This is a genomic window from Lutimaribacter marinistellae, assembly GCF_042648365.1.
Taxonomy (GTDB): Bacteria; Pseudomonadota; Alphaproteobacteria; order Rhodobacterales; family Rhodobacteraceae; genus Lutimaribacter_A; species Lutimaribacter_A marinistellae.
Window position 1 is genome coordinate 1 of sequence record NZ_JBHRXI010000010.1, and the last position, 221,675, is coordinate 221,675.

The 221,675-nt window shown below is 62.4% G+C and carries 238 protein-coding genes and 1 tRNA gene (1 of these 239 running past the window's edge); 103 read left to right on the plus strand and 136 right to left on the minus strand.

The genetic code is table 11. The annotated features are described in order from the left end of the window. From ACFORG_RS08745 to parC, 3 genes are all read right to left on the minus strand, one after another. Positions 1-104: GTP-binding protein (locus ACFORG_RS08745; RefSeq protein ID WP_377181647.1), on the minus strand; the 104-nt coding region annotated here is incomplete at its 3' end. Between the two features lie 128 nt (positions 105-232). Then, positions 233-820: a hypothetical protein gene (locus ACFORG_RS08750; protein ID WP_386735038.1), complete on the minus strand. Its 588-nt coding sequence runs from the start codon at positions 818-820 to the stop codon at positions 233-235. A 102-nt stretch (positions 821-922) separates the two neighbouring features. Next, positions 923-3,268 (minus strand): DNA topoisomerase IV subunit A, encoded by a 2,346-nt coding sequence (gene parC, locus ACFORG_RS08755; protein ID WP_386735039.1) that lies wholly within the window; start codon positions 3,266-3,268, stop codon positions 923-925. A 219-nt stretch (positions 3,269-3,487) separates the two neighbouring features. On the opposite strand from parC, the gene ACFORG_RS08760 reads away from it, so the two are divergent. From ACFORG_RS08760 to ACFORG_RS08785, 6 genes are all read left to right on the plus strand, one after another. Beyond that, complete coding sequence (locus ACFORG_RS08760) at positions 3,488-4,162, plus strand: SH3 domain-containing protein (protein ID WP_386735040.1); 675 nt, start codon at positions 3,488-3,490, stop codon at positions 4,160-4,162. A 70-nt stretch (positions 4,163-4,232) separates the two neighbouring features. Continuing rightward, entirely contained in the window at positions 4,233-5,060 is an 828-nt protein-coding gene (locus ACFORG_RS08765; protein ID WP_386735041.1) for an SDR family NAD(P)-dependent oxidoreductase, read from the plus strand. A gap of 75 nt (positions 5,061-5,135) precedes the next feature. Then, entirely contained in the window at positions 5,136-5,339 is a 204-nt protein-coding gene (locus ACFORG_RS08770) for a twin transmembrane helix small protein (RefSeq protein WP_386735042.1), read from the plus strand. Beyond that, a complete protein-coding gene (locus ACFORG_RS08775; RefSeq protein WP_386735043.1) occupies positions 5,339-5,911 on the plus strand; it encodes a cob(I)yrinic acid a,c-diamide adenosyltransferase in 573 nt (190 codons plus the stop codon). The genes ACFORG_RS08770 and ACFORG_RS08775 overlap by 1 nt, the downstream gene beginning before the upstream one ends. A gap of 220 nt (positions 5,912-6,131) precedes the next feature. After that, positions 6,132-6,890 (plus strand): electron transfer flavoprotein subunit beta/FixA family protein, encoded by a 759-nt coding sequence (locus ACFORG_RS08780; RefSeq protein ID WP_386735044.1) that lies wholly within the window; start codon positions 6,132-6,134, stop codon positions 6,888-6,890. Continuing rightward, on the plus strand, positions 6,890-7,819 hold the full coding sequence (locus tag ACFORG_RS08785) for an electron transfer flavoprotein subunit alpha/FixB family protein (RefSeq protein ID WP_386735045.1): 930 nt from the start codon (positions 6,890-6,892) through the stop codon (positions 7,817-7,819). The genes ACFORG_RS08780 and ACFORG_RS08785 overlap by 1 nt, the downstream gene beginning before the upstream one ends. 56 nt (positions 7,820-7,875) lie before the next feature. Here ACFORG_RS08785 and ACFORG_RS08790 read toward each other — a convergent pair whose 3' ends face one another. After that, positions 7,876-8,703 (minus strand): DUF6473 family protein, encoded by an 828-nt coding sequence (locus ACFORG_RS08790; RefSeq protein WP_386735046.1) that lies wholly within the window; start codon positions 8,701-8,703, stop codon positions 7,876-7,878. A 162-nt stretch (positions 8,704-8,865) separates the two neighbouring features. On the opposite strand from ACFORG_RS08790, the gene ACFORG_RS08795 reads away from it, so the two are divergent. After that, positions 8,866-9,741, plus strand: coding sequence for a 3-hydroxybutyryl-CoA dehydrogenase (locus tag ACFORG_RS08795; protein ID WP_386735047.1), 876 nt, complete (start codon positions 8,866-8,868; stop codon positions 9,739-9,741). 18 nt (positions 9,742-9,759) lie between these two features. Here ACFORG_RS08795 and ACFORG_RS08800 read toward each other — a convergent pair whose 3' ends face one another. Genes ACFORG_RS08800 through ACFORG_RS08830 form a run of 7 tightly spaced genes read right to left on the minus strand, consistent with a single transcriptional unit; the run spans position 9,760 to position 15,141 of the window. After that, entirely contained in the window at positions 9,760-10,653 is an 894-nt protein-coding gene (locus ACFORG_RS08800; RefSeq protein ID WP_386735048.1) for a lysophospholipid acyltransferase family protein, read from the minus strand. 36 nt (positions 10,654-10,689) lie between these two features. After that, complete coding sequence (locus ACFORG_RS08805) at positions 10,690-10,959, minus strand: HPr family phosphocarrier protein (protein ID WP_386735049.1); 270 nt, start codon at positions 10,957-10,959, stop codon at positions 10,690-10,692. A 13-nt stretch (positions 10,960-10,972) separates the two neighbouring features. Further along, positions 10,973-11,365 (minus strand): PTS sugar transporter subunit IIA, encoded by a 393-nt coding sequence (locus tag ACFORG_RS08810; protein WP_386735050.1) that lies wholly within the window; start codon positions 11,363-11,365, stop codon positions 10,973-10,975. Between the two features lie 7 nt (positions 11,366-11,372). After that, a complete protein-coding gene (gene rapZ, locus ACFORG_RS08815; RefSeq protein WP_386735051.1) occupies positions 11,373-12,242 on the minus strand; it encodes an RNase adapter RapZ in 870 nt (289 codons plus the stop codon). Continuing rightward, on the minus strand, positions 12,239-12,688 hold the full coding sequence (locus ACFORG_RS08820; RefSeq protein ID WP_386735052.1) for an HPr kinase/phosphorylase: 450 nt from the start codon (positions 12,686-12,688) through the stop codon (positions 12,239-12,241). Before ACFORG_RS08820 ends, rapZ begins: the two co-directional genes overlap by 4 nt. Before the next feature lie 14 nt (positions 12,689-12,702). Next, a complete protein-coding gene (locus tag ACFORG_RS08825; RefSeq protein WP_386735053.1) occupies positions 12,703-14,412 on the minus strand; it encodes a sensor histidine kinase in 1,710 nt (569 codons plus the stop codon). Between the two features lie 27 nt (positions 14,413-14,439). Then, the gene (locus ACFORG_RS08830; RefSeq protein WP_386735054.1) at positions 14,440-15,141 is read right to left on the minus strand and encodes a response regulator transcription factor; all 702 of its coding nucleotides are present in this window, start codon (positions 15,139-15,141) and stop codon (positions 14,440-14,442) included. Positions 15,142-15,495: 354 nt separating this feature from the next. Here ACFORG_RS08830 and ACFORG_RS08835 point away from each other — a divergent pair, with 354 nt between their 5' ends. The 4 genes from ACFORG_RS08835 (at position 15,496) to ACFORG_RS08850 (ending at position 19,953) form a co-directional block, all read left to right on the plus strand. After that, positions 15,496-17,094: a phosphoenolpyruvate carboxykinase gene (locus ACFORG_RS08835; protein WP_386735055.1), complete on the plus strand. Its 1,599-nt coding sequence runs from the start codon at positions 15,496-15,498 to the stop codon at positions 17,092-17,094. Between the two features lie 203 nt (positions 17,095-17,297). Then, complete coding sequence (locus tag ACFORG_RS08840; RefSeq protein ID WP_386735056.1) at positions 17,298-17,591, plus strand: hypothetical protein; 294 nt, start codon at positions 17,298-17,300, stop codon at positions 17,589-17,591. A 22-nt stretch (positions 17,592-17,613) separates the two neighbouring features. Beyond that, positions 17,614-18,156, plus strand: coding sequence for a hypothetical protein (locus tag ACFORG_RS08845; RefSeq protein WP_386735057.1), 543 nt, complete (start codon positions 17,614-17,616; stop codon positions 18,154-18,156). 108 nt (positions 18,157-18,264) lie between these two features. Beyond that, positions 18,265-19,953: an acyl-CoA dehydrogenase family protein gene (locus ACFORG_RS08850; protein ID WP_386735058.1), complete on the plus strand. Its 1,689-nt coding sequence runs from the start codon at positions 18,265-18,267 to the stop codon at positions 19,951-19,953. Positions 19,954-20,014: 61 nt separating this feature from the next. On the opposite strand, the gene recO is transcribed toward ACFORG_RS08850, so the two are convergent. From recO to folK, 12 genes are all read right to left on the minus strand, one after another. Beyond that, positions 20,015-20,743 (minus strand): DNA repair protein RecO, encoded by a 729-nt coding sequence (gene recO / locus ACFORG_RS08855; RefSeq protein ID WP_386735801.1) that lies wholly within the window; start codon positions 20,741-20,743, stop codon positions 20,015-20,017. 89 nt (positions 20,744-20,832) lie between these two features. Continuing rightward, positions 20,833-21,162, minus strand: coding sequence for a DUF1491 family protein (locus ACFORG_RS08860; protein WP_386735059.1), 330 nt, complete (start codon positions 21,160-21,162; stop codon positions 20,833-20,835). 30 nt (positions 21,163-21,192) lie between these two features. Further along, positions 21,193-22,098 (minus strand): GTPase Era, encoded by a 906-nt coding sequence (gene era, locus ACFORG_RS08865; RefSeq protein ID WP_386735060.1) that lies wholly within the window; start codon positions 22,096-22,098, stop codon positions 21,193-21,195. Positions 22,099-22,128: 30 nt separating this feature from the next. Then, on the minus strand, positions 22,129-22,935 hold the full coding sequence (locus ACFORG_RS08870; protein ID WP_386735061.1) for a hypothetical protein: 807 nt from the start codon (positions 22,933-22,935) through the stop codon (positions 22,129-22,131). Positions 22,936-23,141: 206 nt separating this feature from the next. Beyond that, positions 23,142-23,819 (minus strand): ribonuclease III, encoded by a 678-nt coding sequence (gene rnc, locus ACFORG_RS08875; RefSeq protein WP_386735062.1) that lies wholly within the window; start codon positions 23,817-23,819, stop codon positions 23,142-23,144. After that, positions 23,816-24,652 (minus strand): signal peptidase I, encoded by an 837-nt coding sequence (gene lepB, locus ACFORG_RS08880; protein ID WP_386735063.1) that lies wholly within the window; start codon positions 24,650-24,652, stop codon positions 23,816-23,818. The genes rnc and lepB overlap by 4 nt, the downstream gene beginning before the upstream one ends. Positions 24,653-24,695: 43 nt before the next feature. Continuing rightward, a complete protein-coding gene (gene acpS / locus ACFORG_RS08885; RefSeq protein ID WP_386735064.1) occupies positions 24,696-25,148 on the minus strand; it encodes a holo-ACP synthase in 453 nt (150 codons plus the stop codon). A gap of 61 nt (positions 25,149-25,209) precedes the next feature. After that, the gene (locus ACFORG_RS08890; protein WP_386735065.1) at positions 25,210-25,956 is read right to left on the minus strand and encodes a pyridoxine 5'-phosphate synthase; all 747 of its coding nucleotides are present in this window, start codon (positions 25,954-25,956) and stop codon (positions 25,210-25,212) included. Beyond that, positions 25,949-26,644 carry a DUF2062 domain-containing protein gene (locus ACFORG_RS08895; protein WP_386735066.1) on the minus strand — a complete coding sequence of 232 codons (696 nt, stop codon included), beginning with the start codon at positions 26,642-26,644 and terminating at the stop codon, positions 25,949-25,951. The genes ACFORG_RS08890 and ACFORG_RS08895 overlap by 8 nt, the downstream gene beginning before the upstream one ends. Positions 26,645-26,668: 24 nt before the next feature. After that, positions 26,669-28,801: a RelA/SpoT family protein gene (locus ACFORG_RS08900; RefSeq protein WP_386735067.1), complete on the minus strand. Its 2,133-nt coding sequence runs from the start codon at positions 28,799-28,801 to the stop codon at positions 26,669-26,671. 28 nt (positions 28,802-28,829) lie between these two features. Beyond that, complete coding sequence (gene rpoZ, locus ACFORG_RS08905) at positions 28,830-29,183, minus strand: DNA-directed RNA polymerase subunit omega (RefSeq protein WP_386735068.1); 354 nt, start codon at positions 29,181-29,183, stop codon at positions 28,830-28,832. Between the two features lie 90 nt (positions 29,184-29,273). Further along, entirely contained in the window at positions 29,274-29,843 is a 570-nt protein-coding gene (folK, locus tag ACFORG_RS08910) for a 2-amino-4-hydroxy-6-hydroxymethyldihydropteridine diphosphokinase (protein WP_386735069.1), read from the minus strand. A 140-nt stretch (positions 29,844-29,983) separates the two neighbouring features. Here folK and ACFORG_RS08915 point away from each other — a divergent pair, with 140 nt between their 5' ends. From ACFORG_RS08915 to ACFORG_RS08940, 6 genes are all read left to right on the plus strand, one after another. Next, positions 29,984-30,559, plus strand: a complete 576-nt coding sequence (locus tag ACFORG_RS08915) for a LabA-like NYN domain-containing protein (protein WP_386735070.1) — start codon at positions 29,984-29,986, stop codon at positions 30,557-30,559. A gap of 248 nt (positions 30,560-30,807) precedes the next feature. Continuing rightward, positions 30,808-31,758: a 4-hydroxy-3-methylbut-2-enyl diphosphate reductase gene (gene ispH / locus ACFORG_RS08920; protein ID WP_386735071.1), complete on the plus strand. Its 951-nt coding sequence runs from the start codon at positions 30,808-30,810 to the stop codon at positions 31,756-31,758. After that, positions 31,755-32,207 (plus strand): DUF3429 domain-containing protein, encoded by a 453-nt coding sequence (locus ACFORG_RS08925; RefSeq protein ID WP_386735072.1) that lies wholly within the window; start codon positions 31,755-31,757, stop codon positions 32,205-32,207. Before ispH ends, ACFORG_RS08925 begins: the two co-directional genes overlap by 4 nt. Then, positions 32,204-32,794 carry a class I SAM-dependent DNA methyltransferase gene (locus ACFORG_RS08930; protein ID WP_386735073.1) on the plus strand — a complete coding sequence of 197 codons (591 nt, stop codon included), beginning with the start codon at positions 32,204-32,206 and terminating at the stop codon, positions 32,792-32,794. The genes ACFORG_RS08925 and ACFORG_RS08930 overlap by 4 nt, the downstream gene beginning before the upstream one ends. Continuing rightward, entirely contained in the window at positions 32,787-33,254 is a 468-nt protein-coding gene (rnhA, locus tag ACFORG_RS08935) for a ribonuclease HI (protein ID WP_386735074.1), read from the plus strand. Before ACFORG_RS08930 ends, rnhA begins: the two co-directional genes overlap by 8 nt. Next, entirely contained in the window at positions 33,251-33,874 is a 624-nt protein-coding gene (locus tag ACFORG_RS08940) for a trimeric intracellular cation channel family protein (RefSeq protein ID WP_386735075.1), read from the plus strand. The genes rnhA and ACFORG_RS08940 overlap by 4 nt, the downstream gene beginning before the upstream one ends. 4 nt (positions 33,875-33,878) lie before the next feature. Here ACFORG_RS08940 and ACFORG_RS08945 read toward each other — a convergent pair whose 3' ends face one another. From ACFORG_RS08945 to def (ACFORG_RS08965), 5 genes are read right to left on the minus strand one after another with little or no spacing between them, the layout of a single operon-like run. Further along, positions 33,879-34,115, minus strand: a complete 237-nt coding sequence (locus ACFORG_RS08945; protein ID WP_386735076.1) for a hypothetical protein — start codon at positions 34,113-34,115, stop codon at positions 33,879-33,881. A 4-nt stretch (positions 34,116-34,119) separates the two neighbouring features. After that, positions 34,120-35,034: a methionyl-tRNA formyltransferase gene (gene fmt, locus ACFORG_RS08950; protein WP_386735077.1), complete on the minus strand. Its 915-nt coding sequence runs from the start codon at positions 35,032-35,034 to the stop codon at positions 34,120-34,122. A gap of 4 nt (positions 35,035-35,038) precedes the next feature. Continuing rightward, complete coding sequence (def, locus tag ACFORG_RS08955; RefSeq protein WP_386735078.1) at positions 35,039-35,533, minus strand: peptide deformylase; 495 nt, start codon at positions 35,531-35,533, stop codon at positions 35,039-35,041. Beyond that, positions 35,530-36,021: a peptide deformylase gene (gene def, locus ACFORG_RS08960; protein ID WP_386735079.1), complete on the minus strand. Its 492-nt coding sequence runs from the start codon at positions 36,019-36,021 to the stop codon at positions 35,530-35,532. Before def (ACFORG_RS08960) ends, def (ACFORG_RS08955) begins: the two co-directional genes overlap by 4 nt. A 2-nt stretch (positions 36,022-36,023) precedes the next feature. Beyond that, positions 36,024-36,542: a peptide deformylase gene (def, locus tag ACFORG_RS08965; RefSeq protein ID WP_386735080.1), complete on the minus strand. Its 519-nt coding sequence runs from the start codon at positions 36,540-36,542 to the stop codon at positions 36,024-36,026. A gap of 98 nt (positions 36,543-36,640) precedes the next feature. On the opposite strand from def (ACFORG_RS08965), the gene ACFORG_RS08970 reads away from it, so the two are divergent. Continuing rightward, on the plus strand, positions 36,641-37,813 hold the full coding sequence (locus ACFORG_RS08970; protein WP_386735081.1) for a MalY/PatB family protein: 1,173 nt from the start codon (positions 36,641-36,643) through the stop codon (positions 37,811-37,813). Between the two features lie 29 nt (positions 37,814-37,842). On the opposite strand, the gene ACFORG_RS08975 is transcribed toward ACFORG_RS08970, so the two are convergent. Next, the gene (locus ACFORG_RS08975) at positions 37,843-38,193 is read right to left on the minus strand and encodes a hypothetical protein (RefSeq protein ID WP_386735082.1); all 351 of its coding nucleotides are present in this window, start codon (positions 38,191-38,193) and stop codon (positions 37,843-37,845) included. A 218-nt stretch (positions 38,194-38,411) separates the two neighbouring features. Here ACFORG_RS08975 and ACFORG_RS08980 point away from each other — a divergent pair, with 218 nt between their 5' ends. After that, positions 38,412-39,401 (plus strand): glutathione S-transferase family protein, encoded by a 990-nt coding sequence (locus ACFORG_RS08980; protein ID WP_386735083.1) that lies wholly within the window; start codon positions 38,412-38,414, stop codon positions 39,399-39,401. Here the strand turns inward: ACFORG_RS08980 and ACFORG_RS08985 are convergent. Further along, positions 39,383-39,745, minus strand: coding sequence for a response regulator transcription factor (locus ACFORG_RS08985; RefSeq protein ID WP_386735084.1), 363 nt, complete (start codon positions 39,743-39,745; stop codon positions 39,383-39,385). The genes ACFORG_RS08980 and ACFORG_RS08985 overlap by 19 nt on opposite strands. 187 nt (positions 39,746-39,932) lie before the next feature. On the opposite strand from ACFORG_RS08985, the gene ACFORG_RS08990 reads away from it, so the two are divergent. From ACFORG_RS08990 to ACFORG_RS09000, 3 genes are read left to right on the plus strand one after another with little or no spacing between them, the layout of a single operon-like run. Continuing rightward, positions 39,933-40,901 (plus strand): threonine-phosphate decarboxylase, encoded by a 969-nt coding sequence (locus ACFORG_RS08990; RefSeq protein ID WP_386735085.1) that lies wholly within the window; start codon positions 39,933-39,935, stop codon positions 40,899-40,901. Next, positions 40,898-41,818: an adenosylcobinamide-phosphate synthase CbiB gene (gene cbiB, locus ACFORG_RS08995; protein WP_386735086.1), complete on the plus strand. Its 921-nt coding sequence runs from the start codon at positions 40,898-40,900 to the stop codon at positions 41,816-41,818. The genes ACFORG_RS08990 and cbiB overlap by 4 nt, the downstream gene beginning before the upstream one ends. A gap of 25 nt (positions 41,819-41,843) precedes the next feature. After that, entirely contained in the window at positions 41,844-43,016 is a 1,173-nt protein-coding gene (locus ACFORG_RS09000; RefSeq protein WP_386735087.1) for a lytic murein transglycosylase, read from the plus strand. 17 nt (positions 43,017-43,033) lie between these two features. Here the strand turns inward: ACFORG_RS09000 and ACFORG_RS09005 are convergent, their stop codons facing one another. From ACFORG_RS09005 to ACFORG_RS09020, 4 genes are all read right to left on the minus strand, one after another. Continuing rightward, entirely contained in the window at positions 43,034-43,408 is a 375-nt protein-coding gene (locus tag ACFORG_RS09005) for a hypothetical protein (RefSeq protein ID WP_386735088.1), read from the minus strand. 44 nt (positions 43,409-43,452) lie between these two features. Further along, a complete protein-coding gene (locus ACFORG_RS09010) occupies positions 43,453-46,908 on the minus strand; it encodes an AAA family ATPase (protein ID WP_386735802.1) in 3,456 nt (1,151 codons plus the stop codon). 124 nt (positions 46,909-47,032) lie between these two features. Continuing rightward, positions 47,033-47,449: a hypothetical protein gene (locus tag ACFORG_RS09015; protein ID WP_386735089.1), complete on the minus strand. Its 417-nt coding sequence runs from the start codon at positions 47,447-47,449 to the stop codon at positions 47,033-47,035. 150 nt (positions 47,450-47,599) lie between these two features. Next, the gene (locus tag ACFORG_RS09020; protein ID WP_386735090.1) at positions 47,600-48,808 is read right to left on the minus strand and encodes an aminotransferase-like domain-containing protein; all 1,209 of its coding nucleotides are present in this window, start codon (positions 48,806-48,808) and stop codon (positions 47,600-47,602) included. Between the two features lie 153 nt (positions 48,809-48,961). Here ACFORG_RS09020 and ACFORG_RS09025 point away from each other — a divergent pair, with 153 nt between their 5' ends. After that, the gene (locus ACFORG_RS09025) at positions 48,962-49,732 is read left to right on the plus strand and encodes a FadR/GntR family transcriptional regulator (protein WP_386735091.1); all 771 of its coding nucleotides are present in this window, start codon (positions 48,962-48,964) and stop codon (positions 49,730-49,732) included. A 238-nt stretch (positions 49,733-49,970) separates the two neighbouring features. Here ACFORG_RS09025 and ACFORG_RS09030 read toward each other — a convergent pair whose 3' ends face one another. The 6 genes from ACFORG_RS09030 to ACFORG_RS09055 all read right to left on the minus strand — a co-directional run bounded on the left by ACFORG_RS09030 (position 49,971) and on the right by ACFORG_RS09055 (position 53,564). Further along, positions 49,971-50,786, minus strand: a complete 816-nt coding sequence (locus ACFORG_RS09030) for a phosphate ABC transporter ATP-binding protein (protein ID WP_386735092.1) — start codon at positions 50,784-50,786, stop codon at positions 49,971-49,973. Between the two features lie 164 nt (positions 50,787-50,950). Then, entirely contained in the window at positions 50,951-51,511 is a 561-nt protein-coding gene (locus tag ACFORG_RS09035) for a F0F1 ATP synthase subunit B (RefSeq protein ID WP_386735093.1), read from the minus strand. A gap of 5 nt (positions 51,512-51,516) precedes the next feature. After that, positions 51,517-52,068 (minus strand): F0F1 ATP synthase subunit B', encoded by a 552-nt coding sequence (locus ACFORG_RS09040; protein WP_386735094.1) that lies wholly within the window; start codon positions 52,066-52,068, stop codon positions 51,517-51,519. Positions 52,069-52,154: 86 nt separating this feature from the next. Beyond that, entirely contained in the window at positions 52,155-52,379 is a 225-nt protein-coding gene (locus ACFORG_RS09045; protein WP_005981269.1) for a F0F1 ATP synthase subunit C, read from the minus strand. Between the two features lie 79 nt (positions 52,380-52,458). Beyond that, entirely contained in the window at positions 52,459-53,223 is a 765-nt protein-coding gene (locus tag ACFORG_RS09050) for a F0F1 ATP synthase subunit A (RefSeq protein ID WP_386735095.1), read from the minus strand. A gap of 2 nt (positions 53,224-53,225) precedes the next feature. After that, on the minus strand, positions 53,226-53,564 hold the full coding sequence (locus ACFORG_RS09055; RefSeq protein WP_386735096.1) for an AtpZ/AtpI family protein: 339 nt from the start codon (positions 53,562-53,564) through the stop codon (positions 53,226-53,228). 230 nt (positions 53,565-53,794) lie between these two features. On the opposite strand from ACFORG_RS09055, the gene ACFORG_RS09060 reads away from it, so the two are divergent. Further along, positions 53,795-54,130: an ArsR/SmtB family transcription factor gene (locus ACFORG_RS09060; protein ID WP_386735097.1), complete on the plus strand. Its 336-nt coding sequence runs from the start codon at positions 53,795-53,797 to the stop codon at positions 54,128-54,130. On the opposite strand, the gene ACFORG_RS09065 is transcribed toward ACFORG_RS09060, so the two are convergent. Beyond that, entirely contained in the window at positions 54,127-55,032 is a 906-nt protein-coding gene (locus ACFORG_RS09065; RefSeq protein ID WP_386735098.1) for a DMT family transporter, read from the minus strand. The genes ACFORG_RS09060 and ACFORG_RS09065 overlap by 4 nt on opposite strands. Further along, positions 55,029-55,907 carry a LysR family transcriptional regulator gene (locus ACFORG_RS09070; RefSeq protein ID WP_386735099.1) on the minus strand — a complete coding sequence of 293 codons (879 nt, stop codon included), beginning with the start codon at positions 55,905-55,907 and terminating at the stop codon, positions 55,029-55,031. Before ACFORG_RS09070 ends, ACFORG_RS09065 begins: the two co-directional genes overlap by 4 nt. 115 nt (positions 55,908-56,022) lie before the next feature. On the opposite strand from ACFORG_RS09070, the gene ACFORG_RS09075 reads away from it, so the two are divergent. Further along, positions 56,023-56,604 carry an FMN-dependent NADH-azoreductase gene (locus tag ACFORG_RS09075; protein ID WP_386735100.1) on the plus strand — a complete coding sequence of 194 codons (582 nt, stop codon included), beginning with the start codon at positions 56,023-56,025 and terminating at the stop codon, positions 56,602-56,604. A gap of 58 nt (positions 56,605-56,662) precedes the next feature. Here the strand turns inward: ACFORG_RS09075 and ACFORG_RS09080 are convergent, their stop codons facing one another. The 6 genes from ACFORG_RS09080 to ACFORG_RS09105 form a co-directional block, all read right to left on the minus strand. Then, positions 56,663-57,460 (minus strand): hypothetical protein, encoded by a 798-nt coding sequence (locus ACFORG_RS09080; protein ID WP_386735101.1) that lies wholly within the window; start codon positions 57,458-57,460, stop codon positions 56,663-56,665. Between the two features lie 13 nt (positions 57,461-57,473). Continuing rightward, complete coding sequence (locus tag ACFORG_RS09085) at positions 57,474-59,981, minus strand: GcvT family protein (RefSeq protein ID WP_386735102.1); 2,508 nt, start codon at positions 59,979-59,981, stop codon at positions 57,474-57,476. 178 nt (positions 59,982-60,159) lie between these two features. Continuing rightward, a complete protein-coding gene (locus tag ACFORG_RS09090; protein ID WP_386735103.1) occupies positions 60,160-61,557 on the minus strand; it encodes an FAD-binding oxidoreductase in 1,398 nt (465 codons plus the stop codon). 318 nt (positions 61,558-61,875) lie between these two features. Then, positions 61,876-63,693 (minus strand): gamma-glutamyltransferase, encoded by a 1,818-nt coding sequence (ggt, locus tag ACFORG_RS09095; RefSeq protein ID WP_386735104.1) that lies wholly within the window; start codon positions 63,691-63,693, stop codon positions 61,876-61,878. Positions 63,694-63,786: 93 nt separating this feature from the next. After that, the gene (gene thpR, locus ACFORG_RS09100) at positions 63,787-64,353 is read right to left on the minus strand and encodes an RNA 2',3'-cyclic phosphodiesterase (protein ID WP_386735105.1); all 567 of its coding nucleotides are present in this window, start codon (positions 64,351-64,353) and stop codon (positions 63,787-63,789) included. A gap of 3 nt (positions 64,354-64,356) precedes the next feature. Continuing rightward, positions 64,357-65,343 carry a 2-hydroxyacid dehydrogenase gene (locus ACFORG_RS09105; RefSeq protein ID WP_386735106.1) on the minus strand — a complete coding sequence of 329 codons (987 nt, stop codon included), beginning with the start codon at positions 65,341-65,343 and terminating at the stop codon, positions 64,357-64,359. Positions 65,344-65,515: 172 nt separating this feature from the next. Between ACFORG_RS09105 and ACFORG_RS09110 the strand changes: the two genes are divergently transcribed. Continuing rightward, positions 65,516-66,004, plus strand: a complete 489-nt coding sequence (locus ACFORG_RS09110; protein WP_386735803.1) for an SH3 domain-containing protein — start codon at positions 65,516-65,518, stop codon at positions 66,002-66,004. A 6-nt stretch (positions 66,005-66,010) separates the two neighbouring features. On the opposite strand, the gene ACFORG_RS09115 is transcribed toward ACFORG_RS09110, so the two are convergent. Further along, complete coding sequence (locus tag ACFORG_RS09115) at positions 66,011-66,919, minus strand: haloalkane dehalogenase (protein ID WP_386735107.1); 909 nt, start codon at positions 66,917-66,919, stop codon at positions 66,011-66,013. Positions 66,920-67,010: 91 nt separating this feature from the next. Between ACFORG_RS09115 and ACFORG_RS09120 the strand changes: the two genes are divergently transcribed. The 3 genes from ACFORG_RS09120 to ACFORG_RS09130 all read left to right on the plus strand — a co-directional run bounded on the left by ACFORG_RS09120 (position 67,011) and on the right by ACFORG_RS09130 (position 68,875). Then, positions 67,011-68,003, plus strand: coding sequence for an NADPH:quinone reductase (locus tag ACFORG_RS09120; protein ID WP_386735108.1), 993 nt, complete (start codon positions 67,011-67,013; stop codon positions 68,001-68,003). Between the two features lie 81 nt (positions 68,004-68,084). Continuing rightward, positions 68,085-68,159: transfer RNA gene (locus ACFORG_RS09125), tRNA-Gln, on the plus strand. Between the two features lie 332 nt (positions 68,160-68,491). Beyond that, entirely contained in the window at positions 68,492-68,875 is a 384-nt protein-coding gene (locus ACFORG_RS09130; RefSeq protein WP_386735109.1) for a hypothetical protein, read from the plus strand. A gap of 308 nt (positions 68,876-69,183) precedes the next feature. Here the strand turns inward: ACFORG_RS09130 and ACFORG_RS09135 are convergent, their stop codons facing one another. Continuing rightward, positions 69,184-70,392 (minus strand): hypothetical protein, encoded by a 1,209-nt coding sequence (locus ACFORG_RS09135; RefSeq protein WP_386735110.1) that lies wholly within the window; start codon positions 70,390-70,392, stop codon positions 69,184-69,186. A 376-nt stretch (positions 70,393-70,768) separates the two neighbouring features. Between ACFORG_RS09135 and ACFORG_RS09140 the strand changes: the two genes are divergently transcribed. Further along, the gene (locus ACFORG_RS09140) at positions 70,769-71,170 is read left to right on the plus strand and encodes a type II toxin-antitoxin system Phd/YefM family antitoxin (RefSeq protein WP_386735111.1); all 402 of its coding nucleotides are present in this window, start codon (positions 70,769-70,771) and stop codon (positions 71,168-71,170) included. A gap of 244 nt (positions 71,171-71,414) precedes the next feature. Here ACFORG_RS09140 and ACFORG_RS09145 read toward each other — a convergent pair whose 3' ends face one another. Together ACFORG_RS09145 and lepA are read right to left on the minus strand one after the other, a co-directional pair. Next, positions 71,415-71,882 (minus strand): hypothetical protein, encoded by a 468-nt coding sequence (locus ACFORG_RS09145; protein WP_386735112.1) that lies wholly within the window; start codon positions 71,880-71,882, stop codon positions 71,415-71,417. Between the two features lie 417 nt (positions 71,883-72,299). Further along, positions 72,300-74,102, minus strand: coding sequence for a translation elongation factor 4 (gene lepA, locus ACFORG_RS09150; RefSeq protein ID WP_386735113.1), 1,803 nt, complete (start codon positions 74,100-74,102; stop codon positions 72,300-72,302). A 158-nt stretch (positions 74,103-74,260) separates the two neighbouring features. Here lepA and ACFORG_RS09155 point away from each other — a divergent pair, with 158 nt between their 5' ends. Both ACFORG_RS09155 and ACFORG_RS09160 read left to right on the plus strand, forming a co-directional pair. Beyond that, positions 74,261-75,511, plus strand: a complete 1,251-nt coding sequence (locus tag ACFORG_RS09155; protein WP_386735114.1) for a hypothetical protein — start codon at positions 74,261-74,263, stop codon at positions 75,509-75,511. A 220-nt stretch (positions 75,512-75,731) separates the two neighbouring features. After that, complete coding sequence (locus ACFORG_RS09160) at positions 75,732-76,055, plus strand: hypothetical protein (RefSeq protein ID WP_386735115.1); 324 nt, start codon at positions 75,732-75,734, stop codon at positions 76,053-76,055. Between the two features lie 223 nt (positions 76,056-76,278). Here the strand turns inward: ACFORG_RS09160 and ACFORG_RS09165 are convergent, their stop codons facing one another. Next, positions 76,279-76,737 carry a GNAT family N-acetyltransferase gene (locus ACFORG_RS09165; RefSeq protein ID WP_386735116.1) on the minus strand — a complete coding sequence of 153 codons (459 nt, stop codon included), beginning with the start codon at positions 76,735-76,737 and terminating at the stop codon, positions 76,279-76,281. Between the two features lie 92 nt (positions 76,738-76,829). After that, positions 76,830-78,131: a histidinol dehydrogenase gene (gene hisD, locus ACFORG_RS09170; protein ID WP_386735117.1), complete on the minus strand. Its 1,302-nt coding sequence runs from the start codon at positions 78,129-78,131 to the stop codon at positions 76,830-76,832. A gap of 80 nt (positions 78,132-78,211) precedes the next feature. On the opposite strand from hisD, the gene ACFORG_RS09175 reads away from it, so the two are divergent. Both ACFORG_RS09175 and ACFORG_RS09180 read left to right on the plus strand, forming a co-directional pair. After that, positions 78,212-79,168 carry a LysR family transcriptional regulator gene (locus ACFORG_RS09175; RefSeq protein WP_386735118.1) on the plus strand — a complete coding sequence of 319 codons (957 nt, stop codon included), beginning with the start codon at positions 78,212-78,214 and terminating at the stop codon, positions 79,166-79,168. Positions 79,169-79,329: 161 nt separating this feature from the next. Continuing rightward, a complete protein-coding gene (locus ACFORG_RS09180) occupies positions 79,330-80,028 on the plus strand; it encodes an NAD-dependent deacylase (RefSeq protein ID WP_386735119.1) in 699 nt (232 codons plus the stop codon). Between the two features lie 84 nt (positions 80,029-80,112). Here ACFORG_RS09180 and ACFORG_RS09185 read toward each other — a convergent pair whose 3' ends face one another. Together ACFORG_RS09185 and ACFORG_RS09190 are read right to left on the minus strand one after the other, a co-directional pair. Beyond that, the gene (locus tag ACFORG_RS09185) at positions 80,113-80,616 is read right to left on the minus strand and encodes a copper chaperone PCu(A)C (RefSeq protein ID WP_386735120.1); all 504 of its coding nucleotides are present in this window, start codon (positions 80,614-80,616) and stop codon (positions 80,113-80,115) included. A gap of 41 nt (positions 80,617-80,657) precedes the next feature. Further along, positions 80,658-81,008, minus strand: a complete 351-nt coding sequence (locus ACFORG_RS09190; RefSeq protein ID WP_386735122.1) for a hypothetical protein — start codon at positions 81,006-81,008, stop codon at positions 80,658-80,660. Between the two features lie 152 nt (positions 81,009-81,160). Between ACFORG_RS09190 and ACFORG_RS09195 the strand changes: the two genes are divergently transcribed. Beyond that, entirely contained in the window at positions 81,161-81,574 is a 414-nt protein-coding gene (locus ACFORG_RS09195) for an ester cyclase (protein WP_386735123.1), read from the plus strand. 82 nt (positions 81,575-81,656) lie between these two features. On the opposite strand, the gene rpmB is transcribed toward ACFORG_RS09195, so the two are convergent. Next, a complete protein-coding gene (gene rpmB, locus ACFORG_RS09200; RefSeq protein WP_386735124.1) occupies positions 81,657-81,947 on the minus strand; it encodes a 50S ribosomal protein L28 in 291 nt (96 codons plus the stop codon). A gap of 157 nt (positions 81,948-82,104) precedes the next feature. Beyond that, positions 82,105-83,082, minus strand: coding sequence for a methylmalonyl Co-A mutase-associated GTPase MeaB (gene meaB / locus ACFORG_RS09205; RefSeq protein ID WP_386735125.1), 978 nt, complete (start codon positions 83,080-83,082; stop codon positions 82,105-82,107). A gap of 92 nt (positions 83,083-83,174) precedes the next feature. On the opposite strand from meaB, the gene ACFORG_RS09210 reads away from it, so the two are divergent. The 3 genes from ACFORG_RS09210 (at position 83,175) to ACFORG_RS09220 (ending at position 87,732) form a co-directional block, all read left to right on the plus strand. Continuing rightward, positions 83,175-83,879, plus strand: coding sequence for a DUF3108 domain-containing protein (locus ACFORG_RS09210; RefSeq protein ID WP_386735127.1), 705 nt, complete (start codon positions 83,175-83,177; stop codon positions 83,877-83,879). Positions 83,880-84,026: 147 nt separating this feature from the next. Next, entirely contained in the window at positions 84,027-86,474 is a 2,448-nt protein-coding gene (gene hrpB / locus ACFORG_RS09215) for an ATP-dependent helicase HrpB (RefSeq protein ID WP_386735128.1), read from the plus strand. Between the two features lie 97 nt (positions 86,475-86,571). Beyond that, the gene (locus ACFORG_RS09220) at positions 86,572-87,732 is read left to right on the plus strand and encodes an alpha/beta hydrolase (protein WP_386735129.1); all 1,161 of its coding nucleotides are present in this window, start codon (positions 86,572-86,574) and stop codon (positions 87,730-87,732) included. A gap of 53 nt (positions 87,733-87,785) precedes the next feature. Here the strand turns inward: ACFORG_RS09220 and ACFORG_RS09225 are convergent, their stop codons facing one another. From ACFORG_RS09225 to gndA, 4 genes are all read right to left on the minus strand, one after another. Next, a complete protein-coding gene (locus ACFORG_RS09225; RefSeq protein WP_386735130.1) occupies positions 87,786-89,387 on the minus strand; it encodes a GMC family oxidoreductase in 1,602 nt (533 codons plus the stop codon). A gap of 58 nt (positions 89,388-89,445) precedes the next feature. Then, positions 89,446-90,015 carry a hypothetical protein gene (locus ACFORG_RS09230; RefSeq protein ID WP_386735131.1) on the minus strand — a complete coding sequence of 190 codons (570 nt, stop codon included), beginning with the start codon at positions 90,013-90,015 and terminating at the stop codon, positions 89,446-89,448. Positions 90,016-90,077: 62 nt separating this feature from the next. Then, positions 90,078-90,599, minus strand: a complete 522-nt coding sequence (locus tag ACFORG_RS09235) for a hypothetical protein (protein ID WP_386735132.1) — start codon at positions 90,597-90,599, stop codon at positions 90,078-90,080. A 67-nt stretch (positions 90,600-90,666) separates the two neighbouring features. Further along, on the minus strand, positions 90,667-92,064 hold the full coding sequence (gene gndA / locus ACFORG_RS09240) for an NADP-dependent phosphogluconate dehydrogenase (RefSeq protein ID WP_386735133.1): 1,398 nt from the start codon (positions 92,062-92,064) through the stop codon (positions 90,667-90,669). 190 nt (positions 92,065-92,254) lie between these two features. Between gndA and ACFORG_RS09245 the strand changes: the two genes are divergently transcribed. Both ACFORG_RS09245 and ACFORG_RS09250 read left to right on the plus strand, forming a co-directional pair. Further along, positions 92,255-92,713: an NUDIX hydrolase gene (locus ACFORG_RS09245; RefSeq protein WP_386735134.1), complete on the plus strand. Its 459-nt coding sequence runs from the start codon at positions 92,255-92,257 to the stop codon at positions 92,711-92,713. Positions 92,714-92,910: 197 nt separating this feature from the next. Next, positions 92,911-94,356 carry an inorganic phosphate transporter gene (locus tag ACFORG_RS09250; RefSeq protein ID WP_386735135.1) on the plus strand — a complete coding sequence of 482 codons (1,446 nt, stop codon included), beginning with the start codon at positions 92,911-92,913 and terminating at the stop codon, positions 94,354-94,356. Here ACFORG_RS09250 and ACFORG_RS09255 read toward each other — a convergent pair. From ACFORG_RS09255 to ACFORG_RS09280, 6 genes are all read right to left on the minus strand, one after another. Beyond that, positions 94,353-95,345: a 2-dehydropantoate 2-reductase gene (locus tag ACFORG_RS09255; protein WP_386735136.1), complete on the minus strand. Its 993-nt coding sequence runs from the start codon at positions 95,343-95,345 to the stop codon at positions 94,353-94,355. The two genes, ACFORG_RS09250 and ACFORG_RS09255, sit on opposite strands and share 4 nt — an antisense overlap. Then, positions 95,342-96,841 carry a tripartite tricarboxylate transporter permease gene (locus ACFORG_RS09260; protein WP_386735137.1) on the minus strand — a complete coding sequence of 500 codons (1,500 nt, stop codon included), beginning with the start codon at positions 96,839-96,841 and terminating at the stop codon, positions 95,342-95,344. The genes ACFORG_RS09255 and ACFORG_RS09260 overlap by 4 nt, the downstream gene beginning before the upstream one ends. Before the next feature lie 10 nt (positions 96,842-96,851). Continuing rightward, the gene (locus ACFORG_RS09265) at positions 96,852-97,280 is read right to left on the minus strand and encodes a tripartite tricarboxylate transporter TctB family protein (protein ID WP_386735138.1); all 429 of its coding nucleotides are present in this window, start codon (positions 97,278-97,280) and stop codon (positions 96,852-96,854) included. 2 nt (positions 97,281-97,282) lie between these two features. Then, positions 97,283-98,224 carry a tripartite tricarboxylate transporter substrate binding protein gene (locus ACFORG_RS09270; protein ID WP_386735139.1) on the minus strand — a complete coding sequence of 314 codons (942 nt, stop codon included), beginning with the start codon at positions 98,222-98,224 and terminating at the stop codon, positions 97,283-97,285. A 297-nt stretch (positions 98,225-98,521) separates the two neighbouring features. Further along, positions 98,522-99,448 carry an ornithine carbamoyltransferase gene (gene argF / locus ACFORG_RS09275; protein WP_386735141.1) on the minus strand — a complete coding sequence of 309 codons (927 nt, stop codon included), beginning with the start codon at positions 99,446-99,448 and terminating at the stop codon, positions 98,522-98,524. Positions 99,449-99,526: 78 nt separating this feature from the next. Next, positions 99,527-100,717: an aspartate aminotransferase family protein gene (locus ACFORG_RS09280; RefSeq protein ID WP_386735142.1), complete on the minus strand. Its 1,191-nt coding sequence runs from the start codon at positions 100,715-100,717 to the stop codon at positions 99,527-99,529. A gap of 296 nt (positions 100,718-101,013) precedes the next feature. On the opposite strand from ACFORG_RS09280, the gene ACFORG_RS09285 reads away from it, so the two are divergent. Next, positions 101,014-101,976: a DMT family transporter gene (locus ACFORG_RS09285; RefSeq protein ID WP_386735143.1), complete on the plus strand. Its 963-nt coding sequence runs from the start codon at positions 101,014-101,016 to the stop codon at positions 101,974-101,976. Continuing rightward, positions 101,973-102,548, plus strand: a complete 576-nt coding sequence (locus ACFORG_RS09290; protein ID WP_386735144.1) for an NAD(P)H-dependent oxidoreductase — start codon at positions 101,973-101,975, stop codon at positions 102,546-102,548. The genes ACFORG_RS09285 and ACFORG_RS09290 overlap by 4 nt, the downstream gene beginning before the upstream one ends. Before the next feature lie 125 nt (positions 102,549-102,673). Here the strand turns inward: ACFORG_RS09290 and ACFORG_RS09295 are convergent, their stop codons facing one another. Next, the gene (locus tag ACFORG_RS09295) at positions 102,674-103,477 is read right to left on the minus strand and encodes an ABC transporter permease (protein ID WP_386735145.1); all 804 of its coding nucleotides are present in this window, start codon (positions 103,475-103,477) and stop codon (positions 102,674-102,676) included. Positions 103,478-103,615: 138 nt separating this feature from the next. On the opposite strand from ACFORG_RS09295, the gene ACFORG_RS09300 reads away from it, so the two are divergent. After that, positions 103,616-104,218 carry a GcrA family cell cycle regulator gene (locus ACFORG_RS09300; RefSeq protein WP_386735146.1) on the plus strand — a complete coding sequence of 201 codons (603 nt, stop codon included), beginning with the start codon at positions 103,616-103,618 and terminating at the stop codon, positions 104,216-104,218. Positions 104,219-104,335: 117 nt separating this feature from the next. On the opposite strand, the gene ACFORG_RS09305 is transcribed toward ACFORG_RS09300, so the two are convergent. The 3 genes from ACFORG_RS09305 to ACFORG_RS09315 all read right to left on the minus strand — a co-directional run bounded on the left by ACFORG_RS09305 (position 104,336) and on the right by ACFORG_RS09315 (position 107,227). Next, the gene (locus tag ACFORG_RS09305) at positions 104,336-105,025 is read right to left on the minus strand and encodes an aspartate/glutamate racemase family protein (protein WP_386735147.1); all 690 of its coding nucleotides are present in this window, start codon (positions 105,023-105,025) and stop codon (positions 104,336-104,338) included. Between the two features lie 144 nt (positions 105,026-105,169). Continuing rightward, positions 105,170-106,084: a fumarylacetoacetate hydrolase family protein gene (locus ACFORG_RS09310; RefSeq protein WP_386735148.1), complete on the minus strand. Its 915-nt coding sequence runs from the start codon at positions 106,082-106,084 to the stop codon at positions 105,170-105,172. Between the two features lie 21 nt (positions 106,085-106,105). Further along, positions 106,106-107,227, minus strand: coding sequence for a cupin domain-containing protein (locus ACFORG_RS09315; protein ID WP_386735149.1), 1,122 nt, complete (start codon positions 107,225-107,227; stop codon positions 106,106-106,108). A gap of 247 nt (positions 107,228-107,474) precedes the next feature. On the opposite strand from ACFORG_RS09315, the gene ACFORG_RS09320 reads away from it, so the two are divergent. From ACFORG_RS09320 to yghU, 4 genes are all read left to right on the plus strand, one after another. Next, a complete protein-coding gene (locus ACFORG_RS09320) occupies positions 107,475-108,035 on the plus strand; it encodes a type 1 glutamine amidotransferase domain-containing protein (protein WP_386735150.1) in 561 nt (186 codons plus the stop codon). A gap of 164 nt (positions 108,036-108,199) precedes the next feature. Beyond that, complete coding sequence (locus tag ACFORG_RS09325) at positions 108,200-108,709, plus strand: pyridoxamine 5'-phosphate oxidase family protein (RefSeq protein ID WP_386735151.1); 510 nt, start codon at positions 108,200-108,202, stop codon at positions 108,707-108,709. 149 nt (positions 108,710-108,858) lie between these two features. Beyond that, a complete protein-coding gene (locus ACFORG_RS09330) occupies positions 108,859-110,277 on the plus strand; it encodes a uracil-xanthine permease family protein (protein WP_386735152.1) in 1,419 nt (472 codons plus the stop codon). A 181-nt stretch (positions 110,278-110,458) separates the two neighbouring features. Further along, complete coding sequence (yghU, locus tag ACFORG_RS09335) at positions 110,459-111,334, plus strand: glutathione-dependent disulfide-bond oxidoreductase (protein ID WP_386735153.1); 876 nt, start codon at positions 110,459-110,461, stop codon at positions 111,332-111,334. A gap of 223 nt (positions 111,335-111,557) precedes the next feature. On the opposite strand, the gene ACFORG_RS09340 is transcribed toward yghU, so the two are convergent. Both ACFORG_RS09340 and ACFORG_RS09345 read right to left on the minus strand, forming a co-directional pair. Continuing rightward, the gene (locus tag ACFORG_RS09340; RefSeq protein WP_386735154.1) at positions 111,558-112,349 is read right to left on the minus strand and encodes an SseB family protein; all 792 of its coding nucleotides are present in this window, start codon (positions 112,347-112,349) and stop codon (positions 111,558-111,560) included. Further along, on the minus strand, positions 112,339-112,953 hold the full coding sequence (locus ACFORG_RS09345) for a uracil-DNA glycosylase family protein (protein WP_386735155.1): 615 nt from the start codon (positions 112,951-112,953) through the stop codon (positions 112,339-112,341). Before ACFORG_RS09345 ends, ACFORG_RS09340 begins: the two co-directional genes overlap by 11 nt. 262 nt (positions 112,954-113,215) lie before the next feature. Here ACFORG_RS09345 and ACFORG_RS09350 point away from each other — a divergent pair, with 262 nt between their 5' ends. From ACFORG_RS09350 to ACFORG_RS09360, 3 genes are all read left to right on the plus strand, one after another. After that, positions 113,216-113,875, plus strand: a complete 660-nt coding sequence (locus ACFORG_RS09350; RefSeq protein WP_386735156.1) for an ABC transporter ATP-binding protein — start codon at positions 113,216-113,218, stop codon at positions 113,873-113,875. Continuing rightward, a complete protein-coding gene (locus tag ACFORG_RS09355) occupies positions 113,853-115,568 on the plus strand; it encodes a capsule biosynthesis protein (RefSeq protein WP_386735157.1) in 1,716 nt (571 codons plus the stop codon). The genes ACFORG_RS09350 and ACFORG_RS09355 overlap by 23 nt, the downstream gene beginning before the upstream one ends. A 137-nt stretch (positions 115,569-115,705) precedes the next feature. Then, positions 115,706-117,202 carry a phosphomannomutase/phosphoglucomutase gene (locus ACFORG_RS09360; protein WP_386735158.1) on the plus strand — a complete coding sequence of 499 codons (1,497 nt, stop codon included), beginning with the start codon at positions 115,706-115,708 and terminating at the stop codon, positions 117,200-117,202. A gap of 158 nt (positions 117,203-117,360) precedes the next feature. Here ACFORG_RS09360 and ACFORG_RS09365 read toward each other — a convergent pair whose 3' ends face one another. Further along, complete coding sequence (locus ACFORG_RS09365; RefSeq protein WP_386735159.1) at positions 117,361-119,268, minus strand: AsmA family protein; 1,908 nt, start codon at positions 119,266-119,268, stop codon at positions 117,361-117,363. Between the two features lie 96 nt (positions 119,269-119,364). On the opposite strand from ACFORG_RS09365, the gene rimO reads away from it, so the two are divergent. Next, positions 119,365-120,753, plus strand: a complete 1,389-nt coding sequence (gene rimO / locus ACFORG_RS09370; protein WP_386735160.1) for a 30S ribosomal protein S12 methylthiotransferase RimO — start codon at positions 119,365-119,367, stop codon at positions 120,751-120,753. A gap of 129 nt (positions 120,754-120,882) precedes the next feature. Continuing rightward, a complete protein-coding gene (locus ACFORG_RS09375; protein ID WP_386735161.1) occupies positions 120,883-121,284 on the plus strand; it encodes a thiol-disulfide oxidoreductase DCC family protein in 402 nt (133 codons plus the stop codon). Here the strand turns inward: ACFORG_RS09375 and ACFORG_RS09380 are convergent. The 5 genes from ACFORG_RS09380 to ACFORG_RS09400 form a co-directional block, all read right to left on the minus strand. After that, positions 121,253-121,615, minus strand: a complete 363-nt coding sequence (locus tag ACFORG_RS09380; protein WP_386735162.1) for a DUF6455 family protein — start codon at positions 121,613-121,615, stop codon at positions 121,253-121,255. The two genes, ACFORG_RS09375 and ACFORG_RS09380, sit on opposite strands and share 32 nt — an antisense overlap. Further along, entirely contained in the window at positions 121,507-121,776 is a 270-nt protein-coding gene (locus ACFORG_RS09385) for a DUF6455 family protein (protein WP_386735163.1), read from the minus strand. Before ACFORG_RS09385 ends, ACFORG_RS09380 begins: the two co-directional genes overlap by 109 nt. Before the next feature lie 15 nt (positions 121,777-121,791). Next, positions 121,792-122,043: a DUF6455 family protein gene (locus ACFORG_RS09390; RefSeq protein WP_386735164.1), complete on the minus strand. Its 252-nt coding sequence runs from the start codon at positions 122,041-122,043 to the stop codon at positions 121,792-121,794. Positions 122,044-122,116: 73 nt separating this feature from the next. Beyond that, complete coding sequence (locus tag ACFORG_RS09395; protein ID WP_386735165.1) at positions 122,117-122,485, minus strand: YigZ family protein; 369 nt, start codon at positions 122,483-122,485, stop codon at positions 122,117-122,119. After that, entirely contained in the window at positions 122,482-122,997 is a 516-nt protein-coding gene (locus tag ACFORG_RS09400) for a M48 family metalloprotease (RefSeq protein WP_386735166.1), read from the minus strand. The genes ACFORG_RS09395 and ACFORG_RS09400 overlap by 4 nt, the downstream gene beginning before the upstream one ends. A 307-nt stretch (positions 122,998-123,304) precedes the next feature. Between ACFORG_RS09400 and ACFORG_RS09405 the strand changes: the two genes are divergently transcribed. The 4 genes from ACFORG_RS09405 to ACFORG_RS09420 all read left to right on the plus strand — a co-directional run bounded on the left by ACFORG_RS09405 (position 123,305) and on the right by ACFORG_RS09420 (position 126,105). After that, on the plus strand, positions 123,305-123,553 hold the full coding sequence (locus ACFORG_RS09405; RefSeq protein ID WP_386735167.1) for a hypothetical protein: 249 nt from the start codon (positions 123,305-123,307) through the stop codon (positions 123,551-123,553). A 370-nt stretch (positions 123,554-123,923) separates the two neighbouring features. Continuing rightward, positions 123,924-124,502, plus strand: a complete 579-nt coding sequence (locus ACFORG_RS09410; protein WP_386735168.1) for a nitroreductase family protein — start codon at positions 123,924-123,926, stop codon at positions 124,500-124,502. Beyond that, the gene (locus tag ACFORG_RS09415) at positions 124,499-125,191 is read left to right on the plus strand and encodes an EI24 domain-containing protein (RefSeq protein ID WP_386735169.1); all 693 of its coding nucleotides are present in this window, start codon (positions 124,499-124,501) and stop codon (positions 125,189-125,191) included. The genes ACFORG_RS09410 and ACFORG_RS09415 overlap by 4 nt, the downstream gene beginning before the upstream one ends. A gap of 83 nt (positions 125,192-125,274) precedes the next feature. Further along, the gene (locus ACFORG_RS09420; protein WP_386735170.1) at positions 125,275-126,105 is read left to right on the plus strand and encodes a c-type cytochrome; all 831 of its coding nucleotides are present in this window, start codon (positions 125,275-125,277) and stop codon (positions 126,103-126,105) included. A gap of 5 nt (positions 126,106-126,110) precedes the next feature. On the opposite strand, the gene ACFORG_RS09425 is transcribed toward ACFORG_RS09420, so the two are convergent. The 3 genes from ACFORG_RS09425 to mce all read right to left on the minus strand — a co-directional run bounded on the left by ACFORG_RS09425 (position 126,111) and on the right by mce (position 128,218). Continuing rightward, on the minus strand, positions 126,111-127,430 hold the full coding sequence (locus tag ACFORG_RS09425) for a ferredoxin reductase family protein (RefSeq protein ID WP_386735171.1): 1,320 nt from the start codon (positions 127,428-127,430) through the stop codon (positions 126,111-126,113). Positions 127,431-127,492: 62 nt separating this feature from the next. After that, complete coding sequence (locus tag ACFORG_RS09430) at positions 127,493-127,777, minus strand: DUF1467 family protein (RefSeq protein WP_386735172.1); 285 nt, start codon at positions 127,775-127,777, stop codon at positions 127,493-127,495. A 36-nt stretch (positions 127,778-127,813) separates the two neighbouring features. Further along, positions 127,814-128,218, minus strand: coding sequence for a methylmalonyl-CoA epimerase (gene mce / locus ACFORG_RS09435; protein WP_386735173.1), 405 nt, complete (start codon positions 128,216-128,218; stop codon positions 127,814-127,816). Positions 128,219-128,369: 151 nt separating this feature from the next. On the opposite strand from mce, the gene ACFORG_RS09440 reads away from it, so the two are divergent. After that, on the plus strand, positions 128,370-129,089 hold the full coding sequence (locus ACFORG_RS09440) for a response regulator (protein ID WP_386735174.1): 720 nt from the start codon (positions 128,370-128,372) through the stop codon (positions 129,087-129,089). 164 nt (positions 129,090-129,253) lie between these two features. On the opposite strand, the gene ACFORG_RS09445 is transcribed toward ACFORG_RS09440, so the two are convergent. The 3 genes from ACFORG_RS09445 to ACFORG_RS09455 form a co-directional block, all read right to left on the minus strand. After that, positions 129,254-129,973: a GNAT family N-acetyltransferase gene (locus tag ACFORG_RS09445; RefSeq protein ID WP_386735175.1), complete on the minus strand. Its 720-nt coding sequence runs from the start codon at positions 129,971-129,973 to the stop codon at positions 129,254-129,256. Between the two features lie 354 nt (positions 129,974-130,327). Next, positions 130,328-132,103: an aspartate--tRNA ligase gene (gene aspS, locus ACFORG_RS09450; RefSeq protein WP_386735176.1), complete on the minus strand. Its 1,776-nt coding sequence runs from the start codon at positions 132,101-132,103 to the stop codon at positions 130,328-130,330. A 98-nt stretch (positions 132,104-132,201) separates the two neighbouring features. Then, positions 132,202-132,873, minus strand: coding sequence for a CPBP family glutamic-type intramembrane protease (locus ACFORG_RS09455; RefSeq protein ID WP_386735177.1), 672 nt, complete (start codon positions 132,871-132,873; stop codon positions 132,202-132,204). A gap of 196 nt (positions 132,874-133,069) precedes the next feature. Between ACFORG_RS09455 and carB the strand changes: the two genes are divergently transcribed. Beyond that, positions 133,070-136,414, plus strand: a complete 3,345-nt coding sequence (gene carB, locus ACFORG_RS09460; protein ID WP_386735178.1) for a carbamoyl-phosphate synthase large subunit — start codon at positions 133,070-133,072, stop codon at positions 136,412-136,414. A gap of 104 nt (positions 136,415-136,518) precedes the next feature. On the opposite strand, the gene ACFORG_RS09465 is transcribed toward carB, so the two are convergent. Then, a complete protein-coding gene (locus tag ACFORG_RS09465) occupies positions 136,519-137,928 on the minus strand; it encodes a bifunctional enoyl-CoA hydratase/phosphate acetyltransferase (protein ID WP_386735179.1) in 1,410 nt (469 codons plus the stop codon). A 207-nt stretch (positions 137,929-138,135) separates the two neighbouring features. Here ACFORG_RS09465 and ACFORG_RS09470 point away from each other — a divergent pair, with 207 nt between their 5' ends. Beyond that, positions 138,136-139,260 carry a beta-ketoacyl-ACP synthase III gene (locus ACFORG_RS09470; RefSeq protein WP_386735180.1) on the plus strand — a complete coding sequence of 375 codons (1,125 nt, stop codon included), beginning with the start codon at positions 138,136-138,138 and terminating at the stop codon, positions 139,258-139,260. Positions 139,261-139,278: 18 nt separating this feature from the next. Here ACFORG_RS09470 and ACFORG_RS09475 read toward each other — a convergent pair whose 3' ends face one another. Next, on the minus strand, positions 139,279-139,737 hold the full coding sequence (locus tag ACFORG_RS09475; RefSeq protein ID WP_386735182.1) for a hypothetical protein: 459 nt from the start codon (positions 139,735-139,737) through the stop codon (positions 139,279-139,281). Between the two features lie 362 nt (positions 139,738-140,099). On the opposite strand from ACFORG_RS09475, the gene ACFORG_RS09480 reads away from it, so the two are divergent. Then, positions 140,100-140,693, plus strand: a complete 594-nt coding sequence (locus tag ACFORG_RS09480) for a thymidine kinase (protein WP_386735804.1) — start codon at positions 140,100-140,102, stop codon at positions 140,691-140,693. A 29-nt stretch (positions 140,694-140,722) separates the two neighbouring features. Here ACFORG_RS09480 and ACFORG_RS09485 read toward each other — a convergent pair whose 3' ends face one another. The 5 genes from ACFORG_RS09485 to ACFORG_RS09505 form a co-directional block, all read right to left on the minus strand. Beyond that, a complete protein-coding gene (locus tag ACFORG_RS09485) occupies positions 140,723-141,649 on the minus strand; it encodes a 2-hydroxyacid dehydrogenase (protein WP_386735805.1) in 927 nt (308 codons plus the stop codon). A 23-nt stretch (positions 141,650-141,672) separates the two neighbouring features. Next, positions 141,673-142,011 (minus strand): tRNA-binding protein, encoded by a 339-nt coding sequence (locus ACFORG_RS09490; RefSeq protein WP_386735183.1) that lies wholly within the window; start codon positions 142,009-142,011, stop codon positions 141,673-141,675. Continuing rightward, positions 142,004-142,819, minus strand: a complete 816-nt coding sequence (gene proC, locus ACFORG_RS09495) for a pyrroline-5-carboxylate reductase (RefSeq protein WP_386735184.1) — start codon at positions 142,817-142,819, stop codon at positions 142,004-142,006. Before proC ends, ACFORG_RS09490 begins: the two co-directional genes overlap by 8 nt. A gap of 38 nt (positions 142,820-142,857) precedes the next feature. Beyond that, positions 142,858-143,358 (minus strand): type III secretion system chaperone family protein, encoded by a 501-nt coding sequence (locus ACFORG_RS09500; protein WP_386735185.1) that lies wholly within the window; start codon positions 143,356-143,358, stop codon positions 142,858-142,860. 309 nt (positions 143,359-143,667) lie between these two features. Further along, a complete protein-coding gene (locus tag ACFORG_RS09505) occupies positions 143,668-143,943 on the minus strand; it encodes an accessory factor UbiK family protein (protein WP_386735186.1) in 276 nt (91 codons plus the stop codon). A 95-nt stretch (positions 143,944-144,038) separates the two neighbouring features. Here ACFORG_RS09505 and lgt point away from each other — a divergent pair, with 95 nt between their 5' ends. From lgt to ACFORG_RS09530, 5 genes are all read left to right on the plus strand, one after another. Beyond that, on the plus strand, positions 144,039-144,926 hold the full coding sequence (gene lgt / locus ACFORG_RS09510; RefSeq protein ID WP_386735187.1) for a prolipoprotein diacylglyceryl transferase: 888 nt from the start codon (positions 144,039-144,041) through the stop codon (positions 144,924-144,926). Then, the gene (locus ACFORG_RS09515; protein WP_386735188.1) at positions 144,923-145,990 is read left to right on the plus strand and encodes a class I SAM-dependent methyltransferase; all 1,068 of its coding nucleotides are present in this window, start codon (positions 144,923-144,925) and stop codon (positions 145,988-145,990) included. The genes lgt and ACFORG_RS09515 overlap by 4 nt, the downstream gene beginning before the upstream one ends. Beyond that, positions 145,987-146,742, plus strand: a complete 756-nt coding sequence (gene pgeF, locus ACFORG_RS09520; RefSeq protein WP_386735189.1) for a peptidoglycan editing factor PgeF — start codon at positions 145,987-145,989, stop codon at positions 146,740-146,742. The genes ACFORG_RS09515 and pgeF overlap by 4 nt, the downstream gene beginning before the upstream one ends. A gap of 263 nt (positions 146,743-147,005) precedes the next feature. Then, the gene (locus ACFORG_RS09525; RefSeq protein WP_386735190.1) at positions 147,006-147,149 is read left to right on the plus strand and encodes a hypothetical protein; all 144 of its coding nucleotides are present in this window, start codon (positions 147,006-147,008) and stop codon (positions 147,147-147,149) included. 351 nt (positions 147,150-147,500) lie between these two features. After that, positions 147,501-148,283 (plus strand): Hint domain-containing protein, encoded by a 783-nt coding sequence (locus tag ACFORG_RS09530; protein WP_386735191.1) that lies wholly within the window; start codon positions 147,501-147,503, stop codon positions 148,281-148,283. 102 nt (positions 148,284-148,385) lie between these two features. Here ACFORG_RS09530 and ACFORG_RS09535 read toward each other — a convergent pair whose 3' ends face one another. Further along, entirely contained in the window at positions 148,386-148,886 is a 501-nt protein-coding gene (locus ACFORG_RS09535) for an Lrp/AsnC family transcriptional regulator (protein ID WP_386735192.1), read from the minus strand. 238 nt (positions 148,887-149,124) lie between these two features. Here ACFORG_RS09535 and trxB point away from each other — a divergent pair, with 238 nt between their 5' ends. The 3 genes from trxB (at position 149,125) to ACFORG_RS09550 (ending at position 153,785) form a co-directional block, all read left to right on the plus strand. Next, the gene (gene trxB / locus ACFORG_RS09540) at positions 149,125-150,141 is read left to right on the plus strand and encodes a thioredoxin-disulfide reductase (protein WP_386735193.1); all 1,017 of its coding nucleotides are present in this window, start codon (positions 149,125-149,127) and stop codon (positions 150,139-150,141) included. Between the two features lie 136 nt (positions 150,142-150,277). Further along, positions 150,278-151,933, plus strand: coding sequence for an adenylate/guanylate cyclase domain-containing protein (locus tag ACFORG_RS09545; protein WP_386735806.1), 1,656 nt, complete (start codon positions 150,278-150,280; stop codon positions 151,931-151,933). A gap of 133 nt (positions 151,934-152,066) precedes the next feature. Next, positions 152,067-153,785, plus strand: a complete 1,719-nt coding sequence (locus ACFORG_RS09550; protein WP_386735194.1) for a bifunctional sulfate adenylyltransferase/adenylylsulfate kinase — start codon at positions 152,067-152,069, stop codon at positions 153,783-153,785. A 49-nt stretch (positions 153,786-153,834) separates the two neighbouring features. Here ACFORG_RS09550 and ACFORG_RS09555 read toward each other — a convergent pair whose 3' ends face one another. From ACFORG_RS09555 to ACFORG_RS09570, 4 genes are all read right to left on the minus strand, one after another. Next, entirely contained in the window at positions 153,835-154,695 is an 861-nt protein-coding gene (locus tag ACFORG_RS09555; RefSeq protein WP_386735195.1) for a hypothetical protein, read from the minus strand. Beyond that, positions 154,692-155,585 carry a PhzF family phenazine biosynthesis protein gene (locus ACFORG_RS09560; protein WP_386735196.1) on the minus strand — a complete coding sequence of 298 codons (894 nt, stop codon included), beginning with the start codon at positions 155,583-155,585 and terminating at the stop codon, positions 154,692-154,694. Before ACFORG_RS09560 ends, ACFORG_RS09555 begins: the two co-directional genes overlap by 4 nt. A gap of 79 nt (positions 155,586-155,664) precedes the next feature. Then, positions 155,665-155,889 (minus strand): DUF1150 family protein, encoded by a 225-nt coding sequence (locus ACFORG_RS09565; protein WP_386735197.1) that lies wholly within the window; start codon positions 155,887-155,889, stop codon positions 155,665-155,667. Between the two features lie 3 nt (positions 155,890-155,892). After that, positions 155,893-156,306 carry an Hsp20 family protein gene (locus ACFORG_RS09570; protein ID WP_386735198.1) on the minus strand — a complete coding sequence of 138 codons (414 nt, stop codon included), beginning with the start codon at positions 156,304-156,306 and terminating at the stop codon, positions 155,893-155,895. Between the two features lie 163 nt (positions 156,307-156,469). Here ACFORG_RS09570 and ACFORG_RS09575 point away from each other — a divergent pair, with 163 nt between their 5' ends. The 3 genes from ACFORG_RS09575 to ACFORG_RS09585 all read left to right on the plus strand — a co-directional run bounded on the left by ACFORG_RS09575 (position 156,470) and on the right by ACFORG_RS09585 (position 158,477). Next, complete coding sequence (locus ACFORG_RS09575) at positions 156,470-156,694, plus strand: YdcH family protein (RefSeq protein WP_386735199.1); 225 nt, start codon at positions 156,470-156,472, stop codon at positions 156,692-156,694. Positions 156,695-156,928: 234 nt separating this feature from the next. Then, the gene (purE, locus tag ACFORG_RS09580) at positions 156,929-157,417 is read left to right on the plus strand and encodes a 5-(carboxyamino)imidazole ribonucleotide mutase (protein ID WP_386735200.1); all 489 of its coding nucleotides are present in this window, start codon (positions 156,929-156,931) and stop codon (positions 157,415-157,417) included. Then, positions 157,410-158,477 (plus strand): 5-(carboxyamino)imidazole ribonucleotide synthase, encoded by a 1,068-nt coding sequence (locus ACFORG_RS09585; RefSeq protein ID WP_386735201.1) that lies wholly within the window; start codon positions 157,410-157,412, stop codon positions 158,475-158,477. The genes purE and ACFORG_RS09585 overlap by 8 nt, the downstream gene beginning before the upstream one ends. A 6-nt stretch (positions 158,478-158,483) precedes the next feature. On the opposite strand, the gene ACFORG_RS09590 is transcribed toward ACFORG_RS09585, so the two are convergent. Genes ACFORG_RS09590 through ACFORG_RS09600 form a run of 3 tightly spaced genes read right to left on the minus strand, consistent with a single transcriptional unit; the run spans position 158,484 to position 161,284 of the window. Continuing rightward, positions 158,484-159,632 carry an alpha-D-ribose 1-methylphosphonate 5-triphosphate diphosphatase gene (locus ACFORG_RS09590; RefSeq protein WP_386735202.1) on the minus strand — a complete coding sequence of 383 codons (1,149 nt, stop codon included), beginning with the start codon at positions 159,630-159,632 and terminating at the stop codon, positions 158,484-158,486. Beyond that, on the minus strand, positions 159,629-160,402 hold the full coding sequence (locus ACFORG_RS09595; protein ID WP_386735203.1) for an esterase/lipase family protein: 774 nt from the start codon (positions 160,400-160,402) through the stop codon (positions 159,629-159,631). The genes ACFORG_RS09590 and ACFORG_RS09595 overlap by 4 nt, the downstream gene beginning before the upstream one ends. Before the next feature lie 39 nt (positions 160,403-160,441). Then, positions 160,442-161,284: a DMT family transporter gene (locus ACFORG_RS09600; RefSeq protein WP_386735807.1), complete on the minus strand. Its 843-nt coding sequence runs from the start codon at positions 161,282-161,284 to the stop codon at positions 160,442-160,444. A 128-nt stretch (positions 161,285-161,412) separates the two neighbouring features. Here ACFORG_RS09600 and ACFORG_RS09605 point away from each other — a divergent pair, with 128 nt between their 5' ends. After that, a complete protein-coding gene (locus tag ACFORG_RS09605) occupies positions 161,413-162,666 on the plus strand; it encodes an adenylate/guanylate cyclase domain-containing protein (protein ID WP_386735204.1) in 1,254 nt (417 codons plus the stop codon). Between the two features lie 17 nt (positions 162,667-162,683). On the opposite strand, the gene ACFORG_RS09610 is transcribed toward ACFORG_RS09605, so the two are convergent. The 5 genes from ACFORG_RS09610 to ACFORG_RS09630 all read right to left on the minus strand — a co-directional run bounded on the left by ACFORG_RS09610 (position 162,684) and on the right by ACFORG_RS09630 (position 167,113). Further along, on the minus strand, positions 162,684-163,733 hold the full coding sequence (locus tag ACFORG_RS09610; RefSeq protein ID WP_386735205.1) for an adenylate/guanylate cyclase domain-containing protein: 1,050 nt from the start codon (positions 163,731-163,733) through the stop codon (positions 162,684-162,686). Continuing rightward, positions 163,730-164,173 (minus strand): group I truncated hemoglobin, encoded by a 444-nt coding sequence (locus tag ACFORG_RS09615; RefSeq protein ID WP_386735206.1) that lies wholly within the window; start codon positions 164,171-164,173, stop codon positions 163,730-163,732. The genes ACFORG_RS09610 and ACFORG_RS09615 overlap by 4 nt, the downstream gene beginning before the upstream one ends. 81 nt (positions 164,174-164,254) lie before the next feature. Further along, a complete protein-coding gene (gene groL / locus ACFORG_RS09620) occupies positions 164,255-165,898 on the minus strand; it encodes a chaperonin GroEL (protein WP_386735207.1) in 1,644 nt (547 codons plus the stop codon). Between the two features lie 54 nt (positions 165,899-165,952). Then, positions 165,953-166,264, minus strand: coding sequence for a co-chaperone GroES (locus tag ACFORG_RS09625; RefSeq protein ID WP_386735208.1), 312 nt, complete (start codon positions 166,262-166,264; stop codon positions 165,953-165,955). Between the two features lie 123 nt (positions 166,265-166,387). Then, a complete protein-coding gene (locus ACFORG_RS09630; RefSeq protein ID WP_386735209.1) occupies positions 166,388-167,113 on the minus strand; it encodes a DUF2161 domain-containing phosphodiesterase in 726 nt (241 codons plus the stop codon). Between the two features lie 161 nt (positions 167,114-167,274). Here ACFORG_RS09630 and ACFORG_RS09635 point away from each other — a divergent pair, with 161 nt between their 5' ends. After that, complete coding sequence (locus ACFORG_RS09635) at positions 167,275-168,195, plus strand: manganese-dependent inorganic pyrophosphatase (RefSeq protein WP_386735210.1); 921 nt, start codon at positions 167,275-167,277, stop codon at positions 168,193-168,195. A gap of 68 nt (positions 168,196-168,263) precedes the next feature. Here the strand turns inward: ACFORG_RS09635 and ACFORG_RS09640 are convergent, their stop codons facing one another. Next, the gene (locus ACFORG_RS09640; protein ID WP_386735211.1) at positions 168,264-168,581 is read right to left on the minus strand and encodes a hypothetical protein; all 318 of its coding nucleotides are present in this window, start codon (positions 168,579-168,581) and stop codon (positions 168,264-168,266) included. A 224-nt stretch (positions 168,582-168,805) separates the two neighbouring features. On the opposite strand from ACFORG_RS09640, the gene ACFORG_RS09645 reads away from it, so the two are divergent. From ACFORG_RS09645 to ACFORG_RS09670, 6 genes are all read left to right on the plus strand, one after another. Further along, a complete protein-coding gene (locus ACFORG_RS09645) occupies positions 168,806-169,882 on the plus strand; it encodes a DUF389 domain-containing protein (protein ID WP_386735212.1) in 1,077 nt (358 codons plus the stop codon). A 105-nt stretch (positions 169,883-169,987) separates the two neighbouring features. Then, positions 169,988-170,863 (plus strand): TIGR01459 family HAD-type hydrolase, encoded by an 876-nt coding sequence (locus ACFORG_RS09650; protein ID WP_386735213.1) that lies wholly within the window; start codon positions 169,988-169,990, stop codon positions 170,861-170,863. A gap of 99 nt (positions 170,864-170,962) precedes the next feature. Further along, a complete protein-coding gene (locus ACFORG_RS09655) occupies positions 170,963-171,406 on the plus strand; it encodes a MaoC family dehydratase (protein WP_386735214.1) in 444 nt (147 codons plus the stop codon). A gap of 105 nt (positions 171,407-171,511) precedes the next feature. Next, positions 171,512-172,444: a bifunctional riboflavin kinase/FAD synthetase gene (locus ACFORG_RS09660; protein ID WP_386735215.1), complete on the plus strand. Its 933-nt coding sequence runs from the start codon at positions 171,512-171,514 to the stop codon at positions 172,442-172,444. Then, a complete protein-coding gene (locus tag ACFORG_RS09665) occupies positions 172,441-172,914 on the plus strand; it encodes a YcgN family cysteine cluster protein (protein ID WP_386735216.1) in 474 nt (157 codons plus the stop codon). The genes ACFORG_RS09660 and ACFORG_RS09665 overlap by 4 nt, the downstream gene beginning before the upstream one ends. Beyond that, on the plus strand, positions 172,914-173,960 hold the full coding sequence (locus tag ACFORG_RS09670) for a threonine aldolase family protein (protein WP_386735218.1): 1,047 nt from the start codon (positions 172,914-172,916) through the stop codon (positions 173,958-173,960). The genes ACFORG_RS09665 and ACFORG_RS09670 overlap by 1 nt, the downstream gene beginning before the upstream one ends. A gap of 148 nt (positions 173,961-174,108) precedes the next feature. Here the strand turns inward: ACFORG_RS09670 and ACFORG_RS09675 are convergent, their stop codons facing one another. After that, entirely contained in the window at positions 174,109-175,737 is a 1,629-nt protein-coding gene (locus ACFORG_RS09675) for a SulP family inorganic anion transporter (protein WP_386735219.1), read from the minus strand. A gap of 164 nt (positions 175,738-175,901) precedes the next feature. Beyond that, on the minus strand, positions 175,902-176,084 hold the full coding sequence (locus ACFORG_RS09680; RefSeq protein ID WP_386735220.1) for a hypothetical protein: 183 nt from the start codon (positions 176,082-176,084) through the stop codon (positions 175,902-175,904). A 150-nt stretch (positions 176,085-176,234) separates the two neighbouring features. Here ACFORG_RS09680 and ACFORG_RS09685 point away from each other — a divergent pair, with 150 nt between their 5' ends. Further along, entirely contained in the window at positions 176,235-177,107 is an 873-nt protein-coding gene (locus tag ACFORG_RS09685; protein WP_386735221.1) for an S-methyl-5'-thioadenosine phosphorylase, read from the plus strand. 12 nt (positions 177,108-177,119) lie between these two features. Here ACFORG_RS09685 and ACFORG_RS09690 read toward each other — a convergent pair whose 3' ends face one another. Further along, positions 177,120-177,293 (minus strand): hypothetical protein, encoded by a 174-nt coding sequence (locus ACFORG_RS09690; RefSeq protein ID WP_386735222.1) that lies wholly within the window; start codon positions 177,291-177,293, stop codon positions 177,120-177,122. 115 nt (positions 177,294-177,408) lie between these two features. Between ACFORG_RS09690 and ACFORG_RS09695 the strand changes: the two genes are divergently transcribed. The 3 genes from ACFORG_RS09695 (at position 177,409) to ACFORG_RS09705 (ending at position 178,799) form a co-directional block, all read left to right on the plus strand. Further along, positions 177,409-177,537, plus strand: a complete 129-nt coding sequence (locus ACFORG_RS09695; RefSeq protein WP_386735223.1) for a hypothetical protein — start codon at positions 177,409-177,411, stop codon at positions 177,535-177,537. Between the two features lie 68 nt (positions 177,538-177,605). Continuing rightward, on the plus strand, positions 177,606-178,145 hold the full coding sequence (locus ACFORG_RS09700) for an adenine phosphoribosyltransferase (RefSeq protein WP_386735224.1): 540 nt from the start codon (positions 177,606-177,608) through the stop codon (positions 178,143-178,145). 171 nt (positions 178,146-178,316) lie between these two features. After that, complete coding sequence (locus ACFORG_RS09705) at positions 178,317-178,799, plus strand: fasciclin domain-containing protein (protein WP_386735225.1); 483 nt, start codon at positions 178,317-178,319, stop codon at positions 178,797-178,799. Positions 178,800-178,828: 29 nt separating this feature from the next. On the opposite strand, the gene ACFORG_RS09710 is transcribed toward ACFORG_RS09705, so the two are convergent. The 11 genes from ACFORG_RS09710 to coxB all read right to left on the minus strand — a co-directional run bounded on the left by ACFORG_RS09710 (position 178,829) and on the right by coxB (position 188,747). Further along, positions 178,829-180,250, minus strand: coding sequence for an FAD-binding oxidoreductase (locus tag ACFORG_RS09710; RefSeq protein WP_386735808.1), 1,422 nt, complete (start codon positions 180,248-180,250; stop codon positions 178,829-178,831). 39 nt (positions 180,251-180,289) lie between these two features. Continuing rightward, positions 180,290-181,114 carry an MBL fold metallo-hydrolase gene (locus ACFORG_RS09715; RefSeq protein WP_386735226.1) on the minus strand — a complete coding sequence of 275 codons (825 nt, stop codon included), beginning with the start codon at positions 181,112-181,114 and terminating at the stop codon, positions 180,290-180,292. 63 nt (positions 181,115-181,177) lie between these two features. Continuing rightward, complete coding sequence (locus tag ACFORG_RS09720; protein ID WP_386735227.1) at positions 181,178-181,765, minus strand: GNAT family N-acetyltransferase; 588 nt, start codon at positions 181,763-181,765, stop codon at positions 181,178-181,180. Then, complete coding sequence (locus ACFORG_RS09725) at positions 181,765-183,027, minus strand: M16 family metallopeptidase (protein WP_386735228.1); 1,263 nt, start codon at positions 183,025-183,027, stop codon at positions 181,765-181,767. The genes ACFORG_RS09720 and ACFORG_RS09725 overlap by 1 nt, the downstream gene beginning before the upstream one ends. Further along, positions 183,024-184,430: a threonine synthase gene (thrC, locus tag ACFORG_RS09730; RefSeq protein WP_386735229.1), complete on the minus strand. Its 1,407-nt coding sequence runs from the start codon at positions 184,428-184,430 to the stop codon at positions 183,024-183,026. Before thrC ends, ACFORG_RS09725 begins: the two co-directional genes overlap by 4 nt. A 3-nt stretch (positions 184,431-184,433) precedes the next feature. Beyond that, positions 184,434-185,102, minus strand: a complete 669-nt coding sequence (locus ACFORG_RS09735; RefSeq protein WP_386735230.1) for an SURF1 family protein — start codon at positions 185,100-185,102, stop codon at positions 184,434-184,436. Positions 185,103-185,306: 204 nt separating this feature from the next. Next, a complete protein-coding gene (locus tag ACFORG_RS09740) occupies positions 185,307-186,128 on the minus strand; it encodes a cytochrome c oxidase subunit 3 (RefSeq protein ID WP_386735231.1) in 822 nt (273 codons plus the stop codon). Between the two features lie 22 nt (positions 186,129-186,150). Then, positions 186,151-186,726, minus strand: coding sequence for a cytochrome c oxidase assembly protein (locus ACFORG_RS09745; protein WP_386735232.1), 576 nt, complete (start codon positions 186,724-186,726; stop codon positions 186,151-186,153). After that, a complete protein-coding gene (locus ACFORG_RS09750) occupies positions 186,726-186,887 on the minus strand; it encodes a hypothetical protein (RefSeq protein WP_386735233.1) in 162 nt (53 codons plus the stop codon). Before ACFORG_RS09750 ends, ACFORG_RS09745 begins: the two co-directional genes overlap by 1 nt. Continuing rightward, positions 186,884-187,828 carry a heme o synthase gene (gene cyoE / locus ACFORG_RS09755; protein WP_386735234.1) on the minus strand — a complete coding sequence of 315 codons (945 nt, stop codon included), beginning with the start codon at positions 187,826-187,828 and terminating at the stop codon, positions 186,884-186,886. The genes ACFORG_RS09750 and cyoE overlap by 4 nt, the downstream gene beginning before the upstream one ends. 82 nt (positions 187,829-187,910) lie before the next feature. Further along, positions 187,911-188,747 carry a cytochrome c oxidase subunit II gene (coxB, locus tag ACFORG_RS09760; RefSeq protein WP_386735235.1) on the minus strand — a complete coding sequence of 279 codons (837 nt, stop codon included), beginning with the start codon at positions 188,745-188,747 and terminating at the stop codon, positions 187,911-187,913. Between the two features lie 175 nt (positions 188,748-188,922). Between coxB and tldD the strand changes: the two genes are divergently transcribed. The 5 genes from tldD to ACFORG_RS09785 all read left to right on the plus strand — a co-directional run bounded on the left by tldD (position 188,923) and on the right by ACFORG_RS09785 (position 195,981). Continuing rightward, entirely contained in the window at positions 188,923-190,344 is a 1,422-nt protein-coding gene (tldD, locus tag ACFORG_RS09765; RefSeq protein ID WP_386735236.1) for a metalloprotease TldD, read from the plus strand. Between the two features lie 205 nt (positions 190,345-190,549). After that, complete coding sequence (gene dprA, locus ACFORG_RS09770) at positions 190,550-191,707, plus strand: DNA-processing protein DprA (protein WP_386735237.1); 1,158 nt, start codon at positions 190,550-190,552, stop codon at positions 191,705-191,707. Between the two features lie 184 nt (positions 191,708-191,891). Further along, a complete protein-coding gene (gene topA / locus ACFORG_RS09775) occupies positions 191,892-194,564 on the plus strand; it encodes a type I DNA topoisomerase (protein WP_386735238.1) in 2,673 nt (890 codons plus the stop codon). Positions 194,565-194,650: 86 nt separating this feature from the next. Continuing rightward, on the plus strand, positions 194,651-195,355 hold the full coding sequence (locus tag ACFORG_RS09780; protein WP_386735239.1) for a CoA transferase subunit A: 705 nt from the start codon (positions 194,651-194,653) through the stop codon (positions 195,353-195,355). After that, positions 195,355-195,981 (plus strand): 3-oxoacid CoA-transferase subunit B, encoded by a 627-nt coding sequence (locus ACFORG_RS09785; protein ID WP_386735240.1) that lies wholly within the window; start codon positions 195,355-195,357, stop codon positions 195,979-195,981. Before ACFORG_RS09780 ends, ACFORG_RS09785 begins: the two co-directional genes overlap by 1 nt. 37 nt (positions 195,982-196,018) lie before the next feature. Here the strand turns inward: ACFORG_RS09785 and ACFORG_RS09790 are convergent, their stop codons facing one another. Continuing rightward, positions 196,019-196,864 carry a lytic transglycosylase domain-containing protein gene (locus ACFORG_RS09790; RefSeq protein ID WP_386735241.1) on the minus strand — a complete coding sequence of 282 codons (846 nt, stop codon included), beginning with the start codon at positions 196,862-196,864 and terminating at the stop codon, positions 196,019-196,021. A gap of 349 nt (positions 196,865-197,213) precedes the next feature. On the opposite strand from ACFORG_RS09790, the gene ACFORG_RS09795 reads away from it, so the two are divergent. From ACFORG_RS09795 to ACFORG_RS09815, 5 genes are all read left to right on the plus strand, one after another. Continuing rightward, complete coding sequence (locus tag ACFORG_RS09795; protein WP_386735243.1) at positions 197,214-197,402, plus strand: hypothetical protein; 189 nt, start codon at positions 197,214-197,216, stop codon at positions 197,400-197,402. A 101-nt stretch (positions 197,403-197,503) separates the two neighbouring features. Then, complete coding sequence (locus tag ACFORG_RS09800; protein WP_386735244.1) at positions 197,504-197,686, plus strand: hypothetical protein; 183 nt, start codon at positions 197,504-197,506, stop codon at positions 197,684-197,686. A 172-nt stretch (positions 197,687-197,858) separates the two neighbouring features. Further along, positions 197,859-198,716, plus strand: a complete 858-nt coding sequence (gene cpaB, locus ACFORG_RS09805; protein WP_386735245.1) for a Flp pilus assembly protein CpaB — start codon at positions 197,859-197,861, stop codon at positions 198,714-198,716. Positions 198,717-198,904: 188 nt separating this feature from the next. Next, on the plus strand, positions 198,905-200,314 hold the full coding sequence (locus ACFORG_RS09810) for a type II and III secretion system protein family protein (RefSeq protein WP_386735246.1): 1,410 nt from the start codon (positions 198,905-198,907) through the stop codon (positions 200,312-200,314). A gap of 17 nt (positions 200,315-200,331) precedes the next feature. Further along, the gene (locus ACFORG_RS09815; RefSeq protein WP_386735247.1) at positions 200,332-200,958 is read left to right on the plus strand and encodes an OmpA family protein; all 627 of its coding nucleotides are present in this window, start codon (positions 200,332-200,334) and stop codon (positions 200,956-200,958) included. Positions 200,959-200,989: 31 nt separating this feature from the next. Here the strand turns inward: ACFORG_RS09815 and ACFORG_RS09820 are convergent, their stop codons facing one another. Then, positions 200,990-201,157 carry a hypothetical protein gene (locus ACFORG_RS09820; protein ID WP_386735248.1) on the minus strand — a complete coding sequence of 56 codons (168 nt, stop codon included), beginning with the start codon at positions 201,155-201,157 and terminating at the stop codon, positions 200,990-200,992. Here ACFORG_RS09820 and ACFORG_RS09825 point away from each other — a divergent pair. The 9 genes from ACFORG_RS09825 to ACFORG_RS09865 all read left to right on the plus strand — a co-directional run bounded on the left by ACFORG_RS09825 (position 201,147) and on the right by ACFORG_RS09865 (position 210,010). Further along, the gene (locus tag ACFORG_RS09825; RefSeq protein ID WP_386735249.1) at positions 201,147-202,382 is read left to right on the plus strand and encodes an AAA family ATPase; all 1,236 of its coding nucleotides are present in this window, start codon (positions 201,147-201,149) and stop codon (positions 202,380-202,382) included. The two genes, ACFORG_RS09820 and ACFORG_RS09825, sit on opposite strands and share 11 nt — an antisense overlap. A 23-nt stretch (positions 202,383-202,405) precedes the next feature. Next, positions 202,406-203,845, plus strand: coding sequence for a CpaF family protein (locus ACFORG_RS09830; RefSeq protein ID WP_386735250.1), 1,440 nt, complete (start codon positions 202,406-202,408; stop codon positions 203,843-203,845). 12 nt (positions 203,846-203,857) lie between these two features. After that, the gene (locus ACFORG_RS09835; protein ID WP_386735251.1) at positions 203,858-204,826 is read left to right on the plus strand and encodes a type II secretion system F family protein; all 969 of its coding nucleotides are present in this window, start codon (positions 203,858-203,860) and stop codon (positions 204,824-204,826) included. 10 nt (positions 204,827-204,836) lie between these two features. Next, on the plus strand, positions 204,837-205,817 hold the full coding sequence (locus tag ACFORG_RS09840; protein WP_386735252.1) for a type II secretion system F family protein: 981 nt from the start codon (positions 204,837-204,839) through the stop codon (positions 205,815-205,817). A 4-nt stretch (positions 205,818-205,821) separates the two neighbouring features. Beyond that, the gene (locus ACFORG_RS09845; RefSeq protein ID WP_386735253.1) at positions 205,822-206,412 is read left to right on the plus strand and encodes a tetratricopeptide repeat protein; all 591 of its coding nucleotides are present in this window, start codon (positions 205,822-205,824) and stop codon (positions 206,410-206,412) included. 40 nt (positions 206,413-206,452) lie between these two features. Beyond that, positions 206,453-207,301 carry a tetratricopeptide repeat protein gene (locus ACFORG_RS09850; protein ID WP_386735254.1) on the plus strand — a complete coding sequence of 283 codons (849 nt, stop codon included), beginning with the start codon at positions 206,453-206,455 and terminating at the stop codon, positions 207,299-207,301. 4 nt (positions 207,302-207,305) lie between these two features. Then, positions 207,306-207,800: a prepilin peptidase gene (locus ACFORG_RS09855; RefSeq protein WP_386735255.1), complete on the plus strand. Its 495-nt coding sequence runs from the start codon at positions 207,306-207,308 to the stop codon at positions 207,798-207,800. A gap of 82 nt (positions 207,801-207,882) precedes the next feature. Further along, positions 207,883-209,190 carry an ATPase gene (locus ACFORG_RS09860; protein ID WP_386735256.1) on the plus strand — a complete coding sequence of 436 codons (1,308 nt, stop codon included), beginning with the start codon at positions 207,883-207,885 and terminating at the stop codon, positions 209,188-209,190. Between the two features lie 10 nt (positions 209,191-209,200). Then, a complete protein-coding gene (locus ACFORG_RS09865) occupies positions 209,201-210,010 on the plus strand; it encodes an NAD(P)-dependent oxidoreductase (protein WP_386735257.1) in 810 nt (269 codons plus the stop codon). Positions 210,011-210,028: 18 nt separating this feature from the next. Here the strand turns inward: ACFORG_RS09865 and ACFORG_RS09870 are convergent, their stop codons facing one another. The 12 genes from ACFORG_RS09870 to ACFORG_RS09925 all read right to left on the minus strand — a co-directional run bounded on the left by ACFORG_RS09870 (position 210,029) and on the right by ACFORG_RS09925 (position 219,775). Continuing rightward, entirely contained in the window at positions 210,029-210,469 is a 441-nt protein-coding gene (locus tag ACFORG_RS09870) for a molybdenum cofactor biosynthesis protein MoaE (protein WP_386735258.1), read from the minus strand. A gap of 2 nt (positions 210,470-210,471) precedes the next feature. After that, complete coding sequence (moaD, locus tag ACFORG_RS09875) at positions 210,472-210,717, minus strand: molybdopterin converting factor subunit 1 (RefSeq protein WP_386735259.1); 246 nt, start codon at positions 210,715-210,717, stop codon at positions 210,472-210,474. Next, entirely contained in the window at positions 210,717-211,304 is a 588-nt protein-coding gene (gene pgsA, locus ACFORG_RS09880; protein ID WP_386735260.1) for a CDP-diacylglycerol--glycerol-3-phosphate 3-phosphatidyltransferase, read from the minus strand. The genes moaD and pgsA overlap by 1 nt, the downstream gene beginning before the upstream one ends. A gap of 44 nt (positions 211,305-211,348) precedes the next feature. Beyond that, complete coding sequence (locus tag ACFORG_RS09885; protein ID WP_386735261.1) at positions 211,349-212,506, minus strand: serine hydrolase domain-containing protein; 1,158 nt, start codon at positions 212,504-212,506, stop codon at positions 211,349-211,351. 51 nt (positions 212,507-212,557) lie between these two features. Next, positions 212,558-214,429: an excinuclease ABC subunit UvrC gene (gene uvrC / locus ACFORG_RS09890; protein ID WP_386735262.1), complete on the minus strand. Its 1,872-nt coding sequence runs from the start codon at positions 214,427-214,429 to the stop codon at positions 212,558-212,560. Positions 214,430-214,719: 290 nt separating this feature from the next. Continuing rightward, on the minus strand, positions 214,720-215,499 hold the full coding sequence (locus ACFORG_RS09895) for an SDR family oxidoreductase (protein ID WP_386735264.1): 780 nt from the start codon (positions 215,497-215,499) through the stop codon (positions 214,720-214,722). Between the two features lie 20 nt (positions 215,500-215,519). Further along, positions 215,520-216,476 (minus strand): calcium/sodium antiporter, encoded by a 957-nt coding sequence (locus tag ACFORG_RS09900; protein ID WP_386735265.1) that lies wholly within the window; start codon positions 216,474-216,476, stop codon positions 215,520-215,522. After that, positions 216,473-216,643, minus strand: coding sequence for a hypothetical protein (locus ACFORG_RS09905; RefSeq protein ID WP_386735830.1), 171 nt, complete (start codon positions 216,641-216,643; stop codon positions 216,473-216,475). The genes ACFORG_RS09900 and ACFORG_RS09905 overlap by 4 nt, the downstream gene beginning before the upstream one ends. Position 216,644: 1 nt before the next feature. After that, positions 216,645-217,442 carry a S49 family peptidase gene (locus ACFORG_RS09910; RefSeq protein ID WP_386735809.1) on the minus strand — a complete coding sequence of 266 codons (798 nt, stop codon included), beginning with the start codon at positions 217,440-217,442 and terminating at the stop codon, positions 216,645-216,647. 112 nt (positions 217,443-217,554) lie between these two features. Next, positions 217,555-218,316, minus strand: coding sequence for an ABC transporter permease (locus ACFORG_RS09915; protein ID WP_386735267.1), 762 nt, complete (start codon positions 218,314-218,316; stop codon positions 217,555-217,557). Then, entirely contained in the window at positions 218,313-219,239 is a 927-nt protein-coding gene (locus ACFORG_RS09920; RefSeq protein ID WP_386735810.1) for an ABC transporter ATP-binding protein, read from the minus strand. Before ACFORG_RS09920 ends, ACFORG_RS09915 begins: the two co-directional genes overlap by 4 nt. Positions 219,240-219,247: 8 nt before the next feature. After that, positions 219,248-219,775, minus strand: coding sequence for a CoxG family protein (locus tag ACFORG_RS09925; protein ID WP_386735268.1), 528 nt, complete (start codon positions 219,773-219,775; stop codon positions 219,248-219,250). Between the two features lie 154 nt (positions 219,776-219,929). On the opposite strand from ACFORG_RS09925, the gene ACFORG_RS09930 reads away from it, so the two are divergent. Beyond that, positions 219,930-220,913: a DMT family transporter gene (locus ACFORG_RS09930; RefSeq protein ID WP_386735269.1), complete on the plus strand. Its 984-nt coding sequence runs from the start codon at positions 219,930-219,932 to the stop codon at positions 220,911-220,913. Here ACFORG_RS09930 and ACFORG_RS09935 read toward each other — a convergent pair. Next, on the minus strand, positions 220,897-221,675 hold the 3' portion of the coding sequence (locus tag ACFORG_RS09935; RefSeq protein WP_386735270.1) for a TAXI family TRAP transporter solute-binding subunit. 514 nt of this gene lie beyond the right edge of the window; the window shows 779 of its 1,293 coding nt (coding positions 515-1,293); its start codon lies off the right edge, out of view; it ends in the stop codon at positions 220,897-220,899. The genes ACFORG_RS09930 and ACFORG_RS09935 overlap by 17 nt on opposite strands.

Below are 221,675 nucleotides of genomic sequence, written 5' to 3' on the forward strand. Positions count from 1 at the left end.
TACTTGGTGATCGCTGCCGTCAGCGTCGTCTTGCCGTGGTCAACATGGCCAATCGTGCCGATGTTCACATGCGGTTTCGTACGCTCAAACTTTTCCTTTGCCATATCCTCAGGCGCCCTTTTGCGGTTCGGGGGACCTTTGGTCCCGAGTTGCTGATTTGCTACTGCGCGCGGGGCATATTGGGTTCAACGGGGAAAATCAAGCACATCCTGCATATGGCAGGCCCGGTCGCCTAGCCTTGTGCCGGTGCCGTGGCGGCCGGAGTGCCCGGCGCATCGGGCCGCCTGGCGAACCAGCCGTTTTCGTTGTGCATTTCCACCAACCAGTCCTCGATCTGTCCAACCGCGTTGCGCGACAGCCCGAGGAGTTGCTCTTCTTTGCTGCGCGTATTCCCCGAACCGATAATCGCGGAATCGGCCGTGGTCGTCTCGAAGACGGTGAACTGCTTTACTTCGGGGTTCAGCTTCTGTGCCCGTGCGTCGTCCCAGACGGTGACGTTGATGATCAAGGCCGATTTGGGGCTGTAGACCACCGGCACACCTGGGGGGGCCAGCATGTAACCCTCGACGCTGATACCGAGGTGATAAAGCTGCGACCCCTGGTAACGGGAAAACCTCTCGTCAACTGCGGTGCGCAGGGCGGTAACCCACTCCTCTTCGGTCGCATCGCGCGAGATGGGGCCCTTTTGCATCTTGGAGGCCACCACCACGTTGTGGCCGAGGCTGAATTCGCCCAACCGCTCCAGCGGTTCGTCCGGAGTGGCGGATGTGCAAGCCGCCAGGATCGACATCCCGACGAGAAGGGTAGCGATGCGCAGCATTGTGAACGGGCCTCGATCTGTCTTGGTTTCAGGGGATGTACCGCGCTACCGCCTCCGATGCAAAGCGGCTGGGCAAGGAATCCCACGGATGCGGCTGCTATGTCACGTGAACTTGTAGCTTTTCGGAAAGCCGTGGGGTGGCCTCTTGCCGACGCTGGCCCGCTTGGCCAGCCATTGGCTCAGATCGGTCTCGTGCCGGGTTCTGTCCCCCCCCATCGACCACCGCAGACCTTCGGCCAAGTCAAAGGTGGTGACGTCGGACAAACCGCCATCCAGCTCCAGAGCGCCCTGTTTGCCGCGGGCCATGTTGTATTTCTGAAGCCGGACGCCCTTGCCACGCGTCATTTCGGGCAGTTCCTCGACCGGGAACACAAGGAACTTGCCATTCTGCGAGACGACGGCCACGTGATCGCCCTCGACCGGTTTGCAGATCAGCGCGCGGTCGTCATCCTTGACGTTGAGCACCTGCTTGCCGGCACGGGTCTGGGCCGCGACCTCGCCTTCGGGTACGATAAAGCCATTCCCAGCGGTCGACGCGACCAGCAGCTTGCGGTCAGGACGGTGAATCAGGATGTCGATGATCTGAGCCTCGTTCGGCAGATCGACCATGAGGCGCAAGGGTTCACCCATGCCCCGCCCACCTGGCAGGTTGGCGGCGCTGACGGTGTAGAAACGGCCATTGCTGGCAAAGATCAGCAGCCGGTCCGTGGTTTCGGCGTGGAAGATGAAGCGGGGCCCATCACCGTCCTTGAATTTCAGCTCACGGTTCAGGTCGATATGGCCGGTCATGGCGCGGATCCAGCCCATTTGCGAACAGACCACAGTGATCGGCTCGCGGTCGATCATCGCTTCAAGCGGGACCTCTTCGATCTCGCCCGCCTCTTCAAGGCGGGTGCGACGTGCGCCGCCCTCGTAATCCCTGCCAAAGGTCTTTTTCGTCTCTTTCAGCTGCTCGGCGATGCGTTGCCACTGCAGCCCGTCATCCGCCAGCAAATCTTCGAGTCCAGCCCGCTCTTCCATCAGGGCGTCGCGCTCGCGGACCAGTTCCATCTCTTCAAGCCGGCGCAAGCTGCGCAGGCGCATGTTGAGGATGGCATCGACCTGCACTTCGGAAAGCTCGCCCTCTCCCATTGCCGGAGCGACGTAATCCGCCTCGTTCATTGCGCGGGGATGATCCAGCGACCAGTCTTCGCGCATCAAAGCGGCCTTGGGATCCTCGTCATAGCGGATGATGTCGATCACGCGGTCGAGGTTCAGAAAGGCGACGATGAACCCTTCCAGCACCTCCAGTCGGTGGTCGATCTTGGCAAGGCGGTGCCGCGACCGGCGCTGGAGAACCTCGCGCCTGTGATCGAGGAAGGCGCGCAGCACTTCCTTCATCGAGCAGACCTTGGGTGTCACACCGTCGATCAGCACGTTCATGTTGAGCGAGAAGCGCACTTCGAGGTCCGAGTTGCGGAACAACATGCCCATCAGGACATCGGGCTCGACATTCTTGGACCGCGGCTCGAGGATCAGGCGGATGTCGTCCGCGCTTTCGTCACGGACATCAGCCAGAATCGGGATCTTCTTGGTCTGGATCAGCTCCGCGATCTTTTCGATCAGGCGCGACTTCTGCACCTGGTAGGGGATTTCGGTGACGACGATCTGCCACTGTCCCCGCCCCAGATCCTCGACCTCGTACTTGCAGCGCAGGCGGAACGAACCACGCCCCGTGCGATAGGCCTGCGCGATGCTTTCAGGCGGTTCGACGATGACGCCCCCGGTAGGGAAATCCGGCCCCGGCACGTAATTCAGCAGGGTGTCGTCGCGTGCATCCGGTGTCTTGATGAGATGCAGGCACGCGTCGCAAAGCTCGGAGATGTTGTGCGGCGGGATGTTCGTCGCCATGCCCACGGCGATACCGCTGGCGCCATTCGCCAGAAGGTTCGGGAAGGTGGCGGGCAGCACGACAGGCTCGGTCAGCGTGCCGTCGTAATTGTCTCGGAAATCGACCGCATCCTCGTTGAGTCCTTCAAGCAGGGCCTCGGCGACGATGGTCATGCGCGCTTCGGTGTATCGGCTGGCCGCGGGGTTGTCGCCGTCGATATTGCCAAAGTTCCCCTGCCCGTCCACGAGCGGGTAGCGCACATTGAAATCCTGCGCCAGGCGCGCCATCGCGTCATAAATCGCCGCGTCGCCGTGTGGGTGATAGTTACCCATCACGTCGCCCGAGATCTTGGCCGACTTGCGGAACCCGCCCGAAGAACTCAGCCGCAGCTCGCGCATCGCATACAGGATGCGCCGGTGAACGGGTTTGAGCCCGTCCCGCGCGTCGGGCAACGCGCGGTGCATGATCGTGCTGAGAGCATAGGTCAGGTAACGCTCGCCGATTGCGCGGCGAAGCGGCTCGGCCAGTTGGCGCCCATCGGGAGAAGTCATGTCGGGATCATCGAGAGTGTCGCTCATGGATCGTGTGATACGTCCACGCGGCGCGCTGAGCAAGCGCCGCATCGTCAGTTGCGGGCCACGTCATGTCCGGGCAACGGCCCGGGCCTGCTCCGCTGATTTTTGCGACGAAGCTGTGTATAATGGTCCGCGCTGCTTGTCCGAAGAGATTCGGAACAATTTTATTACTGCCGACGTTCTTTGTTTCAGTTGAAAACGCTGCCTTTGGGGGGTCGCCGCATGCCAAAATATATAATCGTCAGTTTCCTGTTTCTCGGGCTCGCCTTCTACGAGTTGAGCGGTGGCGCCGATTTCGAGCCGCGCGGGACACGCCCCGCCGCCGAAGAGCGGGTCGCACGCGCAGAACCCGTTGAGCCAGTCACCAAGCGCGCACCGAAACAGGACCGTGCGCAAGACATCGTCGCCAAGCAGGTCATATCCACACGAAACGCGCCCGCTGTTGCGGCCGATGACAATACCGAACTCACGACGGCCGAAGCCAACAGCGAAGGCCTGCTGCGTGTCGCGGCCGGATACAACACTGATTTCGGCTTTGACAGCGATCCGACCCGTACGATCACCCTTGCCTCTTTGGGCCAGACCACCACGTCGCTTCAGGTCGTGCGCGACAGCCCGCTGCGAAACCGTCAGGTCGCCACACCTGCCGCTGCGGAATACGTGTCGCCCGGCGCGGCCACTACCCCCGAAGTACAGCGCGACATCCGCGAAGTTACCGGCACTCGCGTGAACATGCGTATGGGGCCGGGAACGAACTACCCTGTCATCACACGCTTGAACCTCGGGCATGAGGTCGAAGTGCTGGAAAGCGGAAACGGCTGGCTGCGACTGCGCGTGCTTCCGGAACAGACGGTGGGATGGATCTCGGCTTCCCTCGTCAGCGACAAGACCGACTGACCCCACATACGGCATTGCCCTTAGACCCCGGCCCGCATAGCAATGGCCGGGGTTTTTCTTTGGGTTTCGCATGACCAGAACGATACTCATCACCGGCTGTTCCTCGGGAATAGGTCTGGATGCGGCGCATGGGCTAAGGGCGCGCGGCTGGAAGGTGTTTGCCTCCTGTCGCAAGCAGGTAGATTGCGACCGTCTTCGCGCGCAAGGCTTCGACAGTCCGCGGATCGACTATGCCGATGCCGAGACCATCCGCAGCGGCCTTGCCGAAGTTCTTGAAAAGACCGATGGCCGTCTGGATGCGGTGTTCAACAACGGCGCGCATGGCCTGCCGGGTGCGGTCGAAGACGTGTCGACCGAGGGCATGCGGCACATATTCGAGGCCAATTTCTTTGGCTGGCACGAGTTGATCCGGCAGGTCGTACCGATAATGCGCCAACAGGGATCGGGACGAATCGTGCAATGCTCCTCGGTTCTGGGCCTCGTCGCCTTCCCTTGGCGGGGCGCTTATGTTGCCACGAAGTTCGCTCTTGAGGGCTACAGCGATACGCTTCGGCTGGAACTGCGCGGCAGCGGGGTGGATGTTGTCCTGATCGAACCCGGGCCGATCACGTCCAAGCTGCGCGAAAAAGCGATCCCTATGTTCGAACGGTTCGTCGACTGGGAAGGTTCGGCGCTGCGGGCACAATACGAAGCGTCGCTGCTGAAACGATTGTACGAAGACAGCGGACCTGACCGGTTCGAACTGCCTGCCGCAGCGGTCACTGCCAAGTTGGCACGCGCGCTGGATGCAAAGCGGCCCCGGCATCGCTACTATGTCACGACACCAACATATGTCGCAGGATACCTGCGCCGCATCCTGCCTACACGTATCATCGACCGAATCCTGGCGGGCATCTGAGACGAAAGAACATGTTCGCTTTTGCTGCCAACCCCGCTAGGTCGTGACCGAACATTTCCCTGACGCGAGGCCGATATGGACCTACTCTTCATCATTCTCCTCTTGGCGATGGCCGCGGTCGTGATCGTGCTGGCCATCGGGATCGGCGGCTTTGCCCAAGGTGGGAAATTCAACGCGAAATACGGAAACAAGATGATGCGTCTGCGTCTGCTCTTTCAGTTCATCGCCGTGGTGCTGATCGTGCTTTACGTAACGCTGAGAGGCATGGGGGGCTCCTGATGGTCGTACTGAACAAGATCTATACGCGCACGGGCGATGGCGGCAAAACCGCGCTCGGCAACGGCGAGCGGGTCGCGAAGTACTCGGGCCGCGTGTCGGCCTATGGCACAGTCGACGAATTGAACGCCTTCGTCGGCGTCGCCCGGCTGGAGGCCGACGGAGAAATGGACGCGGCGCTTGCGCGAATTCAGAACGACCTCTTCGATCTCGGCGCCGATTTCTGCCGCCCCGACATGGATAAAGATGACGAGGCCGAGTACCCGCCCCTGCGCATGATCGCGTCACAAGTCGACCGACTTGAGGCAGAGATCGACGGAATGAACGACAAGCTGGAGCCGCTTCGCAGCTTCATCCTGCCAGGCGGCTCCTCCCTGGCAGCCCATCTGCATGTGTGTCGCACCGTGTCGCGGCGTGCCGAGCGGCTGGCGGTTGAACTTTCGAACATGGAGCCCGTGAACGACGTGGCCGTTCGTTACCTCAACCGCCTAAGCGACTGGTTCTTCGTCGCAGCGCGCACAGCGAATGAATGCGGCACGGCCGATGTCTTGTGGGTTCCGGGCGCGAACCGCTGAAGCAGTGGCCAAGGTCGCGTCCGGCGGAGGTGTTCATCTGCCGTATCGGAACGAAACAGTCTTTCGTGCCGGGACGTCAAATGGCAAAACGCGACGTCCCGGGGTCCTGACGTGACGATTTTGCCCTGTCCCGCGCGGATTGCAGGCGTTATCTGTGCCGGGGAGACCATTTAGGGAGTCGCATCGCGGCTTGCCGTTTCTGGAAGGAGAGAACGCAGCAATGAAGGTACTCGTGCCTGTCAAACGCGTGATTGATTACAACGTGAAGGTTCGCGTCAAAGCGGACGGAAGCGGTGTCGATCTCGCCAACGTAAAGATGTCGATGAATCCCTTCGACGAAATCGCGGTCGAGGAAGCGATCCGTCTCAAGGAAGCCGGCAAGGCTGAAGAGGTCGTCGCGGTTTCCATCGGGGTCAAGCAGGCCCAGGAAACCCTGCGTACGGCACTGGCCATGGGCGCCGATCGGGCGATCCTTGTCGTTGCAGCCGATGACGTGCATCAGGACATCGAGCCGCTCGCCGTCGCGAAGATCCTCGCCAAGATCGTCGAAGAAGAGCAGCCGGGCCTCGTGCTTTGCGGCAAACAGGCGATCGACAACGACATGAACGCGACCGGCCAGATGCTTTCGGCCCTGCTCGGCTGGAGCCAGGCAACCTTTGCCTCCGAGCTCGATATCGAAGGCGACTCCGCCAAGGTCACGCGCGAGGTCGATGGCGGCCTGCAGACCATCAGCGTCAAGATGCCGACCATCGTGACCGTCGACCTGCGCCTGAACGAGCCGCGCTATGCGTCGCTGCCGAACATCATGAAGGCCAAGAAAAAGCCGCTGGATGAGAAGACCGCCGCCGATTATGGCGTCGACGTCGCGCCCCGGCTGGAAATCGTCAAGACCGAGGAGCCGCCGGAGCGGGCCGCCGGAATCATGGTTGGCTCGGTGGACGAGCTGGTGTCGAAACTGAAAGAAGCGGGGGCTGTGTAATGGCTGTACTTCTTCTTGCCGAAGTGACGAATGGCGAACTGTCGATGGACGCCACCGCCAAGGCCGTGACCGCGGCCAAGAAACTGGGCGACGTGACCGTCCTGTGCGCAGGCGCCTCTGCGGCTGCCGCAGGTGAGGCCGCGGCCAAGATCGACGGCGTCGCAAAGGTTCTGGTTGCCGAAGATGCGTCGCTGGGCCATCGCCTTGCGGAATCCACGGCAAAGCTGATCGTGGATCTTGCCGGTGATTACGAGCATATCGTTGCGCCCGCGACCACCGACGCCAAGAACGTGATGCCCCGCGTAGCGGCTCTGCTGGACGCAATGGTGATTTCCGACGCATCGGGCGTCGTCGATGGTTCGACCTTCGAGCGTCCGATCTACGCCGGCAACGCGATCCAGACCGTCAAATCGAACGACGCGAAGAAGGTCGTGACCTTCCGGACGGCAAGCTTCGACGCAGCCGGCGAAGGCGGTTCGGCATCGGTCGAGACCGTTTCCGCTGGCGACAACCCCGGTCTGAGCGAATGGGTCGAGGACAAGGTTGCCGAAAGTGATCGTCCCGAGCTGACCTCAGCCAAGGTTGTCGTGTCCGGCGGCCGCGGTGTCGGCTCTGAAGAGAACTTCGCGATGATAGAGCAACTGGCCGACAAGCTGGGCGCTGCGGTCGGAGCCTCGCGCGCTGCGGTCGACTCGGGCTATGCGCCGAACGACTGGCAGGTGGGTCAGACCGGCAAGGTCGTTGCCCCCGAGCTCTATATCGCGGTCGGCATCTCGGGTGCGATCCAGCACCTCGCCGGCATGAAGGACTCCAAGGTCATCGTCGCGATCAACAAGGACGAAGAGGCACCGATCTTTCAGGTCGCCGATTACGGTCTTGTCGCCGACTTGTTCCAGGCAGTTCCGGAACTGCAGGAAAAGCTGGGCTAAGCCAAACCCGGCCCGATCAATTGAACGGCCCGCAGGTTCTGCGGGCCGTTTTGCGTTCAGGACAGATCCTGCATCAGACTGAACAGCTTTCGCGCGATCATGTCGTGTGTTGCGGGACCGATCAGATGTTCGGCCGCAGGTTGCTGCAAGGTACCGAAAAGCATGTCCTCCACCTCCTCGGACTCCCCCGATGGCCTGACCTCCAACGCCAAAACCGACAGAGCCTTTGGCGCAATTGCCGACACCATGTCCTGCGTCACCAGACATGGATCCGGGCCGAGTGCCCCACCCTGCTGCGTCACGAGATCGCCGGTATAGCGCAAATGCAGGAGAACCACATTGTCACCAAGACGCTCGACCAGCAGACGCATCCGCGCTGTCCAGGCCGTTCTCAATTCATGAGCCACCTCTTCGAAACGGTCGTGGCACAGGATCGCCAGATCGCCAAGCAAGTGCCGAACGAAGTGATATTCGGTGAAGTCCACCTCGGGATAGAGCCGGCGGAGCCGGTCCGATGCGGCTAGGAAGCGATCGTTCCGCCGCGGGTGAACGCGATAGAGCCGGTTGGACAGGCCCGCTGCCCCCGGCAATTGCAGGATGACCAGTTCCGCCTGTGCCGCGATGCGTGGCAGTTCCGGATCGTTGAGCAAGGCGTCGATCCCGAGACCCGGAACACCAAGGTTCACGCAAGGCGCGCCCAGCCGGGCTTCCAACCGGACGGCGAATGGCACGGCAACGAAACGGCCAAAGGTCTCCGTCCCGCCAAGACAGGCAAAGTAAGGCTCCGACAGGTCGCGTTCAGGTCCGCGTACCGGCAGTTTTGATGTGCCATAGTGGCAAGTCTCTTCATCGAGCGCCGAAGCGCCAGCGTAATCGTAACTCATGTCACCCACCAATTTCTTGTTCCCGTATGACAGGCTGACGCAAGGCTCTTGCCAAACCGCTAATGTGCGAATTTGAAGCAAAGGAGAGACGGTCGCCCCTCTTGCCGCCGCCCTGTCCCTGCCGATAAGGTCGCGGCAAGCTGCGACAAGGAACACATTGGAATGGATATTCAGAAGATCGGGGTCATCGGTGCGGGCCAGATGGGCAACGGTATCGCGCATGTCATGGCGTTGGCAGGCTATGACGTGATCCTGACCGATGTCAGCCAACAGGCGCTCGACAATGCCCTGGAGACGATTCGCGGCAACCTTGCCCGGCAGGCCTCCCGGGGGAAGATCCCGGATCAGGATGTCGAAACCGCGATGGGACGGATCGGAACGACACTGACGCTGGCCGAAATCGGGTCGTCGGACCTGGTAATCGAAGCCGCAACCGAACGCGAAACGATCAAGCAGGCGATTTTCGAGGATCTGCAGCCGCACCTTCAGCCGCACACCATTCTGACGTCGAACACGTCATCGATTTCGATAACGCGTCTCGCCAGTCGTACAGACCGGCCGGAACGGTTCATGGGCTTTCATTTCATGAACCCAGTCCCGGTAATGCAACTGGTTGAACTGATCCGGGGAATCGCGACCGACGAGGAAACGTTCAAGTCATGCAAAGCTGTGGTCGACAAGTTGGGCAAGACCGCGGCCAGCGCCGAGGATTTTCCAGCCTTTATCGTCAACCGCATCCTGATGCCGATGATCAACGAGGCGGTTTATACCCTCTACGAGGGGGTCGGAAACGTACAATCCATCGATCAGTCCATGAAACTGGGCGCCAATCATCCAATGGGGCCGTTGGAACTGGCGGATTTCATCGGACTGGACACCTGCCTTGCCATCATGAATGTCCTGCACGATGGTCTTGCTGACACCAAGTATCGCCCCTGCCCGCTTCTGACCAAATACGTCGAGGCTGGTTGGCTGGGCCGCAAGTCGCAGCGCGGCTTTTACGATTACCGTGGAGATACACCGGTGCCGACCCGCTAACGGGTCGATCGCACATCGTCAGCTTCGGGTTTGCCCCAAAGACAGAGTGTGTTCGCGCAACCAGGTCATGAAACCGCGCGGATCACGTTCCAAAAGCTGCATGTCCTGATCGGATACAGGCTCTCCGATCACCGGCGCCTGCGGCTTGTTGCAGGACCGAACGATTTCATGCAGCAAAAGCCCTTGCCGCAGGACTGGCGAGATGCGGTTTGCGATCTGATAGGCGCGGGAGTTCCGGCCGGGGAAATAGATCGGAACAACACGAGCACCCGACCGGCGGATCATCTTGGCCGTAAAAACGTTCCAGTCCCGCTCAAGCGCGGGCCCGAGCCAGCTGTCGGATGACATGACCACGCCCGAAGGGAACAGGGCAACGACGCCGCCCTCACCCAGATGGGCCATCGCCTTGGCGCGCATGTCGAGCATCTTTTTCTGCGCTTCGGGATCGTGCGGAAAAGGAACCGGGATCATGAAGCTTGTCGCGGCCTCGTCTAGCCCGGTCAGAACCGAACGGGTCAGGATCCGGTAATCCTGTCGGACGCGCCCGATCAAATCCGCGAGGATCATGCCATCGACCATGCCATGCGGGTGGTTTGCAACCACCACCACCGGCCCTTCGGTCGGGATGCGCGCAATCTGTTCGGCAGGCGTAAGCAGATCGATTCCCATCGTATCGAGCGCGCCTCGCCAGAACTTGTTCCCGCGATACTGGTCATTCTGTTTTTCGAACTTGTTCACCAGGCGGAGGATAGTGAGCTTACCGGTAACCCACTCGATTGCCTTGATAGCGTTGGCGGTCCAGGCATCGTCAAAGGAATTGGCATAGGTCAGCGTGCGGCGATCATATATCTCGCCAGTCGTCTGGGCCTCGGTTGCCAGACCTGCCTTGCTGTTATGTGCGGTATCCGCCAAGTCTTGCTCTTCCCGTACCTTGCGCCCAAGAGACGCTCAGGCACCTTCACCGAACTTGTCCTGGACCAGGGCCTCGAGCGCATCCGCGAGCGCCTCAGCATCCGGGCCTTGGGTCTCGACGTCAATAGTCGTTCCGCACGATGCTGCCAACATCAAAAGCCCCATGATGCTGTCCCCCGACGCGGAAACGCCATCTTTCGAAACCTCGGCCGACGCGTCGAATGCCTCCACGACTTCGACCAGTTTGGCCGAAGCGCGGGCGTGGAGCCCTTTCTGGTTCACGATCTTCAAGCTGCGATTGACCATTCACGTCCGTCTTTCAATCCAACGTCACGTTTTGTGCGTTGATGTATTTCCTACCTGCTTCCATCGCGCTGCGCACGGCCTCTCCGACGGGAAGGTGGCGGCTTTTCGCCAATTTTATCAACATCGGAAGGTTCGCCCCGTAGAGAATCCGACGATCCGCAGGGGTACAGGCGCGCAGACTGAGATTCGACGGCGATCCTCCGAAAAGATCCGTCACCACAACGACGCCGTCACCGGAATCGACACTGTCGGCGGCCGCGCATATTTCGAGCTGCTTTGCATCGCGATCGTGGTCCGGCTCGATGGAAATGGCCGCAAGCCCGGGCTGCTCTCCCACGACATGCTGCATCGCTGCCAGGTATTCCCGTGCGAGCCCGCCATGCGCCACGATAACTATTCCGATCAAGCTAACCTCACACGCGTTCGCGCCGCTCCAGTTCGCGGTGCCTTATAGACACCGGCTGACCGGTATCCGCAAGCGCATTCGCCATCGCCTCGGTCAACGCGACCGACCGGTGGCGCCCACCGCTGCACCCGAACCCGATCGACAGGTGCGATTTTCCCTCCGCACGGTAGGCTGGCAGCAAGAAAACAAGAAGCTCGCGCACCTTGTCAAAGAACGCTCCATAAGCACGATCGTTCTGGACATATTCGCTGACCTCAGAGCTGCGACCATCCATCGGGCGCAACGACAGCTCCCAATGTGGGTTGCGCAGGAAACGACAGTCAAACACAAGGTCGAGCCCCTGCGGTAGCCCGCGTTTGTAAGAGAATGAGGTGATAGCGACACTCATGTCCCGCCCTGCATCGGGCGCATACCAGCGCTCGACCTCCCGCCGAAGGTCGTGCACGTTCATCGCGCTGGTATCGATCAAAGTGTCCGCCCGTGCGCGCAGCGGCTCGAGCAATGCCAGTTCGCGCGCCACTCCTTCTGTCGGATCAGCGCTTTCGGCCATGGGATGACGGCGGCGTGTTTCCGAATAGCGCCTTAACAGGGTGTCTCTTGTGCAGTCGAGATAGAGGAGCGAAGCGTCGATCCGGTCGCGTGCGGCAAGCCTGTCGATGGTTTCGATAAGCGCCTGGGGAGAGAATTGGCGCGTGCGGGTGTGAATACCCAGTGCCAGCGGCCATTTGCAGTTCTCTTGAGCGACCAGCGTTTCGACAAGATTTAGAGGCAAGTTGTCGACCACGTCAAAGCCCAGATCTTCCAGTGCGTGCAGCGCCGAAGAACGCCCCGCACCGGAGGGGCCTGTCACGATAACGAGCTGTCTTTCGCTGGTCATTCGGGCGTCCCCTCCGGGTGCTGTCGACCCGCTTTCAGGATCTGGATCAGAGATGCCTCAAAATGTGGCGCATCAACGCGTCGAAGCAAGGGGACTTCATGTCCCAAGATGCACTTCGTTCTGTATCGGGGAAGCCGTTCGGTTTCGACTCGATCCATGTCGACAACCCAGCTTGCTCGAACCGGTCCGACAGGATGAGATTTAAGAAGGCCAATGCCGCGCGCCTCGACCAGAGGAGGCAGACCTGCGGGACGAGACAGCCAGATTCCGTCATCACCACGGATAACACGCACCCTGTCATCAGAGATCAGTTCCGCGCCAAGAGCGATCAGGCGCAGGCAAAGTCCGGATTTCCCACTCCCTGAGCCTCCAAGCACGAGCAGCCCCTGCTCGGCAATCGCAACGCTGCTACCGTGGAGAAGCGTTTCAGGGGCGCCATCGGTCACCGCGGCCCTCCCTCTCAGACGGGCAGACCCACGACGAAACGGGCACCCAGCGGGTCCGACGTCACATCCGCTTCGGTCGGACGGATGTTTTCCGCCCAAATGACACCGCCATGTGCCTCGACGATTTGCTTTGAAATCGCCAGGCCCAAACCGGAATTGTTTCCGAAGTGCTCTGCCGGGCGCTGTGAATAGAAGCGTTTGAAGATTTTCGACAAAGCCTCGTCGGGAATACCCGGCCCGGTATCCTCAACAACAACAAGGACCCGGTTCGAACGCCTGCGCGCCCAGACGCGTATTGCATCGCCATCTTCGCAAAACGAGATCGCGTTCGTTATGAGATTCACAAATACCTGCGCCAATCGCGCCTCGAGTCCGTGAATGACAATCGGGTCAGGCGGCAGGTCCGCAATATAATCGATGCCCTTCGACCGCGCATCTTCCCCTAGGTGCTGGTTGAGATTGTCGAGCATCTCCAAAAGGTTGAAAGGCTGCTCATCTTCCTTGACCAACTCGGCGTCGAGCCGTGAGGCATTCGAAATATCGCTTACGAGGCGGTCGAGCCGGCGTACATCATGCTCAATCACATCCAGCAGCTTGGCGCGCTGGTCATCCCTGCGCACCATCCGCAATGTGCCGACGGCGGACTGAAGGCTCGCCAAAGGATTCTTGATTTCGTGCGCGACATCTGCCGCAAACTGCTCGTTGCCGTCGATACGATTGTATAGTGCCGAAACCATTCCGCGCAGCGCGCGGCTGAGCCGGCCAATCTCATCGGGGCGTGCAGACAGGTCGGGAATTCGGATTCGTCCCGGGTTCACGCGGCGTGCATTCCGGTCCCGGCCAAGTTCGGCCGCCTCCGCAAGGTCCGCCAACGGGTTGGCAATTGTCGATGCCAGTACAAGGCTGAGCCCGATCGAGACCAACAGCGCAACGACGAACATCTGAAGCACCTGCTCACGCTCACGTCGTACGAGGGCGTCAATCTCGCCAGCCGGGCTCACCATTGCAACGACGCCGATCGGGCTTCCGTTTTGTAACACTGGCGTGGCAGCCGCGATAACGGTACCACCATCGGCGTCACGCAGTGTCTGGACCTGCGTCCCTCCAATCAGCGCTTGTGCAACGAGAGAACTCAGCTGTTCCTCGATAACGGGTTGTGGAACGTCGCTGCCGCTTTGGAACACGCGCGCCATGCCGGAACCCACAGCGCTAAGGCCATCGCTTATGATTGTCCGGTTGCTTTCTCTGGAATTGAGCGCCGCTATGGCTGGCGTCTGCTCCTCTCCCAGAATGCTGCCGACGAGCATTTCCGACGTGTCGTATACGAACACCTCGACGCCTTTGCGGAGCGAAAGCCCCTGAAGCGTCGTCGCCACATCGACACCGTCGCCTGTCGCCAGGTTCACGGGAAACCCGTCGGCCAGCTGTGCTTCGAACACATCGCCGACCAGCTGTGTCTCGCCCACGAGCGCGTTTGCGCGTTGCCTGACGAGGCTATCGCGGCTGTCGATCGAGTAGAGAATCCCCGCCACGAGAATGATAAGCGCGATCAGGTTGAACGTGATGATCTTCCGCGTGAGCGGCGACGTCCTGAGAGACAGAAGGCTTCGATGCGCGCGCTTGTTCCGAAGCTCTTGCGAAACGGTGTTTTGCGGAGCGACCCAGTCGTCGCCCAGCACAACGTCGCCGCCGCGGTCACCTTGTGTCACTGTTGTATCTCGCACGAGATCGCCCCCTGGACCCGAGCAGAATTATTCTTCGTTATACCTGTAGCCGATCCCGTACAGCGTTTCGATCGCGGAAAACTCGGGGTCGGCAGTGCGCATCTTCTTGCGCAGACGTTTGATGTGGCTGTCGATCGTTCGGTCATCGACATAGACCTGATCGTCATAGGCGACGTCCATCAGCTGGTCGCGGCTTTTTACAAAACCGGGGCGTTGCGCAAGCGCCTGAAGCAAGAGAAATTCCGTAACCGTCAGCGAAACATCGCTGCCCTTCCAGCTAACGGCGTGCCGCAAAGGGTCCATCCGCAGATGGCCCCGCTCCATTACCTTGGTCTCGGGGCCGGCACCGCCTGCATCGCCCGAGATCGCCTCTTGCCGACGAAGCAAGGCGCGGATGCGCTCAACCAGCAAACGCTGGCTGAACGGTTTCTTGACGTAGTCGTCTGCCCCCATCCGCAAACCGAGAACCTCGTCGATCTCGTCGTCCTTGGAAGTCAGGAAAATCACAGGCATCTGGGTCTTTTGCCGAAGCCGCTGCAACAAATCCATCCCATCCATGCGCGGCATCTTGATATCCAGAACAGCCATGTCCGGCAGTTTCTTGTTGAACGCATCCAACGCTGCCTGGCCATCGTTATAGGTCTCGACCTCGAAGCCCTCGGCCTCGAGCGTCATGGACACCGACGTCAGGATGTTCCTGTCGTCGTCCACCAATGCAATCTTTGACATGAAAACGCCCCTATACTGCTCGTGACTGCCTTATTTTTTCCTCTTTCATTGCTGCTTTACCGCTCCGAATCAATCCATATCTGTGATTCGGACGTTCCTTTCCGGCCATTAGAGACAAAAATACCTTACCCGCTGCTGAATCCCTGTGATCTTCCGGAGGTCTCGAAATGCTGGTTGCGCTAAACTTCGGCTTGATGGCGCTAACTGCGCCAAACCGTCCTGTTCATGGGTTCAGGCCTCGTGTTAAGACCGCGCTCACCGGTACGCGATGCCGGTCTATTGGCCCAGGATACAGCCCAGGACACGCCCCTGCCCTCGTGGTGGAACGAACGTGTCGGCACAGGAGAAGAACGCATGACATCTGGACGGGTTAACCCGCAATTCCGCCTCGAGGATCAGGGCATCGAGGGTCTGGGAAATGTCTATTACAACTTCATGGAACCGGCGCTGATCGAAGAAGCCATCAAGCGCGGCGAAGGCACGCTGGGCAATGGCGGCGCATTTCTTGTCACGACGGGCAAGTTCACCGGTCGCTCGCCCAAGGACAAGCACGTCGTCAAGACCGATGGCGTCGCAGACAGCATCTGGTGGGAAAATAACGCTGCAATGAGCCCTGAAGGGTTCGATGCACTCCACGCCGACATGCTGGAGCACATGAAGGGCCGCGATTATTTCGTGCAGGACCTTGTGGGCGGCGCCGACCCCTCCTACGCGATCAACGTGCGCATGGTGACTGAACTGGCGTGGCACAACCTCTTCATCCGTCATCTTCTGCGTCGCCCTGCACGCGAAGATCTCGACGAATTCATCGCCGATTTCACGATTATCAACTGCCCCAGCTTCCGTGCTGACCCGGCCAAGCATGATTGCCGCTCCGATACCGTGATTGCGCTGAACTTCGACAAGAAGCTCATCCTGATCGGCGGCACGGAATATGCAGGCGAGAACAAGAAATCGGTCTTTACCCTGCTCAACTACCTGCTGCCGAAAAAAGGCGTGATGCCGATGCATTGCTCGGCCAACCACGCACCCGGAAACCCCGTGGACACGGCCGTGTTCTTTGGCCTGTCGGGCACCGGCAAGACGACGCTTTCGGCCGACCCGGCGCGCGTCCTGATCGGAGATGACGAGCACGGATGGTCCGACCGTGGCACCTTCAACTTCGAAGGTGGCTGTTATGCCAAGACCATCAACCTCAATCCCGAGGCGGAACCAGAGATCTATGCGACCACGACCAAGTTCGGCACCGTGATCGAGAACATGGTTTTCGACCCCGAGACCAAGGAACTCGATTTCGACGATGACAGCCTCACGGCCAACATGCGCTGTGCCTATCCGCTGGAGTACATCTCGAACGCATCCTCGAGCGCGCTTGGCGGTCATCCCAAGAACATCATCATGCTGACCTGCGACGCCTTTGGCGTGCTCCCGCCGATTGCACGGCTCACGCCGGCGCAGGCCATGTACCATTTCCTCTCGGGCTTCACCTCCAAGGTAGCTGGCACAGAACGTGGTGTGACGGAACCGCAGCCCACGTTCTCGACATGCTTCGGCGCGCCTTTCATGCCGCGACGCCCCGAAGAATACGGCAACCTGCTGCGGGACAAGATCGCGCAGCACGGGGCGACGTGCTGGCTGGTCAACACGGGCTGGACCGGGGGCGCCTACGGCGTCGGAAGCCGGATGCCGATCAAGGCAACTCGTGCTTTGCTCACCGCCGCGTTGGATGGTTCGCTGGCCGAGGCCGAATTCCGCAAGGATGGAAATTTCGGCTTTGACGTGCCGGTATCCGTCCCGGGCGTGGCCGAGGTTCTTCTGGACCCGCGCCGCACGTGGGACGACCAGGCGGCGTTTGATCGCCAGGCCGACAAGCTGGTGCAGATGTTCGCCGACAATTTCGAGCAGTACCTGCCCTATATCGACGAAGACGTTAAAGCCGTCGCAATCGGCTGACGGATTGCGTCAAATCGCCCCGCACGAGTTTTTCGTTGTGCGGGGCGTATGCTTTTCTTATCTTCCTGCCACTAAATCCGCCCGAAACGGGCATTTCTGGGGAAAAGGGCTTGGTCAACAGGCTCACCTTGCAAGCTGAAGAAGAGGCAAAGGTGACCGCCACAATCGATGACTGTGGTCCAACAACGTGTTCAGGCAACTCAATGAAAAATGTCGCGAAGCTTACCGAACTGCGGAAACTCATGATGAGCATGGAGCGCTCGCTCGGGCTCGAAACCCTTTCACCGGTCGAGCGTGACATCTATTACGCCGCAAACGAGCTGTCCGAGGAAGGCGAGTACATCCGCACTGTCGGACTGATCGAGCATACATTGCTGGAAAGCGTTTCGCGTCCCACCTTTTTCCGCGCGCTCAAGTCGCTCGTTCAAAAGGGCTATCTTTCGCAATGCGACTCCGCCAATCGTGGCCGGTACGTCGTGAACGCGCCTCGGACCTGAACCGGGCGACATCGACAGCGCCATGCGACAGTTCCTGACGGAAATCGCTGTCACTTCGACCGCGTATGTGGTGGCATCTCTACTGGTGTTCGAACTGCTGATGCCATTGCAAACCCTTGCCGTGCCGCATTACGTTGGGACCGGTAGCCTCTTGTTCCTTCCGCATGGCGTTCGGGTTCTTGCCGCATGGCTATTGGGCTGGCGCGCAATCCCTGCACTTCTGCCCGGTGTCATCTTCGTGTTTGCTTGGCAGGCAGGTGCAGGCTTCCTGACACCTAGCCGCGGCGCAGCGATCCTGTTCGCTGTAAGCGTTGCGCCAATCACGTTCCACGTGCTGAAAGCGATCGGCTACGATCTGTTTCCATCGCCCAGCCGGATGCCATGCTGGCCTTGCATCCTCGGGGTCGGGGCGCTGACATCAGTCCTGATTTCGACCCTTACGAACACCGTTTTCGGCTCTGGCATGACCGACTACATGGCCTATTTCATAGGCGATGTAGCGGGTCTGTTCTTTCTGATGCTTGGCCTGCTCTACTTCTTCAGAATGACATACGGCCGCGCCTGAAAATCGGTCGCGCAATTTTTGAACCATGACAGCCTCGTCGGCGTATTTAAGTTGCGCTGCACGTGCAAAATGATATGACCGTCGCGACGGATGAGAGGATATGATTCAATGGCCCATGACGGACAGGATATGACGACGATGACCACCCCGGTTTTGCCGGATCTTCTGGCCCTCACCCGGTCGGCAATTGGCCCGGTAGAGTCCGTGCTTGAGGCTGCCCGCTCTTCGGTACGCGACATGGTGAGCGAAGAAGGCCGCGTATCCGGCAAGTTGATCGAGGCAAACCAGACTGCCGCGCATGGTTTGGCGTGGCTTGCCACTTACGAACAGTCCCTGAAGCAGATGCAGCGCTGGGCCGAGCAACTGACCGAAAGCGGCAAGTTCGGTGAGATGGAACAATTGATCCACCAGATCGCATTCGGCGAGTACCTCAACCAGATCGTTGGCGGCATTCCGATGAACCAGGGAGAGGTTCTGCGGCTTCAGGATCTCGGACTGACCAACAGCGCGCGTGAACCATTCGAAACCGACGCTGTGCAGAGCTTGATGGCGGGCGGAAACAGCCAAGCGGCACGAGCGCGCCTTGTAGAGCTCATGCAGGAACAGTCGGGCGCCGTCATGTACGGCACCTCCGGGCTGGACGAAGAGCTTGAGATGATCCGCGACCAGTTCCGTCGCTACGCGCTGGAAAAGGTCGAACCTCACTCCCACGACTGGCACCTCAAGGACGAGCTGATCCCGATGGATGTCATCGAGGAGCTCGCCGAGATGGGTGTATTCGGCCTGACCATCCCCGAAGAGTTCGGCGGGTTCGGCCTGTCCAAGGCATCTATGTGTGTCGTTTCCGAAGAACTGTCCCGTGGCTATATCGGCGTTGGCTCGCTGGGCACACGGTCCGAGATCGCGGCCGAACTGATCCTCGCGGGCGGCACGGACGAACAAAAAGCCCATTGGTTGCCGAAAATTGCAAGCGCCGAAATTCTGCCGACAGCCGTTTTCACCGAGCCCAACACCGGGTCCGACCTCGGCAGCCTTCGCACCCGTGCAGTCAAGGATGACAACGGCGATTATCGCATCACCGGCAACAAGACGTGGATCACGCATGCCGCGCGAACCCATGTCATGACCCTTTTGGCGCGGACCGATCCCGAAAGCACCGATCACCGCGGATTGTCGATGTTCCTGGCCGAAAAGACGCCCGGAAGCGACGAAAACCCTTTTCCGACCGAAGGCATGAGCGGGGGCGAGATCGAAGTTCTCGGTTATCGCGGCATGAAGGAGTACGAGCTCGGCTTCGACAACTTCAAGGTCAAGCAAGAGAACCTGCTGGGCGGCGAAGAAGGAAAGGGCTTCAAACAGCTGATGCAGACCTTCGAATCCGCCCGGATTCAAACAGCGGCCCGCGCCGTGGGCGTCGCACAATCGGCGCTCGACATCGCGATGCAATACGCGCAAGACCGTAAGCAGTTCGGCAAATCGCTGATCGAGTTCCCCCGCGTGTCCGGCAAACTGGCGATGATGGCGGTCGAGATCATGGTGGCGCGGCAGCTCACCTATTTCTCGGCGTGGGAAAAAGACCACGACCGTCGTTGCGATCTTGAAGCAGGGATGGCCAAGCTCCTTGGCGCTCGGGTTGCTTGGGCTGCCGCCGATAACGGCCTGCAAATCCACGGCGGCAACGGCTTCGCTCTTGAGTACAAGATCAGCCGCGTTCTGTGCGATGCGCGGATCCTCAACATCTTTGAAGGGGCGGCCGAGATTCAGGCACAGGTGATCGCTCGTCGCCTTCTGGGCTAAGTCGCCGGTGGTCCAAAAAATTTTTTCGCCCGGCGCTTGCGCCGGGCGTTTTGCCATCGTCTCAGGAAATTCTCCGGGCAAACCGATCCACGAATGTCGCACGTGCCTCGGGCAGCGGCTGGTGGGATAACGAAGGTGCCAACCGGTTTTCAAGGAAGTAACCGGTGGTCCGTAGGGCCTGAACGACTTCCAGATCATCGCCCTGCCCTTCTCCGCGCAAAACCGGTGGCAGCGGCAGCATGCGATCCGCCCACTGCCCCGCCCCCTCGCGCGACACCGCGCGTCCTGTTCGTGGCGAGACGTAGACGAGGTCGTCCTTGCGCCCGGTGACAGCACAAGAGGTGAGATCAAGGCCGAAACCCAACTCTTCCAACACCGCCACTTCCCACCTCAGGTAAGCCAAAGGCCAGATCTCGTCTTGCCCCAGAAGGTCCAGCAACTGCTCGCTGCGCCTGTAAAGAGCAGGGTACGGGGCACGTTCCGGCAAACAGAAACACAATAGCGCCGTGACCGCGTTGAGCCCGGATAGGGCAAGACGGCTCGACAGCCCAGCCGCCGATCTGCTGCGCACTGGCTCAACGACGAAGGCGCCAATATGCTCCTCCAATCGTGCCCGCCATTGCAGGTCAAGCTGTGCACCGGGTTGCAGCACTGGCGCGATACGGCGGCTCGCACCCCCGCGGACAACGCCCGCATAACGCCCCTGCCCCTCGGTAAAGGTTTCGATGATGGTCGAGGTTTCACCATGCTTCCGGACCGAAAGCAGAATGCCCTCTTCGCGCCAATCCAACATGACTTGTGCTACTCCGCCTCCGTTCGGCTGGCAAGCAAGCCACGCGTTCGCACCGAGAAGAGGCGCAAAGAGGGTAAGGCAAAGTGCTAATCCAGCCCTTCCTCCCCCAGCAGGTGACGACCGGCCCTGTCCTCCACCTCGATCACCCAGAGATCAGGGTCGAACTGCTTTTGACGGTCGATCGCTTCGTCGACACCGGTTTCCTCGCCCGAAGCCAGCTCCACCCACGCGCGATTGCCGGTCATCAGGTCGAAACTGCGCTGAAACGCGGTCGCTTCGCCGTTCAGCCTGTTCAGCTTGACCAGCACCGCTCCAGCCGTGTCATCACCATGCGCCACGACAAAGGCGGGGATCTCCATCATCCGCAACCGCGCAAGGTAAGCGTGAACCCAGAATTCCGATGTCAGCCGCGTCATGGCAGCGCCTCGCCTCAGCTACCGCCCGCGTCAGTTTCCATCACGGAAGTCGAGGCCCATTTCCGAGTACCGCTCGGCCTCTTCCAGCCAGTTGGGGCGTACCTTGACCTGAAGAAAGAGGTGGACCTTGCGATCCAGAAACTCCTCCAACTCTGCCCGCGCCGCCTGGCTGATCGCCTTGATGGTCTCGCCCCCTTTGCCAAGTATGATGCCCTTATGGCCATCACGCGCGACATAGATCATCTGGTCAATCCGGGCAGAGCCGTCCTTGCGCTCCTGCCAACTCTCGGTCTCGACCGTCAGCTGGTACGGCAGTTCCTGATGTAGTCGTAGCGTCAGTTTCTCGCGGGTGATTTCGGCCGCAATCATGCGCATGGGCAGATCAGCGATTTGATCCTCGGGGTAAAGCCACGGACCCTCGGGCAGGTTTTCACCCAGCCACGCCCGCAGGTCCTCGGTCCCATAGCCCCGTTCTGCCGAGATCATGAAGGTTCGCTCAAAGTTGAAACGCGCATTCAACTCCTCCGACAAGCCCAGCAGGACAGGAGCCTCGACCCGGTCGATCTTGTTGATCGCCAAGGCCACCCTGCGTCCTTTGCCGATATCGGTCAAACCATCGAGGATACGCTCGACACCTTCGGTGATGCCGCGATGGGCCTCGACCAGGAGGACGATGATATCCGCATCCGCGGCCCCGCCCCAGGCGGCCGCGATCATTGCGCGGTCAAGCCTCCGGCGCGGCTGGAAAAGGCCCGGTGTGTCCACGAAAACGATCTGAGCGTCGCCGGCCATCGCAACTCCGCGAATGCGCGCGCGGGTCGTCTGCACCTTGTGGGTCACGATCGACACCTTGGCGCCGACCATGCGGTTGAGCAGCGTGGATTTGCCCGCATTGGGCTCTCCGATCAGGGCAACAAATCCGGCACGTGTGGTCATCTTGGGTTCCATCTGTCTCGTTCGTTAGCCCTAGCGCCCCGCCGGAGCAGTTTTTGCAGGACGCCGTGCAAGATAGTCCTTTTTGACACGCATCACCAGCAATGGACCGCCGTAGATGAGCACCGCAATCGCCGTCTTGAGGGCAGCGACCATGACCTCCCTCTTCGAGGTATCGGGCCGTACTTCGTCGATATAGTCGATCTTGTAGGCATGCCCCGGTGAAGCGAAACGCGAAATCATCGCCATGGCATCGCCATTGTTGACGGCGACCATTTGCTGGACATCCGCACAAGGCTTGGGCTTGGCCGTTTTGCCCTTGGTGAAAACCTCCAACAGGCATTTGGACGCAAATCTGCCACTCAATGGCGTCACGCCATTCAAGAAACGGATAACTTCGATTTCCCCGCGGGACAACCCCCGGTTGACGATCCGTTTTGCGTCAATCTCAGGAAAGCTTTCCTTGTCCGCACCAAGCCACTGGCATGTATGGCCTACGAGGTCAGCCTTGGCGACGTCGTAGTTCAGCAGGCAAAGCGAATAGTCCGGGTGTCGGTTCAGGGCTTCGATGACGAACCATGCCATTTCCGGGTAACGGTAATTCATGGCGAATTCATCGAGACTTACCGAAACACCGTTGTACTGAAGGCTTTGATTATAAATGGAAACCATGTGCCCGATCGGGTTTCGGACAAATAGCAGCACCTTGATTTCGGTAAAGCCATGCGCACGCGCGATCTCTGCCCACTCGGCGGTCTTCCCCTTAGGGTTCTTGACCAGTTGCACGAAGAAACCTTCGAAGCTGACGAGCGCGTCCTTGTCGCCGGGAACCTCGCGCAAAAGCTCATCCAGATCCCGCCAAGCGCCATTGCCGGAGGTTACCTTGAAATTCTGGGCTCGTTTGAGCACGGCAGTGTCACACGGATAGGCAATTCCCAAGTCGTTCAGCTTCTCAATCGCCAGAGCAAAGAAGACCTGAAGGAAACTCGAGCCCGTCTTGTCGTGACCGATGTGAAGCCAGAGAATGCGTTTCTCGGGTCGATCATTCACGACAACGACCCGAGCAGTTTGCGGGCGGCATCCTGTTCCGCCTGCCGTTTGTTGCCCGCCGTTGCATCGGCTGTCTCGCCCGAGGCAAGACGAACCTGGATCGTGAACACGGGGGCGTGATCCGGTCCGCTGCGCGACAGCTCGACATAGCTGGGGGGCTTTTGGCCGCGTGCCTGTGCCCATTCCTGCAAGGCGGTTTTAGGGTCGCGCGCGTCATCCTCGACCTTGTGGATCCGGTCGCCCCAAAGCCTGAGGATCATGGCCTGCGCCTCCTCGAACCCAGTATCGCGATAGACGGCGGCGATCACCGCCTCCATTGCATCGCCCAACAGCGCCTGTTTGCGTCGGCCACCCGACATCATCTCGGATCGGCCGAGGCGCAGCACCGCGCCCAGATCGACCTCTCGCGCAACGTCGGCACATGTTTCTTTTCGTACCAATGCATTGAAACGCGGGGCGAGTTGCCCTTCGGTGGCGGTTTTGTCCTTTTCCAGCAACGCGGTGGCCATGACAAGGCCAAGCACCCTGTCGCCCAGAAACTCGAGCCGCTGGTTGTCCGGCCTCGTTGCGGACGAGACCGACCCATGGGTCAGCGCCCGGATCAACAGTTCAGGATGCCGAAACTTGTATCCGATGCGCTGTTCAAAGGCTTTATGATCGGCGGACAGCTTCACTCGATCTTCTCAAAGAAACGATCCCCGCGCCACGTCCAGAAGAACAGCATCGAACGCCCCGCCGACGAGAACATGACCCGGTCCGCCCGACCGATCAGGTTTTCGAAGGGAACGAAACCAACACCGCCCGCAGCCTGCGGCAGGCGAGAGTCGCTGGAATTGTCGCGGTTGTCACCCATGAAGAAATAGTGCCCCTCGGGAACCGTGTAGACGCCGGTATGGTCTGACGCCTGGTTACCGATGTTCAGGATGGAATGGGACACTCCGCCCGGAAGGGTCTCGATCGTACGCGATTTCAGGCAGACGCCGCCGGCCCCCACCGGGCCATTCTCACAGCGTGGACGCAGGCGTTGCGGTCCCTGCGGCTCTGCAACCTCTTCGAACATGCCGTCATCGGCCAGTGCAACCGCTTCGCCGTTGATGTTGAGCACCCCATCCTTGACCTGGACCCGATCGCCCGGCATCCCGACGACGCGCTTGATGAAATCGCGCCCCGACACCGGGTGGCGGAACACCACGACATCCCCCCGGTCAGGTTCTTTGCCGAACAGCCGGCCATTGTCGCCTTTGAATACACCGCAGATATCCTCGGCATCGACGTTGATGCCAATAGCCGGCATGATCAGGCTGGGGCAAGACGCGTAGGAATAGCCGTACGCCATCTTGTTGACGAAGAGAAAATCCCCGATCAACAAGGTGGGTTTCATGGAACCCGACGGAATCCAGAACGGCTGAAAGAACAGAGTTCTGAACACACCTGCAATCAGCAGCGCGTAGACGATGGTCTTGACCGTTTCCCAGATCGGGTGCGCGGTCTTGGCTTTCTCGGCCATTCTGCTCTCCAGTTGGTTCCTGCGCATCGCCGTGATGCGGAGGCTACATGCGGGGCGGGCGGGAGTAAGTCAAGCCGCCCCCGCCGTCATTGGCAGGATCAAGCGGCCGCGCCTCGATCACGACAAAGGCCTGCGCCCACGGGTGATCGTCGGTCAGCGTGACATGAATGATCGCCTCGTGGTTCTCGGGCGTCATTTCACGCAGGCGTTCAGCCGCCCATCCGGTGACATGCATTACCGGCTGTCCGCTTCTGAGGTTCGACACGGACATGTCGCGCCACGCAATCCCCATGCGCAGTCCGGTCCCAAGCGCCTTGGAACACGCTTCCTTTGCGGCCCAACGCTTGGCATAGGTGCCGGCGGTGTCAGCACGCCGCTCGGCCTTGCGCTGTTCTGTTTCCGTGAAAACACGATTGCGAAACCGATCCCCGAAACGGTCCAGCGTCCCTTGGATTCGGTCGATGTTCGCCAAGTCGGTGCCGATGCCGAGGATCATTTCGGGTGCTTTCGAGCTTGTTTGTTGCAGCCGTCGCGTTGGACCAGATCGACTTTCCCTGTCACGCCCGCGCGTCATCCATCAGGCGCCGCATTTCCTGAATGGCTGGCGTCAGGCCGCGAAAAATGGACTCACCGATCAGGAAATGCCCGATGTTCAGTTCCCGCACCTCGGGAACCGCCGCGACTGGCTGCACGGTCTCGTATGTCAGCCCGTGACCCGCATGCACCTCGAGCCCGAGTGAATGAGCAAAGGCCGACATCTCTCGCAAGCTTTCAAGCTCGCGGTCACGTTCCTCGAAATTGCCTTCGGCATGCGCATCGCAATAGGCACCGGTATGCAGTTCGATCACTTCGGCACCGATCCGGTGTGCCGCCTCGATCTGCTTCGGGTCGGCGGCAATAAAGATGGACACGCGGCATCCGACATCGCGCAGGGGGGCGATGAAATGGGCCAGCCGGTTCTCTTCGCGGGCGACTTCCAACCCACCCTCGGTGGTGCGTTCCTCGCGTTTCTCGGGCACGATACAGACAGCGTGCGGCCTGTGGCGCAGGGCAATTTTCTGCATCTCATCCGTGGCTGCCATCTCGAAATTCAACGGCACGGTAAGCGCATCCATCAACCCCTCGATATCGGGGTCGGTTATGTGGCGGCGATCCTCGCGCAAATGGGCGGTGATACCGTCAGCGCCAGCTTCCTCGGCCAGTTTCGCCGCCCGGATCGGGTCGGGATAGGCCCCGCCCCGCGCATTCCGGACGGTCGCGACATGGTCGATGTTTACGCCGAGGCGAAGGTGAGTATCAGGCATCTCGAGCCTCCTTGTGTCCTTGTCGGGGTGACCCTACAGGGAAGTTTCCGGAAACGGCAGTGTCGGCTTCGGCCAATCGCTTGATCGCTTCGAACTTTGCCCGGATCTTTTCGCGGCGCCGGTTCTGGTACGCGGCAATCAGCGGAACACTCAGCCAATACATGATCGTCGCTGCAATCACACCGGGGATAAGGCCGCCGATAAGATAGGGAAAGAACACCTCGTTGTAGAAGACTGCCAAACCGTGCCAGTCCGCAACGTCCTTGTTGAACGCCGCCTTGAAATTGTGCCAGAGGTCGCCCGCTGCGCTTTCGAACTTGCGGCCGATCGAGGCATCAGCGTGCTCGAATTCGGTTCCCAGCAAGTAGTGACCCAGCCGCATCGACACGGCAGCGATCGGCACGAAAGTCAGCGGGTTGCCGAAAAACGTCGCCATGAGGGCCGCAATGATGTTTCCGCGCATGACCCAAGCAACAAGCGCGGCGACAAAGAAATGCATTCCGAACAGCGGGGTAAAGCTGGTGAAGACCCCCGCCCAGACTCCGCGGGCGATACGGCGGGGCGTATCGGGCAGACGCCGGACGCGGTGTTTGACGTACAAAAACGCGCGCGTCCAGCCGCCGCGGGGATACACGAAATCCGAGGCGATCCGGGCAGGGCTCCTGCGATCCCGTCGCTTGAATACCACCTCACTTCGTCCTTTCCGACACCCCTACCCGGCCGGAGCCCGCGCCGCGGCCTTGTCACGAAACCTTTCGACCGCGGCAACGTCGCTTTCCGCCTCGAGCATCAGCATCAGCGAATGCAACTGCTCCACGTCGCGCAGTTCGACGCAGATCAGCAGACGATAGAAATCCGGCTTGCGGTCCAAGAACTCCAGGTTCGAGATATTGGCCTTCTTCTCGCCGATCAATGTGCAAATGCGTCCCAGTACGCCGGCATCGTTACCAATGGTCAGCTCAAGTGTCGTTCCGTAGACTGCCGGGTGCGTGCCCGAGTGCCAGTGAAGATCGATCCAGCGTTCCGGCTGGTTCTCGAACTCGGTCAAACGGTCGCAATCGATGGTATGGACGACGACGCCCTTGCCGCGCGACGTGATGCCGACGATACGCTCGCCGGGAAGCGGCTCGCAACAGGGTGCGCGTTCGTATCCCTGCCCGGGCTCAAGGCCGATCACCGCGCGCCGTTGTGGAACGGTATCGCTATCGTCGCGCGCAAGCTCGGGGTACACGGCTTCGACGAGGTCATGGGCGGTCAACTCCGCCGAACCGAGACGGGCAAGCAATTCGTCACGGCTTTTCAATCGCAGATGCCGTGCGGCAGTTTCCAGAACCTTGTCGGTCGCCTTGCGCCCGACATGTTCGAAGCCAGATCGCGCCAATTCCTGGCCGAGTTTGATGAACCGTTCGCGATCCACCTCGCGCAAGGCACGCCGGATCGCGGTCTTGGCCTTGCCCGTGACCGCGATTTCAAGCCATGTCACCTGCGGTGTCTGCCCCTCGGCCGTGATGATCTCGACCGATTGCCCGTTCTTGAGGCGCGTCCAGAGCGGCACCCGGATGCCGTCGACCTTGGCCCCAACGCAGGCGTGACCGATCCGGGTGTGAATCGCATATGCATAGTCGATAGGCGTCGCACCGCGCGGCAGCTTGACCACGTCACCCTTGGGCGTGAAACAGAAAACCTGGTCGGAATACATCTCGAGTTTCACCGCCTCGAGAAAATCCTCGTGATCCTCCTCGCTGTCGAATTGCTCGGTCAGGTTCGCGATCCATTTGGCTGGATCCACGGCAAAGGGGTTCTCTGACCGAACCCCATCGCGATAGGACCAGTGAGCCGCGACGCCGGTTTCGGCTACGTCATGCATCTGCCGCGTACGAATCTGAACCTCGACCCGCTTGCCGTCGCGGCCTGAAACCGTCGTATGGATCGAGCGGTACCCGTTCGACTTGGGCTGGCTGATATAGTCCTTGAACCGTCCTGGCACGGCACGCCAGCGTTGATGAATGGCACCAAGGACGCGATAGCAATCATTCTCGCTGTCGGTGATAACGCGAAACCCGTAGATGTCGGACAGGCGGGAAAAGCCCTGATCCTTTTCCTGCATCTTGCGCCAGATCGAGTACGGCTTCTTGGCGCGGCCAAAAACCTCTGCCTCGATACCTGCCTTGTCGAGTTCGTGGCGCATGTCACCGGTGATGCGATGGATGACGTCACCGGTTTCGCGTTGCAGCGTGATGAAACGACGGATGATCGATTGCCGACCTTCGGGATTGAGCACGCGAAAGGCAAGATCTTCCAACTCTTCGCGCATCCATTGCATCCCCATGCGGCCCGCAAGCGGCGCATAGATGTCCATCGTCTCGCGCGCCTTCTGCACCTGCTTTTCCGGCTTCATCGCCTTGATCGTGCGCATGTTATGCAGACGGTCGGCAAGCTTGACCAGGATCACCCGCAGGTCCTTGGACATCGCCATGAAGAGCTTGCGAAAGTTCTCGGCCTGCTTGGTTTCGCGGCTGGAAAGCTGAAGATTGGTCAGCTTGGTTACACCATCGACCAGCATCGCGACTTCGCTGCCGAACAACTCGGTCACCTGGCCATAGCTGGCCTTGGTGTCCTCGATAGTGTCGTGAAGAAGGGCCGTGATAATGGTTGCATCGTCAAGCTGCTGCTCCGTCAGGATCGCAGCAACAGCTACGGGATGTGTGAAATAGGGCTCGCCCGAGTGGCGGGTCTGCCCTTCATGCATGCGTTCACCGAACGCATAGGCTTGTGCAATGCGCTCGGCGTTGGCTTTCGGATTGTAATTGCGGACCAGCGCGATCAGGTCGTCGGCAGAAATCATCCGGTCCGCATCTCCAAACCCGGCAGGCTCACCCCTGCCCTTGCGCCTCCATCAGCGCGCGCAGCAGCTTTTCTTCCGACATGTCGTCCTCTGCCGGCTTGTCGGATTCCGCGCCCATCAGCAGGGCCATCTGATCCTCTTCAGGCTCGTCAACCTCGATCTGAGTCTGGTTCGACTCGATCAGACGCTCGCGCAGTTCGTCGGCGCTCTGTGTTTCTTCGGCGATCTCACGAAGGGAAACGACCGGGTTCTTGTCGTTATCGCGATCCACGGTGATCGCGGCACCTGCCGAGATCTCGCGCGCACGATGCGCTGCCAGCATAACCAGCTCAAAGCGGTTGGGAACCTTGTCTACGCAATCTTCGACCGTCACGCGGGCCATGAGGGTACTCCAATACAAATCCGTGGTCAGAAGGGGCTTATCTAAGCGCGAATCCCCCAATTGACAAGCGCGAATCCTGTCCCCGCGCGCCTAGATCGGGCGCACGGCATCCCGGTCCGCTTGCGGCAAGTCCATGCACATCTGCGCGACGCTGCGCTGCAGAGCCGGATGGATCCAATCGCGCGCGATATCCGCCAGCGGAACGAGCACGAACGCCCGGTCCTGCACGCGCGGGTGTGGCAGGATCAGCGCGTCGGGCGCCTGCCGTACCTGGCTTTCCGGCGGCAGATCATGCCATCTGGCCCAGGTATCCCGATCCGGCAGCACTTCGTCGCCATAGCCGATCAGGTCCAGATCCAGCGTTCGCATTCCCCAGCGCTGCTCGCGTGCCCGACCGAACCGGGCCTCGACCTCATGCAACAAGGCCAGAACGCCACGCGGATCCCGCGTCGTTTCCAAGACGGCAGCGGCATTGACGTAATCCGGCCCGGCGCCCTCCGGAAAGCAGGGCGTTTCAAAAAACCTGCTCGTTGCACGAATCATTTCCCCGTGTCGTGAGAGTTCCTGCAACGCTTCCGTAAGGGTCGATTGCGGGTCTTTCCCGTCAAATGGCAGGTTTGACCCTAGGGCAATCAGGCAAACTGACCGGAATCCGGTCATTCAATACGCTTGGTTCGGCTTGTGATACTCTTGCGGTACATGACATTTCTCCTAAATTGGGGGCACCTGATCGCCGTACTCATTTTTCATCATCACTCACGTAACACACGGCGAACAGGTTACACCGGAAGGAACAGTTTATGTTTTACAAAGACGAACGGCTAGCGCTGTTCATCGATGGGTCGAATCTTTATGCGGCTGCCAAGGCATTGGGCTTTGACATCGACTATAAGCTCTTGCGCCAGGAGTTCATGCGCCGCGGAAAGCTGCTTCGAGCCTTCTATTACACCGCGCTTCTGGAGAACGATGAGTATTCGCCGATCCGTCCTTTGGTCGACTGGCTGCACTATAACGGTTTCACCATGGTGACCAAGCCGGCCAAGGAGTACACGGACAGCATGGGCCGGCGTAAGGTCAAGGGGAACATGGATATCGAGCTGACCGTCGATGCCATGGAACTTGCGCCGCGAGTCGATCACATCGTGCTGTTTTCGGGCGATGGGGATTTCCGCCCGTTGGTGGCGAGCCTGCAGCGGCAAGGTGTTCGCGTTTCGGTCGTGTCGACCATCCGCAGCCAACCGCCGATGATCTCGGATGACCTGCGCCGCCAGGCGGACAACTTCATCGAACTCGAGGAACTGCGCGAAGTGATCGGGCGCCCGCCGCGCGACGTTCCCGCCGAACCGAGAACTGTCGCTGCAACCGGCGCCAAGTAAGACCCGCGTAAGCGTACCAGATGGGGTGGTACGCTGTGCGAAATAGCTATGCACAAATGAAATTCGGCCGGCCGCCCCTCAATTGGGTCGACCGGCCGACTTTAAGTACATTCTGACTATTACCAGCTATCGAAAGCCAACACTGAACCAATCACGCGGTCCGGATAGCAACCCGGCATGTCAGATTCGTGACAGGCTGGACGCGGCGCGCACAAAACCTTACCTCTGCCCGGACTAAGGAGGCGCGCATGACCAGATCCCCCCTGACACTCTACCTTGCAGCACCGCGCGGCTTTTGCGCAGGTGTCGACCGGGCCATCAAGATAGTCGAGATGGCGCTCGAGAAATGGGGCGCGCCGGTCTATGTGCGACACGAGATCGTGCACAACAAGTTCGTCGTCGACGGGCTGCGCGAGAAGGGTGCCGTATTCGTCGAGGAGCTTGACGAAGCTCCAACCGACCGCCCCGTGATCTTCTCCGCGCATGGCGTTCCAAAATCAGTGCCCGCCGAGGCGCAACGCCGCGAGATGATCTATGTGGATGCCACCTGCCCGCTTGTATCCAAGGTGCATATCGAGGCGGAGCGTCACTCGCAGAACGGCCTGCAGATCGTAATGATCGGCCATCGCGGCCATCCCGAAACAATCGGTACGATGGGGCAACTGCCCGAGGGCGAGGTATTGCTGGTCGAGACCGTTGGTGACGTGGCAGATATCGTGGTGCGGGATCCTCAGAGCCTCGCCTTCGTGACCCAGACTACGCTTTCCGTTGATGAAACGGCCGACATCGTGGCAGCACTCAAGGCGCGTTTTCCCGCTATAGTCGGCCCTCACAAAGAAGACATCTGCTATGCCACGACCAATCGGCAAGAGGCCGTGAAGGCCATCGCGCCCAAGGTCGATGCGCTTCTGGTGGTGGGCGCGCCAAACTCGTCGAACTCCAAGCGATTGGTCGAGGTCGCGTCAAAGGCCGGGTGCAACTACGCGCAGCTCGTGCAACGTGCGCGCGATATCGACTGGCGCGCGCTCGAAGGTATCCGAAGTGTGGGCGTGACCGCAGGGGCGTCAGCCCCGGAAAGCCTGGTCAAGGAAGTCATCGAGGCGTTTTCCGGTAGGTACGATGTGACCGTCGAAACCGTCGAGACCGCGGTCGAGAATGTCGAATTCAAAGTACCTCGCGTGCTCAGGGTTCCCGCATGACACGGATACCGACCGCGCCGCTCTTACTGGGCCTTGCCGGGCTCATCCCGTTTGTCTGGGGGGCGCTGACCTATCTTGACGGCAACTTGCAGGCATGGGGCGCGCAGGCCCTCGGCCCGCGTTTTGTCGGCCCATATGTCCAGCTGTTCTACGGTTCGGTGATCCTCAGCTTCATGTCCGGCGTTCTGTGGGGCTTTGCGACCAAGGTGGATGGATCGCGCGCGGCATTGGGCTACGTGCTGTCCGTCCTGCCGGCCCTTTGGGCCTTCTTCATGACGGGCGGTGGGCCGGTTTCGGCCGGGCTCAACCTCATGTTCGGCTTTGCAGCGCTGCTGCTACTTGACGCCGCCTTCAGCCGCTGGGGACTGACACCGCCCTGGTGGATGCAGTTGCGCATCCTGCTTACGGTGATCGTACTCGCCTGTCTTTCTGTTGGAGTCTTCCTGTGACCGATGAAACCATTCGCGTCTACGATCAAAAAGCCGCCGAATACGCGGCAATGACCGACGACTACAACGCCGAAGACCCGCACTTGTCCGACTTCATCGCTGCTGTCCCGAAAGGCGGCCACGTCCTTGACCTCGGCTGTGGCCCCGGGATGTCCGCCGCGCTCATGGCCCAAAACGGATTGTCGGTGGACGCGGTCGACGGCTCTGCCGAAATGGTGGAATTGGCGGATCAGCGGCTTGGTGTAACAGCAAGGCGTGCCAGTTTTGACGACATCTCAGGCGAGGCACTCTACGATGGGGTCTGGGCCAACTTCAGCCTGTTGCACGCGCCGCGCGCTGACTTCCCGCGACATCTCTCGGCGCTGCACCGCGCCTTGAAGCCGGGCGGGGCCTTTTTCCTCGGCATGAAGCTCGGAAAGGGAGAGGGACCGGACCAGCTTGGCCGCTTCTACACCTATTACTCGGAGGACGAATTGACGGAACTTCTCGCGGCTGCGGGCTTCACGGTGACCGGGCGGCGCCACGGAAACGCACCGGGCCTCGACGGCACCCCCTCGGACTGGGTCGCGTTGGCTGCACATGCCTGAGATCATCGCTTACACGGATGGCGCCTGTTCCGGAAACCCCGGTCCGGGCGGATGGGGCGTTCTGCTACAAGCAAAGGATGGCGAGACAATCGTCAAGGAACGCGAGTTGTGCGGCGGCGAGGCAGGCACCACCAACAACCGGATGGAGCTATTGGCCGCCATCACCGCGTTGGAGACCTTGGAACGGGCTTCGACCGTGACGGTCGTCACCGATAGTGCCTATGTCAAGAACGGCGTCACCGGCTGGATTCACGGCTGGAAGCGTAACGGCTGGAAGACAGCGGCGAAAAAACCGGTCAAGAATGCCGACTTGTGGCAGCGTCTCGATACCGCCCAGGCCCGCCACGACGTGACCTGGAAATGGGTCAAGGGCCATGCCGGTCACCCCGAGAACGAGCGCGCCGACGAATTGGCGCGTGCGGGCATGAAGCCCTTTAAGCCTCAAAAGGCCGGCAGTTGAACGTACTGACGCTGCTCGACTACGCCTCGGTACTGGTCTTTGCCTTGACGGGGGCGCTGGTTGCAAGCCGGGCCCAGCTCGACCTCGTGGGATTTGCTTTTGTGGCCTGCCTTACGGCTGTCGGCGGCGGCACGGTGCGCGACCTGCTGCTGGATCGAAACCCGGTTTTCTGGGTAGGCGAACCCACTTACATTCTTATTGCGACCGGTGCTGCGCTGGTCGTTTTTTTCACCGCCCACTTGATGGAGAGCCGATATCGCTGGCTCGTCTGGCTGGACAGCTTCGCCCTGTCCATCGCCGTGGCGGCGGGTACCGGCGTGGCGCTTTCCCTGCAACAGCCGCCAGTGGTCGTCGTGTTGATGGGGATGAGCACTGGCTGCATGGGCGGCTTGATGCGCGACGTCGTGGTCGGAGAGGTGCCGCTGGTCTTGAAACAAGGTGAGCTTTACGTCTCATGCGCCTTGGCAGGCTCCGTCTGTGCGGTCATCGGCACAGGGCTTGGCCTGCCCACTCTATGGGCGCTTCTGGCCTGCGCCAGTGTGTGCTGGGTCCTTCGCGCCGGGTCGCTGCTGTTCGGCTGGCGCCTGCCCGTCTACAAGGGTCGCCCGCCCCGCGTCTGAGATCTCAGCGCCGCCAATGCGTCGGCACGATGATCAGCGCACCGATCGATGATACGATCGCATTCAGCCCCGGCGAGTTGAAGCCGATGCCGAACATGATCCGTACGAAGAAAAACAGGAACGCGCCACCAACGCAGATGATGATGGATTGTACATAGCCGTTATGGGTGAACCCGCTCTTTTCCGAGACGTAGCCCACGATTCCGGCGATTACCACGGTTCCCATCAACACCATGAACATGGCTTTACTCCGGTCCCAACTGCGTGCCCGGTGGAACGGGCCAGCCACGCAAGAACGTTTCGGCATCCTGCGCGGCTTTGCCCGCCCGCTGCAAGCGGGTCAGTTGAACCGCACCCTTGCCGCAGGACACGCGCAGCGCCTCATCCAGAACCGTTCCGGGTGCACCCTCTCCCTCAACCAGCCGTGCGCCGAGGATCTTGACCCTTTCGCCATCGATCATGGACCATGCGCCGGGAAAGGGCGACAGCCCGCGGATCTGCCGGTCAATGGTCGCAGCTGGCGCATTCCAATCGATGCGCGCCTCGGATTTGGCGATCTTTTCGGCATAGGTCACGCCGGTTTCATCTTGTTGTTCGGGCACCAGTTCCGACAGCCGGGCCAATGCCTCGATGATCAATTCGGCACCCATCGCGGAAAGACGGTCGTGCAAGATACCGGTCGTTTCCTCGGTGCCGATCGGGGTTGCACGACGCAACAGCACAGGACCGGTGTCCAGCCCCGCCTCCATCTGCATGATGCAGATCCCGGTCTGGTCATCGCCCGCCATGATCGCTCTGTGGAGGGGCGCCGCCCCGCGCCAACGCGGCAAAAGGCTGGCATGGATGTTCAGGCACCCGTGCCGCGGAGCGTCCAGAACGGCCTGCGGCAGGATCAGCCCATAGGCCACGACAACGGCGACATCGGCATTCAACGCCGCGAACTCTGCCTGCGCCTCTGCCGATTTGAGAGAGATCGGGTGCCGCACATCCAGCCCCAGTGCCGCTGCACGGGCATGCACGGGGGTTGGCCTGTCCTTCTTGCCCCGGCCTGCTGGTCGCGGCGGCTGGCAGTAGACGGCGGCGATTTCGTGCCCTGCCTCTATCAGCGCGTCAAGCACCGGGACCGAGAACTCCGGCGTTCCCATGAAAATGACCCGCATGCCCCTACCCCAGCTTCCGTGCCTTGCGCAGCAGCATGTCGCGTTTCACCTTGCTCAACCGGTCGAAATACATCCGCCCGTTCAGGTGATCGATCTGATGTTGCACGCTCGTGGCCTCGATCCCGACGAAATCTCGGCGGTCCACCTGCCCCTGCTCGTTCAGAAAACGAACGGTCACCGCGCGCGGACGCTTGATCACGGCCGAAACCCCCGGAAGGTTCGGGCTGGCCTCTTCGTGCTCGCGCAACTCGATCGACGCATGCAGGATCTCGGGATTGGCCAGCCGGACTGCCCTGCCACGCTGGGTTGAGCCGTCCACCACGGCCAGCCGCAGCATCACGCCGATCTGAGGCGCGGCAAGTCCGACACCGGGCATGGCCTCCATCGTGTCGATCATGTCGTTCCAGATTGCACGGATCTCTCCCGTGATTTCGTCCACCGGAGCGGCCTTGCTGCGCAGCCGCTTGTCTGGCCATGGCAGGCAGTCGCGAACGGTCATCGCTGCATCTCCATGTACTTGCCCTCGATCTCGGCGCGCAGGTTGGGATCGATCCTGTCGAAATGCACCATCCCGTTCAGGTGATCGAATTCGTGCTGGATGCAGCGCGCCTCGAACCCGTCGAAATCGGCCATGTGAATGTCGCCTTCGGCCGCCGTCCATTGCACGGTCACGGCCTGCCACCGCTCGACCGGGACGGTTACGCCAGGGATCGACAGGCAGCCCTCGTCGCCCACGACGGGTACGCGTTCGGCCGCCATGATCAACGGGTTGATCATCGTCATCGGCGCGGGTCTGCCCTCTTTCCAGCCGCAATCCATAACGAACAGTCGCAGCATCACGCCCACTTGCGGCGCGGCAAGCCCGCGACCCTGAGCGGCATACATGGTGTCGAACATGTCGGCGATCAGCTCGTCAAGGCGCGTATCCTCGACCGGAGCGCATTTCTGCGACAAACGCGGATCTGGCCAGCGAAGGATGTCGCGCACACTCACGCCCGGGCCATCTCGCGCTTGAGCTTCTGCATCTTGCGAGTGATCATCTGCCGCTTCAGCGGCTTGAGGTAGTCGATGAACAGCTTTCCGTCGAGATGGTCGATCTCATGCTGCACGCAGGTCGCCCAAAGCCCGTCAAAGGTCTCGCGTTGAAGGGTTCCGTTACGGTCCAGCCATTCGACCTCGACCGCGGCAGGGCGCGTCACCTCGGCATACTGATCGGGGATCGACAGGCACCCTTCGTCGTAAACGCTGGTTTCGTCCGACGCGGATATGATCTCGGGGTTGAACATGACCAGCGGGCGGGGTGCCTCGCCCTCTTCCTTGACACAGTCCAGCACGATCAGCCGGTCCAGCACCCCGACCTGGGGTGCCGCCAGGCCGATACCCGGTGCATCATACATGGTTTCGAGCATGTCATCGGCCAGCTGGCGCAGCTCGTCACTCAAATCTGCGACCGGCGCGCATGTCTTTTTCAGGCGCGGATCGGGATGTATCAGGATCTTGCGTTTCATGCAGGGGGATTTAGGCGATCACGCCCGCCATCGCAACGCCTCTTGCACCCGCGCGGCAAGAGGTTAGCTTCGCCTGCGACACCTGAACGGAGCGATACATGAATTTCGACGATCTGACCGAACGACGCGGCAGCCACTGTGCCAAATGGGATGCAATGGAAGCGATCTATGGCGTGTCGCCAGATGACGGCCTGCCGATGTGGGTCGCGGACATGGACCTCCCCGTTCCGGACTGCATTCTCGACGCGCTTCGCGGCATGGTCGATCACGGGATCTTCGGTTACGACACGCTCGACGCGCCCTACAAGGCGGCAATCGGCTGGTGGATGCAAGAGCGTCACGACTGGCAGGTGGCACCCGAGGCGATCTTTACCACCACGGGCCTCGTGAACGGCGTCGGCATGTGCCTTGATGCTTACACGCAGCCGGGCGACGAGATCGTACTGTTCACCCCCGTCTATCACGCCTTTGCCAAGGTGATCCGAAACGCCGGGCGCAAGGTCGTCGAACGGCAAATGATCCTCGAGAACGACCGCTACAAGCTCGACTTCGAGACGTGGGACGCCCAAATGACGGGCACCGAAAAGATGCTGATCTTCTGCTCGCCGCACAATCCCGGCGGCCGTGTCTGGACCGAAGAAGAACTACGCGGCGTTGCCGATTTCGCGCGTCGGCACGATCTTTTGCTGATATCGGACGAGGTACATCATGACCTCGTGTTTCCGGGCGCGCGCCATGTTCCGATGCAGAATGCAGCACCCGAGATCGCTGACAGGCTTATCATGCTGACCGCGCCGTCCAAGACCTTCAACATCGCAGGGCTACATACCGGGCAGGTCATTATCCCCGACGAGACCTTGCGCAAACCCTTCGCCGCACGGATGAGCGCACTGAACCTTTCGTCGAATTCGATGGGCATGCGCGCGACAATGGCAGCCTACTCTCCCGAGGGTGCAGCCTGGGTCGATCAACTGGTGGCCTATCTGGACGGCAACCGACAGGTTTTCGACGCGGCCGTTGCCGAGATTCCCGGCCTGCGCTCCATACCGCTTGAAGCGACCTACCTGTCATGGGTGGATTTTTCCGGCACCGGCATGCCGCGCGAGGAATTCACCGCCCGCGTCGAGAAAACGGCAAGGATCGCCGCCAACCACGGCACGACTTTTGGAACCGGCGGCGAAAACTTCCTGCGGTTCAACCTCGCGACACAGCGCAGCCGGGTAGAAGACGCCTGCAAGCGCCTGAAAGCGGCATTCTCCGATCTGCAATGAGGCGTCGGGCCGGCCTTTGCCGGCCCCGCTCATTCCAAGGGCAGATATGCGACGGGCGCATCGGCGGCCCGTTCGAAGTCGAGCGCGGCGCTCTCGGCGCTGGCGGTGCTGCGCTTGAAGTCGTAACGCATCTCACCCCCTTCCTCTTCGGCGGCGACAATCAGACACTGACACAAGTGCTTTCCACCATCGTAGATATCCACGAGTCCACGCAGACGGGGCGTTGCCGCCGCTTCGACCGCAAAACCGCCACGCCACATGCGCAGAACCCGATAGCTTTCAGTCCCGACCTCGACGCGTAGACGGCTTGTCTTTTTCAAAGCCGCAATGCGCGCCGCATCCAGACTGTCACTGATCTCTTTCGGAACGAAATTGTCCATCACCGGATCCCCCGCAGAATCATTCGGATTGTGCCGCAACCTCATGTCGGATCAAGAAAAAATCGTACCGAACACATGAATGGTTATCCGGCGTTGCATGCTGTGCATGTCTCGCTGTGCGTCCATGCAGCCCGGTTGCGCGCCCAGCGGCCTGTGCGGATGGACCGCCCGCCGCTAGGTCTTGCCCAATAAACAGACCACGCAACGGAGGATGACCCATGGGCCTGCTCGTCGATGGCGAATGGAAAGACAAATGGTACGACACGGAATCGACCGGCGGCAAATTCGAGCGGTCCGAGTCGCAGTTTCGCAACTGGGTCACGTCTGACGGTGCGCCGGGACCATCGGGTGAAGGCGGCTTCGAAGCTGAATGGGGGCGCTATCACCTCTATGTCAGCCTCGCCTGTCCCTGGGCGCATCGGACCATGATCTTCCGCCATCTCAAGGGGTTGAGCGATCTTATCGACCTGTCGGTCGTGCACCCCTACATGCTTGGCCATGGCTGGACTTTCGGAACCGACTATGACGGCGCGACCGGCGATCCGCTTCATGGTTTCGACTATGCTCACCAAGTCTACACCAAGGCCGACCCGGTCTATTCCGGCCGGGTGACGGTCCCGATCCTCTGGGACAAGAAACGCGAAACCATCGTTTCGAACGAAAGCGCCGACATCATCCGTATGTTCAACAGCGCCTTTGATGGCCTGACCGGAAACACCGATGATTACTGGCCGGCAGAGCTGCGCAGTGCCATCGAAGAGGTGAATGCCCGCGTCTACGACACCGTGAACAATGGTGTCTACAAGGCCGGATTTGCCACAAGCCAGAGTGCTTATGACGAGGCAATTCATCCGCTGTTCGACAGCCTGGACTGGCTGGAGGAGCGCCTTGCAACCAAACGGTACCTTATGGGCGAGCGGATAACCGAGGCCGACTGGCGGCTGTTCACCACGCTGATCCGGTTCGACAAGGTCTACAACACGCATTTCAAGTGCAACCGGAACCGCATCGTGGATTACCCGAACCTTTGGGGCTACGTCCGTGAGCTGTATCAGTGGCCGGGTGTCGCCGAGACGGTCAATTTCGATCACATCGTCGGCCATTACTACTACAGCCATACATCGATCAATCCGCACCGCATCGTCCCGATCAATCCCGATCTGGACCTAGATGCACCGCACGGACGGGATCAACGCCCCGCCGCGTAATGCTCCACCATCGCCGCCAGGTCTTCTGGCGGCGTTCCGCTTTGCACATAGGCACAGGCATTCGGGCTATGGGCAAAGATCGACCCGTCCGAGAAGAACGTCGTATTGGTGACGAAGATCACCCGCGCCTTCGGACGGCGGTAGCTGGCGAAATCCGCCACCGCGAGGGCGCTGCCATCCTCAAGCACGAGGTCGAGCACGATTATATCGTAATCAGACGCGTAGAGCGCCAGGATGGCCGTGTCCTGTGAGCTGACCAGCGAGACGTCCCCGCCCTGGCGTTGCAGGTGGCGTTGCCAAAGCCGTCCAAGCTCTGGATTGCTTTCGACGATCAATACATTCATTTTCTGACACCTCGGCACTGTGCAATCGTTGTGCCGTCCCCCGCATCTCCGGTGATCTGCCCAAAGACTTAACAAACGATTAACGATGAAATGAGGGGCCTGCGGATCGGCGGATTCGCTTGTGCGACCGGCAGGAATCCGCTTGAAACACGGGAATAGCGCAACCAGAACAGGAATGTCACCGCAGATGACCAACCCGCGGCAAATCGAGGACCGTTCGCGCCGCCACCGCGACCACGGGGGAGGAATCGATCATGCCATCTCGGTCTACGGTGGTAGTCGGGCCGATTGGCTGGACTTGTCGACCGGCATCAATCCGCATCCCTACCCATTGCCGATCCTTGAGACGCTGGACTGGACCGCCCTGCCCGACCGCGCTGCCTTCAGCCGGCTTTGCAATGCCGCGCGCGACTTCTGGAATGTGCCGGACGAGGCAGCGATCCTCCCTGCGCCCGGCGCGTCGGCATTGATCGCCCGGTTGCCAGCCCTGTACCCCGCCGACCGCGTCGAAATCACGCCGCCAACCTACAACGAACATGCCGCTGCCTTTCGCGCACATGGCTGGGACGTCGTCGAAGATGGCCCCGCAACAGCCCGGGTGCTGGTCCACCCCAACAATCCCGACGGCAGGGTTTGGACCGCAGCCGACGCCACGGCCCGCCTGACCATCATCGACGAGAGCTTTTGCGACGTGTTGCCGGAACGCAGTCTTGTGAACCTCGCCGCAGGTGAAGGCACCATCGTGCTCAAGAGCTTTGGCAAGTTCTGGGGGCTTGCCGGTCTTCGGCTTGGATTTGCAATCGCGCAGCCCGAAATCATCGATCGGCTAGCCGATTTGACGGGTCCTTGGGCGGTATCGGGGCCTGCGCTCCGCGTCGGTACCTTGGCGCTGCAGGATGCCGAGTGGGCGGACCGAACCCGCGCGCACCTCGAGGCAGAAGCGCAAAAATTGGATCAACTGATGATCAAACGGGGCGCACAGTTATTGGGTGGTACGAGCCTTTTCCGACTCTACGACGTCGATGACGCGCAGGCGTCGCATGATCGTCTGGCGCGAAAGCACATCCTGACCCGCGTCTTTCCCTACTCGCGCCGGATGCTTCGCCTCGGCCTGCCGCCTTCGGGCGCTTGGGATCGGCTGGAGGACGCCCTTTGAACACGGCCTTCATCCTCGCCGGTGCCATGTTGCTGGACGCTGCACTCGGAGAGCCTGATTGGCTCTGGTCGCGCCTGCGCCATCCCGCCGTTCTCTTCGGTGACGCAGTGGGCTTTTGCGACCGTCGTTTCAACAATGGCACGCATCGACGCCTCAAGGGTGCCTTGGTGGTGGCCGCACTGGCGCTTGGCGCGGTGTCGCTTGGTGCGGCTCTTGCCCAATTGGGGTGGGTCGTGGAACTGATCTTGTGCGCCATCCTCCTCGCCCAACGCTCGCTGGCCGAACATGTCGGACAGGTGGCTGCCTCGCTGCGCCTTTCCCTGCCCGAGGCACGCAGCATGGTCGCCCGCATCGTATCGCGCGACACCTCCCAGATGGACGGGCCGCAAGTTGCGCGAGCCGCCATCGAAAGCGCGGCGGAAAACCTGAGTGACGGTGTGATCGCGCCTGCCTTCTGGTTTCTTGTCGGCGGGCTTCCCGGGCTCTTTCTGTACAAGGTCATCAACACCGCGGACAGCATGATCGGCTATCTCAATGACCGTTACGCCGAATTTGGCTGGGCCGCCGCGAAACTGGACGATCTGCTCAATCTCATCCCGTCGCGGCTGACTTGCCTGATGCTGGTCGCGCTGTCGAACGGATCGCGTCACTGGCGCGCCATCGTCGAGGACGCCGAGCGTCATGTGTCACCGAATGCCGGCTGGCCCGAGGCCGCGATGGCCCGCGCGCTGAAGGTCGCGCTCGCCGGGCCGCGCAGCTATCATGGACAGGTCCGGCACCTTGCCTGGGTTAATGAAACGGCCCGCAAGGATATCGGCCCGCATGAGATCGAGAAGGCCATCCGTCTCTTGTGGCAGGTCTGGGCCTTGGGGCTAGGCCTTGCAATCGCGATTTTCACAATCACCTTTGTTGTCTGACGATTGATCGACCCAAAGGATTTTCATGCGCCTTTCCAAGCTACTGCAGCACTCCGCCGCCATCACCCTCCTCGCCGCTCCGGCCTTTGCGCAATGTGGCGGCAGCTTCCCGGGTTTCATTGATGGGCTCAAATCCGAGGCCGTCTCGCGTGGGCATGATCCGGCAGCTGTCGAACGCTTCTTTCGCGGCGTCCAGCAGGATGGCAAGGTCATCCGTGCCGACCGTGCCCAAGGCGTCTTTCAGAAACCTTTTATCGAGTTTTCGCAAAGGCTGATTTCTTCGAACCGCCTGAACACCGGTCGCCAGATGGCGGAACGCTATCACGGCGTGTTCGACCGGATCGAGGCGGAATACGGCGTGTCGCGCGGCGTCCTTCTCGCCTTTTGGGCATTCGAGACGGACTATGGCGGCTACCAGGGCGATTTCAACACGCGCAACGCACTGGTCACCCTGTCGCATGACTGCCGCAGGCCGGACCTGTTCCGCCCGCAGGTCTTTGCCGCCATCGAACTCTACGAACAGGGCGATTTCGACCCGGACCGCACGACCGGTGCATGGGCGGGGGAGATCGGGATGGTTCAGATGCTGCCACAGGACATCCTCGACAACGGCGTTGATGCCGATGGCGACGGGCAGGTTTCGCTCAAGACCTCGGCCCCCGATGCGCTTGAATCGGGCGCGCGCATGCTGTCGCATCTGGGATGGCGCGCCAACGAACCCTGGCTGCAAGAGGTCAGCGTCCCGGCGGAAATGGATTGGTCCCTGACTGGCCCGGGGAAACCACGCCCGGTTTCGGAATGGCAGGCCATGGGCGTTACGCCCCGCAACGGTGCATTTTCGAATCTGCCTGCCTCTCTGGTTCTGCCCCAGGGAAAGAATGGCCCCGCCTTCCTCGCCTATCCCAATTTCGACGTCTACTTCGAATGGAACCAAAGCTTCGTGTACGTGATGACGGCTGCCTATTTCGCGACGCGACTGGAAGGGGCGCCGATTTATGACACGGGCAATCCAAGCGCGGGCCTCACCGGCGAACAGATGAAAGACTTGCAGCGCAAACTCGAAGCGCGCGGATATGATGTCGGCGGTGTCGACGGGATTCTCGGAGCAGGAACCCGGGCGGCGGTGCAGGCCGAGCAGGAGCGGCTTGGCCTGCCTGCCGATGCCTGGCCCACTCGGACGCTTCTCGACCGGTTGTGACGGTCAACGGTGCGGGGTCAGGGGCGAATGCCCAGCTGTATCCGCACCGGCGTTTTCAGGTTGTGCTCGCGGACGTAGACGAGCAATTCGCTGTCGCCGACCATCATGTCACACCGTCTGAAATGGCGCCTGAAACTGATGCACAGATCACCGTTCCGGCGCAGTTTCATCATGCCCACCTTGATCCCGTCCCCGATCACGTCCGGCATCGCAAGAGTCTGCCTTTCTCGGGTCTGCCGTTCCATCGAGGGGCTGAACAGTGGCTGGCCCGGCGCAGAGATCGCGAATCGGGCACTTGGCACGGATCCACCGATCTGTCGAAGCTTCATGGGATCGGCGCTGGCCGATGTGGCGACTAGGGTAGAGGCGATGATGATTTTCAGGCCATACATGCCTGATTTAACGCCGTTTTGACGCACGAGTTCCCGCCCTGTGCTCAGGCGACCATCGCCTCGGCTCTCTTGAGATCGACCGATACGAGCTGGCTTACGCCCTGTTCCTGCATGGTGACACCGAAAAGCCGGTCCATCCGGGCCATCGTTACTGCATGGTGGGTAATTATCAAGAACCGTGTATCTGTCTGGCGGCACATTTCATCGAGGAGGTCGCAGAACCGGGTGACATTGGCATCGTCGAGCGGCGCGTCTACCTCGTCCAGCACGCAGATGGGTGCCGGATTGGCCAAAAACACCGCAAAGATGAGCGCCATCGCGGTAAGGGTCTGCTCGCCCCCCGACAGAAGGGAGAGCGTCGACAGCTTCTTGCCCGGCGGCTGGCACATGATCTCGAGCCCGGCATCCAGCGGGTCCTCGCTTTCGACCATGACAAGGTTCGCCTCTCCACCACCAAAGAGGTGCTTGAACAACATCGCGAAGTTCGAGTTCACTTGCTCGAACGCCGTCAACAGCCGCTCCCGTCCTTCGCGGTTGAGGCTGGCAATGCCGCTACGCAGGGCCTTTACCGCCTCTTCGAGGTCGGACTTCTCGGCGTTGAGCGTGTCGAACTCCTCCTGCACCTCCTTGGCATCATCCTCGGCCCGCAGGTTGACCGCCCCCATCGCGTCGCGATTGCGCTTGTGGCGCGCAACTTCAGCCTCAAGCACATCGGCCGCCGGCATCCGTTCGGCATCGGTATCGAGACGCTCCAGCAACTGCTTGGGACTCAGTTCCTGATCCTCGGCGATACGGTCCGCGGCCGCCATGACAGCCTCGCGCGCGGAATCGGTGCGCGCCTCGGCGGCAGCGCGGGCCTCGCGTGCCTCCGACGCCAAACGCTCACATTCCCGCTCGGCCAGAACGGCCTCGCGCTGAACGTTTTCCGCCTCTGCCAGCTTGTCGGCGGCGGCACGGCGTCGCGTTTCCGCGGCTTCGATCTGTTCGGCCAGTTCTTCCCTTGCCTCGTCGATCTCGGCCGGAACAGCCATCGCCTCGGTCAATTCCTCCTGCGAGGTTTCTCGGCGTTCGCTCAACTCGCCGATCCGACGATCCGCGGTTTCAAGGCGATGCCTCCAGCCGCTGAGATCCTTGGCAACCTCTTGGCTGCGACGTTTGCGGGCGTCTCCCTCGCGGCGCAGCTCGTCATGGGTGGAGCGATGGGTCAACATCGTGATCCGAGCCGCTTCGACCGTCTGCTTGATGTCCTCGACCTCGGCGCGGGCGCTGTCCAGATCGCCCAGGTCGGCAAGCGCCTTTTCGGCTTCGCGCAGCTGTATCCTTGCCGCCATCGCATCTTCGCGGTGACGTTCCACTGCCAGACCCGCCGTTTCCAGCTTCCCGGCACTCAGATTGCGCTCCGCTTCTGCCCGGCTCAGGGCGCGGGCCGCTTCGGCAACCCGTTGATCTGCGGCGCGGCGGGCCTCGCGTGCACGGCGGTCCGCCTCGGTCACCTCGGCAAGCTGGCGCGACAGCGCATCATGCGCCGCACGGGCACCATCGGCCCGGGCCTCGGCCTGGGCTAGATCCTGTTTCAGCGCCTCGAGCCGGTTCAATTGCTCCAAACGCATCGCCGCAGCCGAAGGGGCATCTTCGGCCCAAGCCCGGAACCCATCCCATCGCCACAGGTCGCCACCGCGCGATACCAGCCGCTGCCCCGGCTGCAATTGCGATTGCAGGTGTCCACCCTCATCTGCATCGACCAGACCGATCTGCGCGATCCGGCGGGCCAGACGATCCGGCCCCGAGACATAGCGTGCCAACGGCATCGCGGCTTCCGGCAAGGGTTGATCGCTATCGTAACCTTCGACCTCGACCCAGCCCGAGGGGCCATCCCCTTCGACCAACGGAGCGCGCAGGTCATCTGCCAGCGCAGCCCCCAACGCCTTTTCATAGCCCGGTTCGACCCGCAGCAGGTCAAGCACCTGCCCGCCTTCGGCCGTGTCACGCTGAACCAGCTTGGCAAGCGCTGTCGTCTCGGCCCTCAAGGCCCCCAGCTCGCCCTCGGCTTCCGATCGCTGGGCACGCGCCTCTGCCTCGCGGGCCTGCGTCTCGCCGCGCAGCTCGTCGGCGGCGGTCAGTGCTTCTTCGGCCGCATCGGCAGCCTCCTGCGCTTCGGCCTCGGCGTCCTGCGCCGTCTCGAACGCCTCGGAAGCCCGTTCAGCGGCCTCCTGCGCGGCGTCGACCGCTTCGCGGGCGCGCTCTTCTTCAGCCTCGGAGCGCGCCAGCGTCTTGCGGCTGTCCTCGACAAGGCGCTGTGCCGATTGATGGCGGGCCGCGAGTCGCGCCACGTCCTCGGTCACCTGGCTCAGGTGGCTTTCGCGGTCCTGCAGGATGGATGCGGCATCGCGTGCCGTCTCTGCCGCCTCGGCCAGCCTCTCGTCATGGCCCTCGCTCGCCTTGGCCAGTTCGCGGGCTTCCCATTCCAGCCGCTCGATCGTCTCACCGGCATCGCGGTTCAGCCCGGTTTCGCGCTCGATGTCACGGCCGAGTTGCTCGATGCGCGCCGTCAGGGTGGCGATGGTCTGACGGGCGCGGTTTTCCTGGTCGTCCAGCGCGTCATGCTGCACCTGAAGCCGCTGCAGAACGCCCGACGCGATGGCCTCTTCCTCGCGCAGCGGCGGCAGGACCTCTTCGGCTTCGGCGCGGTGGGCAGCAGCCTTGCGGGCCTCGGCTTCGGCACGGGCCGCTTCGGTGGTTCTGTCGCGCAACTTTTCCTCGGCCAGAAGGCGGGCCATGTCGGCCTCTTTCCAACGGCGGTAAAGCAACATGCCTTCGGCTTGACGTAGCTGTTCGCCGATCTCGCGATAGCGTGCGGCCTGCCGTGCCTGTCGCGCCAGTTGGGCGAGTTGGGCCGACAGCTGTTCCAGCACGTCGTCTACGCGGGTGAGGTTGGCCTCGGTTCCTTTCAGCTTCAGCTCTGCCTCGTGTCGGCGCTGGTAAAGCCCTGAAATTCCGGCAGCTTCCTCGAGGATACGGCGCCGCGCCTTGGGCTTGGCATTGATCAGTTCCGCAATCTGGCCCTGCCGCACGAGCGCGGGCGAATGCGCGCCGGTAGAGGCATCGGCAAACAGCATCTGTACGTCGCGCGCGCGAACGTCCTTGCCGTTGGTCTTGTAGGCCGAACCCACGTCGCGGGTGATCCGGCGGACGATCTCAAGCTGGTCGCTTTCATTGAACCCCGAAGGCGCCAGACGCTCGGAATTGTCAATGAAAAGAGATACTTCTGCAAAGTTCCGGGCGGGTCGCGTCGCCGCCCCGGCAAAGATCACGTCCTCCATCCCGCCGCCACGCATGGCCTTGGGGCGGTTCTCGCCCATCACCCAGCGCAGCGCTTCGAGGAGGTTGGATTTCCCGCAGCCGTTCGGACCCACGACGCCTGTCAGCCCGTCCGCGATGATAAGGTCGGTCGGGTCCACAAAGCTTTTGAAGCCGGTCAGTCTGAGCCTGTTGAAACGCACTTGCGCCAATCCGTGATTCCTGTGGAGTCCGAGTCTGCGCAACGAGAGGGGCTCGTGTCAACGCATGACCGCAGTATATGGCGGGGACCCGCCAGTTATCCACAAGATATGGCGACCCAAACAATCAGAACGGTGCGCATTCGTAATCGCGGTACACGACACCGTCCACCCCACCCGAGAGCGTCGAGGTTTCAAAGCAATCATAATCCGGACCGATCCGCGCCGCGTTCAAAAGACGCTGGCCTGCATCCGGGTCGCAGCCGAGAACGCCAAGCTGAACTGCGGAATCTCCCATGACTTTCAGGATGTTACAACCCGAAACCTGCGCCATGGCGCGGCCCGCTCGTGGAGCGATGACGGCAAAGCGCGCATCCGCTTCGGGCGTAAGCCGTATGGCCTCGGCCAGGTTGCCGCGCAGGCGAATATCAAAGGTGCTGCCCTCGACCGAGACACGCGTCGCGGCGATCCCCGAGAAGTGTGGCGAAGGCGTGTTGCAGGCCGCAAGCAGGGCAAAGGCAAGGAGAATGAGCGACCGGATCATGCGGCGCAGGATCGGGCGAACTGGTTAACGGATCCTTTCCAGCCGCCCGGCGCCACCCGGAATCGACCGTTTTGTACATCGATCGGGGGGGCAATTGACCGTTTTGTACAAAGGGGTACCGTTTACCTTTCGGCAATCACTGTGGTCCATTCACGCGTCACGCAGGAGTTGACCCAAACGGCGCATTCCCTCGGCAATGGTCGCCTCGTCCGCGCAGGAGAAGCTGAGCCGGAGCGTGTTCGCGCCCGAGCCATCGGCGAAGAACGCCTGGCCGGGAACAAAGGCGACCTGCACCGTGTCGAGCGAGCGTTGCAGGAGCGCCGCCGCATCGGTGCCTATGGGCAGGGTGAGCCAGACAAACATGCCGCCCTCGGGCTTTGTCCAGGTGACGCCGTCTGGCATATGCGCGGCGAGCGCGGTCAGCATCGCGTCGCGACGGGCGCGGTAGGTGTCGCGCAGCGTGGTCACGTGGCTGTCGAAACAGCGATCTGCGACCTCGGCCACGGCCATCTGGTTCATCGTGGCCGAATGCAGGTCGGCCGCCTGTTTCAGGAGCACCATCTGCGAGATCACGGGACGGGCGGCCACCGCCCATCCAACCCGCAGACCCGGTGAAAGCGTCTTGGAGAACGAGCCGCAATAGACCGTCCGGCAGGCGTCGATCGTGCCCTTGCGCGCCAGTTCTAGCGCGAGGATCGGCGGGATGTCGTCGCCGTCATAGCGCAGGGCCTGGTAGGCGGCATCCTCGATCACCGCGCAATCGAGCGTCTCGGCCAGATCGAGCAGCCGCTCGCGCCCTGGCCGGTCGATGGTCTCGCCCGTGGGGTTGGCGAAATCGGGCGAGAGATAGGCCAGCTTGACCCGCCCGCCACCGGCCTCGGCCGCCTGCGCGATATCCCCGGGTGCGCGGTTGTCATTGATCGTCAGCCGGTCATAGCGCGGCTCATAGGCGTTGAAGGCCGCAAGTGCGCCGAGATAGGTGGGCCATCCCACCAGGGCGGTGTCACCGGGCGACAGGAAGAGCTTGCCGAGGTAGTCGAGCGCCTGTTGCGATCCCGAGGTGATAAGCACGTTGTCGACCGAAACCTCGATCCCGAGTTGGGCCATATGCGCAACGATCCAGCGGCGCAGCGGCATGTAGCCTTCGCTGACCGAATACTGCAGCGCCTGCCCCGCATGGGCCGGATCGAGCGCGGTGCTGCAGGCGGCGGCAAACTCCTGCGCCGGGAACAGGTTCGGATCGGGGATGCCGCCCGCGAAGGAGAGGATGCCCGGCCGGTCGAGCAGCTTGAGCAGCTCGCGGATCTCGGAGGCCTTCATCCGAGCGGCGCGGCTGGCGAATATGTGATCGAGAGCCATGGTCTCCTCCGTCTTGGCGCTGTCCGAAGGTGCGGAGCCGCGCGATCCGTGTCAATATTGCTGACCTTTTGTTGCAGCGAGTGTGATCGCATGCGCCTTGCGGCTGCGCCGTGGTGGTCATATGTCTTGACCAATCCAGAGGGGAACCCGGCCATGCCCTTTCAGAAGATCCAGTCAGAGCGCCTGTCGAGCGCGGTGGTGCGCCAGATCGAGCTGTTGATCCTGCGCGGCATCCTGCGTCCGGGCGAACGCCTGCCGTCGGAACGTGAGTTGTCGGACCGGCTGGGTGTCTCCCGCCCCTCGCTGCGCGACGCGGTGGCCGAGTTGCAGGAACAGGGGCTGCTGACCACGCGGGCCGGTGCGGGCATCTACGTGGCCGAAGTGCTGGGCAACGCGTTTTCGCCGGCGCTGGTGCGGCTGTTCGCCACCCATGACGAGGCGGTTTTCGACTACCTGGCCTTTCGCCGGGACATGGAAGGGCTGGCCGGCGGGCGGGCGGCGCGGCTGGGATCGGAAAGCGATCTGAAAGTGGTGCAGGCGATCTTTGACAAGATGGTGGCGGCGCATCAAAACCGCTCGGGCGACGAGGAGGCGCGGCTTGATGCGCAGTTCCACATGGCGATTATCGAGGCGGGCCACAACGTGGTGATGCTGCACATGATGCGATCGATGTTCGACCTTCTGCGCGAGGGCGTGTTCTACAACCGAAAGATCATGTTCCACCAACGCACGACGCGGTCGGCGATCCTGGACCAGCACCGCAAGATCAACGAGGCCTTGCAGGCGCGCGACCCCGCTGGCACCCGTGCCGCGATAGAGGCGCATCTGGACTATGTCGAACGCGGGCTGGCCGACCAGATGAAAGCGGAGAAGAACGAGGTCATCGCCCGCCAACGGCTCTCGCAGGAACTGGGAGATTCCTGAACCACCGCCCGACAGATGACCCGCGGCGGAGGTTCTCCCGCCCGTCGCGGCCCGATCACAGATCGGACCCCGCCAGTTGGGCCGGGCGCCCTTCGGGCGGGGTCGGCGCGGGATGTCGACAGATGCGCACCCGCGCCCGAAGGGCGCCGGGCCCAAGGCCCGGTGGCGTCCGGCGCAGCCGGAGGCCGGCGGGGTGCGGGAGCGCCCTGCCCTGCTTCAAGAACCTCCAGTGGGGTTCTCAGCCGAACTTTCCCTCGATGAAGCTGCGCGTGCGGGGGTGGCGCGGCGTCGTGAAGACCTGTTCGGTCGGCCCGATCTCGAGCAGTTCGCCGAGATGAAAGAAGGCGACACGATCGGCGACACGGCGCGCTTCCATCATCGAGTGGGTGACGACCACGATGCTGTGATCGGCGCGGAGGTCCAGCATCAGCTCCTCGACGCGGGCCGTTGCGATCGGGTCGATGGAACCGGTGGGTTCGTCCATCAGCAAGATCTCTGGCTGGTAGGCCAGCGCGCGCGCGATGCAGAGCCGCTGCTGCTGGCCGCCGGACAAGGCGGTCCCCTCCCGGCTGTGCAGGCCGTCTTTGACTTCGTCCCACAGGTGAGCGCGGCGCAGGCAGACCTCGACATGGGCGTCCATATCGGCTCCTGTCCGGATCAGTCCGTGGATACGCGCGCCATAGGCCACGTTCTCGTAGACCGATGCAGGGAAGGGGTTGGGTTTCTGCGCGACCCAACCGAAGCGGCGGCGATGGATCGGCGGGTCCACGCGCTGGTCGTAGATGTCGATATCGTCCATGTGGATGCTGCCGGTGATCCGCACGTCGCGGGTTCCGTCATGCATCCGGTTGAGGCATTTGAGCGCCGTCGATTTGCCGCAACCCGACGGTCCGATGAAAGCGAGGATCTCGTTCGGGTAAAGCTCGAAGCCGATCTCGTTGAGCGCCTGTTTCTCGCCGTAGTACAGCGACAGGTCCCTGACGGTCAGCAGCGGTGGTGCGTTGCGCAGAACGGGGGTGGTGAACGGGGCTTGGGACGGGATGCGGTCCAACATCGGACTCCTCTCGGGTCGGTCACCCTGAGGGGTGGCACGGCCCGGGCGGAGCGGGTTTGATCTGACCCCGGAGGGCCGGAAACTTCACAAAACCTTCACCGAAACGTCAAGAACCCGGGCCGCGAAGCCCGGGTTCCTGAAAGGTCTCACAGAGCGGCTGGCGCTCAGTGCAGCTTGGTGCCCAGCTTATCGATCGAGTCGTCGATCAGCTTGTTGGCCTGCGCCGCGTTCATCTGCTTGGCCAGCACGTCGCCGGCGGCAGCGACCGCAACGGCGATGGCCTGGTCGCGGACTTCCTTGACAGCCGAGGCTTCGGCCGAGGCGATCTGGTCCTTGGCACCCGCCATGCGGCGTTCGATCGAGACCGCGAGGTCCTTCTTGGCCTGCTCGGCGGCCAGCTTGGCATCTTCGCGGGCCGCGGCGACGATGCGGTCGGCCTGGTCCTGGACCTCTTTCTGCTTGCGCTCGTAGGACGCGAGCAGGGTCTGCGCCTCTTCACGAAGCGCGCGGGCCTCGTCCAGTTCGGACTGGATGCCCTGTGCGCGGTCGTCCAGCGCCTTTCCGATCATCGCCGGCACCTTGAAATAGGCCAGCACCGCGATGAACACGATGAAGCCCAGGAGCACGACGAAATCGGTGTTCTTCAGCGAGAAGAACGGGCCCGAGGCTGCAAGCGCCGGGCTGGCGGCGCCAAGGGTCAGGATCGCGGCGAGAATTGTACGCATGTCGCTTATCCTTTCATCCGGGCGTCGACGGCCTGATCGACCGAGGCCTGGTCCACGTCGCCGCCAAGGGTCGCCACGAGGGCAGCGGCGGTGTCGCGGGCCACATCCTTGACGCTGTCGATGGCGCCGGCACGGATTTCGGCGATGGCCTTTTCCGACTCGGCGGTCTGCGCCGCGATCTCGGCATCTGCCTTGGCGATGGCCTCGTCCAGGTCGGCCTGGATCTCGGCACGGGCCTCGGCAGCGATGCGCTGCGCTTCGGAGCGGGCGTCGGCGAGCGCCTTGTTATACGCTTCCTCGGCCTCGACAGCCTTGGCCTTGAGGTCTTCGGCCGCAGCGAGGTCGTTGGTAATGGTTCCGGTCCGTTCGGCCAGGATCGCCGCGATACGCGGCAGGGCCACGCGGGACAAGACGAGGAAGATGACGACCAGCGTCACGACCAGCCAGAAGATCTGGTTCGGGAACCAGTCGAAGCAGAGCTGCGGCATGCCGATGGCACTGCCGTAGGAGTCGACGCAAGCGCCGGCGGCCTCTGCGGCTATGGGTTCTGTCGCCATGTTGTCCTCCGTCGGAACGTTGTCTTTACAACGGGTGGGCCGCTATGGCCCGGCCGCACCCGCGCGTAAGGATCAGGTTCCGCGGATCAGACGGCGAACATCAGCAGGAGCGAGACGAGGAACGCGAAGATCCCCAGCGCTTCTGCGAACGCGATACCGATGAAGAGAGTCGCGGTCTGCGACGCGGCGGCCGAGGGGTTGCGCAGGGCGCCGGCCAGGAAGTTGCCGGCCACGTTGCCCACACCGATTGCGGCTGCGCCGGAACCGATTGCTGCCAGGCCTGCGCCGATATGTGCGAGATCGCCTTCCATGATGTATCTCCTTACGATTGGAAGTTTTCGATATTGGGGTTGTTCGGATGTGTAGGGCGGGGATGACCCCGCCGCTGCATTAGTGATGCGGGTGCAGTGCGTCCTTGAGGTAGACGCAGGTCAGGATGGTGAACACGTAGGCCTGAATGAAGGACACCAGCACCTCGAGCCCGTACATCGCGGTGATCGCGAGGACCGAGACCGGCGAGATCACGGCGATGGCCGCGAAGCCCGCGAACACCTTGATCACCGCGTGGCCCGCCATGACGTTGCCTGCAAGACGAATGGAGTGGCTGACCGGGCGGACGAAGTAGGAAATCAGTTCGATCACGGCGAGGATCGGGCGGAGCGCCAGCGGCGCGCTCGACACCCAGAACAGGCCAAGGAAGGCCGTGCCGTTCTTGACGAAGCCGAGGATGGTCACGGTAAGGAACACCGCCAGCGCCAGCACGATGGTCACCGCGAAATGCGATGTCGTGGTGAAGGAGGTCGGGATCAGGCCGAGGAAGTTGGCGGTGACGATGAACATGAACAGCGTCATGACATAGGGGAAGTACTTGACCCCTTCCTTGCCGCAGATGTCCTCGAGCATCTTGTAGATGAAGCCGTAGGAAAGCTCGGCCACCGACTGCATCCGGCCCGGAACCACGGCGCGCTTGGAGGTCGACAGAACCAGCAGGCCTGTGATCGCGAGGATGCCGAAGAACATCCACAGCGTCACGTTGGTCGGCGTGTACCATGCGATCGTGTCGCCGAAGAGCGGCTTGACGATGAACTGGTCCATCGGGTGGAAGACCAGGCTGCTGCCTTCTGCTGCGTGCTCTGCGGTGGTCTCGGTTGCCACGTTCAGTCCCTCTCGTCTTTCTGGGCCTCGGCCTCGCCGGCGCCCGATTGCTTCGCCTGGATCTCGCGTGCGCTGCGGAGCATGACGTTCACTCCGGCGGCGAGGCCCAGCAATGTGAACAGCACCAGGAAGATCGGGAGCGTCCCGAACAGGCTGTCCAGCCCGTACCCGATGCCAAATCCGATCCCAAGACCGGACACCATCTCGATGACCATCCGCCAGGCGAGTTCGCCGCCGGAAAAGTCGCTGTCGGCGCGGGTCTCGGGCTGTTTGGCCTTTTTCGCCGCTGCCAGTTTCGCCTCAAGCTGCGACAGGCGCTGCTTTTGGTCGTCTTCGGTCACCGGCGGTTCCTCGCGCGTCTTCGTGCATGGTGCTAAGGCGCGGAGAGGGCGGAGTCAACGCTGTTCGACAGGGGTAGGCACGAGGTGTAGGTTATTGTTTTTCATGTGTTTTAATCTGGCGCGCGATGCGCGCGCGAAAGCGCCGCAGGGCCTGTTAGCGCCAAAGGCGGCAATGGAGCATATTCAACCGAAAGGTTGACCATGGCGCGGGGCTGTGGTTCTGGCGGTTCATGTCCGCCGATCTCGACTCCGTTTTCGCAGCCCTTGCCGACCCGACGCGCCGCGCCATCCTTGCCATGCTGCTTGAGGATGACATGGCCGTGACCGACGTGGCCGAGCCGTTCGAGATGTCGCTGGCGGCGATTTCAAAACACCTGACGATCCTGAGCCGGGCGGGCCTGATCGCGCAGGAAAAGCGCGGCCGGGTGAAATGGTGCAAGCTGGAGCCCGACGCGCTGCGCGCGGCCAGCGTCTGGATGCAGGGGTTCGGCCAGTTCGAGCCGGTGAACCTAGATGCGTTCGAGCGGTTCCTGGCGCGCGAGCTGGAAAGCGGCGCAGGGGGTTAGCGCACGGGGCTGCGCGCGGGCTCCTCTTCGGGTTTGAGCAGGATAAGCAACGCCACCACGGTCAGCGCGATGCCGACAAGCACCAGCCCGGCGGGCGCCCCGTTGCCCAGCGCGATTTCCCAGCAGATCACCCATGTGGGCGTCAGGTAGGTATAGGCCATGACCTTGGCCGAAGGCAGGTACAGCGTCGCGAATTGCAGCAGCACGAAGGTGGCGGCCGAGGCGAACAGCGCAAGGTAGAACAGCCCGATCCAGACGATTGCAGGCAGCGCCGCCCAATCGGTGCTGCGAATGTCGGACCAGCCATAGAGGGTCAGGATGACGCCGCCGGCGATCAGCATGCCGAAGGTGAAGACGACCGGGGATTCGCCGCGATTCAGGCGGCGGACCATCGGCGTATAGATCGCGTGGGCGACGCAGCCCCAGAAATAGATGATCTCGCCGCTGCCGATCTGGAAGGCACGGAAGGCGGACCAATCGGCGCGAAAGATCACCCAAAGCGCGCCCATCGCGCCGATGGCAAGCGCCAGCGCCATGCGCGCGGTGGTGACCTGTTGCAGAAGCAGGTAGCCGAAGATCGCCGTCAGGACCGGCGTGAGCGTGAAAACCGCCGCCGCGCTGACGGGTTGGGCGGTTTTCAACCCCTCGAACATCAGGACGAAATAGGCGCCGAACAACCCGCCGAGGATGAGGTAGCGCCACGGTGCCTGAGCGGCGCTGCGCGGGATACCGGTGGTGAGCAGGGCGGCCACGCCGATCACCATCGCCGCGATCCAGAACCGCGCGGCCATCAGCGCGGCCGGCGCAACCTCGTTCGCGATCATCGCGCCCAGCGAGAAGCTGCCCGCCACCAGCGCCGAGAAGGTCAGCATGGCGAGATGGCCGCGGGCGGCAGGACTCATGTCGCCCAGTCCTGCGCCCGGGCCTTGATGAACTTGAGAAAGGTCTGAACCTTGGTCGTGCGGTGCAGATCGACATGGGTGACGAGCCACAGCTTGCCCGACCAGTCGGGCACCGGCTCCATCACTTCGACCAGCTCGGGGTGGCGCGCGGCCTCCCACCTGGCCATGAAGCCGATCCCCGCCCCGGCCAGCACCGCCTGCTGCATCGAGGCGCCATCGGTGCCGCGAAAGGTGATGGACCCTGCAGGTGTATTGGCGCGCAGCCAGCGGTAGAACGGCGCGCGGGTGTTCTCGTCATCATGGCCGATGAAGAAATGCCCCTCGAAATCCTCGATGCCGTCGGGCTTGCCGTAGGTGTCGATGTAGTCGCGGCTGGCGAAGAGGCCGATGGTCTGGGCCACGAAGGGCTGCACCACGTTGTCGGGCTGGTCGGGCGCGGCACCGGCGCGGATGGCGACATGCGCCTCTCCATATTCAAGGCGGAACAGGCGGTCGCCAGTGAGATAGCGCAGGATCAGGCCGGGATGGGCGCGCTGGAATTCGGTCAGCGCGGGTACCACCAGCGGGGCGAGCGAGGCGAGCGAGGTCACCACCAGTTCTCCGGATACGTCGTCGCCCTGCCCTTTCAGCCGCCCGACAAGCTGGTTGAACTGATCCTCGGTCGCCTGGGCCACGCGCAGCAGATCCTCGCCCGCCTCGGTCGGGGTATAGCCGCGCGCGTGCCGCTGAAAGAGCTTGACCCCCAGCCGCCCCTCGAGCGCGTCGATATGGCGGATCACCGTGGCGTGGTGCACGCCCAGAACTTCGGCCGCGCCGCTGACGGTGCCCATGCGCGCAACCTGGTAGGCGGTGCGCACCTCGTCCCAATTGTCCATGACGGGCCTATATGTGCAAAAACCAACAGATACTGTTGGTATAGCGACGTTGCGTTCGTCGGTGCAATAACCAATTTGGGGCCATCGAGACACCATCCGTGAAAGGACCCGACCAATGGCCAAGACCATCCTGCATATCGACGCCTCGGCGCGTCGCCAGAATTCCACCACCCGCGCGCTGTCGGAGCGTGTCGTGCGCCGCCTGAACGCGGACCGCATCATCCGCCGCGACCTTGCCACGCCGCTGCCGCTGCTGTCCGAGGATTGGGTGAACGCGAACTTTACCCCCGCCGATCAGCGCGACGACGTTCAGCGCGATATTCTTGCGCTGTCGGATGAGCTGGTCGAGGAGCTGCGCGCCGCCGATACGCTGGTGATCGGGCTGCCGATCTACAACTTCTCGGTTCCCGCCGCGTTCAAGGCGTGGATCGACCTTGTTGCACGGGCCGGCATGACCTTTCGCTATACCGAGGCCGGACCAGAGGGCCTGCTGAGCGGCAAGCGTGCGATCCTCGCGATTGCCTCGGGCGGCACCGCCGTCGGTTCGGAGATCGACTTTGCCACCACCTATGCGCGGCATGTGCTGTCGTTTATCGGGATCACCGATGTTGAAATCGTCGCCGCGGACCGCATGGCGCTGGACCCCGAGGGCACGGTGCTGGCCGCAGAGACCGCCGTGGACAACCTGGCCGCCTGATCCGCCACTCACATTCTGGGCGCCGACGCCGGTCTCCGTTTGCGGGGGCCGGCGTTTTTCATTCCGTTGTGCGATGGGCAAAGAAGCGTGCGAGCACGAAGAACGCCCCGGCCAGAAGTGCCGGAAGCAGGAAAATGCGGAAGATGAACACGGCAAGCAGTGCCATGTAGCTGGCGATCAGCTCGTCGGCACGGTCCCAGAGGTTCTGCGCGAGCGCCTGGTAGCGCCCCGCCTCGTCGAGCGCGCCCCGCATCCCGTCCCACCAGCCGCCGGGCTGGTCGGGAACCGGCGGGCCGACACTGGCGGTGATCTCGGCGATGATCGCCTCGTGCCGGGTCAGCACGTCGCCGGTCAGGATATCGGCCAGTTCGCCCGAGATGACGAATGATGCGGGCAGCGCGAGCAGGAAAAAGGCCCCGTACCAGACCAGCCTGCGCGAGAGGTCCGAGATCACGTCGCGCGGGCCGAGCAGGCGGTCGGCAATCCACAACAGGCTGGCCCCCGCGATCATCCCGGCCCCGACGGCACCGACCGGCCCCATCGCCACGGCCAGGATACCCGTCGCCACCATGAGGCTGAAGACGACACCGGCGATACGTTCGATCGTGTCATCGACCGGTTCCAACACCTTGAGCGGCTGCGCGGTGCCCGAGACGACGAGCGATCCGCCAACCTCGATTTCCTGTGCGGTGGACAGCACGGCGTTGAGCGTGCGCAGCCCCACATAGGTCGCGGCGCTGGCGGTCGAGACGGTTCCGGCATAGTCGCGCGCTGCATTCGACAGCGGGTTGTCGCGGTAGAACCAGACCGCGGCAAGGCCGAGCGCCGCGATCAGGACCAGCCAGATCAGCGGCACCCGGCGGGGGCGTTCAGCCGTCCTTGCGGATTGTCTCGTTCTTGGGGTCGTAGGGGCTGTCACAGGTGACCGTTGCATCCCAGAGCTTGTCCTGCATCTTGACCTTGAGCTTGGTGCCCTCGACGGCCAGTTCGGGTTTCACATATCCCATGCCGATGGATTTCTCAAAGGCCACCGAATAGCCGCCCGATGTCAGGCGCCCGACGCGGGTGCCGTCCGGGGTGTAAAGCGCCTCTCGCCCCCAGGGATCGGCATCGGCGGGGCCGTCGATCAGCAGGGTGCAGCACTTGGAGCGGATGCCGGTCTCTTCCAGCTTTGCCTTGCCGTGAAACTCCTTGGAGAGATCGACGAAGCGCGGCAGATCGGCCTCGAGCGGGGTGGCGTCGCGGCCAAGCTCGTTGCCGAAGGCGCGATAGGATTTCTCCTGCCGCAGCCAGTTCTGCGCGCGGGCGCCGACCAGCTTCATCCCGTGTTTCTCACCCGCCTGTTCCAGCAGATCGAACAGATAGTTCTGCATCTCGATCGGGTGATGGAGTTCCCAGCCAAGCTCTCCGGTATAGGCGACACGGATGGCGCGGACGGGACACATACCCAGTTCGATGTCGCGGGCCGAGAGCCAGGGAAAGCGCTTGTTCGACAGCGCGGTTTCCGGCTCGGCATCCTTGATCACCTCGGCCAGGACGTCACGCGATTTCGGCCCGGCGATGGCGAAGACGCCCCATTGTGTCGTGACATCCTGGATCTCGATATAGCCGAACTCCTCCATCTTGTCCTCGGCGGCCTTGCGCAGGAAGTCGGCGTCGTATTCCGTCCAGGCCCCGGCGGAGACGCAGTAATACTCGTTCTCGGCGCGGCGGACGATGGTGTATTCGGTGCGCGTCGTCCCGTTCGAGGTCAGCGCGTAGGTCAGGTTGATGCGGCCGACCTTGGGCAGCTTGTTGCAGGTGAACCAGTCGAGGAAGGCGGTCGCGCCCGGCCCCTTGACGACATGTTTCGAAAAGGCGGTCGCGTCGATCAGGCCGACGCCCTCGCGGATGGCCTTGGCCTCGTCGACGGCATGTTGCCACCACCCGCCCCGGCGGAAACTGCGGGCGTCGTGGTCGAAGCTGTCTGGCGCGTCCAGCGGGCCGAAATAGTTGGGCCGTTCCCATCCGTTGACGAAGCCGAACTGCGCGCCGCGCGCCTTCTGACGGTCATAGGCGGGTGCGGTGCGCAGGGGCCGGCAGGCTTCGCGCTCTTCATCGGGGTGGTGCAGGATGTAGACGTGCTCGTAGCATTCCTCGTTCTTGCGGGCCGCGAACTCGGTCGTCATCCAGTTGCTGGAGTAGCGCTTGGGGTCGAGGCTGGCCATGTCGATCTCGGCCTCGCCCTCGACCATCAGCTGGGCAAGGTAATAGCCGGTGCCGCCCGCCGCGGTGATGCCGAAGGAGAAGCCTTCGGCCAGCCACATGTTGCGCAGGCCCGGCGCGGGGCCGACCAGCGGGTTGCCATCGGGCGTGTAGCAGATAGGGCCGTTATAGTCGTCCTTGAGGCCCACGGTTTCCGAGGACGGGATCCGATGGATCATCGACATGTATTCCTCCTCGATCCGTTCCAGATCGAGCGGGAAGAGGTCGGCGCGGAAACTGTCGGGCACGGAGTATTCGAACCGCGCCGGCGCGTTGCGTTCGTAGGGGCCGAGGATCCAGCCGCCGCGTTCCTCGCGGACGTACCACTTGGCATCGGCATCGCGCAGCACGGGATGCTCGGGGTTGCCGGCCTTGCGCCAGTCGACCAGCGCGGGGTCGGGTTCGGTCACGATATACTGATGTTCGACCGGGATGGCGGGCATCTTTATGCCCAGCATCCGCGCGGTGCGCTGCGCATGGTTGCCGGAGGCGGTCACGACATGCTCTGCCGAGACGGTGACCTGTTCGTCGCCGGGGACGAGGTTGCCGCCCCGCTCGACCATCTTCGTCAGCGTCACGTCCCAGTGATCGCCCTTCCACTCGAACCCGTCGGCCTGCCACTTGCGCTCGATCGCGACGCCGCGCTGGCGCGCGCCCTTGGCCATGGCCATCGTCACGTCGGCCGGGTTGATGTAGCCGTCGGTGGGGTGATAGATCGCGCCTTCGAGGTCCTCGGTCCGGACCAGCGGCCAGCGGTCCTTGATCTGTGCAGGCGTCATCCACTCGTACGGTACGCCGCACGTTTCGGCGGTGGAGGCATAGAGCATGTATTCGTCCATGCGCTCTTTGGTCTGCGCCATGCGCAGGTTGCCGACCACGTAGAACCCGGCATTGAGGCCGGTCTCGTCCTCGAGCGTCTTGTAGAAATCGACCGAGTACTTGTGGATATGGGTCGTCGCGTAGGACATGTTGAAAAGCGGCAAGAGGCCCGCGGCGTGCCATGTCGACCCCGCCGTCAGCTCGTCACGCTCGATCAGCATCACGTCGGACCACCCGGCGCGGGCCAGGTGATAGGCGATCGAGGTACCGACGGCGCCGCCGCCGACGACCAGTGCTTTGACTTGGGTCTTCATGATCCCGCTCTCCGGATTGAGTCGCATTGCATCCGCTTTATGACGAAGCGTGCGGCGGACCGCCAAGTCGATCCGACGCAAAACCGGGCAAATGCGACCTCGGCCCGCGGCGGCGCAGAAACCGCCCGCGCCGCCGGTTCCCTTGACGGTGGAAAGTGGTCCCCGGCGGGTCCGGCGGTCAGATGATCTTGCCGGGGTTCATGATGTCGTCGGGATCGAGCGCGCGCTTGATCGCCGCCATGTAGGCGGTGGCGGGGCCAAGCTCCTTGGCGAGGTAGGGTTTCTTGCCCTGCCCGATCCCGTGCTCGCCCGTGCAGGTACCGTCCATCGAGATCGCGAGATCGTTGAGCCAGCCCACGAATTCATCGGCTTTGGCGACCTCGTCTGGATTGTCCATGTCGATCAGCAGCAGCGTGTGGAAATTGCCGTCGCCGACATGGCCCACCGTGGGGGCGAGCAGGCCCATTTCATCGGCTTTCTCCTGCGCCGAGGTCACGCATTCGGCCAGCCGCGAGATCGGGACGCAGACATCGGTGGAGATGCCGCGCGCGCCGGGGCGCAGGCCGAGCGAGGCCCAGTACATGTCGTGCCGCGCCTGCCAGAGCGCGGTGCGTTCTTCGGTCGAGGTCGTCATCGCGAAATCCTGGCCACCGAATTCCTCGGCGATGGAGCCGAAGGTTTCGGCCTGCTCGACCACCCCTGCCTCGGAGCCGTGGAACTCCAGCAGCAGAAGCGGCACCTCGGGAAGGTCGAGCTTGGAATAGGCGTTGGCCGCGCCGACCGATTGCGCGTCCAGCAGCTCGATCCGGGCGACGGGGATGCCGTACTGGATCGTCATCATCACCGCGCGGCAGGCCGCGTCCACCGAGGGGAAGGAGCAGCGCGCGGAACTGATCGCCTCGGGGATGCCCTGCAGGCGGAGGGTAATCTCGGTGATGATCCCGAGCGTCCCCTCGGCCCCGATCAGCAGCCGGGTCAGGTCATAGCCCGCCGAGGATTTCTTGGCGCGTTGCGCAGTGCGGATAATCTGACCGTCGGGCATGACAGCCTCGAGCGCCAGAACATTGTCCTTCATCGTGCCGTAGCGCACGGCGTTGGTTCCGCTCGCCCGTGTTGCGGCCATGCCGCCGAGAGAGGCGTTGGCGCCGGGATCGATGGGGAAGAACAGCCCCTGGTCACGCAGGTGCGTGTTGAGCTGTTCGCGGGTGACGCCGGGCTGGACGACACAGTCGAGATCGTCGGAATGCACGGCAAGAATCCGGTTCATCTGGCTGAGGTCGACCGAGATGCCGCCCGCGGGCGCGTTTACATGCCCTTCGAGCGAAGTGCCGGTGCCGAAGGCGATCACCGGGACCTTGTGCTCGGCGCAGATGCGCACGATTTCGGCCACTTCCTCGGTCGAATGGGGAAAGACCACGGCATCGGGGGCCTGGTTCGCGATCCAGGTGGTGGTGTGGCCGTGCTGCTCGCGGATCGACGCGCCGGTCTGGAACCGGTCGGCAAAGCGTTGTTTCAGGATGCCCAGCGCGCTGTCGATCCCGACCTCGTTGCGCGGCAATGCGGTGGCCTGAACCATGGCTGTCTCTCCTTGTGTGTCCCGGCGGAGAGAGTGTCAGGCTTTGGCGGCCGGGGCAAGCGGATGCGCGGTCCGAGGCGGGGTGCTCCCGCCCCCACGGCGGCATCTGCAGATGCCTCCTTGGGGTTGGGCCGGGCGCCGGGCCTGCGGCCCGGCGCGGTTGCGCGCGGCCCATTCGTGATATGCGCCCTACCGACGTTGCGCAACCGCAGCGCGCCCGGCAGGGCGCGCTGCCGGGCCCAACCGGAACCCCTGTCCGGCGCAGCCGGGCGGGTGTTGCGGGCGGGAGCACCTGCCCCGCCATTATGGAACGCAGGCTCACTCGCCCACTGCGATGCCTTCGCGGCGCGGATCGGCTCCGCCTTGCAGCCCGTCGCCGACCTCGATGGCATGCAGGCCGGAATTGAGGCCTCTCAAATTGACTTCGAAACCCATTCCTGCAAGCGGTTCGGCCAGGGCCGCGGCGGCGCTTCCCTCTTCGAGGTCGTAGGTGCCGAACCGGTTCACGAGATGCGGCAGTGCAAGCGCCTCTTGCACGTTCATGCCCCAATCGGCCCAGGCTATGATCGATTTGGCGACATAGCCGATGATCCGGCTGCCGCCAGGCGAGCCGATCACAAGCGCGGGCTTTCCATCCTGCATCACGATCGTGGGGCTCATCGACGAACGCGGACGCTTGCCGGGGGCGATGCGGTTGGCGATGGGCACGCCGTTCCGGTGGGTCCGGAAGGAGAAATCCGTCAGCTCGTTGTTGAGCAGGAAGCCCGCCGCCATCAGGCGCGAGCCGAACCCGTTCTCGATCGTCGTCGTCATCGACAGCGCGTTGCCGTAGCTGTCCACGATGGAAATATGCGAGGTGGACGGCAGTTCGAGCGACTCGTCATCGGCCCAGAGCGTCGCATGATCCCAGGGCGGCTGGCCCGGTTCGACCATGTCGGTCGGCAGCGCGTCCTCGCGGTCGAGCATCATGCCGCGCTCGTCGAGATAGGCAGGTTCCACCAGCCCGTCAGTGGGCATGGGAACGAAATCGCTATCGGCCATGTATCGGCCCCGGTCGGCGAAGGCAAGGCGTGAGGCGTCGCCGATCAGCCGCCATGCATCGGCGCTTTGCGGCCCCAGCGCGGCAAGGTCGTAGCCGTCGAGCATCCCGAGGATCTGGCCAACCGTCAGCGCGCCCGAGGAGGGCGGACCCATGCCGCAGACCTCGTAGGCACGATATGCGGCACAGACGGGCGCGCGCTCTATCACCTGGTAGAGGGCCAGGTCGACGGCGGACAGCACACCGGGATTGCCCTCGGCCTCGCGCACGGTGCGCACGATCTCGGCCGCGATGGGTCCGGCATAGAAACCCGCCGCGCCCTCGGCCGCAAGCGTGCGGAGCGTTTCGGCATAAGCGGAGTTCCTGAGCGTCGCGCCTTCCTGCAGCGGCCGGCCGTCGGGCAGAAAATAGGCGGCAGTGGCGGGGAAGCGCGACAGGCGCTCGGCGTCGCGTTCCACGAGGGCCGCGAGGCGGGGCGAGACCGAAAAGCCGTTCTTGGCCAGAAAGATCGCGTCGGAGAAAAGCGATTGCCAATTCGCCTGCCCCCAGCGGCGGTGCGCCTCTTCCAGAAGGGCCGGTGTGCCGGGTGTCCCGACCGAAAGCCCGCCGACCACGGCGTCGAAGAATTTGAGCGGTTCGCCCGCCTCGTCCTGGAACAGCGTGGGCGTCGCCGCACGGGGCGCGGTTTCGCGGCCGTCGAGCGTGGTCAATTCGCCCGTCGTACCATCGTACCAGACGAGAAACGCACCGCCGCCGAGGCCCGAACTTTGTGGTTCGACCAGTCCCAGCACAAGTTGAACCGCGACCATCGCATCGGCGGCGGTGCCGCCCTTGCGCAGGATGTTCGCACCGGCGGCCACGGCCAGCGGGTTCGCCGCGGCGACCATCCAGTCATCGGACATGACCGGTTCGCCAGCGGCCTTTGCCTCTTGCGCGGCGGCGACCATCGCGTCGTAGGAGACAAGACCGACCGCCCCCTGCGTGGCGGCGGGTGTTTGCGTGGCGGGCTCGGGGGCGACCGTATCGGCGCTTTGCTGAGCCGCAAGCGGAGTGGCAAGGGCGGTGCAGAGCAGCGCGGCGAGCAGGGATCGAGTCATTGGCGTCTCCTTGTGATACGCGAAGTATGACAAGCTTGCGCCCCGCGACAAAGCGGTTTCCTTGCCCGCACCATGAACGACCGGGACCGCCCGTCAGGGCGTATCGCCGTCCGCAGGCGAGATCAGCGGATAGCGCGCCAGTTCCTCGTGCAACGCGCCATCGGGCCGCAGCACCGATTGGTACAGGTGGAATTCGGTCACCGGAAAGGGCGGCCCTTCGAAGCCAAGGTGCGCGGCGAGGAAATGTTGCAGCGCGTCAAGACTGGCCCCACGCGCGCCGGTTCCGAAGCGCGCCAACGTAATATGCGGCACGTATCTTTCGCGACGCAGGTCGATGCCGGCCCGACGGATCGCGCCCTGGATGCGGGCGTGCAGATCTGCCAGCGGCGATGAGGGCAGGATCACGGCGTGGAGGCTGCGCGGGCGATTTCCGCCGAACACGCCGAGGCCGCGCGGGATCAGATCGAAGGAAGGAGCGGATAGGGCAGACAGTTCCTCGTCCAGCGCCGCCAAAGCCGGGTCGTCCCGTTCATCGAGGAAGGCAAGTGTCAGGTGCAGGTTCTCTTCGGGCACGAGCCGACCGACCGGCAGCTCGGCCTGAAGACGGGCCAGCGCGTCACGCAGCGGATCCGTGAGCGGGATCGCCAGGAAACAGCGCATGGATCAGAGCATGGATGGCACCACCTGATCCGGCGGGCGGTGGCCATCGGCGAAGGTCTTGATGTTCAGCAGCACCTTCTCTCCCATCTCGATCCGGCCTTCGAGCGTGGCCGAACCCATATGCGGCAAGAGCACCACATTGGGCAATTCGCGCAGGCGCGGGTTCACGTCGGTGCCGTGTTCGTAGACGTCGAGCCCGGCCCCGGCGATGTCGCCGGCGCGGATCATCCGGGTCAGTGCGTTCTCGTCGATCACCTCGCCCCGCGACGTGTTCACGATCACCGCCGAAGGCTTCATCAGCTTGAGCCGGCGTGCGTTCATCAGGTGGAAGGTCGAAGGCGTCGAGGGGCAGTTGATCGACAGGATGTCCATCCGGGCGATCATCTGGTCGAGGCTTTCCCAGTAGGTCGCCTCGAACTGTTCCTCGGTCTCGGTCCGCAGGCGGCGGCGGTTGTGATAGTGAATCTGCATCCCGAAGGCGCGGGCGCGACGAGCAACCGCCTGCCCGATCCGGCCCATACCGAGGATACCCAGCCGGCGCCCGGCGATGCGCCCGCCCAGAAGCGCCGTGGGCGCCCAGCCGGTCCACTCGCCCCGTTGCATCATGGCAAGGCCCTCGGGGATGCGGCGGGTGACGGCGAGGATCAGCGCCATGGTCATGTCGGCGGTGTCGTCGGTCAGCACGCCGGGCGTGTTCGACACGAGGATGCCGCGCTGCCGGGCGGTCGCGACATCGATGTGATCGACCCCCGCCCCGTAATTCGCGATCAAGCGCAGCCGTTCGCCGGCCTGACCCAGTAGCCCTGCATCGATCTCGTCGGTGAGGGTCGGCACGAGGACGTCGGCCGATTTGACAGCCGCGATCAACTCGGACCGGGACATGGGCGTGTCATCGTCCCGAAGGGTCACGTCGAACAGTTCGCTCAACCGCGTTTCCACCGCTTCGGGCAACCGTCGCGTAACGACAACACTCAGACGATCTCGTGGCACTTCCACTCTCCCATCGCTTTGCAAGATCCACCGCGCCGTGGCATCGTGGCCCATGAACAGGCGGGGCACAAGAACCCCATGCGCAAATGACGCAGCCTTTTCCAAAACGGGCATGGCGGACAGGTCAGGCAGGCAAGACGTGAACAGTACTGGTAAACATGCGCGCCGCGCACTGGCGACGATTCTCGTGTCGATTCTGGGTCTTGGCGGCGCCGCGGCGCAGGCCGAGGAAAAGCGCGGGCCGGTGACGAACCTGCCGCTGCCGCGTTACGTGTCGATGAAGGCATCCGAAGGCAACGTGCGGCGCGGTCCATCGCTGACCCATCGCATCGACTGGGTGTTCAAGCGCCGCGACATGCCGCTGATGATCACCGCAGAGCATGGCCACTGGCGCAAGGTGCAGGATCGCGACGGCGCGGGCGGCTGGGTGCATTACGCGCTGCTGTCGGGCGTACGCACCGTGCTGGTGGAAAAGGACATGACGCCCATCCATGTCCGGCCCGATCCCGGTTCGGTCGTGACCGCGCATTTCGAGACGGGGGTGGTCGCCCGGCTGGGCGACTGCCTGCCGGAATGGTGCCGGATCACCGCCGGCGGCTATCGCGGCTGGACCCGCAAGGAAGGGCTGTGGGGCGTCGGCGCGGACGAGCTGCGCGACTGACCCGCCCTAGCCCGTGCGCGCGATGAAATCGAGCGTGCGGCTTGCCAGATCGGGGCCGACATCTTCCTGCAGGAAATGACCCGCATCGGGCAGCACGGCATGGGGCTGGCCCTGCGCGCCGGGGCAGAGCCGCTGAAAGCTGCGCTCGGCCCCGAGCAGCACCTTGTCATCGGCCCCGAACACGGTCAGCAGCGGGGTGTTCAGCGTCTTGAGCACCTCCCACGCGGCCCGGTTCGCCGCGCTTTCGGGATTGTCGGGCGAATCCGGCACGAGCAGCGGAAAGGCCCGTGCGCCGGCCTTGTAGCTTTCATCCGGGAACGGCGCGTCATAGGCGGCGACCTCGGCCTCGGTCAGCTTGGTCACGGTACCGCCATGCACGATGCGGCCGGCCGGAAACTCCGGCACATCCTGGCTGAAGGCGCGCCAGCTGCGGAACCCTTCGCTCATCGGCTGGTCACCTGTCGGCAGCGCGGAGTTGGCGACGACGACCCGGTCGAACCGGTCGGGGAACGCGGCCCAGAGCCGCAACCCGATCAGCCCGCCCCAGTCCTGGCACACCAGGGTGATGTTGCGCAGGTCGGTGCGGATCAGCCAATCGGACATCCAGGCCACATGACGCGCATAGGTGTAATGCTCGGGCGCTGCCGGTTTGTCGGACTTGCCGAAGCCGACAAGATCGGGCGCGACGACGCGATGGCCCGCATCGGCAAAGATCGGGATCATGTGACGGTAAAGGTAGGACCAGCTCGGCTCGCCATGCATGCACAGGACGGGCGACGCCTCGCGCGGGCCTTCGTCGACATGGTGAACCCGCAGGCGCCCGCCAAGAGTGTCGTCGATCTCGGTATAGGTCGGGGCGAACGGGTAATCGGCGAGCCCGTCGAACCGGTCATCGGGCGTGCGCAGGATCTGCATGGTCTTTCCTCCGTGTCGTTGTAACGACCCTAGCATTCCCGGGCATCCCCGCTAGGGTTACGCCGCGACGGATCTGGAAGGAAAGACACCCATGCATGCCATCACCTATCGCCGCTTCGGCCCTGCGCGCGAGGTTCTGACGCTCGAAGAATTGGAGACGCCGGCGCCCGGACCGGGCGAGGTTCTGGTCGAACTGGCCTTTTCCGGCGTCAACCCGTCCGACGTGAAGGCCCGCGCGGGGTCGCGCCCGGGCGTGACCGAGCCGCCCTACCCCGTCATCATCCCGCACAGCGACGGCGCGGGCGAGATCGTCGCGGTCGGCGACGGGGTCGACCGGTCGCGTGTGGGCCAGCGTGTCTGGGTCTGGAACGGCCAGTGGCGGCGCGCCTTCGGCACCGCTGCGAGCCATATCGCCCTGCCCGCCGCGCAGGCCGTGCCGCTGCCCGGCACAACTTCGTTCGAGACAGGCGCAACACTTGGCATCCCCGGCCAGACCGCGACGCATACCGTTTTCCACGGCGGCCCGGTGGAGGGGCGGTCGGTTCTGATACATGGCGGCGGCGGCACGGTGGGATTTCTCGCGGTGCAGCTTGCCCGTTGGGGTGGCGCACGGGTCATCGCAACGTCCAGCCCACGCGATTTCGACCGGTTGCGCGACGCAGGCGCGGACAGCGTTCTGGACTATTCGGACCCGGAGCTTGCGCAGGCGATTCTCGCCGCCAATGACGGCCAGCCGGTCGAGCGCATCGTCGAGGTCGAGTTCGGGGTGAACGCCGCGACGGATGCCGAGGTCATCGCCGAGGCGGGCCAGATCAACGCCTATGGTTCGGCAAAGTCGATGAATCCGGTCGTTCCGTTCTACGCGCTGATGTTCAAGGCGGTCACGCTTCACATGGCGCTGATCTACCTTCTGACCGACGCGCAGCGGGCCGAGACGGCGCGCCTGCTGACCCGCGCGCTGGAGGCGGACGCGCTCTTCTGCCCGGTCGATCAGGTCTATCCGATGTCCGATTGCGCCGCCGCCCACGAGGCCGTCGAGGCGGGTGGGCGGAGCGGTTCTGTCCTTGTCGAAACACGTGCCTGAAATCTGCCCGGGGTCAGGTGATTTTTTTGTGGAAGAGGTCTTGCGCCTCTTTCGCCGACCGTCTAGATAGCCGCTCACCGTTGGGGTGTAGCCAAGTGGTAAGGCAACGGTTTTTGGTACCGCGTACCGCAGGTTCGAATCCTGCCACCCCAGCCACAAATCATAAAAAATCCAATGAAAACAACGATGGCGGACCGCATAGGCCTCCTGTTGTGTCACAGTCACGCGAGGCTGTAACACAGGCTATAACACATGGTCTGGCGCGCTATGCCCGCCGGCGCCGTGCGCGCCGACGTCCCCATCACGCCGGTCCGTACCTGCTGCGACGCGGTCGGATCTACTATTTCCGCAAGCGTCTGGCCCGCTTCGGATCAAACCCCGTCTTAAATCAATTTCTCTGTCTGTCCCTGCGAACCGACCTCCCGCTCGAGGCCGTGAAACGCGCCGCAAGGCTGATCACGGTCTACGAGCAGAAGGAACAGGACATCGTGGACGCACTCAAAGACGGACTTATGAAGCCGGAGACGGCGAAGGCCATCCTCACGGAACTGTTGCGCGCCGAACTGGCGCGGATCCTCTCGGAACAGGACGAGATGGCAGGCAAGACCGACGCGGATCTCGACGCCCGCATCGCACGGCTCGAAGAAGAAAACCGCGGATTGCGGCGCGCCGCGCGACGCCAGGACTGGCAAGACGTCCAGAAACTTCTGAACAAAGCGAGCGAGGTGATCGGTTTGCACATGCCCGATGCTGTTCCGTCGAACCTCGGGCGCCAGGCTGCATCGATGAAGCGGCGGATCAACGACGTGGAGATCGAAGTGACCGAAGGCGAATGCAAGCACGCCTGGCCCGGTTTCACGCCAATACGCTGAAGGCTCTTGCAGAGATCGTCGGAGCCGCCCCATGCGGCTACGTGTCTCATCAGCGACCGGCGAAGATCGAGAGTTTCCCATAGCAGTCTGAATTCCGTGCGGTCGCGACACTCGGGAACGCTGCGAGCGAAATAATAAGGGAAGAGAGGATAGTGGCCGATTTGATCAATCTGGCCACCATACAAGTTCACCGCGTGAGATGTTTGGTTCTTGCCAGCCTACACGCGTCACAACGAACGCAGGCATGAACTTCGTGAACGAGCGGTCGTCGCAGAATGCAGGAGTTCCACGTCTGGGTCTGACGCGAGCTATTCCCTGAATAGCTCCCACAATGCCCGCTTTAGCGGCGTGCTACCGATCTCGACAGGTGTGCCGTACTTCTTCGCCAAAAAGGGTGCGAGAACGCAATATTGCGCCTCGCTCTCACTGATGAATGAAGTGTCCGCCACCGTCCAGTAGAGCGTCTGTTCTGTGTCCGTTCGCAGGACATGCATGTTGCAGCCATTCGGATCCAGCTCTTTTTCCTGCATCGTCTTCAGCAAGCCCGGGGTCACGCCCCGGATCGTTGCAGGGTTGATCCTGCCGTCGATGATTGCGTTGTCGCCGATGGCATACAGGACAGAGTCGTTCACACTCGAGTAGTCCTTGGTGAACGAGGGATCGGCAAACTCGAGAAGGGTCGTCAGCGCAAAATGGAAAACAAACGCTGCCTCGTCCATAAGTTCGCCGCCCGTTGAAAACGGAGCGTCGTTAGGGAAGTCGGTTCGATAGACACCAACGTCTTGAGGCGCATCATAGCCAGGTTCAAAAAAGAGCCCCGCGACCATTTCTCTAAGACTTAGGTCTGCCAGATTGGCCTCATCCACCCCCCGGCGCAACATGAAGGGGAAGGTCATGCATTTTGTGATCAGTTCGTTGGTTGCATGCTGTGTGTCCAGAACCGTTATGACATATGGCTTTACGGGCCCTTCGCGAGTCGAGCGCAGGTTGCAGCGATCACGAAGAAGGGGCGTCATCTCGACCCTTTGACGAGTTGCCGTGCCGATGCGCGCCTCTGGAAGCGCCGCGATCCGGCTACCATCGATAACCTCGTCTCCGACCACGAAGTTCATGATTGTATCTGCTTCGAGACTGTTGTGCTTGTAGTTTGGATCGACTGAATACAGCAGCTCCAGGAGAGATCCGAGAAAGCCTGACGCAGGTTGAGATGCGACGTAGCCGATCGCCGAATAGGTTGTTCTCGGGTCTTCTCCCGTTGCTGGTGGACCCGAACCGGCTTCGCCTGACAATTCAGCCAGAGGGACAGCCCCCCGCTCCTTCGCAAGCACAAAGTCTCTGGATTGGTCTTCTCTCGTTTCAGACCACGATCCGTGACCAGCTATGTCTTTTGCGCCCCCATGGGAGCCGACCGCGGCGAGCGAGTGACCACACAGGACAAGTAGGCAGACCGTGAAAGAAAGACGTTTCAGCACTTTTTCACCTATGACTCGAAAAGGTCTGACGGTGTTCTGCGACAAGCGTCACTGCAAATTCAAAGACCGCCATTTCCCGAACTCCCAGCCTCAAGATCACCAACCGACACTCCCAAGCAAGGGAAAACAACTTTGCCGTTAATACAATAGCTTATCACTATCACACCCGAGTATATTTCACGACCGAGGCTGCCGAAAACCACGTCTGCGGCCGCTCTCCCTCGTCCCGGGATGGGGGGCCTTTACCGGTTCTTCGAGCAAGGGACATTTCTGCTGGGAGGCCTGCGAGGACCCGCGCGCGTTGCCCCGCCGAGTGAGCCGTTGCGCGCGACCGCGGCGTACCGTCCGGCAGGAAAGAATTGACCGTTTTGTACAAGCTTTGAGCGGCTCATTGACCGTTTTGTACAAGGGGGTACCACCCATGCGGCTTTCCGTTTCGCAGGCCCGCCAGATGCTGGGCCAACTCGTCACCCGCGCCCAGGACCCGCGCGAGGTGATCCTGCTCACCCGCCACGGCGCGCCCGTCGCCGCCCTCGTCTCGATGGCCGAGGCGCGGCGGATCTGGGACCTGTCGGACGATGGCGCGGTCGGGTGGAAACACCCCCTGAGCGGGCTGCGCGGATGGTGGCGCAAGCGCGCGCCGATACCGGGGATGGAGCCGGGGCCGGACGGGACATACGTGACCGCGCGCGAGGCGGCGATCCAGGTCCGCAAGATCCAGATGACCCGCGCCGAGGAACGCCGGATCCTGCAGGCGGGCGGGCAGGAGCCGGTCGAAGGCGGAGAGCCTGCGGCGGAGCGGCGGCGGTGGTGGCCGTGGTGAGGGGCGGGTTAAAAGCCCACCCTACGGTTTGGGCGCGGAAATGACGGTGCGGATGGGGATGGCGCGGATTTCGGGCGCGGGGCCGCTGATTTGTACGCGCTCATCGTCGCCGAAATGCTCACTTTCGCTGATACCGAGTATCGGATCGCCCCGCGCTGTCCTTTTGTGTTTTCGTTGAGTGCAGCGAACAGGCGGGTCCAGTTCCATCCTTGCAAGCAGGGGGTGAAAAATCTACCCGCTTTGCTCAATCGCCATGATCAACGCGATTAACCCGTGCTTGCCGTAGAGATAGGATGATCAACACTACAGCCACAGCTCCAAAGAGCAACGTCAGCCTATGGTCTCTTACTGAAAGGGTTTCCTTGCAAAAAATTTGCCAAACTCTGCAAGTCTCCGATGAGGCGAGTTGGCGTTTTAAGAAAGAAGGTAATGCGACCGCTAAAAAAATTGAAAAAGCACCGCTTAAGCCTAAGATTTCGGCTTTCAAACCGCCAGACGCAAACGCTCTACCCGCCAAAGAGTAGCCGGTCATAGCTAAACCGGCTAATGGCGCACAAAGCAACAACAAATCACGAGCTATGGATGGTTCGATCAGTTTTTGAATTTCCCGGCTTTCTTTGACCACCACGACCCCTATGCCCATGACAGCTGCCACAATCGCCAGAACAAAAATGCGATGTGCAAAAAGCTCTTCCCGACGACTTAATTTCATCACTTTTTCTTGCTATTTGAGAGCTGAAGGTATGATCGAAAAAACAGCAATAAAAACCAAAGCAATATGACCAAAAGTACGAATGGCCAAAGCCCCCAAACAGTTTCCCTAACCTCTTCAGCAAACACACCGAAGTCAAATTTAGATACGGCGAAGAAACCAAGCAAAGTGAGCCACGGCCACGGCTTGGTCACTGCTTGTACCAATGCTTGTCCAAGAAATCCGAACAGTATTGGAGCGGCCATAGGATCCCTGCGCATAACTACATGTTGTGCACCTTACATAACCGGCCACCCAAGGCCAATACGGTCCTTCCGAGTATCGGAACACCCATTGCCTGGCAGCCGTTTTTTCGACTACAGAGTGGCATATCGGCCATAGTGAAAAGCGCAACAGCGGTCCCAAAGCTGGACAGGGTCAGCTATCCATCTTGAGAGCTGAGATGAACGCCTCCTGCGGGATCTCGACTTTCCCGAACTGGCGCATCTTCTTCTTGCCGGCCTTCTGTTTCTCAAGCAACTTCCGTTTCCGCGTGGCGTCGCCGCCATAGCATTTGGCGGTCACGTCCTTGCGCAGCGCCGAGAGGGTTTCGCGGGCGATGACCTTGCCTCCGATCGCGGCCTGGATCGGGATCTTGAACATGTGGCGGGGGATGAGGTCCTTGAGTTTCTCGCACATGGCGCGGCCGCGCATCTCGGCCCGGTCGCGGTGGACCATCATCGACAGCGCGTCCACCGGCTCGTCATTCACCAGCACGGACATTTTCACCAGGTTGTCCTGCCGGTAGCCGATCATCTGGTAGTCGAAGCTGGCGTAACCTTTCGTTACCGATTTCAGGCGATCGTAGAAGTCGAACACCACTTCGTTGAGCGGCAAGTCGTAGACCACGAGCGGGCGGGAGCCGGCATAGGTCAGCTCCTGCTGGATGCCGCGGCGATCCTGGCAGAGTTTGAGCACGTCGCCGAGGTAGTCGTCGGGCACGAGGATGGTCGCCTTGATCCGCGGCTCCTCGACATGGTCGACCTTGGAGAGATCCGGCATGTCGGCGGGGTTGTGCAGTTCGATCATCTCGCCGTCCTTCATGAAGACGTGGTAGACGACGGAAGGGGCGGTGGTGATCAGCTCGATATCGTATTCGCGCTCGATCCGGTCGCGGATGACCTCGAGATGCAAGAGCCCGAGGAAGCCGCAGCGGAAGCCGAAGCCCAGCGCGGCGGAGCTTTCCATTTCGTAGGAGAAGGAGGCGTCGTTGAGGGCCAGTTTCTCGATCGCGTCGCGCAGATCCTCGAACTCGGCCGAGTCGACGGGGAAAAGGCCGCAGAAGACGACCGGGACCGAGGGTTTGAAGCCCGGCAGCGGCTTGTCGGTCTGCTTCTTGTCATGGGTGATCGTGTCGCCCACCTTGGTGTCTCGGACCTGCTTGATCGAGGCGGTGATGAAACCGATCTCGCCGGGGCCAAGCTCGTCAACGGTGGTCATGGCGGGGCGGAAGACACCGATGCGGTCGACGCCGTAGCGCGCGCCGGTCTGCATCATGCGGATCTGGTCGCCCTTCTTCAGCACGCCGTCCATGATGCGCACCAGAACGACGACGCCGAGATAGGGGTCGTACCAGGAGTCGACCAGCATCGCCTTGAGCGCCGCGTTGCGGTCGCCCTGCGGCGCGGGAAGCTGGTGCACGATCGCCTCGAGCGTTTCGGTGATGCCCTGCCCTGTCTTGGCGCTGACGCGGATCGCGCCGGACGCGTCGATGCCGATCACGTCCTCGATCTGCTCGGCGACGCGGTCGCAATCCGAGGCCGGCAGGTCGATCTTGTTGAGGACCGGTACGATCTCGTGATCGGCATCGATGGCCTGGTAGACATTGGCGAGCGTCTGCGCCTCGACCCCCTGGGTGCTGTCGACGACCAGCAGCGAGCCCTCGACCGCACGCATGGAGCGGGAGACCTCGTAGGCGAAGTCCACGTGACCGGGGGTGTCGATCAGGTTGAGCACGTAGCTTTCACCGTTGAGCGCGGTGTAGTCGATGCGCACGGTGTTGGCCTTGATGGTGATCCCGCGCTCGCGCTCGATATCCATCGCGTCGAGCATCTGCTCCTTCATGTCCCGCTCGGCGACCGTGTTGGTCATCTGGATGAGACGGTCGGCAAGCGTGGATTTCCCATGGTCAATATGGGCCACGATGGAGAAATTGCGGATGTGGGACAGGGCTGTGCTCATGGCTGGCGATATGCGCTGGTTTGGGGGTTTGGTCAAGGTGGGTTGAAGGGCCGCTGGGCTGCGATAGGGTGATGTTGTGTAAGGGTGAGGGTGTGGTGGAATTCGGGTCGGAGAAAGAGTTCAAGGAGTGGCTTGAGGGGCAGAGCCGGGAGGTCTGCGTGGCCATCGCCACGCGGGCGGCGCTGCGGGTGTGGCCATTGGTTTGTGCAGTTTGGCCAGATAGTTCACGAAATGGGTCAGCGACCAAGGCATCTCACGAACAACTAATCTTGCTTGGCTCGTGGAGCCAACTTTGCGCCACTACATTTGCGCAGCAAGCATCGCCCGAAGTTTTGGTCGCCGCAGAGCAAGCAGTTAATACCGCTAAGACATTTCATCCAGATGGTTATTGGTCGAACGACTTTCAGAAAGCTGCGAACGCATCCGGATTTTCGGTTGGAATAGTGACCGGCGAAGCTAAGGTTGACTGGGTATTCGACCTGCTGTTTCAGGCCGCATTGTTCACCAAGGAACCGCAGAAGGATACGAGCGTCTTCATTTCATCCACGTATCGAGACGCCGATTACGATGCGAGAACGCTAATCTCCCAACCGCTCTGGCACGATGCCAGCCCGCCAGAGGGCCTTCGTCCGGAGGATATCGGCCCGACGCTGCTCGAGACCGATCCGCGTTTCGATTTCTTCCGCCGGTGGTATGAGGGGATGGTGCGGGGCGCACCGCTGCCGCTGGAACTGTGCCGCCGTGTCGCCACACAGATCCCCCGCGAGACATGGGAGAGCGGCGCGGAGCAGGTGGCCGAGGCGATCGCGCGGATCGAGGCGGAGTGGCTGGCGGAGCAATCCGCCAATGCAAACCGCGCGCCGGAGTTCGAGCCGGAGAGCGTGGCGCATCTGTTCGCCCATCCGCGCAGCGTCTCGGCCTCGGTCGCCCTGGCCTCGGTCACCATCTATCAATCTCTGCAGGAGTTCAGTCAGGCGACCGCGCGGTGGCTCAATGAGCTTCCCGACTTCCTCAAACCGCTTGAAGCGGTGCCGGCCAGTCTGGACCGGATCGGAGAGATCCTGAATACGCAGGTGCAGACCAAGGCGTCGGAACAGGCTCTGCGCGAGGAGATCGGGCGATTGCAGGCCCGTGTTGCGCAGCTTGAGACGGAACTGGAAAACGCGCAGAAAGACGCCGGGGTTTCAAAGGCGCCTTGGTTCGGCAAGCTCACCGTACTCGGCGCGGGCATTGCCGCCCTCTGCGCGGGTGTCTGGACGGTTTCCGGCGACGATATCGGCCCGAAGAAGCGCTGCGAGACGCTGAACGAGTATTGGGAGTTCTTCGGGGGACCTGCGTTCAACTGCGTTAGATCGGGTACGCCACCAGAGATTTCTCCGCCGGATCTGCCGGAAACGCGGGAGGCGTGACTGTTCGGAACACCCGTCCTCAATTTCGCCATAATCGGGGTGTAGGATGCGGGCATCGCAGAGCCCGCAACGGGGCGCTCCTTCGCGGTGTCGGCAGAGTCCTGCCGGTGGCGGCGCGGGTGTCCGGGCGAGTTGATCGTACAGGTCGGCTGCGACATAGTACCGAGGCAGTGACGGCCGGGGCGTCAAAGACCCCGCCGGGTGAGAACGAGGCAAGACAATGACACGATTTCTGACGATGCCCCTGGCCGCGGGGTTTTGTGCGGCGATGCTGGCAACAGGTGTTCCTGCGCCTGCCGAGGCGGGCAAGATCGCCCGCGCCTGCATGAGTTCGGACCGGCCTGCGGCGACTCGGGCGCGGTGCAACTGCATCCAGAAAGTGGCGGATGACGCGCTGAACCGTTCGGAGCAGCGGCGGATCGCGAAGTGGTTCTCGGACCCCCACCAGGCGCAGGTGGTGCGCATGTCCAGCCGCGCCAGCGACGAGGCGCTGTGGGAGCGCTACAAGGCGTTCGGGCAGCTCGCCAAGGCCGTCTGCCAGTAGGCGTCTTTTCCAAGAGCCGAAGGCGCGCGCGTTCCGCGCGCGCTTGATTTGCGCGGCTGTCGCCGCGCGGATGCGAGGCGCTGCCTCGCGCTCCGGGATATTTACGGCAAGAGGAAGAGGGCAGGTCTGTCCGGGAAGGAGCCGACGGCAGTGCGGTATTCGACCCGGTCGCGAAGGTTCGCCTCGGCCTTTACTTCCGTGCCGGATGGCGACTTTTTCTTGATCAGAGGCTCAGCTTGTACCCGATATGGCTGGGCTCGAAGCCCAGGCGGTCGTAGAACCGGTGGGCATCCGGGCGGGCCTTGTCCGTCGTGAGCTGGACGAGGCTGCACCCCCGTGCCCGGCATTGATCGATCGCCCAGGCGAACATCGCCTCGCCGAGCTTGTCGCCGCGACGTTCGCTTGCGATCCGCACCGCCTCGATCTGACCGCGTTTTGCCCCGCCTCGAGACAGGCCGGGAATGAAGGTCAGTTGCAGTGTTCCGACGATGCTATGGCCTTCCTCGACCACGCAGAGAAACTGGTTCGGGTCGGCATCTATCTCGGCGAAGGCGCGGCGGTAGCTTTCCGCAACCTCCGGCGCCGCTTTTTCGCGCGAGGACCCAAGCATGTCGTCGGCCAACATCGCGACGATCGACCCTAGATCTGCAGATGTGGCGCGACGGTAGCGAAGCTCTGTCATGGTGCAATCAACCCTTCTTTGCGATCACGGCCCTGTTGCACGGAGAAGTTCGTGCAAGCAAGCAAAGCCCACCGGGGGTGATGGATTGGCGGTCAGCTGGCGCGATTGTGCCGGAGCGGTGTCGCGAACCGGTCGAGACGGATATCCGCCGTGCGGGCATGCCCCTCCATCCCCTCGGCGCGGGATATGGCGGCGGTGGCGCGGGCGAGATCTGGAAGCGCCTCGTCGGTGACACGCTGCCACGTCACGGTTTTCAGGAACTTGTGGACCGAGAGACCGCCAGTGTAGCGCGCGGCCCCGCTGGTGGGCAGCACGTGGTTCGGGCCGCTGGCCTTGTCTCCGAAGGCGACGGTCGTCTGCTCTCCGAGAAAGAGCGAGCCATAGGCGGTGAGACGTGATTTCCACCAGTCCAGATCGCCGGCCTGCACGTGAAGATGTTCGGGTGCGTAGCTGTTGGCGGCCTCGGCCATCTCTTCGCGGTCGGCGCAGAGCATGACCTCACCAAGCGCATCCCATGCGGCCTGCGCGCTTGAACGGTTGCGTTCGGGCAGCGTCGCCAAGCAGGACGGGATGGCAGCCAGAACGGCCTCGGCCAGTGAACGGCTGTCGGTGGCGAGCCAGACAGGAGAGTTCCAGCCGTGCTCGGCCTGGCCGACGAGATCCCATGCGACGGTGAGCGGGTCGGCCGTGGTATCTGCGAGGACCATCGAGTCGGTTGGACCTGCGAACATGTCGATGCCGACCGGACCAAAGAGTTGGCGCTTGGCCTCGGCCACGAACTGGTTGCCCGGACCGACGAGAATATCGGCAGGCGGGGCACCGAAGAGACCCAAGGCCATCGCCGCCACACCCTGCACCCCGCCCAGAGCCAGAACCCGGTCCGCGCCGGCGAGCGACATGGCGTAGAGGATCGCGGGATGGATGCCGCGGCCCGGCGCAGGCGGCGAGACGGCCGTGATATCCGGAACGCCTGCGGCACGCGCGGTGGCAATCGTCATCAGGGCCGAGGCGATATGCGCGTAGCGGCCGCCGGGAACATAGGCACCTGCGGCGGCGAGCGGGATCTGTTTCTGGCCCCCGATCAGGCCGGGGCGCAGCTCGGTCTCGAACTCGATTGCAGTGGCCCGCTGCGCCTCGGCGAAGCGGCGGATGTTGTCGTGGGCGTATTGGATATGGGCCTTCAGTTCTTCCGGGACCTGTCGCGCGGCGGCCTCGATCACCGCTTGCGGTACCTCGATCTCGCCCTCCCAACCGTCGAGGCGGGCGGCATAGTCGCGAGCGGCCTGTTCGCGCCCTTCGCGCAAGCGGGCGAGCATGATCTGCACGGTATCGGCCGTGTCGCCTTCGGGTTGAGGCGGCAGGCCGGGGGCGGTTTTCAGGTGGGTAATGGGCATGGAATGGACCTCGTGAACGCTTGACCGACGGACGATGGAGTTTCACAAAAGGCAAAACTGCCGAAAGGGATCGGTCGATGATGAAGGGGGTGACCCTGCGCGGTCTGGAAGTGTTCGAGGCGCTGGCGCGCTCGGGGTCCGTCGCGCAGGCGGCGGAGTTGACGGGGTTGAGCCAGCCGGCGGTGAGCCAGCAGCTGCGCAACCTCGAAACGGCCCTTGGAACGGACCTTGTTGACCACGGGCGCCGCCCCATGCGGCTGACCCAGGCGGGTCGCAGCTTCCTTGCACGAACCGAGGCGGCGCTGAGCGAGCTGAGGCTGGCGCAGAGCGAGTTGATGGTGATGGACCTGAGTCAGCTGAGCACTTTGAGCGTTGGTCTGATCGACGATTTCGACAACGACCTGACGCCGCGCCTCGCCACGCTGCTGGCCGATAGCATGACGCGGGCACGGTTCAAGCTGATCACTGCCTCGAGCCTCGAGATCAGCGAGGCGATGAGGGCGCAGCGGCTGCAGATCGCGGTATCGGCCAGCACGGGCGAAGTGATCGAGGGCGTTCTGGAGTATCCGCTGGTGCGGGATCCGTTCATCCTTGTTGCACCAAAGGGAGTTTTTGATGCTGGCGACCTGCGTGGCGGCTTGTCGAAGCTTCCCTTTCTGCGCTATGCGCGCGAGCAACTGATCAGCCGCCAGATCGAGGCCCATCTGGCGCGACAGAAGCTCGACTTCGAAGAGCGGTTCGAGATCGGCTCGCACCTTGCGTTGATGGCCATGGTGGCGCGGCGGCTGGGCTGGGCGATCACCACGCCGCTGGGCTACATGCGGGCGGGCCGCTTCCACGACGACATAGAGGTGTTTCCCCTGCCCTTTGCCGGGTTCACGCGCATCATCTCGCTGTTCTCGGGTGCGGACCTGGCCGACCGGGTGCCGCGCGAAGTGGCGGACATGATGCGGCGCCTGATGCAGACCCAGATGATCGACCCGGCCATAGCACAATTGCCATGGCTGAGCGGCGGGTTCCGGGTGCTGGAAGCCTGATCGGCGCGCGGAGCTCATCTGCGGTTCCGGGGTTGCGGTTACGTCGCCTTCCGTTGAGCCTTGGAGCCGGCACCCGCGCAAGGGGGTGGCGGGGAGTTTCAACAAGAGAGATTTACAGATTTCACGCTGCTTAAGTTGTGACCGGACTGAAGGAGACCAAGATGGACAAGATCGTCATTCTGACCGGTGCCGGAATCTCGGCTGAAAGTGGTCTGGGGACATTCCGCGACGAGGGGGGCCTGTGGTCGCAGCACCGGATCGAGGACGTCGCCACACCCGAGGGGTTCGCGCGAGATCCGGCGCTGGTTCAGGGGTTCTATAACGCACGGCGGGTGCAGGCGGCGCAGGCAAAGCCGAACGCAGCGCACGCGGCGCTTGCGCGGCTGCAAAGGGGCTGGCCCGGCGAGGTTGTGATCGTCACGCAGAACGTGGACGCGCTGCACGAGGCGGGCGGGGCAACGGATGTACTGCACATGCATGGCACGCTGGCCGGCGCGCTTTGCGGGGCCTGCGGACATCGCTGGCCGGCGCCCGACGAGATGAAGGTGGCGGAGCCGTGCCCTGCCTGCGCGCGGCCAACGGCGCGGCCCGACGTCGTCTGGTTCGGCGAGATGCCTTATTTCATGGACGAGATCTTTGCCCACCTGTCGCAGGCCGCGCTGTTCGCCGCGATCGGAACTTCGGGGCAGGTTTATCCGGCGGCCGGGTTCGTCGAAGAGGCGCTCATGGGCGGGGCACATTGCGTGGAACTGAGCCTGGAGCCCTCGGCGGTCGCCTCGCGTTTTCACGAGCAGCGCGAAGGCAGGGCGACCGAGACGGTCCCCGCCTGGGTCGACGAGGTGCTTGCTCGGGTGGAGTGAGCGTGGAGGCCGGGGCGCAGCCCGGTCTCGCGCCCGAACGAGGGCCGCAGCGCGGCGCGAGCGAGGGCGCCGCGCCTTGTGCCGTCAGTCCGACGTCATCTGACCATGCTGTTTATGGCCATGTTTCATGCCGTGGCCGCTGCCGTGGCCATCCATGCGTTTCAGGTCTACGGGGATTTCGACGGTAACTTCGCCGGCCTGCTCAAAAACCAGCGTCACCGGAACCTTGGCGTCCTGTTCGAAAGGCTTGGTGATCCCCATGAACATGACGTGATCGCCACCGCGAGCCAAGGCGTGTTCGCCGCCTGCCGGGATGGCAAACCCCTCTTCGACCTCGACCATGCGGGCGACGCCCTGGCCGTCGATTTCATGCGTGTGAAGCTCGACACGGGCCGACGCGTCCGAACGGACCGAGACCAAGCGGTCGTCGGTTTCGCCGGTGTTGCGGATCACCATGAAGGCCGCGCCCGCCATTGCGTTCATGCCCGACGCGCGAGCATAGGCGTCTTCGATCACGATGTCCGCGATGGCGGCGGTGGACATGGTCAGGGTAGCGGCTGCACCGAGCAGCAGGGATTTGATGGACATTCTTATGTCTCCTTTGAACTGTCTGAAAGGGAAAATGGGGTTCAGACAGGCACAGGCGGACCACGAGCGCGGTGACGGATGATCGGCGCCGGGTTTGCGCCGATATGGGCCGACTCCGCCAGGATCGGGGAAGCCTCCTCCGGCAGGGGCGGCTGGGCCCTTTCGGGCAGTAACGCGCCCAACAGGCTGAGCGCGAAATCGGGGCAGTAGTGCGGCGCTGGTGCCGGCTGCCCCTGATCATCGACATAGATAACGACCGGGCCGGTGCCGGTGCACAGCGTGATCTGTCCCGCGGCCGTCGACATCCCGCGCGACTGCGCCAGTCCCTGGCCCGTCAAGGCAAGGAGCAGCGCGAGGCAATATGCGGAGAGGATCGACAGGCACCGTTTCATGTTGACCGCCATATAGGACAAGCGCCGCGGCAGGTACAATGAGACATCGCGCCCTGCAACGGCGGTGGGTGCGAGACGCGATTCGCGGTAGGATGCATAGGGCGCGGGAACGCCTGTTGCGTCCCCAACGACCCGAAGGGAGGAGTAAGCCGATGTCCATGAAACAGAACGCACGAGACTTCTTCGAAGCCTGCGAGACGGGCGAAGGTTGGGCTGTGTGCAAGGAATGGTGTCATCCCGGCGCCACCTTCTCGGCCCAGGCCGATGCACTGGCCGACATGACCACGGTCGAGGGCTACACCGAGTGGATGAAGGCGCTGCTGGTGCCGTTGCCCGATGGCCATTACGAGTTGAAGAGCTTTGCCGTGGATGATGAGCGCAAAACCGTGACTGCGGCGGCGGTGTTTCACGGCACTCACACCGTTGATACCGGTGACGGTGCGCCGACAGGCAAGTCGGTGGCGGCCGATTATGCCTATGTCATGGAGTTCGAGGGCGAAAAGATCCGCCACATGACAAAGATCTGGAACGACTCTCACTCGTTGCGGCAACTGGGTTGGGGATGATCCCCGGAAACGCGAAAGCCCCGCGCGAATGCTGCGCGGGGCTTCGAACATCGTGCCGGAGCGACCGGCGTGATCGTCCGGATCAGGCCGAGGCGGCCTTGGCCTTGGCGATCTCTTTCTTGACCTTCAGCGCGTTGGCCGACAGCTCTTCGTCCTTCGCCTTGGCGAGGTAGAGGTCCAGGCCACCGCGGTGATCCACCGAGCGCAGCGCAGCGGCCGAGATGCGCAGCTTGATGCCGCGGCCCAGCGCTTCGGATTGCAGGGTGACGTCGTTCAGGTTCGGCAGGAAACGACGCTTGGTCTTGTTGTTGGCGTGGCTGACATTGTTGCCAGTCATCGGGCCTTTTCCGGTCAGTTCGCAGACGCGCGACATGGGTTTCTTCCTTCGTCTCTGGTGGACCCGGCACGGGGCTGGGGTCAAATACAAGGGGCGCAACCCGAGGGCGCGCCCGAAAACTGGTTCGCTGGCTTTAGTGGGAATCGCCGCCGGGGTCAAGTCGGGCGCGGCGGATTATTCGACCCGGCCCGCGTCAGGCCATGTCGAGGCTTGCCAGCATGTCCTGCGCGGCGGCAGTGGGGGTGGCCTGCCCCTGCGCAACCGCATCGGCGAGGCGCTTCATCTCGGTCCGTGCCGCCGGTGTTTCAAGACGCGCGAGCAATGCCTGCCGGACCTCTTCGGCAAACCAGAACCGGGCCTGTTCGGCGCGGTTGCGCTCCCAGTGGCCGCTTTGTTTGCGCCAGTCGGTCAGCGACTGCATTTCGTCCCACGCCGCGTCGAGCCCGTTTTCCTGCAGCGCCGAAACGGTGAGCGCCTTGGGGAATCCTTCGGGATCCTGTGGGCGTTTACGCAGCAGCCGCAACGCGCCCGAATAATCGGCACAGGTACGCGTGGCCGTTGCCTTGAGGTCGCCATCGGCCTTGTTGACGAGGATGATGTCGGCGATTTCCATGATCCCGCGTTTCACGCCCTGCAATTCGTCGCCGCCCGCGGGCGCGAGCAGCAGGAGAAAAAGGTCGGAGATTTCAGAGACCACGGTTTCGGACTGACCGACACCCACCGTCTCGATCAGGACGACGTCGAACCCTGCCGCCTCGCACAGGGCCACGGCCTCGCGCGTGCGCCGGGCAACCCCGCCAAGATGTGTCTGGCTGGGCGACGGCCGGATGAACGCACCCGGTTCACGTGACAGCCGTTCCATCCGGGTCTTGTCGCCGAGAATCGAGCCGCCGGAACGTGCCGAACTGGGATCGACGGCCAGAACCGCGACCCGCAAACCGCGCGCCAGCAACATCATGCCGAATGCCTCGATAAAGGTGGACTTGCCCACACCGGGCGTTCCCGACAGGCCGATACGCAATGCCTGCCGGCCCTCGGGGCGCAATTCCTCAAGCAGCGCGGCGGCCTGTTCGCGATGATCGGCGCGGCTGCTTTCGACCAGCGTGATGCCGCGGGCAAGAGATCGCCGGTCACCCGTGAGGATCTTGTCACGCAACTCGTCTATGTCCATCCTTGTCCCCCGTGGCCGCTTCCGGTCGTGCCGGCCCTGTTTGCCGTCCGGGGCGTGTCTTTGTCCAGCCGGTGCCGAAAGGAATCCTGTCCATGCGCCTTCTTGCCCTCGTCCTCAGCCTGTCCCTGCTGCCTGCCGCGCTTGCCGCGCAGGACACGACGGGCACCTATACCGTCCGCGCCCTTGGCGTCACGGTCGGGCAATTGCAGGTGTCGGGCCGCGTGACCGACAACGCCTTTGCCGTGCGCGCGCAATTCACGACCTCGGGCCTTGTCGGCGCGGTAAAGGGCGTCCGCTTCGTCATGGAATCGCAGGGCGCGCGGCGCGGCGACAGGTTCATCCCCTCGCGCTACAGCGAGGATATGGATACCGGGCGGCGCGAATCGCGGGTGCAACTTGTGTGGAAGGGCGGCGTGGCCCGCGCCACGGGCAGCGAGGTGGGCGACCGCGGCCCCTATGCCGTGACGGATGCGCAGCAGAAGGGCGCGGTCGATCCGTTGACGGCCATGTTCATCGTGTTGCGCGACCAGCCCCGCGACGACTTGTGCCGGATGAGCCAGCGCATCTATGACGGCGAGCGGCTGACCGAGATCGCGCTGACCGGGCGCAGTGAGGATGGAGATACGGTGACCTGCACCGGGCTTTATCGCCGGGTGGCTGGCTATTCGCCCGAGAAACTGGCCGAGAAAAGCCGTTTTCCGCTGACGGTCACCTATACGCCGGCGGGCGAGCTGATGCAGATGCAATCGGTGCGCGCCGATACGACCTATGGGCCGGCGACGATCACCCGCCGTTGAACCGGCATGGCTTTCCGGGTGCAACCGCCGGACGGCCCCGAACGGGGTCGGCCGGCCCGGCCCAACGGATCGGGGACGCATCCGTGATGCGTTCCGATCGGGCGGGAGCCCTTGCGGGCGGGACCCGGTTGCGCCGATAAGGCGGCCATGACCGACAGGCTTCCCATCGACGACGCCTTGCCCGAACTGATCACCGCGTTGCGCGCGGGCGGACGGGCCGTGTTGCAGGCGCCACCCGGCGCGGGCAAGACAACGCGTGTGCCACTGGCAATGCTTGACGCTGGGCTGACCCCGGGCCGGATCGTGATGCTGGAACCGCGCCGCCTTGCTGCGAGGGCGGCGGCCGAGCGTATGGCCGAGACGCTGGGCCAGCGCGCCGGAGAAACGGTCGGCTATCGTATCCGGGGTGAATCAAAGGTGTCCAGGGCGACCCGGATAGAGGTGGTGACCGAGGGGATTCTGACCCGGATGCTGCAATCCGACCCGGACCTGCCCGGTGTGGGCGCGGTGATCTTCGACGAGTTCCACGAACGCTCGCTCAATGCCGACCTGGGGCTGGCGCTGTGCCTCGAAGTGGCGGGCGCTTTGCGAGAGGACCTGATGCTGCTGGCAATGTCGGCGACGCTGGATGCGGGGCCGGTGGCCGCGCTGATGGACGCGCCGCTGGTCAGTTCCGAGGGCCGCGCCTACCCGGTTGAGACACGGTGGCTGGATCGGCCTCTCGGCCCGCGGGCCCGACGGGTGGAGGCGCTGGCGGATCTGGTCGCCCGGGCCGAGGTCGAGACACGCGACATGGGCGGCGCAGTGCTGGTCTTTCTGCCCGGCGAGGGCGAGATCCGCCGCACCGAGCGGTTGCTTACCGGTCAGTTGCCGGGCCATTGCGAGATCCGCCCGCTCTTTGGCGCGATGCCCTTTGCCGCGCAGCGGGCGGCCCTTGCCCCCCTCTCCGACGGACGCAAGGTTGTTCTGGCAACCTCGATCGCCGAGACATCGCTTACCATTCCCGATGTGCGGGTGGTGGTGGACATGGGGCAGGCCCGGCGCGCGCGGTTCGATCCCGGCTCGGGCATGTCACGGCTGGTGACCGAACGTGTCAGCCGGGCGGAGGCGACGCAGCGCGCCGGGCGCGCGGGACGGGTGGCGAAGGGTGTGTGCTATCGCCTGTGGACCCGCGGCGAAGAGGGCGCCCTGCCCGGTTTCCCCCCGGCCGAGATCGAGGCGGCCGACCTGACGGCGCTGGCGCTTGAGCTGGCGCTTTGGGGGGCATCCGAGAGCGATCTGGCCTTTCTGACCCCGCCACCCGAGGGCGCGCTGGCCGAAGCGCGTGCCCTGCTCACCATGCTGGGAGCATTGGACGGCAAGGGCCTGATCACGGCGCATGGGCGCGCTTTGGCTGCGTTACCGCTGCATCCGAGGTTGGGTCACATGCTGGTGACGGCGGGCGCACAGGCCGCGCCGCTGGCGGCACTGATCGAGGAGCGTGACCCGCTGCGCGGCGCGCCCGTGGAGCTGGCCTTGCGGCTGGAGGCGGTGCGCGATCCGAAAGGGTTCGCGGCACGGCGTCCCTACGAGGTGAATCGCGGCGTCGTGGAGCGCATCCGGTCCGAAGCGAACCGGTTGCGGCGCAGCGCGCAGGATGGCGAGGACATGAGCCCGGCGGCAATGGCCGCGCTGGCCTATCCGGATCGCGTGGGACAACGCCGCAAGGGCGATGCGCCACGGTTCGTCCTGTCGGGCGGCAAGGGTGCCGTTCTGGATGACGGCGACCCGCTGGCCGGTGCCCCTTATATCGTCGCGGTCGACACCGACGGCAATCCGCGCGAGGCACGAGTGCGCCTGGCCGCGCAGATCTCGGAGGCAGATCTGCGCGCGCTCTTCGCCGACCAGATCGTCTGGGTCGATCTGTGTGAATGGTCAAGGCGGGACCGGCGTGTCGTGGCCCGCCGGCAAGAGCGGTTCGGCGCGATCACGCTGGATGACCGGATCTGGCGCGATGTTCCCGACACGGCAGTCGCCGAAGCGATGCTGGACGGTGTGCGCGAGCTGGGCCTGCGGCTGAGCGGTGCTGCCGCGCGCCTGGTTGCACGGGTGGAACTGGTACGGGCCGAGGGAGGCGACTGGCCGGATTTCTCGGAAAGCGGTCTGACGAACCAGTTGGAGGAATGGCTGTTGCCGTTCCTGACAGGTGTCCGCAGCGCCGAGGATTGGAAGCGGTTCGATCTTCTGCCTGCCCTGCAGGCCTATCTGGGCTGGGACCGGATGCAGGAGCTTGACCGCGCGGCGCCGGGTTCTTTTATCACGCCGCTGGGGCGCAAGATCCCGATCGACTATGGCAGCGACATCCCCGAGATCTCGGTCCGCCTGCAAGAGATGTTCGGGGTGACACGCCATCCGACGGTGGGGGGCGTGGCGCTGAAAGTGACGCTTTTGTCCCCTGCGCAACGGCCGATCCAGATCACCCGCGACCTGCCGGGGTTCTGGGCGGGGTCTTATGCCGACGTGCGCAAGGACATGCGCGCGCAGTACCCCAAGCACCCCTGGCCCGAGGACCCGACGCAGGCCGATCCGACCTTGCGGGCCAAGCGCCGCGGCTGACCATTCACCTGGCTGCGACACTTGGCGCAAAGCGGCGATGGCCTGACCCGCGAATGGCACCTATATGCCAGGGGGGAGCTGGCAAAAGGCAGGACCAATGAGTCGACCGGAAACGGCAGAGAAGCAAATCATCCGGTTCCGTCCCGGCCTGCGGAGCGGTGTGTTCCTGTTTGCTTTGACGGCCCTGACCGCATGCAGCCCACGCGCCGATCTGATTCCCGACGCAGCGGCGCGCGATGCGGGCAACCCCATTCCGATCTATGTCGGCACGACACGCGCGCGCGACGAAGGCACGGTGTTTTCCAAAGCCCAGCCCGACGGGCTGAATTATGCTGTCGTCAATGTCAGCGTCCCGCCCGACCGTGCGCCCGGCGTGGTCAAAGTGCCTTCGGGCAAGCCGGATGCAAGCACCGATTTCCTGACGCGAGATGTCATGCATTATCCCGACCGGGGCGCTTTTCGCGCAGCAGCACGGCGGGCGCTCGCGGCGCGGACGAACCCGCGTGACGAGATCGTGGTCACCGTGCATGGGTTCAACAATACCGCTGCCGACGGCGTGTTCCGCGCCGCCCAGATGGCCGAGGATTTCGGGATAACCGGCCCGGTCTTTCACTATGCCTGGCCGTCGCGCGGCGAACCCCTTGGCTATGCCGCAGACAGGGACGCGGCGCTGATCGCGCGCGACGGGCTCGAGGAGATGCTGCACGACCTGCGCGACGCCGGCGCACGCGATATCGTTCTGGTGGCACATTCGATGGGCACGCAGCTGACCATGGAGGTGCTGCGGCAGATGGCCCTGCGCGGGGATCGCGCGACCCTGTCGCGTCTTGGCGGCGTGGTTCTGATGTCGCCGGATATCGACCCGGTCCTGTTCCGCAGGCAGGTAGAAGAGATCGGCGATCTGCCGCAGCCTTTCGTCATCTTCTCGTCCAGCCGGGACCCTGCACTGCGCCTGTCGGCGCGTCTGACAGGACATGACGACCGGTTGGGCAACATTACCTCGGTCGATGCCGTGGCGGGGCTGGATGTGACGGTGATCGACCTGTCAGGTACGAAAGATGCGGCGTCGCGCCATCTCGCGGCGGCAACCTCACCCACGTTGATCGGGTTTCTGAACGGGTCCGGCTCGCTCTTGCGATCGTTGAAGACCGATGCGACCGGGAAGACCGGGGTTCTGCCCGGAACGGTCCTGCTGGCACAGGAAGCGACAGCCGTCATTCTGGCCCCCGTCGTGGCGATCGAGCAGGAACTGGAGTGATCGGAAGAGCTGCTGGCGTGCAACGCCTGCAGCACTTCGGCCAGACATGTCGGTCAGGAGGCACGGATCATCCGGGCGGCCTTTTCCGCGATCATGATGGTGGGCGAGGCCGTGTTGCCTGACACGATCTTGGGCATGATCGACGCATCGGCGATCCGCAGCCCTTCCAGCCCGTGCACCCGCAACTGCGGATCTGTCACGGCCATCGGATCGGTGCCCATCTTGCAGGTTCCAACGGGGTGAAAAATCGTCGTGGCGATGTCACCCGCCGCGCTCAACAGGTCGTCTTCGGTTTCCACCTGCGGCCCCGGCAGCCGTTCGCGCGGGGCAAAGGGTGCAAGCGCGCTTGCCGTCATCAATTTGCGCGCCTGCTTGATCGACGCAACCGCCACCTGTTTGTCACGGTTGGCGGAAAGATAGTTCAGCTGGATATCCGGCTGGGGGTCCGGATCGGCCGAGCTGATGTGGCAGTGGCCCACGCTTTCCGGCCGCAGGTTGCAGACCGAAACGGTGATGGCGGGAAAGTCGTGCAGCGGCTCGCCCAGCTTGTCGCAGGACAGCGGCTGTACGTGGTACTCCAGATCCGGGGTTTCCAGTGCAGGGTCGGATTTCGTGAATATCCCGAATTGGCTGGGCGCCATCGCCAGCGGGCCGGATTGCGTCGTGGCGTAGCGCAGCGCCATCGAGATCCGCCCGGTCAGCGAGTTGGACATCTCGTTCAGGGTCCGGGTGTTCGACACCTCGAACACGGTGCGGATCTGCAGGTGATCCTGCAGGTTCTCGCCCACGCCGGGCAGCTCGTGCACCGGATTGATACCGAGGGCGGAGAGCCGGTCGGGCTGCCCGATGCCCGACAGCTCCAGCAGCTTGGGCGAGTTGATGCTGCCCGCCGCGAGGATGACCTCACGCGATGCGTATACTTTCATGGGCTGGCCGTTATGGCGAAAGGCCACGCCCGTGACGCGCTTTCCATCAAGGATGAGCCGGTCTGTCATGGCACCGGTCAGCACCCGCAGGTTGGGCCGCTTCATGGCCGGGCGGAGGAAAGCCTTGGTGGTATTCCAGCGCAGCCCGCCCTTCTGGTTGACCTCGAAGAAGCCCGAGCCCTCGTTGGTTCCAGCGTTGAAATCCCCGGTTGGCGGCCAGCCCATCTCGGCAGCGGCCTGTTGCACGGCATCAAGGATATCCCATTTCAGGCGCTGTGTGGTGACCTTCCATTCGCCCCCGGCCCCGTGCAGATCGGTTTCGCCCGCGTGGTGATCCTCTGACTGCATGAAGATCGGCAGGACATCATCCCAGCCCCAGCCAGGATTGCCCATCTGGCGCCAACCGTCGTAATCCGCCGCCTGCCCGCGCATGTAGATCATGCCGTTGATCGATGTGCAGCCGCCCAGTACCTTGCCACGCGGATAGACCAGAGCACGCCCGTTCAAGCCCGGCTCTTCGGCGGTTTTCATCATCCAGTCGGTGCGTGGGTTGCCGATGCAGAACAGATAGCCGACGGGAATATGCACCCAGTGATAGCGATCGTTTCCGCCTGCTTCGAGCAGCAACACGCGCGCGGTGGGGTCTGCGCTCAGCCTGTTGGCCAGCACGCAGCCCGCCGTACCGCCGCCGATGATGATGTAGTCATATGTACCGTCGAGCTCATTCATCACGCGCCTCCCTTGCGGGGGGCAAGGTTGTTCATCGCGGGGCGGGATGCAAGCCCGCTTACCGCAATGCGCGGCGGCGGCGGAGGGGCTCGGATTCGACGGCCTCGCGCTGGACGTATTTCAGGTGTCCGATCGCCGCGCGGAACGCATCATGCTCCGGCCTGCGTTCAAGGAAATCCATGATCCTGAGCAGGTTGATCGGCTGTCGAACAACCAAGGCCTTGATCCGGTCCACCGCCTCATCGGTGGGGTATGCGTCGATGAACTGGCAGGCGGTCTGCGTCGGTGTCAGGATGTACCAGTCTTCGGCCCTGCGCGGTGTGTAGCGGGCGATATCGAAGGGTGAGGCCCCGAGCGCGTGCCATTTGGGCATGATCGCGCGGGCGCCCGTCTCGGCCTGTTCCAGCACCGTGCCCGAAACCTGTCGGAAACCGAAGCGGCCAAGCCGTTCAACGGCGTGGCGGCGCATCGGCCCTGAAAGCATGTCGGCATCGGCCCGGTCAAAACGCAGATCGTCGAAGACAGAGAACAGACGCAGGGCGCTGTCGGCGACAAGGAAATAGGGGCCAAAGTCGGTATCGCTTGCCAGGGTATGCGGGGTTGCGGGATCGGATGCTGCCCGTGCCATATGTGGATTGCCTCATTCTCGGCGGGGTCATCCCGCTGGTCCACACATGGCGCGATGACGGGTCAAGTCGAGCCGGGTGGTCCCTCGACCGGTTGCAGAAGGTGCCGCCGCACGTTTTCGCGGCCCAGACGCCGAAGCGTCCGCGCCGCCAGCGCATAGACGACAAGAAGGAACGCCAGCCATAACTGCACCACCAGAAAGAGCGGCAGGTCAAAAGCCGCAAGTTCCGCCTTGGCGCGAAACAGAAATCCCCGGCTGTCCGTCGCCGCCGAGATCAGCCGCTCCGCAATATGCAGCACTGTTGCGATCACGTAGTAGAGCCCCGCGGCCGAGAGGCTGGCCGTCAGCAATGGGCGCCGGTCGAGCTGGGCCATCAGGGGTATCTTGTCGGCCAAAAGAAAGGTCTTGCCGATCAGGAGCGCACCAATCGTGGCCGAGACCTGCGATACGGTGCTTGGCACGTGATCGTCCGACAGGATTCCGACGGTCAGAACCAGGATGTTGAGAGAACCGAGAAAAAAGAGCGTGGGCGGCAGCATCTCTCGCAATTCCCGGGCGAGCACCTTGCCAATCTTTCCGGCCATCACGTTCCCTTTCTCGTCCGACATGGCGCCGGGCCGCGGACAATCTGCGCCGTTCGCGAATCTTGGGCTAGCCCCAATCGCCGTGGCTGGTTCCCGCGCGGTCTGTGCGTTCGAAACCGTGGCGGCCGAACGCATCTCTTTGTGCCTGGATCAGGTTGGCGGTGCCCTGCCCGCGCCGAATGCTGTCATACCACGACAGGGCACCCGAAAGCGCCGGAACCGGCAGGCCGGTCATCGCCGCGCTGGCGACGGTTCGCCGCAGGGAAGGCAAGGCGGGACCGATCAGCCCGGCCGCCGACGGGGCAAGCCAGCCGGGTCGCGCAGGCGTTTCGGCAAACAGCCCGACCAGATCATTCATTAAATCGGACCGGATGATGCAGCCCGCCCGCCAGATCGCCGCGACGCGTGAGAGATCGAGGGACCACCCATGCTCGGTCGAGGCCGCGCGCAGGATCTCGAACCCTTGCAGATGGGCCAGCAGCCGCCCGGCATAGAGCGCCCGGGCCAGGGTCGCCGGGTCAGGCAGCTCGGTTGCGGTAGTCTGGGCGGGCAGCTGCGCCTCGGCCGCAAGGCGGAGAGGCTTGAGCGCCGACCATGAGCGCGCACCGACGGCGGCCTCGATCGCCGGGGCAGACTGCCCGAGTTTGAGAGCTTCGATCAGTGTCCAGCGGCCGGTACCCTTCTGGCCCGCCTGGTCGCGGATCATATCCACCAATGGCCGGCCCGAGGCAGGATCGGAGACGGACAGGACACGGGCGGTGGTCTCGACCAGGAAAGAGGCAAGCGGGCCGTCGTTCCAACGCGCGAAAAGCGCGCCGATCTCGGGCGCGTCCCACCCCTCGCCATCACGCAGCAGACCATAGATCTCGGCGATCATCTGCATGTCGGCATATTCGATGCCGTTATGGACAGTCTTTACGAAATGGCCAGCGCCGCCAGGGCCAAGATGGGCCACGCACGGGTCCCCTTGGAACCGGGCCGCAATGGGTTCGAGCAGTGGGCGCAGGGTTGTCCAGCCCGCCTCGTCGCCTCCCAGCATCATGGAAGGGCCATGCCGGGCGCCCTCTTCGCCGCCCGAGACGCCAAGGCCCATGTGGTGCAGACCCACGGCTGCCATCGCCTCGGTCCGGCGCGTTGTATCCATATGGTCGGAATTGCCGGCATCGACCACGAGGTCGCCGCGTTCGAGCAGGGGGCGAAACTGGGCGATGGTGTCTTCGACCGGGGGGCCCGCGGGGATCATCAACAACACCACGCGCGGTCGGGTCAGGCGTGCCACAAACGCACGCGGGTCGTCGGCAGGCCGAAGGTTTCCGGCCAACGCCCCTGCCCTGTCAAGGAACGGCGCGATCCACTCGACCTCGCGATTTGCAACGGCGGTCGCGATACCCTTTTCCGCAAGGTTCAACGCCAGCGCACTGCCCATCGTGCCCAGCCCGTAAATGCCGATCCGCGCTTCGTCCATTTGCGTGATGCGCCCTTCTCTCTGCCGATTTCCGCGACAGAATGACCCGCACGCCGGGCAGGCGCAACCGAATGGCCACTGGCGCGTTAATCTCGGAAAGAGACTGGTAGACGAGATTGGAATCAGGCGATACGTGTTTTCAAGGAGTTCCGCGGGTCCCTTGGCATCGGCGGGAAGGGACGAGTTTGTTATGAGGGCATTTCTAGAAACATTCTGGCAGGAGATTCTCCGGCCCCTTTTCCTGCGCCCCAAGCGTGTGCAGGTTGCCGCGCTGTGCCTGCGGCAGGGCGATGACGGTGTCGAGGTGCTGATGATCACGAGCCGGGGCACCGGGCGCTGGATCCTTCCCAAGGGTTGGCCGATCAACGGGCTCGACGGGGCCGAGGCCGCCGCGCGCGAAGCCTGGGAAGAGGCAGGCGTTCTGGTGCGCCGCATCTGGCGGCGGCCCGTCGGATCATATTCCTACGACAAGATCCAGGAAGGCGGCGTGCCGGAGCCGGTGCACACCAATCTCTACAGGATCGACGTGGCGGGGCTGGCCGACCGGTTCCCCGAGCAAGGCCAACGCGAACGGCGCTGGATGCGCCCCGCCGAGGCGGCCGAGCTGGTAGACGAGGAAGAACTGGGCACGATCCTGCGCCGCTACTGAGCTGGTGTCCGCGCGCCGAACCTCCCTTTACCGCGCCGCAGGCGCGGCCCGGCCCAACTCCGAGGAGGGCGCCCGGAACGGGCGGCCCCGCAGGGGGCGGGAGCGCCACGGCCAAACTCTCGTGAAACGAGCAGATCTTGCAACCGGCGGGCCGCTGCGATAGCCGGAGCCATCGGTTCTGTTTCCCTGGTACGATCATGCCCCGGTCCAACAATGGCGGCAGCTGGCTTCCGCTGGATCGGGAGCTGGGCCGCATTTCTCGCATCGAACTCGCCGCGGCCTACACCGCGCGTCCGCTGGTGGCCTTTGGGCTGGCGCTGGCCTTTCTCGTGTTCGCGGCCGTCCAGGGCGCAGCCTTTGTCGGAGGGACGCCGGGCAGTTTCGCCATCGTCGCGGCAACGGTCGTCAGCGCCTACATGGCGCTCAATATCGGGGCGAACGATGCGGCCAACAACATGGGTCCCGCCGTGGGCGCGCGGGCAATCACCATGGCGGGTGCCATTGCGCTGGCCGCCTGTGCCGAGGCGGCTGGCGCGTTACTGGCCGGGGATGCCGTGATCTCGACAGTCTCGGTGCAGATCATCGATCCGCGGGACGTCGGGGATGCGGATACGCTGATGCGCGCGATGCTGTCGGCGCTTCTCGGGGCGGCGATCTTCGTCAACATCGCGACCTTTGCAGGCGCGCCGGTTTCGACCACCCATTCGGTCGTCGGCGGCATACTTGGGGCCGGTGTCATGGCCGCCGGTGTCGATGCCGTGAACTGGCACGTCATGGGACAGATCACGATTAGCTGGGTCCTGTCTCCGCTGGTGGGTGGCGTAATTGCCGCGCTCGTGCTTGCGCTGATCCGCAACCGGATCTCGTACCGCGAGGACGTACTTGGCGCCGCCGTGACCTGGGTTCCGGTCTTCGTGGGCGTCCTCGGCGGCGGGTTCGCAGCGGTCATCGGTATCAAGGGGCTGGGCAGGATCCCGGGTCTGCCGCTGGAGCAGTCGCTGTTCCTCGGCGTCGCTGCGGGCAGCGTTCTGTGGGCAATCCTGGTGCCCGTCATCCGCAGGAGCGCTGCAGGATTGGAGAACCGCATGCGGTCGGTCAAGGCGTTGTTCGCCCTGCCGCTGGTCATCGCGGCGACGCTGATGAGTTTCGCCCATGGCGCGAATGACGTGGCCAACGCGGTTGGACCTTTGACCGCGATCGTCGCCACCAGCGAGAGCGGCGGGTTCGGCAACTCTCTGCTCGTTCCCAGCTGGACGCTCATCATCGGGGCGCTCGGGCTTGCGGCGGGATTGTTCCTGTTCGGGCCACGGCTGATCCGGCGGGTTGGCGGCCAGATCACCAAGCTCAACCCGATCCGGTCATTTTGCGTGGCCACCTCGGCGGCGATTACCGTCATCCTCGCCAGCGCGCTCGGCCTGCCGGTCAGCTCGACCCACGTGGCGGTGGGCGGCGTTTTCGGCATCGGTTTCTATCGCGAATGGCTGGCCGGACGCGACAGTGACCCGATGCGCATGGCCCGCGAAGAGCGGCAGCGGCGCAAGCTGGTGCGGCGCTCGCATTTCCTGACGATCATCGCGGCCTGGATGGTGACGGTGCCAAGCGCAGCCGCGATCTCGGGGCTGATCTTTGCCGTCCTGCGCTAGGGTCTGACCTGTGCCGGGGTCAGCGGCGCGTGAGGCGGCCCCTTAGCAGTTGCCTCGATTATCAATGCACGAACGCGGGCACAGATCGGCGTGGCAATTCCCCTGTTTTCCGCCCGACGCAGGATCTCTCCCTGGAGGCTGTCGATCTCGGTCGGTCGGCCCGCGTCGAGGTCGTGCGCCATCGACGCGCGCGCCGCCGGGTCGATGGTTAGCATGCGGGCGGCGATGCGGGTGAAAAGCGGCGTCGGCAGGCGGAGGATATGCGGCGTCATCGTCGCGGGCAGCGGCGTCGTCGAGGCTGGCGCAATCCCATCAACGCGCAACACGGCAAGCGCTTCGGCCATCTGGTCGGCCATCAGGCGTCGCCAGTCGCGGTCGCGCAGCATTTCGGTCAGCGTCAGGCCCGAAAGCGCATTGAGCCCATTGCCGAGATTGATCAGCAGCTTGCCCCACTGCACCGCCTCGATCCGGTCGCTTTCGGCAACAGGCAGATCAGGGACCGATAGCATGTCTGCCAGCGCGCCGGGACCGGAGGCGATGACGATATCGCCCGAAGTCGCGCGGTGGTAGGCGGCAGGCCCCTTGGGCACGACGTTGAACGGCACCATTCCGGCGCGGATGTCGCGCCCGGACAGCAGGTCGCGCAGTGTGCGCGCCGCCTCCATCCCGTTCTGCCACGAGATCACGGGGGCCTCGGGCGCAGCGTGCTCCGCGATTGCGCGCGCCATTTCGGCGGTCGCAGTGTCCTTGACCGTGACGATCACGATCTCTGCCCCGCTCAACGCCTCGGGATCGGTGGCGAGTGTCAGCGACGCGGCTGGTACGTACTGGGAAAGGCCCGAGAAATCGGTGACGGTCAAGCCATCCGCAGCAATCGGGTCGAGCACGCGAGCCCGCCCCAGCAGTGTCACGGATTGACCGCCGGCTGCCAATAATGCACCGGTGAAACAGCCGATGCTGCCGGCACCTGCGATGGCGATGCGGGTCATGCGACCTCCTCGCGGGTGGGGACGTTGCGCTTGCGCGCGAGCATTACGGCCGCCGCGGGGGCAGCCAGCATGAGCGCCAGGCCGAACGGGTAGTTGAGCAGCGCCAGCGGGTCGCCGTTGAGCAATGCAAGCGTCTGCGACAGGGATATCTCGAGCCTCGGCCCCAGAAAGAAGGCGATGATGAACACGACCACCGAAAAGCCGAAGGACGTCATGACGAAGGCGAGGATGGCAAAGCCGAGCATCAGCCCGATTCCGAAGATCCCGCCCGAAGCCAGCGAGACTCCAACGAAACACATCAGCAGCGCGGCGGTGAACACGAAGCTCTGCGGCGCGCTGACAACGAGCGTCCATAGCCGAAGCCCGAGCTGCCCGACGATCAGGTTCAACAGGTTGGCAAGGATCATCGCGCCGAACAGGCCATAGATCAGCCTGCCCTGCTGTTCGAACAGGAACGGGCCGGGCTGCACCCCGTGAATCATGAAGGCCGAGATGATGAGCGCCGCCGAAACACTGCCGGGAATGCCAAGCGTCAGAAGCGGGATCATGTTTGCGCCCATGACCGAGGAATTGGCGCTTTCCGCGGCGGCGATACCGTGCAGGTTGCCCTTGCCGAAACTGTCCGGTTCGCCAGAGGCCTGCCTGGTCGAGGCATAGGACATGAAGGCCGCCGCGGTCGACCCAATCCCCGGCAGTGCCCCCATGATCGTGCCGATCACTGCGCCCCGAAGCATGGTGAAGCGGCATCCCCAGTATTCCGTCCATGAAACACGGCGGTCCGCCGGGTCGCCTTTCCAGTTCATGCGGATCGCGGGTACGGTTCCCTGCCGCTGCGCAAGGCGGGCCAGAAGTTCGGAGATGGCCAGCATGCCGATTGCGACAGCTGGCAGCGGCAAGCCGTCATAGACTTCGAACCGGCCAAAGATGAATCGCGGCGTCGCATGTTCGGGATCGGTACCCACCATCGCCGCCAGCAGGCCCAGCGCTGCGGCAATCAGGCCCTTCGCGACGGAGCGCCCCATCAACCCCGCGATGACGGCAAAGGCCAGCATCATGAGCCCCAGAACCTCGACCGGCCCCATGCGCAGGGCAAAGATCGCCAGCGGGGCCGAGACGGTTATCAGCACGATGTCGGAAAATGTATCCCCCGTGACCGATGAAAAAAGCGCCATCTTGGTCGCCTTCAGCGGCTTCCCCTGCTTCGCCAGCGGATAGCCATCGAGCGCGGTCGCCGCGGCATCCGGCGTTCCGGGCGTGTTCAGAAGCACGGCCGGAATCGCACCGCCAACCAGCCCGCCCTTGTTGACGCCGACGAGAAAGCCGATCCCGGCAAGCGGATCGAGCCCGAAGGTGAAAGGGATCGCTATCGCCATCGCCATGACCGGTCCGATCCCCGGCACCGCGCCGACGAACTGTCCCAGTACGACGCCCGCCAGGACGAAAAGCAGCGTGACGGGGCTGAATGCATCGCCAAGACCGGCAAGTATGATCTCCATCTCCGGCATCTCAGCCTGGGCCCGGCAAGGGACGCTCCAGAAGCACGGTCACCGTCCACCAGATTGCAAGTGGCATCCCCGCCGCGCCAAGGACCAGCCAGAGAGGTCGCCGCTCGCCCGAGAGCGTCATGATCGCCAATGCCAGCCCCGGCGCGACCCACAAAAACCCGAAGAGCGAAATCAGCCAGAGCCCGGCACCAAGCAGTCCTGCAAACAGCGACACGCGCAGCCACGGGACCGAAGAAGGCCGGATATCCTCGGCTGGCACCAGTAGCAGCCAGAGCCCGCACAGCGCGATTATCACGGCCAGCGCCCGAGGCAGGGTTCGCGGCCGCAACCAGCCATAGCCAACGGTTTCCACCTGCCACGGGATGATTGCCACATAGAGCGCCACCCCGATCAGCAGGCAGACAAGGCCGGACCAGCGATCGGCCCGCATCTTCACTGCTTGAACAGCTGCGCTACATTCTCCAATCCATTTTGCATCATCTCGCGCGTGCCGTCAGGACCCATGTTGACGATAGGGGACTTCAGCGAATTCATCACGACCGAGGCGACCTCGTCGCTCGCCAAGGCGTTCTCGAGCGCCTCTGTCAGGGCGGCACGCGCCTCCTCATCGGTGCCCGCGGTCGTCGCGAAGAAGAACACCGGATCGACATAGATGTCATAGCCCTGCTCCGGCAAGGTCGGCGTATCGGGCGCATAATTGTGGCGCGTATCGTTCATCGAGGCGATCATCTTGATATCGCCTGCTTCGAGCCGCTCGAGATGTTCGCCCGCCTCGAACCCGGCGATGGCCTGGCCACCCAGGATCAGCTTGGCATTCTCGGCCCCGCCCTTGGTCGACAGGAACTGGAACTCCACCCCGGCTTCGCGCGCCACAGCGCGCATGGCAAGTTCCTGCGGCTTGGCGTCGAAAGCCAGCGGTGCATTGTTCTCGCGCGCGTATTCCACGAGCCCCGCCACATCGTCGAACGGCGCGTCGGACCGCGCGATCAGCGCCAGCTGCGCGCGTGCGGCCGTGGCAAGGTAGTCGAAACTGTCGAGATCGAACTGCAGCTGGTCCGACCGGTTCACGAGGTTGACGAGCAAGGGCATGTTCACGCCGAGACCGACGATCGAGCCATCGGCCGGGCGGTTGGCAATGGCCGTGAACATGGCCACGCCGCCACCGCCCGGCTTGTTCTCGGCGATGACGTTCCAACCGGTCTGCTCTTTCATCACCTTCGCGACGATCCGCCCGATCGTGTCCGTCGATCCGCCCGCACCAAAGCCGATCTGAAGGGTCAGCGGCCCGTCTGGTTCCCATTCCGCCTGGGCGGCCCCGGCAATCAGCACAAAGGCCGCAGCGGCAAGCGATGCAAGTTTCGGAAACACTCTCATGATCTCTCCTCCCCAGGATCAGAGCCCGTCACCGGGCATGCTCAGCCAAACATGACTCGTTGCACTGGAGCGAGGCAAATCTTTTTGATCATGTTAAGGAAACGATCTTGCTTTCCTCTTGCCTGAAGTATCCCGGAGCGCGAGGCAGAGCCTCGCTCTGCGTCCGGAACGGGCGCAGCAAGAAAAGACGGCCGCGCGCAAAGCGCGCGGCTCGGCCCAACTCCGAGGAGGGCGCGCGCAGCGCGGCCCCGCAGGAGACGGGAGCCGCCCCGGCGCCCCTTCGAACCCCGCGACGCCTCAGACGCCGAGGCACCATCGCATGATGGCCTTCTGCGCATGAAGCCGGTTTTCGGCCTCATCGAAGATCACGGAGTTCGGACCGTCCATGACCTCCGACGTCGCCTCCTCCTCGCGATGCGCAGGCAGACAATGCATGAAAAGAGCGTCTGGCTTGGCATGAGCCATCAGCTCGGAGTTCACCTGGTACGGCCGCAGCAGGTTGTGGCGGCGTTCCTTGGCCGACTGCGCGTCATGCATTGACACCCAGGTGTCCGCCACGACGAGGTCGGCCCCCTGCACCGCCTTAACGGGGTCACGCTCGATCATGACCTTGGACCCTTTCTGCCTGGCAAACCCCATGAATTCTTCCTCCGGGTCAAACTGGGCTGGACCGGTGAAGGTCAGATCGAACCCGAACTGGCCGGCGGCGTGCAGGAAAGAAGCGCAGACATTGTTGCCATCACCGGTCCAGACGACTTTCTTGCCCCTGATCGGGCCGCGATGCTCTTCAAAGGTCAGGATGTCGGCCATGATCTGGCAGGGATGAGTCCGGTCGGTCAGGCCGTTGATCACCGGTACGTCGGCATATTCCGCCATCTCGGTCAGCACCGCCTCGTCGAAGGTGCGGATCATGATGAGATCGACGTAGCGCGACATGACCCGGGCGGTGTCGGCGATCGTTTCGCCATGACCAAGCTGCATGTCATTGCCCGACAGGACCATCGTCTGACCGCCCATCTGGCGTACGCCCACGTCGAAACTGACACGGGTCCGGGTCGAAGGTTTCTCGAAGATCAGCGCGACCATGCGACCGGCCAGAGGTTGCTCGTCGTCCGGCATGCCGCGCGGTTGCCCTTGGCGGGCCTGTTTCATCGCGTCGGCCTGATCGATCATGGTCCGCAGGGCGGTGGCATCTGTTTTGTGGATATCGAGAAAATGGTTCATCGGTTCAGTTTTCTTTCTTCGGCCGGAACCGGGGGCGCTGCCCCCGGACCCCCGGGATATTTGAGGCAAGAGGAAGGATCAGACGGTTTCGAGTTCTGCCTCGACCTGGCTGGCGGCGGCATCGAGGCGGGCAAGTGCCTCGGAGATGTCATCATCCGAGAGGGTGAGCGGAGGCAGCAGCCGGATGACGTTGTCGGCGGCCGGCACGGTGATGACGAGGTTGTCATAGCCCGCGGCCAAAACGTCGGAATTGGTCACGCGGCATTTCAGACCAAGCATCAGGCCTGTACCACGCACGTCCTCGAAGACCTGCGGATGCGCGGCGACGAGACCTTCGAGCTTCTGGCGCAGGAGTCCCGCCTTGCGGTTTACCTCGGTCAGGAAGGCAGCCTCGGCGACGTGATCCATCACGACGCATCCGACGGCGCAGCCGAGAGGGTTTCCGCCATAGGTCGAGCCATGTGTGCCCGCGGTCATGCCGCTTGCTGCCTCTTCGGTTGCCAGCACAGCACCGAGCGGAAAGCCGCCGCCGATGCCTTTTGCCACCATCATGATATCCGGCGTGATTCCGGCCCATTCATGGGCGAACAGCTTGCCGGTCCGCCCCATGCCGCATTGCACCTCGTCGAGGATCAGGAGGAGGCCATTTTCGTCACAAAGATCGCGCAGCCCCTTGAGGCATTGATCGGGCAGTGGGCGGATCCCGCCCTCTCCCTGGACCGGTTCGATCAGGATGGCACCCACAGTGTCACTGGCGGCGGCCTCGCGCAGCGCGTCATGATCGCCCCAAGGCAGGTGTACAAAGCCGGGCAGGAGCGGGCCGAACCCCTTGGTCATCTTTTCGGAGCCGGCGGCGGCGATGCCGGCGGAAGAACGGCCGTGAAAAGAGCCTTCGAAGGTAATGATGTCGACGCGCTCGGGATGGCCTTTCTCGTAGTGGTACTTGCGCGCCATCTTGACCGCGAGTTCGCAGGACTCGGTGCCGGAATTGGTAAAGAACACCGTATCGGCGAAGCTGTGCTCGACCAGTTTGTCCGCCAGTGCCTGCTGTTGCGGGATCTGGTAGAGGTTCGAGACATGCCAGAGCTTTCCAGCCTGTTCCGTCAGCGCTGCAACGAGCGCAGGATGGGCATGGCCCAGCGCATTCACTGCGATGCCCGAGCCGAGGTCGAGAAAGCGTCGGCCATCCGCCTCGGTCAGCCATGCACCTTCGCCGGACACGAAGGACAGGGGTGCGCGATTGTAGGTCGGCAGGACGGATGGGATCATCGGATCATCCTCTTCTCGAAAGATTGAGCCCAAGGAAGTGGCGTACCACGGGGCGTTTCGTCAACATGTTTGGTGGAAGGCGCGCGGATTTGGCCGCGCATGATCGGACGGGCCGATCGGAGGACCGGTCAGGCGGAACGGCGTCGGCGTCGGCGCGTCGGGATATGCGGCTGTACGGTCATGACACGTGCGATACCCGAGACCTTTCCCCAAGGGAAGCAGTTTTTCTCATCATCGAGTGGCCTGAGCTGTCTTTTGAGCTTGCCTTTGGCGGCGTGCGGCCTCACCGCTTGCGCATGTTCACGCCACGGGATCAGAACCCGGCACTGGCGGCGGGGCTCATCCTGCTGGCCACTGCCTTCATCGCCGGCACCACGCTGCTGGCAAAGGCCTTGGGCACAGGGGCGCTGGGTCCTGCTCTTCCGGCATTGCAGATCAGCCATGGGCGTTTCCTGTTCGCGTTTTTCGTAATCTCCACGGCAGTTGCCGTTCTTCGCCCGCGAATGCTCCGGCCACACTGGGGCTTGCATGTAGGCCGCACCGGGTTTGGCTGGGCGGGTGTCACGCTGATGTTCGCATCGGTGGCTTACATCCCGCTTTCGGATGCGACGGCCATATCCTTTCTCAACCCGGTTCTGGCGATGATGCTGGCCATCCCGCTTCTGGGCGAAAAGGTCGGACCGGTGCGCTGGAGCGCAGCCGCGATTGCCCTCATCGGTGCTGTCATCCTGCTGCGACCGACGCCCGAGAGTTTCCAGCCTGCCGCGCTCCTGGCACTGGGGGCGGCCTGCGTGATGGGAATGGAGCTGATATTCATCAAGCGGCTGTCGGGGCGCGAGGGGCCGCTGCAGATCCTGTTCATCAACAACGCGATCGGATTGACCATCGCGACGATTGCGGTTTGGCCCGTCTGGCAGGCGCCACTGCCGTTGCAGTGGGTTGCCCTTGCAGGGATCGGCGTCCTGATGGCCTGCGCGCAAGCCTGTTTCGTCAACGGGATGGCGCGGGCGGATGCCTCGTTCGTGGCGCCGTTCAGTTATGCCACCCTGGTGTTCGCCACGATCTATGACGTGATCTGGTTCGCCGCTTTCCCAGATGCGGTGAGCATACTGGGGGCCGTGGTGATCCTGAGCGGTGCGGCGTTGCTGGCGTGGCGCGAGGCGCAACTGGCCCGCCGCAGACGGCGCGCCGAGCTTGCGCCACTGCCCTCGGGGGCGCAGGCTGCGACAAAACCGGACCGAACGGAGCGCAGGCCATGAACATTCTCATCGTGCAAGGGCATCCCGATCACAGCGAGCCGCATCTGTGCCACGCGCTGGCCGAAGCCTATGCCGAGGGCGCAAGGGAGGGCGGTCACGAACTGCGCCGGATCACCGTTGCCGACCTACCCATCACGTTCCTTCGGTCAGCACGGGACTATGCCGAGGGTGAGCCACCCTATTATGCAAAAGAAGCGCAGGAGGCCGTGATGTGGGCCGATCACATGATGGTCGTTTTCCCACTCTGGGTCGGTGGGATGCCCGCGCTTCTTCGTGCCTGGTTCGAACAGAGCTTCCGCGAAGGTTTCGTGATGGAGATCCGGGACGGGCGCGTCCTGCGCCATCTCAAGGGCAAGTCGGCGCGGCTGGTGGTGACGATGGGGATGCCAAGCCTGTTCTACCGCTGGTATTTCGGCCAACCCGGAACAAAGCTCCTGCGCCGGTCGGTGCTCGGCTTTGCCGGCGTGCGGCCGGTACGTCAGACGCTTATCGGAATGGTCGACAAGCTGACGCCGGCAAAGGCCGAAAAGTTGTTCTCCCACATGCGGGACCTAGGCCGAAAGGCGAGTTGATGCACAACCGCAGCAGACCCCGAAAGGGGGCGGCTGCGCGGCCCAACCGGGCGGGCGGCCCGGCACAGCCGGGGTGACCGGACGGGCGGGAGCCACACCCTGTTGTTCGGCACGTTCGGGTGCTTTCAAGCCTTCAGACGGTATCCGCGCCGCAACATCGACCAGGCCAGCAGACTGACAAGGAGTGTTGAACCCAGGCAGACGGCAAAGCCGAGAAGCGGATCGCTGTCCGACACTCCGATCACGCCCCAGCGCGTACCGTCGATCAGGTAGAAGACCGGGTTGAGATGGGTAATCTTGTAGAGAACTGGCGGCAGCGCCTCGACCGAGTAGAACGTGCCCGACAGAAAGGCAAGGGGCGTCACGATGAAATTGGTGATCGCCGCCATCTGGTCGAACTTCTCGGCAAAAATTCCTGCGACAAGCCCGACCGCGCCCATGAAGGCGCCACCGAGGATCACGAAACCCAGTGCCGCCACAGGGTGCGCCGGAACGATGCCAAGCACCAATGCAAGCGCGACGGAGATAGCGATCGCCACGAGGAGCCCCCGTGCCACGCCGCCGGCGAGATAGCCCAGGAGCAATTCGCCCGCGGAGAGCGGCGGCATGAGCGTGTCCACGATGTTGCCCTGCACCTTCGAGATCACGACCGAAGAGGACGTGTTGGCAAAGGCGTTCTGAATGACCGTCATCATCAGGATACCCGGTGCGATGAACGTCATGAACTCCACCCCCATCACGTCGCCGCGCTGCGGTCCGATCGCAATGTTGAAGATCATCAGAAACAGCCCCGCCGTCACCAGCGGCGCCAGCAGTGTCTGTGTCCAGACTGCCAGAAAGCGACGTATCTCGCGGCTCGCAAGCGTGTAAAGCCCCAGCCAGTTGACCCGCCCGAAGCGTCTTTCGCCCAGCTCCATGAAATCCTGCATTCTGCTGCCTGCTCCTGTGGTCTCGATTCGGAGAGCCTTGTAACTCCCCTCGCAGTGATTAGAATAGGGCGTCGAGATGAATTTCGAAGGCGGCCGCGTTTCCCGCGTTGCCGCTTTCCCGCTTTTGAGAGGCTATCCATGTCCTGGACTGACGAGCGCGTCGAACTGCTCAAGAAAATGTGGGGCGAAGGCCAGTCGGCCAGCCAGATCGCCAAGGAGTTGGGCGGCGTCACCCGCAACGCGGTGATCGGCAAGGTCCACCGGCTGGGCCTGTCGAACCGTACCGCCGGGACGCCTGCCGCGGCCAAGCCCGAAGCCAAGGAAAAACCCGCTCAGCCAGCAGCGCCCAAGGTCGAGGCCAAGCCGAAGCCAGCGCCTCGGACTGAACCTGCGCGCCCTGCCGCTGTCCAGCCCGCAGCCGAAGCATCATCCGAAGAGCCCAAGCCCGCGACCCCGGCACGCCGGCAAATCATCCCCGCCGGTCAGCCGCTGCCTCCTCAGCCCTCGGCCAACGAGATCAGCCCCGAAGCACTGGCCAAGGTGAACGAGGTCGAGAAGAAGGCCAAGAAGCTGACGCTGATGGAACTGACCGAGCGGACCTGCAAATGGCCCGTTGGCGACCCCGCGACCGAGGATTTCTGGTTCTGCGGCCTGCCGGTGCAGCAAGGCAAGCCATATTGCGAGGCGCATGTTGGCGTCGCTTTCCAACCGATGAGTTCTCGGCGCGACCGGCGGCGCTGATCCCGCTGACACGAATGAAGCCCGCGGCGCTTTGCCCGGGCTTCATGACGCGAAAAGAGCGTCGGACGCTCGGCCCATGACGGGAAAATCCGGTTCACTGAACTTAGGCAGCAGCCTTTAACTCAACGCCATGTCCAGTGCCGCCGCGCAGTGAATCCTGGTGGTATCGAAAACGGGCAATGGAACGTTGTCCTGGTTCAAGAGCATCCCCACTTCCGTGCAGCCCAGGATGAGGCTGTCGGCGCCAGCATCCGCAAGGCGGCAGGCGATCTCGACATATCTTGCCTCGCTCTGGCGGGTGATGATTTCCTTGCACAGTTCGTCGTAAATTATGCGGTGGATTTCGGCGCGATCCGTCTCATTCGGCACAAGTGGCGACAGACCGGCCTTCACCAACCTGTCGGTGTAGAACTCCTGCTCCATCGTGAAGGCGGTTGCCATCAGCCCCGGACGTTGCAACCCTGATGCCTGGATAGCCTGCGCCGTTGCATCGGCGATGTGCAGAAGTGGGATTCCAACGCCCTGCATCATCTGCTCGGCGAGTTTGTGCATCGTATTGGTTGCAAGGATAACAAACTCGGCACCACCGTTTTCGAGCGCCTTGGCTTCTGCGTTGAGAACGCGCCCCGCCTCGTCCCATGCCGCCTTGGCTTGCAGGTTTTCGATCTCTGCAAAGTCGAGCGATCGGATCAACAGCTGTGGTGAGTGAAGCCCGCCAAGCCTTTCGCGCGTCAGCCTGCAGAGTTCGCCATAGTACAACTGAGTGGATGCCGCGGACATGCCGCCAAGAATGCCGATGGTCTTCACGTGATTTCCCTCAAACGCGTCGCGTCACGCTTTCAAGGCCGCGCTCGAAAACGATTCACCGGCCATGTCTTCGTATCGACCAAATTGGAGCAATGGCGCCTGTTTAGGACGTGCAGGCGTCATTGGCGACAATGGCGATATGGATCAGTCGACCTTGATCACGGGATTGCGCAGGGTGCCGATGCCCTCTACCCCACATTCGATTACATCGCCGGGCCACATCCATTCCTGCGGATCGCGCCCCGCGCCGACGCCTGCCGGGGTGCCGGTCGCGATGATATCCCCCGGCTCCAACGTCATGCCCGAGGAAAGATCGGCGATCAGGTCGGGGATGCGGAACAGCATGAATTTCGTGTTCGAGCGTTGCTTCTCCTCGCCGTTCTTGGTCAACCAAAGGTCGAGGTCATGCGGATCCGTAATCTCGTCAGCGGTGACGATTGCCGGACCCATCGGGCAATAGCTGTCCTGCCCTTTCGAGAAGATCCATTGCCCGGCACGCCGATTGTCGCGGGCCGAGACGTCGTTGACGATGGTGTAGCCGAAGACGTGGTTCATTGCGTCGGCCTTGTCGATCCGGGTCGCGCGGCGACCGATGATCACGGCCAGTTCGACCTCCCAGTCGAGTTGCCGGGTGATAGCCGCGTTGTGGCGGATCGGCTCGCCCTGGCCGATCACGGCGGTGGGCGGCTTGGAAAAGATGATGGGCTGTTGCGGAAGCTCGGCCGACGTGTCGAGGCTGCGCGCGCTTTCGGCGACATGCTCGGTGTAGTTCAGGCCGATGCCAAAGACGTTCTTGCGCGGGCGCGGGATCGGGGCGAGCAGGCGCACGTTTTCCTGCGGCACGGCAAGGCCCGCCGGGCGCGCCCCGTCGGTCGCCTCCAACCCGCGCGAGATCGCCGCAAGGGCGTCGGGGCCCATGTCGATCAGGTCGAGCATCGTGGCAGGAAGCCCCTCGCCCATCACGTCGCCAAGCAACTCGACATCAACGACCATGCCATCGGCCATGACGCCAAGGCGCGCTTCGCCAGCGATTTCGTGCCGGTAGGTGACCAGTTTCATTCCGTATTCTTCCTTTTGAGATCATGCCTCGACGATCTGGTGACCGTCATTGTCCTCGAGCGCTTGTTCGCGCCAATAGCCGAGCTTTTCCATCGTGGGGAAATCGTTGAAGGAGAACAGGCAGCTATCCTCGCGCTGCTGCGTGTTGCAGTGTTCGTGCCATGTCCAGGCGGGCACGCAGAAGATGTCGTTCTTCTTCCAATCGAACCGCTTGCCACCGATTACCGAATACCCCTCGCCCTTGGCGACGTGGTAGATCACGTTCCCGGTGTGGCGGTGCGCCTTGGTGTGTTCCGCAGGGCGCAGCATCTGCATGTGCGCACCCATGGTCAGCATCGGATTGTCGCCTGTCTGCGGGTTCACGTAGCGCATGATGACCCCGTCATATGGCGATCCATCCGTCGCCTTTGCGTAGTTCCGAAGCGCCTCGTAGGTCGGCTCCCACGCGAACTTCATCAGCGGGGAAAAGGGCCGGTCCCACTTGTCCGTCTCGGGGCGCAGCCCCGCGCCGCCCCACGACAGCTGCCGGTCATCGACGGGAAGGTTGGTCGCCTGGTAATCGTCGGGGTGGACCTCGTAGAAATTCGCCTCGAGGCAATTGGTGAGCGGAATATCCAGCCCGTCTTGCCACATCGAGGTCTCGCCGTCCTCGGACACACCATGTTCGTGCCAGGTACCATTGGGCGTGATGACGAAATCATTCTCGCCCAGTTCCATCCGATGGCCATCGACCACGGTGTAGGCGCCCTTGCCTTCCATGATGAACCGCAGGGCCGAGGCCGCGTGTCGGTGAGCGCCCGCGCGTTCGCCCGGGTTCATCACCTGAATGCCGGAGAAGAGCCACCCGCAGGCGGCGCTGACGTCCTGACGTTTAGGATTGCGGAGGTACACGACGCGACGGCCCGCATCCTCGGGGCGCACAAGGTCGAGGGCGCGCAGGACCTGCTGGCGTAGATCGGCGCTGCGCCAGATGATCGGATCGGATTTTGCCTTGGGTTCCCACGGTTCGATGTCGTTTGCGACGGTCCAGAGCGCGCCGGTATCCTGCTTGGCGAGATCGTCGTAATAGGCTTCGAGCTCGGCATTGTCGCGCACGCGGGCGCGGCCCAGCATATCGTCGCGCGGATCGAGTGTCTTGGTCATGAAGCGGTCTCCTCCCCCCTCAGATCACGGATGGATCGTCAACCTTTCAGACGCTTGCGATGCGTTTGCGCAGTTGAGGTACCTTCCGTCCGGCGCAGCCTACCCGGAGATACCGGGATGTCAAATTGAGCGTGTCAGCGCGCGTCGGCATCTGGGGACGGCAAGATCGAGGGAAAAGGAACCACCCTCGGGCTGACACGTTGGCGGTGCAAGCAATCAGTCAAACACCCCCGAAAGGAGAGTGACCATGCCCAAGATAACCGAAGCGCGTGTCCTGTTCATCGCCACGCATGGTTTTGAGCAGTCCGAACTGGAAAAACCACTCGACGATCTCAAGGCACAAGGCGCGGCCGTGACGGTCGCCACGCTTGACGGCAACAGCATCCGCGGTTGGGATGAAGATGATTGGGGCAACACCGTCGAGGCCGACGCCCAGATAGAGGCCGTGAGCGAGACCGATTTCGACGCGCTGGTGATCCCCGGCGGCCAGATAAACCCCGATCTGCTGCGCGTCGAGGACAGCGTTCTGAAACTCGTCCGGGCCTTTCACAACGCTGGCAAACCCATCGCCGCCGTCTGCCATGCCCCCTGGGTTCTGATCGAAGCAGGAATCCTGAGTGGCCGCGATGCGACGTCGTTCAAGTCCATCGCAACTGATGTGAAGAATGCTGGAGCGAACTGGAAGGACAAGGAAGTGGTCGTCGACCAGGCGATCATTACCAGCCGGAACCCGGGCGATCTGGATGCCTTTGTCAGCAAGATCGTCGAAGAGATTGAAGAAGGCCGGCACAGCCGCCGCGCCGCCTGATCCTATCCGGGCGCTCCTTGTGCGGCCCGTGACGCGGGTGGTCGCCGCGACCCTCCAACCAAGGCGACACGTCCGCCGTGGCGGGGCCAGAAGAGGCCCCGCCGCGTTCCGCTGGTCCGCACTGCGCCCTTCGATCCACACAAACAAACCACGGAGATAAGAAAATGAACCCCACCAAGGCCGTTCAAGACGACGCCCACAAAGCGTTCTTTGACATTCTGGAGAAGGAGCGCACCGGTATGCTGGCCGTCACGGATTCCGGACAGCATTATCAGCCGATGACGCATTTCTGCGACCGGGACACCGGCATTCTCTGGTTCATCACGTCGGTCGATACCGACCTTGTGCGCGCGGTCGGAACCGGCAGTCAAGCGATGTACACGCTCGTGTCGGGCAGCAAGGATTTCTTTACCTGCATGGAAGGGACGCTGCAGCAAAGCCAGGACCGCGCCAAGCTCGACGAGATCTGGTCGTCGGTCGCCTCGGCGTGGTTCGAGGGCGGCAAGGATGACCCCAAGGTCGTATTGTTGCGCTTTTCACTGAAAGAGGCCGCGATCTGGACCGCGACCGACAGCAGCGTCAAGTTCGGCTTCGAAATCCTGCGCGCCAACATGGACGACGAGCGTCGACCCGACGTGGGCGAGCACGAGATCATCCAGATCAACGCTGCTTGATCTTGAGGCACCAACTCTGTCATCGCTCCCGGACGAGGCGTCCGGGAGCGTTTTCATATGCCTTCCGCATTTTTTGAAAATCTGCCGTCCGCTTTTCGGTAACATCCCCGAAATTTCGATCAAGAAACAACCGACAGGGGACACAGCACATGGCAGACGCATCGATCGGGACGCCCGAACAACTCCGCGATCCGAATTACATGCCACCGCTGGCCACTGCGGTCCCTCTGGGAATCCAGCACGTGCTGGCAATGTTCGTGTCCAACGTTACGCCCGCCATCATCATTTCGGGTGCGGCCGGATTCGGCTTTGGCTCGGACGCCGGGGCGCAAGGTTTTCCCGACATGACCTACCTGATCCAGATGTCGATGCTCTTTGCCGGTATCGCCACGCTGTTCCAGACCATCGGGCTGGGTCCGGTGGGCGCGCGGTTGCCCATCGTACAGGGAACGAGCTTTGCCTTCATCCCGGTGATGATCCCTCTGGTCGCAGGCAAGGGGGTCGAGGCGCTGCCCGCACTGTTCGGCGGTGTTCTGATTGGCGGTCTGTTTCACGCCGCCCTGGGTCTGGTCATAGGAAAGATCCGGTTTGCTCTTCCGCCATTGGTGACGGGTCTGGTGGTGACGATGATCGGCCTCGCGCTGGTCAAGGTCGGCATCCAGTACGCGGCAGGCGGCGTTCCAGCCATCGACACGCCGGAGTACGGCAGCCTTCTGAACTGGTCGGCCGCCTTGGTGGTGATCCTCGTCACGCTGGCGCTGAAGTTCTTTGCGCGCGGGATGCTGTCGGTGTCTGCTGTCGTGTTCGGCATCCTCGCCGGGTACCTCTATGCACTTGTGGTTGGCATGGTCACGATGGATGGCATTGCGGCCAGCTGGTCGCGTGCAGGGGCATTTGCCGTGCCGGTTCCGTTCAAGTACGGGATCGAGATCAGCGCCGCCGCGGTAATCGGTTTCTGCCTGATGGCAGTCATCTCGGCCATCGAGACGGTCGGGGATGTCTCTGGCATCACCAAGGGCGGCGCAGGACGCGAGGCGACAGATCGCGAGATCCGCGGCGCGACCTATGCTGACGGGATCGGCTCGGGCGTGGCGGGCGTGTTCGGCGGGCTGCCCAACACCTCGTTCAGCCAGAACGTTGGCCTGATCGCCATTACCGGTGTAATGAGCCGCCACGTCGTCACGATCGGGGCACTCTTCCTGATCCTGTGCGGCTTGGTGCCCAAGGTCGGTGCGGTGATCCGCACCATTCCGATCGAGGTTCTGGGCGGCGGTGTGATCGTGATGTTCGGCATGGTCGTGGCAGCTGGCATCTCCATGTTGTCGGACGTCACCTGGAACCGGCGCAACATGGTGATCTTTGCCGTCGCGCTTTCCGTTGGCCTTGGCCTGCAACTGGATCCCAAGGCTGTGCAGTACCTGCCCGACACGGCCCGCATCCTGATGACCAGCGGGCTTTTGCCGGCAGCAGTGATTGCAATCGTTCTGAATCTGGTCCTGCCGAGCGAACTGGCCGACGAGGCGACCGAGGAAGTTTCGGGCGGTATGGCGGGCAAACGGGACGCGTGACTGCGGAATGGCGCGACGTGATCAGACCGGGTGGGAAAAGGCAGACGCAAACTGGATGTGCGTAAGTACACCGCAGCGTGACTTGCATCCGCTTTGCGCTTGGCCTTTGGTGGCGCGGAACTAGCTGCCCCCAAGGCGCGCGGCAAATTGGTCGCGTGCAAATCAGGAGAGAAAGCCCCAGATGAGTGATACAGCCTACACCCCGCCAGAGGTCTGGACATGGGACGCCGAAAGCGGAGGACGCTTCGCAAACATCAATCGGCCTATCGCCGGGGCCACCCATGACAAGGCGCTCCCCGAAGGCAAGCATCCCTTTCAGCTCTACTCGCTGGCCACGCCGAACGGCGTGAAAGTGACGGTAATGTTCGAGGAACTGCTGGCAGCCGGCCATTCGGACGCTGAATACGATGCCTGGCTGATCAACATCGGCGATGGCGACCAGTTCGGGTCGGGCTTCGTGGACATCAATCCTAACTCCAAGATCCCTGCGCTACTGGACAAATCCGGCGACACGCCCCTGCGGGTGTTCGAGAGCGGCTCGATCCTGATGCATCTGGCCGAGAAATTCGGGGCCTTCTTGCCCACCTCGGGACCTGCGCGCACCGAGGTCCTGAACTGGCTTTTCTGGCAGATGGGCAGCGCCCCCTACCTTGGCGGCGGCTTCGGTCATTTCTACGCGTATGCGCCCGAGAAATGGCAATATCCGATTGATCGTTTTTCAATGGAGGCAAAGCGGCAGCTGGATGTGCTGAACCGGGAACTGGAAGAAAAACCGTTCATCGCGGGTGACGACTACTCGATTGCAGACATGGCGATCTGGCCTTGGTACGGCCAGCTGGCGCTCGGGCGACTATATGATGCCGGCACCTTCCTCGACGTCGAGAGCTACGAGAATGTGCAGCGATGGGCCAAGGCGATCGACGCCCGCCCTGCAGTTTCGCGCGGGCGTATGGTCAACCGTGCTTTCGGCGACCCGGCCATGCAACTGCGCGAACGCCATGATGCAGGCGATTTCGAGACCAGGACGCAGGACAAGCTCGAACCCTCCGAGCAGTGAGCGGAGCCCTCCCGCCCCCGCGCATGCATCTGACGATGCACGCTGGCGGTGTTGGGCCGGGCGCCGGGCCTGCAGCCCGGCGCGGTTGCGTTGAAGTTGCACAAGCAGCTTGATTGAAAGAACGACCGCAGCGCGCCCGTCAGGGCGTGCTGCCATGCCCAACCGAAACCCTGGCCCGGCGCAGCCGGGGAAGATGTTTCGGGCGGGAGCCTTCCCCTTTGCGTCACTTCAGGCGTGGGGGTCTGTTCGGATCCGAACCCGGCGCGGGTCGCTCGAAAGATGGACTCTGCGGTTGCGGCAGGTCAAACCGCAAGCCGACCTTTGCCAGTCTTGCGGTGATCGGGTCGCTGGTAGAGAAGAAGCCCACATCCATGGCGCCCGCTTCGATGCCCGAGAAGGTCAGCGCCTCGGACGCGGCCTTTGCAAGTGGTGCCTGGGCCGGTTCCAGGGCATCAATAAACCCCAAGAGGTGGCCCTGCCCGCCCGTCTCATATGTAACAGCGACGAGATAGGCGCTCTGGGCTAGGCCCGCAGCCGTGGCGAGCTTGGTATCGAGCGCACTAAGAAGCGTTTCGGGCAGACCGCTGGGCGGGTGGACCGATGCGATACGGGCTTCGACCTCGGCCGGCGCATGCCCGAGCGTGTCACGAAGCCACGCAACCGCCTCGGCCGGGATAAGCATGGCAGATGAGGCGACCTCGGGATTGACGGCGAGGCCGATGCCTTGCGGCGCCAGCATCGCCGACAGGACCCGCCCGGACAGCGCGACATAAGGTGAACTGCGTCCGGTGAACTGCGCCAGGCGTTCTTCGCGGTCGAAGGCGAGCACGAAGCGTCCGTCGGCCAGTTCGAAGGTTTCCGGCGATACATTCTCGCCATCCGGTTCGGCAGAAAGCAGAAGGAACAGTTCGCTGTCGGCGAGCCGTTCGTAAAAGCGCAGCCGCGCCGCGTCGTCCTCGGGGGCGGCGTCCATCGCCGCGTGGGCGGCGTCGAGCGCCGTGATTTCAACCGTCATCAAGAACCTCTTTCACCCTGGCTTGCAGAGCCGGTACCAGATCGGCCTCGAACCAGGGATTTCGCTTGAGCCATCCGGTATTGCGCCAGGACGGGTGTGGCAAGGGAAAGCTGCGAGGGGCGAACTGGGGCCAGCGGACGACCGTGTCCGAGACCCTTTCCCGTGTGCCAAGGTGCCAGCGATGCGCGTGGCCACCGATCAGCAGCTTCAAGTCGACCTCACCCAGAATCGCCATGACCCGGTCATGCCAGGTCCGCGCGCAGATCTGTGGAGGCGGCAGGTCGGCGCCCTGATCGTTGTAACCCGGGAAACAAAAGGCCATCGGAACAACCGCGATGCGGCTCTGATCATAGAACTGGTCGCGTCCGATCCCCATCCAGGCACGCAGCCTGTCACCCGAAGGATCATCGAAGGGCTTGCCCGACGCATGAACCCGCGCGCCGGGCGCCTGACCTGCAACGAGGATGCGCGCGCCAGGCTGGAACCATGCAATCGGCCGTGGTTGATGGGCGGTTGCCGTTGCCGCGAAGCGATCCGAGCAAATGCGGCAGGCACGAATTTCATCGGCAAGATCGGGTTTGCCGGGAGAGGCACAATCATTCATGGGCGCAAAACTACTCCGACCACTCCCAAGGTCCAGTGCAGGATTATTCGCGATACGCAAACAATGGAAAGGTCCAATGGGTCCTGCGCACGCTGGAGGAAACGCAAACGCCCCCTTCCTCCCCACATTGATTATTTGTTTCACATTCCGACATAATGTGGCCAAAATCGCCCAGTAGGCCGGGTTCAGCAGGATAAGAACAATCAATCGAGCCCCTGTCCGGCAGGATATGGGGACTTCATTTCAGCAGGCCGCAGCAGCAATGCTTGAGTTCGACAATGTCAGCAAGTCCTTTTGGACCGGGTCGCACCGCAAGGTGATTCTGGACCGTGTGTCGTTCCGGGTCGAACTCGGCCGGTCACTCGGCGTGCTGGCGCCTAATGGCACTGGCAAGACGACGCTGATCAACATGATGGCTGGCCTTGAAAAGCCTGACGAGGGCGTGGTCCGGCGCGAGTGCAATATCTCTTTCCCACTGGGCTTCATGGGTGGCGTCGTCGGTCGGATCTCGGCCATGGAGAACTCGCGCTACATCGCGAAGCTTTACGGAATGGACCCCGATTACGTTGAGGCGTATTGCCGCTGGCTGTGCGATCTGGGCGAGTATTTCGACCAACCTCTGGGGACTTACTCCTCGGGTATGCGGGCGCGATTTTCATTCGCGCTGATGCTTGCGCTGGATTTTGACATGTACCTGATCGACGAGGGGATGCCGGCGTCGACCGACGTGGAATTCAATCGCAAGGCAGGTTCGATCCTCGAGGAGCGGCTGCGGACGACCACGATCGTGATCGTGTCGCACAGCCCTGCGGTGCTGGAGAAATTCGCCCGCCAGGCGGCGGTGTTGTTGGACGGGCAGCTTTACATGTTCGATACCTTGGAAGAAGCGAGACAGCTCTATGACTACCAAACCCAAGGCTAAGAAATTTCGTATCCGCCGCAGCACCGGAGGCACAGCCGCTGCCGCGACCAGTGGAACCGGCGCCGTCAGGGCCACTGATGCCACAGCGCCCCAGGCAGGTCATGGCAGTCAGCCCTTGCGGTTGGCAGCGTCGAGCAATGCGAGCGAGGCACAACAATCCGGGGCGGCCGCCAGCCGGCCACGACCCGATTCCGCGCAAGCCGGCATGCAGGGGCAAGTCTCGTCCCCGAAAGAAGCCGCCATCGATGCCGAGATCGACGCCATCAAGCGCGAGGGCCTGACCGGTCGGCAACTGCGTATGGCCCGGCGTCTTGCCCAGAAACACAACCTTCCCGCGACTTCGGATTACGACGCGGTACGCCTGCTGCGAAAGCAGGGCGTTGATCCATTGCAACGCACCAACATGCTTGACCTCGTGGTTTCCAAAGACGGCGAAACCAAGCCCGAAGCGCCGGAAGCCAAAAAGGAGGCGAAGAAGATCCAGCTTCCGCAAACGGTTGATCCGGCACGCACGACCCTGCCCTCGACCGACATGAGCCCGGCCCAGCGGCGCGAGATCGAGATCGGCCAGATCCAGCGCGACATCGCCCGTCGCCGGCGCCGCAAGATGCTGCTGCTGCTCACGCGGCTTGCGTTCTTCGTGCTGCTGCCAACGATGATCGTCGGCTGGTACTATTTCCGTGTGGCTACACCGATGTATGCCAGCAAGTCGGAATTCGTGATCCTGCAAGCTGACGGTTCGCTGGGCAGCGTAGGCGGATTCTTTGCAGGGACGCAATTCGCGACGAGCCAGGACTCGATTTCAGTACAGTCATTCCTGGAATCGAAGGAAGCGATGCTGCTTCTTGATCGCGATCTGGGCTTCAAGGAGCATTTCCAGCAATCTTGGATCGACCCGATCCAGCGCCTTGCGCCGGACGCCACGAACGAGGAAGCCTACAAGACCTATAGCCGGATCGTGACGATCGGATACGACCCGACCGAAGGTGTGATCCGGATGGAGGTCGCGGCGACGGATCCGCAAGTGTCGACGGAGTTCTCCGAGAAGTTGCTGTCCTACGCCGAAGCGCGGGTGAACAACCTTTCCGAGAAGAAGCGCGAAGACCAGATGCGCGAGGCGCGCGCCAGCTTCGAATCCGCGCAGACCGAGCGGCGCAAGGCCCAGGAGGCACTGGTGACCCTGCAGCAACAGGGTTCGATCCTCGATCCCGAGGGCGTGATCGCCGGTCTGCGGGCACGGATCAATCAGGTTGAAGTTCAGTTGCAGGAAAAAGAGCTGCAGCTTGCCGCCTTGCTCGACAACGCGCGTCCCAACCAGGCAAAGGTCGATGGTGCACGCGGCGATGTCGAGCGGCTGCGCAACCTTCTCACCTCGCTCAACGCCGAGATGCTTGATGCATCCAACGGCGAAAACTCTCTGGCGCAGTTGAGCGTCCGGATCCAGATGGCGCAGGCCGACCTCGCCAGCCGCGACCTAATGCTGCAATCGGCCCTCCAACAGATGGAGACGACGCGGATGGAGGCCAACCGGCAGGTGCGTTACCTGACGGTCTCGGTCAACCCCGTGCCGAGCGAAGAACCAGACTACCCCCGTGCTTTCGAGAATACGATCCTGGCGTTCCTTGTGTTCGCGGGCATATACCTGATGATTTCGCTGACCGCCTCGATCCTGCGCGAACAGGTCAGTTCCTGATCGACATGGCCCGCCCGACCGGCGGGCCATATCCTTTTGCGCCCCGCACTCACCCAAAGTGCCGTTGCCGCGCGCGGATGCTGTTGCTAAGGCCCGAGGAAGCCGAAATTATCGACAATTGCCCCAGAGGATTGCACATGACCAAGCCGTTTGCCGACGTGACTCCCAACACCTGGAGCTTCCTGCGCGACCCGATGATCAAGCCGACCGGCTTTCGCGAATACGACGCGCGCTGGAAATACCCCGAAGAGATCAACCTGCCCGGCATGACGGCCCTGGGCCTTGGATTGGGAACGCAGATGCGTCGTCGCGGCATCGCGCCGGTGATCGCTGTGGGCAATGACTATCGCGATTATTCGCTGTCGATCAAACACGCGCTGATTCTGGGCCTTATGCAGGCGGGGATCGAGGTCAAGGATATCGGGCCCGCGCTCAGCCCCATGGCCTATTTCGCGCAGTTTCACCTGGACGTTCCCGCAGTTGCAATGGTGACCGCCAGCCACAACCCGAACGGCTGGACCGGGGTAAAGATGGGTTTCGACCGGCCCCTGACCCATGGCCCTGACGAGATGGCCGAGCTGCGCGACATCGTGTTGAACGGCGAGGGCGAACCTCATGCCGGCGGCTCATATGAATTCGTCGATGGTGTGCGGGAGGCCTATCTCGACGACCTCGTTGGAGATTTCCGCATGTCCCGCCCGTTGAAGGTGGTCTGCGCGACCGGGAACGGCACCGCCTCGGCCTTTGCGCCGGAACTGTTCGAGCGTATTGGCGTGGAGGTCGTGCCGAGCCATAACAAGTTGGACTACACCTTCCCCAACTACAATCCGAACCCCGAGGCGATGGAGATGCTGCATGACATGGCGGCGACCGTTCGCGAAAGCGGTGCCGATCTGGCACTGGGCTTCGATGGCGATGGCGATCGGTGCGGCGTGGTCGATGACGAGGGTGAAGAGATCTTTGCCGACAAGGTGGGTGTTATCATGGCACGTGACCTGAGCAAACTGTACCCCGGCTCGACCTTCGTGGCGGACGTGAAATCGACCGGCCTGTTCGCCAGCGACCCCGAGCTTAAGAAACACGGCGCGACTGCAGATTACTGGAAGACCGGACACAGCCATATGAAGCGCCGTGTAAAGGAGCTTGGCGCGCTGGCCGGGTTCGAAAAGTCGGGTCACTATTTCCTGGCCGAGCCCGTCGGGCGCGGCTACGACTGCGGAATGCGCGTAGCGGTAGAAATCTGCAAGCTGCTGGATCGAAACCCCGACAAGTCCATGTCCGACCTGCGCAAGGATCTGCCGCGTACCTGGTCCACACCGACCATGTCACCGCACGCCGCCGATACCGAGAAATACGACATACTTGCACGGCTGGTCGACAAACTGGTCGCACTGGAGGCAGCGGGAGAAAGATTTGCCGGACGCCCCATCAAGGAGGTTGTTACGGTCAACGGTGCGCGCGTGATCCTCGACAATGGTAGCTGGGGTCTTGTACGCGCCTCATCCAACACGCCGAACCTCGTCGTGGTGTGCGAGAGCAGCGAAAGCGAAGCGGAAATGCGCGCGATCTTCGAAGCTCTGGACACGGTAATCCGGACGGAGCCGGGCGTGGGCGAATACGATCAGACGATCTGAGCCAAGGAAAGCGCTGCAGTCGTTCCACGGTGCCGCGCTTACGCGCGGCAAATGATTGTTCGCGCCCGTGCCGGGCGCGGGCGAGGCTCTGCCTCGCGCTCCGGGATATTTTCAGCAAGAGGAAGGCTGCAAGGTTTTCGCTTGCCCGGACTGGGTTCCTAGTCGATCCCGAGAAGGCGGCGCAGGCCCTTGGCCGCTTCCTCTTCAAGCCGATCCCTGATCAACTCCTCCAAATCATCATCGGGCTTGATATCGCGGTCGAGTTCTTCACCGAGTTTTTGACGCAGCGCGTCCTTGGCGCGAGTCTCGACCTCTTCGGCACGCACGCCAGCGGCCTTTTCGATGACTTGTGTGAGGTCGGGCCGGATTTTCGGGGCGGCCCAGGGACCGACGATCCGCACCGGGACCGTCAGACCTTCTCCAGCATTGGCGCGAAGAGCAACCGGTGTAAGCAGGTAGTCGATATCGCGGGCGCCGATGCCTACGCGCCCTTCGCCCGAAGCCCTGAAGTTATCGAGCAGCATCAACAAATCGTTGTTGATCAAATCGCCCCCGGACATACGGAAGCTGCCCGTGAGGCTGTCGAAGACCGTGGTTCCACCGCCGCGCTCTCCCTGCCCCATGAGGGCGTCCAGGTCGAGGCCGGAAATCACGCCGCGACCCATTTGCAGACCTCCTGCCCCGGAAAGAGAGCGCATGATCGCTGCTTCGCTTTGGCCGATGCCGAGAAACTCCAGTTGGCCGGACGCGGTACCAGACAGGCGCGAGATACCGGCGGCGACTGCCAGAGCCTCTTTCATTTCGATGTTTTCGGCAGAGATCTTGCCACCGACCGACAAACCATTGCGGTTGTTGGCAACCAGTTGACCCCGAAGCGTCCCCCGGAAGATCGATACCGGATCGAGTTGCAGAACAGCCCGCGCCCGGTCGATGGTCAATGTCGCGCGCGTCTCGCCCAACTGAGCGAAATGTGTTTTGATGGACCGCGCCGACAACGAGATGGTTCCATCAAGCTGCGCAAGTGCAGAGGCATCTATTGGGCGATCCGACCATCCGGACTTGGTGCCCGTTGCCGCCGCAGCCGTTTTGGAAGATCCCAGGCCAGTGAGGTCAAGCCGGTCTGCCTGCAACGCGGCATTGATGACCGGTTTTGTCCCCAAGGTGATGTCGGCGCCGCCCTGCAAGGTATTCTCGCCAAACCCGATCCCCAAATCACGCAGTGAAAGCCGGTTGCCCGTGCGCGTCACCTGCGCTGACAACCTTGTTTCCTCGTTCAACCCCTCCGCGAAGTCTGGTACATCGTACCCGGTCAATCGGATCAGGTCACCCACATCCGATGACAGTAGCGTGGCAGCGCCCTGAATCGCGCCCTCCGCATCCAGGCGCCCGTCGAATTCAAACCGGCTGTCGTTCAGCCGCGCTTTCATTCCAAGGCCACTGGTTCCTCCCTGTGCATAGGCGGCAGGGTTCGAAAGCGTGATATCGGCCCGAATGGGCATTCCCTCATGCACGAACTGCAGCTCGGCGGATAGTGGGCCGGAGGTGTCCGGCCAATTCGCACGGATCGTCACGCCTTGCCGATCGAAGATTTTCCGCCCCCCCTCGGTCAGGATGATATGAGCGTTTTCGAACGTCAGGTGTTGAAGCGTGACTGAGCGCTGCGCGGCAGGCTTTTCTCTACCCGGCTGTTCAGCGATCCAGTTCGCCGCATCTGCTTGCCGCTCCAAGCGCAGCACCGGGTTGCGGGCGATGAGGCTCTCGATCTCGATTGAACCTTGCAGAAGGCTTGCCGCCTGAATTGCGATGGACATTTCTTCGGCGAAAAGCATCGGATCGGGCCCTGCCCAAGGTGCGTTGCCGATTTTCACAGCACCGGTTTCCAGCCCCAGAACTGGCCAAAGAATGATCCGCGCGTTGCCTGTAATTTCCACGCTGCGCCCGGTGCGCGCCGTCAATTGATCCGAGATCACCCTGGCCAACCGGTCCGAAGGCATAAGGAACAGCGCCCCGATCACGATTGCGACGGTTACGAGTAGGATTGCTGAAAAGCGAATGAGAAACCGCACTAACTGCTCCTTGCCTTTTTTGCCGACAGCTTACGCCAGATCTCAAGGCACGTCTGCACAATTGCAAGCATGGCGAGAGCACTCTATATGCCGCGCATGAGCACGAACCCCCCGAGCCTCCGCCCCGATCTTGCGCCCGCTGCCCGCGTGGACGACAGCCGCCGTGATGGCCAGCCAACCATTGGCATGGTTTCACTGGGCTGCCCCAAGGCCCTGGTGGATAGCGAACGCATACTCACGCGCCTGCGCGCCGAGGGTTATGGCGTCTCGCCCGACTATGCCGGGGCAGACGCCGTGATCGTGAACACCTGCGGGTTCCTTGACAGCGCCAAGGCCGAAAGCCTCGAAGCCATCGGGGAAGCACTGGTAGAGAATGGGCGGGTGATCGTGACCGGGTGCCTTGGAGCAGAACCCGAATACATTACCGGCGTTCATCCGCGCGTGCTCGCAGTAACCGGGCCGCATCAATACGAGCAGGTGCTGGATGCCGTTCATCAGGCCGTGCCCCCCTCACCTGATCCTTTCGTGGACCTGCTGCCCGCTTCGGGGATCAAGCTGACGCCGCGCCATTTCAGCTACCTCAAGATTTCAGAGGGCTGCAATCACAAGTGCAAGTTCTGCATCATCCCCGACATGCGTGGCAAGCTGGTCAGCAGACCTGCGCATGCGATTCTTCGGGAGGCGGAAAAACTTGTGGATAACGGGGTGAAAGAGCTTCTGGTTATCTCACAGGATACAAGCGCTTACGGGTTGGACCGAAAGTATGACAAGAACCTGTGGAAAAACCACGAGGTCCGCAGCCATATCACCGATCTCTCGCGCGAGTTGGCGCAGCTGGGTGCATGGGTGCGGCTGCACTATGTCTACCCCTATCCGCATGTGCGCGAACTGATCCCGTTGATGGCCGAGGCTGGGTCGAACCTCTTGCCTTATCTCGACATTCCGTTCCAGCATGCGCATCCTGACACTCTCAAACGCATGGCTCGTCCGGCGGCGGCAGCGCGAACGCTTGATGAGATCAGGGCATGGCGCGACATCTGTCCAGATATCACCCTGCGGTCCACCTTCATCGTCGGCTACCCGGGGGAAACAGAGGCCGAGTTTCAAACACTGCTGGACTGGCTGGACGAAGCGCAGTTGGATCGCGTTGGATGTTTCAAATATGAAAACGTGGCAGGCGCAAGGTCGAACGAACTTCCCGATCATGTTCCAGAAGAGCAAAAGCAGGAGCGGTGGGAACGCTTCATGGAGAAGGCGCAGGCCATTTCCGAAGCGAAGTTGCAGGCCAAACTTGGCAAAACGGTTGAAGTCATTGTCGATGCCGTTGATGGCGAGGCCGCGACCTGCAGGACCAAGGCCGACGCGCCCGAGATCGACGGCAACCTGTTCATCGACGAAGGGTTCGAAGACCTGAGACCCGGCGATATCCTGACCGTCGAAGTAGATGAGGCCGGGGAATATGATCTTTGGGGTAGACGAGTCTGACCTATCCACAGGCTGTGGACAGCTGGATTCTCCTTGCCTTGCGCGCAGCTTGGAGAGCCTTGGTCGGACATCACTTTAGGTTCGATCAGTCTCACTGGCCGAGTCGGATGCGCGCACTAGTTTCGGCACATGACGGAAACGACCAAAACCCGCGTCCTATACAACGCCGAGTGCCCGATCTGCAATTTCGAGATCGGCCACTATCGCAACCATGCCGAGGCCAGCGACCTGCCAATCCGGTTCGACGATCTGAACACCGCAGATCTGACCCATTGGGGCCTGAGCAGGGATGATGCCGCAAAGCGGCTGTATGTCGTCAAGAACGGCGAAATGCGCGGCGGCATCGATGGGTTCCTGCTACTTTGGGCAGAGATGCCGCGCTATCGCTGGCTGGGACGAGTCGTCGGGCTGCCGGGAGTCAAACAGGTGGCAAGCCTGACTTATGATTTCGTATTGGCTCCTGCGATCTACCGCTGGCACCGCTTGCGAAAACAACGCCTTAGCGCAAACGGTTCAACGCGTCGGCATTGACACAGTCGCGCGGGGCCTCCTTTGCCTGGGCTGCTTGGTGTGCAAGCCAAAGCTGACAATTTCCAGCGCAATCAGAGCCGCGACACCGCGCCACCATGTCGGCATAACCCTCAGCAGTAAGGCGCCCTTGGGCCATTGCATCGGTCAAAGATATGCCCATGGCGCGAGCCACTCCGCGCGTCAAAAAGAAATGATGATCAATAGCCCCAAGACCCTGAACGATCATTGCCGCATCTCCTGACCAGCTTTGAGCGCGGCAAAGCGTGCGCGGTTCGGACATGTTGCCGGCACAGTCGCTGCTATTTCGTGCTCGTCCAGCCAGCCCGGGCATCGTTCGGACCATTGGCAACCGCGACAGGTTTGAACCATGTGTGCCCACTCATCTTGGCTCAGCCGCCCATCATCATACGCGTCGACCAGGTCAGTTCCCGTCGATTTTGCCATGCGCATGACAAGGCGAAGGTGATGCATCAGGGATCCCAGAGGGCGCATATCGGCCTCCTCATTTCATGGAATCAGGCGAGTGAACAGATCTTGGTTTCGGCAGTATTCCGGGGTTCGCTCGGCCTTTCGTGTCTCCTCCAGCCAACCGGCGCAGTGCCCTGGATTGGTGCAAGCGGTGCAACTGAGTACGGCCTCCGACACCTCGTCCATAGAGACGTCGCCATTCAGGGCCGCCTCTTGCAAGTCGATCCCGAGCGTAGTGGCCATCCCGTCGACGAGATGGGCGTGATGCTTAATCTGATCTCGGCTGGGCATGGCACTGTCCTCTGGTTCGCGCAGTTGTTGCCCTCACGATAGAAGTGCCTTGGAGGATTGCCATTGATGCAGGTCAAAGCGAGCCTGATTGATGCTCGAAATAGGCGCGCACGGCGTCCTGAACGCGGCGAAAGCGGTCTCCACCCAATTTCTTACCGCCGTACCAGCGTGTTACGATGACAACGTGGTCGGTCATCCCCTCGCGTTCCATCATCCGCAATATGACCATGCCTGCCCCGCCTTCCCCGTCATCCGCCTTGAGTGCGCCGGAGGGAAGGACCGCCGCCCACGTGTTGTGGGTCGCCTTTGCATAGGCACGATCCCTTTTGAGCTCTGCCAGAACAGCGTCGATGTCTTCGCGCGAGACGACGCGCGCGCCGCTCACCGCATATCTCGATCCGCGATCACTGAGCACGACGCCCAGCCTGTTCAATTGCCTCATCCGTTGAAACCGATGGAGCGTGCTGTCTGGCGTACAAGCTCGGACCTTTGCGCATTGGGCGGATGCGTTCCCAGGAATTGGTTACCAGGGTCGGGAATACGTTCGAAGAACTGCACACCAACCAAGGGGTTGTAACCCGCGCGGGCCGCAATGACCGTGCCAAGCCGGTCGGCCTCTAACTCGTAATCCTTTGAAAACGTCCGCGATCCGACCAATCCGCCCAGTTGCGTCGCGGCATCCACAGCCGAGGCCCCCCCGCCCGAGAGGCCCACGAGTTGTCCCAGCACGATCGCGCCCAGCGCCGCATCACGGTTCACCCGGGCAAGATGGCCTTCGATATGATGTGCAGCTTCGTGTGACATGACAAAAGCAAGTTCGTCGGCATTCCGGGCGGTCTGAACCATGGATTGCGTGAACACGATGACCGGCCGACCCTGATTGTCGAGCGTCTGAAAGGCGTTCGGAGGTGCGCCCGGTCGCGTGTCGATGAATATCCGGAAACTGCAGTTCATCTGGCTATTTCTCCGGCGGCATTCCCGCTCTGCCACGGGTCCGACGTTCCGCGTGACCGCTGCGAAAGTTGCATTGGCAGTCTGAGGCGCGATGCGTTCGGTTCGGCTCGGGGCCGCTGGAGTGCTGGGCGCTGAGGGTTGCGGCGGGGGCGGTGCGCCGCATCCGGTGACGACCAGCGCAAGGACAAAAAGAATCCGGCGCATGGATAACCCTTTTTCTTAAGCTTACGACTTAACTGTCCCAATAGACATGTGGTTCCAGAATGGTGCACTTGCATTGGCGGCACACCGCTTGCACTGTGCCGACATGTTTACCATCGAACATGAATTCGACTCGACCGTCATCACCCTTGTCGATGAAGGCGAAACGCCCTTGCAAGAGGATGTCGTCATCAACAGTTTCGCGGAATGCGTGACGATTGAACAATACGACGCCCGAACCGACCGCGTTAATAGGATAACATTGTCGCCGGAACAGTTACGCGACCTTGCAGCGGCGCTTGACCTGCCTGAAGGCGTCTACCAGCTCCGCGAGGTACCGGAGCAGGAACAGTAGTGTGCCCAACCCGGGTCACCATTCGTCCCCACGCGGTCCCATATAGTATTTCCGCGCTGCGGCGCGCTCTTGCGGTGTGCGGCCATGGGCTGGGGCAACGCCCCCGCGGGTAGAAGTCGAAACCTGTGTCTGGGTCGATACACCGACGCGCGCCGAGCCGGACATGGAAGTCTGGCAACCGCTCAACACGACGCAGACGGTTACGAGACAAGGCAGGGCGAATCGCATGGGACCTCCGACAGTTTGTTTCATACCGTACCTTGAGCGGGAAAGCTGTCCAATTGGGCGGCTATCACGAAAGAATTACCCTTGAAACGCCGTCGCCCATGACCGACATACGCAACGATCCATGTAAAAGGGTTTCACATACATGCCTCCCCGCAACGACGCCGCCCTGACCTTTCTGCTGACGCGCCGGTCGCGCCCTGCAAAAACCCTCGTTCCCCCGGTACCCGACCCAGAGCAGTTGCGAGAGCTACTGACCGCAGCGGCGCGCAGCCCTGATCATGGAAAGCTGGAGCCGTGGCGCTTCGTGGTAATCGAACAGGGTGCCATGGCCCGACTTGCCAATCTGGCAGAAAGCCGTGGGCGGGCGCTTGGCAAGGACGAAACCGATATCGGCAAGGGACGTACACAGTTCGACCAAGGCCTTTTGGCCGTCGCCGTCATCGAAGTGCAGAAACCTTCGGAGAAGATTCCCGCCATCGAACAAAGCTACTCTGCGGGTGCCGTTTGCCTTGCCTTGGTAAACGCGGCGCTTGCAGCTGGGTGGGGCGCCAACTGGCTATCTGGTTGGCCCACGCATGACCGTGGTTTTGTGGAGGAAGCTTTTGACCTAGCCGAAAACGAAAGGGTCGCGGGAATCGTGCACATCGCCACAGAGGGCACCGTTCCACCTGAACGGCCGCGCCCCGATCTGGATTCGATAACCGCGTGGCTTTCGGAATGATAATCGTAAACGCGTTTTTCGCCGCTCTCGGGCAGATGGGCGATCCGCGGTTCCGCAAGGTTCTGTACCTTGGCGTGGGTCTGACGATCCTGTTGCTGATCGCGGCCTATTCCGGCTTTCTCTGGCTTATCAACTGGCTGGTAGGCGAGGAGGCGACGCTGCCGTGGATCGGCGAAGTTGCCTGGCTCAACGACCTTGTAAGCTGGTCCTCGATCTTGTTGATGATGGTGCTTTCGGTCTTCCTGATGGTGCCGGTCGCTTCGGCCATCACCTCGATGTTCCTGGACGAGGTCGCGCAGGCGGTCGAGGATCGGCACTACCCTGCCCTGCCGCCTGTGCCCGGCCTGCCGTTTCTGGACGCTCTGTGGGACACTCTGGGCTTTCTGGGTATCATTATTCTGGCGAACCTGCTGGCACTGGTTCTCTATGCATTTTTTCCACCCTTTGCCCCGTTCATCTTCTGGGGAATGAACGGCTTTCTGCTGGGGCGGGAGTACTTCACTTTGGCGGCGATGCGGCGGGTGGGCCGCGAAGGGGCGAGAGAATTGCGGCGCCGGCATATGCCCACGATTTGGATGGCCGGAACACTCATGGCGATTCCCCTGTCGATCCCTCTTGTGAACCTGCTGATCCCGATCCTGGGTGCCGCTACCTTTACCCATATCTATCACGCGGTGAGCGGGCGGTAAGAACGCGGCCCCGTGGCGCAAGCATTCGTGTTATCCTGAGTTGACGCGGCGGGATTTCCCGCTGGCGCGATCGGGAGGATGACATGCGAAAAACGATTGCAGCCATCGTTATGCTCGCCGCTGGCAGCGTCGGGGCCGATGTCTCGATGCAGCGTGGCGAATACCTCGTGCGCGGGCCCGCAGGGTGCGGGAACTGCCATACGCCACAGGGACCGAATGGCCCGGACATGGGTAACGAATTGGCCGGGTTCATGGTCGAAAAGAACGCCCAGTTCGAAGCATGGGCCCCAAACATAACGCCAGGCGGCCGGGTCGCCGATTGGAGTGACGCCGAACTCGCCCGCGCGATCCGCGAGGGTATTCGCCCGGATGGCAGTGTCATCGGCCCTCCTATGCCCATGACGCTGTATCGCGGCCTGTCCGATGCCGACCTGGCGTCGATTATCGCGTTTCTGCGCAGCCTGCCGGCAAATGATGCAAAAACACCGAACTCAACCTACAATATCCCGCTGCCTCCCGCCTATGGACCGCCGGTTGATAGCGTGAAAGCACCCGCACGCGGCCCGACCGTGGAGTACGGTGCCTACCTTGCCGGTCCGGTGGCACACTGCACGGAGTGTCACAGCACGTTTGGTCCGAAGGGTCCAATGTTCGATACACATCTTGGCGCGGGGGGATACGAATTTCACGGACCTTGGGGCGTGTCCATCGCTCCGAACATCACCAGTCATGAAGACGGGCTGGCCGCTTATTCCGATGAGGAAATCAAGGCGATGATCACTCAAGGCACCCGGCCAGATGGGTCGAGAATGAAACCACCAATGGGCTATCATCACTATGCCATGATGACTTCCGACGATCTTGAGGCTGTGGTCCGATATCTTCGAACGCTTCCACCACTGCCTGACCCTTGATTGGCTCAGTCGTATACGAAGGCCTCTGACAGGATCCGTCGTTTCGGCACGCCCATCGCCAACAGGTCGGACCGCACCGAGTTGAGCATCGCCGGAGGCCCGCACAGGATGTAAAGACGATCCTGCTGTCCGGCGTCAGGAAAGTTTCGTGACAGGACCTGTCGATCGATGACACCTGTTTCCCCGCCCCACCCCATGGGCGGCTGCGAAAGAACGTGAATGACACGCAAGTCACCCGTTTGTTGTAGTATTTCAAGACGTTCTTTATCGACGATTTGCTCCTCAACGCGGTTTCCGTAAATCAAGGTGACCGGGCGGGTGTCGTTGGCCGACTGCAACTCGTCGATCAATCCGAGCATGGGTGCAATACCCACACCCCCCGCGATCATTGCGATCTCCGGCGCGATATGGCCGGTCAAGGTCAAGTGCCCGTAGGGTCCGTCGACATATGCCCTCGCCCCGATTGGAATTCCGGACAGGCTGCGTGTAAAATCGCCAAGTTCCTTGATGACAAAACGCAATTCGTCTCCTCGTGACGGGGACGAGGCGATGGAGAACGGATTGTCGGCGACGGAAAACGCATGCCGCCCAAGATGCAGCCACGCGAACTGACCGGCCTCGTATCGCAGCCCCTCGTGCCCCTCGGGCGCAAGAACCAGTTCCCATGTCCGATCTGCGACGAGCCTCACCCTGGCGACGTGCCAAGGGCGTCGGGCGCGCAGCCACGGCCCTACAAGATAGACTTTGGCAAGGGCAAGAACCGCCACGGTACCCAGCGCCAGCCAGAATGCGATGAGCAAAGGATCGGCGCTGTATCGCCCTGCCGCGAGAATATGCCAGACAAGCAGGCCGGACAGGACGAGGGCCGACAGCCCGTGCCCCAACCGCCAGCGGTGATAGCGCCGCCCGGGATCGCTACGCGAGATAGCAAGACCAACAAGAACAGCAAGAAGACACCAAGCGGCGAGTCCCGGAAGGATCGTTTCGGGCGTCCAACTGATCGTAAACTGGCGCGTGACATCCCATGGCAGTGGAGGATTTCGACTGGCTTGGTACAGGAACGGGTGCATCAGCGCCAAGCCGACAGCAATGCGCCCAAGCCGCTGATGCCAGCGCATCGTCACGTCCATGCCGATCTTGCGCGAGATCAGGCGGAAGCGACCGGACAGAGGAAACTCCAGCAGTATGATCGCCGCGGCAAGCAGTCCTGCCCCAGATGCCAATTCGTCCAGCAGTCCCCTTGGCGGCGCGCCTTGGAGCCAAGCCAGGAACAAGGGCGCGAGCATGACGGCCGCGCAGGCAGGATAGATGAGCCAGACGGGCATCGTCCTTTCTTCCTCCGAGTGGAATACCCGCCGAAGAAAGCGACGCGACCGAGCCTGTCAGATCAGTCCGGCGCGCCGACCGGCGGCAAGTTCTTTGTCCAATCGAAATCGGTCCACGAGATCCAGCCACTCAGGATGATGCCAGTGATCACGACCCAGAGGCCGAGTGTAATCCACGTCGTCACCCATGCCTTGCGGCGCAGGTTGTGAATCTCCGGCGCGCCGGCATGGGTGCCGGGCACGATCTCGCCAAGGTCGCCCTGCGTTTTCAGCCGGATCGGTATGACCAGAAGAAAGGTCAGGAACCAGATCACGGCAAACAGGACAAGAGCCGAGGTTATGGACATGGGCGCAACTCCGGGTTTCTTGGGCCGGATATAACGTTAGACCTGCTCAAGTTCCACCAAACAGCCGTTGAAATCCTTTGGGTGCAGGAAAAGAACCGGTTTGCCATGTGCACCGATCTTTGGCTCACCCGATCCCAGAACACGGGCACCGGTTTCCTTTAGGTGGTCGCGCGCGGCGATGATGTCCTCGACCTCGTAGCATACATGGTGGATACCCCCTGACGGGTTCTTTTCGAGAAACCCCTTGATGGGGCTGTCTTCGCCCAGCGGATAGAGCAGTTCGATCTTGGTATTCGGCAGTTCGATGAAGACGACCGTCACGCCGTGATCGGGTTCGTCCTGCGGCGCGCCGACTTTGGCGCCCAAAGCGTTTCGATATTGCGCCGAAGCCGCCTCGAGATCCGGTACGGCGATTGCGACATGGTTCAGGCGGCCGATCATCTGGTGTCCCCTCGTTTGGAATTCGCCTCGTGTTATGCGGCCCGCGTCGCCAAAGGGCAAGTGCGCCAAAGCGCGCGCGCCGGAACGTCGTTAACCGTCCATTAGCCGTCAGAGCCTAGCTTGATCCCACCCGCTGTAGAGGAACTTTGACATGGACGATTCCGACCTGTTTTCCGCCCCCTATCACGTGCCCACAGCCGCGCGCCCACTGTTGGGGCTGACAATCCTAGTCGTCGAAGACAGCCGTTATGCCTGCGAGGCGATGAGGCTTCTTTGCCTGCGCAGCGGTGCGCGGATCAGAAGGGCGGATTGCCTGCGTTCGGCAGAACGCCATCTTCAGATCTACCGGCCATCCGTCCTGATCGTCGATATGGGCCTTCCGGATGGATCGGGCGCCGACCTGATCGAGGATCAGGCCCATGCGACGCCTCGCGTCGGCGCCATCCTTGGAATGTCCGGAGACAATTACGCCGAGAGCATCGCGCTGGCAGCTGGTGCCGACGGCTTTCTTGCCAAGCCCATTCGTTCCCTCTCCACGTTTCAGGAAACCGTTCTCTCGCACCTGCCGGCAGATCGCCAACCGCGGGGGCCGCGGCTTCTTTTGGACGAGGAAATCTGCCCCGATCCGATTGCCTATCGTGACGACATGGCCCATGCCGTCGACCTGTTGAACGAGGTGTCTGACCGTACGGTGTTGAACTACGCCGCTCAGTTCCTGCGCGGTGTGGCACGCGCCGCAGAGGATCATGCGCTGGCCGAAGCTGCACGCGGCCTGTCCCGGGCTTGCGCGCGGGGCGGGCCGCTTGGTGCAGACACAGCACGGGTGGCCGGACTTGTGCAGGACCGGCTGCAGCAACGACGGGCCATCTGACATGATCGTGGATTTCATGCTGATGATCGCCACGCTGGGCATAGCGCTTTATTGGCAAACTCGCATCGCGGCACGCGAAATTCGAAAAAGCCGTGCCGCGCAACCGAACCCGATAATCCGGAATCTGGTTATCGGGCCAAGAGGAGCGCCGGCACCCGGACTGGTCAGTTCGAAAGCTCAGGATCCGTGCTGACGCGGACAAGGCGCGTGAGATCCGACAACCGCTCTTTCTGTTGACCAGCTGCGTCAAAATTGCTCGGTGACAGCCAGACAGAAAAAGCCTCGCGCAACGCGGGCCATTCCTTGTCGATCACGGCGAACCAGGCAGTGTCGCGGTTGCGTCCCTTGACGATCACCGCCTGACGGAAAATCCCTTCGTAACTGAAACCCAGCCTTTGAGCGGCGCGGCGTGACGGCATGTTGAGCGCATCGCACTTCCACTCATACCGGCGGTAGCCTGCAGCAAAGGCCCATTCCATCATCAGAGCCATCGCTTCGGTCGCAGCGCGGGTCCGCTGCAAAAGAGGGGCCATCGCGATGAAACCAACCTCGATAGAACCTGCCTCGGGCGATATGCGCATCAAAGACGCGAACCCACCCCATGCGTCCTGTTCCAGATCGCGGATCGCGTAGAAACAAAAATCATCCTGCGTCACCGCGTCCCGCATCCAGCGGTGAAACTGCGCCGCCGATGCGAACGGTCCGACCGGCATATAGTCCCAGACCCAGTCATGCCCGGCAAACGCGTCGTAGAGCAACGCCGCATGAGCGTCCGGGTCAAGCGGTTCGAGCCGGGCGTAACGCCCAGAAAGCACGGCGCCATCTGGCCGCGGTGGTGCTGTCCATCCCCTGACCAAATGACCGCGCGGGCGAGGATCCTTCATCGGTTCACTCCTCGTTTGGAACAGGATGAAAATATGCACGGCAAGACCGCCGAGGAAAGGGCGAAACGCCTACCGCGGAAACCAAGGCAACGAAACGACGCTGGAAGGAACACTTGCCGGTCGAAGGACAATATCACGAAGCCGCTCGCATCGAATTGACGACAAACGATCGGGCTTGCGAACGAACCTTTGCAACGACCGCCGTCATTCATTTCAGGAGCAACAAGCAATACACCCCTACCACGCCCGCGACTTTTGACACAAACGCGCCCCGCCCGCGCAATGTCGTCGAAAATCCCTGCCCCACAGCTGGGACAGGCAGTGTTCGCTATCTACAAACGGCTGTTCTGAGCCTTACTCCTGGGGGATCACCCGCAGGCCCAGTTCCATCAGCTGATCCGATGTCGGGTCGGATGGTGCCTGCATCATCAAGTCTTCGGCCCTTTGGTTCATCGGGAACATGATGACCTCTCGGATATTCGACGTCTCGGCCAGCAGCATCACGATCCGGTCGATCCCGGCAGCACACCCACCGTGGGGCGGCGCGCCATAGTGGAAAGCATTGTAGAGGGCTCCGAACCGGCTTTTGACCTCGTCCTCGCCGTAGCCTGCCAATTCAAAAGCCTTGAGCATGATCTCGGGCTTGTGGTTGCGGATCGCGCCGGACACCAGTTCGTATCCGTTACAGGCAAGGTCGTACTGATACCCCCGCACCGCGAGCGGATCGCCTTGCAGGGCCTCCATCCCGCCTTGGGGCATCGAGAACGGGTTGTGTTCGAAATCGATTTCCCCGGTTTCCTCGTCCTTCTCGTAGATCGGGAAATCGACGATCCAGGCGAAAGCGAAGCGGTCTTGATCTGTCAGGTTCAGTTCGGCTCCGATCACGTCGCGCGCCTTGCCGGCAACCCGCTCAAAGCTCTTCGGTTTGCCGCCAAGGAAAAAGGCCGCGTCCCCCTGGCCGAGGCCCAGTTGCTGACGGATTGCTTCGGTCCGTTCGGGTCCGATGTTCTTTGCAAGCGGTCCGGCAGCCTCCATGCCGTCAGCCCCTTCGCGCCAGAAGATATACCCCATTCCGGGCAGACCTTCCTTTTGGGCAAACGCATTCATCCGGTCGCAGAATTTGCGCGATCCGCCGCCGGGGGCAGGAATGGCACGGATCTGCGTGCCTTCCTGCTCCAGCAGCTTTGCAAAGATCGCAAAGCCCGATCCGCGGAAATGCTCGGAGCAATCCTGCATCTTGATCGGGTTGCGCAGGTCGGGCTTGTCGGTGCCATACCAGAGCGCGGCGTCGGCATAGGAGATCTGCGGCCAGACCTGATCGACCTTCTTTCCACCGCCGAACTCCTCGAAAATGCCGGCGAGGACAGGTTGAATGGTATCGAACACGTCCTGCTGCTCGACAAAGGACATCTCCATGTCGAGCTGGTAGAAATCTGTGGGCGAGCGGTCGGCGCGCGGATCCTCATCACGGAAACATGGCGCGATCTGGAAATACTTGTCGAAGCCCGAAACCATGATCAGCTGCTTGAACTGCTGGGGTGCCTGCGGCAGGGCGTAAAACTTGCCCGGGTGCAGACGCGACGGCACGAGAAAGTCGCGCGCCCCTTCGGGGCTGGATGCCGTGATGATCGGCGTCTGGTACTCGCGGAATCCCTTGTCCCACATGCGGCGGCGGATAGACGCCACGACGTCGGACCGAAGCGCCATGTTGCGTTGCATCGCCTCGCGTCGCAGATCGAGATAGCGATAGCGCAGGCGTGTCTCCTCCGGGTATTCCTGATCACCGAAGACCATCAGAGGCAGCTCATTGGCGCGACCGAGTATTTCGATCTCGCGCACGTAGACTTCGACCTCGCCGGTCGGGATCTTCGGGTTCACCAGTTCCGGATCCCGCGCCTTTACCGTGCCGTCGATGCGAATACACCACTCGGCGCGGACCGTCTCCAGCTCGGCAAAGGCGGCGCTGTCGCCGTCACAAAGAACCTGAGTGATGCCGAAATGATCGCGCAGGTCCACGAACAACACGCCCCCGTGATCGCGGATGCGATGTACCCAGCCCGAAAGGCGAACAGTGTCGCCGACATTGGCGGCGGTTAGGTCTGCGCAGGTATGGCTGCGATAGGCGTGCATCGGTCATGTCCCCTGTTTGGGCAGAAAAGCGTCGCGCCGATACACCGCGATGAAGGCGGGAAGTCAAGGGATAGGGCTGAAACAGGCGGCAGCGCAGCTCAGAACGGGCGTTCCGCGTTCACGACGAGGAAGAAAGCACCCAGACCCACGATGAAGATGATGTTACCTGCAAGACTGTGGAGCAGGACGGCAAGCGCAAAGGAGCCGCGCGCGCGATACGCGCGCGCAAAGACGAGCCCACCGAGAAAAGTCATGACAGCGACGATCCAGCTCCAATACATCAGATGCGCAAAAGAGAATACGGCGGCGTTCAGCACATCGGCCCGCCAACCGGTTGGCAGGATGTAATGGTAGCGACGGTAAAAAAGAGGCCGGAACATCAGCTCTTGCGGAAGCACGGACAAGACCGGGTAGGACAACAACAAAACGAGCAGAAGGTCGGGCCGCTGCTTCAGCAGGTAGAAGGCGGATTCGGGCCGGACGAGGTGAATGACCGCCAAACATCCGACCAGCACGACAAGCGAGGCTGCCACCAACTCGATACTGCGCCAGTTCGACCAACCACGCCACAACTCGGCCCATGCAAAGCCCGGCGTGATATGTAACAGAGCCAGACCCAGACCGGTGAATAGGAACAGCGCAGGATAGAACCCTTCGGCAGGAAGCAGGAAAGCGACGAACAGGGGAACGGCCATAAACAGCGTCACGAACTCGGCAAGCAGCTGCGTGCGGTAGCTGTCAGGCTGGTAGAGTAAGACGGACCTTTTCATGATGCTGCCGGGTTTGACTGCGTGGGTTTCCAATTGGGGTGCATCTGGAACGTGAAAGCCCCGCCGCAGGTTCCGTGCCGCGTGTCCGACGCTCTGCCCGGAACCCCCTTGCACCTTTCCTGTCCATCCCTATAACCCACGACAATTTGAGCGCCGCCGGGGCGTTCGACTCGGGACGTTAATCAGGGGAAACGCCATGCCGAAGAGAACCGACATCAAGTCGATCATGATCATCGGGGCGGGGCCCATCGTCATCGGGCAGGCTTGCGAATTCGACTATTCCGGGGCGCAGGCCTGCAAGGCGCTGCGGGAAGAGGGTTACCGCGTAATCCTCGTCAATTCGAACCCCGCGACGATCATGACCGACCCCGGTCTGGCCGATGCCACCTATATCGAGCCGATCACGCCTGAGGTCGTTGCCAAGATCATCGAAAAAGAGCGTCCCGATGCGCTGTTGCCGACGATGGGCGGACAGACCGGCCTGAACACCTCGCTCAAGCTCGAAGAGATGGGCGTGCTGGCCAAGTACGGCGTCGAGATGATCGGCGCCAAGCGAGAGGCCATCGAGATGGCCGAAGACCGCAAGCTGTTTCGCGAGGCAATGGACCGGATCGGGCTGGAAAACCCGCGCGCCACGATCGTCACGGCTCCGACCAAACCGAATGGTGCGGCCGATCTCGACGCGGGCGTCGCAATCGCGCTCGATGCGCTGGAGGACATCGGCCTGCCAGCTATCATTCGCCCCGCCTTTACCCTCGGCGGAACCGGCGGCGGCGTTGCGTATAACCGCGAAGACTACATCCACTACTGCCGGTCGGGCATCGATGCCTCCCCGGTGAACCAGATCCTTGTCGACGAAAGCCTGCTGGGCTGGAAGGAATACGAGATGGAGGTCGTCCGGGACCGGGCCGACAACGCCATCATCGTCTGCTCCATCGAGAACGTGGATCCAATGGGCGTACATACCGGTGACTCCATCACCGTGGCGCCCGCGCTGACACTGACCGACAAGGAATACCAGATCATGCGCAACGGCTCCATCGCCGTGCTGCGTGAAATCGGTGTGGAGACCGGTGGTTCGAACGTGCAATGGGCGGTCAACCCAGATGACGGTCGCATGGTGGTGATCGAGATGAACCCGCGCGTGTCGCGGTCCTCGGCACTGGCCTCCAAGGCCACCGGTTTTCCGATTGCCAAGATCGCTGCGAAACTGGCGGTGGGTTACACGCTGGACGAGTTGGACAATGACATCACCAAGGTCACACCGGCCAGCTTCGAGCCGACCATTGATTATGTCGTGACAAAGATCCCGAAGTTTGCTTTCGAGAAGTTTCCCGGCTCTGAACCATACCTGACCACCGCGATGAAATCGGTCGGCGAGGCGATGTCGATCGGCCGCACCATCCACGAATCGATGCAAAAGGCACTGGCTTCGATGGAATCGGGCCTGACCGGCTTCGACGAGATCGCCATTCCCGGCCTGAACGTGGACGCGTGGGACGAGGCGGACGACAAGGCCGCCGTCATCAAGGCCATCAGCCAGCAGACGCCGGATCGCCTTCGTACCATAGCGCAGGCGATGCGGCATGGTCTGTCCGATGACGAGATTTTCGGCGTGACCAAATTCGATCCTTGGTTTCTGGCCCGCATCCGCGAAATCGTCGAAGCCGAACGCCGGCTGCGCAAAGACGGTTTGCCGGTGACCGAGGAAGGTCTCCGCGCGCTCAAGATGATGGGTTTCACCGATGCACGGCTCGGCGCGCTGACCGGCCGCGATGAAGAGAATGTGCGCAGGGCCCGGCAGAACCTGGGCGTGACCGCCGTGTTCAAGCGGATCGACACCTGCGCCGCCGAGTTCGAGGCGCAGACCCCCTACATGTATTCGACCTATGAAAGCCCGGTGATGGGCGAGGTGGAGTGCGAGGCGCGGCCCTCGAATCGGAAAAAGGTTGTCATCCTCGGCGGCGGTCCGAACCGCATCGGCCAAGGGATCGAGTTCGACTATTGCTGCTGTCACGCCTGTTTCGCGCTCACCGACGCGGGCTATGAAACGATCATGATCAATTGCAACCCCGAGACCGTGTCGACCGATTACGACACCTCGGACCGCCTCTATTTCGAGCCCCTGACCTTCGAGCACGTCATGGAGATCCTTCGGGTCGAGCAATCGAACGGCACGCTGCACGGTGTCATCGTGCAGTTTGGCGGTCAGACCCCGCTGAAGCTTGCCAACGCGCTGGAGGCTGAAGGCATCCCGATTCTCGGCACCACGCCCGACGCGATCGACCTCGCCGAAGATCGCGAGCGTTTCCAGGACCTCGTCAATCGTCTTGGCCTGAAACAACCGCGCAATGGAATCGCGTCGACCGATGCGCAGGCGCTCGCCATCGCAGAGGAAATCGGCTTTCCGCTGGTGATCCGGCCTTCCTACGTTCTGGGTGGTCGCGCGATGGAGATCGTTCGCGACATGGATCACCTGAAGCGTTACATCAACGAAGCGGTCGTTGTCTCGGGCAAGAGCCCCGTGCTGCTCGACAGCTATCTTGCGGGCGCGGTTGAACTCGATGTCGATGCGCTCTGCGATGGTGAAACCGTACATGTCGCCGGCATCATGCAGCATATCGAGGAAGCGGGCGTGCATTCCGGTGACAGCGCCTGTTCGCTGCCCCCCTACTCGCTAGACAAGGACGTCATCGCCGAGATCAAGGAACAGACCCGTGCACTTGCCAAGGCATTGAATGTCGTTGGCCTGATGAACGTGCAGTTTGCCATCAAGGATGGCGAGGTTTTCCTTATCGAGGTGAATCCCCGTGCGTCGCGCACCGTGCCGTTTGTCGCGAAAGCCACCGACAGCGCTATTGCATCCATCGCGGCGCGCGTCATGGCGGGTGAGAAACTGTCGGCTTTCCCGATGCGCCCACCCTACAAGGCGGTGGACGACACCAAGATCGCCGACCAGATGACGCTGGCCGATCCGGACATGCCGTGGTTCTCGGTCAAGGAGGCCGTTCTGCCCTTTGCACGTTTCCCCGGGGTCGATACGATCCTCGGCCCCGAAATGCGCTCGACCGGAGAGGTCATGGGCTGGGATCGCTCCTTTGCCCGCGCCTTCCTCAAGGCGCAGATGGGTGCCGGCATGGTGCTGCCGTCCTCGGGGAGGGCCTTCATCTCGATCCGTGACGACGACAAGACCCACGCGATGCTCGATGCGGCAAAATCGCTCGTCTCGCAGGGTTTCGATATCGTCGCGACCCGCGGCACGCAGGCCTGGCTGGATGGCCACGGCGTGCCCTGCACGCAGGTGAACAAAGTCTACGAGGGCCGTCCGAACGTGGTCGATATGCTCAAGGACGGCGACATCGCGTTGGTGATCAACACCACCGAGGGCGCGCAGGCTGTGGAGGACAGCAAGGCGATCCGATCAACGGCGCTTTATGACAAGATCCCCTACTTCACGACGGCTGCCGGGGCCCATGCCGCCGCCCGTGCCATCGAGGCACAGGCCGAGGGCGATATTGAGGTCCGGTCGCTGCAAGGCTGACCGGAGGGTCATGGTCATCATGTGGTAAAAGACCCTGAAACGCGTTTCGGCGTTTCGGGTCCGACTGCGCGATGCGAACCGTGCAGTCGGGTTACCTCTATGCATCAGGTTTTTTTCAGCGTTCCCGGGGCCGCATTGTCGCGGTGGCGAACATAAAGCTGCGCCAGAGCGGCCGAAGCCACGCGCGACATGATCCCATCGGCCCGGCTGGTCAGCATGATCGGCACCCTTGCGCCCAGAACGATCCCCGAGCTGTCCGCTCCAGCGAGATACGAAAGCTGCTTTGCAATCATGTTGCCCGCCTCCAGGTCGGGGGCAACCAGCACATCCGCCTGTCCTGCGACGGGTCCATCTATCCCCTTCGTCTCGGCAGCGGCTATCGAGATCGCGTTGTCGAACGCCAGCGGCCCATCCAGATCGCCTCCTTTGATCTGTCCGCGGTCGGCCATCTTGCACAGGGCAGCCGCCTCCACGGTTGACGGGATCTTGTGATTGACCGTTTCGACCGCCGACAGGATCGCCACTTTCGGTCGATCGATGCCCAGCGCGTGACACAGACCCACCGCGTTGCGAACAATGTCGGCTTTGGTTTCGAGATCCGGAAAGATGTTGATCGCCGCATCGGTAATCAAGAGCGGTTTCGGATAGCTTGGCACGTCCATCACGAAGATGTGGCTCATCCGGCGCTCGGTTCTCAAACCGGTGCGGGCATCCACGACTGCCGCCATCACTTCGTCTGTGTGCAAGGCTCCCTTCATCAGAGCTTCGGCAGCGCCTTCACGCACCATTTCGACGGCACGTTCGGCTGCGGCGTGACTATGCGGAACTGCAACGATTTCGACACCGGACAATTGCAATCCGGCCTCTTCGGCAGCCTCCGCGATGCGGGCTGGCGGTCCCACGAGGATGGGCTCGATCAAGCCCCTGTCCCGGGCCGCGAACGCGCCTTCCAGCGAGGTTGCATCGCAGGGATGTACGACCGCCGTCCGGATCGGGTCCAGCGCGGCGGTTCGCTCAATCAGCGCCTCGTATCCCGCGCCTGCCCGATGCATCCGTATCTCCGGAAGGGCTGCGCGCGGGCGGCGCACCTTTTCCCGCGGCGCGATCACGCGCGCCTCGCCGGTTATGACCTGCCCCGCATCCGTGCTGCATTCGCAGTCGAGGATGACCTCCGATCGCTCCTCGTCCTTTTCCCGTACGGTGACGCGTACCGTCACCGTGTCACCGACGCCCACGGGCCGCAGGAATTCCAGCGACTGCGTCTTGTAGATCGTTCCCGGCCCCGGCAACTCGGTACCCAGCAAATTCGATATCAGCGCCCCGCCCCACATGCCGTGCGCCACGACCTTGTGAAAAACGTCGTCGCGGGCATAATCGGGATCTACATGGGCCGGGTTCACATCGCCCGACATCGCGGCAAACAGGTCGATATCTTCGGTCGTCAGCGTTCGCGTCAGTTCCGCGCTGTCACCGGGCCGGATTTCATCCAGCGTTCTGTTCTCGATATACTGCATCGATCCCCACCTTGTGCGACATGTGCGCGGACTTATCCCGGCGATGTGACAGGCTTGTAACCGCGCGTGAGGACGATACGCCGTAATTTGCCGTAATGCATGGGATTTCGCTGAGATCACCAAGTTGACGCAAGGAAATCCACCCTTGTACTGTTGAACCTCCGCCTGCAATTTGGGCAAATCCGGCAGTCTTTGAGAAAGCCCGAAATGTATACGCCAGCCATAACCGGAAGCGGGGTCTTCACCCCCGAGAAATCCATCACGAACGCCGAGCTTGTCGTGGCGTTCAACGCCTATGCCGATCTGCAAAACGCCAAGAACGCCGATGCGATCGAGCGCGGCGAGATGGAACCGATGCAGCACTCTTCCGAAGAGTTCATCGTCAAGGCCAGCGGGATCGAGCAGCGCTATGTGATGGACAAATCCGGTATCCTGGACCCTGAGGTGATGCATCCCCTGCTGCGCCAACGCAGCGACGAGGAGCCCGGCATTATGACCGAGATGGCGATCGACGCCTGCAACAAGGCACTGGCGCAAGCCGGTCGAACTGCAGAGGAAGTCGACCTCGTGATTTGCGCCGCGTCTAACCACGAGCGCGCCTATCCCGCCATTGCCATCGAGATCCAGCAGGCTTTGGGCATCAAGGGTTTCGGATTCGACATGAACGTCGCCTGTTCGTCGGCGACCTTCGGGATTCAGGCTGCGGCTGACATGGTGCGCTCTGGCTCTGTTCGCGCCGCACTGGTCGTCAATCCCGAGATCTGCTCCGGTCACCTCGAGTGGCGGGACCGAGATTGTCACTTCATTTTCGGTGACGTCGCCACCGCAACGCTGATCGAAAGGATCGAGGACGCTCAAGGGCCACATTTCGAGATACTGTCAACGCGTTGCGCCACACAGTTCTCGAACAACATCCGAAACAACAACGGCTTCCTTCGTCGTACCCGCCCGGACGGGCTGGCCGATCGCCGTGACATGCAGTTCATGCAGAACGGCCGGAAAGTCTTCAAAGAGGTCGTTCCGATGGTCAGCGACCATATCGCCGATCACATGGCCGAAATCCAGATCGCAGGATCCGACCTGAAGCGTCTGTGGCTTCATCAGGCGAACAAGTCGATGAACGATTTCATCGGGCGCAAGGTGCTGGGCCGTGTGCCCGAACCGGAAGAACAGCCCAACATCCTTCAGGATTACGCCAATACGTCCTCAGCCGGTTCGATCATCGCATTTTCGCAGAACTCAACCGACCTTGAAGAGGGCGAACTGGGCATCATCTGTTCATTCGGTGCCGGGTACTCGGTGGGGTCGGTGATCTTGCGGCGCCACGCCTGACGGGACTGGGCACCTGACTTAGGTGCTTTCCTCTTCCAGATGCAATTTCATGTCGATCAGAACCTGCTGTAGCTGAACGGTTTCACGGAGCAGGCGCTTGGCCTCGTTCACCGTGATGATCCCGTCTTCGATCGCGGCCTGGTATTCGGTCATAAGCATGGCAAAGCGCTGGCTTAGTGCGATGACATCGGCATTTACCCCGCCAGAGCGCTCCTTGGTGCTGTTGCGTCTGTCATAGGATAGCGTGATGTTCTTGAGTTCGGCCAGCGCCGAAGTGACATGGGGATAGGTGGCGGCCTGCTCCAGTTTGGCAACAGCATCAACCGGGATGAACCGGTCCGCGTGTTCGTCGTTGTCGGAATAATAGCGCCCCAGCGTGGCCTTTGACTTGCCCGTCAAAGCACAGGCGGCTTCTATCCCCACATCTTTTACCAAGGCTTCGGTGTGCTTCTTCAGATACGCCCCGAAATCGGCCATGAATTACTCTCCTGAACTTGTTCTCAATCTGCTCGGCCCAACGCGGCCGGATGGGGAATGCGCCGGGAAATTTCCCATTTTAACCTGTTAATCCAATTGCGAAACTACGTCTATCCCTTGGCTATACAAGGGGTACCAACCGTGAGTGAGTGGCAATATTCTCTGCCCTGTTTCCAGTTGACCTTGCGGCAGCATTGTTCGCCGTATTGGCTTGTGTCGTATTTTGGCACACCCGCCGTTGTTGCGTGTTCAGGCGCCATCCCCAAGGGCCTTGGCCCGGCCCTGACACGCAATGACGGCGCAACTTGCTGAACAGGCTACACGGACTTGTCCAAGTCACTGACGCGGTCTATTCCGCCTGCATGGCGAAACTCTACTTCAACTACTCCACCATGAATGCCGGCAAGTCGACGGTGCTGCTTCAGGCGTCGCACAATTACCGTGAACGCGGGATGGAAACCTATCTTCTGACCGCCGCCATCGACGGCCGGGCGGGCCGTGGACGGATTGCCTCGCGCATCGGGATCGGGGCCGAGGCGGACAGTTTCACTGCCGAAGACGATGTCTTTTCGATGATCCGTATTCGCCTCGACAAGGGGCCCGTGGCCTGCGTCTTTGTAGACGAAGCGCAGTTTCTGTCAGAGACTCAGGTCTGGCAGCTCGCACGCGTCGTCGATGATCTGGATATTCCCGTGCTCTGCTACGGTCTGCGCGTGGATTTTCGGGGTCAGCTCTTTCCCGGTTCGGCCGCTTTGCTCGCCTTGTCGGACGAAATGCGCGAGGTCCGGACCATTTGCCGGTGCGGGCGCAAGGCAACAATGGTCATCCGGCTTGACGGCGACGGTCGCGCCGTCAACGAAGGTGCGCAGGTACAGATTGGCGGGAATGAAACCTATGTCTCGCTCTGCCGCCGCCACTGGCGCGAAGCGATGGGAGACGCCCCCGCGGACCAGTAAGCGACCGGCTCTATTGCCTTCGAGACTGATCAGACAGGGTTGGGCAATGGCCGCCCATCCTGTTGAGCGCTGACGTTGTCCAAGGCCATGTGGCCCATCGCGCTACGGACTTCTTCCGCGGCCGTTCCCAGATGCGGAAGCAGAGTAACGTTCTCGAGGCCCCGCAATCGCGCTGGCACTTCTGGTTCGAACTCGTAAACATCCAGCCCGGCGCCGCCCAGCGCCCCGGTTTCGAGTGCCGAAATCAGCGCTTCTTCGTCCACGACTTCCCCACGAGCAATGTTCACGAGATGCCCCGTCGGCTTCATTGCCGCCAACACGTTTGCGTCGACAAGATGCCGTGTCTCGGCCCCTCCCGGCACCGCTATCACCAGGAAATCGACCTCGGCAGCCATGGCCGCCACGCTTTGGATGCGCTGCACAGGAAAACCCGGAGATTTCTCACTGCGTGCAATGTAGCTGACGGTCATGCCAAATCCGAAATGGCATCGCCGCGCGATCGCCTCGCCGATCCGCCCCAGCCCGACTATGCCGACATGCTTTCCGGTCACGTGCAGGCCCAGCATCTGCGTCGGATGCCAACCTTCCCATTGTCCGGAGCGAACAAGGCGCTCTCCCTCCGCAGCACGGCGCGCACTCATCAACAGAAGGGTCATGGCAATATCGGCCGTGGCGTCCGTCACCGCTCCCGGCGTGTTCGTCACCGCAACACCGGCGGCCTTGGCAGCGTTCACGTCGATATGATTGTAGCCCACACCGAAATTGGCCAGCAGCTTGCAGCGGATATCACCAGCCGCATCGAACACCGCTGGTGAGAACGCATCCCCAAGACTTGGAATGACAGCATCGAAGTCCTGCAAAGCTTGGGACATTTCGTCTGCGGTCATCGGGGCGTTGCTTTGCCGGATCTCGGTATCGAACTCGGCCTTGGCGCGCGTTTCGACCGCATGCGTCATCGGCCTTGCAACAAGAAGACGCGTCAATGCATCCGCCCCCCGACCGGTACCTTGCCATCCGGTCCGACAAGAACGACTGCGCCATTTTCGTCCGGAAGTCCAAGGACCAGAACCTCGGACATGAACTTGCCGATCTGGCGTGGCGGAAAGTTCACAACGGCCATCACCTGTTTCCCGACAAGGTCTTCGGGCGCATAATGAACCGTAACCTGGGCCGAGGTTTTGCGTTCGCCGATTTCGGGGCCGAAGTCGATCCACATCTTGATAGCGGGGTTTCTCGCTTCGGGAAACGGTTCAGCGCGGATCACTTCTCCGACGCGGATATCGACCTTTAGAAAGTCGTCGAATGAAATTTCAGCCATGTGACAATTCCTTGGACCTGTTTGTGGCGGCAGCCACTGCGCGTTTCAACAGCGGGGGAAATCCGGTATCGGGATCCATCAACTCCTCGAGCGCCGCTTGCGTCGTGCCGTTCGGCGAAGTGACGTTGACCCGCAACTGTTCGGGGCTTTCTTCGGCCGCCTCGGCCAGAGCCCCTGCCCCCGCGACGGTCGCTTTAGCAAGGCGCATCGCCAAGTCATCGGGCAAGCCCTGCGCCGCGCCGGCGGCAGCCAGTGTTTCGATCAGGTGGAATACGTAGGCCGGGCCAGACCCGCTGACGCCGGTTACAGCGTCCATCTGCTCTTCGGCATCCAGCCGCACAGTCTGCCCCACGGCCTGCAGCAGAGTCTCGGCCGTGGCCAGATCCTCTTCGCTGGTACTGGCGTTTCCGACCAGAGCGGTTATGCCGCGCCCGACGGCCGCTGGCGTGTTCGGCATGGCTCGCACAATCGGGGTTTCGGCCCCCAAGATTCGTTCAAACGTGGCGATCGGCGTTCCCGCAGCGACGGAAAGGAAAAGCGTACCCCCTCCCGCAAGATCCGTAATGCCCGGCAAGGCATCGGCCATCATCTGAGGTTTCACCGCGATCAGGACGATTGCAGGCGCCTTGGGCAGCGCGGTGTTCAGATGTACGCCCTGTGCTTTTACCCAGTCGGAGGGGTTGGGATCGACAATCCAGACCGACGAGGCTGGCAACCCGTTCTCAAGCCAGCCTGACAGCATGGCCGATCCCATCTTTCCGCACCCGAGGAGGACCAGCCCCTGTTCTGCGACCCGGCTTGAATTCATTGGTGCCCCTCCCCTCGATACAGGTTCGGGGCACAGGTTTAAGCGCGGCCGTAAGCCTCTGCAATGGCTACCTGCATTGCCTCGGCAACGCTGCGCCCGCCCCAGACCATCAGTTGGATCGCGGGATAATAACGCTCAGCGCTGAGCACGGCTGCATTGATCATCGTATCGATCTGTTCTGCACTTGCGACTTGGCCGCCCGAAAGGACGAGACCGTAGCGGTAAACCATCAGCTTCTGGGCAGCCCAATAGGTGAAGGCTCCGGCCCAGCACTGGTCGTTCATCGCGTTCACAAGTTCGTAAAGCCCTGGAAGGCTTTCTTCCGGCGGCTCCATCTCGAAGGTGCAGACCATCCGAAGCGTCTCGTCATAGCCTGACCAGGCCAGCGTTATCGAGTAGGTGCGCCATTGCCCTTCGACAGCCATGGCGATCTGGTCGTCGCCTATGCGGTCGAAATCCCAGTCATGATGCTCGGCGATATGCTCGACGATATCGATGGGATGAATGTCTTCTTCGAGATACTGCTCTGAAAGGGCCATGATGCCACCTCGCTGATCTCTAGCATCTTGGGGCTGGCAGCGCCCCCAGCGCTAGGTGCCTGATCTACAGACCGGGGCGATCCCCCGTGCCCGTACAAGATATGGTGCTTGTCGGCTGGCGCTCTGGCAACCCCCATTTTTGGGGATAACGGCAATAAGTTGTGGACGACTGGCCACGCCGATCAAAATATCGGCAGGTCATCAAGCTTTCGCTTGCGCCCAGAATGTGTGGCTGCAAAATGTAGTGCACCGCGCAAGGGCAGGCCCAAGCGCGGCGCTTCAGTCCATAAAATCAGTGGCAGATTGCGTTCACGCAGACCCGTCTTCGACCTTGGGCGAGGCATCATGCTTGGCCTCGAGTGCCTTGATGCGGGCCTCGAGTGCAGCATTTTCTTCACGCGCTTTCTGAGCCATAGCCCGCACGGCATCGAACTCTTCGCGCGTAACGAAATCACGATCGGCCAACCAGCGGTCGATCATCGATTTCATTGCGGTCTCTGCTTCTTCCCGCGCGCCCTGTGCAACGCCCATCGCGTTTGTCATCAGCTGCGAGATATCGTCGAACATCTTGTTTCGGGTCTGCATGTCATACTCCCGTGTCTGGCTGCCCTCTATATGGGCGAGCTTCGCCGTGGGCTCAAGGTTGACTTGTCCCTTACGGCGCGGGCAAGGAGACGCACATGCAGGCAGTCATCCCCTTCCCCGATCTTTCACCCGAGCTTTTCTCGATCTCCATCGGCGGTATGGAGTTTGCGCTACGCTGGTACGCACTGGCCTATATCGCCGGTATCGTCATTGCCTGGCGCATGGCCGTGGCCGCGCTGCGACGCCCTGCCTTGTGGCCTGCCCATCACCCGCCAATGCGCCCCGAACAGGTCGAGGATCTTCTGACGTGGATCGTGTTGGGCGTGATCCTCGGCGGCAGGCTGGGATTCGTTCTTTTCTACCAGCCGGCATACTACCTCGCGAACCCGCTCGACATTCTCAAGGTCTGGCAAGGTGGAATGGCCTTCCACGGCGGGCTGCTTGGCGTGGTGCTGTCAACCCTACTCTGGGCCGCACGACATAACGTTCCGCGCCTCGCCATATCCGATCTTGTCGCACACACGGTGCCGCCCGGCCTGCTGCTGGGACGTTTGGCAAACTTCGTCAATGCCGAACTGTGGGGGCGACCGTCGGACCTGCCTTGGGCCGTTATCTTTCCCGGACCCGCCGCGCAGGATTGTCCGGACGTGGTCGGGCTGTGCGCACGCCACCCCTCGCAACTCTACGAGGCAGCGCTTGAAGGCCTGATACTTGGCGTTGTCTTGCTGTGGCTTGTCTATCGACGCGGCGCATTCAAGCGCCCCGGCCTGATCCTTGGCGTCTTTCTTGCCGGCTACGGAGCGGCCCGGTTCTTGGTGGAGTTCTTTCGCCAAGCGGATGCGCAATTCGTGTCGGCTGGTAACCCCCTCGGTCTGGCATGGCATGTCGGAGGCTGGGGCCTGACGATGGGGCAAATCCTGTCTGTCCCGATGATCCTGCTTGGACTGTATTTTGTCGCTCGTGCGCGACGAGGAACGGCATGAGCCTGCTACGTGTGTTGCTGGATCGCATTGCGGCCGACGGCCCCATGAGTGTTGCCGAGTACATGGCGACGTGCCTCCTGCATCCAGAACACGGCTATTACACGACGCGGGACCCGTTTGGCACCAAGGGAGATTTCGTCACGGCACCCGAGATAAGCCAGATGTTCGGGGAACTTCTTGGGCTTTGCCTTGCACAGGCTTGGATGGATCAGGGGAGCCCTTCGCTCTTCTGTCTTGCCGAGCTTGGACCCGGGCGCGGAACGCTTATGGCCGACGTGCTCCGCGCGACGTCTCGCGTGCCCGGCTTCGTCGAAGCTGCGCAAATCGTTCTTGTCGAGGTTTCTCCAATGCTGCGCGAGGCTCAGGCACAAGCGCTCGCACCCCACCAGCCGCGATGGATCGAGACGACGGACGACCTGCCTGACCTGCCTCTGTTCGCTGTCGCCAACGAGTTTTTCGATGCCCTGCCGATCCGCCAGTTTCTGCGCAGTTCCACGGGATGGCGCGAACGTCTGGTCGGTGAACGCGACGGACAGCTGACGTTCGGCCTGGGCGCCGAGGTCCCTCAGTCGGCACTGGAACATCGTTTGTCCGACACATCCGAAGGAGACATGGTCGAAATCGCGGCTTCTGCTCCGGTAGTTGTTGAAACCATCGCTCGAAAGATCGCAAATCACGGCGGTGCGGCGCTGGTCGTCGACTATGGCGACTGGCGGTCACTGGGCGATACGTTCCAGGCGATGCGCGGGCATGAGTACACGGATCCCCTGGCCAATCCGGGTCAGGCCGATCTGACGTCTCATGTCGATTTCGAGCCGCTTGCTGAAACCGCCCGTACGGCGGGCGCGGCCCATAGCAGGCTGACGCCGCAGGGCGTGTTTCTAGAACGCCTCGGCATCACCGAGCGCGCCCGGCAATTGGCGGCAGGTCTTGAAGGTAAACGTCTCGATGAACTGATACAGGCACATCGCCGGTTGACGCATCCGGATGATATGGGACAACTGTTCAAGGTGCTGGGTCTGTTCCCGGCCTCTGCCAATCCACCGCCTGGGCTCGAGCCATGACACTTGAGATCCTGACATCCGATCTGCTCTCTTCAATCCGCCACGGGTTCTTTACCCGACGTGGCGGGGCATCGTCTGGCATCTTCTCTGGCCTCAATTGCGGGCGCGGATCCTCGGATCAGAACGAGGCCGTCGCCCTCAACCGCGAGCGGGTCGCCAAGGCCATCGGAGTGGAGGCCTCCTCTCTGGTCGGCGTTCACCAAATCCATTCCTCAAAGGTGGTGAAGATTACCGACGCAGAACACGAACGCCCCACGGCGGATGCAATGGTGACGGCGACGCCTGGAATCGCACTCAGCGTTCTGACCGCCGACTGTCAGCCGGTACTTTTTGCCGACCTGGAAAACGGCGTCATCGGCGCAGCCCATGCAGGTTGGCGCGGCGCAATGGACGGTGTCCTCGATTCGACGATCAGCGCGATGGAAGAAATGGGGGCAAACCGCGATCATATCGTTGCCGTGATCGGACCTACGATCTCTCAGCGAAACTACGAGGTAGGCCCCGAGTTCTTTGACGAGTTCATGTCTGATGACAGCGAAAACGCCCGGTTCTTTGCGAATGGAGAAGGCGATCGCATGCTTTTCGACCTTCCCGGCTATGGGCTGCATCGGCTGCGCGCGGCTGGTGTAGATGCCGCAGAATGGATCCGTCACTGCACCTATGCCGATCCGGGCCGCTTCTATTCCTATCGACGCAGCACCCACAACCGCGAAGCCGACTATGGAAGGCTGATCTCGGCCATCCGTCTTTGACGCGCATCCGCTGTCTTTTTCGCAATTTTGCCACATTCCAGATGCAACTTATGCTTGCGACCCACGAAAACCCCAACGATTTCACCGAAATGGCGTGAAAATCCGGACGTGGCTCAATGTGACCCGCTTTGGCCGGTCGTGACGCTTTGTCGGCAATTTTTCCTTGATCTGCCCCAGAGGTGCCGCAAACCGGCGCGATGCTAATCCTTGACGAAAACGAGCGGGCACAGACCCGCACCGCCAAGGCAGGACAGGAGACACACATGAAACCGAAGGCCCGATTCATCAAGTCCGTGATTGCAGCAGCACAAGACTGCGACACGACCCTTCCCTGGGCGCGCGGCAAGCGCAACGCAATTGAACTGCAGTTGCTGCGCAGGTCGGCCCAACGCCGGAAACTAGCCTGAGCAAGAATATTCCAGGGCCGCCATTGCTCGCGGCTGCCCGAGGTTCCCGAAACCGGACGCTGCCCCTGACCGGTCGGGAAAGACGGAGCCCGCCCCGCGCCGTGCGGGGCGGGTTTTGCATAGGGGTAGATTCGCGCCATGCGTGGGCGGCCCTGCCGGCCTCGCAGAAACAGTAGGAACCGCTCGCGCCTATTGAACACGGATTGATAGCCGGATCGCCCGATTTTCGGGTTTTCCGAGGGTCCTGACGCAAAAGTCGCGGAAATATGTTACGATTTTTAGGTGTAATGTTCCGAGTTGTCGGTGGGGGCCGACTGGGACACGACCCGGAAAGAAAGGGCCGGTAACGTCATGTCGATCCCCCATTCGCTTGCCCGTGCGGCACGCAACGCTGTCGAAACGAGTCCAATCCTCCAAGACCCTGCCGCCTTGCGAGCGCCTCAACGCCCGCAACTTCGCCGCTATGAGGTCAGTTCACTTCAGGAGGACGGGACGTTTGTTCAAACCCGCCATATTGCCCCGGCACTACCGTTATTCGAGAATGCATTTTGCGCTTTTTCGCGCGGATCTCTCATCGAAACGGACCAGGGCCCCATGGCGATCGAGGATTTGCTGCCGGGTGATCGTGTGATCACCGGCAACGGCTCCGCCCAAGAGGTACTTTGGAAAGGGTCGACGACCCTTGTACCAGGCCGCCCGGACAAGCGTGGCCGCACCCACCACCTCTACCGTATCATGGCCGACAGTTTCGGCATGCAGCGCCCGCTATCGGGCGTGATTGCAGGGCCCTCGGCCCGGCTTAAGGCCACTCCAGCCCATTTGCGTCACCTGACCGGCGGTGAGCCAATGCTGGTTCCCATGGTGGAACTCGTCGACGGCATGGGCGTGATCGAAACCGCGCCCCCGACCCCGGTCGAGTTGTTTCACATCTGCCTGCGGCGACATGCATTGATCAATGTCGACGGGCTGGAGTTTGAAACCTATCACCCAGGCGTCAATGCGGTGCGCGTGATCAGCCACGCCATGCGTTCACTCTATCTCAACCTCTTCCCGCATATCTACACGCTTACCGATTTCGGTCCGCAAATCCTGCCGCGTGGCGGTGAGGGCGAAATCGACAAGCTGATTGCCTGAGTAACCGGGGAAACGACATGTCGATCCTGCTGAGCTGGGTGGCGAGCGTTCTCGTCACCCTCGTTCTTCCCTCGCACCCTGCGCCGGACGGGCCTGCCGGCCTCATGCCGAACGGCTCAGCCTCTCCTCAAGCACGTCGAAAGGAACCCCGGGTTCGTCTTTCGCGCCACGAATGACCAAAGACGTCTTTACGCTGGCCACGTTGGGCGTGGTCAGAAGGGTGCCGGTCAGGAAACTCTGAAAACTGCTCAGGTCCGGCGCCACGCATTTCAGTATGAAATCGACCTCGCCATTCAGCATGTGGCACTCGCGTACCAACGACCAGCTGCGGCACCGCTCCTCGAAGGCACGCAATTCAACTTCGGCCTGGCTGTCCAGCCCGACCATGGCGAAAACCTGAACTTCAAAGCCAAGCTCCCGCGCGTTCACCTCGGCATGATACCCCCGGATCAGACCTGATTCCTCAAGCGTGCGAACACGACGCAGGCAGGGCGGGGCGGATATTCCCACGCGCTTTGCAAGTTCCACATTCGTCATGCGGCCATCGGATTGTAGTTCGGCAAGGATCTTGCGATCGATTTCGTCCAGTCGTGTTGCGACCATCAAGGGCTCCCATCTTTGCGGTTGTTATATCAGCGCCCTTTCTGCGCGCAATAATCTTTCAGGCCTCCGCAAGATTCTTTTGCGCGCAGCCCGCTGGACATCTCTCGGCGACGTCAGACACTACCTCGTGAAGGCGCCCGGCGGCGCACGCATTGGGGCTTCAAGAACGCTGTTGTCGGGTCTATATGCGGTGCTCGGACGACAAACGACACATCGAAACGCAATTTTCGGGGGCATCATGGCCGAGACACGTCACACCAAGGTTCTGATCATCGGTTCGGGGCCGGCGGGGTACACAGCGGGGGTATACGCCTCGCGCGCGATGCTCGAGCCCATCCTTGTTCAGGGCATCGAGCCCGGCGGGCAGTTGACCACGACGACCGAAGTCGAAAACTGGCCGGGCGATACCGAGGTTCAGGGGCCCGACCTGATGGTCAGGATGGAAGCGCATGCCAAAGCGATGGGATGCGAAATCATCGGCGACATCATCACAGATCTGGATTTGTCCAAGCGCCCCTTCACCGCGAAGGGTGATAGCGGCACGACCTATATCGCCGACGCCGTGATCCTGTGCACCGGGGCCCGCGCCAAGTGGTTGGGCCTGCCCTCCGAGGAGAAGTTCAAGGGCTTCGGCGTCTCGGCGTGCGCAACCTGTGACGGGTTCTTCTACCGTGGGCAGGAGATCGTTGTGATCGGCGGGGGCAACACTGCTGTCGAAGAGGCGCTGTTCCTGACCAATTTCGCCTCCAAGGTCACCCTCATCCACCGGCGGGACGAGCTGCGGGCCGAGATGATCCTGCAGGAACGCTTGCGCAAGAACCCCAAGATCGAGCCATTGTGGTTCCATACCCTTGACGAAGTTGTCGGCACCGACTCGCCCCTGGGCGTCGAGGCCGTACGGGTGAAACATGTCGAGACCGGAGAGGTGACCGAGATCCCCTGCAAGGGCGTCTTTGTCGCTATTGGCCATGCCCCAGCAAATGAACTGGTCAAAGATCAGCTTGAGCTTCATCATGGCGGCTACGTCAAAACCAAGCCGGGCTCGACCGAAACCACGATCCCGGGCGTGTTCGCGGCGGGAGACCTGACCGATCATGTCTACCGTCAGGCAGTAACAAGCGCAGGTATGGGCTGCATGGCAGCGCTCGATGCCGAACGTTTCCTTGCTGAACACGGCGACGCATTCGCGCGGGACACGACCGAACCGCTGGGCCACGGTGCGCCCGAAGGCGAGGCAAAGGCCGAAACCGCCTGAGCGGAGAGGTGCTTGCCACGCGGCAGCACCTGATTGCACACTCTGCTGGCAATCGCGTCGGCGGAGTGTGTATGTGAGCATCTTGTGGCAGGGAAGCTGGGTCACCCGGACGCGTATCGCGACTGGCGTGTTCCTCATGCTTTATGCCTTCCTGCACTTCCTCAATATCGGCCTGGGGCTGCTGTCCCCCGGGTGGATGGAGGAGATGCAGGACGCCCGCCAGATCTTTACCCGCAGTGCCGTAGGGACCACCTTGCTCTATTCCGCCCTCGTCCTGCACGGCGGCCTGGCACTTGTCCGCCTCGGCCGACGCCGAAGCCTGAGAATGAGCGCCACGGAAGCATGGCAAACCGTTCTCGGCCTGCTGATCCCGCTGCAACTCATCACGCATGTCGTCTTTACGCGTTATTCGCACGCGGTCTACGACACGAACGACGAGATGAGTTATGTCATTCTCATCATGTGGAGTTCGGTTGCCGTCTGGATGCAGGTCGCCCTGCTACTGGTGGTCTGGATTCATGGGTGCATCGGGTTGCATCTGTGGCTACGCCTCACGCGGTGGTGGCCCCGTGTCGTTCCGACGGCCATTGGCCTTGCCGTTTTCGTTCCCGGCTTTGCCCTCGCGGGCCTCATGGTCGAGGGGCGCCGCATTTATTCCGATTTTCAAACCGAAACGTATCAAGCCTCCCTGATGGAGCGGTTCAACTGGCCAAGCGCCGAAGCCTTCGGAGCACTTTTTGCAACCAAGGATCAAGGTTTGCTGATGTTTGCCGCCCTGCTTGGATTGACCTTTGCGAGTTTCGGGGTCCGCCGCGTGTTGCGTCGGCGGCGATCCGTTCGGATCCAGTACGCAGACGGCCCAGTGATTACGGCCGAGCGTGGATTGACGCTGTTGGAAATGTCCCGCGCGAAAGGGGTGCCGCATACTGCCCTCTGCGGCGGGAAAGGACGGTGTACCACCTGCCGTGTCGTCGTCGAAGAAGGGGCCGAACACCTGGCCGAGCCTGGTCCCACCGAAGCGCGCAGCCTCAAGGCGGTAAAGGCTCCCCCAGGAACCCGACTTGCCTGCCAGATCCGACCCGAAGCGCCGACGACCGTGTATCGCGTGTTTCGTCCCGATGGCGCTCGCAAACGCGCGCATGCCAGTCAGGGCCAGGAACGGGAACTTGCCATCCTTTTCCTCGACATGCGCGGATTTACGGCGCGAACGACGGGGCAACTGCCCTATGACGTGGTTTTCCTGCTCAACCGCTTCTTTGATGCGATCGTACCCGCGATCACCGGCGCCGGCGGAACGGTCGACAAGTATCTCGGCGACGGCCTTCTGGCCGTGTTCGACAGGCCGGATGCGGCCCTATCGGCACAACAGGGGCTCGCCGCTGCGGTGGCTGTGGGCCATGCGTTGAACAGGTTCAATGCCTCGCTCGCAGATCAGGGCGATCCCGAAATCCGCATCGGGATGGGTCTGCACATGGGCAATGTGGTGCTGGGTGAGATCGGTGCCGCCGGACATGCGCCCCGAACCATCATCGGTGACACGGTGAACGCGACAAGCCGTCTTGAGGGAGAGACCAAGGAGCTTGGCGTCGAGCTTCTCGTGTCGCATCGGGTGCTCGAGGTCGGCGGCGCTGACTACGACCCAAAAGACCTGCACCCATTCGACCTGCGCGGCGTTTCGCAAAAGCTCATGGCCTTGCCCCTTTCTCGCGCAACGGATCTGGAAAAGAGATCCGCGCAAAACCTCGTGCAACAGGAACAATCGGAGCCCGCGGACACCGCTGCCGAAACATGATCCCAACTTACGGCGACAGGCGTCTACGAGCGTTCCTGTTTCACCCTGACGGGTAGACCTTGGGTCGCGTTCGTGTATATGACGCAACCACTCCGCCCCTCGGCGGTTCATTTCAAGTTTCGAGAGATTCAATATGACGATGTTGGCAAATCTTGCCCCGATCCCCGAGCTTTACGTTTCCTATGACAGCGCCCAGAAGATGAAGGCCGAAGCGGCCGAACTGGTCAGCCACGACCTTAGCCCGCGCCAGATCTGCGACCTCGAACTTCTCATGAATGGTGGCTTCAACCCCCTCAAGGGGTTCCTGTCGGAGAAGGATTACGACAGCGTCGTCGAAAACATGCGGCTGGCAGACGGCACCCTGTGGCCGATGCCCATCACGCTGGACGTGTCCGAGAAGTTCGCCGAATCCATCGAACTGGGACAGGACATCGCTCTGCGGGATCAGGAAGGCGTTATCCTTGCCACGATGACAGTTACCGACCGCTGGACCCCTGACAAGGCGCGTGAGGCGGAGAAGGTGTTCGGTGCCGACGACGAGGCGCACCCGGCGGTGAACTACCTGCACAACACGGCCGGAAAGGTCTATCTCGGCGGTCCCGTTACCGGAATCCAGCCGCCTGTGCACTATGATTTCCGCGTACGTCGCGACACACCGAACGAATTGCGCGCCTTTTTCCGCAAGGTCGGCTGGCGCCGCGTGGTGGCCTTTCAGACGCGGAACCCACTCCACCGTGCGCATCAGGAGTTGACGTTCCGCGCAGCCAAGGAAGCGCAGGCGAACCTGTTGATACATCCGGTCGTCGGCATGACGAAGCCCGGCGATGTCGATCACTTCACCCGCGTGCGCTGCTACGAGGCGGTGCTTGACAAGTATCCGGCCGCGACCACCTCGATGAGCCTGCTCAATCTTGCAATGCGCATGGCCGGCCCGCGCGAAGCCGTCTGGCACGGCATCATCCGCCGCAACCACGGCTGCACCCATTTTATCGTCGGCCGTGACCATGCCGGCCCGGGCAAGAACAGCCAGGGCGAGGATTTCTACGGCCCCTATGACGCGCAGGACCTGTTCCGCCAGCACCAAGACGAGATCGGCATCGAGATGGTCGATTTCAAACACATGGTGTATGTGCAGGAACGCGCGCAGTACGAGGCGATGGACGAGATCGAGGATCGCGACAACGTCACCATCCTGAACATTTCGGGCACCGAACTGCGCCGCCGTCTGCGCGAAGGTCTCGAGATCCCCGAATGGTTCTCGTTCCCCGAGGTCGTATCGGAACTGCGCCACCGGTATCCGCCGCGCAGCCAGCAAGGTTTCACGGTATTCTTCACCGGTTTCTCGGGGTCTGGCAAGTCGACCATCGCCAACGCGCTCATGGTCAAGCTGATGGAGATGGGCGACCGTCCCGTAACGCTGCTCGATGGCGACATCGTGCGAAAGAACCTCTCCAGCGAACTGGGCTTCTCGAAAGAGCACCGTGACCTGAACATTCGCCGCATCGGCTATGTCGCGTCCGAGATCACAAAGAATGGCGGGATCGCGATCTGTGCGCCGATCGCCCCTTATGCCAGCACCCGCCGCGCGGTACGCGAAGACATCGAAGCGTTCGGCGCCTTCTGCGAAGTGCATGTCGCCACCTCGATCGAAGAATGCGAGCGCCGTGACCGCAAGGGTCTCTACAAGCTGGCACGCGAAGGCAAGATCAAGGAATTCACTGGAATCTCCGATCCCTACGACGTGCCCGAGAACCCCGAACTGCGCGTCGAGACCGAGAATGTGGATGTGGACAACTGCGCCCACCAGGTGATTTTGAAGCTGGAAAGCATGGGCTTGATCGGCACCAAGTGATCGACCAACCAATGATGACGGAAGCGGCCCCCTGCGGGGCCGTTTTCAATTACAGCGATGCCAGCAAAGCGCGAGCCGCGCGCTCCTCGTATCTGGCATAATCATCGGCTACCGGCTGCAGCGCACGAAGCGCGGGCAGCCTGCATTCGAAATCCGCCTCGCTCATGTTTCCGATGGCCGTCTCGATGTCGAGTCGCGACTTGCATTCGATAATCCCGTCAAGCGGCATGAAATCGGCCAGGTTCGGGCACCCCCAATAGATCGGCACGGTTTCACACAGGATCGCATCGATGAGTTTTTCGGAGAAGTAGTTTCGCTCACGGACATTCTCGATAACGACCGAATAGCGATAGGGAGCGAGACCATCGGCCTTTGCCTCGAAAGGGGTGTAACCGCGCCCGAGCACCTCCACCGGTCGACCGTTTAGGCGCACCCAGTCCACGATCGAATGGCGCAGCTTGTGGCCTTCGCTGTCGCGTTTTGCCGACGCAATGAGCGAACAGGTACGAGTCTTGGTTTTGTCGACCTCGCGCCATTCCGGGACCCAGGTCGTCCCCATCGGCAGAAAGACGGCATTGGGCAAGCGATCGACAAGTGCCTGGTGAAAGGTCAGGACACGGCAAAAGCGGCGATAGGTGAAGCGCAGCAACGAGATATGCTTGCCATGGATAACGGCCGGTTCCGCCATCAACAACGAAATCCGCGCTTTCGTGCCGCGGCGAAGCCGGAAATGCGTCGATGTGTCGGGATAGACGATCAGATGATCGTCAGCGTCCATCGCACCGACCACCCCCCCCGACAACCGGTCGGGACACCCCAGCGGCCAAACAAGTTCGGCCACTGGCAGCGAAGCCAAGTCCGGCCCAAGTCGGTGGCCATACGGCAGAACGGCGACGGCCGGACCGCTCACGCCGAACCCGCGTTGTCCGGCAGATCGACCTCACCCCGCATCAGGACAAAGCCCTTTCCGGCGACGCGGATACCGGTCATCGCATCGGTGGGGCCCTGTCGGCTTACACGCGCCTGACCGGGACGGCCCATCCCGTGCCCCTGCTCGGCGACGAAACTGTCACCTTCCATCAAGCCCCGATGCCAAAGATAGGCGGCCATCGCTCCGGTTGCCGAACCGGTGAAGGGATCCTCGGTCGGGCTCGGCGGCGCCAGGATAAGACGGGAATAGGTATCACCCCGTTCGGTCGCACCGCCAAGTGTGACGAGAAAAGGCTCGATCATGTCGGTTCCCCCGGCACCTGTAACGGTTGCAAGCGCTGCAAGAGCATCGATGTCCACGCGCGCGCGATCCAAGGCCGCACGATCACGCAGAAGGGTGATGCAAAACGGCAGACCGGTCGACACGATTTGCGGGGGCGCCGCGATATCCTGAGGGTCGAGCGATACGGCTTTCGCAACGGCCTCGGCCGGAACATCTCGCCCGAACTCAGGCGCGCGCTGTGTCATCTCAATCTCGTCGCCATGAAAGGTGACGGGCACTATACCTGCCCCGGTTTCAAGCGTCAGGCTGGTCCCGGCAATCATACCGCGTGACCGCAGGGATGCGACCGTGGCGATCGTCGGGTGTCCGGCAAACGGAATTTCGCGACTCGCAAGGAAATACCGCACATGGAAGTCCGCCCTCTCCGACGGGCCGACGAATGTGCATTCCACGAGCGACGTTTCACGGACGAAGGCCATACAGGTTTCGACCGACAGGTTCGACCCGTTGTGAACGACGGCACAGCCATTTCCACCGAAAGGTTTGTCGGTGAACGCATCCACCCAATCGAATTCGAACCAACTCATTTTTTTGCGCCTCACACTGTTCTGCCCGCGAACCCGGTATCGCGCCCGCGGTCAGAAAAGTCACGCAAAGATCGATGGATCAGTGTACCGCGACAGGCGACAGATCATGCTGCCGCGCCAGCACAAAGGCGAGGCGACGATCAGCGACCAGCGCCAGCTGCTCACCGTCAGCGTTGTGAACGGCATAGAGGTGATCCAGATCGCCGGCCTGGGTTCTCACTTCGTCGGGAAGATCGGCCACGTCCACCGTCTTGACATAGACGATGCGGCTACCGTCCTCTTTGAATTCATATGGCGTATGCATGGCTTATCCTTTCCTTATGTTGATCGTTTGCACCACGGCATCGGGTACCGCGCGGCTCAGATCGACATGGAGAAGGCCGTTTTCCATCACGGCTTCACCAACCTCGACACCGTCCGCCAGTACGAACATGCGCTGGAACTGCCGAGCGGCGATTCCACGGTGCAGGAACACGCGGCCTTCACTGTCATCGGCCTGACGTCCACGGATCACGAGTTGCCGATCTTCGACGGTGATCGACAGGTCTTCTTCGGCGAACCCGGCCACGGCCAGCGTGATGCGGTACGACGTTTCCGAGGTCTGTTCGATATTGTAGGGCGGATAGCCATCATTTCCGGACTTCGCCGAGCGCTCCAAAAGACGCTCAAGCTGCTCAAAGCCCAGCAGGTGGGGATAGGATCCCAAGGTCAGTTTCGACACGGTCAATCGTCCTTCATCTTCAAAGCGACGTGTTGGGCGGCCCCGAACCGGCAACCGCACCAGTGGAATATGGGGCGATCATTGCGCGACCACAAGGTCTAGGCGAAAACATCGTGAAGTCGTATCCTGCGGCGAAACCACGAAAAACAAGAGTTGAGTCGCCATGAACGCTCCCACGGATCTGTCGATGAAAACGGACGATGTGCTGCGCACCGAACTTGAAGTGTTCCGCCGCCAACACCGCGATCTCGACGAGGCGATCGAGGCGCTCGAAGCAAAAGGCACGTCGGACCAGCTTACGATCAAGCGGCTCAAGAAACAGAAGTTGCGGCTGAAGGATCTGATCGCGTTGATCGAGGACCGGCTGACACCTGACATCATCGCCTGATCGACGGATGGTGTTTGCCTGAACACCAAACCAGTGAACCCAGTCGCCCTCCCGTTTTGGATCGGAGGTCACTCTATACGCTGCGCGCCTGCGCTTCCAAAGGCGTACCTTTGCTGGACAGTACGGTAAACCTGTTTCATCGGCGCTACTTCTGGCAGTACCCCGCTCTGTTTGTTGCCTTGCCACGCCCTGATCAGCGGCTATAGTGCGCGCTCTTTCGCAGGGGAGACTGAGATGGGTGCGATACGCGTCGGGATCATCATGGGCAGTCAATCGGACTGGCCTACCATACGCGAAGCGGCCGAGATCCTCGACACGCTCGGCATTGAGTACGAAGCGAAAATCGTCTCGGCGCACCGTACACCCGACCGTCTTTGGGACTATGGCAAGGCGGCAGTTGAGCGCGGCCTGCACGTGATCATCGCAGGCGCGGGCGGCGCCGCGCACCTGCCCGGCATGATGGCGTCCAAGACGCGGATTCCTGTGATCGGCGTCCCGGTGCAGACCAAGGCGCTGTCAGGCGTGGATTCGCTCTACTCGATCGTGCAGATGCCCAAGGGCTATCCGGTTGCGACCATGGCCATAGGCGCCGCGGGCGCCGCCAATGCCGGGTTGATGGCCGCCGGCATCCTTGCCCTGCACGATGCAGATCTGGCCGCTCGGCTGGACACGTGGCGTCATGACCTATCCGCATCCATTCCACAGGAGCCTCGAGATGCCTGAGCCGCTTTCCCCCGGTGCAACGATCGGTATCATCGGTGGTGGCCAGCTGGGCCGCATGCTGTCGGTCGCCGCGGCCCGTCTTGGCTTCAAGACCTGCATTCTGGAACCGGGTGGCGATTGCCCTGCCAGCCATGTCGCGAATTTTCACCTGCAGGCAGAGTATGACGATGAACAGGCGCTGGAACGCTTTGCCGACGCTGTCGACGTCATCACCTACGAGTTCGAAAACATCCCCACAGCCTCGCTGGACCTGCTGGAAACGAAGTGTCCCATCAGACCGGGGCGTGAAGCCCTCAGGGTGAGCCAGGACCGGCTGACCGAAAAGAAATTCCTGCGCGATCTGGGTTTGGCAACCGCCCCCTTTGCCGCGGTCAGCGATGCAGACGGCCTCAAGGCAGCGCTAGATGAAATCGGTGCGCCCGCCATCCTAAAGACGCGCCGTTTCGGATATGACGGCAAGGGGCAGGCTCGCCTGAAGGGGCTCGAAGATGCCGACAGCGCGCTCGAAGCGATGGCAGGCGCCGAGGCAATCCTCGAAGGTTTCGTCGATTTCAGCCACGAGGTCTCGGTCATCGCCGCCCGCGGCCCGGGTGGAGAGGTCGCATGTTTCGATCCCGGCGAAAACGTGCATCGCGACGGTATCCTGCGCACCACTTCCGTCCCGGCCCGACTGACAGCGGGGCAACGCACGGATGCCGTTCTGCTGGCCGCCAAGATCCTGAACGCGCTCGACTACGTTGGCGTGATGGGTGTCGAACTATTCGTCACGAACCAAGGGCTGATCGTCAACGAGATCGCACCACGGGTGCACAATTCCGGCCATTGGACGCAAAATGGCTGCACCGTCGATCAGTTCGAGCAGCACATCCGCGCTGTCGCCGGATGGCCGTTGGGCGATGGTCAGCGCCATGCCGACGTCGTAATGGAAAACCTGATCGGCGACGATATGGACCGTGTGCCGCAACTTGCCAAAGAGGCTGACACCGCGCTGCACCTTTATGGAAAGGCCGAAACGCGGCCTGGCCGCAAGATGGGTCACGTCAACCGCATCCTGCGCTGAGCGAAGCTAGCCGATCAGCCGCGCGGCGAGATCACCGGCAAGGTAGCTGGCGCGGCCACCCGCGAAAGTGCCGGCCACCCTGCCGTTTTCCTTGTCCAATACCACTATGTCGGCACGCAATCCCGGCGACAGTGTTCCCCTGTCCGAAAGTCCCAAAGCACCCGCTGGCCCCGAGGAGACCAGGCCCCAGGCCGCTTCGAAATCCAAAACACCCGTCTGTGCAAGCATGAGCGCGGCGCGCCGCGGGCTGGGATAATGGTAATCCGAAGCCAGAGCATCGCACAATCCCATTGCCACCAGATCCAGCGCGCTGACATTTCCCTTGTGCGATCCGCCTCGTACGAGATTAGGTGCCCCCATCACGATAAAATCCCCACCTGACCGCGCAGCCTCGGCAGCCTCGATCGTTTCGGGAAACTCGGAAATCCGCGCCCCTCTTTCGCGCCAGTAGTTTCGGGTTTTCGCAGTTCCATCATCATGACTGCCCATCAATACGCCATCCTCGAGCAGTTCCGTGCAAAGCGTATCAAGCGCGGCCGCGACCTCAGACCCCTTGGCGTGCAGATCCAGAAGCATCTCGAAATGTGCCTCGGGGTTACGACCAGCCTTGAGCGCCTGCCCCACCAGACGCGGCGGCTTGCGACCTTGGCTTAGCCTGTCATGCGGCAGGTGGTCGTTGAAAACGATGTACTCGACCGCCCAATCTCGCAGTTTCTGTTTAAGCCCCTCGAAATGATCGAGCATATGGGTTTCGAATCGCAACTGCCCGCGTAGGTCCGTGGCGACCTCGTCGCGCATTGTGACCAACGCTTCGAACACCCGTGCGGCGAATTCGGGCCCGCGAAGCCCGCCCTCCCAGCTGTAGAACTGCGCCAGAACCGCCGTGGTGATTCCGTTGGCGGCTATCTCTGCCTCGGTCGCGATCAGCCCCTCTTCTGTCGCCTTCATGACCCCGCGACGGGGGGCGACATGCGGTTCGAACCCATCGCCATGCAGATCCACGATACCCGGCAGCACCAAGAAACCGCTCAGGTTCACCTCACGATACGTCTCATCCGTCACCTGCCCGCGAGCAATCGACAAGGGCGCGTCGACAAGCCCCTTGCCGGGCAGCAAAACCTCCGCCCCCGTGAATGTCAGTTCGAGCGCACTCATCGGCTGGTCTCCGAGACGGGTTCGTTGCAATCGGCGCCTTCGCAGATCCGCTCGATCGCCCCGAAAACCGAATCGAGCCACGAGATGTCGGGGTTGAAATGCCCGAATTCGATGAAGTGCAACGCCTGCGCAATGACACGCGGGTTGTTCATCATGAAGGTGTGAGTGACAGGCAGAACGAGGTGATCGGCCATGCCTTCGACCTTGGTCGACTCGACCGAAACCTTGCCATCGTCCGGGCCCTCGATCATCGCAGAGAACACCGGGTTCAGAGAGTTCTCTCCGGCAATCACGCCAAGCTCGAAATCCACGGGCGGCAGGTGCCGCGGAATGCTGGCAGCACCGGTTCCCAGCGCCATGCCGGCGGGACCGTTGAGCAGGCCAAAAACCTCCAGGTCGCCGAGAACGTCAACCAGTTCGCTGCCCTGGTTGGGCGGCCCCAGCATGACAACCCGTCCAAGCCCTTCGGGGTGGCCGGTACGCAGCCAATAACGCAGAAGAATCCCCCCCATGGAATGCGAAATGAAGTGAACGGGTTTAGTTTCGCAATTCTCCATCGCGGTCGGTAGGGTTCCCAACGCGAGTTCCGGGATCGGAAGATCGGTCGAAGGGTAAAATGGCACGACGACCTCGTAACCGCGCGCGCGCAGCAACTCTTCCATGACAGTGAAAGAGGCATCGGTGCGCGCCAGCCCGTGCAACAATACCACGCACTCGGCACGAAGCGGGGCCGCGAAGAAGGTCAAGATCAGGGCGAGGAACAGGCGCATGGCGCCTGCGATAGCCTTTCCGGCACCCGGACGAAAGCCTCAACCCCGGCGCGTCGGAAAAGAGGCGAGCGCGATGCCGCCGAGCACCACGACCGCCCCGACCAGCAGCGCGGGCGGAACGGATTCGCCGAGAAAGAGCAAACCGCTGGCGAGCGCGATCACCGGAACGCTGAGTTGTACCGTTGCGGTCACCGGAGCGGCCAGCCGGGGTACCAAACGGTACCAGAGCGCATATCCCAGTCCCGAGGTGACGGCGCCGGAGAGGATCGCAAGGCCAGCACCGGACGGAGTCATGCTCCAGCCTGCGTTGACCACCACAAGGGCCAATGCGGTAAGGGGAAATGCCAGCACGAAGTTCGCGGCAGTGGCAGAAAGCGCGTCAGGTTCCGCACGTCCGGCAAGCGTGTAGGCCGCCCACCCGGCCCCGGCGAGCGTCATGCAAAGCGCGCCGAACGGGTCGGCCTCGGCCCCCGCGCCCGGCCACAGAACCCAGGCGAGACCGGCAAAGGCAACCAGCGCACCAAGGATTTGTCGGGGGGTTTGCACCGTTTTGTACATCGCCGAGACGGCAAAGATGCCGATTTGTACCACCCCGAACAAGATCAATGCGCCAAGCCCGGCATCAAGTGACAGGTAGGCCAGCGAGAAACCGACCATGTAAAGCGTCAGCGACCCCGCCCCGACGAGGCGGCGGCGAGAGCCGAGCGGGATGGTGCCGCCGCGCAAGAGGACAAGCGCGGCCAGCATCACTGCCCCGGCCAGAACGCGCAGGGCAGCGAAGGCGCCGGGATCGGCGGCGGAGCTGTCGACCGCAAGCCGGTTGAGAACCGAGTTCGCCGCGAAGGCACACATCGTAAGAGCGGTGAGAAGGACAAGACGCATGTGGCAGGCTTGGCAGGCCGGTCCGGCATTGTCCACCGTCTTGGCGCATGCGGAAAACCGGCATGCATCCGGTAAATGTTTCATGCTAGGCTTCGAGGCGAGAGACCTGACCTGCCCGGCGCACCTGTATGACATTCGATCACCGGAATGAAACCCTGCGCCGCGATCCGCGTGCCGCCGAACTGGTGAACTGGATCACGCAAGAGGGGCTATTGGGGAACTCGAACACATGGATGCTCGAGGCCTATTGCGAGAAACTCGTAGCTCTCGGTGTGCCGCTGTTCCGATACCATGTCACGCAGAACGCGCTGCATCCGGTTTACGGCGGGCTCGGCTTTGATTGGCAGGCCGGACGCGGAACGGTCAACCATGAGTACCGGCATTCCGACGAAGCCCCGCCCATCTGGCAGGCGAGTCCCTTCTTTTTCATGCTTGAAAACGGGCTTGATCGCTATCGCGAGACTGTCGAAGCACCTGACCGGCCCAGCCGTTTCAATATCATCAACGAGATGCGCCAACAGGGCGCGACCGACTACCTTGCAAAGATGATCGCCTTTACCCCTTGGGAAGAGGGCACCCCGATCACCCCCGGAGACAGGAACGAAGGGGCGATCATGTCGTGGATGTCAGATGCCCCCGGCGGATTTTCCGAACACGACGTGCAGTTGATCGAAACCACCTGCCCGCTTTTGTCGCTTGCCATGAAGGCGCGCGCCAATCGCAAGACTGCGGAGTCGCTGTTGGCGATCTACCTGGGCCACGATGCCGGGCGGCGGGTGCTGTCGGGCGAGGTTCGGCGTGGCTCTTCCCGGTGGATCGACGCGGTGATCTGCTGCTTTGACCTGGAAGGGTTTACCAGCCTGTCGCAACGTGTCGCGGGTGACACGCTGATCGCAATGCTCAACACCTATTACGAGCATGTCGTTTCGGCCATCGAGGACAATGGCGGCGATGTCCTGAAGTTCATGGGCGACGGGCTTATCGCCATCTTCGATCGCGACGCGGTGACCGACGCGCCCGACCGGGCGATGCGCGCCGTCATGGCCTTTGGCGCGGCGCTGGATGCCGAGAACGCGCAGAAGCGGGCCGAGGGACGCCCGGTACTGGATCATACCGTCGCGCTGCATGCCGGTCGGGTTCTTTATGGGAACATCGGGGGGGCGGCGCGGCTCGATTTCACCGTCATAGGGCCGGAGGTCAATTTTGCGGCGCGGCTTGGCAACATGCACAGGCCGCTCGGGCGTTCGGTGATCCTGTCGGAGGATGTCGCGCGCGACGTGACGCCGGTTGATGGTCGGGAATTGATCTCGCTTGGCCGCTACATGCTGCGCGGGGTGGACATGCCCAAGGAGCTTTTCACCATCCACATGAACGATGCCTGAACCGCGAGGGGGTTGCCTCAGCGCACGAGTCCGGGATTGCCCTCGATATTCATCAGCTCGACCGACCCGAGCCCCTTGATTTCATGTGCGCCGATATCGGTGATGTGAAACTGGTCGATCAGGTCGAATTTCATCGACGTGGGCGCCACGATGGCCATCGGCCGGGCGAAGACCTGAAGGCGTGAGGCCATGTTCACCGCCGGGCCGAACACGTCGTAGACGTATTTCTGGATACCCACGACCGAGCCGACCGCCGCACCGCTGCCCAGTCCGATGCGGGCCTGCCACTTGTTGGGATGGCTCTGGTTGCGCCGCTCGAGGTAGCGCAGGAAACGCACGGCGCAATTCGCGACAGAGGTCGCGTGATCGGGGGCGGGTTCGGGCATGCCAGCCACGGCCAGATAGGCATCGCCGATGGTTTTGATACGCTCGCAGCCGAACTGCTCGCTTATGCGGTCAAACGCCGTGAAGATGTCGTTGAGCTCACCCAGGGTGACCGTCGGGTCGTTGCGCTCGGTGAAATCGGTGAAGCCCACGAAATCGAGCATGAGGACGGACACGTTGCGGTAAAGCTGCGGCGTGACCACGCCGAATGTCTTGTACTCTTCGTAGACCGAACGGGGCATGAGGTTGAGCAGGAGCTTTTCGACACGCTCTTTTTCGCGTTCGAGTTCGCGCGTGTTGCGTTCGACCATGTTGGAGTAGCTGTCGATCATCTGCTCAAGTTCACGCATGCGCGTGATGTTCTGACATTCGACCACGACCATCCTCTCGCCCTCGACCTCGGCCATGGACAGCGAAACGGAGATCACCAGCGATTTGCGGCGCGGCTTGACGGTCACCTCGCTGGCGAAATGACCGACATCCAGAAGGGCCGCGCGCGCCTCGTCGCGCATCGCCTCGATGAATTGGTGGACCGCCTCGCTGGCCGACGGCTCTCCGAACCACTCGCCAAACGCCGCATTGTGGTAGACGAAGTGCAGATCCTCGAACCTGACGATCGCGACGCCGATGCCGATGGAGCGGAGAAGCTGCTCGTTGATGCCGGAGATCGCGAAACGGGTCATCGCTCGTGCACGATGAGGCTGCGCTTGGACTCCATCACCGCGGCGAGCGCGGCCGCGTCTTCAGGTGCGACGCCGTGCTGGTCGAGAGCCTGAACGAACAGCGAGATGATCTCGTCGAACTGCGGGTCGGAAATCGACAGATGCGCGTGCACCGCGCGCAGCCTTGCATCGTTGATGGGTGCCGGTCCGCCCATGATACCCGATACGAACTTGGTCTGGTGGTCGATCTGGCGCGGCATGTCGACGTCGTCGAAGAACGGTCCCACGACGTCGCTTTCCAGCACAAGGTCGTAGAATGTCATGACGATCCGGCTGACGACGCTGAACCCGCCATATTTCTCGAACGTGCTTCCAGACATGGTGTTCGGTCCCAATGCGCACCAGTCCAGCCTATCGGCGGAGGCATGTTCGATCAAGCGCGCAAGAAAAAGGGGCCGCACGATGGCGGCCCCTTGGGTATTCTTGGCTTCAGGCTGATCGGCGGATGCCGTCAGAGCGATTTCGCAATGCGAAACCGGTCCTTACATCATGCCGCCCATGCCGCCCATGTCGGGCATGCCGCCACCGGCAGCTGCGCCTTCTTTCTGCGGCTTGTCGGCAACCATCGCTTCGGTGGTGATCAGCAGACCGGCGATCGACGCGGCGTCTTGCAGCGCGGTACGCACGACCTTTGCCGGGTCGATCACGCCGAACTTGAACATGTCGCCATATTCTTCGGTCTGAGCATTGAAGCCGAAGGTCTTGTCGTCGCTTTCGCGGATCTTGCCCGCGACGACCGAGCCGTCGACGCCTGCGTTCTCTGCGATCTGGCGCAGCGGAGCTTCGAGAGCCTTGCGCACGATCGAGATGCCGACGTTCTGGTCGTTGTTGGCGCCCGACAGACCTTCAAGCGACTTGCCTGCCTGCACGAGGGCCACACCGCCACCGACGACGACACCTTCCTGCACGGCTGCGCGGGTCGCGTTCAGAGCGTCGTCCACGCGGTCCTTGCGCTCTTTCACTTCGACTTCGGTCATGCCGCCGACGCGGATAACAGCAACGCCGCCTGCCAGCTTGGCAACGCGCTCCTGCAGCTTCTCACGGTCGTAGTCGCTGGTGGTTTCTTCGATCTGGGTGCGGATCTGGGCAACGCGCGCCTCGATCTCGGCCTTCTCGCCTGCGCCATCGACGATGGTGGTCTCATCCTTGGTGATGGAGACTTTCTTGGCGGTGCCGAGCATGTCCATGCCGACGTTTTCCAGCTTCATGCCGAGGTCTTCGGAGATGACCTGGCCGCCCGTCAGGATCGCGATGTCCTGCAGCATGGCCTTGCGGCGGTCGCCGAAGCCCGGTGCCTTGACAGCTGCGATCTTGAGGCCGCCACGCAGTTTGTTGACCACGAGGGTCGCCAGCGCTTCGCCTTCGACATCTTCAGCAATGATCAGCAGGGGTTTCTGCGACTGGATCACCTGCTCCAGCAGGGGAACCATCGGCTGCAGCGAGGAGAGTTTTTTCTCGTGCAGCAGGATCATGCAGTCTTCGAGGTCCGCGACCATCTTGTCGGGGTTGGTCACGAAGTAGGGCGACAGGTAGCCGCGATCGAACTGCATGCCTTCGACGACGTCGGTTTCGGTCTCGAGACCCTTGTTCTCTTCGACGGTGATGACGCCTTCGTTGCCGACTTTCTGCATCGCGTCAGCGATCTGGCGGCCGATTTCTTCTTCGCCGTTGGCGGAGATGGTGCCAACCTGAGCAACCTCGTCGGAGTTCTCGACGGTGCGGGCGGCGTCCTTGATGGACTGAACGACGCTGGCAGTTGCGAGGTCGATGCCGCGCTTGAGGTCCATCGGGTTCATGCCGGCGGCAACCGACTTCATGCCTTCCTTGACGATGGCCTGGGCCAGAACGGTGGCGGTGGTGGTGCCGTCGCCAGCCTCGTCATTGGTGCGGGAAGCAACTTCCTTCACCATCTGTGCGCCCATGTTCTCGAACTTGTCTTCCAGTTCGATTTCCTTGGCGACCGAAACACCGTCCTTGGTGATGCGGGGCGCGCCGAACGACTTGTCGAGAACGACGTTGCGGCCTTTGGGGCCGAGGGTCACCTTGACCGCATCGGCCAGGATGTTGACGCCCTTGAGCATCTTGTTGCGGGCATCGGTATCGAATTTGACGTCCTTAGCAGACATATGCCTTGCTCCTTGGATTTACATTAGTTCTGCGATCGAATGAAGCGGACTGGCTCAGGCGGCCTTGGCGGCTGCCGAGGACTCGATGATGCCGAGAATGTCGCTTTCCTTCATGATCAGCAGTTCCTCACCGTCGACGGTGACCTCGGTGCCGGACCACTTGCCGAACAGGACCTTGTCCCCTTCCGAAACGGCCATGGGGATCAGTTCGCCGCTGTCCTTGCGGGCCCCTTCGCCGCATGCGACGATGATACCCTCGGCGGGCTTTTCCTTGGCGCTGTCGGGAATGATCAGTCCGCCAGCCGTCTTCTCGTCGCTTTCCACGCGGCGCACCAGCACCCGGTCATGAAGAGGTTTGAATGCCATCTTTGCAGCTCCTTAAGCTCAAAGTACGTTTGCGTTCGCCCCCGCGCTCCCCCGCGGCAGGCAGTTAGCACTCACCGAAGTCGAGTGCCAACGGCGGACAAATAGGCAGGCTGAAAATTTCTGTCAAGAGGATTGGGTGGCGTTTTCGGATGCGTCCGCCCTACCGGCCGAGCCCTGCGCGGCAAGTGCCTCGGCACCGGCATCCGAGAGGGCATATAAGCCTTTTGCGACTTTCGTGAACCATCCGTAATGGTTGTCGCGCATCAGACGCGTGGCGCTCGCGACACCGGTTTCGCGGGCCACGTCGGCCCCACGACATGTCCCCTGCCCCGCCAGATGAGCGGCGCAGCGCAGCGCGTCCTGCCGATACGCGGTGATGATTCCGCGCCTGACCGAGCCGCCAGTATTGGGGTCGCCCTCGATCCGGTCGAATTCGCGCAATAGCCGTGCCAACCGCTTGGGCGATTTGCGCGGCGCATAAGGTCCGGGGTCGCACTGCACCTCGACCCGCCCGTCACCACGCACGGTGATCAGGCCAATCCCGAGGCGCCGGCACAGGATCAAGTTGTCGCGCAATGCCCGGCGCGCCGTGCGGCCCGTCGGTTTCAGCACCGCGACATAGACGAGATCGCTGACCTTAAGCCGCGCAAGGGCCTGGTGAAACAGGCCCAGCGAAAAGCGCAGCTTCAACTCTACGATCACCGGCTCTTCTTCGCCGCGACGGGCGACGAGGTCGGCGGCTCCGATCTCGCCCTTCACCTCGTAGCCCTGCCGCTCCAGCAGGCTTTTGACGGGGGCATAGAGGTCGGCCTCGCGGGTGATCGAGAGGGTGGGCTCGCTGCGGGTCATGCCGGCCACTCTAGCGGTGACTGCCCGGCGGCGCACGGGTCGATTTTGGACGCCGCGGCCACCCGTTCGGGCCATAGGTCGCAGGCCATGCCGCCCCCGTGACAACTGCGGCAACCGGCCCTATAAGGCGCGCGAATTTGCACCGAACGCAGGATAGCGACATGACCACCAAAGTCTTTGGCCACAAATCACCCGATACCGATTCCACCGGCTCTCCAATTCTGTGGGCCTGGTACCTGAACGAAGTGAAGGGCGAGGCCGCCGAGCCCGTGCTGCTGGGCGAGCCGAACACCGAGGCGGCCTTCATGCTGGAGCGCTGGAACCTGCCCAAGCCCGCCATCATCGGTGACGTAAGCGAAGGTGAGCCGGTGGTCATCGTCGACACCAACAACCCGGCCGAGTTGCCCGCCTCGATCAACAGCGCCGACATCCGTGCAATCATCGACCATCACAAGCTGACCGGCGGACTGGAGACCAAAGGGCCCATCGACATCACCGTGCGACCGCTGGCCTGCACCGCCACCATCATGATCGACATGATGGGCGAGGATGCCGCCAAGATGCCCGAGGCGATCAAGGGCGCGGCGCTGACCTGCATCCTGAGCGACACGCTGGAATTCCGGTCGCCCACCACCACGCCGCGCGACCGCGAAGTCGCCGAGGCGCTGGCCGCCGATCTGGGGCTGAACGTCTCGGACTACGCGGGCGACATGTTTGCGGCGAAGTCTGACGTATCCAGCTTTTCCGATGCCGAGCTGATCCGGATGGACAGCAAGGAATATGCCGTCGACGGCGTGAAGTTCCGGGTATCCGTGCTGGAGACCACCGCGCCGGGCGTTGTTCTCGACCGCAAGGACTCGCTGGTGGGTTCGATGGAAACGGTCGCCGCTGAGGATGGGGTCGACCAGGTACTGCTCTTCGTCGTCGACATCCTGAACGAAGAGGCGACCCTGTTCGTGCCGAACGACATGGTGAAAGGCGTCGCCGAGAAGAGCTTTGGCGCGCAGGTGACGGGCGATACCGTCGTCCTGCCCGGCGTGATGAGCCGGAAGAAGCAGATCATTCCGAACCTCAAGGTCTGAGGCCCGGGGTCAATATGCCCGATGCGCCCGCAGCGAAGGCTGCGGGCGTTTTTCGTTCGGGGCAAGGCTCAGCGGTTTCCACCCTGACCGCCACGACCGCTGCCTGACCCCGAAAATCCGCTGGGTCCGCCGCCCTCTCCCAGTCCGCTGTTGTCGCTTGCCGTTCCTCCGGTTGGTGTCGTGCCGTTTTTGCCATGTGCGGACCTTGCGCCGAAACCGTTCATCTCGTCGGTTCCAGGGGTGTTCGCGCTGCGCGATTGGTTTGCGTCATGATTGGCCGCCACGGGGGCATCGCCCTCACCCGCCCAGGAATTGCCATGTGCAGACATAACAGGTTCGGTCGCCGCGACCAATGCCGCTACGGCAAACATGAGTTTCATTTTCATGATTTTCCTTTTGCTCTTGGGTACTTGCCTGTCGTGCAGGCAGTGTTTCAGAGCTTGCCTTCCTATTCAATTCCAAAACCCGAATGTGATTGATCCTCCGCAAGAACCCGCCGAAACCAAGGCGTGGGGCATTCGCGACAGATCGGAAATTGTTCGAATCGAAAGGCTTGCCGTAACAGGTTGGGTGGCTAGGCTGAAACCGGGGAGATCGGGACAAGGCCAGCGTGACGGTTCAGAAACTCAGCACGACGCGCAGCATCCTGCGGTTCGAAGGCGCGGACAGGATTGCCTATTGGCGCCGCTTCGCGATGCTGCTGGCCCTATCCGTCATCATCGCCACGATGGGCATGTTGCGGAACTCGGGCGCGGTGGTCATCGCGGCCATGCTGGTCGCGCCGTTGATGACGCCCATCCTCGGGATCGCGGCCGCGATCGTCATGGGCTGGCTCAAACGTGCCTTCATGTTGACCTTGACGGTAGGCGTTGCCGCCATCGCCTGCGTTCTGATGGCGCTGGTGCTTGTCAACGTGGCCGACGTGCCGCGCGGTATTGTTCTGCCTGCCCAGATCACGGCGCGCACAGACCCGGGCACCGAGGACCTGATCGTTGCGCTGGCGGCGGGCGTGGCCGGTGCATATGTGCAGATCAATCGCGCCGAGCTGAGCCTGTTACCGGGCGCAGCCATCGGCGTCTCGCTGGTCCCGCCCTTGTCGGCTTGTGGCATCCTTCTCTACTTCGGGGAGCCCGCAGACGCTTACGAGGCGGGGCTGCTCTTTGCGACGAACCTTGGCGCAATCATCCTGTCGGCCTGCCTTGTCTATGTCGTCTATGCCGCGCGGTTCGTTGTCTTTGGCAAGGGCCGCCGCAAGCTTGGCTTTACCACGGGGATGGTGATTACCCTCGCCTTCCTGACGCTGGTCTTTCTCCAGTTGGGACGATCGACATACAACCGGTACCTCGAGACCAGTACCGAGGCGCAGGTCGCCGGCGCGATCCGCGCATGGGCGAACCCGTACTCGGTCGAGATCGCGCGCGTCGATGTCAACGCCAAGCGCAAAAGGGTTGAAGTCTGGCTGATCGTGGACCTGCCGATCGAGGCACAATACAAGATCTCTTCGATCGTGAACCTGCTGCCCGAACAGTTGCGTGAAACCTCGCTTGTCGATGTTCTTCAACAGGAACTGGGGGACGGATACCTGGCCGTGATCCGCTATCAGACCCGGATCGGTGCACAAGTCATATTGGGAACCCAGAATGTCCAGCAGGCCCCTGATATCGAGTCATTGACCGAAGACAACTGAGATGTCCCCCGCTTTCCGGCGAGGCGGCGTTCGCACCGTATGGTCAATGGGCGTGTGCTTTGTCATTAGTGGGGCCAACAAGGATTGTTCTTCCAGAGGCCCCCCATGACGCAGATCATCAACGAATTGTCCGAGATTTCCGACCGCTACAAGGCCATGTTCGTCGACCTTTGGGGATGCGTGCATAACGGCGTCACAGCCTATCCCGAGGCGGTTCGGGCGCTCGAAACCTATCGCGATGCCGGAGGGATCGTAGTGCTGGTGACCAACTCGCCGAAACCACGTCTGGGCGTCACCGAGCAACTGGGCAGCTTCGGTGTTCCCGAGGCGGCATGGGACACCATTGCGACCAGCGGCGATTCGGCTCGCGCGGCGATGTTTCGCGGGGTTGTCGGCCGCAAGGTCTGGTTCATGGGCGAATGGGAACGGGATGCCGGTTTCTTCGACCCCATCAAGCTGGTCGACGATCCGGTCGAAATCGAGCGCGTCGAACTGAAAGATGCAGAGGGGATCGTCTGCTGCGGGCCGTTCGACCCTTATGCCGACCCGGCCGAGAACCGTCCCGATTTCCTTTACGCCAAGCAGAAGGGCCTGAAACTGCTATGCGCCAACCCCGATATCGTGGTCGACCGTGGTGAAAAGCGGGAGTGGTGCGCGGGTGCTCTGGCGCGGCTTTACTCCGAAATGGGCGGCGAAAGCCTCTATTTCGGGAAACCGCATCCGCCGATCTACGACCTTGCCCGCCGCCGGCTTGCCGAGGTGGATGCCAGCATCGGCGACGGCGAGATCCTGGCCATCGGCGACGGGATCGGGACGGATATCGCGGGCGCGATGGGTGAAGGGATCGATTCGCTGTTCATCACCGGAGGACTCGCCGCACAGCAGACGCAAACCGACCGGCAGCCCAACCCCGACGCCCTGCGTGCATTTCTCGAGGAAAAGAAATCGGCACCAACCTATTCCATCGGGCGATTGCGCTGATCAAACCCCTTGATTTTCTGCGCTCGCGAAGTAATAAAGTTGCCCAGCAAGAGCATGGTGCGAGCAAATATTACTTTGCCAGTGCAGAAAGAGGGTGACATGTTGGACAATCTTCCGCGCGGTACGATCTGTATCGAAGATATCGAGATGGGCATGTCCCGTTACCTGCGCAAAGTGGTGACGGACGAGGATATCGAGATGTTCGCGCAGGTCTCGACCGACCGTAACCCGGTCCACCTCGACGACGACTATGCCCGCGACACGATCTTCGAGGGCCGAATCGCACATGGCATGCTCACGGCGGGGCTGATCTCGGCCGTCATCGGTGAACAGTTGCCAGGCCACGGAACGGTCTACATGGGCCAGTCGCTCAAGTTTCTGGCCCCGGTGCGGCCCGGCGACACGGTCTATGCCGAGGTGAAGGTGATCGATATAGACATGGGCAAGCGGCGCGTTCGCCTTGATTGTCACTGCTCGGTCGACGGCAAGAAGGTCCTCGTAGGCGAGGCGACGGTCCTTGCGCCGTCGCGTAAGTTCGACTGATCCGTCCGGCTGTAATCAAGCGCGAATCCGACATCTGGGCGACCGGGTGAGATAAGCGTCAGGCAGTGCTTGATCCCGCCGCCTGCTGCGGCTAGGCAGGCCGTCATGCGGATCATTCGCGATTACCAATTCGTTGACCCTGAAGACCGCGGTGCCAGCGCCGCGATCGGCAATTTCGACGGCGTTCACCTCGGCCATCGCTCCGTGATTGACCTTGCCCGGCAGGCCGCACCGGATGCACCGCTGGGCGTGCTCACCTTTGAGCCGCACCCCAGAGAGGTCTTCGCACCCGACGCCCCGCCCTTCAGGCTGATGCGAAGCGCCGCGCGGGCGCACAGGCTGCAAAAGCTGGGTGTCGAGCGACTTTATGAACTGCCATTCAACGCTGCGCTGGCCGCCCTGACGCCGGAACAGTTTGCGGCACAGGTGCTGTGCGGTGGCCTTGGCGTCAAGCATGTCGTCGTGGGGGCGGATTTCTGTTTTGGAAAGGCTCGCAGCGGCAATGCCGCGGATCTTCAACGCTTTGGGCGCACAATGGGCTTTGGCGTCACGATCGCCCCGCTGATGGAAAAGTCCGCCGACGTCGTCTCGTCCACGGCGATCCGTACCGCACTGTCCGAAGGCCGACCGCGTGATGCGGCAGCCATGCTCGGCCATTGGCACCGGATCGAAGGCGAGGTCATCGGCGGCGAACAGCGCGGCCGCGAATTGGGTTATCCGACGGCGAACATGGCCATCGATGGCCTGCACCCGCCGAAATTCGGTGTTTATGCCGTGTTGGTCGACGTACTCGATGGCCCCAACAAGGGCAGCTATCACGGTGCGGCGTCGATTGGCGTGCGCCCGATGTTCAACGGCGAACGGCCGAACATCGAAACTTTCCTCTTCGATTTCTCGGGGGATCTTTACGGATCAACCCTTTCCGTCGGGCTGGTGGATTACCTGCGCCCCGAGATGACCTTTGACGGGTTGGACGGGCTGATCTCCCAGATGGATGCCGATTGCGCCCGCGCCCGCGAGATACTGGCCGCCCTATGAGCTCAGATCCGATTGAACGGAATTCCTTGCAGCCACGCTTTTGGGAGAAGAAGCCGCTCTCGAAATTGTCCCGCAAGGAGTGGGAGGCGCTCTGCGACGGCTGCGGCAAGTGCTGCCTGAACAAGCTCGAGGATGAAGATACCGGCGAGGTCGCCCTGACACGGGTGGCATGCCGACTTCTCGACGATGAAAGCTGCCGTTGTACGCATTACGAGAACCGCCACCAGTTTGTACCCGATTGCATCGTTCTGTCGCCGGACAACCTGGACAGCCATGCCTATTGGATGCCCCGCACCTGCGCCTATCGCCTGTTGTGGGAAGGGCGAGGCCTTTATGACTGGCACCCGTTGATCTCGGGCCGGGCCGAAACCGTGCACGAAGCCGGGGTTTCCGTGCGCGGCATGACCGTGTCCGAATTCGACACACCCGAAGAAGACTGGGAAGATCACATCATCGAGGAGCCGCAGTAATGTTTTTCGCCTCTGACAATTCCGGACCGGTCCCGCAACAGGTTCTGGACGCGCTTGCCGAAGCCAACAAGGGCTATGCAATGGCCTATGGCGCGGATGCGCTGATGGACGAGGTCCGCAACACGTTGCGCGAGATATTCGAAGCGCCCGAGGCATCCGTCCACCTCGTGGCGACCGGCACTGCGGCGAATTCGCTTGCCCTCGCGACGCTTAGCCAGCCATGGCAGACGATCTTCTGTTCGCCGGTCGCCCATATCCACGAGGACGAGTGTAACGCGCCCGAATTCTTCACCGGCGGCGCCAAGCTGACGCTTGTGCCCGGTGCGGACAAGATGACCCCGGAGGCGCTACGGGGAGCGATCGAAGGCGAAGAGACGCGCGGCGTACACGGTCCGCAACGCGGGCCGGTATCGATAACGCAGGTGACCGAGCGCGGCGGCGTCTATACTCTGGACGAGCTGCGGGCGCTGACGGATGTAACAAAGTCGTTCGGCCTGCCCACCCACCTCGATGGCGCACGTTTTGCAAATGCGCTGGTGGCTCTTGGCTGTACGCCGGCCGAGATGACCTGGAAGGCGGGCATTGACGCCGTTAGTTTCGGCGGGACCAAGAACGGGCTGATGGGGGTGGAGGCAGTGATCTTCTTCGATCCGCGCCATGCCTGGGAGTTCGAGCTGCGCAGAAAGCGCGGCGCGCATCTTTTCTCGAAACATCGCTACCTGTCCGCCCAGATGTCGGCCTACCTGCGCGACGGTCTGTGGCTGGAGCTTGCCCAAAAGGCAAACGACAACTGCGCGCATCTCGTGGCGGGGTTGAAGGAGGCAGGGGCCGAGTTCCTGCACGCCGGACCGGCAAACATGGTTTTTCCCAGCTTTCCCCGCGCCACGCATCGACGCCTGATGGCCGAAGGCGCGGTTTATCACCTGTGGGGAGCCGAACTGGATGGCGGCCCGGACGATGAGGCTCTCCCCTGCCGTCTCGTCTGCGATTGGTCATTGGCACGCGAAGAGATTGACCGCTTCACGAAAATGGTCGCCCAAGGGTAACGCCTTGGCGGGCATGCCTACCACCCGCCTCATCTCGCTTTGATGTGGAATGCAGCGGTCCGGGACCGCATGTATGTACGCGTCAGGCCGCAGGCCTCCGCGTCAGCGCGTGTCCGGGGCTCGATGCCCTGGCCACGCGCTCGCACGATCAGTGCCCGCCGAGTATCCCGGTGCGGACCGAGTAATTCACGGCAAGGCCGTAATCGGGGTCGTCCTCGCTGTCGACCATCAGGTGGCCCGCGCGGGTGAGCAGTTTGTGGCAATCCCGGCTCAGGTGGCGCAGCTGTATCGACTTACCCTCGGCCTCGTATTTCAAGGCCACCGCCTCGATCGCCTGCAGGGCGGATTGATCGACCACGCGGCTGTCGGCGAAATCGACGATCACCAGCGACGGATCGCCCGAGGGGTCGAACAGCTCTCCAAATCCTTCGGCCGAACCGAAGAAAAGCGGCCCCTGCACTTGGTACACCTTGGCGCCTTCGGGTGTCTCGTAGGTCTTGGCATAGATGCGCTTGGCATTGTTCCAGGCATAGGCCAGCGCCGAGACGATCACGCCGACCACGACGGCAACCGCAAGATCCTCCATCACGGTCACGACGGTGACGAGAACGATTACAAAGGCGTCGGTCAGCGGTACCTTGCGCAGGATCATGAGCGAGTTCCACGCAAAGGTTCCGATCACCACCATGAACATCACGCCGACCAGGGCGGCCAGCGGGATCTGTTCAATCAGAGGCGCGGCGAAGAGGATGAAAACCAGAAGGAACAGCGCCGCCGAGATTCCGGCAATTCGGGTACGACCACCGGATTTCACGTTGATCATCGACTGGCCGATCATGGCGCAGCCGCCCATCCCGCCAAAGAAGCCGGTGATGACGTTTGCCGTGCCCTGCGCGATGCATTCCTGGCTTGCGCCGCCGCGTTTGCCCGTGATGTCGCCCACCAGGTTGAGGGTCAGCAGCGATTCAATAAGGCCGATAGCAGCAAGGATCACCGAGTAAGGCAGGATGATCTTCAGCGTTTCCCAGTTGAGCGGTACCATCGGAATATGGAACGGCGGAAGGCTTCCCTCGATCGAGGCAAGATCGCCCACGCGCGGCACATCAAGTCCGAAGCCAATTACGAGGGCTGCCACCACGGCGATCCCGGCCAGCGGTGCGGGAACGATCCGGGTAATGCGCGGCATGACCCAGATCACCGCCATGGTCAGCGCCACGAGGCCCAGCATCGTATAAAGCTGCATGCCCGAAAGCCATTCGCCGCCGCCCATGCCGTGGCCCGTGTTCTCCATGGTGCCCGGCACCTTGAACTGTCCCAGCTGCGCCAGAAAGATGACGATCGCCAACCCGTTGACGAAACCCAGCATGACCGGATGCGGTACGAGCCGGATGAATTTGCCCCATTGCATCACCCCGGCAACGACCTGGATCAGCCCCATCAGCACCACCGCCGCAAAGAGGTATTCCACCCCATGTTGCGCCACAAGGCTGACCATCACCACCGCCAGCGCACCGGTCGCCCCCGAGATCATGCCCGGCCGCCCGCCGATCAGCGCCGTTACAAGCCCCACGATAAATGCCGCGTAAAGACCGACCAGAGGGTGCACGCCCGCCACGAAGGCAAAGGCAACTGCTTCGGGAACAAGGGCCAGGGCCACGGTAAGACCTGCCAGAAGTTCGATCCGCAAACGCCCCGGCGAGAATCCCTCATCGGGCATCCATCGCAGGTCAGGCATGGCAAAACGATTGGCGAACGAGGCCAGGAGGGCTCGGGTCATGGGCTGGTCCTGTCTTGGGGTTTGCACTTTCTGCGGCGCGGCGCTTTTACCGGGATCAGTCGCCCGGGGATAGGGGGCGCACCGGGATGCAGCCATGCGCCTGACGCATGGCTTATAGGCCAGCCTTGCGGATTCCGCGATCCGCGACCGTTGACTGAGGGCTCTCAGCCTTGGTTCGGACCGCGCAATTGACGGATGGCCTCGCGCACCGCCTGCCATTGCTCGGCCTCGGCGGTCCGGTTCGCCGCGGCACAGCTTCTTGCCTTTTCCGCGGCCTCTGCCTCGGCCTTGTCACCATGTGCGCCGTAGAGGGCACGCGCGTATTGAGCTGTCTGTATCGCGTCCATGTCATCCTCCGGTTGGTTTGTCCGGTCGGTCGCCCGACTCGGACGGGTGGCCAGACTAGCACATTTCACGCCTCGCTTCCCGCCGCAGTTGCAAACCAGCCCGCCCCGGTTAACTTGCCCTTCAGCAGATGACTGACAGGGGCATGACAAATGGCAGAGACGATGATCGCCGTGATCGGCGGATCCGGGATCTACGAAATCGACGGACTGGAAAACGCGGAATGGGTCACGGTGGACACGCCCTGGGGCGCGCCATCGGACCAGATCCTGACGGGGCGCCTTGACGGTGTTGCGATGGCCTTCCTTCCGCGGCACGGGCGGGGGCATGTGCATTCGCCGACCGATGTGCCCTATCGCGCCAACATCGACGCGTTGAAGCGGCTTGGCGTGACGGACGTGATTTCAGTGTCTGCCTGCGGTTCGTTCCGCGAGGAGATGGCACCGGGCACCTTTGTAATCGTCGACCAGTTCATCGACCGCACCGTGGCGCGCGAAAAAAGCTTTTTCGGTTCGGGATGCGTCGGGCATGTCAGTCTTGCCCACCCGACTTGCCCCCGCCTGTCGGACGCCTGCGAGACGGCGGCGCGCAGCGCGGGCATCACCGTTCATCGCGGCGGGACCTACCTGGCTATGGAGGGGCCTCAGTTCTCGACCCTGGCGGAATCGCGGATGTATCGTGAACACTGGGGCGCCGACGTGATCGGAATGACCAATATGCCCGAAGCCAAACTCGCCCGCGAAGCGGAGCTTTGCTATGCCTCCGTCGCCATGGTGACGGACTATGACAGCTGGCACCCCGATCATGGCGAGGTGGACATTGCAGACATCATCGCGACGCTCAGCGGAAACGCCGACAAGGGGCGCGCGATGGTCCGCGGTTTGCCCGCCTTGCTTGGCACGGAACGCACGCCCTGTCCGCACGGGTGCGACCGGTCGCTTGACCATGCGATCCTGACGGCGCCAGATAAACGTGATCCCGCGCTTGTCGCCAAGCTGGATGCGGTGGCAGGGCGCGTCTTGTGATCGTGGGGAGGGTCAGCTCTCCTCGTGTTCCTTCATGAAGCTGCGGATAAAACGCCGGATCTCACGGGCGGCCGAGGTGTCGAGCTCCTTGCAGAGCTCGACGAAGGCGTCCCGTTCATCCTTGTCCAGCCGCAGGACCAACTGGCTGTTTTTTTTGCTGGAACCCTTGGTCTCTTTCTTGCTCACTGTCGCGTGTCCTGCACTGAAGGCGCCCTCGCCTTGACTTTTCGGCTATGCGTTGTATATACATAGTCTATTAACTTTCTGTCGAGCAACCTAAGAAAAAGAAAAGGACAAGGCAATGAATCTGCATGCTGCAAACGCATTTCTGCTGCGCGACCGTTCGGACTGGCGCAAACCGCATCTCAGCTGGCTGCCCTCTTCCCTTTACCGGTACTACAGCCATTCGCGCCTGCTGCTGAAAAAGTAACTCTCTTGAACCACCAGGCAGATTGCGCCAAACACGGACGGTCTGCCGGTTCAGGAGAGGGGGGCGGAATGCCCAAAAGCACATCGGTCAAGGATTACATCCGCACCATCGTCGACTTCCCGCATGAGGGAATCATGTTCCGCGACGTGACGACGTTGTTCGCCGATCCGCGCGGATTCCGCATGGCAATCGACCAGATGCTGCACCCCTATGCAGGCGAGCGGATCGACAAGGTCGTAGGGCTGGAGGCGCGCGGTTTCATCCTGGGCGGAGCCATTGCGCACCAACTCAGCGTGGGCTTTGTCCCGATCCGCAAGAAGGGCAAGTTGCCAGGCACAACGATCAGCCAAGACTACAAGTTGGAGTATGGCGAGGCCATCGTCGAAATCCACGACGACGCGATTGCGCAGGGCGAGCAGGTGCTCGTGGTCGATGACCTTCTGGCCACGGGCGGCACGGCGGCGGCCGGGATCAAGCTGATCCAGCGGCTGGGCGGCGAAATCGTATCTTGCGCGTTCGTGATCGACCTCCCCGATCTGGGTGGCCGCAAGGTTCTGGAGAGCATGGGCATGGATGTGCATGCGCTCTGCTCATTCGAAGGAGCATAAAATCGCCTGTTCACAAGGTGTTGACTGGAAGCGCTGGCTCCGGTCGGCTTAGCGCGAGCGCACCCTGCTTCAAGACCGTGTAACGCGAATTTGGCGGTGATCCTCAGCCGTCGTGGCTCCGTATCCGTGTCGATGCCGCCAGAGGCATTGCAAATGAGAGGAGGCACCAACATGCTTCGTACGACTGCAATTTCGACCGCCGCCGCCCTGATGATCGGTACTGCCGCATTCGCAGGTGGCCATTCCAAGGATATCGTCGACACCGCAATGGGCGCGGGTGATTTCTCGACCCTGCTGGCTGCGGCCGAGGCTGCGGGCCTGGTCGAGACGCTCAAGAGTGAAGGCCCGTTCACCGTGTTCGCACCGACCGATGCCGCGTTTGAAGCGCTGCCCGAGGGCACCGTTGAATCGCTGCTGATGCCGGAAAACAAAGAGCAGCTGACCTCAATCCTGACTTACCACGTCGTCCCGGGCAAGGTCATGTCGGGCGACCTGAGCGACGGCATGATGGCGACCACCGTGCAGGGTGGTGACATCACCGTGGACCTTGGCGATGGCGTGATGGTCAACGACGCGACCGTAACGACCGCCGATATCGAAACGTCGAACGGCGTCATCCACGTGATCGACAAGGTGATCATGCCCAAGATGTAATGAGGGTGCGGGCGGTTCGCTTGACCGCCCTAACCGTTCCCGGCGCGCAAGACCGCGCCGGGGTTCATGATGCCATTCGGGTCGAGCGCGATCTTGATCTGGCGCATCACCGCAAGCTTTACCGGATCGCCATACAGCTCCAACTCGTCCACCTTCAACCGGCCGATGCCGTGCTCGGCACTGACCGAGCCCCCATACTCGGACACGAGGTCATGGACAGTCCGGTTGATCCGGGGCCGTTCGCCTTCGTGGTCGCGCCGGTCCCCCCACTTGGGCGGAAAAATGTTGTAGTGCAAGTTGCCGTCCCCAAGATGCCCGAAACAGTTGACCCGGAAAGCGCCGATATCGGCGATGGCGGCATTTCCCCGCTCGATGAACTCGGGCACGCAGGATAAAGGCAACGAGATGTCGTGGCTGGAAATCGAACCGATGCGGCGATTGCCCTCGGGCAGATGTTCCCGAACCGACCAAAGCGCGTCGCGTTGCGCTTCGGACCGCGCGATGACTCCGTCTGAGAGCAGCCCGCGCTCAAATGCCTTGGCAAACAATTCCTCCAACGCTTCGGTCGGGTCCGTACCGCCGGAAAGGCCAAGCTCGATCAGGACGGACCAGTCAGGAGGTTCTGCCCACGGCTGCCGTAGATCGGGCATTGTTTCCGTCAGGAAATCGAGACCTTGACGGTTGATCAGTTCGAATGCGCTCACCCCGTCTCCGACCTGATCGCGCGCCAGAGACAACAGATCGAGCGCCGCACGCGGAGAGGAAACGACCAGCATCGCAGTGCCGGTCGCCGCCGGGCGCGGGCTGAGTTTTAGCGTTGCCGCGGTGATGATACCCAACGTCCCCTCAGAGCCTATCAGCAGGTTGCGCAGGTCATAGCCGGTGTTGTCCTTGCGCAGTCGGCTCAACCCGTTCCAGATCCGCCCGTCGGGCAGCACCGCCTCAAGCCCCAGGCACAGATCGCGGGTATTGCCATAACGCAGCACGCCGACGCCGCCTGCATTGGTGGCAAGATTTCCGCCAATGCGGCAGGACCCCTGGGCGGCAAGCGACAAGGGAAACAGACGATTTTCGGCCTCGGCAGCGGCCTGGATGTCGGACAGGATCGCGCCCGCTTCGGCGATCATCACGTTTTCCGCCGGATAGACGGCCCGAATGACCGTCATCCTTTCAAGCGAAACAAGAAGGGGCGCGGGCAATTCAGGGGCGACCTGCCCCGATACCAGCCCGGTTCCGCCGCCATATGGCACCACCGGAACCCGCGCGGCATTCGCCTCCTGCAGAATGGTCGAGACATCCTCGACCGTTTCCGGCAAGGCCAGCAGACCGCCCTGCCCCTTGTAGCGGCCACGCGGCTCTTCGAGGTGTCGAGGTTCGGGGGCGCGCAGGCGCCCGACGGGCAGGCGTGCTGCAAGACGTTCGGCAAATGCGGTATCGGCGGGTGTCAGCATGAGCAAGTCATCGCCCGCATGGGACAGCGATGACAAGGGTTATTCGCCATCGTCCAGATAGCGCGGTTCAAGCACGATGACGGTCGGACGGTCGGGTAGCGTGCGCAGCGACAGTTCGACCGAATGGGCACCGTCGCGAATGACCGCGAAATCCTCGGAAATACCATCGAGAAACGCGTTGAGCGAGTAGCCCGAGAACCAGTGCATCGGGATAACGACCGAGGATTTCAGCCGTTGAAGCGTCGCGATCATCTCGGGCAGAGGCATCGTCGTACCCCCGTCCACTGCGGCCATCACGACGTCCAGCCTGCCAAGCGCAGCAAATTGCGCGTCGTCGGGAACATGGTGCAAATGGCCCAGGTGACCGATGCATAGCCCCTCGACTTCGAACACAAAGATCGAGTTTCCTTTCGGCTCGATCCCTGAAAAAGCCGAACGGATGTCGGTGGACACGTTGCGCACCAGAATCTCACCCAGATCCAGATGGTGATCGATCCCCTCCCCGAACGCGCCCCACCCGGGCAGAACATGTGGAATTCGCGGGTCCGGGTTTGCCGTCCAATGTGTGCCATGCGCATGGTTCATGGTGACGACATCCGGAAAGAAATCAGTCGTTCCGAGAAACCCGGTATAATCGGTCACCGCCGACAGCCCTCCAGGTGTCTGGATAAGAAAGCTCGCATGATGAATGTAGCGGATCCGAACCGAGAACTCCGGCACATCGGCCTGCCAACTGGCCGTGTGCAGGTATTCTATGCCCGGCGCGGCATCTGCTATGGCGATGCAATGGCTGGGGCGGCGCTCTTGCGCGTGTGACTGGATTCCGAAAAGAACGAGGCAGAGCGCCAATAGCATGTGTCTCATGCTTGGCATTCTAGATCGGCTCTCGCCAAAGTCACGTTACGTAAACGCGGAAATTCTGGGCAGTCAGATCTGCCCTTCGACCCGGCCACGCCGATCAGAGCGCAGGCAGGCATAGAGGACATGCGTTCGCCAGCGTCCGTTGATCTGCAAATAGCTTTGCGCCACGCCCTCGTATTTGAAGCCCGAGCGCTCCAGCAATCCGCGCGACGCGCGGTTTTCCGGCAGGCAGGCTGCCTCGATCCGGCTCAGATCCATTCGGGTGAACGCGTGATGCACGACCAGGCCGATCGCCTCGCGCATGTAACCCTGCCGCGCAAATGCCTCGCCCGTCCAATAGCCCAGTGTACCCGCCTGCGCGGGACCGCGGCGGATATTGTCGAGCGTGATCGCCCCGACCAGTGCGCCATCGTCGCGCCGGAACAAAAACAGCGGTATGGCCGAACCGCTCGCAACCGACCGCTGTGCCCAGTAAACGCGGTTGGCAAAGGCCTTGCGCGTCAAATGGTCGGACGCCCAGCTGGGTTCCCAAGGGGTGAGGAAGGCCTTGGAGGCCTGACGAAGGGCGGCCCATTCCCGGAAATCGGAATGAACGGGCGGGCGCAGGCTGAGCCGCTCGGTTTCGAGTTTCAGCTTGCGCTTGCCCAACAGCATTATGCCGCGCGCCTGTCCTGCAACTGGGCCAGATCGGGCGCTCCGCCCACGGGACCGTAGAGGGCCAGTGCCGCCGGAGCCTTGACGGCCATTTCTTCGGCAAAGCCGAGCACCTCGCCCGCGGTGACAGCATCGATCCGCGCGACCGTTTCCTCAAGCGACGGAACCTTGCCCCAGATTTCCACGAGGCGCGCCAGGCGTTCGGCGCGATTCGAGGGGCTCTCCAGCCCCATCAACAACCCCGCCTTCATCTGGGCGCGGGCGCGGGCGATCTCCTGTTCGGTCATGTCGTCGGCGGCGCGCTTCATCTCGTCGATGGTGATACCGGCCAACTCAGCCAGCTGTTCGGCGCTGGTGCCGGCATAGATCGTGGTCGATCCGGTATCGGCATAGGCACCGGTCTGCGCGAAAATCGTGTAGCAAAGACCACGTTGCTCTCGCACTTGCTGGAACAAGCGCGACGACATGCTGCCACCCAGCGCGCTGGCATAGATCTGCGCAGTATAGATGGCGTCGTCACGATATCCCGGCCCCTCGAAGGCCAGTGCGAAATGGGCCTGTTCGAGATCGCGTTCGCGCCGTACTTCGCCGCCGGTGAATTTGGCGGCATCGGGTACGCGTCCACGACGCGATGCAAGATGGCCAAAATGCTCTTGCGCCAACCTGACCAGCGCATCGTGATCCACGGCTCCGGCGGCAGAGATGATCAGCTGCTCGGGGCCGTAATGCTCTGCAACGAAAGCGGACAGATCCTCGCGCGTAAACGCGCTGACCCGCTCCGACGGCCCAAGGATGGTGCGCCCAAGCGGCTGGTCGCGATAGCTCTCTTCCTGCAGCCAGTCAAAGATGATGTCGTCGGGTGTGTCGTTCGCCTGCCCGATTTCCTGCAGGATTACACCGCGCTCCACCTCGATCTCGCGCGGGTCGAAAACAGGATTGAGCACGATATCCGCTATCACGTCGAGAGCGAGCGGCACGTCCTGAGCCAACACGCGCGCGTAATAGGCCGTCACCTCGCGGCTGGTATAGGCGTTGATGTAACCGCCCACATCCTCGATGGTCTCGGCAATCTCGAGCGCCGAGCGCCGGCTGGTCCCCTTGAAGGCCATGTGCTCGAGGAAATGTGCGATCCCGTTCTGTTCGATCCGCTCGTGCCGGCCACCTGCGGCGACCCAGACACCGATGGCGGTCGATTGAAGGCCCGGCATGTGCTCGCTCACGATGCGGACACCGTTGGCGAGCTGGTCTTGCTGTACTGTCAACTGGCGATATGCCTCTTGATGTGATCCTCGATGGCGGCAAGGTCGTTATCGACCCGGCTCAGCCGTTCCGGCATCTCATACAGGTCCGACATGCGGGAGGGAAGAGGCGGATGAACACCGCTGGCCTCTTCCACCGCAGCGGGGAACTTGGCCGGGTGCGCCGTGGCGAGCGTAATCATCGGCACCTTTGTTCCGGCGCCGTCAGACGCGCGCAGGGCCTCTTCGGCGACCTTGACGCCCACTGCGCTGTGAGGGCAAAGCAGTTCTCCGGTCGCGGCGAGGGTCGACGCGATGGTCGAGAGCGTCTCCTCTTCCGAGGCGCGTCCCGACGAGAAACTCTCGCGCAGCGCTTCCATCGCGCCCTGGCTGACATCGAAACCGCCGCTCGACAGTTCGTCCATCAACTGGCTGACCGCGCGGCCGTCCTCGCCATAGGCATAGTAAAGCGCCCGCTCGAAGTTTGACGAGACCTGAATATCCATCGACGGGCTGACCGAAGGTATGGTCGACCCCTTAAAATAGCCCTGACCCGACAAGCAACGATGCAGGATGTCGTTCTGATTGGTCGCAACCACCAGGCGGTCAATGGGCAGACCCATCCGCTTGGCAAGATAGCCCGCGAAGATGTCACCGAAATTGCCCGTCGGCACGGTAAAGCTGACCTTGCGGTGCGGCGCGCCAAGCGCGACCGCAGAGGTGAAGTAATAGACGACTTGCGCCAGAACCCGCGCGAAATTGATCGAATTGACTCCGGCCAGCCGAACCTCGTCGCGGAACGCGAAATGATTGAACATGTCCTTCACTCGCGCCTGGCAGTCGTCGAAGTCACCGTCGAGTGCGATGGCATGGACATTCGCGTCGTCCGGCGTGGTCATTTGGCGGCGCTGCACCTCGCTGACTCGACCATGTGGGAACAAGATGAAAACGTTCACCGCATCAAGCCCCCGGAACGCCTCGATGGCGGCGGAACCGGTATCGCCCGAAGTAGCGCCGACGATGGTGACCGTCTCACCCCTACGGGACAGCGCCGCCTCGAACAGCTGACCGATCAGCTGCATCGCAAAATCCTTGAAGGCGAGCGTGGGTCCGTGGAACAGTTCAAGCAGGAACTGCCCCTCGCTCAACTGCTTGAGCGGTGCCCGTGCGGCGTGTCCGAACCCGTTATAGGCCCGCGCGATGATGTCCCGAAACTCGGCATCGGTGAACGTATCGCCAATGTACGGCTGCATCACGCGAAACGCGACTTCCTCGTAGGAGAGGCCAGCCAGCCCTGCGATATCGTCAAAGCTCATGACCGGAATCTCGGCCGGCAGGTACAGACCGCCGTCGCGGGCGAGCCCGGTAAGCATCGCCTCTTCGAAGGTGAGTTCGGGCGCCTGCCCGCGGGTGGAGATGTATTTCATGTCTCAGCTCCTGGTTCGGGCGCGGTTGCGCCGCAGGAAAAAGATGGTCATGGCAAGCCAGACAAGGGCAAGCCCGAACCACGTGACAGCATAGTGAAGGTGGTCGTTCGGGATGCCTGCGGTATCGACTGGAAGCGGCGTTATGGCCGGATCCGTCTGGCTCCGCAGGATCACCAGCACCGGTTCGGCCTCCAGCGCGTCGGCCATCGTCTGAACGTCACGCGCAAACCAGATATTGCCCGCGATATCCGGCTCCGGCGTGAAGCCGTCGACCTCGTCAGGCCAATGCAGGTTGCCACTGACTGTCATGAGCCCGATCGCGCGCGATACATCCTTGTCTGCTGTCGGCACGAACCCCCTGTCGATCAGGATCGTGCGGTCGCCGGTCCTGAAGGGTGCGATGATGCGGTACCCGGCGCCCACGCGCTTGCGCGAAACCAGCACGTGCAGCTCATCGGCCAGCATCTCACCGCTGATCTCGACAGGCCGGTATCTGTCTTCAACCGGGTCGGGTGAGGTCGGAAGCGGGCCGGGTGCACCGGAAATCCGCGCGTCGATGTCGGCCAACAGCGCCTCTTTCCACGCAAGACGCTGCACTTGCCAGACCCCGAGGGAAACCAGGATTGCAAGACCGATCAGGGCAATTGCGAAAAAGAAGAAGATACGGCGCATCGGACGGTTCGTTGTGTTTCGTTACCGGTTTAGGACCATGTGCAGGAAGATGATGCAAGCAATCGATTGTATGGGCATCAATCGCGTCGCCCGCAAAGCAACGCGCACGCACGGCCGCCGTCACCCCCTGCCCTTTCAAGGAAAAAGCGCGCGGTGATCCGCGCGCTTTCACGATGTCATCTCTGTTGGCTCGACAGCCCGCGATCAGTGGCCGCCGGGCATCGTTCCCACGCCCCAGATGTAGACGGCGAAGAAGAGGAAGAGCCACACCACGTCGACGAAGTGCCAGTACCAGGCCGCCGCTTCGAAACCGACATGCTTTTCCGGGGTAAAGTGGCCACGCAATGCGCGGATCAGGCAGACAAGCAGGAAGATGGTGCCAATGATCACGTGGAACCCGTGGAAGCCGGTCGCCATGAAGAAGTTCGAGAAGAACTGGTCGCCGCCGAACTCCCAGCCCTGGTAGAGCAGGTAGGAGTACTCATAGCCTTGCAGCACGGTGAAAAGAGCACCCAGGACGACCGCGATGGCCAGACCGTTGATCAGCGCCTTGCGATCATTGTTATGCACCAGCGCATGGTGCGCCCAGGTCACGGCGCAGCCCGACAAAAGCAGGATCAGCGTGTTTATCAGCGGCAGGTGGAACGCGTCAACATGATAGATCTCGGGGCGGATATACTCGGTGCCTGCATACTCGCTCATGGGGTACATGGCGTGCTTGAAGAACGACCAGAACCACGCAAAGAAGAACATCACCTCGGACATGATGAACAGGATGAAGCCATAGCGCAGGCCGATCCGCACGACCGGGGTATGATCACCGATGCGGCTTTCGCGGACAACCTCGGCCCACCAGCCGAACATGGTGTAAAGGACCCCGGCAAGTCCTATCCAGAACATCCAGGGAGTGACGCCGTGCATCCAGAGCACTGCCCCGAAGAGCATGACGAAGCCGCCGATGGAGCCGAAAAGCGGCCAGATCGACGGGCTCAGGATGTGGTAGTCGTGGTTCTTAGCATGTGCCATCAGCGTCCCTCACCTACAGGCATTAGTTCGTGTTGGTTTCCGCCTGCGTCTCAAGGGCGGCATAGCCCTCGGGCAGGTCGATTTCGTAAAACGTATAAGATAGGGTGATCGTGTGCACGAATTTCCCGTCGCGGTCTTCAACGATTTCAGGATCGACGAAGAATGTCACGGGCATCTGCACGCGTTCACCGGGTTGCAGCACCTGCTCCTCGAAGCAGAAGCACTGGATCTTGTCGAAAAACGCGCCCGCTGCATAGGGGGTCACGTTGTAAGAGGCCTGCCCCGCAACCGGACGATCCGTCGGGTTGTAGGCCTCGTAAAAGGCAAGGCCCGTCTCGCCGATGCGGATTTCCATCTGTCGTTCGACCGGCGTGAATTCCCACGGCATGCCGCGTTCCTTCGATGCGTCGAAACGCACCTTGACGGTCTGGTCCAGCACCTCGTCCGAGGCAACCTCGGCCGTGCCGGTCACGCCACCGAACCCGGTGACCCGGCAGAACCAGTCGTAGAGCGGGACCGAGGCCCATGCGAGCGAACCCATAACGACGACCACGCCCACGGTCTGAAGAACGGTCTTTTTCGGTCCGTCAATTGCCATCAGCTTCCGTCTCCCTGATGCGGGGGTTCGAACGTGCCTTCGCTGACCTTCACAACGGTCAAGCCGAACATCAGCGCGATGAACCCGGCCAGAACAAGCGCCACCCCCAGGTTTCGACCAAAGCGGCGCTGGTGCAATTCATGTGTCTTGCGCAGGCTCATCCCCAGCCTCCCAGCCCATAGACCTTGAGAACGGCCTCAACCAGGATCGCACCGAAATGCAGGAAGAGATAGAGCAGCGAAAGTTTGAAGAACCCGCGCTCAACCTTGAAATTGTCGGCCTCGCTCGCAGCTTCGTCGCGACGCGAAATCTTCCACGCGCCATGCAGGAACATGGCATTCATCACCACGGCGACCGACAGGTAGACCGGACCGCCAATTTCCGAAAACGCGGTCCCGACGGCGAGTATCGCCAGCAGCGCCGTGTAGACAAGGATGTGCGTCCGAGTGGAGCGTCGGCCATGTGTCACGGTCAGCATCGGCACACCGGCATCGTCGTAATCCGAGCGCATGAACAGTGCCAGCGCCCAGAAATGCGGCGGTGTCCACATGAAGGTCAGCGCGAACATGAGCCATGGCTCGACCGACATTGTTCCCGTCGCGGCGATCCAGCCGATGACCGGCGGAAAGGCTCCAGCGGCACCACCGATCACGATGTTCTGCGGCGTGCTCCGCTTGAGCCACATCGTGTAGATCACGACGTAGAAAAAGATGGTGAAGGCAAGCATCGCGCCAGCGGCGATGTTCGTCGCGAGCGCCAGCATGATAACCGACAGGCCTGACAGGCCCAGTCCGAGGGCCAGCGCTTCGCCGGCCTGCACCTTGCCAGAGGGCACCGGACGCGACCGCGTCCGCTTCATCACCTGGTCGATATCGGCGTCGTACCACATGTTGAGCGCACCAGATGCGCCGCCACCGATCGCGATGAACAGGATGGCCGCGAAACCGATCAGCGGATGCACGCCCTGCGGCGCGGCCAGCAGACCGACAAGCGCGGTGAACACCACCAGCGACATGACCCGCGGCTTGAGCAGCGCGAAGTAATCGCCGAACCCCGCCTCGGATTCGCGGATTGTACTGGCATTAATGCTGGCGTCGCTCATCGGTTTCCTCGTCGTGGCGATGGGCAATCAGCCCGTCTTCAAGCCAGGTCGCGAGGCGGGGTCACAGCCCCGCCAAGCGGTATCAGTTCGCTGCGACCTCGTAAGAACGCGGCGTACCGGCATACTGGTCGATCGCACCATCGAGCCATTGGTCATAGGCTTCCTGGCTAACGACCTTGACCGTGATCGGCATATAGGCGTGGTCCTTGCCGCAAAGCTCAGAACACTGACCGAAATAGACGCCTTCGACCTCAGGCTTGAACCACAGTTCGGCAAGGCGCCCGGGCACCGCGTCCTGCTTCACACCAAAGGAGGGAATGGTCCAGGAATGGATCACGTCCGCGCCCGTCACCTGCATGACGACGGTTGCGCCAACGGGAACGACCACGGCGGTATCGGTCGCAAGCAGGTACTCGTCCTGCGCATAGCCATATTCCTCCAGCTCTTCGCGAGCCAGCATGAAGCTGTCGAAAGCAAAGTCGTGATCGACATATTCATAGCCCCAGTACCACTGGTAGCCGGTCACCTTGATCGTGATGTCGCCCTCGGGGATTTCCTGCTGCTTGAACAAAACCGGGAGCGAGAAGGCGCCGATGAACACAAGGATCAGCACGGGACCGACCGTCCACATAACCTCGATCGGTGTGTAATGGGAAAAGCTTGCCGGCTTCGGGTTTGCACGACGGTTGAAGCGGACAATGCAGTACAGCAGCAGGCCGCCCACCAGGATGCAGACGGCGGTGATGATCACGAGGATCAGACCGTCAAGCGATTGCAGGTCACGGGCAAGTTCGGTCGCTGCCGGCTGAAACCCCATCGCGCCGTCCACTGGCTTGCCGATGGTGGGCAGTTCCTGTGCCGCGGCGGGCAGGCTCGAAAGGGCGGCGAGAAGCCCCGAAAGCGTCAAAGCGTTCTTCATGTTCTGTCCTGATCGGTTGATCTTTGCGTCCCTGAACGGGCGGCGTGAATCAAATCCGCTGCCTCCCGTTGTCTTTGGCTGCGTTAAAAATCATATTCCACGGGGCAGATAAAGCAAAATGCTTGCGTCAAACAGACGCTATTTTGATCTGGATCAAGAAAAGAAAGGCACCGCAATGGCAGACGATCTCTTCCGCCCATTTGAATCCGCCCTGCCGATGGACGAGGCGCTCGCCCTTCTGCGCGATGCCACGCAGGGGGCCGACGACGGCGAGATCTTCGTCGAGCGGCGCAAATCCGAGGCACTGGTGTTCGACGACGGGCGCTTGCGCAACGCCTCCTATGACGCGTCCGAAGGATTCGGGCTGCGCGCCGTGCGCGGCGAGGTCGCTGGATATGCGCATGCAACCGAGCTTTCGATTCCTGCCTTGTCGCGTGCGGCCGAGACGGCTCGGCTCGCGGTCGGCGATGGCGGCGGCACAATGTCCTCTCCTCCACAGGCGACGAACAGGCATCTCTACACCGACGCCGACCCGATTGCCTCGGCCGGTTTTCCGGTCAAGATCGAGACGCTGCGCGAGATCGACGCCTTTGCCCGCGACCTGGACCCGCGGGTCGTTCAGGTCTCGGCCAGTCTTGCCGCATCGCTGCAGGAGGTCGAGATCCTGCGCCCCGACGGTACCCATGTTCGCGATGTCCGCCCGATGACACGACTAAACGTATCGGTGATCGTCGAGCAGAATGGACGCCGCGAATCCGGCAACGCCGGCGGCGGTGGCCGTGTAGGCCTTGATGGGCTGATCGATCCTGCGGACTGGAAGGGCAAGGCACGCGAAGCGTTGCGAATCGCGTTGGTGAATCTCGATGCTGTTCCGGCACCAGCCGGTGTGATGGAGGTCGCGCTTGGCCCCGGATGGCCCGGCATCCTGCTGCACGAGGCGATCGGCCACGGGCTCGAAGGCGATTTCAACCGCAAGGGAAGCTCTGCCTTCGCCGGCCTGATGGGCCAGCGCATTGCGGCGCCCGGAGTAACCGTCATCGATGACGGCACCATCGCAGACCGTCGCGGCTCGATCACCATAGATGACGAAGGAACGCCCTCGTCACGCACCGTGCTGATCGAGGATGGCATCCTCACCGGATACATGCAGGACCGTCAGAACGCACGATTGATGGGGGTCGACCCTACGGGCAACGGCAGACGCCAAAGCTATGCCCATCGCCCGATGCCGCGCATGACCAATACGATCATGCTTGGTGGCGAGGCGAACCCCGAGGACCTCGTCTCCGAGATCAAGGATGGCATCTGGGCTGTCGGGTTCGGCGGCGGCCAGGTGGATATCACGAACGGCAAGTTCGTCTTTTCCTGTACCGAGGCTTATCGCGTGCAAAACGGCAAGATCGGCGCTCCGGTCAAGGGCGCGACCCTGATCGGCGATGGCCCGTCGGCCTTGGGGCGCATACGCGGCCTCGGTAACGACATGCAGCTTGATCCCGGTATGGGCAATTGCGGCAAGGACAGTCAATGGGTGCCTGTGGGTGTGGGGCAGCCAACCGTGCTGATGGATGGCCTGACGGTCGGCGGATCGGCGACCTGAACGACGATTCGCGCAGTTCAGCGGGGTCCGATCCCGGACCTCGCCGGGATACGTCATAGCGCCAACACAGGGTTTTCATTCGTTTTCAATATGTTGTCCATTTTTCCGCTTGGTATTCTGGACAAAAAGCGATGAATTTTCCGCGATTCACGCACTGTTAACTGAACGCCCCATAAACCGGTTGTGCAAACAGGCGGAGCCACGGATGACCGAGGAACAGATTTCTTCCAATCACCCCCCACTCCCACCCACCACGGAAGAAGACCGGTTCGCGTGGCTCCGTCTTTTGCGCTCGCGCAGGGTCGGACCGACAACGTTCCGTCGCCTGATGTCCGAGCATGGCACCGCGCAGAACGCGCTTGCCGCATTGCCCGAAGTGGCACGCGCCGCCGGGGTCGAGGGATATGAAATATGCCCGCCCGGTGTCGTCGAAGCCGAACTCAAGGCCGCAAAAGCCGTCGGCGCACGGCTTTTGTGCCTTGGTTCGTCGCATTATCCAGCTGCTTTGGCCGAACTTTCGGATGCCCCGCCGGTCCTTTGGGCGCTTGGCGATCTTTCACTGCTTTCGCGCTCCATGATCGCGATGGTCGGTGCGCGAAACTGCTCGTCCCTCGGTACACGCATGGCACGCTCACTGGCGCATGATCTCGGCACCGCCGGGCATGTGGTGGTCTCGGGACTTGCCCGCGGTATCGACACCGCTGCCCATATCGCCGCGCTTGAAACCGGCACGATTGCCGTGATGGCGGGTGGGGTCGATGCAATTTACCCCGCCGAGAATGCCGGTCTGGCCGGGGACATCGCCGCGCGCGGCTTGCGCTTGTCGGAACAACCCATGCGCATGACACCGCAGGCGCGACACTTCCCCCGGCGAAACAGGATCATTTCCGGCCTGGCCCAGGCGGTTGTCGTGGTCGAGGCCGCAGCGAAATCAGGCAGTCTCATCACCGCGCGCGACGCGCTTGACCAAGGGCGCGAGGTCCTTGCCGTGCCCGGTCATCCGTTCGACGCCCGCGCCGCCGGATGCAACATGCTGATCCGCGACGGCGCCCGCCTTGTGCGAAATGCCGAGGATGTGATCGAGGCCCTGCCCGCCCTCGCAGCAACCGAACCCGAACAGACCGATATGGACGCGATCCTGCGCGATCTTCCCCCGCCGCCGCCCGAAAAACGCAGCCTGCGGGAAACAGCGGCCTTGCACAGTCAGATCCTCGGACGGCTTGGTCCATCGCCCCTGGCCGAGGACCAACTGATCCGGGACATCTCCGCAACCGCCGGCGAGGTCGGGCCGGCACTGGTGGATCTTGAGCTTGAAGGCAGGATCCAGAGGCAACCCGGCGGCCTTCTTTCACTGGTGAACTAGGCCCCAAGATCCGAATGCCGCGATCCTCGCACATTGCAAGGGTTGCGGTTTCCTGTATCGGATCCGATGTGGCGCGGCCTCGCAGGGCAAGCAAAATATGGGTGGATTGACAATCTCCCCTTGCACCCCACATGTTGCCCCGCCATAGAGCGCGCCGTGTTCGATCCAGGAGGATGTTCCTTATATGCCCGTAGTCGTTGTAGAATCTCCTGCCAAGGCAAAGACGATCAACAAGTATCTTGGCTCCGACTACACGGTTCTGGCCTCTTACGGGCACGTGCGGGACCTGCCGCCCAAGAACGGTTCCGTGGACCCCGAGGATGATTTCGCCATGACGTGGGAGGTGGCGGCCGACAGCCGCAAACACGTCAAGGCGATTGCCGACGCGCTGAAGGATGACAACTCCCTTATCCTCGCGACCGACCCCGACCGCGAGGGCGAGGCGATCAGCTGGCACCTGCAGGAGGCACTGACCAAACGCCGCTCGATCAAGAAGGACACGGACGTCAAACGCGTCACCTTCAACGCCATTACCAAGGATGCCGTGACCACCGCGATGCAGAATGCCCGCGACGTGGACATGCCCCTGGTCGAAGCCTACCTCGCCCGCCGTGCGCTCGACTACCTTGTCGGGTTCAACCTGTCGCCCGTTCTGTGGCGCAAGCTGCCGGGCGCGCGATCCGCGGGCCGGGTGCAGTCGGTCTGCCTGCGCCTGATCGTCGAACGCGAAATGGAGATCGAGGCTTTCAAGCCTGTCGAATACTGGTCGGTCAAGGCGCAGCTCCAGACCCCGCGCGGACAGAGTTACGAGGCACGGCTTGTCAAGCTGGCAGGCGACAAGCTGGACCGCATGGACCTGAAATCCGAAACACAGGCCGAGCTGGCGGTTCAGGCCGTGATCAGCCGCGCGCTCACCGTTCAATCGGTAGAGGCGAAACCGGCGAACCGAAACCCCTCGGCCCCGTTCATGACCTCGACCCTGCAACAGGAAGCCAGCCGCAAGTTCGGCATGGGCGCGCGCCAAACCATGAGCGCGGCCCAGCGCCTTTATGAAGCAGGGCACATCACCTACATGCGGACCGACGGGATCGACATGGCCCCCGAGGCCGTCTCCGCCGCCCGCGATGCCATCGCCGAGCGGTTCGGCAACGATTACGTGCCGTCCAGCCCGCGCATGTACAAGAACAAGGCCAAGAACGCGCAGGAAGCGCATGAATGCATCCGGCCGACGGACATGCGCCGCGATGCCGAGGCGCTACGCCTCTCCGACCCCGATCAGCGCAAGCTTTACGACCTGATCTGGAAGCGGACGCTTGCCTGCCAGATGGCCGCCGCCCGGCTGGAGCGCACCACCGTCGAAATCGGCAGTGCCGACGGCCAGATCGGCCTGCGGGCCATGGGACAGGTTGTGCTGTTCGACGGGTTCATGCGCGTCTACGAGGAGGGGCGAGACGATGTCGTGGACGAAGATGAAAACCGCCTGCCGCAGATCTCGGAAGGTGAGAGCGCGGGTTTCGACGCGGGCGCTCTGAAACCGCAGCATGCCAAGGCGGCCGAGGGCGACAGCAAGGCGCTGCTGTCGGAAAACGGTGCCGTTCTGGCGTTGCAGCACCACACACAGCCGCCGCCCCGCTATACCGAGGCGACGCTGGTCAAGAGGATGGAAGAACTCGGCATCGGTCGCCCGTCGACATATGCCAGCATCGTCACCACTATCCAGGAACGAGAATACGTCCGGAAGGACAAGAACCGCCTGATCCCCGAGGAGAAAGGCCGGATCGTCACGATCTTCCTTCTGAATTTCTTCCGCAAGTATGTCGGCTACGAATTCACGGCCAACCTCGAAGAGCAGCTCGACGAGGTCAGTGCCGGGGGGCACGACTACAAGGAGTTGCTGTCACGGTTCTGGAGAGAGTTCTCGGCAGCCATCTCCGAGACGTCCGAACTGCGGATTTCCGAAGTGCTCGACAAGCTCGACGAGGCGCTCGCGCCTCAGCTCTATCCCCCGCGCGAGGATGGCTCGGACCCCCGCATCTGCCCAAAATGCGGCACCGGTCGCCTGCATCTCAAGACATCGCGCACTGGCGGTTTCGTCGGGTGCGGAAACTATCCCGAATGCACCTACACCCGCCCCATCGCGGGCGAAGGTGCCGACGGGGATGAGCGTCTGCTGGGCGAGGATCAGGGCGACGAGATCTGGCTGAAATCCGGCCGGTTCGGCCCCTATGTCCAGCGCGGAGAGCCGACCCCAGAGAACAAGAAACCGCCTCGTGCGTCGCTGCCGCGCGGCTGGGACAAGGACGCAATGGATCTTGAAAAAGCGCTGCGCCTGCTCAGCCTGCCGCGCGAGGTCGGCCAGCACCCCGAGGGTGGCCCGATCAAGTCGAATTTCGGCCGCTTCGGTCCCTACCTGATGCATCAGCTGCCCGACGAGGCGAAACCCGTCTACGCCAACCTCAAGGATCCGGCCGACGTGTTCGAGATCGGCATGAACCGCGCCGTGGAGCTTCTGGCCGAAAAGCGGGCCAACCCGGGCCGGCGCGGTGGCGGTGCTGCAGCAAAGCCTCTCAAGGAGCTGGGCGAGCATCCCGACGGCGGCGCGATCAACGTCTTCGACGGACGCTACGGGCCATATGTGAAGTGGGAAAAGGTGAACGCGACCTTGCCCAAGGATACCAAGCCCGAGGATGTGACGCTCGAAACTGCGCTTGCGCTCATCGAGGAAAAGGCCGCGAAGAAGGGCGGCAAGAAAAAAACGTCCGCCAAAAAGGCCCCGGCCAAGAAAACCGCGGCCAAGAAACCAGCCGCGAAGAAAGCCGCGCCAAAGAAAAAAACCGCATCCGACGGGGATGCGTAGAAATACGCGGGTCCGGCGCAATTCGTTGACTTCCCCGTGACGTGGCGGCACAACCCGACCGTCACCAAGTCATTGGGGGAGTTTCCATGAAGAAAGTATACGCCAATGCCGCCGAAGCGCTCGACGGAGTGCTCCGCGACGGCATGCTGATCGCGTCGGGCGGCTTCGGCCTCTGCGGCATTCCCGAACTGCTATTGCAGGCGATCAAGGAATCCGGCGTCAAGGACCTGACCTTTGCTTCGAACAACGCAGGCGTCGACGATTTCGGTATCGGCATCCTGCTGCAGACTAAGCAGGTCAAGAAGATGATGAGCTCCTATGTGGGCGAGAATGCCGAGTTCATGCGCCAGTACCTGTCCGGCGAACTCGAGCTGGAGTTCAACCCGCAAGGCACCTTGGCAGAACGCATGCGCGCCGGCGGCGCGGGCATCCCGGGTTTCTACACCAAGACCGGTGTGGGCACCGTCATCGCCGAGGGCAAGGAGCACAAGGACTTCAACGGCGAGACCTATATCATGGAGGAAGGCATCTTTGCCGATCTCTCCATCGTCAAGGCGTGGAAAGCCGACGACACCGGCAACCTCGTGTTCCGCAAGACGGCCCGGAACTTCAACGTGCCGGCGGCCACCTGCGGCAAGATCTGCGTGGCCGAGGTCGAGGAAATCGTGCCTCGCGGCGAGCTGGATCCCGACATGATCCACCTGCCCGGCATCTACGTGCATCGCATCATCAAGGGCGATCACGAGAAACGCATCGAACAGCGCACCGTACGCAAGAGGGAGGAAGCCTGATGCCTTGGGATCGCAACCAGATGGCCGCCCGCGCGGCGGAAGAGCTCGAAGACGGCATGTATGTGAACCTCGGCATCGGCATTCCGACGCTGGTGGCGAACTACGTGGGCGACAAGGACATCACCCTGCAATCCGAGAACGGGATGCTGGGCATGGGTCCCTTCCCGTTCGAAGGCGAGGAAGACCCCGACCTGATCAACGCGGGCAAGCAGACCATCACCGAGCTGAACCGTACGTCCTATTTCGACAGCGCGACGTCGTTCGCGATGATCCGTGGCGGCAAGATCGCGGCGGCGATCCTCGGCGCGATGGAAGTGGCCGAGAACGGCGATCTCGCGAACTGGATGATCCCGGGCAAGCTGGTCAAGGGCATGGGCGGCGCGATGGACCTGGTGGCCGGTGTAGGCCGTGTGGTTGTGGTCATGGATCACACCAACAAGGCCGGCGAGTCGAAACTGCTCAAGGAATGCACCCTGCCGCTGACCGGCAAGGGCGTCGTTGACCGGATCATCACCAACCTTGGTGTGCTGGATGTCGTCGAGGGCGGACTCAAGATCGTCGAACTGGCCGATGGCGTCAGCGAGGAAGAGCTGCGCGCCGCGACCGAGGCGACCATCGTCAACTGATGCGAACGGGGGCCGGCCGCTTGTGCGCGTCCGGCCCCTAGTTCATCACGTGAAAGACGCACCCATCCGTGATCAGCTCGGGCGGTGTCTTGCACAGGCCGCGCGCCACCCGAAAGGCCGCAAGCACCTTTGGCACGTAATCGCGGGTTTCCACGAATGGCGGCACCCCGGCGTGTTTGCGCACCGATCCTTCGCCCGCATTGTAGCCGGCCAAAGCCAGAATCGGGTCATTTCCGAACTCTCCCATCAGCCAGTCCAGGTATTTCACCCCGCCGACGATGTTTTCCTCGGGCGAGAAACTGTCGCTGACGCCGAACCGTGCGGCAGTATCCGGCATCAGCTGCATAAGCCCCTGCGCCCCTGCCCCGCTTTCCGCATCGACCCGTCCGCCGGATTCCACCGCGATGACGGCAAGGGCCAGCGCCGGTGAAACACGCGTTCCGATCGTCGCCTTTAGAATCGGAATGCCCTGGCTCCGCGCTATCTCCTGCAACGCCTGAAGACGCGGTGCCGCGACACCGCCTGTTTCCACGGCGGCCAAGGCGGTTTCGGCGCGGGCTGGTCCGATGCTCTCGAGACCGGGTGAAACCTTGTCCCAGAACCACGCGTACCGCCCCTTACGCGGTGCCTCCGGTCCGGGCTGCGGTTGCGGCACAGGCACCCGCATCGCTACCTCTTGCGGACGGTCCTGCCCGGCATAGGGTTGGGCTGCGTGCTCTTCTTCACTGATCTGGACGTCGATCCTGGGCCGTTCGCCCGATTTCGGGGCCTGAACGCGCTTGAACTGCGCGTCGCTGGCATGACCGGCTCCGCCCGACACCACAGCGCAGAACACAACCCATGCAAGAGAACGGGCCGGACCCGCCGCATGTCTGAAGATCATTTGCTCGCCTCAAGTCTTTTTCCCAAAGGTGACCACAGGGGGCGTTCAAGGCCAGAAAAATCGGGCAGATTTGGGCAGTTTCGCCATATTTGCGGCCTTCCTGCATCGTCTCTCACGTTGGCAAGAAAAAAAATTCGGATTCTTTTCTATACAAAACAGCCACTTAAGCAAAACCTTCTCGGAAAGTTAAAATCGGGCGACAAAATCCGTGTTTCGGCCCAAATCCTGCCACGCGGGACCGGCAAACATACAACCATACCACGACGGACACGGACCAAGAGAGAGACACGGTTCGACACGGACGGCGAGGTTGGAACAAACTCAATCGGATCCTTAGGAGGGACATACAATGCTGAAATTCATCAAAAACTTCCGCAAAGACGAAAATGGCGCCGTGACCGTTGACTGGGTCGTTCTGACCGCAGCAGTCGTTGCCCTGGGCGCAGCTGGCTACAACTCGATCAGCTCCGGTACGTCGGCTCTGTCCGGCACCACGCAGACCTTCATCGAAGGCAAGAACCCGAACGGCGGCACCTAATAGGTTGACCGCGGCTTAGCCGAAACGATTGCGAGGGGCCACGTCTTGACTGCAAGGCGTGGCCCCAAGTGTCTAGTAACCCTCAATCGAAAGGTGGCAACATGAAAGAACGTAGCAAACGGTTCGTTGCCGACGAGGGCGGAGCAGTAACGGTGGACTGGGTGGTTTTGACTGCTGCGGTCGTGGGTTTGGCCGGAATCGCATGGGATGCCCTCAGCGGTCCGACCGGCAACGTCGCCAGTGGCGTGTCCAACTACCTGGAAACCAAGGAAGTCACGGACTGACCCGCGTCCCGGTGTTGAACAAGAACCGCCACACGCGGTCACTTCGATTTCCAATCGAGCTGCAACATCAAACCGGCGCGGTCTGTCCCTGATTTGGACACAATAGACAGATACCCTGTCTGACACGGCCCGAATTGCCGGGCCGTGTCGAACAGGAAAGAGGGGAAACATCATGCGAGCTGTCTTTGGACTGGTCCTGATTGTTGGGATCGCCCTGGCGGGCGGTGCCGTCATGATGGCCCGCAATTACATCGAGGCCTACCAGGCCGAACTCGCGCGTGAACGCAGCGCGCGGGCCCAGATCGTACCAACGGTCGAAGTATTCGTCGCCACGCGCCCCTTGCGCTATGGCGAGCGCCTCACGGCAGAGGATGTTCGCGCTGTCCGCTGGCCCGAAGAAGCCGTGCCCGAAGGCGCCTTTACCGACGCCTCGACGCTCTTCTCCGATGATCCCGAGGACAGCCGATTCATCCTTCGTGCAATGGAAACGGACGAAGCCATCATGGCGATGAAAGTGACCAAACCGGGCGAAGATGCCGGCCTGACCTCGCAGCTCGATCGTGGCATGCGCGCCTTCGCGATCCGGGTCGACGTGGCATCGGGCGTGTCCGGCTTCCTGCGACCGGGCGACCGCGTAGATGTCTACTGGACGGGCAGCATGGGCGCAGCAGTAGAAGGCGCGCGCGGCGAGGTGACCCGCCTGATCGAAACCAGCATCCAGCTTGTCGCGGTCGACCAGATCGCCGGCGGAGACGTGACCGGGGCCACCATCGCGCGTACCGTCACCGTCGCGGCGCGCCCCGAACAGGTGGCGGCCCTCGCCCAGGCGCAGAACACCGGTCGCCTGTCGCTGGCCCTGGTCGGCGCCGAGGATGACACGATCGCTGCGGCGGTAGAGGTAGATCAGCGGAAATTGCTGGGACTGGGAGAGATCCAGATCGCCCCACAGGAAATCGAGGAAAAGGTCTGCACGATCCGCACCCGGCGCGGTGCCGAGGTGGTCGACATTCCGATCCCCTGCACGAATTGACCGGCGCAAAGGTCAAGAGAGAAAAGGACCGCAACCCCGCGGTCCTTTTCGCGTTGTTGCCGATTGTCCACATCAAAAATGATCAAGAAACCATTGATTCTTGAATTGAATTGGGAACTCGCGCACAGTGATCCAAATATCGGGCAAAAAGACCCGGCACAGAGGCGTGATCGGAGAAGGCAGGTCACATGAAAATTCGCAGTGGCATCAGGCTCGCCCTTCTCGGGCTTGCTCTCGCATGGACGCCGGTCGGTGACATCACCCTCCGCGCCGAAGTGCTGCGCGTGGTCAAGAAGGGCACCGCCGAAACGCTCGACGTTCCCATGAACCGTGCCGTCGTGGTCGAAAGCGACGTTCCCTTCGCCGAACTCAGCATCGCGAATGCCGGGATCGCCGACATCTCTTCGTTGTCTGACCGCACGATATACGTGCTCGGCAAATCGCCGGGCCTCACCACCCTGACATTGCTGGATGCGACAGGACGCTTGATTACCAATGTCAACGTCCGCGTTACCGCCGATGTGACCGAGTTCAAGGAGCGCCTGCGCCAGATCCTGCCGGGCGAGCGGATCGAGGTGCGCACCGCGAATGACGGCATTGTTCTGTCGGGCACGGTTTCGAGCTCGCAAAAACTGCAACGCGCGCTCGACCTGGCAGAGAGATACGCACCCGAGCGCGTTTCCAACCTGATGAGTGTCGGCGGTGTGCAGCAAGTCATGCTCAAGGTCCGCTTTGCAGAGATGCAGCGCTCGGTATCGAAATCCCTGAGCGCCTCGCTTGGCGTCAGCGGCGGCAATGTCGTCGGCGGCCTCAACACGCTCAACAACAACCCGAACCTGACCGGCGCGATCAATGGCAACATTCCGGTGGCCAACGAGAACGCAGGCGCCCTTCTCTTCGGCTTCAGCGCCGGCTCGACACAGGTGCGCCTGCTGCTCGAAGCCCTGGAGCGCAAGGGGGTCGTACGCACCCTGGCAGAGCCGAACCTGTCGGCCCTGTCCGGGCAGGAGGCAAGCTTCCTTGCCGGTGGCGAATACCCGATCCCCGTGGCCCAGCAGGACGGCATTTTCTCGGTCGAGTACAAACCCTTCGGCGTGGAAATGAAGTTCGTTCCACGCGTGGTGGACGAGGACCTGATCAACCTCGAAATGGTCGCCGCGGTGTCCGCCCTCGACGCAAACAACAGCGTTGTCATCAATGGTTTCGAGATCAGCGCCTTCCAGCGCCGCGAGACTTCGACCACGATCGAACTTCGCGACGGCGAAAGCTTTGCCATCGCGGGCCTGATCGAGGACGAGTTCCTCGACAACAACCAACAGCTTCCTTGGCTGGGCGATGTGCCCGTTCTGGGCGCGCTCTTCCGCAGCGCCAACTTCCAGCGCAGCCAGACCGAACTTGTGATCATCGTGACGGCGCACCTGGTAACCCCGACACGGGGCGAGGCGCTGGCCCTGCCCACCGATCGGGTGACACCGCCCAGTGAAAAGGACCTGTTTCTCTTCGGCAAGGTTGCCCAGACCCAACGTCAGGGTGCCGGCGCGGCCTCCGAAGTCGCCCGACAGGACTTCAGCGGCTCTTACGGCTATGTGATGGAATGAGCGAAGGGATGCGCCCCATGCGGAACTGGATCATCATGGCATGCGCCGGGCTCGTCCTGAGCGGCTGCAACCGCCCCGCCGGGTTCGAGGTCGACAACGGCACATTCGGCAACGCCACGCTCAACAACGTGCAGATGATGAACGGCGAGCGCGGCTATGCCGAGATCCTCGGCGAGCGTTTCGCCCGCGAGGTGCCCAGCCAGGTCAATTTCGCCTTCAACAGCGCCCAGATCGACGCGACAGCGCAGCAGATCCTGACGCAGCAGGCAAACTGGATTCGGCAATTCCCCGAGGTACGGTTCCGCGTGTACGGACATACCGATCTCGTCGGTTCGCCGGCCTACAACAAGTCCCTCGGCAAGCGCCGGGCGCAGGCCGTCGTTAACTTTTTCGCCGCGCGCGGTATCGATCGGTCACGGCTCGAAGCGCTGGTCTCCTTTGGCGAAACGCAACCTCTGATCCAGACCTCGGATCGGGAACGCCGTAACCGCCGGACCGTTACTGAAGTATCTGGTTTTTCTGACAAATATCGCTCCACCCTCGACGGAAAATACGCCCAGGTGATCTATCGCGAATATGTCGAAAGCGCCGTTCCCCCCAGCGCCCTTTCGCTCGAAAGCACCTTGGGCGGCTCCGAACAATAAGCTTTAAGCGACGGCATCGTCGCCTGTTTCCCTACAATTGGTTCTTTTCGGCCCAAATGTCGCCCAACTTGATCGCGACATTGGCTTCGATAGGTGACGTGCGGCCATGAAACAGGGCCGCGACCTGGCGGAGACAGGCCGAGATCGAAAGCTCGCTGCCATCCCGCCCTGCAACGAGGATGAAGGCAATGAGCAGCACGATGCCACAACCTGACGCAGCCCCGATCCTGGCCTGCACGGTCAGCAGGGATGTCCAGAATTTCGATCTGCTGATCGAAGACATGGAAACCGCGATGGGCGAAGCCTGGGGCGATCTCGGTTTTGCCGAGGCGTTGGCCTTTTTCGGACAGCCCGAGGCGGAGACCCTGGAATTCATCGCCTTGGCGCTTGATGGCGATGACGAGGACAACCTCGTCCTGATGGGCGAGATCATCACCCAGGCCAAGAGCCGCGGCATCAAGGTGATCCTGATCGCCGAGGATGTGACGCCCGCGTCGCTCCACCAGTTGCTGCGCAAGGGCGCGGATGAATTCGTCCCCTACCCCTTGCCCGAAGGCGAACTGAACGAAGCCATCGAACGGCTTCAGGAACCCGAGGCACCGCCCCACGCCAACGCGCACCAGACCGCGCAGCTGAATGCCGGCAGCGCCCGCGAAGGCGCCCTGATCGTCGTGCATGGCCTTGCCGGCGGCACCGGCTCGACCACGATGGCGGTGAACCTCGCTTGGGAACTCGCGGTCTTGCAGGGCGACGCGCCCAGTGTCTGCGTTCTCGATCTCGACCTGCAATACGGATCGGTGTCGACCTATCTCGACCTGCCGCGCCGCGAAGCGGTGTTCGAGATGCTTTCGGAAACCGAATCGATGGACGAAGAGGTCTTTGGACAAGCCCTTCTGAACTTCGAGGACAAGCTGCAGGTTCTGACCGCGCCCGCCGACATGATCCCGCTCGACATGATCACGCCCGAGGACATCACGCGCGTGATCGAGATGGCCCGCGCGCATTTCGACTATGTCATCGTCGACATGCCCAAGACGCTCGTCCAGTGGTCCGAGACGGTGCTGAACGCGGCGCATGTCTATTTTGCCATGATCGAACTCGACATGCGCTCGGCCCAGAATGCGCTGCGGATGAAGCGCGCGCTTCAATCCGAGGATCTTCCTTTCAACAAGCTGCGGTTCGCCCTGAACCGCGCCCCGAAATTCACCGACCTGTCAGGCAAGAGCCGCGTCAAGCGGATGGGCGAATCCCTCGGGATTTCCATCGACCTGCAACTGCCCGATGGCGGCAAGCACGTCACGCAAGGTGCCGATCACGGCCTGCCGTTGGCCTCTTCGGCCCCCAAGAACCCGCTGCGCCGCGAAATCGCTAAGCTTGCCGTTTCGCTGCACGAACTTGGTCGCAACGACGCCGAAGCGGCATGAACCTGGCAGTGAGGGGTTAGAACGTGTTCTCGAGATACAAGAAACAGGGCAAGGCCGAACCGGTCCAACCCACGAAATCCGAAGCGGCTCCGGCCGCGGGCGCCGCCCCCATTGCCGCAAAACCCGCGGTGATCCGCAAGCCCAGCCCCAAACGCGCCGCCGAGGCCGCGCCGATGGACCGCGACCGCAAGCGCAAGGAACGGCTTGGCGAGATCAAGATCGAGCTGCACCGCGAACTTCTCGACAACCTCAACCTCGCCGCCCTGGAACATGCCGAGGAAAAGGAGTTGCGCGCCGAGATCAGCGCCATCGCCAGCGAGATCCTCGAACAGAAAAGCATCGTTCTCAACCGCGAGGATCGCAGCCAGCTCAACACCGAGCTTTATGACGAGGTGACCGGCCTCGGCCCACTCGAGCCGCTGCTCAAGGACGACACGGTCAGCGACATCCTGATCAACGGACCTCAGCAGATCTTCGTTGAACGCGGCGGCAAGCTCACCCTGACCGACATCACCTTCAAGGATGAGCGCCACCTGCTGCGCATCATCGACAAGATCGTCAGCGCCGTCGGTCGCCGCGTCGACGAATCGAACCCCTATGTCGACGCGCGCCTCGCGGATGGCTCGCGCTTCAACGCGATGGTTCCGCCCATCGCGGTCGATGGCAGCCTCGTTTCGATCCGGAAGTTCAAAAAGGACAAGCTGGGCATCGACGACCTGGTGCAATTCGGCGCCTTCACCGAAGAGATGGCTGCCTATCTGCAGGCTGCCGTGGCGACGCGTCTGAACGTGATCGTGTCCGGCGGTACCGGCTCGGGCAAGACCACCACGCTCAACGCTCTGTCGAGCTTCATCGACAACTCCGAACGGATCCTCACCATCGAGGACACCGCCGAACTCCAGCTGCAACAGACCCATGTGGGCCGGATGGAAAGCCGCCCGCCCAACGTCGAGGGCAAGGGCGAGGTGTCCCCCCGCGACTGTCTGAAAAACGCCCTCCGGATGCGCCCGGACCGCATCATCGTGGGCGAGACGCGCGGCGAGGAAGTCATCGACATGCTCCAGGCCATGAACACCGGCCATGACGGCTCGATGACCACGATCCACGCCAACTCGGCCCGTGACGGGGTTTCGCGACTTGAAAACATGATCGCCATGGCCGGGATCGAAATGCCGATCAAGGCCGTCCGCTCGCAGATCTCGTCGGCGGTGAACCTCATCGTGCAGGCCAGCCGCCTTCAGGACGGGTCGCGCCGCATGACCTCGATCACCGAGATCACAGGGATGGAAGGCGACGTCATCTCGATGCAGGAAATCTTCCGCTACCAGCGCGTTGGCCTGACACCCGACAACAAGATCATCGGGCATTTCACCGCGACCGGCGTGCGCAGCCACTATTCGGAACGCTTCCGGATGTGGGGCTACGACCTGCCGGCCTCGATCTACGAACCGACCAGGATGTAAGGAGGGCCGATCATGGAACTGAGCATGGAACCGGTCATTTACGGCTTGATCTTCGTCGGGGTGCTGGTACTGGTCGAGGGGATCTACCTTGTCGCCTTCGGCAAGTCGATCAGCCTCAACAGCCGGGTCAACCGCCGGCTCGAGATGCTCGACAAGGGCGCCGGGCGAGAACAGGTTCTGGAACAGCTGCGCAAGGAAATGCAGCAGCACATGAAATCGCAGTCCATCCCGCTTTATTCGCTTCTGGCGGACAAGGCGCAAAAGGCCGCGATCGCGTTTTCACCGCGTCAGCTCATCACGATCATGGCCGGGCTTTCGGGCGTGGCCTTTGTCGGCCTCAGCATCGGCACCCAGACCGAAGTGCCCGTGCGTGCGGCCATCTCGGGGGCCATCGGCATCGGGGCCGTCTATATCTGGGTCAATTCCAAGGCCAAGAAACGCATGGCGATGCTCGAAGAGCAGTTGCCCGATGCGGTGGAACTGATGGTGCGCAGCCTGCGCGTGGGCCACCCCTTCGTCTCGGCCATCCAGATCGTCGCCAAGGAAAGCGAAGACCCCATCGCCACCGAATTCGGCATCATCGCCGATGAATCCGCCTATGGACGCGATGTCGGCGAGGCGCTCAAGGAAATGGCCGAAAGGCTCGACATGCAGGACCTTCGCTTCCTCTCGGTCGCGGTGACGATCCAGCAGCAATCGGGCGGCAACCTCGCTGAGGTTCTGGCCGGACTTGCCAAGGTGATCCGCGCCCGCTTCCGCCTGTTCCGGCGCGTCAAGGCGATCACCGCCGAGGCCAAGTGGTCGGGCAAGTTCCTGTCGGCCTTCCCGCTGGTTGCGCTAATCGTGATCCTGGTGAACGACCCCGGCTATTACGACGGCGTTCTGGACCACGAACTGTTCATCCCCGCCTGTTTCTTCGTGGGTATCCTGCTGACGGCCAACCTTTTCGTCATGCGCGCCCTCACCAACATCAAGGTCTAAGGAGCCCGCGATGGATTTCCTGCTTCAGATCAACAACCTTCTGACCGATCAATTGGGAGAGTTCGGCCCCCTCATCGCCGTCGGTGTGCTGGGACTGGTGATGATCCTCGTCACTGTCGCGATGATGCTCAACCAGCCCGAAGATCCCCTGAAGAAGCTGAAGCGTGACCAGGCGCCCAAGGCGCAAAGCTCCACCAAAAAGGAACGTCTGCGCCATCGCAGCCGGAACGAACAGCTCGAGAAATTCGCCACCTTCCTCGAACCGCAGGATGCCGACGAATTATCGGCCATGCAGCTCAAGCTTCGGCAAGCCGGGTACCAGTCAAAGGACGCGGTGCGCTTCTTTCATTTCGCGCAGTTCGCGCTGGGTATCTTCGGTCTCGTCCTCGGCGTCGTCTACGTGACGATCATCGCCGCCGACCAGCAATTCGACACCCAGGGTACGCTCATCCGTGTTCTGGGTCCGGGCGGCGTGGGCTACATGCTGCCGAAATACTGGATCACCCGCCGCGTGGACACCCGCAAGGAAAACATCACCCGCGGCTTCCCCGATGCGCTGGACATGATGCTGGTCTGTGTCGAGGCGGGCCAGTCGCTCGATCAATCCATCGTGCGTGTGGCCAAGGAGTTGCGGGCCTCCTACCCCGATCTCGCCGACGAGTTCGAGGTGGTCGCCTACGAGATGAAGGCGGGCAAGGACAAGGACAAGGTGCTGCGCGACATGGGCACACGTTGCGGGGTGACCGACGTGTCCTCGTTCGTGACGGTGATGATCCAGTCGGCCAGTTTCGGTACTTCCATCGCCGAAGCGCTGCGCGTCTATGCCGGCGAGATGCGAGACAAGCGCGTGATGCGCGCCGAGGAAGCGGCAAACAAGTTGCCAACCAAGATGACGCTTGCCACTATGATGCTGACGGTTCCGCCCCTTCTGGTCATCCTCGTGGGTCCTTCGGCCAAGGGTATCATGGACCTGGGCAGCATGGGCCAATGACGGCATGACACTACCGGGCGCGCGCAGCCCCAAGCGAATTTGCAAGTTTACCCTGACCATCGCCGCATTGTCGGCGATGGTTGCGTGTTCTGCGCAAGAGGATTTCGATCTCGATCAGGGTCCCTACCCGCCCGGCATCGATCCGCGCGGCGAAGCGGTCGATGGCGTCGAGGTCGGCAACCGCCTGATGGCCGCAGGAGAACACGAGCTTGCGCTCGACGCCTTCACCCGTGCCGCGCTCGACCGGGGAATGACCCCCGAAGTGCTGATCGGGATCGGAACCTCCAACATGGGTCTCGGCCGGCTGGGCCAGGCCGAACCACCCCTCCGCCGCGCCGTGGCCGAGGCGCCCGACCGTCCCGAAGGCTGGAACAACCTTGGTGTTCTGCTTATGGAAAAGGGCGACTTACCCGAGGCCGTGCAAGTCTTTCGCAAGGCCTATGCGCTCGACAATGGCCAAAGTGACTCAATACGCGACAATCTTCGCTTAGCGCTCGCAAAATCGGAAAATCCTGATAATAATGACGGAAAAGACCAAGACTTCAAATTGGTGCAGCGCGGGCAGGGCGAATTCGTAATCCTCCGGAACCCGTGAAAACTGCACCCTGAGGGCAGAGCAGTAAAAGGACGCAAAAATGCGCCATCTCAAGTTGATCCCCGCCCTCGTGGCGGGTGGGCTGATCTTGTCGGGTTGTTCCGAAACTGCCGACGAGACGGTGGAACGGGCGTTCCAGGACGTCAATGTCGTCGATGAAAGTAACCTCAACGACGTGATGCTTACGGTCGCCGACCCGAACGAGGCGGTCGACTACTTCCAGAAATCGCTCCAGTCGGACGACGGCAGGATCGACATGCAACGCGGGCTGGCCAAATCGCTTACCCGCGCGCGACGCAATACCGAGGCCGCCGCGGCCTGGGCTCGTGTGGTCAAGATGGACGAGGCGACCGATGATGACCGGGTCGACTATGCCGACGCGCTGATCCGCAACGGCGAATGGAAGCCCGCGCAGGACGTGCTCAACCAGATCCCGCCGACCCACGAGACCTTCAAACGCTACCGGCTCGAGGCGATGGTGGCCGACAGCAACCGGGAATGGCGCCGCGCCGACAGCTTCTATGAAACGGCCGTCGGCCTGACGACGCGCCCGGCTGGCGTGATGAACAACTGGGGCTATTCCAAGCTGACCCGCGGCGACTATGCCGAGGCCGAGCGCCTGTTCGGCGAAGCCATCCGCCAGGATCCGGCCCTGTTCACCGCCAAGAACAACCTCGCGCTGGCGCGTGGCGCGCAACGCAACTACTCGCTGCCGGTGATCCCGATGGATCAGACCGAGCGCGCCCAACTGTTGCAGACCCTTGGCCTGTCGGCAGTCAAGCAGGGCGATGTCGAAACCGGCAAGACGCTCCTGCGCGAAGCGATCTCGACGCATCCGCAACATTTCGAGGAAGCCGTGCGCGCCCTGCGCGCGCTTGACGAGGGCTGACACGATGGCGATCCCCGCCCAGCTCGCCCTGTGGTTTCTGCCTTTCGTACTGCCGCTGTGCTTCTACGTTGCGTTCACCGACATGCGCGAGATGCGCATCACCAACCAATCGGTGATCGTGCTGGCCGTGATCTTTCTGCTCATAGCGCCGTTCTTCCTGCCGCTTCCGGTCTTTGGCTGGCAGGTCGCGCAGCTTGCCATCGTGCTCGTGGCGGGCATCGTCCTGAACGGCGCCGGCGCGATCGGCGCGGGCGACGCGAAATTCGCCGCCGCCGCCGCGCCCTATGTCTTCCTGCCCGATATCGGTATCCTCGTGATGGTGTTCGCAGCCAACCTGCTCGCCGCTTTCACGACGCACCGCCTTGCAAAATACACCGCGCTGCGTCGCGTGGCGCCGGGCTGGAAAAGCTGGGAAATGGGCTTGAAATTCCCGATGGGTCTCAGCCTTGGCGGGACATTGGCCATCTATCTCGGGCTCGGGGCGCTCTACGGCGCGTGACTGCCCCGGTCCCGCCCTTGTGATGCCACAATGGGCAATCACTATCGGGACCAAGGACAGAGGCAGCGACAGGGTCCCCCCGATGAACATGGAAACGACCGCCGTCATGGCGCCGCCTGCCCCGCGAGGGCTGGCCGAGATGAGGCTCCCCATCGTGATGATGCGGGACATCCTGCTCAAGACGATCTTTCGCAAGAACATCGAACTGGTGAGCGAGCTGTCCGAGGCGATCTGCCTGCCGATCCCGGTCACGCAGGAACTGGTCGACATGGCCCGCAGCCAGAAACTGCTCGAGGCGACCGGCACGCTCAGCGCGACATCCGGCAACGAGATGGGCTACCAGCTGACCGATGCGGGCAAGACGCGCGCGATGGACGCGCTCAGCCAGTCCGAATATTTCGGAGCGATGCCCGTACCGCTGGATGTCTACCGCGAACAGGTCAAACGCCAGTCGATCCGCAACATCCAGGTCACCCGCGACCAGCTGACCCGCGCGATGGGTCATCTGGTGCTGCCCGACAGCCTGCTGGACCATCTCGGTCCCGCCGTCAGCGCAGGCCGCTCCATTCTCATGTATGGTCCGCCGGGCAACGGCAAGTCATCAATCTCCAACGGTATCAGGGATGCCTTGGGCGACAATGTCTATGTCCCGCGCGCCATCGAGTATTCGGGACAGGTCATCACCGTCTATGACCCGATCGTTCACAACGCTGTCGAACAGGAACCCGACGATCCGACGCAATTGCGCCGCCGCCGCCGCTTTGACAGTCGATACGTCATGTGCGAGCGCCCCACCGTCATCACCGGGGGCGAGCTGTCGCTCGACATGCTGGACCTCGTCTACAACCCCACGGCGCGCACCTACCAGGCCCCGTTACAGCTGAAATCGACCGGCGGCATCTTTATCATCGACGACTTGGGCCGTCAGGCGGAACCGCCGCAGGCGATCATCAACCGCTGGATCGTCCCGCTCGAAGAAGGCAAGGACATCCTCGGCCTGCAATCGGGTGAAAAATTCGAGGTTCCTTTTGACACGCTGGTGATCTTCTCGACCAACTTTCACCCGAACGAGATCTTCGACCAGGCCGCGCTGCGCCGGATCTTCTTCAAGATCAAGATCGACGGACCCAGCCAGGAAAACTTCCTCAAGATCTTTGCGCTTGTCGCCCGGAAAAAGGGCATACCGCTCGACGAACCCTCGCTCGTGCACCTGCTCAAGCGCAAATACCCCACGATCGAGAACGTCTATGCCAATTACCAGCCGATCTTCCTCATCGACCAGATGATCGCGATTTGCGAGTTCGAGGGAATCCCCTACCAGATGACGCCGGACTTGATCGATCGCGCCTGGGCGAACATGTTCGTCAAGGATGAGACCATCGTCAAATAAGGCCCGGCAAATGATCGGTGTTGCGGGATGCGGGCGCATGGGCGCGGGCATGTTGGCCGCGTTGCGTCGCAACGGCTTCGATGCGCAAGGGTTCGACATTCGCCCACCCAGCGAATTCGGGCCAATGGCCCCGCATGTGACGAATGACGCGCAGGCATTCTCACAAGATCTCGACACCCTGATCACGGTCGTGCGCGACATCGCGCAAACCGAGGACGTTCTTTTTGGTGCCCAGGGCTTCATCCACGCAAAGCACCTGTCCCGTATCCTGATCTGCTCCACTCTATCGCCGCGCTATACCCGCGCGCTGCGGGACCGTGCTCCTGACCATATATCACTTATCGACGCGCCCATGTCCGGCGCGCAGATCGCCGCCGAAGAGGCGCGCCTGTCCTTCATGCTCGGCGGCAGCGACGCATCACTGGACGCCGCCCAACCTCTGCTTTCGGCGATGGGCCGGCACTTTCACCGCATGGGCCAGTTCGGGTCAGGCATGCAGGCCAAGGTGCTCAACAACCTTCTCGCCGCGGCAAACACCGCGATGACACGGCTGGTGCTCGATTGGGCGGACACCGCCGGTCTTGATGAGCGGGCGCTGCTGGATCTCATCCACACAAGCTCTGGCCAGAACTGGTTTGCAAGCAATTTCGACGCGATCGAATTCGCCCGCGGCGGGCTCTCCCCGGACAACACGATCGCGATTCTGGTCAAGGATGTCGAAAGCGCGCTCGACGCCGCCCCGGACGGGGCCGATACCGCGCTGCCGGAAACCGTGCGCGATACCATCCGAATGCTCAAACCACGGCACAAGCGCGTCTGAACACCGGGACGACAGCCGTTACCAGCGGGTCAGCGCGTCCTCGTCCTCGTCCTTGGCCGCGACCCATTCGGCGCCGTCATGGGTGACCTCTTTCTTCCAGAACGGCGCGCGGGACTTCAGATAATCCATCAGGTATTCCGCTGCCTCGAACGCGTCCTTGCGGTGCGGTGCCGCGGTGGCGACCATCATGATCCGCTCGCCCGGTGCCAATCGTCCATAGCGATGGATGACCATGACGTCGCCCAGGTGCCAGCGCGTCCGCGCCTCCTCGGCGATGCCTGCGATGGCCTTCTCGGTCATCCCCGGATAGTGCTCGATCTCCATCGCGGCCAGCCCGCCCGCCACATCGCGCACGACGCCGGTAAAGGTCACGATGGCCCCGTTCGCCATCCCGCCCTCGGCAAAGGCATTGGCCTCTACCCCAAGGTCGAACGCCTCTTCCTGAACCCGGATACGCATCCCTACCCGCCCGTCATCGGGGGAAAGAACGCAACCTCGCGCACCCCTTCAAGGGGCGCCTCGAAATCGGACAATTCCTGGTCCAGCGCGACCCGCAGCGCCGACAGGTCGGCAAAGGCCGCCTCGTAGCGCGCCTCGCGCGCGCGCAGCTCCTCGACCAGCTCGGTCACCGTCGCGGCTTGTGTCTCGACCCGCTCCCTCGGCAGGCCGATCCGTTCACGCACCCAGGCGAAGTACAGCACATCCATCACGATGTCTCCTTCAGATGCGGCATGGCCTTGCGCAGGTAATCCACACCGGTGATCAGCGTCAGCGCGGCGGCGATCCAGATCAGGACCAGCCCCGCATTCCCGGTCCAGCTCGCCCCCGTGGCATTGCCGTAATGCTCGAATATCCCCTGCGCGAACAGAACCGCGATGGCGACCATCTGCAGCGTCGTCTTCCACTTGGCCAGCTTGGTCACCTTGAGCGTGCCCGCGACATCGCCCAGGAATTCGCGCAGGCCCGACACGAACACCTCGCGGAACAGGATCACCGTCGCCGGCAGGACCAGCCAGGGTGTCCAGTGTTCATGCGAATAGCCCACCAGGATCATCAGCGCGATCACCACCATCGCCTTGTCGGCAATCGGGTCCAGCATCGCGCCCATCTTGGTTTCCTGCTTCCACGCCCGCGCAAGGTATCCGTCGATCCAGTCCGTGATCGACGCGCCCGCGAACAGGATCAGCGCGAACCAGTCGGCATAGGGGCGGTCGAAATACAGAAACATCACCGCCAATGCCGGTGCCGCCAGCAGGCGCAGCAGGGTCAGGATATTGGGCAGGTTCCAGATCATGGCCCCGGTTTACCCCGCCCGCCTGACAGAGGGAAGGGCCGCGCTCATACCGCCGCGCGCAACCGCGCCACCAGCTCGAAACGCTTCGGCCCGGTCGTCTCGCTCACCGCCTCGGCCTCGGACGAGAACCACGCCACGACCAGCTCGCGCACCGGGTCGACAAACAGGAACTGGCCATGGATGCCCAGCCCGTGAATCAGTGGCATCTCGCCCGGATGGACGTACCATTTCGAGCGATAGCACATGTCGTAGCCCGGAAACTTCTCGGCGAAATCGCCTTGCCGCCACGCTGCCCGGTCGCCCTGCGTGGCGATGTCGTCCAGCCAGCCGGCCGGGATCACCTGCCGCCCGTCGCGCTGCCCGCCCGAGGCCATCAGCCTGCCCACACGGGCAAGGTCGCGCGCGGTAAGGCACATGCCACCGGCACCCCGTGGACCGCCGATCCGGTCCACCGTGATGTAGCCGGGCCGCTCGGCCCCAACGGGTCGCCACAGGTGTTCTGCCATCAGGTCGGCATAGCGGGTCCCGGTCGCCCGCTCCATCAGCCAGGCCAGCATGTCGGTCACGGGAGAGACATAGTGGAACCGCCCGCCATGCGGCCCGTCGCTCTCTGTCAGCATCGACTGGAACCCGCGCAGGTCGACCGGCGCATCGCCCGGTTCGACCGGGTTCCAGTTGGCCGCCTTGCGATAGGCGATGATCGGGCCGCCGGTCGCCTCGTAGTCCTCCTCGAAGGCGACACCGACGCGCATGTCCAACGCATCGCGCACGGTGGCCCCGGCATAGGCCGTGGCGGCCAGCTCGGGCAGGTAACGCGTCACCTCGGCCTCGATGTCCAGCAAGCCCTTGCCCGCAAGGATGCCCGCCAGCAGCCCCAGCATGGATTTCGACACCGACATCAGGATATGCGGATCCTGCGCGCCCATCCCGTTGCGGTAAAGCTCGTGTGCGATACGGCCTTGGCGCAGTACGACCAGCGCATCGGTCTGCGTGCCCTCGATCGCGGTCTCGATCTCGTCCGCGGACAGGATCGGTGCCCCCTCCTCCATCGCCCAGACGTCCGCCGGGTCATTTGCGATCTCGGCCGATGGCACGATCTCGCGCACGTGGTGAAAGGCCCATGACGAAAACGGCTGCTGCCGCCAGTTCGCCAACGTGGCCCGATCCTCTTCCAGCGGCGGAAAGCCCTGCATGATGTTCATCTGAAATCCTCCTGCGCGCGCAGCCAAACCCAGCCACGCGGGAAAGACAAGTCAGCGCTCGTGGAAAAAGTCATAGACCTTCTGCGCCAGCCCCTCCGAAATCCCGTCCACCGCCTTCAGATCGGCAAGGTTGGCCCGGCTCACCGCCTTGGCGCTGCCGAAATGGGCCAGCAGCGCCCGCTTGCGCGAGGCGCCAACGCCCGGAATGTCGTCCAGCGGGTTGGCCGAAACCGCCTTGGCCCGCTTGGCGCGGTGGGTGCCGATGGCAAACCGGTGCGCCTCGTCCCGCAGGCGCTGCACGAAATACAGAACCGGGTCGTTGCGCTTCAGCGCAAAGGGGCGCTGGCCCGTCCGGTGAAACTCTTCCTTGCCATGGTCGCGATCCACGCCCTTGGCGACGCCCACCATCGGAATATCCTCCACCCCGTGGCTACGCATGATCTCGGCCACCGCGCTCACCTGCCCCGCGCCGCCATCGATCAGCAACAGGTCGGGCCACAGACCCTTGTCGCGCTCGGGATCTTCCTTCAGCAACCGGGTAAAGCGGCGCGTCAGCACCTCCTTCATCATCCCGAAATCGTCGCCCGGTGTCAGGTCGTCACCCCTGATGTTGAACTTGCGGTACTGGTTCTTCATGAACCCGTCCGGCCCGGCCACGATCATCGCGCCCACCGCGTTCGTCCCCTGGATGTGAGAGTTGTCGTAAACCTCGATCCGTCCCGGCGGACCGTCGAGGTCGAACGCCTCGGCCAGACCGCGCAACAACCGCGCCTGCGTGGCGCTTTCGGCCATGCGCCGTCCCAGCGCCTCGCGCGCGTTGCGCAGCGCACCGGACACCAGCTCGGCCTTTTCGCCCCGCTGCGGCACAAGGATCTCGACCTTGCGGCCGGCCTTTTCGCTCAGCGCCTCGCACATCAGGTCGGCATTCTCGATCGCATCCGACAGGATCAACTGCCGGGGCGGTTCCTTGTTGTCATAGAACTGGCCCAGGAACGCCTCCATCACCTCGGCAGCGCCGACATCTGCCCCCACGCGGGGATAGAAGTCGCGGTTGCCCCAGTTCTGGTTCGCCCGGATAAAGAAGACCTGGACACAGGCCTGACCGCTTTCCATGTGCAGCGCGATCACGTCCGCCTCGGTCACACCGCGCGGGTTGATGCCCTGCGCACTTTGCACATTGGTCAGGGCGCGGATGCGGTCGCGCAGGGCCGCGGCGCGCTCGAACTCCATCGCCTCCGACGCTTCGGCCATCTGCGTGGCCAGCTCTTCCTGAACCTTGGTCGACCGGCCCGACAGGAACCGCTCGGCATCGCGCACGCTCTCGCTGTAATCCGCCTCCGAGATCAGCCCCACACAGGGCCCCGAACAGCGCTTGATCTGGTAGAGCAGGCAGGGCCGCGTCCGACTGTCGAACATGGAATCCGAACAGTTGCGCAACAGGAACGCCTTTTGCAGCTGGTTCAGCGTCCGGTTGACCGCCCCGGCACTGGCGAACGGGCCGAAATACGCCCCCTTCTCACTCTTCGCGCCCCGGTGCTTCTTGATCTGCGGAAAGGCGTGGCCCTTGGCGACAAGAATGTTGGGAAAGCTTTTGTCGTCGCGCAGCAGGACGTTGTACTTGGGCTTGAGCTGCTTGATCAGGTTCTGTTCCAGCAGCAGCGCCTCGGTCTCGGTGCGCGTGGTCAGGAACATCATCGAGGCCGTCTCGCGGATCATCCGTTCGATCCGCGGCGAATGCCCTGGGCGAGAATAGTTCGACACCCGCGCCCGCAGGTTCCGCGCCTTGCCGACATAGAGAACCCGCGCCTGCGCATCCAGCATCCGGTAGACACCCGGCGAGCCGTCAAGCGTCTTCAGATAGGACTGGATGCAGGCATAGCTCGTCGGGCGCGATTCGGTTTCGGGGGCGGCTTTGTCACTCATGGGCCAGAGGTATGATTCTTCCTGCCGTGCTGCAATCTTGGCGAGACGGTTTCAAGGGTAAACAAATCCACGGTTTCTGTGGATAACTACGACGATAACTTTCGGGGCATCCGGATTTTCCCTTGTTCCACTGCGGTTTCGTTTAATTGCTCAAAAAATAGGCGCGGCATTAACCACCTGTTTTTCAAGAAAATTTTTTCCAAAGCGGGACAAGGTTTTGAATTTAAAGGCGTTTTTGTAACGCTTACGTAACGGTCGTGTGACCGGTGCAAAACTTGCGGCGCCGATACCTATTCCGGGCCCAGAACATCCGGCGTTTTCCAGCCCAGGTGCTGCCCGCCATCGATGCAAAGCAACTGCCCGGTTACCGCCGGGGCATCCATGAAATAGCCCAAAGCACCCGTGATATCCGACCGGTTCGCCCCCCGGCCCGAGATGGTGTTCGCGCGCTGCTCGGCGAAATGCTTGTCCGATTGCCGCGCGCCCTGCAGCGTCGGCCCCGGCCCGATCGCGTTGACACGGATCGCTGGCGTCAGCGCCTGCGCCGCGGTTTGCGTCAGCGTCCACAATCCCGCCTTTGCCAGCGTGTAGGTCATGAATTCCGGCGTCAGCTTGCGCACGCGCATGTCGATCATGTTGACGATCAGCCCGACGGCGACCGGCTCTCCATTCTCGTCCGTCGCCGCATCCAGCCCCTGCGCGGCCATCGCCTGCGTCAGCACGAAGGGCGCGCGCAGGTTGCTCTCCATGTGCCGGTCCCAGCTGTCGCGCGTGGCGCTCGCCACCGTGTCGTATTCAAAGATCGAGGCATTGTTCACCAGATGTGTGATCGGCCCTCCCAGCGCCTCGGCTGCACGCGGAAGCAGTGACTGCGTCGCCGCCTCGTCCAGCAGGTCGGCCTGCAACGTCTCGGCCTTCCGGCCCATGACGCGGATCTCGTCCACCACCTCCTGCGCGGCCTCCCCTGAACTGGCGAAATGCACGCCCACGTCCAGCCCCCGCTGCGCGAGATACAGGGCCATGGCGCGGCCAAGGCGTTTGCCGGCACCGGTCACGAGGGCTCGGGTCATGAAAAGGTCTCCGTCACGGGTCAGAACAGGAGGACCACCACATAGATCACGTAAAGCGCGGTCAAGACCACACCCCAGACGCGGCCGATATCGCGCTTGAAAAAGACAAAGGGGATCAGCAGCAGCGAGGCCGCCAGCATCACCCAAAGGTCAAAGCGCAGGAACTCCGGGTCGACCGGAATTTCACCGACAAAGGTGGCGATGCCGACAATGGCCAGCAGGTTGAACATGTTTGACCCGATGACATTGCCCAACGCCACGTCGGCCTGCCGGCGCAGCGCCGCCATGACCGTCGTCGCAAGCTCGGGCAAAGAGGTGCCCAGCGCGACCAGCGTCAACCCGATGACCGTCTCGCTCACGCCGTAGGTCCGCGCGATGATCGAGGAGTTCTCGACCAGCAGATGCGCACCCATCGGCAAGCCAACGAGACCAAGAACCAAATAGACGCCGATCCGCCACCACGGCATGTCGGGGTCGGCGCCTTCCAGTTCGTCCAGGTCCTCGTCCTCTGCCTCGGCCTCGGCGCGGCGATGCGCCTTGGCCTCGCTGAACGCGTCCCACAGGACGTAACCCAGCGCCGCAAGCAGGATCACCCCGCTCACCCAGGTGAACGACCCGAGGAAGGCCAGCGCGATGAACAGAACCGAGGCCACAAGCATGAAGACATAGGTCTTTCGCGTGTCGCACTCGCTGGTATGCAGCCGCGACAACAGGGCGGGCACACCCAGAACAAGCAGGATGTTGGCCGTGTTGGACCCCACGACATTGCCCAGCGCGATGCCCGGCGCGTTCTCCTGTACCGCCTTGATCGCGATCAGCAACTCGGGCGCCGATGTGCCAAAGGCCACGATGGTCAGGCTGACGATCAGCGCCGGCACGCCCAGCCGCAGACTCAGGTTCACCGCCCCGCGCACCAGCGCATCGCCCGCCAGCAACAGCACGACAAGGCCGAGACCGGTCAGAAGCCATGGCATCATGATCTGCCTCCATGCCCGCAGGCGCAGGGTCCCTTGCCGATGCGGAACCGTCCGCAGCGCGGACAGCGCGCCGAGGCCAGCCGCTTCTGCCCCGGAAAGCGCAGCTTTCCGAACAGTGCCAGCACGGCCATCACGACGAGGAAGAGTGATACGACCTTCAGGATCACGTCAGAGCCCGAAACGCGCGAAGCTCGCCCGCTCCTCGATCCCTGCCATGACATCCTGCGAAAGCTCCGAGCCGAAGCGCGACCAGAACGGCCGGCGGATCGAGTAGCGGCGGAACTGAACCTTGTCCCCGAACATCTCCTGCATCTTCGGCTTCAGGTGCCCCACGCCCTCGATCAGGCCCAGCGCGGCGGCGCCTTTCGCCAGCCAGAACTCTCCGGTGAACAGCTCCTCGTCGGTCGACAACTTGTCGCCCCGGCGCGATTTGACGTGGTTGATGAAATTTGCGTGGATATCTTCCAGCAGCCCTTCCAGCCGGGCCACGTCCTCTTCCTTCTCGGGGGTGAACGGGTCCATGAAAGACTTGGACTTGCCTGCCGTGTGCACGCGCCGCTCCAGCCCCTGACGGGCAAGGAAGACATGCGCCCCGAACCCGGCCGAGATCACACCGATCGACCCGATGACCGAACTGTCATCGGCCCAGATCTCGTCGGCGGACGCCGCCAGCCAGTACCCTCCCGATGCCGCGACATCCTCGACGAAGGCATAGACCGGCACCTCGGTCTCTTTGGCCAGCCGCCGGATCCGCGCACCGATGAGAGAGCTTTGTACAGGCGAGCCGCCCGGCGAATTGATCTCCAGCGCGACGGCGGCGGGCTTGCCCCGGCGAAACGCTTTCTCGAGCAGCGGCCGCAGGCTGGCATCGCTGATGGAGCCCCGACCGGCCATGCCTATCGCCCCCGACAGGCGGACGATCGACACCAGGGGCGGGTTCTTGATAAAAGGCAACCGCAATTTCATGTTGCCCGATGTAGAATGCCATCCGCCGGTAAACAAGGCACCGGACATGGCGAAACGCGACGGCAGCCGCAATAGATGCGGCAACGGGCATATTTACAACGCCTCCGCGCCATCAGCTTCGGATCCGCCAGCCGGTGCGGAAAATCCACCAGATGACCGCAAGGCACAGCGCGGTGAACCCCGCAATGGCCACAAGGCTTGCAAGGATGGGCACGTCGGCCATGCCGTAGAAAGACCAGCGGAAACCCGAGATCAGGTAGACCACCGGGTTGAACAGCGTGATCGTCTGCCACACCGGTGGCAGCATCGAGATCGAATAGAACGTCCCGCCCAGAAAGATCAGCGGCGTCACCACCAGCTGCGGCACCAGCGACATCTGTTCGAAATTGCTGGCCCAGATGCCGATGATGAACCCCAACAGCGAAAAGCTGAGGCAGGTCAGGATCAGGAACGCCGCCATCGCCAGCGGATGTTCGATCCTCAGATCGACGAAAAAGCTCGCCGTGACAAGGATGACCAGCCCCACGAACAGCGCCTTGGTCGCGGCCGCGCCCACGTATCCGATCACGATCTCGATGAAGTTCACCGGCGCCGACAACAGCTCGTAGATCGTGCCGATGAACTTTGGAAAGTAGATCCCGAAAGAGGCGTTGGAAATCGCCAGCATCACAACCGACAGCATGATCAGCCCCGGCACGATGAAGGCCCCGTAAGACACGCCTTCGACCTCCTGGATACGGCTGCCGATGGCCGTTCCGAACACCACGAAGTAAAGCGAGGTCGACAGCACCGGCGAAAAGAAGCTCTGCGCCAGCGTGCGAAAGAAACGCGACATCTCGAAACGGTAGATGGCGCCGATTGCGGCCCAGTTCATGTCTTCTCTCCTGCGACCAGACCGACGAATATCTCTTCGAGGCTCGATTGACGCGTATCCACGTCGCGCAGCACCAGCCCTGCCTCGGCCACGTCGTTGAGCAGGGCGGTGATGCCGGTGCGCTTGTGCGTGTCATAGCGATAGACCAACACGTCGCCCGCCCCGTTGAGTTCCAGATCATAGCGCGCCAGACCCGGCGGGATCTCGACGATCGGCTCGGTCAGTTGCACCTCGATGAATTTCTGTCCCATGCGCCGCATCAGCGCGGTCTTTTCCTCGACCAGCAGCAGCTCGCCACCGCTGATCACGCCGATCCGGTCGGCAATGGCCTCGGCCTCTTCGATGTAGTGGGTGGTCAGGATGATGGTCACGCCCGCGGCCTTCAACTCGGCCACGACCTCCCACATGTCCTTGCGCAGTTCCACGTCCACACCCGCCGTCGGCTCGTCAAGGAACAGGACCCGAGGCTCATGCGCCAGGGCCTTGGCGATCAGCACCCGGCGCTTCATGCCGCCCGACAGTTCCTTGACCGCGTTGTCGCGCTTGTCCCAGAGCGACAGCTTGCGCAGGATCTCCTCGATCCGCGCGTCGTCGCGCCCGTATCCGAACAGCCCACGTGAAAACCGCACGGTGTTCACGACCTTCTCGAACGGCTCCAGCGCCACTTCCTGCGGCACCAGCCCGATCATCTGCCGCGCCGCGCGAAACTCCGACCTGATGTCGTGCCCGCCCACCGTGACGCTGCCCGATGTCGGCGTGGTGATGCCGCAAATGGTCGAGATCAGCGTGGTCTTGCCCGCCCCGTTGGGTCCGAGCAGCGCGAGTATTTCGCCCTCCTCGATATCGAGGCTCACACCCTTGAGCGCCTCGAACCCGCCCTCGTAGGACTTGCGCAGATCGCGGATCGACAGGATCGGGGCCATTGCGCGCGTCACGCCTTGCCCTTGCGCAGCCCGAACCAACCCTTTTTCCCGATCTCCGGGGCCTCGTCCGCTCCGTCGGCGCCCTCTTCGGCCGGCCCTTCGATCTGCTGCTGCAGGTTCGAGAAGAACTGGTCGGCCATCTTCTTGGCGAAGCCGTCGATCAGCCGGCTGCCCAGCTGCGCCAGCTTGCCGCCCACCTTGGCATCGACCTCGTAGGCCAGCAACGTGCCGCCCGCCTCGGTATCCGACAGCGTGACCTGCGCACCGCCCTTGGCAAAGCCCGCGGCCCCGCCCTTGCCTTCGCCGGCAATGGTCAGCTTCTCGTTCTCGACCATGTCCGACATCGTGACCTGTCCCTTGAAGGTCGCCTTCACCGGGCCGACCTTCTGCGTGACCACCGCTTCGTACCCGTCCTGCGGGTTGCCCGAAACCTCCTGCGCGCCGGGCACGCAGGCCTTCAGCATCTCGGGATCGAGCAGCGCGGCATAAACGGTTTCGCGGGGGGCAGCGATCTCTTTCTCGTCGCTCATATGCATGGTGGGGTTCCTCCTCGACACCAAGGGCTCGCGCCATTGGTGCCACGCCCTCCCCCGCTCCGCAACATGCCAGTCGGGAAATGAGACATGGACAGATGCGCCCGGTGTGATAGCGGTATCCCGTCCGCATCCGCGGCCCGAAGGAAACACCGCCATGTCCGCCAGCGCATTCAACCGGCCCGGAACCGGCATCGTCTTCGTCCTGGCCGGGGTCGCCGCGATCTCGGTGAACGACATGCTGATCAAGGAACTGTCGGGCGGCTACCCGCTGCATCAGCTCGTCTTCACCCGCTCGGCCATCGGTATCCTGTTCTCGCTCGCCATGGTGCAGTTCGAAGGCGGTTGGCAGATCCTCAAGACCGAGCAGCCCGGCCTGCACATCCTGCGCGGCCTGCTCGTGGTGATCGCCAACATGACCTTCTTCGCCGCGCTGGCCGTGCTGCCGCTGGCCGAGGCGACGGCGCTGTTCTTCGTCGCACCACTCTTCATCACGCTGCTGTCGATCCCGCTTCTGGGCGAAAAGGTCGGCCCCCTGCGCATCGGCGCCGTGGTGGTCGGCTTTGTCGGCGCGCTCATCATGCAGCGCCCGTGGCAAGGCGGAGATACGCTCGAGGTCAGCCGCCTCGTCCTGTCCCTGCCAATCCTTGCCGCACTGTTCTACGCGCTCAACCAGTTGATGACGCGCAAGCTGGGCGCCACCACGCAGGCTTCGGCGCTGGCAGTCTACATCCAGGGCATGTTCATCATCGTCTCGATCGGCTTTTTCACCGTCGCGGGCGACGGCCGCTTTGCCGAGGGCGCGCAGAACGACAGCGTGATCTTCCTGCTGCGGGCCTGGGTCTGGCCGGCCGAGGGCGACTGGCCCTACCTCATCGGGCTCGGGCTCAACTCGGCCATCATCGGCTATTGCCTCAGCCAAGCCTACCGGCTGGCCGACGCAGCGACCATCGCGCCCTTCGAATACGTGGGCCTGCCGCTTGCCGTGTTCTGGGGCTGGGCGATCTGGGCCGAACTGCCCGACCCAGAGGTCTGGATCGGCATGGCCCTCATCGCGGGATCGGGCCTGTTCGTGTTCCTCCGCGAACGACAAAAGGCCCGCCGCATCGCCCGCGACGCCCGGATCAAGGCGCGTTACTGACCGCGCTGCGGGCGTCCTCCCATTCCTCGCGCAGCGCCTCGATCCGTTTGTGGATCAGGCCGATATGCAGCCGCGTGTCATACTGCCCCTGACGATAGGCGACCGGCAGACGCATCCCGGCCAGCCGTTCCTCCACCGCTTCCAGCCGCTCCTGCAACTGGTCCAGCGCCGCGCCCTCTGGCCGCTCGGCCAGTTCCTGTTCGATCCGCCCAAGCTCGGGGTAGTACTGCCAGACCCGCCAACGCATGAAAAAGGCATAAACACCGGGCATCGCCTGCAACAGCGGCAGCACGATAAAGACGAAAGGCAGCAGCAAAAGCAGCACGCGGTTGATCTGCGCCGCGATCCAATAGGGCAGCCAGTCATGCCAGGTCGACGGTCCCTCGACGATCAATTGCCGCGCCGTGTTGTTCACCGGCAACCGCACCCCCTCGGCCGAGGGAAAGGTCTGGTGCTCGGTGATGATACCCCGCTCGCGGTGCAGCTCGATCGCCGCCATGGCCAACCGGTTCACCAGCGCCGGGTGCAGGTCCGGCGCAATGGCCAGCCGCGCCTTCAACGCGATGAGCGAGAAGGGCTCGGGCGGCAGCACCGGGTTGAGCGAGATCGCCCCCGCCGGAACCGTCACCGTATCGGCATAGACCATCCGGCGCGAGATCGCCTCTGTGTAGTCGATCCGCATGAAATGCAGCCGGTTGTCGCCATAAGCGGCCAGCAGGTAGGGCGCATCGACCGGGGCCACGAACACCGCGATGTCGATCT

Excerpts from the sequence above, each read along its gene's own strand:
- ACFORG_RS08750 (WP_386735038.1), bottom strand. The coding sequence starts at position 820 with ATGCTGCGCATCGCTACCCTTCTCGTCGGGATGTCGATCCTGGCGGCT.
- parC (WP_386735039.1), bottom strand. The coding sequence starts at position 3,268 with ATGAGCGACACTCTCGATGATCCCGACATGACTTCTCCCGATGGGCGC.
- ACFORG_RS08760 (WP_386735040.1), top strand. The coding sequence starts at position 3,488 with ATGCCAAAATATATAATCGTCAGTTTCCTGTTTCTCGGGCTCGCCTTC.
- ACFORG_RS08765 (WP_386735041.1), top strand. The coding sequence starts at position 4,233 with ATGACCAGAACGATACTCATCACCGGCTGTTCCTCGGGAATAGGTCTG.
- ACFORG_RS08770 (WP_386735042.1), top strand. The coding sequence starts at position 5,136 with ATGGACCTACTCTTCATCATTCTCCTCTTGGCGATGGCCGCGGTCGTG.
- ACFORG_RS08775 (WP_386735043.1), top strand. The coding sequence starts at position 5,339 with ATGGTCGTACTGAACAAGATCTATACGCGCACGGGCGATGGCGGCAAA.
- ACFORG_RS08780 (WP_386735044.1), top strand. The coding sequence starts at position 6,132 with ATGAAGGTACTCGTGCCTGTCAAACGCGTGATTGATTACAACGTGAAG.
- ACFORG_RS08785 (WP_386735045.1), top strand. The coding sequence starts at position 6,890 with ATGGCTGTACTTCTTCTTGCCGAAGTGACGAATGGCGAACTGTCGATG.
- ACFORG_RS08790 (WP_386735046.1), bottom strand. The coding sequence starts at position 8,703 with ATGAGTTACGATTACGCTGGCGCTTCGGCGCTCGATGAAGAGACTTGC.
- ACFORG_RS08795 (WP_386735047.1), top strand. The coding sequence starts at position 8,866 with ATGGATATTCAGAAGATCGGGGTCATCGGTGCGGGCCAGATGGGCAAC.
- ACFORG_RS08805 (WP_386735049.1), bottom strand. The coding sequence starts at position 10,959 with ATGGTCAATCGCAGCTTGAAGATCGTGAACCAGAAAGGGCTCCACGCC.
- rapZ (WP_386735051.1), bottom strand. The coding sequence starts at position 12,242 with ATGACCAGCGAAAGACAGCTCGTTATCGTGACAGGCCCCTCCGGTGCG.
- ACFORG_RS08830 (WP_386735054.1), bottom strand. The coding sequence starts at position 15,141 with ATGTCAAAGATTGCATTGGTGGACGACGACAGGAACATCCTGACGTCG.
- ACFORG_RS08835 (WP_386735055.1), top strand. The coding sequence starts at position 15,496 with ATGACATCTGGACGGGTTAACCCGCAATTCCGCCTCGAGGATCAGGGC.
- ACFORG_RS08840 (WP_386735056.1), top strand. The coding sequence starts at position 17,298 with ATGAAAAATGTCGCGAAGCTTACCGAACTGCGGAAACTCATGATGAGC.
- ACFORG_RS08845 (WP_386735057.1), top strand. The coding sequence starts at position 17,614 with ATGCGACAGTTCCTGACGGAAATCGCTGTCACTTCGACCGCGTATGTG.
- ACFORG_RS08850 (WP_386735058.1), top strand. The coding sequence starts at position 18,265 with ATGGCCCATGACGGACAGGATATGACGACGATGACCACCCCGGTTTTG.
- ACFORG_RS08860 (WP_386735059.1), bottom strand. The coding sequence starts at position 21,162 with ATGACGCGGCTGACATCGGAATTCTGGGTTCACGCTTACCTTGCGCGG.
- era (WP_386735060.1), bottom strand. The coding sequence starts at position 22,098 with ATGACCACACGTGCCGGATTTGTTGCCCTGATCGGAGAGCCCAATGCG.
- lepB (WP_386735063.1), bottom strand. The coding sequence starts at position 24,652 with ATGGCCGAGAAAGCCAAGACCGCGCACCCGATCTGGGAAACGGTCAAG.
- acpS (WP_386735064.1), bottom strand. The coding sequence starts at position 25,148 with ATGATCCTCGGCATCGGCACCGACTTGGCGAACATCGACCGAATCCAA.
- ACFORG_RS08890 (WP_386735065.1), bottom strand. The coding sequence starts at position 25,956 with ATGCCTGATACTCACCTTCGCCTCGGCGTAAACATCGACCATGTCGCG.
- ACFORG_RS08900 (WP_386735067.1), bottom strand. The coding sequence starts at position 28,801 with ATGATTTCTGCCGACGACCTGATCGCGCTGGTCCGCAATTACAATCCG.
- rpoZ (WP_386735068.1), bottom strand. The coding sequence starts at position 29,183 with ATGGCCCGCGTGACGGTCGAAGATTGCGTAGACAAGGTTCCCAACCGC.
- folK (WP_386735069.1), bottom strand. The coding sequence starts at position 29,843 with ATGACCGGATTCCGGTCAGTTTGCCTGATTGCCCTAGGGTCAAACCTG.
- ACFORG_RS08915 (WP_386735070.1), top strand. The coding sequence starts at position 29,984 with ATGTTTTACAAAGACGAACGGCTAGCGCTGTTCATCGATGGGTCGAAT.
- ispH (WP_386735071.1), top strand. The coding sequence starts at position 30,808 with ATGACCAGATCCCCCCTGACACTCTACCTTGCAGCACCGCGCGGCTTT.
- ACFORG_RS08925 (WP_386735072.1), top strand. The coding sequence starts at position 31,755 with ATGACACGGATACCGACCGCGCCGCTCTTACTGGGCCTTGCCGGGCTC.
- rnhA (WP_386735074.1), top strand. The coding sequence starts at position 32,787 with ATGCCTGAGATCATCGCTTACACGGATGGCGCCTGTTCCGGAAACCCC.
- ACFORG_RS08945 (WP_386735076.1), bottom strand. The coding sequence starts at position 34,115 with ATGTTCATGGTGTTGATGGGAACCGTGGTAATCGCCGGAATCGTGGGC.
- fmt (WP_386735077.1), bottom strand. The coding sequence starts at position 35,034 with ATGCGGGTCATTTTCATGGGAACGCCGGAGTTCTCGGTCCCGGTGCTT.
- def (WP_386735078.1), bottom strand. The coding sequence starts at position 35,533 with ATGACCGTTCGCGACTGCCTGCCATGGCCAGACAAGCGGCTGCGCAGC.
- def (WP_386735080.1), bottom strand. The coding sequence starts at position 36,542 with ATGAAACGCAAGATCCTGATACATCCCGATCCGCGCCTGAAAAAGACA.
- ACFORG_RS08970 (WP_386735081.1), top strand. The coding sequence starts at position 36,641 with ATGAATTTCGACGATCTGACCGAACGACGCGGCAGCCACTGTGCCAAA.
- ACFORG_RS08975 (WP_386735082.1), bottom strand. The coding sequence starts at position 38,193 with ATGGACAATTTCGTTCCGAAAGAGATCAGTGACAGTCTGGATGCGGCG.
- ACFORG_RS08980 (WP_386735083.1), top strand. The coding sequence starts at position 38,412 with ATGGGCCTGCTCGTCGATGGCGAATGGAAAGACAAATGGTACGACACG.
- ACFORG_RS08985 (WP_386735084.1), bottom strand. The coding sequence starts at position 39,745 with ATGAATGTATTGATCGTCGAAAGCAATCCAGAGCTTGGACGGCTTTGG.
- ACFORG_RS08990 (WP_386735085.1), top strand. The coding sequence starts at position 39,933 with ATGACCAACCCGCGGCAAATCGAGGACCGTTCGCGCCGCCACCGCGAC.
- ACFORG_RS09000 (WP_386735087.1), top strand. The coding sequence starts at position 41,844 with ATGCGCCTTTCCAAGCTACTGCAGCACTCCGCCGCCATCACCCTCCTC.
- ACFORG_RS09005 (WP_386735088.1), bottom strand. The coding sequence starts at position 43,408 with ATGTATGGCCTGAAAATCATCATCGCCTCTACCCTAGTCGCCACATCG.
- ACFORG_RS09015 (WP_386735089.1), bottom strand. The coding sequence starts at position 47,449 with ATGATCCGGTCGCTCATTCTCCTTGCCTTTGCCCTGCTTGCGGCCTGC.
- ACFORG_RS09020 (WP_386735090.1), bottom strand. The coding sequence starts at position 48,808 with ATGGCTCTCGATCACATATTCGCCAGCCGCGCCGCTCGGATGAAGGCC.
- ACFORG_RS09025 (WP_386735091.1), top strand. The coding sequence starts at position 48,962 with ATGCCCTTTCAGAAGATCCAGTCAGAGCGCCTGTCGAGCGCGGTGGTG.
- ACFORG_RS09030 (WP_386735092.1), bottom strand. The coding sequence starts at position 50,786 with ATGTTGGACCGCATCCCGTCCCAAGCCCCGTTCACCACCCCCGTTCTG.
- ACFORG_RS09035 (WP_386735093.1), bottom strand. The coding sequence starts at position 51,511 with ATGCGTACAATTCTCGCCGCGATCCTGACCCTTGGCGCCGCCAGCCCG.
- ACFORG_RS09040 (WP_386735094.1), bottom strand. The coding sequence starts at position 52,068 with ATGGCGACAGAACCCATAGCCGCAGAGGCCGCCGGCGCTTGCGTCGAC.
- ACFORG_RS09045 (WP_005981269.1), bottom strand. The coding sequence starts at position 52,379 with ATGGAAGGCGATCTCGCACATATCGGCGCAGGCCTGGCAGCAATCGGT.
- ACFORG_RS09060 (WP_386735097.1), top strand. The coding sequence starts at position 53,795 with ATGTCCGCCGATCTCGACTCCGTTTTCGCAGCCCTTGCCGACCCGACG.
- ACFORG_RS09065 (WP_386735098.1), bottom strand. The coding sequence starts at position 55,032 with ATGAGTCCTGCCGCCCGCGGCCATCTCGCCATGCTGACCTTCTCGGCG.
- ACFORG_RS09070 (WP_386735099.1), bottom strand. The coding sequence starts at position 55,907 with ATGGACAATTGGGACGAGGTGCGCACCGCCTACCAGGTTGCGCGCATG.
- ACFORG_RS09075 (WP_386735100.1), top strand. The coding sequence starts at position 56,023 with ATGGCCAAGACCATCCTGCATATCGACGCCTCGGCGCGTCGCCAGAAT.
- ACFORG_RS09085 (WP_386735102.1), bottom strand. The coding sequence starts at position 59,981 with ATGAAGACCCAAGTCAAAGCACTGGTCGTCGGCGGCGGCGCCGTCGGT.
- ACFORG_RS09090 (WP_386735103.1), bottom strand. The coding sequence starts at position 61,557 with ATGGTTCAGGCCACCGCATTGCCGCGCAACGAGGTCGGGATCGACAGC.
- ggt (WP_386735104.1), bottom strand. The coding sequence starts at position 63,693 with ATGACTCGATCCCTGCTCGCCGCGCTGCTCTGCACCGCCCTTGCCACT.
- thpR (WP_386735105.1), bottom strand. The coding sequence starts at position 64,353 with ATGCGCTGTTTCCTGGCGATCCCGCTCACGGATCCGCTGCGTGACGCG.
- ACFORG_RS09115 (WP_386735107.1), bottom strand. The coding sequence starts at position 66,919 with ATGCAGATCCTGCGCACGCCCGATGACCGGTTCGACGGGCTCGCCGAT.
- ACFORG_RS09120 (WP_386735108.1), top strand. The coding sequence starts at position 67,011 with ATGCATGCCATCACCTATCGCCGCTTCGGCCCTGCGCGCGAGGTTCTG.
- ACFORG_RS09140 (WP_386735111.1), top strand. The coding sequence starts at position 70,769 with ATGCGGCTTTCCGTTTCGCAGGCCCGCCAGATGCTGGGCCAACTCGTC.
- ACFORG_RS09145 (WP_386735112.1), bottom strand. The coding sequence starts at position 71,882 with ATGAAATTAAGTCGTCGGGAAGAGCTTTTTGCACATCGCATTTTTGTT.
- lepA (WP_386735113.1), bottom strand. The coding sequence starts at position 74,102 with ATGAGCACAGCCCTGTCCCACATCCGCAATTTCTCCATCGTGGCCCAT.
- ACFORG_RS09160 (WP_386735115.1), top strand. The coding sequence starts at position 75,732 with ATGACACGATTTCTGACGATGCCCCTGGCCGCGGGGTTTTGTGCGGCG.
- ACFORG_RS09165 (WP_386735116.1), bottom strand. The coding sequence starts at position 76,737 with ATGACAGAGCTTCGCTACCGTCGCGCCACATCTGCAGATCTAGGGTCG.
- hisD (WP_386735117.1), bottom strand. The coding sequence starts at position 78,131 with ATGCCCATTACCCACCTGAAAACCGCCCCCGGCCTGCCGCCTCAACCC.
- ACFORG_RS09175 (WP_386735118.1), top strand. The coding sequence starts at position 78,212 with ATGAAGGGGGTGACCCTGCGCGGTCTGGAAGTGTTCGAGGCGCTGGCG.
- ACFORG_RS09180 (WP_386735119.1), top strand. The coding sequence starts at position 79,330 with ATGGACAAGATCGTCATTCTGACCGGTGCCGGAATCTCGGCTGAAAGT.
- ACFORG_RS09185 (WP_386735120.1), bottom strand. The coding sequence starts at position 80,616 with ATGTCCATCAAATCCCTGCTGCTCGGTGCAGCCGCTACCCTGACCATG.
- ACFORG_RS09190 (WP_386735122.1), bottom strand. The coding sequence starts at position 81,008 with ATGAAACGGTGCCTGTCGATCCTCTCCGCATATTGCCTCGCGCTGCTC.
- ACFORG_RS09195 (WP_386735123.1), top strand. The coding sequence starts at position 81,161 with ATGTCCATGAAACAGAACGCACGAGACTTCTTCGAAGCCTGCGAGACG.
- rpmB (WP_386735124.1), bottom strand. The coding sequence starts at position 81,947 with ATGTCGCGCGTCTGCGAACTGACCGGAAAAGGCCCGATGACTGGCAAC.
- meaB (WP_386735125.1), bottom strand. The coding sequence starts at position 83,082 with ATGGACATAGACGAGTTGCGTGACAAGATCCTCACGGGTGACCGGCGA.
- ACFORG_RS09210 (WP_386735127.1), top strand. The coding sequence starts at position 83,175 with ATGCGCCTTCTTGCCCTCGTCCTCAGCCTGTCCCTGCTGCCTGCCGCG.
- hrpB (WP_386735128.1), top strand. The coding sequence starts at position 84,027 with ATGACCGACAGGCTTCCCATCGACGACGCCTTGCCCGAACTGATCACC.
- ACFORG_RS09220 (WP_386735129.1), top strand. The coding sequence starts at position 86,572 with ATGAGTCGACCGGAAACGGCAGAGAAGCAAATCATCCGGTTCCGTCCC.
- ACFORG_RS09225 (WP_386735130.1), bottom strand. The coding sequence starts at position 89,387 with ATGAATGAGCTCGACGGTACATATGACTACATCATCATCGGCGGCGGT.
- ACFORG_RS09230 (WP_386735131.1), bottom strand. The coding sequence starts at position 90,015 with ATGGCACGGGCAGCATCCGATCCCGCAACCCCGCATACCCTGGCAAGC.
- ACFORG_RS09235 (WP_386735132.1), bottom strand. The coding sequence starts at position 90,599 with ATGGCCGGAAAGATTGGCAAGGTGCTCGCCCGGGAATTGCGAGAGATG.
- gndA (WP_386735133.1), bottom strand. The coding sequence starts at position 92,064 with ATGGACGAAGCGCGGATCGGCATTTACGGGCTGGGCACGATGGGCAGT.
- ACFORG_RS09245 (WP_386735134.1), top strand. The coding sequence starts at position 92,255 with ATGAGGGCATTTCTAGAAACATTCTGGCAGGAGATTCTCCGGCCCCTT.
- ACFORG_RS09250 (WP_386735135.1), top strand. The coding sequence starts at position 92,911 with ATGCCCCGGTCCAACAATGGCGGCAGCTGGCTTCCGCTGGATCGGGAG.
- ACFORG_RS09255 (WP_386735136.1), bottom strand. The coding sequence starts at position 95,345 with ATGACCCGCATCGCCATCGCAGGTGCCGGCAGCATCGGCTGTTTCACC.
- ACFORG_RS09260 (WP_386735137.1), bottom strand. The coding sequence starts at position 96,841 with ATGGAGATCATACTTGCCGGTCTTGGCGATGCATTCAGCCCCGTCACG.
- ACFORG_RS09265 (WP_386735138.1), bottom strand. The coding sequence starts at position 97,280 with ATGCGGGCCGATCGCTGGTCCGGCCTTGTCTGCCTGCTGATCGGGGTG.
- ACFORG_RS09270 (WP_386735139.1), bottom strand. The coding sequence starts at position 98,224 with ATGAGAGTGTTTCCGAAACTTGCATCGCTTGCCGCTGCGGCCTTTGTG.
- argF (WP_386735141.1), bottom strand. The coding sequence starts at position 99,448 with ATGAACCATTTTCTCGATATCCACAAAACAGATGCCACCGCCCTGCGG.
- ACFORG_RS09280 (WP_386735142.1), bottom strand. The coding sequence starts at position 100,717 with ATGATCCCATCCGTCCTGCCGACCTACAATCGCGCACCCCTGTCCTTC.
- ACFORG_RS09285 (WP_386735143.1), top strand. The coding sequence starts at position 101,014 with ATGTTCACGCCACGGGATCAGAACCCGGCACTGGCGGCGGGGCTCATC.
- ACFORG_RS09290 (WP_386735144.1), top strand. The coding sequence starts at position 101,973 with ATGAACATTCTCATCGTGCAAGGGCATCCCGATCACAGCGAGCCGCAT.
- ACFORG_RS09295 (WP_386735145.1), bottom strand. The coding sequence starts at position 103,477 with ATGCAGGATTTCATGGAGCTGGGCGAAAGACGCTTCGGGCGGGTCAAC.
- ACFORG_RS09300 (WP_386735146.1), top strand. The coding sequence starts at position 103,616 with ATGTCCTGGACTGACGAGCGCGTCGAACTGCTCAAGAAAATGTGGGGC.
- ACFORG_RS09310 (WP_386735148.1), bottom strand. The coding sequence starts at position 106,084 with ATGAAACTGGTCACCTACCGGCACGAAATCGCTGGCGAAGCGCGCCTT.
- ACFORG_RS09315 (WP_386735149.1), bottom strand. The coding sequence starts at position 107,227 with ATGACCAAGACACTCGATCCGCGCGACGATATGCTGGGCCGCGCCCGC.
- ACFORG_RS09320 (WP_386735150.1), top strand. The coding sequence starts at position 107,475 with ATGCCCAAGATAACCGAAGCGCGTGTCCTGTTCATCGCCACGCATGGT.
- ACFORG_RS09325 (WP_386735151.1), top strand. The coding sequence starts at position 108,200 with ATGAACCCCACCAAGGCCGTTCAAGACGACGCCCACAAAGCGTTCTTT.
- ACFORG_RS09330 (WP_386735152.1), top strand. The coding sequence starts at position 108,859 with ATGGCAGACGCATCGATCGGGACGCCCGAACAACTCCGCGATCCGAAT.
- yghU (WP_386735153.1), top strand. The coding sequence starts at position 110,459 with ATGAGTGATACAGCCTACACCCCGCCAGAGGTCTGGACATGGGACGCC.
- ACFORG_RS09340 (WP_386735154.1), bottom strand. The coding sequence starts at position 112,349 with ATGACGGTTGAAATCACGGCGCTCGACGCCGCCCACGCGGCGATGGAC.
- ACFORG_RS09345 (WP_386735155.1), bottom strand. The coding sequence starts at position 112,953 with ATGAATGATTGTGCCTCTCCCGGCAAACCCGATCTTGCCGATGAAATT.
- ACFORG_RS09350 (WP_386735156.1), top strand. The coding sequence starts at position 113,216 with ATGCTTGAGTTCGACAATGTCAGCAAGTCCTTTTGGACCGGGTCGCAC.
- ACFORG_RS09355 (WP_386735157.1), top strand. The coding sequence starts at position 113,853 with ATGACTACCAAACCCAAGGCTAAGAAATTTCGTATCCGCCGCAGCACC.
- ACFORG_RS09360 (WP_386735158.1), top strand. The coding sequence starts at position 115,706 with ATGACCAAGCCGTTTGCCGACGTGACTCCCAACACCTGGAGCTTCCTG.
- rimO (WP_386735160.1), top strand. The coding sequence starts at position 119,365 with ATGAGCACGAACCCCCCGAGCCTCCGCCCCGATCTTGCGCCCGCTGCC.
- ACFORG_RS09375 (WP_386735161.1), top strand. The coding sequence starts at position 120,883 with ATGACGGAAACGACCAAAACCCGCGTCCTATACAACGCCGAGTGCCCG.
- ACFORG_RS09380 (WP_386735162.1), bottom strand. The coding sequence starts at position 121,615 with ATGCCCGGGCTGGCTGGACGAGCACGAAATAGCAGCGACTGTGCCGGC.
- ACFORG_RS09385 (WP_386735163.1), bottom strand. The coding sequence starts at position 121,776 with ATGCGCCCTCTGGGATCCCTGATGCATCACCTTCGCCTTGTCATGCGC.
- ACFORG_RS09390 (WP_386735164.1), bottom strand. The coding sequence starts at position 122,043 with ATGCCCAGCCGAGATCAGATTAAGCATCACGCCCATCTCGTCGACGGG.
- ACFORG_RS09395 (WP_386735165.1), bottom strand. The coding sequence starts at position 122,485 with ATGAGGCAATTGAACAGGCTGGGCGTCGTGCTCAGTGATCGCGGATCG.
- ACFORG_RS09400 (WP_386735166.1), bottom strand. The coding sequence starts at position 122,997 with ATGAACTGCAGTTTCCGGATATTCATCGACACGCGACCGGGCGCACCT.
- ACFORG_RS09405 (WP_386735167.1), top strand. The coding sequence starts at position 123,305 with ATGTTTACCATCGAACATGAATTCGACTCGACCGTCATCACCCTTGTC.
- ACFORG_RS09410 (WP_386735168.1), top strand. The coding sequence starts at position 123,924 with ATGCCTCCCCGCAACGACGCCGCCCTGACCTTTCTGCTGACGCGCCGG.
- ACFORG_RS09415 (WP_386735169.1), top strand. The coding sequence starts at position 124,499 with ATGATAATCGTAAACGCGTTTTTCGCCGCTCTCGGGCAGATGGGCGAT.
- ACFORG_RS09420 (WP_386735170.1), top strand. The coding sequence starts at position 125,275 with ATGCGAAAAACGATTGCAGCCATCGTTATGCTCGCCGCTGGCAGCGTC.
- ACFORG_RS09425 (WP_386735171.1), bottom strand. The coding sequence starts at position 127,430 with ATGCCCGTCTGGCTCATCTATCCTGCCTGCGCGGCCGTCATGCTCGCG.
- ACFORG_RS09430 (WP_386735172.1), bottom strand. The coding sequence starts at position 127,777 with ATGTCCATAACCTCGGCTCTTGTCCTGTTTGCCGTGATCTGGTTCCTG.
- mce (WP_386735173.1), bottom strand. The coding sequence starts at position 128,218 with ATGATCGGCCGCCTGAACCATGTCGCAATCGCCGTACCGGATCTCGAG.
- ACFORG_RS09440 (WP_386735174.1), top strand. The coding sequence starts at position 128,370 with ATGGACGATTCCGACCTGTTTTCCGCCCCCTATCACGTGCCCACAGCC.
- ACFORG_RS09445 (WP_386735175.1), bottom strand. The coding sequence starts at position 129,973 with ATGAAGGATCCTCGCCCGCGCGGTCATTTGGTCAGGGGATGGACAGCA.
- aspS (WP_386735176.1), bottom strand. The coding sequence starts at position 132,103 with ATGCACGCCTATCGCAGCCATACCTGCGCAGACCTAACCGCCGCCAAT.
- ACFORG_RS09455 (WP_386735177.1), bottom strand. The coding sequence starts at position 132,873 with ATGAAAAGGTCCGTCTTACTCTACCAGCCTGACAGCTACCGCACGCAG.
- carB (WP_386735178.1), top strand. The coding sequence starts at position 133,070 with ATGCCGAAGAGAACCGACATCAAGTCGATCATGATCATCGGGGCGGGG.
- ACFORG_RS09465 (WP_386735179.1), bottom strand. The coding sequence starts at position 137,928 with ATGCAGTATATCGAGAACAGAACGCTGGATGAAATCCGGCCCGGTGAC.
- ACFORG_RS09470 (WP_386735180.1), top strand. The coding sequence starts at position 138,136 with ATGTATACGCCAGCCATAACCGGAAGCGGGGTCTTCACCCCCGAGAAA.
- ACFORG_RS09475 (WP_386735182.1), bottom strand. The coding sequence starts at position 139,737 with ATGGCCGATTTCGGGGCGTATCTGAAGAAGCACACCGAAGCCTTGGTA.
- ACFORG_RS09480 (WP_386735804.1), top strand. The coding sequence starts at position 140,100 with ATGGCGAAACTCTACTTCAACTACTCCACCATGAATGCCGGCAAGTCG.
- ACFORG_RS09485 (WP_386735805.1), bottom strand. The coding sequence starts at position 141,649 with ATGACGCATGCGGTCGAAACGCGCGCCAAGGCCGAGTTCGATACCGAG.
- ACFORG_RS09490 (WP_386735183.1), bottom strand. The coding sequence starts at position 142,011 with ATGGCTGAAATTTCATTCGACGACTTTCTAAAGGTCGATATCCGCGTC.
- proC (WP_386735184.1), bottom strand. The coding sequence starts at position 142,819 with ATGAATTCAAGCCGGGTCGCAGAACAGGGGCTGGTCCTCCTCGGGTGC.
- ACFORG_RS09500 (WP_386735185.1), bottom strand. The coding sequence starts at position 143,358 with ATGGCCCTTTCAGAGCAGTATCTCGAAGAAGACATTCATCCCATCGAT.
- ACFORG_RS09505 (WP_386735186.1), bottom strand. The coding sequence starts at position 143,943 with ATGCAGACCCGAAACAAGATGTTCGACGATATCTCGCAGCTGATGACA.
- lgt (WP_386735187.1), top strand. The coding sequence starts at position 144,039 with ATGCAGGCAGTCATCCCCTTCCCCGATCTTTCACCCGAGCTTTTCTCG.
- ACFORG_RS09515 (WP_386735188.1), top strand. The coding sequence starts at position 144,923 with ATGAGCCTGCTACGTGTGTTGCTGGATCGCATTGCGGCCGACGGCCCC.
- pgeF (WP_386735189.1), top strand. The coding sequence starts at position 145,987 with ATGACACTTGAGATCCTGACATCCGATCTGCTCTCTTCAATCCGCCAC.
- ACFORG_RS09525 (WP_386735190.1), top strand. The coding sequence starts at position 147,006 with ATGAAACCGAAGGCCCGATTCATCAAGTCCGTGATTGCAGCAGCACAA.
- ACFORG_RS09530 (WP_386735191.1), top strand. The coding sequence starts at position 147,501 with ATGTCGATCCCCCATTCGCTTGCCCGTGCGGCACGCAACGCTGTCGAA.
- ACFORG_RS09535 (WP_386735192.1), bottom strand. The coding sequence starts at position 148,886 with ATGGTCGCAACACGACTGGACGAAATCGATCGCAAGATCCTTGCCGAA.
- trxB (WP_386735193.1), top strand. The coding sequence starts at position 149,125 with ATGGCCGAGACACGTCACACCAAGGTTCTGATCATCGGTTCGGGGCCG.
- ACFORG_RS09545 (WP_386735806.1), top strand. The coding sequence starts at position 150,278 with ATGCTTTATGCCTTCCTGCACTTCCTCAATATCGGCCTGGGGCTGCTG.
- ACFORG_RS09550 (WP_386735194.1), top strand. The coding sequence starts at position 152,067 with ATGACGATGTTGGCAAATCTTGCCCCGATCCCCGAGCTTTACGTTTCC.
- ACFORG_RS09560 (WP_386735196.1), bottom strand. The coding sequence starts at position 155,585 with ATGAGTTGGTTCGAATTCGATTGGGTGGATGCGTTCACCGACAAACCT.
- ACFORG_RS09565 (WP_386735197.1), bottom strand. The coding sequence starts at position 155,889 with ATGCATACGCCATATGAATTCAAAGAGGACGGTAGCCGCATCGTCTAT.
- ACFORG_RS09575 (WP_386735199.1), top strand. The coding sequence starts at position 156,470 with ATGAACGCTCCCACGGATCTGTCGATGAAAACGGACGATGTGCTGCGC.
- purE (WP_386735200.1), top strand. The coding sequence starts at position 156,929 with ATGGGTGCGATACGCGTCGGGATCATCATGGGCAGTCAATCGGACTGG.
- ACFORG_RS09585 (WP_386735201.1), top strand. The coding sequence starts at position 157,410 with ATGCCTGAGCCGCTTTCCCCCGGTGCAACGATCGGTATCATCGGTGGT.
- ACFORG_RS09590 (WP_386735202.1), bottom strand. The coding sequence starts at position 159,632 with ATGAGTGCGCTCGAACTGACATTCACGGGGGCGGAGGTTTTGCTGCCC.
- ACFORG_RS09595 (WP_386735203.1), bottom strand. The coding sequence starts at position 160,402 with ATGCGCCTGTTCCTCGCCCTGATCTTGACCTTCTTCGCGGCCCCGCTT.
- ACFORG_RS09600 (WP_386735807.1), bottom strand. The coding sequence starts at position 161,284 with ATGCGTCTTGTCCTTCTCACCGCTCTTACGATGTGTGCCTTCGCGGCG.
- ACFORG_RS09605 (WP_386735204.1), top strand. The coding sequence starts at position 161,413 with ATGACATTCGATCACCGGAATGAAACCCTGCGCCGCGATCCGCGTGCC.
- ACFORG_RS09610 (WP_386735205.1), bottom strand. The coding sequence starts at position 163,733 with ATGACCCGTTTCGCGATCTCCGGCATCAACGAGCAGCTTCTCCGCTCC.
- groL (WP_386735207.1), bottom strand. The coding sequence starts at position 165,898 with ATGTCTGCTAAGGACGTCAAATTCGATACCGATGCCCGCAACAAGATG.
- ACFORG_RS09625 (WP_386735208.1), bottom strand. The coding sequence starts at position 166,264 with ATGGCATTCAAACCTCTTCATGACCGGGTGCTGGTGCGCCGCGTGGAA.
- ACFORG_RS09630 (WP_386735209.1), bottom strand. The coding sequence starts at position 167,113 with ATGACCCGCAGCGAGCCCACCCTCTCGATCACCCGCGAGGCCGACCTC.
- ACFORG_RS09635 (WP_386735210.1), top strand. The coding sequence starts at position 167,275 with ATGACCACCAAAGTCTTTGGCCACAAATCACCCGATACCGATTCCACC.
- ACFORG_RS09640 (WP_386735211.1), bottom strand. The coding sequence starts at position 168,581 with ATGAAAATGAAACTCATGTTTGCCGTAGCGGCATTGGTCGCGGCGACC.
- ACFORG_RS09650 (WP_386735213.1), top strand. The coding sequence starts at position 169,988 with ATGACGCAGATCATCAACGAATTGTCCGAGATTTCCGACCGCTACAAG.
- ACFORG_RS09655 (WP_386735214.1), top strand. The coding sequence starts at position 170,963 with ATGTTGGACAATCTTCCGCGCGGTACGATCTGTATCGAAGATATCGAG.
- ACFORG_RS09660 (WP_386735215.1), top strand. The coding sequence starts at position 171,512 with ATGCGGATCATTCGCGATTACCAATTCGTTGACCCTGAAGACCGCGGT.
- ACFORG_RS09665 (WP_386735216.1), top strand. The coding sequence starts at position 172,441 with ATGAGCTCAGATCCGATTGAACGGAATTCCTTGCAGCCACGCTTTTGG.
- ACFORG_RS09670 (WP_386735218.1), top strand. The coding sequence starts at position 172,914 with ATGTTTTTCGCCTCTGACAATTCCGGACCGGTCCCGCAACAGGTTCTG.
- ACFORG_RS09675 (WP_386735219.1), bottom strand. The coding sequence starts at position 175,737 with ATGACCCGAGCCCTCCTGGCCTCGTTCGCCAATCGTTTTGCCATGCCT.
- ACFORG_RS09680 (WP_386735220.1), bottom strand. The coding sequence starts at position 176,084 with ATGGACGCGATACAGACAGCTCAATACGCGCGTGCCCTCTACGGCGCA.
- ACFORG_RS09685 (WP_386735221.1), top strand. The coding sequence starts at position 176,235 with ATGGCAGAGACGATGATCGCCGTGATCGGCGGATCCGGGATCTACGAA.
- ACFORG_RS09695 (WP_386735223.1), top strand. The coding sequence starts at position 177,409 with ATGAATCTGCATGCTGCAAACGCATTTCTGCTGCGCGACCGTTCGGAC.
- ACFORG_RS09700 (WP_386735224.1), top strand. The coding sequence starts at position 177,606 with ATGCCCAAAAGCACATCGGTCAAGGATTACATCCGCACCATCGTCGAC.
- ACFORG_RS09705 (WP_386735225.1), top strand. The coding sequence starts at position 178,317 with ATGCTTCGTACGACTGCAATTTCGACCGCCGCCGCCCTGATGATCGGT.
- ACFORG_RS09710 (WP_386735808.1), bottom strand. The coding sequence starts at position 180,250 with ATGCTGACACCCGCCGATACCGCATTTGCCGAACGTCTTGCAGCACGC.
- ACFORG_RS09715 (WP_386735226.1), bottom strand. The coding sequence starts at position 181,114 with ATGAGACACATGCTATTGGCGCTCTGCCTCGTTCTTTTCGGAATCCAG.
- ACFORG_RS09720 (WP_386735227.1), bottom strand. The coding sequence starts at position 181,765 with ATGCTGTTGGGCAAGCGCAAGCTGAAACTCGAAACCGAGCGGCTCAGC.
- thrC (WP_386735229.1), bottom strand. The coding sequence starts at position 184,430 with ATGAAATACATCTCCACCCGCGGGCAGGCGCCCGAACTCACCTTCGAA.
- ACFORG_RS09735 (WP_386735230.1), bottom strand. The coding sequence starts at position 185,102 with ATGCGCCGTATCTTCTTCTTTTTCGCAATTGCCCTGATCGGTCTTGCA.
- ACFORG_RS09740 (WP_386735231.1), bottom strand. The coding sequence starts at position 186,128 with ATGGCACATGCTAAGAACCACGACTACCACATCCTGAGCCCGTCGATC.
- ACFORG_RS09745 (WP_386735232.1), bottom strand. The coding sequence starts at position 186,726 with ATGGCAATTGACGGACCGAAAAAGACCGTTCTTCAGACCGTGGGCGTG.
- ACFORG_RS09750 (WP_386735233.1), bottom strand. The coding sequence starts at position 186,887 with ATGAGCCTGCGCAAGACACATGAATTGCACCAGCGCCGCTTTGGTCGA.
- cyoE (WP_386735234.1), bottom strand. The coding sequence starts at position 187,828 with ATGAGCGACGCCAGCATTAATGCCAGTACAATCCGCGAATCCGAGGCG.
- coxB (WP_386735235.1), bottom strand. The coding sequence starts at position 188,747 with ATGAAGAACGCTTTGACGCTTTCGGGGCTTCTCGCCGCCCTTTCGAGC.
- tldD (WP_386735236.1), top strand. The coding sequence starts at position 188,923 with ATGGCAGACGATCTCTTCCGCCCATTTGAATCCGCCCTGCCGATGGAC.
- dprA (WP_386735237.1), top strand. The coding sequence starts at position 190,550 with ATGACCGAGGAACAGATTTCTTCCAATCACCCCCCACTCCCACCCACC.
- topA (WP_386735238.1), top strand. The coding sequence starts at position 191,892 with ATGCCCGTAGTCGTTGTAGAATCTCCTGCCAAGGCAAAGACGATCAAC.
- ACFORG_RS09780 (WP_386735239.1), top strand. The coding sequence starts at position 194,651 with ATGAAGAAAGTATACGCCAATGCCGCCGAAGCGCTCGACGGAGTGCTC.
- ACFORG_RS09785 (WP_386735240.1), top strand. The coding sequence starts at position 195,355 with ATGCCTTGGGATCGCAACCAGATGGCCGCCCGCGCGGCGGAAGAGCTC.
- ACFORG_RS09790 (WP_386735241.1), bottom strand. The coding sequence starts at position 196,864 with ATGATCTTCAGACATGCGGCGGGTCCGGCCCGTTCTCTTGCATGGGTT.
- ACFORG_RS09795 (WP_386735243.1), top strand. The coding sequence starts at position 197,214 with ATGCTGAAATTCATCAAAAACTTCCGCAAAGACGAAAATGGCGCCGTG.
- ACFORG_RS09800 (WP_386735244.1), top strand. The coding sequence starts at position 197,504 with ATGAAAGAACGTAGCAAACGGTTCGTTGCCGACGAGGGCGGAGCAGTA.
- cpaB (WP_386735245.1), top strand. The coding sequence starts at position 197,859 with ATGCGAGCTGTCTTTGGACTGGTCCTGATTGTTGGGATCGCCCTGGCG.
- ACFORG_RS09810 (WP_386735246.1), top strand. The coding sequence starts at position 198,905 with ATGAAAATTCGCAGTGGCATCAGGCTCGCCCTTCTCGGGCTTGCTCTC.
- ACFORG_RS09815 (WP_386735247.1), top strand. The coding sequence starts at position 200,332 with ATGCGGAACTGGATCATCATGGCATGCGCCGGGCTCGTCCTGAGCGGC.
- ACFORG_RS09825 (WP_386735249.1), top strand. The coding sequence starts at position 201,147 with ATGAGCAGCACGATGCCACAACCTGACGCAGCCCCGATCCTGGCCTGC.
- ACFORG_RS09835 (WP_386735251.1), top strand. The coding sequence starts at position 203,858 with ATGGAACTGAGCATGGAACCGGTCATTTACGGCTTGATCTTCGTCGGG.
- ACFORG_RS09840 (WP_386735252.1), top strand. The coding sequence starts at position 204,837 with ATGGATTTCCTGCTTCAGATCAACAACCTTCTGACCGATCAATTGGGA.
- ACFORG_RS09845 (WP_386735253.1), top strand. The coding sequence starts at position 205,822 with ATGACACTACCGGGCGCGCGCAGCCCCAAGCGAATTTGCAAGTTTACC.
- ACFORG_RS09850 (WP_386735254.1), top strand. The coding sequence starts at position 206,453 with ATGCGCCATCTCAAGTTGATCCCCGCCCTCGTGGCGGGTGGGCTGATC.
- ACFORG_RS09855 (WP_386735255.1), top strand. The coding sequence starts at position 207,306 with ATGGCGATCCCCGCCCAGCTCGCCCTGTGGTTTCTGCCTTTCGTACTG.
- ACFORG_RS09860 (WP_386735256.1), top strand. The coding sequence starts at position 207,883 with ATGAACATGGAAACGACCGCCGTCATGGCGCCGCCTGCCCCGCGAGGG.
- ACFORG_RS09865 (WP_386735257.1), top strand. The coding sequence starts at position 209,201 with ATGATCGGTGTTGCGGGATGCGGGCGCATGGGCGCGGGCATGTTGGCC.
- ACFORG_RS09870 (WP_386735258.1), bottom strand. The coding sequence starts at position 210,469 with ATGCGTATCCGGGTTCAGGAAGAGGCGTTCGACCTTGGGGTAGAGGCC.
- moaD (WP_386735259.1), bottom strand. The coding sequence starts at position 210,717 with ATGGATGTGCTGTACTTCGCCTGGGTGCGTGAACGGATCGGCCTGCCG.
- pgsA (WP_386735260.1), bottom strand. The coding sequence starts at position 211,304 with ATGATCTGGAACCTGCCCAATATCCTGACCCTGCTGCGCCTGCTGGCG.
- ACFORG_RS09885 (WP_386735261.1), bottom strand. The coding sequence starts at position 212,506 with ATGAACATCATGCAGGGCTTTCCGCCGCTGGAAGAGGATCGGGCCACG.
- uvrC (WP_386735262.1), bottom strand. The coding sequence starts at position 214,429 with ATGAGTGACAAAGCCGCCCCCGAAACCGAATCGCGCCCGACGAGCTAT.
- ACFORG_RS09895 (WP_386735264.1), bottom strand. The coding sequence starts at position 215,499 with ATGACCCGAGCCCTCGTGACCGGTGCCGGCAAACGCCTTGGCCGCGCC.
- ACFORG_RS09900 (WP_386735265.1), bottom strand. The coding sequence starts at position 216,476 with ATGATGCCATGGCTTCTGACCGGTCTCGGCCTTGTCGTGCTGTTGCTG.
- ACFORG_RS09910 (WP_386735809.1), bottom strand. The coding sequence starts at position 217,442 with ATGAAATTGCGGTTGCCTTTTATCAAGAACCCGCCCCTGGTGTCGATC.
- ACFORG_RS09915 (WP_386735267.1), bottom strand. The coding sequence starts at position 218,316 with ATGAACTGGGCCGCAATCGGCGCCATCTACCGTTTCGAGATGTCGCGT.
- ACFORG_RS09920 (WP_386735810.1), bottom strand. The coding sequence starts at position 219,239 with ATGGCCCCGATCCTGTCGATCCGCGATCTGCGCAAGTCCTACGAGGGC.
- ACFORG_RS09925 (WP_386735268.1), bottom strand. The coding sequence starts at position 219,775 with ATGCATATGAGCGACGAGAAAGAGATCGCTGCCCCCCGCGAAACCGTT.
- ACFORG_RS09930 (WP_386735269.1), top strand. The coding sequence starts at position 219,930 with ATGTCCGCCAGCGCATTCAACCGGCCCGGAACCGGCATCGTCTTCGTC.